This is a genomic window from Idiomarina xiamenensis 10-D-4 (assembly GCF_000299895.1).
Lineage (GTDB): Bacteria > Pseudomonadota > Gammaproteobacteria > Enterobacterales > Alteromonadaceae > Idiomarina > Idiomarina xiamenensis.
Genome location: NZ_AMRG01000005.1, coordinates 1 through 212,992, shown reverse-complemented (window position 1 = coordinate 212,992; position 212,992 = coordinate 1). Strand labels below are relative to the sequence as shown.

Sequence of the window (212,992 nt, the reverse complement as noted above, 5' to 3'; positions counted from 1 at the left end):
TTGTGTTTTTTTATCGTTCGCTTATTTAATCGGCGGATGTTAGCCAGATGCAACATTCCAGGCGCCAATGAGTGTGTTAAACTTGGCCGATTAACACTTGCCGTAACCTTCGTGTTTATCGGCACGACTTACACTATATATCGTGATTGGAACTCGTTTGCATGACGCATAAGCAAATCAATACACTAGAATATTCTGCGCAGTTGGCCGACAAGCAAGCGCGCCTGACGGAAAAGCTATCGCCTTTTATGACCGCTCAGCATACACCGCCGCTAGAGGTATTCGCTTCACCGGTCAAACATTATCGAATGCGAGCGGAATTTAGAGTCTGGCATGAGGGAGATGACCTCTATTACATCATGTTCGATCCAGACACACGCGAAAAGATTCGTATTGACCAGTTTTTGCCTGGCGCGCAATTAATTAATCAATTGATGACCGCCTTAATTGACGCCATTAAAGATCAGCCACAACTACGAACCAAACTATTTCAAGTCGACTTCTTAACCACAACGACTCAACAAGCCATCATTTCATTGCTGTATCACCGACAGCTGGATGAGCAATGGGAGCAGTCTGCGCGCCAACTGCAACAACAACTGACCACACAACTGTCGCTGCACTCGTTGAATATCATTGGCCGAGCAAGAAAGCAAAAGCGGGTATTAGGCAGTGACGCCGTTACCGAACGAGTCAGTGTCAATGGTCACGACTATGACTTCTTACAAGTAGAGAACAGTTTTACGCAACCCAATGCCGCCATCAATCAACAAATGATCGGCTGGGCACAAGCTGCGGTGGGCGACAACGAAGATGATCTATTAGAACTGTACTGCGGCAACGGTAACTTTACCTTGCCATTAGCCAGTCAATTTGGCCGAGTGCTCGCCACCGAAATTAGTAAAAGTTCCGTTGCCGCGGCACGCCATAACGCTGATATAAACGCCATCGATAATGTCACCGTCGTGCGCATGTCTGCCGAAGAGTTCAGCGCGGCAATGAACGGCGAACTGACCTCGAGACGAGCTCAAGAAGCCAATATCCACGACTTCGACTGTCGTACCGTGCTGGTCGACCCACCTCGAGCCGGTTTGGATCCGGACACCTTAGCGTTGGTACAGCAATACGACAATATTCTTTATATTTCCTGTAACCCCGACACACTCTGTGCCAATTTAGCGGTACTAACGCAAACCCATCAGCTCACCAAGGCCGCATTATTTGACCAGTTCCCTTACACCGAGCATATGGAAGCGGGCGTTTATTTAACGCGACGACGCTAAGTCGTCGCGTTAACCGTCACACCACTACTGTTGCTGCCATTGACGAATATTGTCTAGCGTCAGACGCACGATGTTGGCGCGTGCTTCAGGTGAAGTCCAAGCGTTATGCGGCGTGACGATCAGGTTTAAATCGTTATCTGCCATCGCATCGGTTAACACATGACCGTCTCGCGGTGGCTCTTGCGGCAATACATCTACCGCCAAACCACCTAAGCGTCCCTCACGCAAAGCCTGTAACGCATCCGCCTCATTAATAATGCCACCGCGGGCACAGTTCACCAGTAAGGCACCCGATTTTACTTGTTTTAAAAGCTTAGCATCGACCAAACCTTGGGTTTCTGGCGTTAACGGACAATGTAAGCTAATGACATCGGCATCACCGACCAGTTCGGCTAACGCAGGACGTGAATCGGCGGCTTCGTTACCCGGTCTAGCGGCATAGCTAACTCGCATGCCAAAAGCTTCAGCGACCTTAGCAACCGCTTCACCCAGTTCGCCCTGCCCGACGATGACCAAATGCTTACCCGCTAACTCCAAGGTTTTGTAGTCCAGCAAGCAAAACAGTTCACTACGATTCCAACGTCCAGCGGCGACATCTCGCGCATACAATGGCAAACGATTAGCCAGCGCCAACATCAACATCATGGTGTGCTGCACGACACTAGCGGTGCCATAGGCTTTAACATTCTTGACCGTGATGTTGTGTTTTGCGGCAGCCTCTTTATCAATATTATTGGTTCCGGTGGCTAACACACAGATCAGCTTTAAGTTGGGTAACTGCTGCATCAAGTCAGCGTCAATCACGACTTTGTTGGTAATCGCAATATCGGCTTCACGCAGTCGTTGTAGTGTTTGTTCTGGTGACGTTAATGGATGCACTTCAAGTTGCTCAACAGCATCACGCAGGGGGCTTAAATCAATATCGTCAGCAAGGCTGGCGGCATCAAGAATAACGGCTTTCATAACTATCCTTGGCTGTTCGGGATCATGCAGTGAAAGCAATGATCGTCAAAAAGGTATAGCCGAGTTTAGTGAATTGCGGGGCTATTGCAACTGTTACAAACTTGCTGATGACGACGCATCAAACGTAAGTTAATAAGATGTGCAGCAATAATAAAAAGTGCGCCGGTCGAGATAATGACGACTTCGGCCGTTTGCTGAAACGCATGTTTTTGTGAAGAAATCACGCCACCAATAAGTAGCAGAACGATCGGTTGCCAGTAACCATGCTGACGCGCACCGATACCCAGCGCCAGTAATCCAATAACCATACTCAATACCAAGACCACATCTTCAAGAGTATGATCACCTGTCACGGCTAGGCCCAAAACAGACAATGCGGGAAGAATTGCAGGCAGCAGCAAACAATGGATAGCACACAAGGTGGTTATCCAGATACCTGCTTTATCGAGTTTGCTGTGATTAGTCATTTAGCTTGACCCTTAAACCTACAAGGCTGTAATAGTATAACATCGCAAACACAATTTCCAGTATGGTATAAAAAAAGCGCACAAAAAAGGGCGGCTTAACGCCGCCCCTCATTGCTATATCAACTGCATCAGTCGATTAGCTATCGCTGTTGTTTTCCAACGCACCTAACGATTGACCAATGGCAATACGTTTAGCTTTCATCGCCTCTGGGATACGTTTAACCAAACCAATCGCCAATAACCCGTTTTCCAACTTGGCGCCGGTAATTTCAACGTGTTCAGCTAGACTAAATTTACGTTCAAAACCGCGGAACGCAATGCCTTTATGCAAGTACTTACGCTGCTCACCGTCATCGGCTTTTTTGCCTTGCACACGAAGTACGCCGTTCTCAACTTCAAGTTCCAGTTCGTCTTCGGCAAAGCCAGCCACGGCTAAGGTGATGACATACTGGTTTTCGCCGGTACTTTCGATGTTGTAAGGAGGGTAACCCGAAGCACTGGTGTCAGAACGAAGCGCCGCATCTAATAACGATGCCATCCGGTCAAAACCAACACTGCTGCGATAGAGGGGTGATAAATCAATAGTAGCCATAGTCATTCTCCTAAGAAGCAATAGACTGTTAAATGTTCATACCGAGAGCAATCTGCTCCTCGGTCAACGGGCGACTCTCTTAGAGACCTCGCCCTCAATCTATAAATAGGGATAGCCTGCGGCTGTTTCAAGAGCAACAGAAAAAATTTTGCAGTTAGGCGCGGTCGATGGCGAAGGGTAAAACCTCGGCAATATGTTCCGCCTTACTGATCAACATGAGTAAACGATCCACGCCTAATGCCACGCCAGCGCAGTCCGGTAAGCCAGCGCGTAGCGATGCGAGCAAGCGCTCATCAATTTTTTTCGTCGCTAATCCTCGCGCTTGCCGAGCCTGGTTATCGGCAGCAAAGCGCTGCGCTTGTTCTGCCGCATCAGTCAACTCATAAAAACCGTTAGCTAACTCGACACCCCGGTAAAAAAACTCGAATCGTCGTGCCACTCGAGGGTCGTCTTGGTCAAGCCGAGCCAACGATGCTTGCGATGCCGGAAAATGATAAATCGCTACCGGTTGTTGCTGTGCAATAACGGGCTCAACCCATTCGGCCATGGCCACTTGCAACAATGTGTCGGCGTCGCTCGCGGCATTGATCCAGCCACTATAACGAGCATCGGCTAACAACCGCTGTCGCAGCTGCGCAATACCTTCTGCAGTCAGTGGATCAACCCCTAACACCTCAATAAAGGCCTGCTGATAACTGACCCGTCGTGCCGCGGGTAACCCCGCGCAGCTTTGCAACAAGTCATCCACCTCAAGCATCAACTGTTGGTCGTCAAAACCGACGCGATACCACTCTAGTAAGGTAAATTCAGGATTATGCAGGCGGCCTTGCTCGTCATTACGAAACACTTTACCCAACTGATAAATACAACGGGGATAAGCCGCCAACAGCCGCTTCATCGCGTATTCAGGAGAGGTTTGCAAATAAAGTTGGCTGGCGCTGGCAATGGTATCGCCACTCAGCTCGGTGATCAGGTTTTCTAAATGGACATCGGTAACCCCAGCAGACGCTAATAGGGGCGTATCGACTTCTAACACTTGTCGTTGTTGAAAGAACTGACGAATGGCAGCAAACAGCTTAGCGCGCTGCTCAAGCATCGGCATTGACGCCGACGGGCGCCATTCATCAGTTATCGTCATTGCACTTATTTTTGTACGCGAGAGACGTATTCGGCGCTACGCGTATCGACTTTAATGACTTCGCCAATCTGTACGAATAAAGGCACGCGCACAACCGCACCGGTGCTCAGTGTCGCTGGCTTACCACCAGTACCGGCGGTATCACCTTTCAAGCCTGGGTCGGTTTCGATAATTTCCAGCTCGACAAAATTAGGTGGCGTTACATTAATCGGGTTACCGTTCCACAAGGTCAAGGTACACACATCTTGCTCAACCAACCATTTTTGCGTGTCACCAACCGCTTTTTCATCGGCCGCCAACTGCTCAAAAGTTTCGTTATTCATGAAGTGCCAAAACTCGCCATCGTTATATAAATAAGACAGCTCTAAATCGACCACATCAGCGGCTTCTACTGAATCGCCAGACTTGAACGTCTTTTCGACCACTTTGCCGCTGATCAACTTACGAATTTTGACGCGGTTAAAGGCTTGTCCTTTACCCGGCTTAACCATTTCATTTTCAACAATGGCGCAAGGCTCGCCATCTTGCATGATTTTTAAACCTGCCTTGAATTCACTGGTGCTATACGATGCCATAAAGTCCTCTTCGCAACGTCATCGTGATGTTCAGGCGCCAATAATAAACCAAAGCTTAGCGATTTTCAGGTAAAATAAGCACGGCTTAGCTAGAAATACGCAGATAAGCCCAGTCTTCTGCTGATTTAACCGTGGTTAAAGGTATTTTATGACGCAAGTAGCAGCGTTATCGGTTCGTCCACAATGGCAACAAGAGCTCGCGCAAGCAATCACCGAGCCGCAACAATTACTCGAGGCCGTCGGCTTGGCTCATTTAGCGAATAGCCATGATGAGGCTGCACGACGTCTTTTTGCATTGCGCGTACCACGCCCATTTGTGGCACAAATGCAATACGGTAACGCCGACGATCCACTATTACGTCAAGTGATGACGCAAGCAGCCGAGTTTGAATCACCTGCTGATTATTCCAGTGACCCATTGGCTGAACAGCAAGGACCGGTCCCCGGCTTGTTACACAAGTATCCATCGCGCGTGTTACTGGTTTTAAAGGGTGGCTGTGCAGTTAACTGTCGCTATTGTTTTCGACGCCATTTCCCTTACCAAGAACACCGTCTAGACCGTCAGACATTGCAACAAGCGCTAGCCTACATTGCCAACCAACCGGCGGTGAACGAGGTGATTTTAAGCGGTGGCGATCCGTTGATGGCGAATGACCGCCAACTGGCCGAGCTACTTGCGCAATTGGCGCAGCTGCCGCAATTACAGCGTGTACGTATTCATTCACGTTTACCGGTTGTCATCCCAAGCCGGCTCACCGACGAGCTTGCTGCTAGCCTAAGCCAAAGTCGCCTGCAAAGTGTGTTGGTGATTCATGCTAATCACGCGCAAGAGCTTAGCGACGAACTACTTGGCAAGTTGCAGAATTGGCAGCGTCAGGGCATAACTCTGCTTAACCAAAGTGTTTTGCTAGCGGGTGTTAACGATAACCTAGACGCGCTAAGCACTCTTAGCGAGCGACTTTTTAGTGGCGGCGTTTTGCCGTATTATTTGCACCAACTAGACAAGGTAAAGGGCGCCAGCCATTTTGCCGTTAGCGATGAGCGAGCACAACAACTGTGGCAACAAATGCTAACCTGCTTACCCGGCTTTTTAGTGCCTCGTTTAGTCAGAGAAGAAGCGAACAAATTGAGTAAGTCACCGATGATGCCGGTGATGACCGATCATTAAGCAGTCAAAGGATAGTCATGCAAGCCTTGGAAGAAAAGCTACAACAGCATTTACAAAACCTGTATCGACAGGTGCTCGACGCCGATCAATATATCGACGATATGCGCCGTCAGGGGCAAGCTAAATTTGCCGATATTTTTACCGAAGACAGTGTGTTTAACGTACGCAGCAATAAGTTTCAGCCATATTTGACCGAAACCACCGACTACTTTCAGCAATGGCAGAACGATAAAAATAATGAAGAGTTGCTGCAAGCGCTGGTGCAGCGCTTGCAATTATTAACCGAAACGTTGGCCCGTTTAAAAGCCATCAGACAGCAGGGTTAATTAGCCCTGCTGTAAATTCTTTTGAAACCACTCGTCAATCATGCGCTTTTCGAAATATAGGTCGTCGCGGCTGATGCGCGCTTGCGCGCTGCCAAAATCGAATCCCATATCTTTCAAGACCACATCACCGCCACTGACCTGATTACCTTGCGCGTCGGCCAATGCATAGGTGAAATTAATTTTGGGAAAGTCAACGCGCTTGACAATACGTAACTCACCCGCACCAGAATGACCATAAGTCGGTTCAACACGGCCGACCAAATCCAAATTGGTAACATTCACCGTCAACTTTTGCGATTCCGGTAACTTCGCAGCCAGCTCTTGAAAGTGCTCGGTTAGGCGATCTTTAATGCGTTGTTCAAATTTCTGCTGATTCTCGTTCGCTGCACGAATATCGCTATAATTATCAACGTTAGACCAAGTCACTTCAGCAGTGGCAGCCGATGCCTGCCAAGCTGCGCCGCTTAATAAGATGGCTAGAGCCGTTAGTTTTGAAACAGACATACACACCTCCAGTCAGATGTTAGTTTGTCATTGTTATCACTTCGACCACCAAAATGTACAAAAATTCCGCAGTCACGCCAAGCATTATAAGAGCATGTAAATCATGGCATTGCTATGACTAAGCGCAGCAATACCGACTGACAATAAAAAAGGGAGCCAAGCGGCTCCCTTCTTTCTAACAATCGCATGGCGATTTAGGTAGGCATTACATCATGCCGCCCATTCCGCCCATGCCACCCATGTCGCCGCCCGGCATGCCGCCGCCAGCTTTGTCGTCTTCAGGCAGTTCGCTCACCATCGCTTCGGTGGTGATCATCAGTGCTGCCACAGAGGCCGCAAACTGCAGTGCAGAACGAGTGACTTTAGTTGGGTCCAAAATACCCATCTCTAACATGTCACCGTAGGTGTCTTGACCAGCGTTGTAACCATAGTTACCTTCGCCGTTACGTACCGCGTTAGCGACTACAGACGCTTCGGCGCCAGCGTTGGTAGCGATTTGACGCATTGGCGCTTCCATCGCACGCAGAGCTAAGCGAATACCGACGTTTTGGTCTTCGTTGTCGCCAGTCAGTTCGTTTAGCTTGCTCGCCGCACGAACCAAGGCCACGCCACCACCTGGTACCACGCCCTCTTCAACCGCCGCACGAGTTGCGTGCAAGGCATCTTCAACGCGCGCTTTCTTCTCTTTCATTTCCATTTCGGTCGCGGCGCCGACTTTGATAACCGCAACACCGCCAGCTAATTTAGCCAAACGCTCTTGCAGTTTTTCGCGGTCATAATCAGAAGAAGTTTCTTCGATTTGCTGACGAATTTGCGTCACGCGACCTTCGATGGCAGCTTGGTCACCCACACCATCAACGATAGTGGTGTTATCTTTAGTGATAACCACACGCTTGGCGCTGCCCAGCTCTTCCAGCTGTGCTTTTTCCAGCTCCATACCGATTTCTTCAGAAATCACAGTACCACCGGTCAATACAGCAATGTCTTGCAACATGGCTTTACGGCGGTCACCGAAACCAGGCGCTTTAACTGCAGCGACTTTAACGATGCCACGCATGTTGTTGACGACCAACGTCGCTAAGGCTTCGCCTTCAACGTCTTCAGCGATAATCAGTAATGGCTTACCTGATTTTGCAACACCTTCTAACACCGGCAATAACTCACGGATGTTAGAGATTTTCTTGTCAACCAACAGGATGTAAGGGCTATCTAGCTCTACGGCACCACTTTCTTGGTTGTTAATGAAGTAAGGCGACAAGTAACCACGGTCGAACTGCATACCTTCAACCACGTCCAACTCGTCTTGTAAGGCTTGGCCTTCTTCAACGGTGATCACACCCTCTTGGCCGACTTTATCCATCGCTTTAGCGATGATTTCGCCGATGGTGCTATCAGAGTTAGCTGAGATAGTACCGACTTGTGCGATAGCTTTGCTGTCGGCACAAGGCTGAGAAATACCTTTTAGCTCTTCTACAGCAGCAGCAACGGCTTTATCGATGCCGCGTTTCAGATCCATCGGGTTCATGCCCGCCGCCACAGCTTTCAAGCCTTCGTTAACGATAGCTTGTGCCAAAACGGTTGCGGTAGTGGTACCGTCGCCGGCTTCGTCATTAGCTTTAGACGCGACTTCTTTGACCATTTGCGCGCCCATGTTCTCGAACTTATCTTCTAGTTCGATTTCTTTTGCTACCGACACACCATCTTTAGTGATAACCGGTGCACCAAACGATTTGTCTAAAACCACGTTGCGGCCTTTTGGACCCAAGGTCACTTTAACCGCGTCGGCCAATACGTTAACGCCTTTCAGCATCTTTTGACGGGCGCTATTACCAAACTTAACTTCTTTAGCTGCCATAATTCTTTCCTCTCAACATTCTGTGATTAAACCGAAAGATGAACGTCTGTGCTTAGCCTTCAACAATGGCTAAAATGTCAGACTCGCTCATGATCAAGTATTCTTCGCCGTCGATTTTCTCGGTTTTAACACCGTAACCTTCGTTGAACAGCACCTGATCACCCACTTTAACGTCTAACGCTTTTACGTCACCGTTATCGAGGACTCGGCCGTTGCCGACTGCAACCACTTCACCACGCGTTGATTTTTCTGCAGCAGAACCGGTCAGTACGATACCGCCAGCAGATTTAGTTTCCGCTTCTGAACGCTTGATGATCACGCGATCATGTAAAGGACGAAGTTTCATCGTTGATAACTCCTATACCTATTTTAGGGTTTTAACAAATGCCCTTGCGGGCGTTTTAAATTCAGTGCCTAGGAGATAGGGGTGAAAATCTGAAACACAAGGGGGCGATGATAAATTTTTTTCTATATGCACCCTATCTACAAACAGTCACGTAGTAGTTGTTACCATAGGTTTATCAGACATAGGAGAAGTAAGATGTCCGAACCACAATTATTACTTTGCGCTTGTCCCGATCAAAACAGCGCCAATAGCATCGCCCGTCAGCTAGTTGACGAACAACTCGCTGCCTGCGTTAACATCATCAGTGGCATCAATTCGGTTTATCGTTGGCAAGGCGAGGTCCATGATGACCCGGAATTGCTGTTGTTGATTAAATCGACGCGTAGTCGCTATGACGAAATTGAGCAACGGGTGTTACAATTACACCCTTACGATACTCCCGAACTGATTGCGTTACCCATCACCAGCGGTTTACCCGCCTATTTAACGTGGTTAAGGGAGAGCACCGAGGGCACCGCTAACAATGAAAATGAGTAAATGGTTACAAACCACTGTGCGCTTATGCGCCACGCTACTGCTGCTGGTCGTTGGCGTCAGCAACGCCTCCGCGCAAAGCGATCCTGTGGCCGACTTATTACAGCAAAAACAGCAATTTTTGCCGGTCGATGAAGCCTTTCAATTTGACTTTCGCCAACACGGCTCGCGCTTATTGCTGAACTGGGATATTCGCGCTGGCTACTACTTGTACCAACATCGATTTGCCATCAGTAACAGTCCTGAGCAGGCGCAAATCAGCGCACTAGACTTACCCAAAGGCATCGACCATCACGACGATTACTTTGGCGACTCGCAGATCTACCGACGCCAGGTCACTGTAGCCGTCGACCTAGAGAACATCCATGCGGGTGACACCTTAACCATTCAATATCAGGGTTGTGCCGACGCTGGCCTATGTTATCCGCCCACCGAGAAAGTCGTTTATCTAGATGCTGTTAAATCCAATATCAGCGACAGTGCTTCCGGCAACGACGTGCTCGGTGCGCTTGGACAAACCTCGGGGAGCACTGAACAAACCGATTACCGAGTCGATAAGCTAACCGACAACAGTGGCCCAGCGACATCGTCGTCGTTATTAGATTCGCTGCAACAACAGACGTTATTGGTGTCTTTGGGTGTGTTTTTGCTACTCGGTTTAGGCTTAGCCTTTACCCCCTGTGTATTCCCAATGTACCCGATCATCTCCGGTATCATCGTCGGTCAACACCAACAGTTAAGCACGCGCCGCGCCTTCGGTTTATCTTTTGTCTATGTGCAGGGCATGGCATTAACCTACTCGATTTTAGGCGTTGTCGTCGCTCTCGCCGGGCTGCAATACCAGGCTTACTTGCAACATCCCGTCGTGTTAGTGATTCTCGCTGTATTGTTCGTGCTGCTGGCGTTGAGTATGTTCGGCCTCTACGAAATTCAACTGCCAGCACGTTGGCAAGAGAAGATGAACGCCATCAGCAATAAGCAAAGCGGCGGCGCTTATGGTGGCGTATTCATCATGGGTGCCATTTCGGGCTTGGTCGCCTCGCCTTGTACCACCGCTCCGTTATCAGCCATTTTGTTATATATCGCGCAATCAGGCGATGTTTGGGTAGGCGCTAGCATTTTATATGCGCTCAGCCTCGGCATGGGCATCCCATTGATTATTTTCGGCACCAGTGGCGGTAAGTTGTTACCCAAAGCCGGGGCTTGGATGAACACCGTCAAAAAGTTCTTTGGCGTACTGCTGATTGCTGTCGCCCTGATTCTACTGGAACGCTTTTTAAACAGTAGCGTCAGCGCCGCCTTGTGGGTATTGTTCTTCGTCGCTTCAGGGTTACTACTGTGGTTCGATATTAAACGGCAAGGTAATACATCGCGCAGCGTTATCGCCGCTATCGTTCTACTGGCCGGCGTTGCCGCTGGCTGCTATTGGCAGTACCGGTTAATCAGTCAGCAACAACATCACTTACAATTCACCCGCGTCAGTGATTTGGCCGACTTACAACAGCGTATTAGCGTTGCCAATGACAACGGTCAGCCGGTCATGCTCGACCTGTATGCCGATTGGTGTGTGGCCTGTAAAGAGTTCGAGGCACGTACGTTTAGTCAAGCCGAAGTGCAACAGGCGCTACAACCGTACCTGTTGTTGCAAGCCGACGTCACCAACAACAACGCCATCAATAACGAACTATTACAGCATTATCAGGTGTTGGGATTACCCACCATCATGTTCTTTGATAGTGAGGGCAATGAGCTTAGTCGCGAACGCGTAACTGGCTTTTTGGATGCCAAAGACTTCACGCAACATTTACGGCAACTGCCGACGGCCAATTAAACGGGCGTCGATAAGTCATTAATAGGCCAGCGATGATGCTGGCCTATTATTAAGATATCGCCGAACTGCCTAACCCACCCCATAACTTGCTGCGAAAATTGCTGATAAGACCAGTATTTTGCTGCATGTCGTCATTTTTCATCTATAATGACTTGCAGACAGTGGTCTAACTAATGATATGATGAAAACCACGACGTTCGACGCAGTTCAAAGCAAAATGACAAATAAATCTAAAGTTTTATTGCTAAACGGTCCAAATTTGAACTTATTGGGTTCGCGAGAGCCTGATATTTATGGCGCAGAGACGTTAGCGACGATTGAGCGTCGTTTACAGGCTCAAGCCACCGAGTTGGATATCGAACTGCAATGTTGCCAATCTAATGCTGAGCATGGCCTCATCGACGCGGTACAACAAGCCGCGCAAGATCAGGTCGCATTTATCATCATCAATCCGGCGGCATATACCCATACCAGCATTGCCCTGCGCGATGCCTTGGCTGCTGTCGCTATCCCATTTATTGAAGTACATCTGTCTAATGTTCATGCCCGCGAACCCTTTCGGCAGCACTCGTATCTGTCGGACATCGCTCAGGGCGTGATTGTAGGGCTAGGTGCACAAGGTTACTCACTGGCTTTGCAGGCCGTTGCGAGACACTTGCAAACAAGCCAAACCGTTGATTGATCAAGGTGAAGGAAGATCATGGATATTCGTAAAATTAAAAAGCTGATCGAGCTGGTTGAAGAATCGGGCATCGCCGAACTGGAAATTACTGAAGGCGAAGAGTCGGTTCGTATTAACCGTTATAGCAACCAGCCAGCACCGCAGGCGCCTATGCAATATGCCGCGATGCCTGCCCCTGCACCACAACCAGCACCAGCTGCCGCACCAGCCGCGCCTGCTGGCGACAGCAATGCGAGCGATAACGAAGAAATTTCTGGCCACATTGTGCGCTCACCAATGGTCGGTACTTTCTATGAAGCGCCGTCACCCGACGCTAAACCATTTGCTGTCGAAGGCCAGCAAGTCAAGGCCGGTGACACGCTGTGTATCGTAGAAGCGATGAAAATGATGAACCAGATCGAGGCCGATAAAGGCGGTGTGGTGAAGAAGGTGCTTGTGGAGAACGGCGAACCGGTCGAATTTGACCAGCCGCTTTTTGTGATCGAATAACACCACCGTTAGGGAACCATCATGCTAGATAAAGTAGTGATAGCCAACCGTGGTGAAATCGCGTTGCGCATCCTGCGTGCCTGTAAAGAGCTAGGCATTAAAACAGTTGCGATACACTCGACGGTTGATAGAAATTTAAAACACGTGCTGCTGGCCGATGAATCGATTTGTATCGGTAAAGCACCAGCGGGCGACAGCTACCTGAATATTCCGCGTATCATTAGCGCGGCAGAAATTACCGATGCCGCCGCAATTCACCCGGGCTACGGCTTTTTGGCAGAAAACGCTGACTTTGCCGAGCAGGTAGAAAACTCAGGCTTCATCTTTGTCGGCCCAACCGCCGACGTGATCCGCTTGATGGGCGACAAAGTGTCAGCCATCAACGCCATGAAAAAGGCCGGAGTTCCCTGTGTACCAGGCTCTGACGGCGCGCTAGACGACAACGAAGAACGCAACCTAAAAATGGCCAAGCGTATTGGTTATCCGGTTATCATCAAAGCCGCTGGCGGCGGTGGTGGTCGTGGTATGCGAGTGGTGCGTCAAGAAAGCGAATTAATCAATGCCATCAGTATGACTCAGTCAGAGGCGCGTGCCGCCTTTGGTAACCCTATCGTGTACATGGAAAAATTCTTAGAAAATCCACGTCACGTTGAGGTTCAGGTGCTCGCCGACGGACAAGGCAATGCCGTGCATTTAGGTGAACGCGATTGCTCCATGCAACGCCGCCATCAAAAAGTCGTCGAAGAGGCGCCAGCGCCAGGTATTACACCAGAGTTACGCAAGTACATCGGTGAACGCTGTGCCAAAGCCTGTGTTGAAATCGGTTATCGCGGTGCCGGTACCTTTGAATTCTTGTACGAAAACGGTGAGTTCTACTTTATCGAAATGAACACCCGTATTCAGGTAGAACACCCCGTTACCGAAATGGTTACCGGCATCGACTTGATCAAAGAGCAATTACGTATTGCCGCTGGTCGTGCGCTGTCGATCTCGCAAGAAGACGTAGTCATCCGAGGTCACGCCATTGAGTGCCGTATCAACGCCGAAGATCCAGATACCTTCGTACCGTCACCAGGTTTGATCAGTCGCTTCCATCCGCCCGGTGGCTTGGGTGTGCGTTGGGATTCGCACGTCTATGCCGATTACAAAGTGCCGCCTAATTACGACTCGATGATCGGCAAGCTGATCACCTATGGTGAAAACCGCGATGTCGCAATTGCCCGCATGCGTAACGCCCTAGGCGAACTGATCATCGAAGGTATTAAAACCAATGTGCCACTACAAAAGATGATCATGGCCGACGAAAACTTCCAACATGGTGGTACCAATATCCACTATTTGGAGAAAAAGCTCGGCTTAGGTGGCCACTAACGCCATCAAAAACAGATTTTAACGCGCCTTTCGCGTTATACTCTGCGGCTCGCTAAGCAAACTTAGCGAGCCTTTTTTATGTCAGTCGGTTCATTATATAGGGGTTGTCGATATGCCGTGGATTCAATTTACTATCTCCAGTAGCGAAGAGCACGCACCACAAGTGGGCGATATGTTGATGGGTAACGGCGCGCAAGCGGTCACTTACCGTGACGGCGAAGACAACCCAATCTTCGAGCCTAAAGCTGGCGAAGTGACCTATTGGCAACATACGCTCGTTACCGGCTTATTCGACGCCGCATGCGACATTAATGCGATCACCCAGCGACTATCACAAGCCGCACTGTTTCGTGACAACTTTCAATACAAGGTTGATGGCCTCGAAGACAAAGACTGGGAGCGCGAATGGATGGATAACTTCCATCCCATTCAGTGTGCCGACAACCTCTGGATTTGCCCAACTTGGCGCGAGGTACCCGACCCCAATGCGGTCAACGTGATGCTCGACCCCGGTATGGCGTTTGGCACCGGCACCCATCCCACTACCGCGTTATGTTTAAACTGGCTCGCGCAACAAGATTTAAGCGGTAAGCGCGTCATTGACTTTGGCTGTGGTTCGGGCATTTTAGCCATCGCCGCACTGTTACTCGGCGCCGAACAAGCGATTGGCATTGATATTGACCAACAAGCGTTAAAAGCCTCACGCGAGAATGCCGAGCGTAATGGCGTTAGCGATAGATTACAGGTCTATCTGCCCGAGCAACAACCCGAAGTCAACGCCGAGGTGGTAGTCGCCAATGTCTTAGCTGGGCCGCTAAGAGAACTCAACCAAAACGTACTTGCGCTTGTTGCCGAACGAGGAAAAATCGCCATGTCGGGTATTTTGGCGCGCCAAGCAGACGACGTGCAAGCAGCCTATCAAGCTCAGATCAGCTTTGCCCCAGTGGTGCAACGTGAAGACTGGGTATTATTGAGCGGCGAACGCGTCAGCTAGGCGCTCAAGCTACGCTGACGCGGTTTTTGTCAATAGCGAAAAGACAAAAAAACCTGCAATTTGCCTAAGAAATAGCCTTTTCTTTCTGCGCTAAATTCCCTAAAATTCTCCACCCTTTTCGCTGCGTAGTTTTTAACCGATGCGGATTGGTCCATACCAATTAGATAATCAGGTCATACTAGCACCCATGGCGGGTGTTACCGATCGCCCGTTCCGACAATTATGTCGGCGCTTAGGGGCGTCGCTGGCTGTGTCTGAGATGTTGTCGAGTAATCCCAAAGTATGGGATACCGACAAATCGCGGCAGCGTATGAACCATGCTGGCGAACCCGGTATTCGTGCCGTTCAAATCGCCGGTTGCGAACCCGATTTGATGGCCGCTGCGGCGCGCCTGAATGTGTCGAAGGGCGCACAGATTATCGATATCAATATGGGCTGCCCAGCGAAGAAGGTGAATAAGAAAATGGCTGGCTCGGCGCTGATGCAATACCCCGGCTTGATACAAGATATCTTGCAAGCGGTGGTAGCAGCGGTAGATGTGCCGGTCACGTTAAAGATGCGAACCGGCTGGCATCCCGACCACAAAAATGCGGTTGAGATTGCTCAGTTGGCCGAACGCTGCGGCATTCAGTCGTTAGCAGTTCACGGACGCACACGCGCTTGTATGTATAAAGGCGAAGCCGAGTACGACACCATTCGAGCAGTGAAACAGGCTATCAACATTCCTGTCATTGCTAACGGTGACATTCGCTCGCCACAGCAGGCAAAACGTGTGCTGGATGATACCGGCGCCGACGCCATCATGATTGGCCGTGGCGCACAAGGTAATCCGTGGATCTTTGGCCAGATCGCTCACTATCTGGAAACAGGCACTGAGTTGCCGGCTCCCGCTATCGACGACGTCGCCGATACGGTGCTGCAACATGTCAGCCACCTGCACCAGTTTTATGGTGAGTTTATGGGCTCTCGCATCGCCCGAAAACACGTAGGCTGGTATCTGAAAGAACAGGCACCGGCTACCGACTTTCGCCAACAGTTCAACGGGATTGAAGATGCCCAACAGCAACTACAAGCCCTGAAGACGTATTTTGCAACTGTAGACAAGAGATAGAGCGCTAATATGTTTGATCAAAACGTAAATCGAGAAAACGTTTCCCCTTTAACTACTATCGGAAATAATGCTCAGCCCAAGCCGCTGCGTGATTCGGTAAAGCAAGCGCTGCACAAGTTCCTGCAACAATTAGATGGTCAGGATCCCGAAGAGCTATATGAGTTGGTGCTATCAGAAGTTGAAGCGCCGCTGTTGGAAGAAGTCATGACTTATACGCGCGGCAACCAAACTCGTGCCGCCACCATGCTGGGCATCAACCGCGGTACGCTGCGTAAGAAGCTGAAAAAATACGGCATGAACTAAGTGATTGTCTGCACAAAGAGCGCCCCCGGGTGCTCTTTTTTGTTTATAGTTACTGCTAAAATTACGACTGACTTTTTATTCGAATCATTGTTATCGGCAAGGTAAAAACATGCAAAACCGTCCCATTCGTCGCGCGCTGCTGAGCGTTTCAGATAAAACTGGTATCGTCGAGTTTGCTAAAGCACTGGCACAACGCTCTATTCAACTGCTATCGACCGGCGGCACCGCCAAATTGCTGCGCGAGGCCGGTTTAACGGTCACGGACGTATCTGACTATACTGGCCATCCAGAAATCATGGACGGTCGCGTGAAAACGCTACACCCCAAGGTGCATGGTGGTATCCTTGCCCGCCGCGATATCGACCAAGCAGTGATGGACGAACACGGTATCGACGCCATTGATTTAGTCGTTGTTAACCTTTATCCGTTTGCTAAAACCGTGGCTAATGACAACTGTTCGCTAACCGATGCTATCGAGAATATCGACATTGGTGGTCCCACCATGGTGCGTGCCGCGGCTAAAAACCACCGCGACGTAACCATTGTGGTCAATAGCCAAGATTACAGCCGTGTGTTAGCCGAAATGGAACAACACCAAGGCGCGGTCAGCGACGTGACCCGTTTTGACTTAGCCATCGCGGCGTTTGAACATACCGCGCAATACGACGGTATGATTGCCAACTATTTTGGCCAACGGGTCAGCCCGGCATCGGTTGACGAACCGGCACAATTTCCGCGTACGCTAAACTTACAATTAGCTAAGAAGCAAGACTTACGTTACGGCGAAAACAGTCATCAGCAAGCGGCGTTTTATGTTGAAAGTGAGCGACACGAAGCGTCCGTTGCTAGCGCCACGCAACTACAAGGTAAAGCCCTGTCGTTCAATAACATCGCCGATACCGATGCCGCGTTAGAATGCGTCAAATCATTCGATGCACCAGCCTGTGTCATCGTCAAACACGCTAACCCATGCGGCGTAGCTGTTGGCGCGAATATTGGCGAAGCCTACCAGCGCGCTTTTAAAACCGATCCAACCTCGGCCTTTGGTGGCATCATCGCCTTTAATCAGGCATTAGACGTGGATACCGCAAAAGCCATCATTGAGCAGCAGTTTGTCGAAGTCATTATTGCCACGGAAGTCAGCAAAGACGCTGCCGAGGTGCTAGCAAGCAAAGTTAACGTGCGGGTATTGGCATGTGGCCACTGGCAACAACGTCATCCTCAATGGGACTACAAACGCGTTAATGGTGGCCTGTTAGTACAAGACAGCGACATGGGTAGTATCACCCAAGCCGACTTGCGTGTAGTCAGTAAAGTGCAACCGACTGAGGCACAATTGGATGACTTACTGTTTTGCTGGAAAGTCGCTAAATACGTAAAATCAAACGCCATCGTGTATGCCAAAGACGGCATGACCATCGGTGTCGGTGCGGGTCAAATGAGCCGTGTTTATAGCGCTAAAATTGCTGGCATTAAAGCCACCGACGAGGACCTTCAGGTGGCCGGCTCGGTGATGGCCTCTGATGCCTTTTTCCCATTCCGCGATGGTATCGACGCTGCCGCTGCCGCCGGTATTAAAGCGGTTATTCAACCCGGTGGCTCAATTCGTGACGAGGAAATCATTGCCGCAGCCGATGAACACGGCTTAGCGATGGTGTTCACCGGTATGCGTCATTTCCGTCATTAACCAGACAAGTAGGTAAGCCATCGCCGCTTGGTAAATGATCAAAGCGGCGTTGCGCAGCGTAAGCAAGGCGACTAGGATTAATTCAGCTTTTTCAACCACGAGGGAATACTCATGAAATGGACTACTGCTGTATCATCTGTCGCCTTAAGCCTAAGCCTACTTGGCAGCCCACTGGCGCAAGCTCAGTCTTTGCAAGACGTCATCGACGGCGAACAACGCAGCGCTGAAAATGCTGCTCGCGATAAACACCGTCACCCGCTACAAACCTTAGAGTTTTTTGAGGTTGAGCCAAACATGACCGTGGTCGAGATTTGGCCAGGTGGTGGTTGGTATACCGAAATCTTAGCGCCCTACCTGCGCGATAACGGTAAATTTTACGCGGCACACTTTCCCGCCAATATCGAACGCGAATATTATCAGCGTTCACGGGCTAACTTTTTAGATAAAATGCAATCGGCTGATTGGTATGATGCGGTCGAAGTGACCGAGTTCAGCCCTACCGAAGCAAGCACCATCGCCCCTGCTGGCAGCGTTGACCGCGTGCTAACTTTCCGTAATTTGCACAACTGGTACATGCAAGCCGGTGAAGATGGCGTTAAAGCCGCCTTTAAAGACTTTTATAAAGCGCTCAAGCCCGGTGGTATACTGGGTGTCGTTGACCATCGTCTGCCGGAAGATCGCGCCCAAGAAGACGCTAAACAAAGCGGCTACATTAAACAAAGCTGGGCCATTCAGTATGCCGAAGAGGCCGGTTTTGAGCTGGTCGCAACCAGCGAAATTAATGCAAATAGCAAAGATAGCAGCGATTGGGAACGCGGTGTGTGGACCTTGCCACCAACCTATGCATTGGGTGACGAAGACCGCGACCGCTACGAAGCTATTGGCGAAAGCGACCGTTTTACGCTGAAATTCAAAAAACCTGAAGAATAGGATCATCATGAAAATACTGGTTATTGGCGGCGGTGGCCGCGAACATGCATTAGCTTGGAAAGCAGCTCAGTCGGATTTAGCTGACGAAGTGTTTGTCGCTCCAGGTAACGCCGGCACTGCTGGCGAGGCATCATTAACCAATGTCGATATCGCCGCAGACGATATCGACGCGTTATTAGCATTCGCGCAGACACAGCAGATAGGCTTGACCATCGTCGGTCCTGAAGCGCCGCTAGTAGCCGGTATTGTTGACCGTTTTCAGGACGCAGGTCTGGCCATTTTCGGTCCTAGCCAAGCGGCTTCGCAACTAGAGGGTTCAAAAGCTTTTAGCAAAGACTTTTTGGCTCGTCACCAAATTCCGACCGCCGCTTATGCGACCTTTACCGATGCCGAACAAGCCAAGCAATACGTTGCCGAGCAGGGCACACCGATTGTCATTAAGGCCGATGGCTTAGCTGCCGGCAAGGGCGTTATTATCGCCGAAAGCAACGCCCAAGCTAACTCCGCTATCGACGATATGCTGGCCGGTAACCGCTTTGGTGCCGCCGGTAGTCGTGTGGTGATTGAAGAATTTTTAGTTGGCGAAGAAGCCAGTTTTATCGTCATGGTCGATGGTAAGCACGCGATTGCCTTTGCCTCGAGTCAAGATCATAAGGCCCGTGACAACGGCGATAAAGGTCCAAATACCGGCGGCATGGGGGCCTACTCGCCAGCGCCAGTCGTTACCCCTAAAGTACACGATTGGGCGATGCAGCACGTGATCAAACCAACCGTCGACGGTATGGCCAGCGAGGGACACCCATACGTTGGCTTCTTATATGCCGGTTTAATGGTGGCTGCCGACGGTACCGCTAAAGTGCTTGAGTTTAACTGCCGCTTTGGCGACCCCGAAACACAGCCGATCATGATGCGTTTAAAGTCCGATTTAGTGCAGCTTTGTCAGTTAGCGATTGGTGGAGATTTGCAGCAACAAGTTATCGAATTCGATCCGCGTGCAGCGGTGGGTGTGGTGATGGCTGCTGGCGGTTATCCAGACAGTTATCACAAGGGCGATGTCATCAATGGCTTACCTGAACAAGCCAAGCCGGATCAGAAAGTGTTTCATGCTGGCACTGCCCTGAACGCCCAACAGCAAGTGGTCACTAACGGTGGTCGCGTACTGTGCTGCACCGCACTAGGCGATGACGTACAAGCGGCGCAAGAAAAGGCCTACCAGTTGGTCAAACAGATTGACTGGCAAAACGTCTACTATCGTACCGATATCGCGCATAAAGCGATTGGCCGCAGTCTTTAAGTAGCCGAGTATTCCCCGACAGCGTCGCCAGACGCTGTCACAATGTTGTCATGGTTGTCACCTAAACTCCCTCAATTGGTGAGAAAAACGACAACGACTATGACAACAGTGGCAAACCTCTCGGTTGCACAAACGCTGCGTACGTTAATCGAAAAACGTACCCTAGAGCCGCTATTCCAGCCGATTATTGACACCTTTGCCGGTAAAATAATCGGCCACGAAGCGCTGATCCGTGGCCCCAAAGGGCATAGCCTAGAATTTCCCAACGACTTGTTTCGCGTCGCCGCCGAGCACCATATGCTGTCCGAGTTAGAGTTGGCCTGCCGCGACGCCTCGTTACGGCGCTATCAGGCATTAGCAATGCCGGGTCGGCTATTTCTCAATGTTAACCCTAACGTACTGCTAGAAAAGCATCATCCGCAAGGTTCGACGCTAAAAATGGCGGAGCAGCTTGGCATCGCGCCGGAAAAGATAGTTATCGAGTTATCCGAACAATATCCGGTGCAAGATGCCAAATTGTTGCAATACGCGATTGAACGCTATCGTGATGAAGGCTTTGCCATCGCTATCGACGACTTGGGTAGCGGCTATTCGGGCTTGAAATTGTGGTCAGAGCTAAAGCCGGATTACGTTAAGATTGACCGCTATTTTATCAGCAACATCCACCAAGATCCGGTTAAGCGCGAGTTTGTACAGAGCATTGTTGCGCTGGGTCGAAATATGCAATCGCGGGTTGTCGCAGAGGGTATCGAGAGTGAGGATGAGCTACAACAGTTACATGCGCTTGGCGTACATTACTGTCAGGGCTTTTATTTAGGACGTCCGGCGGCACAACCACTGCAACAAGTCGATATTCGTTTGCTGCAGGATATTCGGCGTACTCGACATTTGCGCAAAGAGCCGGTCGGCAATCTGCTAGAACAAACTATCACGGTAAATTCCAGAGCCCGCGCCGACGCCGTTTTAGACATGTTTTTACAAGACACAAACCTGCTCTCAATACCGGTTATTGATGATAGTTACCCGGTTGGCATGATCCGCCGCGAGAAGCTACTAGAGCTATTTTCTGGTTCATATGGGCGCGCGCTCTACGCCAATAAGGCCATTGACCGGATCATGGACAACAACCCGTTGGTGGTCGACAAAAACACGCCCATAGAGCAAGTTAGTCACATGATAACCGACGACTACGAAGTGGACATTTATCGTCAGTTTATTATCACTAAACAACGCCGTTATGTCGGTGTTGCCTCAGTGCGTAATCTGTTGCGTAAAATCACCGAAGCACGGGTACAAAATGCCCGCTATGCCAACCCGCTCACCTTGCTACCCGGCAATGTCCCCATTTATCGCGCCATCGATGAAGCCTTACAAAGTGGTCGTCATTTTGCCGTTGCCTATTTCGACTTAAATCATTTTAAGCCTTATAACGACGTTTACGGTTACGCACAAGGCGATCGCGTTATCCAGTGGGTGGCACAACTGCTACAAGATGGCTTAGTGCAACAAGGACAATTTGTCGGTCATGTCGGCGGTGACGACTTTGTTGTCATTTTCGAAGACGATAGCGTATGGCAACAGCAGTGCGAACTCATTTTACAACGCTTTCATGCCGATATTGGTAGTTTTTATAACAGCAAAGACCGCGAACGCGGCGGTATTGAGGCGGTAGACCGCAACGGTGCCAGTAGCTTTTATCCGTTGTTGGGTATTGCCGTAGGCGTGGTGCTACCGGCGCAACACGCCTGTCATTCACACCATGATGTCGCCGCACTGGCCTCGGCGGCGAAAAAGTTGGCGAAGCAGCAAGATAGCCACCTATTTTGTCTGGTGCCAGAAGCCAGCAATAGCATGAATAGCGTGAGTGCCGACCAAGGCCGGCACCCAGCACCTAACGTTTAATCTTCGACTAATACGTCATCTTCACTGCTATCGGTATCTAACGAGTCGTCACTCACCCGGCCGCGGCCATACATACTGGCCACCTTGGGACGATTGATACGCGCTTGATATTTAGCCCATGCCTTCTCGACTGCGGTTTGCGGTGCATTCTCTCCGCGAGCTGCCGCTAATAACGCGACATCTTCTGCACTGGTCGGCACATACTGACCATCAAGCATAGCGCTAATCAGACAACCATACTGGGTTAACGCGTCGCTTTCGCGAATTGAAAAATCACCAGAGCGAGCGAAACCGTAGGGATAGTTTCGAAAATCATTAAAAGGTTTACGAATTAACTGGTCACGAGTGATCGTTGCCATTGCGAGCCCATCCTAATAGACCAACAACTTAGGGTGTATCGCTAGAGTTGCGACAGTGACGATATAGAGTCGAAAAAGCTCGCTGTCAAGATATTTATGATTTTTTTTACTAACGGTACACTTGCTGACCGCCGCTGATGAATTAAAACGATTGATTTTAAATAGCTTTTCGTTTTCAATGCAAAATGATGAAATTTTAAGCATAACTTCTGCGTCGCTAACGGAGCAGCTAATGATGCCGGCCTGGCTCAGCCAATCTTGGCCTTATATTGTACTCTGCGCCTCGGTCACCATCAGCTTGGCCGCAGCCATCCATGTCACTATGCACAAACGTGATGTCCGCGCCGCCATCGGCTGGGTTGGACTGGTCTTATTATCACCCTTTGTCGGCAGCACCATCTATCTCATTGCCGGCATCAACCGCATTCGCGTCAAGCGGGTATCACGGCGGCGCGATCATATCGAAGCAAGTCATGATCAACGTCTACTACCCGATGAGGCATCGCTAACCGACAACGTCGGCCTAGCACTGACACGGCAAAAACTATTAGCCGATCGCATCAGCAAGTTCCCATTGGTCGAGGGTAATCGTGTCGAGGTATTTAGCGACGGCGATAATGCCTATCAGGCAATGCTCGCGGCCATCGACAAGGCAAAACACTACATCGTATTGCAAAGTTACATCTTTGATTATGACTACATCGGGCGCCGCTTTGTCGATGCGCTTAGTGGCGCCCAGCAGCGCGGCGTCAACATCCGGGTGCTGGTCGATGCAATTGGTGAGAAGTACTCACCCCGTCCCGTCAGCCGTTTTCTGCGCCGCAGCGGTATTGCTTACGCGCGTTTCATGCCCCCCAAACTCGGTCTGCGTTTGGCTTACGCCAATATGCGTAGTCACCGAAAACTGTTGATCGTCGATGGCCAAGCCGGTTTTACCGGCGGCATGAATATTCGTCAGGCATTTTCCCGTGAGGCTTGTCAGCAACTCAGTGCTAACGGCAAAACCGTGACCGCTGCCAAAGATACCCATTTTTGTCTGCAGGGGCCGGTGGTGCAACAATTGATGTACAGCTTCGCCCATGATTGGGAGTTCAGTTGCGGTGAATCGCTACATCATCGACACTGGTTTAAGCCAGCCGCTACCCCAGGTTACGTGCCCGCACGTTGCATTACCTCGGGTCCCGATCAAGCGCTCAGCAGCAACCACGGCATGCTACTTGGTGCACTTGCCGCAGCACAACAACGAGTAATGTTACAAAGCCCGTACTTTTTGCCCGATAGCGCGCTACTGGGTGCGTTAATGACAACCGCGCGGCGCGGCGTAACGGTGGACATTGTGTTACCGGCAGAGAATAATTTACGGCTGGTTGATTATGCCATGAACGCGCAACTGGATTTGGTCATCGATGCCGGTTGTCGGGTCTGGCGAGCGCCCGGTTTTGACCATTCCAAGTTGCTCACGGTTGATGGCGCATGGTCTTATATTGGCTCATCTAACCTTGACCCACGTAGTTTACGGTTAAATTTTGAGCTAGATGTTGAGCTATATGACCGTAATCTTGCCGTACGACTTGAGCAACAAATGCAAGCCCATATTGATGCCGCCGAAGCGCAAACCACGCAGCAACTCGCTCAGCAGCCGTTCATTAAGCGTCTGCGCAACAAGCTCATTTGGTTAGCGTCACCTTACTTGTGATCACTCATCATACGACTTTCGAATAACGTTGTCGGTGTTCCGCCAAATAGGCATCAAAACAGGCACAAATGCTCCGCACCCATAAACGTCCGGCAGCGGTGACTTCGATGCGGTCGGCGCTGGCGGTGACTAAACCATCGTCAATAAAGGGGTCTAAACGCGCTATGGCATCGGCAAAGTATTGCCAGAAACCTCGCATGCCCCGTAACCCCCAGGTATGGCTAAAACTCGCGATATCCAAATGAAAATGACAAATCAACTGACTGATCAAGGCCGCACGACAGCGGTCGTCTTCGCTTAAGACATAGCCTTTGGTTAACGGCAGCTGCTGGTCAGCAATAGCACGACTGTAATCTTTTAGCGACTTATGGTTCTGCCAAAGAACACCATTGACCTGACTAATACTGGACGCGCCCAACCCCAACATGGCATCTTGTCCTGCTGTGGTATAGCCCTGAAAATTACGCTGTAAACGGCCTGCTTGCTGAGCCTGCGCCAAGCTATCGGAAGCCTTGGCAAAATGATCCATGCCGATAAATTGATAACCGGCTTGCACGAAAGCCTCAATCCCCATTTGCTGCACCTGTAACTTGGTCTGCGCTGATGGCAGGCTGGCATCGGGTATTTTGCGCTGTGCGGCAAAACGCTGAGGTAAGTGCGCGTAACTGAATAACGAAATCCGATCCGGAGCCATCTCAATAACGCCCGCCAGAGTTTCCGCAAAACTCTGCGGATACTGATGCGGCAAGCCGTAAATTAAGTCGGCATTAATAGAGCTAAATGCTAACGACCGACACTGTTCAAACTGGTGAATAATGAGATCGGTTTCTTGCACACGATTGATCGCAATCTGCACACGTCGGTCAAGATCTTGAACACCAAAACTAACCCGATTAACGCCTAACTCACGTAAATGCGCTAACTTCTCGTCAGTACAGCTACGCGGGTCAATCTCGACGCTGATTTCCGCATCCTCACTGATATGAAAATGCTGACGCAAACCAGTAAACAAGCGCGATAACTGGGCTTCGCTTAAAAAAGTGGGTGTGCCGCCGCCCAGGTGCACCTGAATAATGCGCTTATCCGCAACGAGCGCTTGATAATGACGCATCTCAGCCAGCAAGGCATCGACATAGGGGTCGGCTTTATGCTGATGCCGACTGATGACTTTATGGCAACCGCAGTAATAGCATAAACGCTGGCAAAACGGCACATGCAAATAGAGACTCAGGTGTTGCTGGCTGCTCCGCAAAGCAGCCTTTGCTGATTCGGCCGCAAACCCGGTTTGCATCGCTAACGCAGTCGGATAGGAAGTATAACGAGGTCCGTTAAGATTGTACTTGGCAATTAACTGTGGCTGCCACGTAATGTGACTGGACGGATTCAACATAGCTACCTCGCGACAAAAATCGGTTTACCCGGTGGCGACGATGCTAACCTAAAATCGAAAGAATAAGCTTGATGTAGCTCAGCTATGAGCCTAATGAAATAATATGAGGCATGAAAAAAGAAGTTTGGAGCGGGAAACGAGACTCGAACTCGCGACCCCAACCTTGGCAAGGTTGTGCTCTACCAACTGAGCTATTCCCGCATGTAGCATGACAAATGGATTGCCATGATAAAGGATGTTGGAGCGGGAAACGAGACTCGAACTCGCGACCCCAACCTTGGCAAGGTTGTGCTCTACCAACTGAGCTATTCCCGCATCAACGACCGCGCATTTTACGGATTTCCGGCGGCGTTGCAAGTGCTTTTCGTCAGCTTGACGCTTGGTTGATGAAAAAACGCTCGCGATAATGGCGTAATTCGTCAATTGATTCACGGATATCAGCCAGCGCTTCGTGCGCGCCAGACTTTTTAACGCCTGCTGCAACCGCTGGATTCCAGCGCTTGGCGAGTTCTTTAACGGTACTGACATCCAAATTGCGATAATGAAAAAAGGCCTCAAGTTGTGGCATATGCTTGACCAAAAAACGCCGATCCTGACCGATGCTATTGCCGCATAGCGGCGACTTACCTGATGCCACATACTGCTGCAAAAAAGCCAGCGTTTGGCGCACCGCTTCATCCTCATCAATACGACTCGCTTTGACTCGCTCGACTAATCCGGATTGTGTGTGCGTATTGACGTTCCAGTCATCCATCCGCGCTAAATACTGCTCAGGTTGATGAATCGCCAATACCGGGCCTTCAGCGATGACCTGCAAATCGCTATCGGTCACAATGGTTGCGATTTCGATAACGTGGTGCTGCTCGGGGTCTAACCCGGTCATTTCTAAGTCAATCCATACTAAAGCGTCATCGCGAACTGTCATGTGTGAAAAAGCCCTCTTTATTGCGCTCAAACCAAGCCATTACTGACGCTTTATTGTATGATACTTTGCATCGCAATGCGGGCTTTTTTCTAACCAAGGTAACTAACATGGGTAAACAGTGGCAAAACGGCAAAAGCTGAACAAAGGGCAACAACGGCGAGTGCGTGCCAATCATAGCAAGCGCTTAGCTAAAGCCGGCCAGCCGGAGCCCCAGCTCGTCGCCGATGACTGGCAACAAGATCAGCTAGGTAGCGCCGAGGCTGGTGTGATTGTCAGTCGTTATGGGCAGCATGCCGATGTTGCCGATCAGCACGGGCAATTACACCGCTGTCATATTCGACGTACAGTCGAATCATTGGTATGTGGCGATAAGGTTATTTGGCGACGCGCTAAAGAAGCAAGCGAAGGCCCCGCAGGCGTGATTGAGGCGGTCAACGAGCGCCACTCGTTACTGTCGCGCCCCGACTATTATGATGGTATTAAGCCGGTAGCAGCTAACATCGACCAAATTTTTATAGTCAGTAGTGTATTACCGAGTTTTAGCGCACAAATTATCGATCGTTATTTGGTCGCATGCGAAGACGCCGATATCGAACCCGTCATCGTCCTCAATAAAGTCGATCTGCTGGTTGATCTGGAGGCTAGCGAACGCGCCGACATCGACGCCTATTTAGCCGCCTACGAACAGCTTGGCTACCGAGTTTTACGTGTCAGCAGCCGTCAGCAAGATGGTCTGAGCCCGCTGTTCAACGCCATGAATAATCGCGTCTCGGTCTTTGTCGGGCAGTCTGGCGTGGGTAAGTCGTCATTAGTCAATGCCTTGTTACCCGACGTCGAAGCGCTGACACAACAGGTTTCGGATAATTCGGGCTTAGGCCAGCACACCACCACGGTCGCTACACGCTACGCCTTAGCGGCACCGTTTAGCTCAACGGCCGAGGCAGCCATTATTGACTCGCCCGGTATTCGTGAGTTTTCGCTCTGGCATCTAGACGCCGAGCGGGTGGCTTGGTGTTTTATTGATTTTCGTCCCTACTTGGGACGCTGTAAGTTCCGCGACTGTAAGCATCGCGATGACCCCGGCTGTGCAATTCAACAAGCAGTAGCCGACAACGATATTTACGCATGGCGTTTGGCGAACTTTCATCGGATAATTGACTCCATGGAAACGCAAAGGCCTGCACGAGCCGATAAAAAGAGGTAGTTCTGGTGGCTAAATCAAGCTTAGACTCAGTCAAAATCACAGCTCAATATATAATGCCGAAGAAGTTGATTTCACGGCTCATGGGCAAATTTGCGAAAGCCGAAGCCGGTTGGGCCACACAGGCCTTTATTCGCTGGTTTATTAAGCGCTACAACATCAACATGAGCGAAGCCATTCATGAAGATCCGTCGCACTACAAAACCTTTAATGCGTTTTTTACTCGTCATTTAAAGCCAGAGCTGCGTCCGTTAGCAGCAACCGAAGGACAATTAGCCCATCCGGTCGATGGCGCCATTAGCCAGCTGGGCGCAATTGATGACGACCGAATCATTCAAGCTAAACAACACGATTATAGTGTCGAGGCTTTGCTCGGTGGTGACCAACAAGACGCCAAACTGTTTCACAACGGTCAATTTGCCACCATTTATCTGGCGCCACGCGATTACCATCGTATTCATATGCCGTGCGACGGTGTGTTGCGCAAAATGACATACGTCCCCGGTGATTTGTTTTCGGTAAACCCGCTCACTGCCAATAATGTGCCCGGCCTATTCGCTCGTAACGAGCGTGTGGTAGCCATTTTTGACGGCGAATTCGGTCCCTTTGCTATGGTGTTAGTCGGCGCCACTATCGTTGCCAGCATCGCTACCCGTTGGGCCGGCGTGGTAACACCACCTAGCGGCCCCAAAGTGCATAGCTGGCATTACCCGGCTCAGGGTGACGATGCCGTACGTTTGCAAAAAGGCGAAGAGATGGGCTTATTTCAACTCGGTTCAACCGTGGTGATGTGCTTTCCGCAAGACAGCATTCGCTTTGCCGACGACTTACAGCCAGAAGCCGTCACTCGCATGGGCCAAGTCATGGCTAGCATCAACCCGCCGGCCTAAACCACATCGTGTTGCTGACATCTGTTGGTAACACGGCTATGTTTAACTGAACGCCAGCTAAAAGTTTACTGAGGTGTAAGGCGCAATCGATGGGAAGCCGTCAACTGTGAAGATCATCGCTCACCGCGGCGCTAGCTTTGAAGCCCCGGAAAACACGCTGGCGGCCTTTGGCCGTGCGCTTGATGCTGGCGCCGATGGCATCGAGTTAGATGTCTATGCTATCGAAGACGAATTAATTGTATTCCACGATCGCTATTTAGAGCGCTTAACCGCGACCCCAGGTCGGCTATGCGACTTGACCTTGGCGCAAGTGCGTCAACTGAAGATATTTGGCCAACAACGTATCCCCACCCTTAACGAAGCATTGGCTTTTATCGCAGGTCGCTGCTTGGTTAATATTGAATTAAAAGGCCCGGTCGATATCCAGCGCATGCGAAGCTGCTTGGATTACGCCGTACAAGCTTGCCAATTTGCGCCCGAGCAATTGCTGGTGTCATCGTTTAATCATCACTGGTTACAACAGCTCAAACGACAACAGCCAACACAAGTCATTGGCGCGCTGACCACCTGTTGTCCATTAGATTATTGCGTCTTCGCAGAACGCTTAAATGCTTGGTCGGTACACATCGATGTCGACTTTGTCACGCCTGAGCTCGTCGCCGATGGACACCAACGCGGCTTACAGGTGTACGTATTTACCGTCGATGAAGCCCACGATATCGAAGATCTTTATCGCATGGGGGTAGACGGTATCTTTACCAATCACCCCGCTCACGCCAGAAATGTATTAGCTGGCTTACCGGTCGACCGCGAAGAGGCGCTGCTGCATTTGAGTTGATGCACTCGCCACCAGCCAACTAGTCATCGTTGCACACCGCACCTTTCAACACGCTACAGCTACTTAGGCCTCGTTCGCATGATGTTGACTTGCCGCAATGCTGGTCAGGGTCAACCACTGCATCATCGCCAGGCAACGTTGGCCCACCTAAAGGTTGATATTGGAGTGTTTTGAAAGGGCCCGTAAAGCCACGTTGCATAGCTAACTGAAGTGATTGATTGAGCAGGTAGTTAGCGAACTTGGTCTCGGAGAGTGGCTCTCTTTGATAATGTGTTCGGGCAAGGGTCAGTGACACAATGTGGCTATCGGCGCTGGCAAACAACAAGGCCGCGGTAGCAGCCGAGTTGCAATCAAGCGCACCAATACTGCGGCCCGATAACGGCTTAATCAAGGTCGCCTTATCGGCCTTGATACGATAAGTCATGATGCGGTAGCCAGTAACACTGTCGGCGACATGATAAACTACACTGTAGCCATTCAAGCGCGATAGCGTAACACTTGACTGGCTCGACTTATCCGCATCGACTTGACCGTGTAGGTGAAGTGCATGAATAGGCCAACGTTTATTCAGCAACGGTAACCGCTGCGCAAAGTCGTTCAATTCAACAGCGCTGATAAATAAGCCAACCGTATCGACTTGTCGTACGCCATAATCGCGCACACTCGTCATAAAATCCTCCCCCAGCCACTGCCCATAGAAAGAACGCTGCGGAACGATCATATATCCTTCAATGTTAGCAACAGTTAACTGCGACTGTGGCGTTGCGAGCGCCCACACATCGCTATGGACAAACAGTAACACGGCCACAAGTAAACTCCTGAAACCCGCTATTCGATGGTGTGTATGCATGCTGGCTACCTCCACTCGGTCGACAAGCGTTAGCATAGCTGGCCACGGGGTCTTGCTGCATTTTTGTGATAAACCTCACAAAAAAAGGGCCCTGAGGCCCTTTTTTGCTAGTGAGTTATATTTGCCAAGCGACGTCTTAGGCACCCTCGCCTTTACGCTCAGGATGCTGCTCGTGCAAATCATCCAATTTACGTGACAATTGCATCGGCGAGGTGGTGTTTTTCGCTAACAGAATATACAGCGCAGGCACCACAAAAATAGTCATGAAAGCCGATACCGCTACCCCGGCAAAAATGACCAAGCCGATCACCATCCGGCTCTCGGCGCCCGGACCTGTACCCAAGATAAGCGGCAACGCACTCATTAAGGTCGTGAATGCCGTCATCACGATAGGACGTAAACGCTGCTGTGACGCCTTCAATGCAGCATCAACAATGTTCATCCCGGCATCGCGTAGCTGGTTAGCAAATTCGACGATCAAAATACCGTTCTTAGCCGCCAAGCCGATCAACATGACGATCCCGATCTGGCTATAAATATTCAGCGTTTGTCCACCCAGCCATAAGCCAATCATGGCACCGATCAGCGCCAACGGCACTGCCAGCATGATCACTAACGGGTGTATGAAGCTTTCAAATTGCGCCGCCAATACCAAGAAGGTGATCACTAACGCCATGCCAAACACGAAAATAATCGAACTACCACTTTCTTTGTACAGTTGCGATTCGCCTTTATAGTCGATCGAGACATCGTCGGGCAGCTTCTCTTTAACCAAATCCTCGAGATAACTTAACGCTTCGCCCAGCGAATACCCCTCGGCCAAGTTGGCTTCGATAGTAACACTGCGCATGCGGTTGTAGCGGTTCAACTCGGCTGATGTGGCGGTTTCTTCCACGGTGACCAAGTTCGACAAGGGGATCAAACGGCCGCTGTTGGCCGAACGCACATAAATATTATCAATGGCGTTAGGACTACGATAGTCAGATTGCTCACCTTCAAGAATAACGTTGTATTCTTCGCCACGGTCCAAGTAAGTGGTCACTCGCCGCTCACCTAACATGGTTTCCAGCGTTCGACCAATGTCTCCAACAGCCACGCCCAAGTCAGCAGCGCGCGACTGATCGATCTGAATCAGCAATTGCGGTAGCGTTTGTTTAAAGTCGCTGTCCAGTTGCACTAAGCCCGGATTAGTTGAAGCTTCTTCGATGAGAATGTCACGATACTGCGCCAGCCGTTCGTAGGTGTTGCCTTGCAACACAAATTGCACCGGCCGACCACCGCCTGCGCTGATGCCGCTGCGCATAAACGTAAAGGCTTGCACACCGACAACGTTTTCCAGCTTAGTACGTACTTCATCCATTAAATCGAAAGTCGACCAATCGCGTTCTTCAAAGGGTAGCGCACCAACAATCGCAATACCCGCTGAGTTCCCCCAGCCCGGTGAACGGATGATCAGCCGGTCGATCTTTTTATCTTTATCCAAGTATGGCATCAAAATGTTCTCGATTTCGCGCATGTAGCGTGAATTCGATTCAAAACTCGCACCTTCGGCGCCTTTGATGCTGACATAGAAAGTACCGCGGTCTTCTGGCGGCACGAACTCTTGCGGAATAATTTGCATCAAGCCGTAACTACAAACACCACACAGAATAACCACCACCAGTGCCAACGATGGAATTTCTACCGAGCGCCGTAACACCCGCAGATAGCCACTCTCTAAACGCGCGAAACCAGCATCGAGCTTGCGTCCAATCCAGCCGCTACGCTCTTTACGCTGCAGTAGCTTAGAACTTAACATCGGTGTAATGGTTAGCGCAGCAATACTCGAGAAAGCCACCGCTGCGGCCATCGCTAAGGCGAACTCGGTAAATAGCTTACCGATATTGCCCTCCAAAAAGGCCAGCGGCACAAACACCGCAATCAACACCAGCGTGGTTGCAATAACCGCGAAGCCAACTTCACGGGCACCGCGATAAGCGGCCAGCAAGGGCGGCTCGCCCTCTTCGACGCGTCGGTAAATATTTTCTAGCACAACAATCGAGTCATCGACCACCAGACCAATCGCCAACACGAGCGCCAGCAAGGTCAGCAAGTTGATGGAAAAACCCAACGCTAGCAAGACGATGTAGGAGGCAATAATGGCCACCGGCACCGTCGCTGCCGGCACGATAGTCGCACGCACCGTACCAAGGAACAGATAAATCACGATGACCACCAAACACATGGCAATCAACAGCGTGTTATAAACCTCGTCGATAGAGCCTTGAATAAACACCGAGGAATCGTAGCTCGGTGCCAAATACATCGTTTCTGGCAGCGTCGCTTCGATATTCTTGATTTCTTCACGAACGTTCTCGACCACCGATAGGGTATTGGCTTTGGACTGCTTGACGATACCCAAGCCGACCATGTTGACGCCATTACCACGGAAATCGGTTTTATCGTCTTCGGCACCCAACTCAACCCGGGCGATCTCGCCTAAGCGTACCAAATAGCCGTCGTCACCTTGCTTGATCACCATATTGCGGAAATCGCTGGTGTCCAAGTAGGCTCGCGCAACCCGCACCGAGAATTCGCGGTCGACCGACTCCACCTCACCGGCAGGTAGCTCAACGTTTTCTTCGCGCAAACGGTTCTCAACGTCGGTCACGGTGATCTCGCGCGCGGCCATAGCATCGCGATCTAACCACACCCGCATCGCGTATTTGCGGTCACCACCGATAACCACACGCGCCACGCCGTCGGCCACCGCCAAGCGATCGACAATATAGCGGTTGGCGTAATCGGTAAGCTCAATCACCGACATGGTGTCGCTGCGTAGGTTATACCAAACGATGGTGCTTTCATCCGACGACGCTTTCGAGACTTCGGGCGGGTCTACCTGTTCAGGTAGGTTATCCAATACACGCGAAACTCGTTCACGCACATCGTTAGCCGCGGCATCGATGTCACGCGACAAGGTGAATTCGATACTAATGCGTGAGCGGCCATTCCGACTGCTAGAAGAGATGTTTTTTATACCCTCGATACCGCTGATACGTTCTTCAATAACCTGCGTGATCTGGGTTTCGACAATTTCAGCCGATGCCCCACGATAGTTGGTATCGATCGACACAATAGGACGATCAATATCCGGGTATTCACGTAGCGGTAGCATGGTGAAGGCAACAATACCAAATACCACCAACAGGATATTTAAAACGGTGGCAAAAACCGGACGTTTTACCGATACATCAGATAACAACATGGTTTAGCCTCCTTGTACGCTGACAGGTACGCCGTCACGTAACCGTACAAGTCCCTCTACCACCACTTTTTCACCCGCTTCCAGGCCACTGGTGATTTCTACCATGCCAGGCTTACGACGGCCGATAGTCACCTCGACCTGACGCGCACGATTATCATCGGTAACCACGTACACGTACTGGCGTTCTTGAATCGGTAAAATCGCTTTTTCCGGTAAAATCATGGCCTCGTCGATACTACGTAGCAAGCTGATACGCAGCAACATGCCCGGCCGTAAGCGGCCATCCTCATTTTTCACCTGCGCCCGTACCAATACCGAGCGGGTTAACGGGTCCACCCGTGAATCGATGCTTTGAATGATGCCTTCAAACTGTTCTCCCGGATACGCACTTGAGCGTGCGGTGACTTTTTGCCCTACCGCCAAGCTGGCGAAATACAGTTCCGGGATATTAAAGTCGACTTTAATCGGGGTAGTGTCATCCAAGGTGGTGATCTCGTCGCCCGGCCCCACTAACGAACCGATACTGATGCGACGAATGCCTAAACGACCGGCAAAGGGTGCGTAAATTTTCATTTCGGCCAGCTTGGTACGCGCGACTTCTAACTGTGCGGTAATTTCCTTCACTAGCACGTCTTGTTCTTCAAGCTGTTGCCGCGAAGCAACATTTTCGCGCGCTAAGTTTTGTAGACGGTCAAGCTGACGAGTCGCTTCGCCCAAACGGAATTCGAGCTCTTGAACATTGGCTTGTTCTTCACGCGAATTTAACTCGACCAGTAACTGACCTTGTTCAGCGTAATCACCATCTTCAAAATAAATACGCTCAACAACATCCTGTCGCTGTGGAGTAACCACAATGGATTCGTTCGCCTGCGCCGTACCCAACGCTTCGATGATATCGCGATACTCGCTGATAGCCGCCTCTTGAATGCGAACCGGCACTACCTGTTGCTGGCGCTCAGGAGTGACCTGCTTTTCATTCATAATAAATAAATAAGCGGTGAGTACCGCCAGTGCAACTACCGCGAATGAAACGGGAGTAAATAGAGCACGCTTTGCCATAACTACCTCAAGCAAATGACAGGATTTAGGGACTGTTAGTATTTTAACGACATCAGCGCCAAGGTAACGCCCGCTTACCGCTTAGAATGTAGGCTCTACCGCAAAAGCAAAGAGAGTGTAAAGATGAGCGCTGGCAGCAGGCCTGCCACCAGCGCTGAAAAAGGCTTAACGATGGTAGGCTGGACTAAACTCGTGTACCGCATCAATGAAGGCGGCGGCATGTTCTGGATCGACTGTCGGATGAATACCATGACCGAGGTTAAACACGTGCCCATGGCCTTCACCATAACTGGCTAGAATGGTTTTCACTTCATCACGGATACGCTGCGGCGACGCGTACAGCATACTCGGGTCCATATTACCTTGCAGCGCCACCCGCTCACCGACAGCGGCCCGCGCACTGGCCAAATCGGTGGTCCAATCGACCCCTAAGGCGTCGGCGCCAGTAGCGGCCATATCGGCTAACCATTGCCCACCATTTTTGGTAAATAGCGTTACCGGCACGCGGCGACCTTCTGCCTCGCGGGTGAGTCCATCGACGATACGTTGCATATAGGCCAGCGAAAACTCACGGTAATCGCGTGGTGACAACACCCCGCCCCAAGTATCAAAGATCATTACCGCCTGCGCACCGGCAGCAATTTGTGCATTTAAGTACAGGGTGACCGCATCAGCCAACTTGCTCAGCAACAAGTGCAGGCTTTGAGGTTCGGCAAAAGCCATTTGCTTCACTTTGGCAAAGTTCTTTGTACTACCGCCTTCCACCATGTAGGTCGCCAATGTCCACGGACTACCAGAGAACCCTATCAAGGGTACTTCACCTTTTAACTCGCGGCGAATGGTACGAACCGCATCCATCACATAACGTAATTCTTGTTCTGGATCGGGTATCGGTAACGCAGCGATGCTGGCGTGATCTTGTAACGGTCGTTGAAAGCGCGGACCTTCGCCGGTTTCAAAATAGAGCCCCAGGCCCATGGCATCAGGAATGGTTAGAATGTCAGAAAACAAAATCGCCGCATCTAAAGCAAAACGACGCAACGGCTGCAGCGTCACTTCACAGGCCAACTCCGGGTTTTGACAAACGCTCATGAAATCGCCAGCTTCGGCACGTACCGCCCGATATTCAGGTAAATAGCGACCGGCCTGACGCATCATCCAAATCGGCGTGCGAGTCGTCGGTTGGCGCAATAATGCACGTAAATAAACATCATTCTTTAATTCAGTCATGGCGCTCTCTTTGCTGGCTCGGCAACTGCCGTGGCCGGTTTTAAATCGGCGAATGTACAAAAAAACGGCGTGATTTTACCAGTATCTGCACTGGAATCCCATGCCAATCGGGCTGCTATTGGCAGGCCTTTACTTGAGCTAGCGCAAATGCTCTGCTATAACTACATGGCGTAACAAAAAAACAACAAGAAAGCTCGCTGCAGCGAGTCCTCAACTGCGCTACTTATCCCCTTCACTCGTGAAGGGGTTTTTATTACCGCCATCAGCTCTCTGCAGTTATCAATGCTTTCGACAGTTCGATCAGGCGATGCGCAATCGTCCCTGCCGGTGGTGTCTGCGGCAACTGATCAATGTCAAACCAATCGCCCTGTTCTAATTCCAGCGGATCGAGGCGTAACTGACCAGCCTGCCAAACAGCGGTATAGCCCATCATCAGCGAGTGCGGAAACGGCCACGGCTGACTAAAGTGATACTGTAGCTGATTAACTTCAATACCGGCCTCTTCCATCACCTCACGGTGCAACGCTTGTTCTAACGACTCACCGGTTTCGACAAAGCCCGCTAAAATGGAATACAAACCGGCTTTATGACGTTTACCACGGGCTAATAACAACTGCCGTCCGCGTCGAATGGCGACGATGATGCATGGCGAGATACGCGGATAGCAGCGATGAGAACAGCGCGAGCATTGTGTTGCCAACTCCCATTCGATGGTTTCCATACGACTACCACAGCGCCCGCAATAACGGTGAGTTAATAAAAACTCGGCAACCTGGCTGGCACGCCCAGCCATGGCAAATAACGCTTCATCTTCGAATAACAGCACTCTTAGCGACTGGAACTCACCTAAGCCGCTAAACTGTTGGTCACCATAATCCGCCATCACCAAATAACAAGGGCGCTCACGTAATTCGCCTAATTGCAGCACGGTATAGTCTTGCAAGTCGGGCAACGGTAAATCCGCTTGGCAACCAAATGGCACGCGTGGTGAGGCGTCAGTAACAATCACTTCACCGGCCACCACGATGAACCACCAGCAGGGTTCGTCGGCGGCGGGCCGGACATTCGGTTTAACCATGTTTCACCTCAACAGTTGTTAACGTTTTGGGGCTATCAATTCGTTGACGAGCATTATACCCTAGCTATACATTCATAGGAGAGAAAAAGGCAGGAGAAAACCATGTTAACCCGCGCTGAAAAAGCCAAACAAAGGTGGGGTGGCAACAATCAGGCTATCGACCACTGGCTTAATGAGCGTCAGCAATTGCTGGTCGGTTACTGTCAGTTAGCAGGGCTTCCACCTTATACCAAGGATCAGCAAGAACTCCCTGCAATTGAAAGTATTCGCGAGTTTTGCGGGCAACTGGTCGACTATGTGTCGGCTGGGCATTTTGAGGTGTATGACCATATTACTCGCGAGCATGTTAGCCGTGGCCATGAAATTGGTCGTTTAACCGACGACTTATTTCCGCTGATCGCCGACACCACCGATATCGCGCTGGACTTTAATGACCGCTACGGCAATATCGCTGCAGACAGCGAATTTGCCACTTTCGACCGTGACTTATCGGCGCTTGGCGAAGCGATTGAATTACGTCTGGAGTTTGAAGACCGCCTGCTCGGCGATTTAGACCAACAAAGCTTGCTGTGAGCAGACAATAAAAAAGGCGGCGCTAATGCACCGCCTTTTTCGACTATGATTTTTAGCCAGCGTTATTCGCCGCTGTCTTGCTCAGGATTTTTGATATCCAGTAGCTCAACTTCAAAAATCAATGTCGAATTAGGTGGAATATCACCGCCGCCCATCTCACGGTCGCCATAGGCCAGCTCAGCAGGGATCACAAAGCGGTATTTAGCACCCACTTTCATTAGCTGTAACCCCTCAGTCCAACCCGAGATAACGCGATTCAAGGCTAATACGGTAGGTTTTTGACGCTCGTAAGAACTGTCGAATACGTCACCATTGACTAAGGTGCCCTTATAGTGAACTTCAACAAAGTCGTCGGCCTGCGGTTGTGCACCATCGCCTTCACGTAAAACTTCATACTGCAAGCCCGAGTCGGTGACTTTAACGCCATCACGCTTAGCGTTTTCGGCTAAGTAATCTTCACCTTCTTTCTTGGCTTTAGCACCCAGCACTTCTTGGCGTTGTTTAACCGCTTGCTCACGTAACTCATTGAGCAGATCCTCGGCTTCTTTGTCTGACAACTTGCTGCTGTCTTTTACCGCGTCCACAAAACCAGCGATAACCACATTACGATCTAACACTAAGTCGGCTTCTTCTTGGCGATCAAGGTTAGCGGCGACAAAGCTACCCACCGATGCACCTAAGGCATAAGCTTGCTTGTCTTGTTGGTTTTCTAGTTTTTGCTCACTCACCGGATACGGTTCTTGCTTCGAGCAAGCGACCACAGTCAGGGCGATTGCAGACAAAGCCAAAGGCTTCGCGATGTGCTTCATAATTATCTCCAAGAGGTTGTTCTTGACTATGCTATTGTCAGATCGATTGACATTTATCGTTGATTTATCGGCATTATCGGCGACAACGATCAACAGGCCCTAAGACTATGCCATAATAAAACAGCGAGTCGAAGCCTATAGTATACAAGAACCTATAGTACACAAGAAAAGGTACGCTTGCCTATGTTGAAGCCGTTAACCGCGTTATTACTGTCAAGCCTGACTGCCACCTTGCTCAGCGCTTGCAGTGAACCACCGCAAAAATTGGCCGAGTTTCGCCATGACAATCAGAGCAGCTTTAGTGCCGACGTCGCCAATGATGGCAGCTTCTCGCTGGTCGCTAACGACGACGGCAGCGCTAGTCTCTGGTTTGCCGACGAGCGCGGCGACTATTACCATTGGCGGCATAATAGCGGTCAACAAATTGTCGACGTCGACATCAGTGCCAGTGGTGAAGTTGCGGCGTTAGCCGATAGTCAGGACTTTTCGTTGTGGCAAGTGAGTAGCGGCGAGTCGCTGGGTTATTGGCATATTGGTAACGGCCGCATTCATCGGCTTGCAGTCAGCGCCAACGGTACCGTTATCGTGCTCGCCAAAACTAATGGTATGCAAATCGCTTTCAATCCCAATAGTGGCCGCCGACTGGAGTTTTATGGGCACAGTGAACGCGTCAACGCGTTAGCCATATCCGCCAATGGCCGTTATGTGCTTAGCGGTAGCAACGATCATAACGCCATCTTATGGGATACCGAGAGTGGCCAAATTGTTCATCGCTGGCAACACGACAGCCGCGTCACGCAGGTAGCCTTAGATGCGCAAGGTCGTTACGCTTTTAGTGCCGACAGTAAAGACAATGCCAATATTTGGCGTTTACCCGACGGTCAACGTCAGACAAAGTTGCGCTTTTTTGACCGACAGCGTATTTTTAGCGCCGCAACCTTTAGCCACGACGGTCGCTATTTTATTACCGGCGCGCCATCACGACGTATTACCGTTTGGCAAGTGAGCGACGGCGAGGCGCTGCGCCATTGGTCGATTAATTTACCCGAACAGCACCGCCCAGCTAGTGCCGCGGTATTAGCATTGGGTTTAACTCGCGACGATAATCAACTACTTAGCGAAAGCTCAGCAGGTCTAGCCGAACGCTGGCAAATCATGCTGGGTCAGGACAGCGCTAACAAACCTGCGTCGCAACCTTGATATTCACTCCTATCTGAGGATAGTTATGACAGATAAAGCGTTAATCCAGCGTATGGATAAACTGGAAAGCCAGTTAGCTTTTCAAGACGACGTCATTGATTCGTTGAATCATTTAGTGACTCAGCAAAGCCGCGAGTTACAGCAGTTGCAGCAGCAGTTAAAGTTGGTTGCAAGCAAAGTGAAAAACTTACGCGATGACGATGCACTACCTAACGCCGATGCCAGCCAAGAGCCACCGCCACCGCATTATTAGCGCTACGCTGCTGCCTTGTAATAAAAATGTTAACTTGACCTACCCTAACTCAACCCCGTATAACAACGGTTGGCTCTATTTTCGAGGACGATATGTCTGCAAAGCATCCCATCATCGCGGTAACCGGTTCGTCAGGAGCAGGTACCACCACCACAGGTCAAGCGTTACGGCATATTTTCCGAACCTTGGATCTGTCGGCGGCATTTGTCGAGGGTGATAGCTTTCATCGCTATTCGCGCCCAGAAATGGACTTAGCCATTCGGAAGGCGCAAGAACAGGGCCGACACATCAGTTACTTTGGCCCCGAGGCCAACGATTTTCAGCGTTTAGAGGGCTTGTTTAAAGCCTATGGTGAAACCGGGCAAGGTGAAATTCGGCGCTATCTGCACAGCTTTGACGACGCCGTTCCTTATAATCAAATGCCGGGCACCTTTACCCCTTGGGAAGCGCTGCCTGAGCACACCGATGCCCTGTTTTATGAAGGTTTGCACGGTGGTGTGTGCGGCGACAGCTACGATGTTGCCAAGCATGTCGATTTATTGATTGGCATGGTACCTATTGTTAACCTGGAATGGATTCAAAAACTGATCCGCGATACCCAAGAGCGTGGCCACTCGCGCGAAGCGGTTACGCAAAGTATTGTGCGCAGTATGGAGGACTATATTCACCATATCGTACCGCAGTTCTCGCGCACTCATATTAACTTTCAACGCGTGCCTACGGTGGATACCTCTAACCCCTTTAGTGCTAAAGATATCCCTTCGTTGGATGAAAGCTTTGTAGTGATTCGTTTTCGTGGCATGAAAGACGTCGATTTTCCTTATTACTTGCAGATGATCGACGGCGCCTTTATGTCTCGTATGAACACGTTGGTGGTACCGGGTGGCAAAATGGTGTTCGCCATGGAATTGATTTTAATGCCACTGATCGAGCAAATTCTTGATAAAAAGCAAAGTGCGCGCGCGCAAATCGATTGGCTCAATAACCGTTAATGGTTAGTTAGCGTCAGCCACCAACCAGCGGCTATCCCATCGCGCGCCGGGCCCTTGCGCCAAACGCTCGGTTAAATAAGGTAGCCATTGCGGCAACGATTGCACCACACCATAGGCCGGATTAACTAAAATCATGCCACAACCGTGCAACCCCTTGTCGGTATTTGCTTCACGCACACAAAAATCGACCGCAAGCGTTTTTGCCAACTGCGGTATAGCGGCAATTTGCTGCTGAAATGTGGCGATAGCCAACGGATCTTTAATCGGATACCAAAGCGCCATCGACGCATGCCGCCATTGCTTAACATGAACTTTAATGGCTGCCAACATGGCACTGAACTCGTCGGGTTTCTCAAACGGCGGGTCAATCAATACGATACCGCGCTTCTGCTGTGGCGGTAAGTAATGTTTAAGCGCCTGATAGCCGTCCCCTAAATGCACGCGGTGAGCGTGACTACGACCGAGGTTTTGCGCTAACGCGGGGCCATCTTCGGGATGCAGTTCGCACACCACTGCCCGGTCTTGGTCACGTAATAACGCCGAGGTTAATAGCGGCGAGCCGGGATACCAGCGCAGGCTCATGTTATCGCGGTTCATCAAGCGCACCGCATCCAGATAGGGCTGCATCAGCGCCGGTGCTTGGCTATCGTCGATAACGCGCGCAATGCCTTGCTGCCATTCGGCGGTTTTGCTGGCTTGCTCACCGGTTAATTCGTATAAACCGATACCACCGTGACTATCTAAGACAAAATAGGGCGTGTCTTTTTGCTGTAAATAGCTTAAGCACTGATACCACAAGCAGTGCTTGAATACATCGGCAAAATTACCGGCATGATAGGCATGGCGATAATTCATGCCGGACGTGGCGCCTCTTCGATGGCAAAGCTATGGCTAATAGTCACCGCTTTTTCTAGCATCTTCGCTACCGAACAATATTTATCGGCGGACAACGCTACCGCACGTTCAACATGTTTTTCGGCGACGGCAAAACCGCTCACCACAAAGTGCAAATGAATACGGGTAAATACCGCTGGCACCGCATCGGCGCGTTCGGCGCTGATCTCGCAGCGACAATCGGTAATGTATTGTCGTGCTTTTTGTAAAATAGAGACCACATCAACCGACGAGCAGCCCCCCAAAGAAATCAACACGTTTTCCATTGGGCTGGGCGCATGAGCGCCCTTATTGGCATCTAACACCACTTGGTGACCGCTTTCTGAGGTGCCCATAAAGGTTTCTTCGGCAACCCACTTTACCACTGCTTTCATGCGCTTAACCTGCGTTTATACGAGTATCAAATAAGTTCTTCACTAAGCCGATAAACTCTTCGGCAAAAGCTTCTTGTTCGGGGGTCGGGTGATTATTGAGTACCGATGACAACACTTCTTCTAAATCATAAAGTACGGCATCGGTTTCACGAATAATATCTAGGCGTTGGCTTTGATCGAGCTGGTGTTGTTGGCATACCGCCATGATGTTGCTGGCGAGGCGCTCTTCAAACAGTTCACGTAGCGTGTAGTCGGCTTGTTCTGACGCGACGGTGTTAGCTCCGGTGGCAAACACCGACAGTTGACCGGTCAGATACTGAATCAGTTCTATATAGCCATCGCTTTCAACTATCATCGCCGTTTCACCTGCAAAATGAAAAGTACCATAGCACGACTCACGCGTTATTGGCGAGCGCCAACGAGCGCATTGATAATGGCGGCTATCGCATCAAAACACAATAAAAAAGCCAGCTATCAAACTGATAACTGGCTTTTAAAGCATAGCCAAGAACTCTTTTAGAAAGTCAGGCCGGGTTGTAATTTTTCTGGCATCGTCACTTGTTCAGCTTCAACCGAGGCCACCGGGTAGGCGCAGTAATCAGCAGCATAATAGGCGCTGGCGCGGTGGTTACCGCTGGCACCAATACCACCGAAAGGTGCAGCGCTGCTGGCACCGGTAATCGGCTTATTCCAGTTAACAATACCGGCACGAATACGCTTAAAGAAGTAGCGATAAGTCTCTTCAGAATCGCATAACATACCCGCTGACAAGCCATAACGGGTGTTGTTAGCTTCTTCGATAGCGGCGTCTAAGTCATCATAACGATAAACTTTCAGTAATGGCCCAAAGTGTTCCTCGTCCGGCATTTCTTCAACCCGACTGACATCTAAAATACCGGGCGTGACGAAGCCTTTGTTGTGCTCCAACTGTTTCATTTTTAACAGCGGTTTAGCACCCGCTTCGATTAAACGCTGTTGCGCGGAAACCATATCTGCGGCCGCTTTAGCCGAGATCATGGCGCCCATAAACGGCTGCTGTTCAGCATCGTACTCACCAACTTGAATCGCTTCAGCCACTTCTAACAAGCGTTTTAAAATCGCATTACCGTTGTCATTGTTCTCAATAAACAAGCGGCGTGCGCAGGTGCAACGTTGCCCAGAGGTAATAAAAGCTGACTGAATAATATCGTGAACCGCAGCGTCGATATCGCTAACATTCTGCACGATTAATGGGTTGTTACCGCCCATTTCCAACGCCAGAATTTTATCGGGGCGACCACCAAACTGTTTATGCAATAAATGACCGGTGTTAGACGAGCCGGTAAAGTACAAACCGTCAATTTGCGGGTGCGCCGATAACGCCTTACCGGTTTCAACCTCGCCTTGAACCAAGTTCAGCACACCTTCAGGCAAACCCGCTTGCTGCCATAATTTAACCGTCTCTTGCGCCACCATCGGGGTTAATTCGCTCGGCTTAAAGACCACGGTATTACCGGCCAATAATGACGGCACAATGTGACCGTTCGGCAGATGTCCGGGGAAGTTATAGGGGCCATAGACAGCAACCACACCGTGTGGCTTATGGCGAATAAACGCCTTACCTGCAGGCATTGGGTTTTCAACGGTACCGGTACGTTCTTGATAGGCACGTTCGGAAATTGCCACCTTGCCGATCATGGCAGCCACTTCGGTACGGGTTTCCCATAACGGCTTACCGGTTTCACGCGCGATCACTAGCGCTAACGCTTCTTTATTCTGTTCCAGCAACTCCGCAAAACGCTGACAAATCGCCAAACGTTCGGAAAAATCGCGCTCGGCCCAACCGACAAACGCGTGTCGAGCCGCCATAACGGCCTCATCGACCTGGGCTTCGGTAGCCCCTTGAGCTTGCCAAACGACTTCGTCTTTGGCTGGATCGATAGATTCAAAGGTATCACCAGCGCCAGGCTGCCAACGACCATTAATAAACTGTACTTGTTCTGACATTAAGCATCTCCTTAAGACGCGCTTACGATCAATGCGCTTACAATGCAACAATGCGCGCCAAGTCACCGTCGCTTAACTGCAAAGCACTGGCGCTGGCGGCATCAAGTGTGACGCGTCCATCATCGACGCTAAGCTGAACTTGCGCGGCGCGGAAGTTCGCTAACGACGTGTTACAAATAATATGGGCTTCACCGCCTGTCGGTTCACCGATGCGTACCTCGACTCGACGGCTATTACGCACGCTACGTAAATTACTGACTTCGGCTTCGACCGTGGGGCCGGCATCAAAAATATCGATATAGCCGCGGAAGCGAAAGCCTTCCGATTGCAATAATTTCAACGCTGGGCGGGTATTATCATGCACCTGCCCGATGACATCACGGGCGGCTTTATCGAGTAAGTTGACGTAAATTGGAAACTTCGGCATTAACTCGGCAACGAAGGTTTTCTCGCCAATTCCGGTCAAATAGTCAGCCTGCGGAAAGTCCATCGAAAAGAAATTCTGCTGTAGCCATGTCCAAAATGGCGAATCACCATTATCATCCGACACACCGCGCATTTCGGCGATCACCCAGTCGCTAAAACGCGACTTAAATTCGGCCATGAAGAGCATTCTAAAGCGCGATAACGTGCGCCCATTCAGGCCTTTCCGAAAAGGTTCACGCAAAAACAGCGTGCATAACTCAGATACACCGGTGTAGTCGTTGCAAAGGGTTAAGGTATCCAGCGCGTTATAAATATCCAGCGCCTTGGAATGGTGAACCACTTTACCCATATGGTAATGGTAAAAGGCGTCGGTCAAACCGACCGCCGCCTCGATACCACTCACCCCACAAATATGACCGTTGCTGGTGTCTTCCATGACAAACAGATAGCCCTCGTCACCAGGCTCGCTGACCTGCTGCCGGGCAAAGGCTTCTTGGGCACGGCTAATACGCCGCTCTAACAAGCCTTGATCGACCGGTAGCGAGGTAAAACCATGGCCCGATTCAACAGCACAATCATACAATGCAGCATAATCGCTGGGGGCAATTGGGCGAATGACCAACATAAGCGTCTCCTGCGAACTGCCGGCTTAGCCGACAACCTTCGCTACTGCTTTTTCAAAGCGTTCCATACCGGCGTCGATGTCTGCCTCGGGAATGATCAGCGACGGCGTAAAGCGCACTACATTAGGACCCGCAACTAACACCATTACGCCCTCTTCGGCGGCGGCATTTAAAAAGTCACGCGCACGACCTTCATAGTCACTGTTCAATGCGGCACCTAATAACAAACCTTTACCACGCACTTCGTCAAAAACCTGATATTTGTCATTGATGCGTTGCAGGTGTTGCTTGAATAGCTGTTCGCGAGCTTTCACACCGTTTAACACATCGTCGCTGTTAACCACGTCAAACACCGCTTCGGCAACCGCACAAGCCAGCGGGTTACCGCCATAGGTGCTACCATGCGTGCCCGGCTTTAAGTGCTCAGCAATGGCTTTAGTGGTTAACATGGCACCGATAGGGAAACCACCACCTAGCGATTTAGCCGTGGCTAAAATATCAGGCACGACACCGTACTGTTGATAACAATATAATGAACCCGTGCGGCCAAACCCGGTTTGTACTTCGTCAAAAATCAACAGCACATTGTGTTTATCACAAAGGTCACGCACACCTTGCAAGAACGCTTTGTCGGCTTCAATAACGCCACCTTCACCCTGCAACGGCTCCATCATCACCGCACAGGTTTTATCCGACATCAGCTTTTCTAGCGCCGCTAAATCGTTATAAGGAATGTGTTCGATAGCGCCTGGTTTAGGACCAAAGCCATCCGAGTAAGCCGGTTGTCCTCCAACGGTCACGGTAAAGAAAGTACGACCGTGGAAACCTTTAGTGAAGGCGATAATTTGTTGTTTGTCTTCGCCATGCTGCTCTAACGCCCAACGACGCGCGAGTTTTAACGCCGCTTCGTTAGCTTCAGCGCCGGAGTTGGCAAAATAAACGCGATCGGCAAAGGTCGAGGCGGTTAATTTGCTCGCTAAACGCAAAGCTGGCTCATTGGTAAATACGTTGCTCAAGTGCCATAATTTATTGCCCTGCTCGGTCAATGCGTTAACCATCGCCGGGTGGCAATGACCCAAACAGTTCACCGCAATACCGCCAGCAAAATCGACGTACTCACGACCGTCTTGATCCCAAACGCGAGAACCTTCACCTTTGACCGGCACCATTTTAGCCGGGTTGTAGTTGGGAACCATAACGTCGTCGAATGTAGCCCGTGTCACGTGCATTTTGTCTGCCATGGATGACTCCTGAATCCTGTCTATGTCGTAAGCCAGTCGACTTGACCGGCACCTGATGAGGGGCATTTGGGCGGCGTTGATGTTGATTTGAACGAGAATATCGCAGCGCACAAACAACCCGTGAAAGCCGTCCATTATCGCAAAAATTAGGCGTCGTGTCTGGCTTGTTAACAGCTTGTTTGATAAAAAAAGTGGTCGTCAGCGTAGATTTGCAGCCTGCATGAATAGCTATCCAGTTTTTCGCGAATTAACGCGCATCAATACGCAAATTTTTTTTCGCTTCTGGGTCTTTGCCTGACTAATCGTCGACCGAGACCATCCGCGGACGTTTCAAATTGACATGTTTGAGCTGGCTAATTTGTTCGGCGCTAATCTGGTAGCGCTTGAACAGCTGTGCCGCGTCCTCTTTATCAACTAAGTCAACTTGTTTGAGCATACGATACTCGCTGTAGGCATTCGCTTGTGCCAACGCTTTGGCATAATTGCTCATGTCATCAATGTGTTGATTTTGGGTATAACTCAGCAAATGCTCACTGATCGGTAACCGTTCTAGATGCCAGCCCTGCACCGTCAGATAGCTAACACGCTTATCCAGCGCCAGCATGAGATCACGTAGGAACTGCTCGTCCGGGATCAGCTTTTGAATGGCGTTATGCCTATCCGGCGAATGGTCGTTAATAGTCGCTAACGCTTGCTCACGCTGAACTTCGTCGAAAATTCGTAAATATAATTTAGTTAACGCAATTTTACCCAGCTCATGGAACATCCCCATGGTATAGGCGAGCACCGGGTCGCGTAGCGACATCTGCTCCGCCACCGCTTGCGACAGGATGGCGGTTTGTAAGCTATGTTCCCAAACTTTACGTCGGAATAAGGTAAACGGCTGGGTTGCTGGCGGTAGCCAGTTTTGCAACGCGAACGCCGGGGTCAGTACACGCAAGTTCTCGCTGCCGACAAAGCTCATCGCCACGCGCAAATTTTCTAAGCGCATTTGTTTATCTTTGCGACGATTAACGAACGGCGGATTATTCACCACCCGCACGAGGCCATCACGAAACCAATCAAGGTCGCAGGCCAGCGCCTCAATTTTAGCCATCGACGCTGCCCGCAGCGATACCGTGTCGAGTAACGCAGGCAAGTTTTCCGGCATCGGTACGACTTTGGTGCGAATCGATTCAGGGTCATCAATCGCCAGTAATACACGCCGATGGACTTCACTGTGTAATTCTTCTGAAATGCGCTCGACATAACGTTGCCGCGCGTGGCGCTTACGCTCCCGCTCTTGGTGACTGATACGCTCAACGTCCAATAACGCACGGCGTTGTTGCACCTTGTCCTCGTCGTCATTGCCACCTTCGCGCTGCTGACGAGCGAAAGGAAAGCTGATCAGATAATTAATAAAACGCTTTTCCAACTTAATGGCGGGATCACGGCTACCACCTTCGGTCGAGACGCTAAAAAACTGATACATAACGAGTGACAACTCCTTCAATGAATAACCTAGGCGCCTGACCAGCACAAGATAAAGCAGCACCGAGGTAAAATAGCACAAGCGACCATAAATCGCCGACAACCTTGATGACTATATGACGTTAAGCAGAGCGCTACTCATTCATCTTCAGGCGCTGCTAGCTGTTGCAAAAAATTATCAAGCAGCTGGTGTCCGGCCTCGGTCAACACCGATTCGGGATGAAATTGCACGCCATAAATCGCTAACTGACGGTGGCGAATGGCCATAATTTCAAGCTCACCAGCACTATTTTGGCATTCTGCATCCACCACAAAACAAGCCGGTAATGAATCGTTAGCAATCAACAACGAATGATAGCGGGTTACCGTTAGCGGCATCGGTAAACCCTTAAACAACCCCTGCTGGCGATGACTCAATTGCGAGGTTTTACCATGCATGACTTGCTGCGCCCGAACGATTTTCGCGCCAAACACCTGGGCGATGGCTTGATGGCCTAAGCACACACCAAGTAGCGGTATGCGTCCAGCAAAATAGTCGATAGCAGCCAACGAAATACCGGATTCATTTGGCGTACATGGGCCCGGCGAAATAATTAACGCCGTTGGCCGCAGCGCCACCAGTTCGTCGAGGCTAATGGCGTCGTTACGGATCACCTGCAGCGGGTGACCTAACTCGGCAAAATAACGCGCCAAATTGTGGCTAAATGAATCGTAATTATCGAGCATCACCAGCATTTGCGTGAAATCCTTTAACATCGTCATCGACAGTCGCGCTGCTTTATACCTACAATAGGGGCAGCTTGGCAACTATTGCCTACCATAATAAGAGAGTCGATCACTATGACAGAACATCACTTAATGAATCAGCATTTGCTGCGCAAGACCGAGCTTGGCATGAAGCTCTCAAAGGTCACCCTGCAGTGGCGACATGCTATTGATTTGGCGGTCAAGCCAATGAACCTGACCCAAAGCAGTTGGTTAGCCATGTATTATTTGTCGCGCTTAGGTGATGGTTGCTCACAAATTATTTTAGCGCGTGAACTGGGTATCGAACTGCCGTCACTGACGCGTACCCTCACCAAGCTCGAAGACGACGGCTTGATTAAACGCGAAGCAAGCGAAGCCGACCGCCGCGCACGACTATTGCACTTCACCAAAAAAGGCAAAACGGTGTTAGAGCAAGTGCAAGAAAAAGTCATGAAAATCCGTGCGCAAATGTTAGCGGGTTTCAGCCCTGCCGACCATGAGCATCTCATGAAATTGCTTGATCGCTTAGACAATAATGCGCAAATCACGCAAGAAACCATCGCTGCCGGTAAGCCGCTGGACTAGCTCAATCCAGCGCTCACCGACGAGCTAAGAGTTAAGGTTTAGCGACGAAGCCAACCGCCTCATAGACCTTGCTCAAGGTTTCAGCGGCTCGCGCCGAGGCTGCCTCGGCGCTGGCTTTCATAACCTGATCAAGGTAGTCGCGGTCGCCTCGCAACTGTGCAAAACGCTGTTGAATCGGTTCTAGCATCGCGACTACCGCCTCTGCCACATCTTTCTTCAAGTGACCATACATCTTGTCTTCATACTGAGGTACTAAGCTGTCGATCGACTGACCAGTAGCGCAAGACAGCATCGACAGCAGATTAGATACACCCGGCTTTTCTTTCTGATCGAAGTAAATACGTGCTTGCTCATCAGAATCAGTCACTGCACGTTTGATCTTCTTGGCAATACGTTTCGGATCTTCGAGTAAGGCGATGTAGTTGTTCTCGTTATCGTCCGACTTAGACATTTTTTTGTCGGGATCTTGCAGGCTCATGATGCGTGCACCGACCTTCGGGATCATCGGCTCTGGCGTGGTGAAGATGTCACCGTACAGGGTATTAAAACGGTAGGCGATATCACGCGCCAGCTCTAAATGCTGTTTCTGGTCGTCGCCGACTGGCACTTCGTTGGCCTGATACAACAAGATATCAGCCGCCATCAGCGTTGGATAAGTAAACAGACCAGCATTGATATTGCTGGCATGACGCTGCGACTTGTCTTTGAACTGCGTCATTCGGTTTAACTCACCCATCTGCGTATAGCAGTTTAATACCCATGCCAGCTGTGCATGTTCTGGCACCTGTGACTGCACAAAAATGGTCGAACGCTTTGGATCTAAGCCACAAGCTAGGTATAAAGCGAGGCCGTCTAACGTCGCATCGCGCAGTTTTTGCGCATCTTGGCGCACGGTAATGGCATGTAAATTGACCAACATGAATAAACAATCATGGCTGTCTTGCATATCTACCCAGCGCCGAATAGCACCGATATAATTACCTAAAGAAAGTTGACCTGACGGCTGACAGCCACTTAATACCACCGATTTACTCATGATTTCTGCTTCTTATCTGTTATGAATTTTTAAATAACTAAAACATCGGGCGAACGCGTGATTTACGCCTGACTGCTTGCCAACTGCTGACGCATCTCGGCGATGACTTTGGCATAATCTGACTGACTAAAAATCGCTGAACCGGCAACAAACATATCGGCTCCCGCAGCAGCAATCTCAGCAATGTTATCGGTCTTAACACCACCGTCAACTTCCAAACGAATATCACGACCACTGCGCGCGATAAGTTGTCTCACCTGACGCAACTTATCTAGGGTGCCGGGAATAAAAGATTGCCCGCCAAACCCCGGATTAACCGACATCAGTAAAATCACATCGAGCTTATCCATGACATGATCCAGGTAATGTAATGGCGTCGCAGGGTTAAACACCAAGCCCGCCTGACAGCCCTCATCTTTAATCAATTGCAGGGTCCGATCAATATGCTCAGACGCTTCTGGGTGGAAGGTAATAATGGACGCCCCAGCTTTGGCAAAATCGGGAATAATGCGATCGACCGGCTTCACCATCAAATGCACGTCGATGGGCGCTTGAATACCATAGTTACGTAACGCCTGACAGACCATCGGGCCAATGGTTAAATTGGGTACGTAATGGTTATCCATGACATCAAAATGCACCACATCGGCACCCGCTTGTAGCACCCGTTCAACGTCTTCACCTAAACGCGCAAAATCGGCAGAAAGAATCGACGGTGCAATCAAATAATCCGGCATGATGGTTCCTGTCATTGCTCAAATTCGAAATGAAGGCGCTAGTTTAGCAGCTTCATACCGCTAAAAAAATAATTCCGGGCCTGGTATCAACAACAAATAGCTGATAAATTAATCAGATTAATGTTGTCATTTCGTCAGTGATTGAATCAATCAAGTCACTTAAAAGCATCGACAATAAGGCAAATATCATGTTACTCCGCACCGCCATTGCGACATTATTGCTAGGCAGTTTAGCGCTTATTGCGATGCTCATGCCTGCACCGCCGCAGTTTGCTGCTAATTTAACTCAGCAGTGCGAACAGGTATTGGCTAAAAGCGAGCTGGGTGGCATTGAGCAACGTTGCGCCGCCGATCAACAGCAAGTCAGTTGGAGCCAATGGGCAACCGGTGAAAGCCGTTCTACCCAATTTCATTTTATCGATTTGTTCGAACTGGTTTTCGGCTCTTCTTCGCAACAACAAAAAAGTGACCTGAAACAGTCGGATATGAATCAATCATCGCTGTAAGCGTGAGCTCCACTGAAACATTCATGACTATGTCTTCAAATACCGATAGCAGCAAAAAACCCAATATGTTGAGCATGATGTTCAGCGTATTAGCGGCTTTTTTTGGTGTGCAGAGCGAAAAAAACCGGGTCCGCGACTTTAGCAATGGTAACCCTTGGCCATTTATTGCCATCGGTGTAATTTTTGCGGTGATTTTTGTGCTCGGGTTGGTTGCCATCGTCAACATCGTATTGGCGACAGCAACCTAATCACAAAGCAGTCATTAACGCCCGTTAGGCCGCCAACTCCTCAATTCCACTATGCCGTAACAGCGGCTCGACACTTGGCTCACGGCCACGAAATTCGCGGAATAATGTCATCGCATCGGTGCTACCACCGCGTTCCAAAATACATTGTAAAAATGCGCGGCCGGTATCGGCATTAAAAATACCGTCTTCTTCAAAGCGCGAAAACGCATCGGCCGACAGCACTTCCGCCCATTTATAACTGTAATAGCCCGCCGCGTAACCACCCGCAAAAATGTGCCCAAAGCTATGCTGAAAGCGGTTGAACTCAGGTGGCATACGGACTGCTACTTGTGCTCGTACTTGCTGCAAAATTTGCTTAACACTGTGTTGCTCGCTGCCATCAAACTCACGGTGAATACGCATATCAAACAATGAAAACTCAAGCTGTCGCACCATTTGCATGGCTGATTGGAAGTTTTTTGCCGCTAATAAGCGCTGTAGTAAATCTTCTGGCAGCGGTTCGCCAGTTTCGTAGTGGCCAGAAATGATAGCCAATGCCTCGGCCTGCCAACACCAGTTTTCCAGAAACTGGCTGGGCAACTCGACCGCATCCCAAGCCACACCCTCAATACCAGACACCCCGGCAACATCGACTTGGGTCAGCATATGATGTAAGCCATGGCCAAATTCGTGAAACAAGGTCACCACTTCATCATGAGTGAATAGCGCAGGCTTGCCACCGACTGGCTTACTAAAGTTGCAGGTTAAAAAGGCGACCGGCAGTTGTACGTCGCCGCTGGCCGTCTGTCGCCGCGAAACGCAGTCGGCCATCCAGGCACCACCGCGTTTGCCAGCTCGCGCATATAAATCAAGATAAAAACTACCGCGTTGCTGACCTTGTTGGTCGCGGATCACAAAATAACGCACGCTGGGATGCCAAACATCGGCTTTTTGTTCTTCGATGTCGATACCAAATAACTGTTTAACAACCGCAAACAGACCACTCACGACGCGTTGTTCTGGAAAATAAGGACGTAACTGTTCGTCCGACACCGAGAATTGTTGCTGCTTGAGCTTTTCACTGACGTAGGCTAAATCCCATGCTTCTAAGCTATCGCGACCCAGTTGTTGTTTGGCAAAGTCTAATAGTTGTTGGTAATCGGCCTGCGCCTGCGGTAGTGATTTCTGCGCTAAATCCTGCAAAAACTGCATCACTTGATCGCTGTTTTCGGCCATTTTGGTCGCCAGCGATACCGCCGCATAATCGCTGTAGCCCAACAACTCAGCCAACTCCTGACGCAATTGTAAAGTCTCGTCGATAATAGCACTGTTGTCGTAATCTCCGGCGTTGGGACCCACATCTGACGCTCGAGTAGTAAACGCGTAATACATCGTCTTGCGAAGTTCTTCGTCGTCAGCATACATCATCACCGGCAAATAGCTGGGAATGTCGAGGGTAAACAGCCAGCCCGACTGTTCATTTTCTTGCGCCGCTTCCGCCGCTGCGGCAATGGCACTGTCTGGCAGACCTCGCAATTGCGCCTCATCGGTGACCAAATAGTGCCAAGCATGAGTGGCATCTAACAAATTATTGCTAAAAGACGATGCTAAATCGGACAGGCGCGACGAAATAGCCGCGTAACGCGCTTTTTTGTCGTCAGCCAATGCTACGCCCGACAAGGTGAAATCACGCAAAGCATTATCGATGACACGTTGCTGCGCCTGACTCAATTGTTGAAACTCATCGCTATCGCGCAACGCTTGATAGGCTTGATAAAGTCCCTGATGTTGTCCGACAAAGGTGCCGTAATCAGACAACAGCGGCAAACAAGCGTCATGCGCTTCTCGCAACGCCGGCTCACTGACCACAGCATTCATATGCGACACCGGCGCCCAACTCCGCTCTAATTTATCATCGACCTCAATCAGTGGTTCAACCAACCCCTGCCAGCTATGATCTTGCTGCGTCAGCACTTGCTCGATGGCGGCTTTACAGGCAGCGATACGCTGCTCGATAGCCGGCTGAATATGCTCCGGCTTGATCGCCGAAAATGGCGGTAGATAAGTATCGTCGAGCAAAGGATTACTGGCTGTCATAGCGACCTCATTATAGTTAAATCTGATTAGCAATAGCTGTTAACATGCGGCCGATCACGGCGTTTTTCAAGCGCTCTGTATGCGCATAAATCAAGCACTGCGACAAGCGCTGAATTAGGTTAAACTGATCGTGCAAACAATAATGAAAAGGAAGTTGATATGTTTATCCGTTCTATGCTGCAAGCGATAGTGCGCGTGGCCGCGGTGTCAGCCGTTGGCCTCACGGTTGCAGCCTGCAGCAGTCAACCCAGTAGTAGCCAACAGGCCACCGCCACGGCGAGCAACTTGAGCAAATCAGGTACAGCACTAACCTTAGCCAGTATTTATGACAGCGACACCTATCAAGTTAAAAGCGCCACGCCAGTGCGCTGGTTGGCTGATGGTTCGGGTTACACCTTGCTAGAAGACAGTCAGCAAGGCAAGGGCCAAGATATTGTTCGCTATCATCCGCAAAGCAATGCTCGTACGGTGTTAGTCAGCGCCGCCCAATTAACGCCAAAAGGCGCCGATCAAGCGTTAAAAATCGCCGATTATCAATGGTCAGCCGACGACAGCAAGCTACTGATTTTCACCAACACCAAACGTTCGTGGCGTACCCATACGCTGGGCGACTATTGGGTGCTGTTCCGCGACAGCGGTCGGTTATTACAATTGGGTGGTGACGCGCCCGCATCGAGCTTACAGTTCGCCAAATTTGACCCGCAAGGCCAGCGTGTTGCATACGTTATGCACAATAACATCTACGTGCAACAGCTAGACGACTTGAGTATTAAAGCGCTGACGGATGATGGTAGCGACAGCATCGTCAACGGTACCTTTGACTGGGTCAACGAAGAAGAATTCTTTTTACGCGACGGCTTTCGCTGGAGCGACGACGGTCAACAAATCGCCTATTGGCAGTTAGACACCGCTGGCACGCCGCTGTTTACCATGATCAACAATACCGATCAGCTGTATCCAACCCTAAAACAGTTTCCTTATCCAAAAGTCGGCGAAACCAACGCCGCCATGCGTATCGGTGTGGTTGCCGCTAACGGTGGCGATACCACCTGGATGAAAATTCCTGGCGATGCGCGCCAGCATTATCTGGTACGTATGCAATGGGCGGGTAACAGCGAGCAATTGTTGATCCAGCAATTGACCCGCAAACAAGACGTCAACGTGGCATTTTTAGCCGACGCTAACAGCGGTGAAGTGCACACGCTATTGAGTGAAAAAACCGATTCGTGGGCGGAATACGTCGACGATGTGATGTTTTTAGATAACGGTAAGCGTTTTACCTGGCTCAGCGAGCGTAGCGGCTACCGTCATTTATACAGCGTCGACAAAGACAGCGGTCGCTTAAGCGCGATCACCCGCGGTAACTGGGATGTCGTCGAAGTCTCACGTATCGATGAGGCCGGCGGCTGGGTATACTTTATCGCCTCACCCGAATCGCCGCTGCAACGCTACTTATTCCGCGCTAGTTTAGACGGCAGCGGTAAATTAGAGCGTTTAACTCCCGATCAACCGGGTACTCATAGCTACAGCGTGGCTCAAGACGGCGCCTACGCACTGCACACTTACTCGGCTATCGATAAAGTGCCGCAGGTGGATATGGTGAGCCTGCCCGAGCACCGCCGTCTACGTCGCGTGGTTAACAACGACAAGGTACAGCAAGCAGTGGACGCCATTGCTAAGCAACCGGTAGAGTTTTTTCAGGTTGCAGCGCGCGACGGTTTGCAACTGGACGGCATGCTAATGAAGCCGGTCGACTTTGACCCCAATAAGCAATACCCCATTTTGTTTTACGTCTATGGTGAACCTTGGGGGCAGACTGTGGCCGACAAGTGGGGCGGCAGTACGCAACTTTGGCATACCATGCTGACGCAACAAGGCTACATTGTCGCGTCTATCGACAACCGTGGCACCAAGTCACCACGTGGTTTCGATTGGCGCCGCTCAATTTATAAGAACTTGGGTGTGGTGACCGTGCGCGACCAGTTTGATGCACTGCAAGCCATGCGCGAGCGTTGGTCGTTTATCGATAGCAACCGCGTGGGTATTTGGGGACACAGCGGCGGCGGTTCACAGACGCTGAATGCCTTATTCCGCTACCCCGATAGCTATAACATGGGTATGGCGTTAGCACCGGTACCGGACTTAACCCTGTACGACACCATTTATCAAGAACGCTATTCGGGCCTGTTGCCAGAGTCAGCCGACCGCTACCGCGAGACATCCGCCATCACGCACGCTGAAAACTTACAAGGTGATCTGCTTTTGGTACACGGCACCGGCGACGATAACGTGCATTTTCAAGGCAGTGAACGCTTAGTTAATAAGCTCATTGAGGCGGGCAAGCAGTTTGACTTTTTTGCCTACCCGAATCGTAGTCACGGCATTTACGAGGGTAAGGGCACAACCTTACACCTGCGTACGATGATGACCGACTTTGTTCATCAACACCTGCCTGCGGGTGGCCGTTAACCGACAATAATCAGTAAGCCAGAAAACGGCGGTCCAGTATGCTACCGCCGTTTTCTTTTAACCAACGTTCGGCATCGCGGTAATCCGGCTCGAGCTGCTCGACTAAGCGCCAAAATGCGCGACTATGGTTAAAATGGCGCAAATGACACAACTCGTGTATCACCACGTAACGCACCACCCACTCTGGCGCTAACCATAAGCGCCAGTTCAATCGTAGACGGCCGTTCGCGGTACAGCAGCCCCATTTAGCGGTGAAACTTGCTACTTGCCATTGTTGCGGTTGCCAAGCGGCGGCTTGTTGCTGCCAATGCGCAGCAAAGCTATCTAACCACTGCTGAGCTTGCGCTTTATACCAATCTTCAACGCGTTTTTGGGTCTGTGCTTGCCGATTTTTTACCCGTGGCGATAAGCGCACCTGCAGCTCGTTAGCGCTGGCTTGGCAACTACTTGGCATGCCGCTGGATAAGGTTAAACGCAGCGGCTGCCCCAGCCATTGTAGCGTTTCACCATCACACCAGTTGCGCAGTGCTAGGCGCGCCTGCTGTTGTTGCTGGCGTTGTAAATGGCCGCGTATCCACGCTTGCTTGCTTTGCACAAACTGTTCGATATGCGCAGTACTCAAGCGCTGTGGTGCTAATACCCGCACTTCACCCTGCCGAACTTGAATGGCTAAGTTGCGGCGGCGGCGACTGCGATTGATAGAATAGATGAGGTCCATCGAATAATCCGTGCTGATATCGCGCCTGAAAAATTGCAAGCGTACTGAAATTACGCCAACATACTAGCACTTTCTTGCAAGTCGATTTAAGCCATCATAACAACGTCACGGCGGCCGATGAACGGACGCCAATCAGTTTAGCTCGTTGTTGAGGCAAAACAGGAGTAACCAATGAGCAGACATTATGACTATTTAAGTATTGGTGCAGGTAGTGGCGGTATCGCCTCGGCTAACCGTGCCGCCATGCACGGCGCTAAAGCGGCAGTCATCGAGGCCAACAGTGTCGGTGGTACCTGCGTCAACGTCGGCTGCGTGCCGAAAAAAGTCATGTGGTATGGCGCTCACGTTGCCGAAGCAATCAAATATTCACAAGCCTACGGCTTTAAGGTCGAACAGCAAGCGTTTGATTGGGCCACCATGGTCAACAATCGCGAGGCTTACATTGAGCGAATTCACGGCGGCTACCATCGCGGTTTCCAGAACAACGGCGTGGAATACATCGAGGGTTTTGCTAAGTTTGTCGACAACCACACGGTGGAAGTCAACGGTGAGCAAATCACCGCGGACCACATTACCATCGCCACTGGCGGTCGGCCGATGATCCCTGACGTTAAAGGCGCCGAGTTAGGCATCGACTCTGATGGCTTTTTTGCCTTAACCGAGCAACCGAAAAAGGCTGCCGTCATCGGTGCTGGTTATATTGCCGTCGAAATCGCCGGCGTATTCCATCATTTAGGCACCGAATCTCACTTGTTTGTGCGCCATGACCGTCCGCTGCGTGATTTTGACCGCGATATCACCGACGGCTTATTGGAGCGCATGGCGCAAGACGGCCAGCACTTACATACCCAGTGCACCATCGACAAAGTCGAGCAAGCCGACGATGGTACGCTCACCCTGCATTTTACCAACGGCGATAGCTATAGCGGCTTTGATTGTTTGGTGTGGGCCATTGGCCGCGTACCCGCGACCGATAAAATTAACATCGAATGCACCGGTGTCGACGTCGATAGCGATGGCTATATTCGCACCGATTTGTACCAAAACACCAACGTGCAAGGTATCTACGCTGTCGGCGATATCACCGGTCGGGCACAGTTAACGCCGGTCGCCATTAAAGCCGGTCGCCAGTTAGCCGAACGCTTGTTCAATAATAAGCCAAACGCCCACTTTAATTATGAAAATATCCCGACCGTGGTGTTCAGTCACCCCACCATCGGCACCGTCGGCCTGACCGAAGAAGAAGCCAAGGTTAAATATGGCGAGCAACAATTGAAGATTTACAAATCCTCGTTTGCCGCCATGTACAATGCGGTCACGCCGTATCGCGCGTTAAGCTACTTCAAACTGATTTGTGTCGGTAAAGAAGAAAAGGTCATCGGCATTCACGGCATCGGTGAAGGCATGGACGAAATCTTACAAGGCTTCGCCGTCGCCATGAACATGGGCGCCACTAAAGCCGACTTCGACAACACCGTCGCCCTGCATCCGACCTCTGCCGAGGAGTTTGTGACGCTGCGCTAAGTAGCATGTAACAGGTGCTGATACTGACTTGTTTTTCAGAAACTCCCCATACGTTGCTTAAGAGGAATTTATGGATAAACATCAATACTGGTATGGCAGCGCGGTAAAAGCGTTGGTTTTGTCGCTAACGGCAATGCTCTCAACTCCTGCGTTAGCGGCGGACATTAAGCCCGGTTTGTGGCAGATCACGCAGTCTATGGACAGCGAGCAGTTGCCTGAACAGCTCAAGCGCGAGAAGACGCTGGCGCAATGTGTGTCGGCCGAGGATGCAGCGGATATGACGCTGGCGATGCGTAAGCGTTGGCAGCAGTTAGACTGCACAGAAATGAGCATTGAGCGCGACGGTGATGCCATTGTGACATCGGCGCAATGCCAGCGCGGCGAGCGCTTGCTTAGCTTAAGCGGCAAAGTCACGATTCACGACAGTACCCACTACTCCAGCACCATGCAGACCAGCGGCGACGCCACTCTAACCACTTACCAAGAGGCCCGCTGGGTGGCCGCTCAGTGCCCGCACGGCGAGCAATAATGACAATCTCGTTCACGATCGAAGAGCGGCTATTGCAAGCTGGACACGCGGCACTAACATTGCTCAATAACAAGCAATCAGAGCAAGCATACACCGAGCTGCTTAACGCCGCCGAATTTATTGAAGCCTCAAGCAGCCCTAGAGAAAAGGAACTCGCGGATCAATATGCGCGTTACGCGCTGGCCATAACACAGAGACAACTATCGGCGATTATTTCTGATAAGGAAGCACATTATGTGCAGACATCCGATGATAAAATCGAGCAACTACATACGCAGATCGATGACATACTGCGGAAGTTAGTCACCTGGTTCAGCGACTTTGAAACAATACGTCATCAGCCGATATCGCTGCGTGCATTTGCAAATCCGCGAGCAACCTCCCCACGAAACCGACTAGCCGATTTACAGTCGTATTTAGATACGCAATTGCATAAAGGCTTATCCGCAGAAGAATGGACAGCAGTGCAGGCAGCGCTTGATGAACAGTTCGGCTACATAAAGAACTGGCGTATTAGCAGCCGTAATAGCTTTAAATTATGGCCTGAGGTGGAGTCCGGATGCTTTAGCCGATACGTCAAACTGCTCGAAAACACCGATTACATGTGCAGCCTCAGAGATCAGATCCTTACGTTAGTCGAAAAAGGTTTGCAGATGACCGATAAGCGAGATCAGGTTCGATCTAAGTTTTTGAACTATAGCTATAGCGTTCAAGGCATCGTTGGTGAGCTAAAACAGTTACTGGAACGCTATGAGGGCTATCGATTAACGCCTGAGTAACGATAAGCGGCGGCCATTTGGCTGCTTTTTTTATGGCCGCCTAGCGCGCCGCTTGGTTCGTTGTATAATCGCCAGCTTTGGTTCGTATCAGCAACTGTCTGGGTGCCTGTATGTTTGAGTCGTTGCAATCGCGTTTGGTGAAGTTAAAAGATAATCGTGTGTTCGAATTTGCCGTGGTCGCGGTGATCATCATTTCGGCGTTAGAAATTGGCGCAAAAACCTACGAATTACCGGCCTCAGCGATGTCGTTAACCGCACTGTTGGATGTCTTCATTACTGTGTTCTTTTTGCTCGAAATCAGCATTCGCTTTTTAGCCGATGACGATAAACGACACTTCTTTAAAAAGGGCTGGAATATCTTCGACACCTTGGTGGTGGTGATCAGTTTGATTCCGGTTCAAGACAGTGAAATGGCGTTGCTCGCTCGCCTAGTGCGGGTGTTTCGGGTACTGCGAATGGTGTCGGTGGTGCCAGAATTACGGGTGTTAATTAACTCGTTGTTAAAAGCCCTACCACAGTTGGGTTATGTGCTGTTGCTGATGTTCATCATTTTTTATATTTACGCCGCCATCGGTAGCTACATTTTTGCCGATATTAATCCCGATTTGTGGGGCGATATTGCCATTTCGATGCTAACGCTATTCCGTATCATGACCTTTGAAGACTGGACCGATATTCAGTACGAGACCATGGACGTGTACGGCTGGAGCTGGTTGTACTACATGAGTTTTATCTTTTTAACCGCGTTTGCGTTTTTAAATATGGTCATCGGCATCGTGGTGAACGTCATGGAACAAGAGCATGCCAGAGAGCGCTTATTGAAAAACCCTGAAGACAAACAGCCGACTATCGCCGATTTGCACAACGAAATTATCGCGCTAAAAGCGCTGCTGCAGCAACAATCATCCTCAGCGGCTAGCGCCGTTGACGATAAAAAAACGCCAGCGGCAGATTAGCAGCCGCGCAAGCAACGTTAGTGTGGCAGCGCTAAGCGCAGACTACGCATCAAGTTTTCTGCGCAACGACTTACATTCACAGCGCCGCTGCGCAGCGCTTGCGATAGCTCAGCGGGGCCATCAACCACACTAAACACGGCGCTGATGCCCTGCTCATAAAACGCGCTTAACTCACCCTGATAAGCGCCGACTAACGCGATCACCGGCTTACCGGCTTGCTGTGCTCGTTGAGCAACGCCAATCGGTACTTTGCCTTGCAGGCTCTGGCTGTCGATGCGGCCCTCACCGGTAATAACCAAATCGGCTTGCTGTAGCAAACGGTCAAAATTCAGTTGCGCTAGAACTCGATCAATACCGCCGCTTATATGCGCCTGACACAGTGCCAGCAATGCCGCAGCGATACCACCCGCAGCACCCGCGCCAGGTATATCACAAACGTCACGTCCACAAGCTTGTACTAGGGCTTGATTATAGCGCGTTAACGCCGCTTCTAATTGCGCTTGTTGTTGACTATTTGCTCCCTTTTGCGGCGCAAACACGGCAACACTACCTTGCTCACCCAACAACGGATTGCTGACATCGCATAACAGCTCGACGTCAACACTAAAAATACGTGAACTGATTGGGTCGTCGTAAATACCTTGCCAATCGATGCGGGCACAACGTGCTAAGGCTCCACCGCCGATGCCTTGCTCGAGCGGCTGCTCATCGTCGTCATAGAGCACCGCCCCCAAGGCTTGCAGCAAACCGGCACCGCCATCGCTGCTGGCGCTTCCGCCCAACCCCAGCACAATATGTTTTAGCTGCGGCAATTTAAGTGCTTCGCGCAACAATTGACCGGTACCATAACTGCTGGCCGCCAAAGCATCACGCTGCTGCGCCGCGACTAATGCCAGACCCGACGCTGCCGCGGTTTCTATAACCGCCGTGTCTACCACGCCATTGTCGGTCGATGAAAATGCTCCCCAACTGGCGCATACTGAATTAACGTCGTCATCGTTGTTGCTGATTGGCCCCTGCACCCAGCTCTGATATCGCTGTGCGCTGTCGGCGTGAGCGGCCAGCAACGCATCCACCGTACCCTCGCCGCCATCCGCTAGCGGCAGCGAGAGACAAGTCACGTCCGGGTCAGCACGCTGAATACCGGCGCTAATCGCCTCACAGACCGCCAGTGCCGATAGGCTTTCTTTAAAAGAATCGGGCGCAATTAATACGGTTAATGCCATGACTCACACTCCCCTTGCATTGACCACCGTGCAGCGATGCTCACGATAAGGCTTTATTTTTAACCCATCTTAACGAAAAACTGTGTTATACACCTATAAATATCAACGTCTTAATGGCACCCTATATAGGATTCAACCAAACCTATGCGCCGCGCTTAAGGATACATCTTCGCGGGTCAGCCACGATGATCGTGGTAGTGATAGGGATATCATCAACGATAAAGGAACAATTAGCATGAAAAAATTACTGTTATTACCTGCAGCCCTACTGGTACTGGCCGGCTGTGGCAGCGAAAGCGCCAAAGAAGCCGCCGAAAACATTGTCACTTGCATGAATGACCAAGATTATAATTGTGTCGTCGAGTACATGAGCGAACCGTCTATTGAACAAATCGAGCAGCAGCTTGATAAAATGCGCCAGAACGCACCGATGAAAACGATTTTAGCGAAAAAGCTAGGCGTTAGCGAAGCGCAATTTGACAACATGGATGGTAAAACTTTTGCCGCTAAAATGCTCGAAGACGATATGAATCGCGCCAATAACGCCACCATTACCGTTGAAAACGTTGATGTCAGCGAAGACGGAAAAACGGCCCTAATCACCACCAAACGTGGTGATGATACCTCTGAATTACCGCTGAAGAAGATCGACGATAAATGGTACATGAATAACTAAAAATGTGGCCTTTACCAAGCAGCAAGGCGAGTGAGTTAGCCTTGCTGCTCTCATCCTGCAACACGCCGCCCCCCAGCTACTGATACCTATTATGGCAAAACCGCGTAAAAAACTGCCACTACGCAGCGTCGATATCTCCTGTAGCCGCTGTAAAGCCAAGCTTTTTAAGTATCGTAAAGGCGGCAAAGGCGCTTTAGTGAAATGCTTCATCGAGCGTATTAGCGAAGATTTTACTGAAACCCCGGGCGTTTGCCCGCAATGCCAGCAAGCCTTTGCTCGCGAGACATTGATCCGCGGTACACCGGCATACAAAATCATCGGTGGCAAGGTACAGGTCAAGTAAGTCACAACGCCGCAGCCATAACGTTAGCATTATAATTAAAGTAAAACTGGTTAAAGATGATTGTGTTTAAACGGCATTACGGTATCAATAACCCATACGTTATGAAATTTAATAGCGTTGCAGTAGGACAGCTAGAGGAGTAAGTCTTATGGCACTTGCCACACCCGCGGCCTACGTTAAACAAGCCGACGCCGATTTCGTCCGTGTGCTTTGTTACGATGAAACAGTCAGAGATAGCTTACGGAAACTCGGCTTTAGCCCGCAACACGATGCTGCTAACAACCATGCCATCGCCTATCAAAAAGCGACCCACGGTCGTGCCGATAAAGCCCGCTTGTTACGCCTTTTACGCGACCTAGACATTCCCTTTATGGGCGGTCACGGCTGGTCTCCAGCAGAGGTGTTCAGCTATTTGCGTGAACAGCCGGAGTTGCTGTCTGGTGACTTTCGTGAAGTGAGTTGGTCGTCGCCACGCCGCTACCGCATTCGGCAGCGCTAAAGCCGACCCGGCTTAACATGCCGCAGCGGCATGCTCAGTTGATTGACTCTGACATCGATAATTTGGTCGCTATCGTCGCGTAATACCGTGATATAAATGATCACGCTTTGTTCACTATTACGAAAGACCTCGCGGGTTGTATCCAAACGCGATGACTTCAGTTTTTCGTCAGCAATATTCAGGCGCGGCATCTTATCGGTTTGTAGCGCTTGCAGATCCTTAAACGCACCAGCGGGCAAATCGATATCAAAACGCTCTTGCACTTGGCCATCAACACCCCGCCAAATAACCACAAACTGCGGTTGCTGTTGTTCACCCTGTATCTGCTCGCTGACCACACAGTTACGACAACTGCTAGTTTGCTGAAGCGGCGCCGAAGCGCGATGTGGCGATGCACTCTGTACATTAGCCGGGGTATCGTTTGCGGAGCTGGTCGGACTCGACTCTGAAGCACCGCAAGCGCTCAACGCCAAGGCGGCAAGGACACCATTGAACAGCGCTAACGCTGGAGGAATATTCGGCATGCTGTTTACCTTTTTCGCGGGTCACTGCTACTAACCATAGCCATCGTCAGCCAGAGCAGCAAGCGTTTAGCCGATCATTTGGCCATACTAACGCGATTACGCCCCGCTTTTTTAGCTTGGTAAAGTGCTTCGTCGGCACGCTTGAGTAACTGCTCGGTATGCTCACCCGGTTGCCGTATAGCGCAGCCCAAACTGATCGTAATACGTAACGTTTTGCCCCCTGCCTGAGCTTGTCCACGGCGCTTTCTGGCTTGCTGCTTAGAGCTGCGTGATTTGTCGTCACGCTTAGCCTCGCGCACCCGCAGCGGATAGTCGGCCACCTGCTGCCGCACCTCATCTAAGGTCTGTTGTATCTTGTCGCGTTGCGCGTGGCGGAACACCAGCGTGAATTCCTCACCACCGTAGCGATAGGCTTTAAAACCGCGACCACTTTGTAAAATTCGACCCAGCAAGCGCAACACCTGATCGCCGACATCATGACCATGGGTATCGTTAAAACGTTTAAAGTGATCGACGTCCAGCATAGTCACCGCACTACGCTTACCCAAGTGTGCCAGTTGCGACAGCAAGGCGCGGCGCTGCGGCAGACCTGTCAATTCGTCGATATAAGCGAGATGCAGCAACTGTAGCAACAGCGCCATTAATAGGCTGACGATACTAACCAGCATCGCCCACGCCGATGCCGGCGGTAACTCGATAACCGTTAAAAACGCCAAACATGCAAACCAAGCACTAAAACGACTCCAATCGCGTGCCCCGCTATCGTGATAACGAAGCACAGCAATCCAAATCACCGCCACCGCAACAATCACCACCCATAACGCGTGGCGATAGGCTAACCCCGCCGGGAACCAAGTGGCCGGATTGATAAGGCTAAAGGGCGTCGCTAATACCTGAAACAGCAGGAGACAGGGTGAAAAGGCAATGACGGTGGCCAGCAAAGCGCCGCGCCAAGTCAACAACGGCGGCAAGCTGAACACGTTCAAGGCAATCGCTGACAGCGTGATCCACACTGGCAACGCTTGGTATAACGCCAGCACGCCAGGCTCGCTGAGCGGTCGTTGTAAACCCGATTGAATGGTCAGATAAATACCGGCCAGCCAAGCCAGCCAATATAGCCAGCTCCACTGCCGCAAGATACCAGCCAGCAGGGCAACGAAGCCCATAGCCCAATATAAACTGGCGGGAATAGGCAGCGGAAATTGTTGTAGCCATTGCGGTGCAAAGCAAAGTGCTAATAACCAGCAAAGCAGCGGTAACACGGGGGCAAACGCCACAGCAACTCCCTCACATTCAGGCTGACGATAAGCGCCAACTTTACCTGAAAAGTGTTAAGAAATCAGGTCGATTATTGCCTTGTCATGGTGATTTATGGCGCTGCTGGCGCGCTTAATTCAATAAAAAAGCGGTCGCTACGCGGTAAATAATAATTATCGTAGTTTAGCGACATCGCTACCGAACGCGTGCGACCAACAATTTCAGTTCGCGGCACAAATCCGTAGTAACGTGAGTCGACGCTATTGTCGCGGTTATCACCCAACACCAAATACTGATCAAGCGGCACGGTAACACTGGCAAACGAACTCGCCTTGCTACCTTCTGGCGCCCACCAAACCGGATGTTGCAAGCTACCGAGCTGCTCGACTAACTGATAATGTTCACCAATGCGTTGTTGTGCGGCATAAGCTAACGGCTGACCATTGATCAGCAGGCGATTATCTTGCATCGCCACGGTATCGCCCGGTAAACCAATCACACGCTTAACTAACCGGGTATCAGCGGCAACCGAATCAAAGACAATGATATCGCCTCGCTGGGGTTCGCCGACTCGCCATAGGGTAATATCACTAAATGGCAATTTGACGTCGTAAGCGAGTTTATTGACGACAATGCGATCCCCCTCGATGATGGTGGGTTTCATCGAGCCCGTCGGCACCGAGTTCCAATCGGCAATGGCACTACGAAATACCAGCATCAGTAATAAAAAACCCAGAAAACCACGGAATTCGCGGATAAATCGACTAAAACCCTGATAAAAGCGTTGCATTCAACCCTCGACTAGGCAACCACCACCGCATTTTTACCCTGCTGTTTTGCCCGATACATAGCGCGGTCGGCGGCGTTCATAATGGCTTCGACGGTATAATCCTTACCACTATCGTCGCATTCGTACAAGCCAATCGACAACGAAATCGGTAATTCATAGTGTTCAATTCCCTGCACTAAACAGGCACGCATACGCTCCATCATCAACAACGCTTGCGCCGCATTCGTTAGCGGATGAATGGTGGCAAACTCGTCACCACCAATGCGTGCGATAAAGTCGCTGCCACGGCTATGTTGTTGCAACAAATTAGCCACCCGCTGCAACACTTTGTCACCAAACTGATGACCGTAGCTGTCGTTAACAAACTTAAAGTCATCAATATCGATAAAGCCCACCGCAAAGGCCGTACCCACCGACTGTAATTGTGCTAATTCTTGCATCAACTGACTGACAAACGCCCGTCGATTAGCCAAACCAGTCAAGTGGTCGGTGAGTGCTAACTGTCGTTCGTAAGCTAACTCGCGTCGCATGCTGGCGGTGGACAATTGAATATAGGTGTGGTCACGAATGATGGCGATAACTAATAGTTCATCGTCGAGGTGCAATTGACTAAGCATAATGTCGACAAACAACTTCTCGCCATTTCGACACTGCGCCTGAAACGCCCGACCGCTGCCCATCGGACGTCGGCAAGGGTTACTAAAAAAACGCTGCAAATAGCCCTGATGCCGATCGCGCATGGCTTCTGGTAAGAGTATCGACAGTGGCTGGCGTTGTAGCTGCGTCATGCCGTAGCCAAATAGTTCTGCAGCCGCTTCATTACAACCCTGAATTTGGCCTTGCGTATCAACCAATAACGCCGCATCAGGAATGACATTCATAAATTCGAGAAATTGCAGTTTATCGGCCATCACAGGTACTCGTTTGTCTGGAGTCAGCGCACTGTATTTGTTCATAATTTGTTCAGCAAGGTTTTACTGACATTGAATGCAACAAAATTGTTACAGATCAAAGTGCGCGCCAGAGACGAATAATCATTAACCTACCTTGAGTTATCAACCGAGAAAATAACGACTATACTTAGCTTTCTTAGTAATCGGCTTTTATAATGGCGCCATTCATTTCTCAGCCGAGTTGTTTAATGTCTGAAAATAGCCCTACTCGTACCCAGTCATCGTCCCACCGTCCGGGCTTACCGCTAGCCGCCGATTTGTTGTTGTTAACCGCGGTGTTGATCATTATTGCCTTAAACCTGCGCCCCGCCTTGGCATCTATCGGCCCGTTACTGACGCCTTTGCAAGCGGACTTACAGATGTCGTACACCAGCGCGTCGTGGTTAACGATATTGCCCATTATTGCTATGGGAGTGGCTTGTTTTAGCGGATTTGCATTGGTGCGCTGGCTGGGTTTTCAGCGTACGCTGTCGTTAGCCTTGTTGTTGATCACCTTAGCCACAGCCGCGCGTTGGTGGGTGGGGCAAAGCACGACCTTGATCTTAAGTGCGCTGGTGGTTGGCGCAGGCATTGCTATTGTGCAAGCCATCGTACCGGCCTTAATTAAGGCCAACTTTGCCGAACGCACACCGACCATTATGGGCTTTTATGTCACCGCGATTATGGCCGGCGCAGCGATTGCAGCCAGTTTATCGCCAACCTTGGCGACCTTAGGCGATTGGCATCAGGGCTTAGCCTACTGGGCGCTGTTGGGTGTGGTGGCGTTGTTAGTGTGGTTTGCCATCCGTCGTCATCCCCGCATCATCATCCCCACTGCGACCACGCAACAGGCCAAACAACGCTACCTGAATAACCCACGCGCCTGGCAACTGGCGGTATTCTTTGGCACCGCTACCGGCTGTTACGTGTGTGCGCTAACTTGGTTGGCGCCAGCCGCAATGGAACTGAATTATAGCGAGCAACAGGCTGGCTTATTGGTTGGCTTTCTCACTTTTATGGAGGTCGTTGCTGGCTTACTCTTCCCGTGGTGGGCAAGCAAAGTGTTTGATCGTCGTCCCATTCTGATGGTCCTCGCTATCACGCAGATGCTGGGTTTTATCGGTATGGCCTGTCTGGGCGAAGACTTTCTGCTGTTATCGGTGGCGCTTGCCGGTTTGGGCATGGGGGGCACTTTCCCAATGGCGTTAATTGTGACTATGGACCATCACCGCGATCCGCTAAAGGCCGGACAATTGGCCGCTTTTGTACAAGGCGTTGGCTACCTATTAGGCGGTATCGCGCCGTGGTTAGCGGCTGCTATGCGCGAGCAATTAGCTCAGTTTCAGTACAGTTGGTGGGTGGTGGTTGCCAGTTCGCTGCTGTTATTGGCATTGGCAACACAGTTCAATCCGCGCCATTATGCCGAGAAAATGAGCGTGAAAGATGCCTAATCAACGCCGGCTGTTGCTACTTTGGCAGCAGCCGCGCACGCTGTTGGCGGCTGGCTATTCATCCAAATTGCGATTTACGGCATACTAAAGATATCAGCAACCCGCTAACAGGATGTCAGCGTGAGCGACAGCAGTGTCCCTAAAGCTCGCAGCAGTACCGCACAAAACTGGCTACAACGTCTAGCCGATTCTAATCATGCTTTGTGGCTACTGTTCTTTATGTCGTTCATGGAATCGATCATCGTGCCGATCCCGCTCGAACTGATTTTAATCCCGTTTATGATCATGGAACGTCAGCGGCTGTGGTTAATCGCTAGTGTGGTATTAGCAGGCTGCTTACTCGGCGCTTTTGTGGGTTACAGTTTCGGTCTCTGGTTCTTTGATTCGGCCGGTCAGTGGCTAGTTGATGCGCTAGGCGCCAGCGACCAATTTGAGCAGTTTAAACAAACCCTGCAAGCCGACGGTTTTTGGGCGGTATTAGTCGTCGGTGTCACCCCCGTGCCCTTTCAAGTCGCTATGATCGGCGCTGGCGCTGCTGATTACCCGTTACCGATGTTTATGCTCGCTGCCGCTATTGCGCGTGGCATTCGCTATTACGGATTAGCGCTACTTGTGCTAGCCTTCGGCAACTACGCGGCAAAACTGTGGGATAAGGGTGCGGCTTGGGTCGGTATCAGTCTTTTACTGATCGCCTTTGGCGTCTGGTTCGCGTTACAATTTATTTAGATCCTCAATATAGGCTTTAAACTTTAATGACACTGCTCATTGCTTTTGCTGTACTCTCTATCGCCATTTCTTTTTTATGTTCGGTGCTAGAAGCAGCACTGCTGTCGATTACGCCGAGCTACATTGCCCAACTCAAGGCAGACCAACCGCGCTTACACCTGAAACTAGCACGACTAAAAGACAAAATCGATCAGCCGTTAGCCGCCATCTTAACGCTTAATACCATTGCTCACACCGCGGGTGCGGCCGGTGTCGGTGCGCAAGTCGGTGTGGTCTTTGGCGACGGATACTTAGCGGTGGCCTCAGCGGTGATGACGCTGCTTATTTTAGTATTCTCTGAAATTATTCCGAAGACCATTGGCGCCAAGTTTTGGCGTGGTTTAGCGCCCTATTTGCCAGCGCTACTGCGGCCCATGATATGGATTTTGAAACCTTTTATTTGGTTATCTGACCAAATCACAAAACGCATTGGTAGCCAAGAAGCCGACATTGATATTCGTTCAGAAATTCAGGCGCTGGCGAGCTTAGGCCACGAGCAAGAAATTATCGACGACGATGAACAGCGCGTCATTGCCAACATTCTCAACCTACACGAAATTCGTGTTAAGAATGTGATGACACCACGTACTGTGTGTGAATCGGTCACGCCCGATACGTTGGTCAAAGACTTCCTGACACGCCTACGCGAACTACCGTTTTCGCGCTTTCCGGTGATCGACAAAGAAGAACATCCGCATGGTATTATTTTTAAATCCGACATGCTTGATGCCGATCCGGAAAAGCCGGTCAGCGACTACGTACGTAACGTCGAAACCGTCACCGAATACGTCAGCATCGAAGTCGTGATGGCCAACTTACTGCAAGAACGCCAACATATGTGCTTGGTTTATGACGAGCACGGCAGTTGGCTAGGTCTTATGACGCTAGAAGACATCATCGAAACCATATTGGGACAACCGATCATGGACGAAACCGACAATATTCCCAGCTTACGTCGGTACGCTAAACAACGTTGGGTGCAGCGTCTGAAAAAACCGGATAACTCAAGCAGCGAATAGCGCTTGCCACAGCAAACGCAATGCTAACAGCGTCAATATCAGGTTAAACCAGCGCTGGAAATGCTTATCGCTAAGCCGTCCTAGCAGTTGTAACCCCAACCAGGTGCCAATAATCCCGGCGACTGCCATGCTGACGATCAGTAGCCACCAATCGGCAAAAGCAAACCCTGCCAGGGTAAATATTAATGCTTTGGGTGCGTGCTGCGTAACCATTGCCATCGAAAAGGTCGCTACGGTGGTAAAGCGTTGCGTGAAGCGCGCTTTAATAAAGGCTGCGACCAATGGCCCAGAAGCGCCCACAAACAGACTGATAAAGCCGGTCGCTAAAGCCGCCAGCGCCATCGCTGGAGGCGAAATGACGGCGCGCGGCAAGGCAGGTCCCCAACACAAATATAAGATAAACAAGGCGATGCTAATTTGTAGCCAAAAACTAGGCAAATTAACTAGCAGCATGCTGCCTAGGCCTGCACCGAGCAAACTGAATGGCGCAAACAGCGCGATAGTCGGCCAATCAATGTGGCGCCATGACAACAGCGTCCGACCGCTATTAGAGGCTAGCTGCACCAAACCGTGAATCGGTATCACCGCTTGCACCGGCAACAGCAGCGCCATCACCGCTAACAGTACCGCACCACCACCGGCGCCGACAGTCGCGGTAAGTAACGAGGTCAACATCGACAACGCCGTTAATAACCAAAAGTGTTCCACCACGGTGATATCTTATCGCTGAGGAAAAAATAAACGGATGCTGCAAAATAGCACAAAAAACACTATAATCGGCGCTGATTTTCGCCTCGGATTTGCGATCCGAACCGCTAAAAAGGTAGTAATGCTATGTATATCTGTGCAGCTCTGTATAAATTTGTCGAACTTAACGACTTTGAAGCTTTGCGTCAGCCGTTGTATGACACCCTTGTCAATAATGACGTTAAAGGCACTCTGTTACTTGCCCGCGAAGGCATCAATGGCACCATTTGCGGCACCCGCAGCGGCATCGACGCCGTCCTCGCTTGGTTAAAACAAGATGCGCGCTTCGCCGACCTTGAACACAAAGAATCCGACAGCGATGAACAAGCGTTTTACCGCACCAAGGTCAAACTGAAAAAAGAAATCGTTACCATGGGCGTCGACTGGGTTGATCCGAAGCGTAGCGTTGGTACTTATGTTGATGCCAAACAGTGGAACGCGCTGATCAGCGACCCCGAGGTGTTACTGATTGATACCCGCAACGATTATGAATATGCGGTCGGCACCTTTGATGGTGCAGTTAATCCGAACACCGAAACCTTTCGTGAGTTTCCACAGTTCGTTAAAGATCATTTAGATCCCGAAAAACATAAAAAAGTAGCGATGTTTTGCACCGGAGGCATCCGCTGTGAAAAGTCCACGGCTTATCTGAAAGAGCAAGGCTTTGACGAGGTTTATCACTTGCATGGCGGCATTTTGAAGTACTTAGAAGAAGTGCCGGAGGATGACAGCCTGTGGCAAGGCGACTGCTTTGTCTTTGATCAGCGCGTGACGGTTAAGCATGGTCTACAACAAGGCAGCTATGACCAGTGTTACGCTTGTCGGATGCCGATCACCGAGGCGGAAAAACAGTCACCGCAATATCAACAGGGTGTCAGTTGCCCACATTGCTTTGATAAAACTAGCGCCGAGCAGAAGCAGCGCTTTGCCGAGCGGGAAAAGCAAATGCAACTCGCCAAGCAACGCGGTGAACAACACATCCGTGATGGTAAAGTGGCAGATTTAAACGGCGACTAGCGGTATTCAAATAATCTAGGGAAGGTTCGTGTTGTAAACGATATTATCTATTAGGATAATCGTTATTGAACATTTTTCATTTGCTCTGATTTCCGCTAAATTAGTTAGCAGATAACGATTCAGTCTCATTGGAAAGGAGAATGTTATGAAACAACTTAACGTCATCGGATTAGACCAGAAAGGTACCGAACAGCTTGCCGGTAAACTGAATAAGTTACTGTCTAGCTATCAGATCTTTTATATGAATGTACGCGGCTTCCATTGGAACATCAAAGGTGAACAGTTTTTTCAATTACACGAAAAGTTTGAAGAAACATACAACGACCTATTGACCAAAATCGACGAAATCGCTGAGCGTATCCTGACCTTGGGTCAACGCCCGCAGCATGCTTACTCGACTTACATCGACAACAGCGAAATCGACGAAGCCAAAGATGTGCATGAAGGCCGCGCTTGTGTGAAACATATTGCGCAGAGCTACAAAACCACCATTGCTAAGCAACGTGAAATTTTGGACTTAGCCAATGAAGTGGGTGACGAAGGTACTGCCGCATTAATGAGTGACTACATTAAAGAGCAAGAAAAAACTGCTTGGATGTTGACCTCTTATTTAGGTGAATAGCAGGCGAATAGTCGGTTAAAACACCTAAACGCAAGTCCTGACAAAAAAGCCTCGCAATCGCGAGGCTTTTTTATATAAAAACGGCGAATTAACCCAATTAAAAACGATAATCCGCTCTTAAGTAGTAATAACCGCCATTGATACCAAATGGGAAAGTTTCCCAGCCATACTCAAAACCAGCTTGTGAAAACGGAATACCGGCATCCCCCCACTTATCAGGGTACTCATCAAATAAGTTATTAGCGCCCACCATCAGGGTAAAGTTATCGGTGACATCGTAGCCTAGCGAGACATCGGTTATCCATTTTGAACCCCAAGTATGCTCAATTCCGGTAAAGGCTTTACCACTGACCTCACCAAAGTAATTGAAGGCTAAATTGACATGCCATTGCTGTTTATCCCAATTCGCACTCAGTGTCGCTTTTTCACCGGGTTGCCCCTTTTCTAACCGCATAACCTGGGTGTCATTAAAAATGGCGTCGGCAGGTATTAGCGAAGACACCGAGTTGATCTGCTCGACCTCGGTATCAATGAAACTCAGCGCCGCGGTTAAGGCCAATTCACCTCCGGCAAACGGCGTTGGATAAGAGCCAATAATATCGACGCCACGAGTCTTGGTGTCGACCGAGTTAGTGAAAAACTGGACCGCACCGAGATTATTTTCCGCTAAGATATCGGCGAATACCGGGCCGATGTCGGCCGTTAGCGGCTCGGAAATTACGATACGGTCATCGATGTTGATCTGATAAGCATCAATGGTTAAATCAAAGCCACTATCAAAACGTGTCACCAAACCAACACTGAGGCTTTGCGAGGTTTCCTCTTCTAACTGGTCGATACCAAACTGCGCGGCGATCTCTGAGTTATTAGCAACGGTGCCGGTTTGCACCAAGGTGCCATCGACAATATTGGTTAGCACCTGACTGTAATACATCTGCTGAACACCGGGAGCGCGGAACCCGGTCGACGCCGTGGCGCGCAATGAAAACTGTTCATTAATGTCATAACGCGTTGATAACTTGCCCGAAATATTATCGCCAGCAATATCATAGTCTTCGTAACGCAAGGCACCGGTCAACAACCAATCCGTCGTCAGATAATATTCAGCATCAATGTATATGCCGTAGCTATCACGGGTTTCGTCTACCGCCTGCTCTGGACTAAACCCTGGGAATCCTTGAATGCCAGGCTCGGCAACGGTGTCATAAGGGGTAGTGATGACGATATCGGGATCGTTAGTGCGGCCATAAGACCACGACACCGGGTCGCCCGGATTGATGGTATAACCATCGCGACGATACTCAATACCGGTTGCTACGTACAGTAGCTCTTTGCCGATATCAATGGTGCCGCTAAAATCTAAGTTAAACGTGGTTTGCTCAAAAACTAACTCACCATCAAACGCCGATGTCGGTGTTTCAGCATAAATGCCGCCGTTGCCATCAGGTTCGTAGTACCAACTGACGTTGGCCGAATTAGACGAATTAAAACCAAAATTGTTACGCCCGTACACGACACTGGCGTCCCACAACCAAGCGTTAGGTAAATCGCCACGGATCCCGAGCGCTATGGAATCATCATCGGTGGTGGTTTCTAACTGCGGTAAAAAGCCATTAGGGTATAACGCTTCTATCGTGCGCGGATGGCCGGTACCGCGGAAAAAGCCAGCAGATTTACCATCACGCCGTGAAATACCGCCAAAACTGTACAGCTCGGTGGCATCGGTGAGCTGATAGCCCGCGTTAAACCAAGCGTAATAGTTTTCTGAATCGGCATCACCTAAGTGTAAGCGTACGACTGGGTCGCCGTTTTCATCTAACCAGTTGCCAATTAATTCACCGCCGGTGGCTTCTAAGGAAGCCGGCGCCGCGCGATTGGTCATGCCGCGGTCACGATACTCTAAGGTAGCGTTAATGTATCCTCGCGAAAAGCTTTTTCCGATGTTCAAGCCAAGCTTAACGACTTCACCATCACCCTCATAGGTTTGTCCGGTTTCAGCCGACAACAGACCGCCGTCACCGTTTTTTAAGGTAATATTGATCACGCCTGCTATCGCATCAGAGCCGTACTGAGCGGCAGCACCCTCGCGTAGAATTTCCACACGTTCCACGGCAGTCATCGGAATAGCGTTAATGTCATAGCCAGCCGAACCTTTACCAATAGTCTCCTGCACGTTAACGAGTGCTTGCTGATGGCGACGCTTGCCGTTGACGAGTACCAACACTTGGTCTGGCCCCAAGCCGCGCAGAGTCGCCGGGCGGATAATGTCGGACCCATCCGAGACCGTGGTCGCAGAAAAATTGAAAGACGGTGCCGTCATTTGCAACGCTTTACCCAGCTCTGTGGCCCCAGTAGCGAGCAACTGTTCACCAGAAATAATATCGACCGGTGCCGCCGACTCAGTCGCCGTACGGCCGTTGACGCGAGACCCCAGTGTGACAATGCGTTCGATGTTTTTAATTTGCTCATCGTCATTGCTAGTCGCTTGCTGCGCTTGCGCAAAAGAGCAAGCCAAGCCTATCGATAAGCCCAAAAGTTTGAGTGGAAAGCGTTTTGGCATCGCTAAGCTCCCTGTTACTTGTTATTTTTTAGTAAATTCTTAAGCAAGAAAATGCGGCGTAACGTCAAATAATCACGTCTATTAACAAGTAGCTTGTTTTGTACCGCATAGAAATATGACATAAGTTAAATCAATTAGAACTTTTTCTGGCGATTAGTCGTACTAGTTGTTAATGTGAATAGTGAAGTGGATAAAACAGTCAACAAAAAGGAGTGTTGTTATGGGTAAAATCATTGGACTTGCGCTGATCGTTGCCGGAGCGATTCTGCTGTATTTCGGCTATGAAGCGTCGCAATCTGCGGCTTCAGAAGTTTCTCAAGCGGTTACTGGTGAACCCACCGATAACTCTATCTGGTTCTTAGTCGGTGGCGCGATTGCCGTGGTAGTTGGCCTTTACGGCTTAGTTCGCGGTGGTAAGTAAGCATTAAAATCGCTATCGATTTGTCGCCAGCGGTGCCGCAACCGCTGGCTTACTTCCATCAAGTCCGTTCAGGATGACGTTTTAGCACTCACACTTGCCAGTTTTAGTGCTCCCAGCGTGGCTAACCCACCGACCCCGATCAATAACCAAAGTACCGCTGTCACACCCAACGCACTGTCTAACCATCCCAGCAACAGACCGAGCAATAATACGATCCCCATTAAGGTATTGGATACCGCAGTCAGTTGCGCGCGATTGTCTTGCGTAGCCATATCAATTAAATAAGTTTTACGTCCTACTCGCGCGCCATGATGAGCTACCGCCGAAAGAAACATTAGCAAGCCGGCAAAAACCGCCGATGCCAACCAATCCGTTGCCCAATAGTAAGCCGCTAACGCCAGCAGCATGGTCAATACCGATAAGCCTGCCGCTGCGGCCATCACCTGATGGCTAGCGACGTCTGACCATCGCCCCCAAAAACGGCCCGCCAACAACCCAGCTAAACCACTAGCGAGCATCAAACCACCTAGACTGGTAATACTTGCGGCACCTTCACGCTGTACTAATACCACCAAGTAAGGAATGGCGAAGGCGGTGCTGACCAACAATGCGCGAATCAATACGAAGCCACCAAAACGTTTGTTACTGATAACCAAGCGCATCGATTTGACGGCCTCACTGAGGGCATTGCCACCACCCTCTGTAGCACCTTTGACTTCGGGGATCGCGGCATAAGTCATGGCAGCCATCATCCACAAACACGCCGCCACAAGAACAATCAGTACAAATAACCAACGCTGTGCGGTCAACGCTGGACTCAGCATGATCAACAGCGCCGTTAACACGCTGAGTAAGCCCGCTATCGATGCAGCCACCCCGCTCAAGCGACCGCGTCGCGATTTAGCAATGGTTTTTCCTGTGACATCTTTCGCGGCCACCGAACAAACCCCGCGCGCTATACTAAAACCGGCCAACAACAGCACCACTGTCCAACCTAAACTGTCGCCACTTAGCCAAGCTAACGCAAAGGCCATAGCCAACAGCATGACCGCTTGACCTAAACTACCGGCGACCCAAAACCATTTGCGAACAGGCTGTTGTCGTAATTGTTGCGCCACCACTAGTTGCGGTAACAGCGCCAGCGACTCACGTAACGGTACCAGTGCGCTGATGAATACTGCCGGCGCGCCTAAACTGGAGAGCATCCATGGTAAAACTAAGCGTGCACTAATTAAGCTATCGCCCAATTTCGTTAGGGTCAGTGATAATAAGGTTAAAACAAAGGCGCGCGGCTGTTCGTTGCAGGCTTGTTCGGGAATATCTTTACAGACACGGGCATCTTCGTCTTCGGCTAAATACTGGTATAGCTTATCCTGCAACGCCTTATCGTCAGACATAGCGAGAGCCTCTACAGGTGTGGTGGCGGCGGAAATTAGGTCTGCTGAAGCTTATGGTGTAGCTCAAACCAGAGTTGATTGACTTGCTTCACCAGCGCTATCCAGCATTGTAAGCGCTGCCAATCGATATTTTGCCCACTAATACCTTCGTAAGCATGCACCAGCGACAAACTACTCGCGGCCGATAAGCGATTGACAACTATAGTACTGGCGATATCGAATAAACGTTCACCATAGCCAGCATATTCCCAATCGAGCACGCAATTATTCGGTTGCGTCAGCAAAATATGTTGGTAGGCCAAGTCATTGTGGCAAAACACGGGGTGCGCGCCCCAGCTATCTAATAACTCTCGGTAGTCGCGCAAACGGCGTCGAAAATTAGCGGCGGTAGCGGCATCAAACTGTGCCAACGACTGCAAATAACTATCGACACGCTGGCGTAGCGACCAGCTCGCTAAGTTGACTTGAATACGATGAATGTGAGCCAGGTTTTCAGCCACAATACGTACTCGCTCGACTTCAGTCATCTTGGTTTGTGCCAGCGCTGGTGCTGGCACAAATTGCTGCAGCAACAAGCCGCGCTCAGCATCATAATGAATCACTTCAGCCGCTAAACCTTGCTGCGCCAACTGCTGCTGCAACTGCACTTCTTGCTGGCGATCCAGACCATAAGGGTGATCGTGACAAAAGCGCTTTAATACATAACGCTGTTGACCATTGCTGATCACGTAAACTTGATTAGAAACCCCTGACAAGGCCGGTTCAACCTGCCAAGGGCCTTTAATCGGCAAGTGTTTTAACCATTCTCCGAGCATACCGAGCTACCTAAGGCTGAATCCTGCCGCCAACGCCACATGGCGTATAGCACCAGTAATAAGTAAAGCACAAACAACAAGGCTGTTGCCGTGAATCCTTTAACAGCATAAAGGTAGACGTAAACGGCGTCTATCACTAACCAATACCACCAAGTTTCGCGAGCTTTTTGCGCCACCAAGTAAGTGGCAAACAAGCTATAGCAGGTGGTAAAGCTATCTAGCCAAGGCTGTTCGGCATCGGTGTAGTGCGCCAACAGTAACGCGCAAACACAGGCTATCGCCGCCACAACGAGCAGCTTTGGCCAGTGCCAGCGCCAGCTATAACGGGCACCCTGCGGACTCACCTGCGACGCCGCTTGCTGCACCTGATATTGCCACTGCCACCAGCCATAGCCCGCCAAGAGGATATAGCAAAGCTGCAAGAACGACTCCATATACAGCTTACTGTGCCAAAATAGCACGGTATAAATGCTACAACTGACAGCGGCCATTAACCAACACCACTGACTTTGATGAGCCGCCAACACTAAGTAAGCCAGCGCCAACAAGAGTGCGCTGAGCTCCCAATAGGAAGTCAGCGCCAATGCTTCAAACAAGCCTTCCATCACTGCGCCGGACGCAAGTCATTATTGATGAATTTACACACCAACACTTGGCTTGGCAGCTGTTGATAAGTGATTTTCAGCTCTTGTTGCAAGACACTCATGACGGTGTCAAATTCACCGAATACTTGGGTGCTCATGGTGTTGGTGTGAACCTCGATACCAGAGTGCTGATTCAACCTATCGATAAAATCTTGAATAACCGGCCGGAACTCTTCAGCCGCCAATGGGTACAACGATAGTTCTGCGGATAATTGCATTATCTGACTCCTTAAAACTGGTAGCTAGCGCTAATACCAAAACGCCGCGGTTCACCGTACTGCTTGTAGGTTTCGGTGACGTACTCATCGCGTGGGTCGTTGCCAAAATAGAAACCTCGGATGGCGTAATCTTCATCGGTTAAATTGCGCCCATAAGCCGTCAACGTCCAATCGCCGATGTGATAATTGATACGCGCGTGCAGTAACAGCATGCTGTCGGCTTTTTGATTATGCGAGTCGCTAAAGTAAAAACCGTCTTTACCATCGACTTCTAACTGTAATTGCCAAGCCTCGTTAAACCAATAATCGCTGCCTAGGTTAAACTGATAATTGGGTGCCTGAGCTTGGTCGCGACCACTCATATCAACGCCATCTTCGGTAACAAAGCCATCAATTTTAGTTTGTAACCAGCCCGCGCTGGCAAATAACCGCCAATTGTCGCTAACTTGATAACCAACTTCGGCCTCAAGCCCATAATTATCGCCGCTGGCGGCGTTTTCGATGTAACCGACAAAGCTTTGCTCGCGGTTTACCCAGCTTTTTAACTGAACGTCGTCACGCCAACTGTAAAAACTGCTAACACGCACCGTTAAGCGCTGATCTTCGGAACGTCCTTTGACGCCAAATTCGGCGTTCCATAGCAGTTCTGGCTTAAAGGTTGCGCGTGCTAATAAATAGTCTTCTAATTCGGTTAACGCCTGGTCTTTTGCTCGTCCGAGCGCCTCGCCATTGACCCCACCATTTTTATAACCGCGTGCTAACGTGGTATAGATGTAGGTTTGCGGACGCACTTGATAATTCACACTGAGGCGTCCTCCCCACATGGTATCGCTGGGATTAGCAATAACCGCATTGCTGTCGATGTAGTCGTTATCGTAACGCTCACCACGGATGCCCCAAGTCACCGTTAAATCATCGCGCCAATGCTGTTGCCATTCGGCATAGATAGCAGAACTGCGAGATTGATAATCGCTGGTGAAAATGGTGGCTTCATCACGGTCATAGTTAAAATAATCACGCAATAAATCGACATCACGGCGGTAATGATAAACGCCGATGACCCAGTCTGACGGAATACCGAACAGTTCTATGGGCTGTTGTGATAACCAACGTAGCTCAAAAGTGGCATCGTCACGATCACGCTCATAAGCATCGAATGATGAATACTCCCAGCCCGGCGCAATACCGACATAGGTCCAGTCTTCGTCAAAAGCATAAGCGGTATCGGCTTGCAGCCAGGTGGATGATAATTCAATACGACTGTGCTGCCAGCCGGTGTAGTTTAACTGCAACCGTAGCGCATCACTTTGCAAACGGTCATAGCCCGGTTCGTCTGACAACGTATGACGATTGTTTTCTAGTGAAAAGGCATCGTAACCGTTATTAACATCAATATGGTGATACCGGCTTTGTAACTGCCAATGTTGACCAAGGTCGCTATCAAGCGCCAGCTTGACGGTCATTTCGTCGCGTGACTCGGTATCGTCGGTCTGTAAATAGTCGTTATAGGTAAAGCCATCGCTATTTAACTGGCTTAGCGACACTCGACCACGGCCCAGCGCGGCTAAATCACCACCTACGGCAAAGCCAGCCATACGCTTATTATAATTACCGATATCAAATAGCCATTGACCGCGCACATCATCGCTTGGCGCGACACTGTTCATAACGATCATACCGGCCATTGCATCGGCACCAAAACGACCGCTTTGCGGCCCACGAAATAGCTCGACCTGACCGATATCGAACAAGGTGGCAGCAGCGCCCAGACCGCTGTAATTAATCCCATCGATAATCAGTCCCACCGATGGATTGATAGGGTCAACAAATTGGCTACGTTCGCCAATACCGCGAATTTGAATAAAGCGTCCGCGTGAGGCACCACCGGCAAAATTGACATTGGCGGCAGCATTAAGCATCTCGTCCAAATAGCTAGCCGAGCGACGTTCAATGTCGGCTTTGGATAAGGCGCTAACGCTGGCTGGCGTCGCATCAATTGAACGTGTGCGAAAATCGGCGGTGACTTCGATGACTTCCATAGCAGCATCGTCAGCTTTGACGCTGTTAACGTCATTAGCCCACGAACTGAACGACAGGCTTAACACAGACAGTGTGATAAGATTTTTATACATGGATCATTCCTTGTTGAAACAGCAAGAAAAGACCCGGTTCAGGCAAGTATATAGAACTGTAGACTGGTTTTTAGACTACCATCCCTACGCCAGTATTAACCGGATCAGGTATTAAGGGTTCGCTTTCGCATCTCAGCCGGTTGCCCGACACCCCTTGGTAAAAATGCGCGGCAAGTATAACGCGAATAATTGCCAACGCAAGTGTTGTTAGTCAGAACCTAAATGAAGGCTAACGCATCGCCATACAGGTTAGCCAATGGTAAGCCCTTGGCGACAAAATCATCGCGTACCACCCGCACCATTTCAAAGCGTCCCGCGACATAAACGTCGTGCTCAGCCAATTGCGGTTGTTCGGCAATTGCTGCGTGGTGCACTAAGCCAATGGCACCGCGCCAGTCGGCCTCGGCATTTTCGACCACCGGTCGATAATCGAATTGTTCATACTCATCCGCCAAGCGCTTTAACTGCTTGTGCAAATAAAGGTCATTGGCGCTACGCCCACCCCAATACAGCGTTACCGGACGCCCATTACCACTGGCTAAATGCGCTTGCAAAATCGACCATACGTAGGAAAAACCGGTACCACCGGCTAGCAATAATAACGGTCGCGCGCTGTCAGCACGATAATGCGCATCGCCTAACGGTACTTCGATCGACAATTGCTGCTGTTGCTGAATCGCGGCAATCACTTCCATCGCATATGGATTATCGTCGCTGGCGCCGATATGCAACAACAGTTGTTGTGGCTGACTTGGACAAGACGCTATCGAAAACGGGCGTTTATCGCGCTCGCCCATAACCACCTGCAAATATTGTCCAGCGGCAAACGGCAGTGGTTCAGGTAGATCGAGGGCGACTTCATAAACGCTATCGGTCAATTTTGCCCGAATGCTCGCTTGGCAACTCAGTTGTTTCATAAATGCTGCTTACTCCAATATATTCAGTTCATCCCAAAGCGCGTCGACGCGCGCTTTGACATCGCTATCCATGACAATCGGCTGACCCCACTCACGGTCGGTTTCGCCAGCCCATTTGTTGGTCGCATCCATGCCCATCTTTGAGCCTAAGCCGCTAACTGGCGATGCAAAATCTAAGTAATCAATGGGCGTGTTTTCAACCAATACGGTATCCCGTGCGGGGTCCATCCGTGTGGTAATCGCCCATATCACGTCGTGCCAGTTCCGGGCATCAACATCGTCATCGCAGACGATCACGAACTTGGTATACATAAACTGTCGTAAAAACGACCATACGCCCATCATGACCCGCTTAGCATGACCGGCGTATTGTTTTTTCATGGTCACCACCGCCATGCGATAAGAACAGCCCTCAGGCGGTAAATAGAAATCAACAATTTCCGGGAACTGCTTTTGCAACAACGGCACAAACACTTCGTTCAAGGCGACGCCTAACACCGCGGGTTCATCCGGCGGACGGCCGGTGTAGGTGCTGTGATAAATCGGCTGCTTACGGTGAGTGATGTGAGTTACGGTAAACACCGGAAATTCGTCGACCTCATTATAGTACCCGGTGTGGTCGCCATAAGGTCCTTCCGGTGCCGTCTCGCCCGGCTCAATATAGCCTTCTAAAATGATCTCGGCATGAGCGGGGACTTGTAAATCATTGCTAACGCTGTTGGCTACTTCGGTTTTGCTATCGCGCAATAAGCCCGCGAAGGCATACTCCGATAAGCTGTCCGGTACCGGGGTAACGGCACCTAAAATAGTGGCCGGATCGGCCCCCAAAGCAACCGACACCGGAAAGCGCTGACCCGGGTGAGCCTGACACCAGGCCTGATAATCTAAGGCGCCGCCACGATGTGATAGCCAACGCATAATGAGCTTATTACGGCCCAGCAGTTGCTGCCGATAGATACCCAGATTTTGTCGTTCTTTTTGCGGCCCTCGGGTAATCGTCAGCCCCCAGGTGATCAGCGGTGCCACATCGCCCGGCCAACAATGTTGAATCGGTAAGCGGGTTAAATCGACATCGTCACCGCTAACCACCACCTCTTGGCAAGGCGGCTTCTTTAGCACTTTCGGCGACATGGATAGTACTTTTTTGTACACCGGCAACATATTCAACGCATCACGAAAACCTTTCGGTGGCTCTGGCTCTTTTAAAAAAGCCAATAATTTACCCACGTCGCGTAATGCTTCGACCGAATTTTGCCCCATGCCTTGCGCAACCCGGTCTGGCGTACCGAATAAGTTAGCCAATACCGGCATATCATGACCTTTAACATTTTCGAACAGTAGCGCCGGGCCCCCCGCTTTTAATGTACGGTCAGCAATTTCCGTCATCTCTAAATAGGGGTCGATGGTTTGTGTGATACGCTTGAGTTGGCCCTGTTGTTCTAATTGCGCGATAAAATCGCGTAAATCCTGATATTTCATGCGCTGCGCTTACCTAGCCTGAGGATACTGCGCCGAGTATAACGTTTTTACCGACTGTTTGCAGCGCACTAACGTCGACCTCCAACAGAAAAAAGGTTAGTCTGAAAAGCGCTTTTTTGCGTAACTCTCTAGCAAGGAATTGTAGGCTAAAATAATAGGCTAATAAGGATGGCAATGAACGGCTTGTCACTGACACTTTTGATACTAACCGCTGTGGTTGCTGTGGTGACGCTGTTGCCATTATCGCGTTTCAGTCATTGGGCAATCCGTGGCTGGGATTTCCCGCGCTTACAGTTGAGCGTGGTGTCGTTGGCATTGCTGGTCGCCAATTTCAGTTTGGCGGAAGTTAACGACTGGTGGTGGCTAGTGATTCTGAGCCAATGCTTATGTTTGGCTTATCACAGTGCTTGGATTTTACCCTATACCCAGTTGCTACCCAGTCAAGTTAAACGTCTTGCGCGGTTGCCCCAAGCCCAGCGTCAATCCGCTAGCCATATTCGAGTGATGTGCGCCAACGTATTAGAGTCTAATCGCCGCTCTAAACGCTTGCTAGAAATTGTGCACAAGCAGCGCCCTGATATTTTAGTCGCGGTAGAGACCGATGATTGGTGGATGGACGAATTGGATGAATTAACCGACGACTATCCCCATGTATTGCGTTGTCCGCAAGATAACTTGTACGGCATGTTGGTTTACTCGGTGTGGCCATTAGAAGACGCCAGTATTGAATACATCGTGCAAGATGGCATTCCGTCGATGCATTTTCAGCTCAATTTACCGGGTGATCATCGCATTGCTATGCACTGTGTCCATCCAGCACCGCCAAGCCCGATCGAAAACACCTTTTCGTTGCCGCGTGACGCGGAATTGGTTAAGTTGGCGTCACGCGTGCAAGATTGCTCGTTGCCAGTCATTGTCGCCGGTGACCTAAACGATGTAGCGTGGTCACGCACTACGCGCTTATTTCGGAAAATCAGTGGCTTACTCGATCCGCGTTTAGGCCGTGGTGCTTACAATACCTTTCACGCTAAGGTGCCATTTTTGCGCTGGCCGCTCGATCACGTCTTTCATAGCGAGCATTTTGCGCTGGTCGAAATGAAGCGTTTACCCGCCTTTGGCTCCGACCACTTTCCGATTTTGATCGAATTGGCCTTACTTGCCGAAGCGCCAGCGCAACAAACGCCCGAACAAAGCACCGCGGAGCAGCGGCAAGAAGCCGCCGACATCGTCGCCCGCGAAGCAGCGATGAGCGAATAGAGTATCACTGACTGGTCGATTTTCATTCAAAAAACAAAACATTCAGGTACAAAAAAGCCGGCACCATGCGGCTGCCGGCTTAATCATGACGATTGCTTATTCGCTTAGCTGTTACGCTGACGTTTCATCGACTCGAAAAACTCTTCGTTGGTCTTGGTCATTTGCAAACGGTCGATCAGGAATTCCATCGCTTCGATTTCGCCCATCGGGTGAATGATCTTACGCAAAATCCACATCTTTTGCAGTTCGTCTGGCGTGGTCAGTAACTCTTCACGACGCGTGCCCGAACGGTTAAAGTCGATGGCCGGGAATACTCGCTTCTCGGCAATTTTACGATTCAAGTGCAGCTCCATGTTACCGGTGCCTTTAAACTCTTCGTAAATGACTTCGTCCATTTTTGAACCGGTATCGATAAGCGCCGTAGCGATGATGGTCAAACTACCACCTTCTTCGACATTTCGTGCGGCACCAAAGAAACGTTTAGGCTTATGCAGCGCGTTGGCGTCAACACCACCGGTTAATACCTTACCGGAACTAGGAATGACGGTGTTGTAGGCACGCGCTAAACGGGTAATTGAGTCTAACAAAATGACCACGTCACGTTTGTGTTCAACCAAACGTTTGGCTTTTTCGATGACCATTTCAGCAACCTGCACATGGCGGCTAGCGGGTTCATCAAAAGTTGACGCCACCACTTCGCCTTTAACCAGGCGATGCATCTCGGTAACTTCTTCCGGGCGCTCATCAATCAATAACACCATCAACTCAGCTTCTGGGTGATTAGCGGCAATTGACTGTGCAATATTTTGCAGCAATAAGGTTTTACCTGCCTTGGGTGGCGCCACAATCAAGCCACGCTGACCTTTACCAATCGGTGATGCTAAATCTAAGACACGCGCGGTAATGTCCTCGGTGCTACCATTACCTCGTTCCATGCGCAGACGTTCATCGGCATGTAGCGGTGTCAGGTTTTCAAAGAGGATTTTATTGCGGGAGTTTTCGGGTTTATCGTGGTTGACTTCGCGGATTTTTAGCAGGGCAAAATAACGTTCACCTTCTTTTGGTGGGCGGATTTTGCCGCCTAACGTATCACCCGTACGCAAATTAAAACGACGAATTTGGCTCGGTGACACATAAATGTCGTCAGGACCCGCTAAATACGACGAGTCGGCCGAGCGTAAAAAACCAAAGCCATCTTGTAAGATTTCCAAGACGCCGCCGCCGTATATATCTTCACCGCTTTTCGCATGCGCTTTCAGGATGGCAAAAATCATATCCTGCTTGCGCATCCGTGCCATGTTTTCCAAGCCCATGCTTTCGGCGAGCTCGACCAATTCATTTACCGGTTTATTTTTCAGTTCTGTTAGATTCATAAGGTGGGTTTTCGAGATTATCGATTGAACAAATAATTAATGGTTAGGTTGCCCTGACTGGCCCAGACTGGTGCGTCAGAAACAGAAGTTACCGAAGGTTGGGTAACCCGAAGAAAAGTACTGTTGAAGAAATTACCACCAAATCACGACGGCGTCTAGTTTTCTACCGTTAAAACTTTGCCGATTACCGCATTTGCCGATAAAAACAGAAAATGACGCGGCACGCGACGCTCACTGCGTTGCTGCCGCGTCGCACCCGCCTACAGGTGCTGATCAAGAAATTCTGTCAATTGCGTGCGTGATAATGCACCAACTTTGGTGCCAACCACTTCGCCGTTTTTGAACAGCAATAGGGTTGGAATACCACGAATACCAAACTTTGGTGGTGTTTGATTGTTGTGATCTACATTCAGCTTACCGATTTTTAACTTGTCGGCATAATCTTCCGCGATGTCGTCCAGGATAGGCGCGATCATCTTACATGGACCACACCACTCGGCCCAAAAATCAACCAGAACGGGTTTATCGGAATTGACCACATCGGCTTCAAAGCCATCATCGGTCAACTGAACAATTTTATCACTCATGTTAATCTCCGCAGTTATTCGCGTGAAATAATAGAAATCCTATTATTTCTGTTTTTGAAAGCAAGCGCAAACTGATATGCTTACGCTATGAGCAAAACACACTTGACTGAAACACGCTTTGCCGACCTGAACTTGCCCAAGCAAGTGCTAGATGCGCTGCATAGCGTTGGTTTCCATAATTGTACCCCGATCCAGGCCCTTAGCCTTCCCGTTGCCTTAGCTGGTAACGATGTGGCGGGTCAGGCACAAACGGGGACCGGTAAAACAATCGCCTTTCTCGTTGCGACTTTCGCAAAGCTATTGGCACAACCACGTCCATCGGATCAGCCGCGTGTGCCGCGAGCCTTGATTATGGCTCCTACGCGTGAGTTAGCCATTCAGATCGCTAACGACGCCGAAGCGCTGGCAAAACACTGTGACATGCGCCTTGCTGTGGTATATGGGGGCGAGGGTTACGAATCTCAACGGCAGCAGCTGAGCGACGGTGTCGACATTCTTATCGGTACCACTGGCCGTCTCATCGATTATTACAAACAAGGCGTTTACAGCTTAGATAATATCGAAGTGGTAGTGCTGGATGAAGCCGACCGTATGTTCGACTTGGGCTTTATTAAAGACATTCGGTTCTTATTCCAGCGCATGCCGAAGCCGGCACAGCGTCAAAACTTATTATTCTCGGCTACCTTGTCTTATCGCGTGCAAGAGCTCGCCTATGAGCACATGAATGCGCCGACCAAAGTCGAAGTTGAACCTAATCAGAAAACCGCCACACGCGTAAGCGAAGAGCTATTTTATCCGTCAAAACCGGATAAAATGAAGCTATTGCTGACGCTGATTGAGGAAGATTGGCCAGAAAAAGCCATTGTCTTTGCAAACACCAAGCACGGTTGCGAAAAAGTTTATCAATGGTTGGCTAACGACGGTCATCGCGTAGGTCTGCTAACCGGCGATGTGGCACAGCGTAAACGCTTAAAAATCTTAGAGCAGTTTGCCGACGGTGAACTCGACATTTTAGTCGCCACCGACGTTGCCGCTCGAGGCTTACACATTCCTGCGGTGAGTCACGTTTATAACTTCGATTTACCCGACGATTGCGAAGATTACGTGCACCGCATTGGTCGTACCGGTCGAGCCGGAGCCAGTGGCCAAGCCGTTAGTTTGGCTTGCGAAGAGTACGTTTATAATTTACCCGCCATCGAGGACTACATCGACCACAGCATTCCTGTGACCAAGTATGATCCCGATGCGCTACTAAGCGACATTCGACCACCTCGTGGTGGTTCGCAACGTCGCCGTGGCGGTAATAGTCGCGGAGGTCAAGGTCGTAGTGGCCAAGGCCGCGGCGGCCAACAAGGACGCCGACGTCAACAAGGCTCGCAGCGACGCAAGCCGCAAGCGTAGACCAACCCGCCAATGCGCTCGAATCATTATTATGCCGCTATCGACTTAGGTTCTAATAGCTTCCATATGATAGTGGTTCGGGTGGTCGCTGGCGCCATTCAAGTTGTCACCCGCATTCGTCGTAAAGTCCGCTTAGCCAGCGGCTTAAATGCACAAGGCGAATTGGATGAGGCGGCTATCAAGCGAGCCTGCGATTGTTTGGCGCTATTTGCTGACCGTGTACAGGACATTGCGGCCGATAACATACAAGTCGTCGCTACCGCGGCATTTCGCAAACTGGCTCATCCGCAACAGGTGTTACCGCGTTTAGAAGCCGTGCTTGGCCACCGTATTAGCATCATTTCGGGGCAACAAGAAGCGCAAACCATTTATCAGGGCGTGGTCTATACCAGCGCCGAGCAACAGCGTCCGTTAGTCATCGATATCGGTGGCGCTAGCACCGAAGTGATTGCCGGGGAAGGAGCACAGGCTAACATACTGCACAGTTTGGACATGGGCTGTGTGGTCTGGCAAAACCATTTTTTTGCCGAAAACCAGATCAGCGAAACCGCCTGTGAATCAGCTATCAGCGCTAGTCAGCGCTTAATTGCGTCTTTCCAGCATGACTATCAACACCATGGCTGGCAAGCAGTATTAGGTGCTAGCGGCACCTTTAAAGCGCTCGACGAGATGCTCTGCCAACACCCTCAACAAGATCAAATTAGCCATGCTTGGCTAGAGCAGTTGCTACAACAGGCTATACAGGCGGGTAGCATAGAACGACTCAACTTTGCCGGTCTTAATCCCGAGCGTCAACCCGTATTTATGGGTGGTTTATGTATCTTGCTTGGCTTATGTCGGAGCCTAAATATCGAGACCATTCAAGTCGCTAATGGCGCGCTACGTGAAGGCCTGATTTATCAACAATTAAAGCATTTGCTGCAAGGCGACTGCGCGCGCCAGCGTACTTTAAATAGTCTCCTTGAAACCTACCACCTCGACGCCGAGCAAATCGATCGGGTGCGGCAGGTGGCGCTAAGCTGTTGGCGGCAGATTAACCCGCAGCCCCCCTTAGCCACACGACGACACGGCGAGCAATTACTTAGCGCAGCCAGTTACCTGCACGAAATCGGTTTGCAACTGAACTATCAGCGCTCACATGAGCACAGCGCTTATGTCATTGATAACACCGATATGCCCGGTTTTAGTGTGCAAGAAAAGCAAGACCTAAAAGCCTTGTTGCGCGATTGTCGAGGCTATTTATCACAACCGCGATTAGCCCAGCTGACAACACCACTTATCGACTTATTACGTATTTTACGGTTGGCGATTATCTTTGCTCAGCGGCGTCGACACGATGTCATACCGGCTATGCATCTGGCTTGCCAGCAGCAGCAATTTACGCTGACCCTGCCCAGCGATTGGCAGCAGCAGAACCCCTATGTGTTGTCATTGTTGCAAGACGAGCAAAAAATTGCCCAGCGCGTAGGCTGGGCGTTGCATATCGTCGATTAAGCCGACTGCAGTTGTTGCGCAGCGTATTTGGCGTAATAGGTTAAGATGCCGTCGGCGCCAGCGCGCTTAAACGCCAACAACGATTCCATGATGACCGCCTCGCTGAGCCAGCCATTTTCAATCGCAGCTTGCATCATGGCGTATTCGCCGCTGACTTGATAAGCGAACGTCGGTACTTGCAGTTCGTCTTTGACGCGGCGGATGATATCTAAGTACGGCATACCGGGTTTCACCATCACCATATCGGCGCCCTCTTCGATATCCATCGCTACTTCGTGCAGCGCCTCATTACTATTGGCTGGGTCCATTTGGTAGGTCTTTTTATCGGCTCCTTTAAGGTTACCTGCCGAGCCCACGGCATCACGGAAAGGCCCATAAAACGCCGACGCATATTTAGCCGAGTAAGCCATGATTTGCACGTGTACGAAGCCTTCTTCTTCTAAGGCGTCACGAATAGCGGCAATACGGCCGTCCATCATGTCCGACGGGGCAACCATATCGGCGCCCGCACGCGCGTGTGACAACGCCTGTTTAACCAACACGTCGGTGGTAACGTCGTTAATCACATAGCCGCTGTCATCCAAAATACCGTCCTGGCCGTGACTGGTAAAAGGATCAAGTGCCACGTCGGTGATCACTCCGAGCTGCGGAAAGCGCGCTTTAATCGCTTTTACCGCACGCTGTGCTAAGCCATCGTCATCATAAGCGGCCTCCGCCAGCAGCGATTTGGCCGAAGCCGGGGTGACCGGAAAAAGCGCGACTGCGGGCACGCCAAGGGCGACCAATTGTTCACATTCTTGTAGCAATAAATCGATCGATAAACGCTCGACACCAGGCATCGATGCTACCGCTTCGCGTTGTTGCTCGCCCTCCAATACAAACACCGGATAAATCAAGTCATCGACGCTCAACTGATTTTCGGCCACTAAGCGACGGGTAAAGTCGGTACGGCGGTTACGACGCAAACGACGGAACGGAAACTGTCCTATTACTTGCATACAACTCTCCTATGACAGGTACAACGCGTTTATCTTGATCACCATTACGATGGTGGCGGCTGCTGGGGTAGTAATAATGCAGGGCTAGCCTCGGCGATAATTTTATCGCGCCCTGCATGTTTCGCTTGATACAGCATCTCGTCGGCGGCTTTCAATAGCTGCACTGCAGTCTTATAGGCACCGCCTTTCACTTCCGCCACGCCCATGCTGACCGTCAGTGTTATTGGCTGCTTTTGATTAACCTTAAACACCTGCTGGCGAATACGTTGTTGCAGATCTTCAGCCACCACCATCGCCCCTTCAATGTCGGTTGCGGGGAGGATAACCACAAATTCTTCACCACCGTAGCGCGCGACAATATCGCTGCCACGTTTAAAGCGCGTCCGCAGTAGTTCGGCTAAACTCACCAACACATCATCACCGGCAATGTGTCCATATTGGTCGTTGATCTCTTTAAAATGATCAACATCGAGCATGATCAGCGACAGCGCACTATTTTGCCGATAGTTCCGGCGAAATTCGACATCGAGCTGGCGATCAAAATGACGTCGGTTATATAAACCCGTCAAGCTGTCTTCACGGTTTTTTTGTTCCAGCTCGTTATTCGCATCTTGCAGTTCTCGAAGCGCAATTTGCAATTCAAAAGTCCGTTCGGCGACGTTCTCTTCTAACTGTTCATTCAGTAAAGTCTGCGTTTGCTGAGTCGCTTCCGCCTGTCGCAGCGCCTCTGCCTGAGCGGCTAATTTAGCATTCCGCTCATGCGTATAACGTACCGCCAACACCCATGACAACAGCAGGACTTCAATAGCTGAGCCCATCATAATGGCGTTGCGCTGAATAAAACCGCTATCGAGAATACCAAGATAGGCCAGAGAGTTAGCCACGATAGCAGCCAACAGTACGCCCCAAGCCAGTACATAAATACGCGCATACATTAAGCCTTGCCGCCATAAATAAATACCGATAGCCAACAGCGTTACGCTGCCGATGATGGCGAAGCCCAATAGCACATGAATGGCTTGGTTATAAGGCAACAATAAGCCACTCAAAAATACCAATACGGTGGCTAATTGAAATAACGATAAAACGCGATTTAAACGCTGACTGTAACGCGGCACTTGCAACAAATGACGAGTAAAAACTGCCGCAAAGAAGAAGGTGATACTGCCAAACAAGACGATGGCGTGGTCTTGTAACCACACCGAGTTCGGCCACCAATAGCGAAAGCCGGAACCGTCCAGAGTAGCCATTAGCAGACCCATAAAGATGGTATAACCGGTATAACTTAAAAAGCCAGCTTCGCGCGCGGCTAAAAAACCGAATAAGTTATAAACCGCCATACAAAATAACAGACCATAGTACATGCCTGACAGGGTATCGGCTTGCGTACGCGCTTCGACATAATCGTCTAAACGCCAGACCGTCACCGGTAACCGCAACGAACTGGTCGTTTGCACACGTAAATAGACTTGCTGCTTAGGCGCCGCGGCCACCGCGATGACAAAATCTTGCAACGCCACTTCACGCTCATCGAACGGATATTTATCGCCGACTTGAACGTGTTTAATAACCTGCTCGTTACGCACAAAAAACGCATCCACATGATCCAACAGTGGGTATTCTATATTCACGACACGAGCGTGTTGCGAAGCCGGTAAGTCAAAACGAAACCAGTACACCGCCTGTGTGTAACCAAATGACACACGTTGCTGTGGATGACTCTGCCAACTCTCTGGCGGCGCCTGGATAGCGTCTTCAATCTGCCATTGCTCACCGCTAGTTTGATAGCTCAGCAACGGCCACTGCGGGTGACCTTGTGAGCTAGCCAGAGCGACACCGCTAACACAGAGTGTGAACAAACCCATCAGCCAAAGTACTATTGAGGCTTTCATGATTAACGCTCGATAGCGTCGGCTGTGGTTGCACCAAACAGTCGTACGCTATTCTGCCAACATTGTTCAGCCAACTGCGATAGCGATTGTTGACGAAGACTAGCAACCATTTCGGCAATGGCAGGTAACAACTGTGGGCTATTATAACGTGGCCGCGGGCGCACATTGCGCGGTAATAAAAACGGCGCGTCGGTTTCTAACAGCAAGCGTTCATTGGGAATATCAAGCACGGCTTGTTGTAACTCTTGACCACGACGTTCGTCACAAACCCAGCCAGTAATGCCAATATAGCAATCCAGCTGCAAATAAGCGGCTAACGCTTGCTTATTGCCGGTAAAACAATGACTGAAGTAAGCCGGTATTTGTTCGCGGTATTGACGCAGCAACGTTAATTGATCTTGTTGCGCATCGCGCTCATGCAAATAAACCGGTAGCTGCCTTTCTGCTGCCAATGCCAGTTGCGCAGCAAATACTTGACGTTGTTGTGACGCGAGTGAATAGAGCCGATTATAATCGAGTCCGCACTCTCCAATGGCAACCACTGCAGGATGCTGGCTGAGTGAGCGTAAGCGCTCAATAAAATCGGTCGGTGCGGCGGCGGCATCGTGTGGGTGCACCCCGACGCTAGCCACCAATTGCGCTGGATAGCGTTCGCACAACGCCAACGCCGCTTCAGATTCTGCCACCGACGTACCAATGACTAACATACGTTGCACACCAGCGCCTAAGGCACGGTTAATGATGTCATCGGCTTGCGGCAGCAGTTTACTGTTGGTCAAATTGACCCCAGTGTCGAACCAGCGCGTCATCGACTTAATCTATCCGACGCACCCGTAGACGCGTATTGAGGTCGGTGCGCCCCAAAAAGAAAGAATTTAATACACCGCGTTCAATAAAGTAGCTAGCGCCTTCATCAAAACTAAAGTTAGAACTGGTCTCACTTTGTTTCCAAACTTGGCCGTTACTCAAGGTTATCGTCCACTTGCCATAAGGGTCTTGCTTGTATGAACTAATATCGACATTCAAACGATCAGGTCGGTTTTTAGCATAATCTCGATGTTCTTTACCGAATTCTTCTTCATAAGATGGCTGTGGCTGTGCTTGTGCTGGCCCGTTTGTATTGCTTGAACTGTTATTATTGGTGCTCACCGCAGCAGCAACATCGACTCCTTCACCTTGCGCTAATTTGTCGTAACAAACCAAGCGCTGCAGCGCATTTTGAATACCGGCACAGGTGGCTAGTTGTTGTTGGCTAACCGACTGTGCCGCAGCCGGCACTGACATCAGGGCTAATAACGCCATTCCTGACAATACTTTCATTATTCTTCACCTGTTGTTGATGATGCTTGTAAAGGTTGCTTTTGATACCAGCCCGAAAGTATCACACCCAATTCAAACAGTAACCACATAGGTACTGCCAGTAATGTTTGTGAAATGACATCGGGCGGCGTTAGCAGCATACCCACAATAAATACCCCGACAATCACGTAAGGGCGTTTCGCGCGTAAACTGGCGGCATCGGTAACGCCACTCCAGCACAGCAAAATAATAGCGACCGGCATTTCGAATGCGAGTCCGAAAGCCATAAATATCGCCAGTACAAAGTCTAAATAGCGACTAATATCGGTAGCAACGGTCACGCCTTCTGGCGCCACACTGGTAAAAAAGCCTAAAGCTAACGGTAACACCACAAAATAAGCAAACGCCACACCGCCGTAAAACAATAATGAACTACTCAACAGCAACGGTGCAATTAAGCGTCGCTCCCGTTGATATAAACCGGGCGCGATAAAACTCCATAATTGCCATAGCAAGTAGGGAATAGCAATGGCAATAGCCACCACAAAGGCCAGTTTGAACGGCGTAAAAAAGGGTGCAGCGACATCGGTCGCGATCATTTGCGAGCCTTGCGGCAGATGCTGCAACAGCGGCTTAGCCAAGTAGTGATAAATATCGGTGGCAAAATAAGCCAGACCGGCAAAAATCAATAACACCACCACCACCGCCCGCAATAAGCGCTTACGTAGTTCTAATAAGTGACCAATTAACGGTGTATGTTGACTCATGAGCGCGGCTGCTTCTCGGCGCGCGAGGCGGCACCATCTTCGTCGCTACTGTCTTTCAACGTTGGCGAGTCTTCACTCGTTTGTTGATAGGTACCTTTTTGATAAGGTCGCTGTACGGTATCGGCGGCCTGTTGCAACTCCACTAACGAGCGCTGCAACTCCGGACTCAGTTCATGTAACTTGCTACTCTCGGCTTTTTTCAGATGCTCATGCAGTTCGTTGACGCGCAATTCGTGATTCAGCTCAGCCTGCACTCGACTGCCATAACTACGCACGGCTTTTATCGTGCGCTGCACACTACGCAGAGCGCTAGGTAGACGTTCAGGACCGAGCACCAACAATGCCACCACGGCAATCAGCAGCAGTTCCCAAAAACCGATATCAAACATGCTTTAGCGATCCTGCTTATCCGCTTGCTTAGAGCCTTGCTGTTCTGTTGTTTTACTGCTGTCATCGGTTAATTCAGCATCGGCCTGCTGATGTTGTTGCTTGTCATCTTCGGCCATCGACTTTTTAAAGCCCTTAACCGCACTGCCTAAATCAGAACCGATATTGCGTAATCGCTTAGTGCCAAACAGCAAGACGACAATCGCTAATATAATTAAAATTTGTGGCCAAGAAATTCCACCCATAACACCCTCTTTTCTTTAATGCGAGCGACTCCGCCACGCTTTACGGCAGCCGCAGTACTAGCAATAATCGCCGACCACGGCTTCTCTAAGAATAGTAAACCCCAGCTCGCAAACCAAAATACTAAGCTCAAACTGCCCCAAAAACGGCGGTCGCTGGCTTGCCGTTGGCTGTCTAATAGCGCCGCCGACAGCTTCAACTGCTGACGCTGTATATCGCTCTGCTCACGAAGATTATCGTACAATAGCGTTGGAATTTCGGGTAATTTCTCAGCCCAATAAGGCGCGTGCTCTTTTAGCGAACGCACCACCGCACGCCAGCCCAACTGCTCCGCCATCCAACGCTCTAAAAATGGTTTTGCGGTTTTCCACAAATCGAGCTCCGGGTACAACTGTCGCCCTAAGCCTTCAATGTAGAGCAACGTCTTTTGTAATAAGACCAATTGTGGCTGAACTTCCATTTCAAAGCGACGCGCGGTGTTAAATAAGTTAACCAATACATGTCCAAACGAAATTTCCGCCAATGGCTTTTGAAAAATAGGTTCACAAACGGTACGAATAGCCGACTCAAAATCTTCAATATTGGTGTGCTTAGGCACCCATCCGGAATCAACGTGCAGCTCGGCAACTTTTCGATAATCGCGGTTAAAAAACGCCAAAAAATTCTCGGCTAAATAGCGTTTATCTTCGCGGTTTAAGGTGCCAACAATACCGCAATCTATACCAATGTAACGTGGGTGCAAGGGGTCATCTTTAGCGACAAAAATATTGCCCGGATGCATGTCAGCATGAAAGAAGCTGTCACGGAATACCTGCGTAAAGAACACTTCAACGCCGCGCTCAGCCAGCTTTTTCATGTCCACGCCACGCGCACGCAAAGTCTCAACCTCGCTGATGGGAATACCATCAATGCGCTCCATGACCATCACATTTTCGCGACTGAAGTCGCTATACACTTTAGGAATGTAAAGCAGGTCAGAGCCTTCGAAATTACGCTTCAGCTGAATCGCGTTTGCCGCTTCTCGTGCTAAATTCAACTCATCCAATAGCGTTTTACGGTACTCGCGGATCACTTCGCGCGGTTTCAGTCGTTTACCATCAGGAAGGTGCTTGGCCAGCACCGAGGCCAAGGTATCCATTAATTTTAAATCGGCATGGATGACATTTTTAATATCCGGTCGAATCACTTTAATAACAATGTCTTCCACGCTGCCATCAAGCAATCGCAGCTGCGCGGTGTGCACTTGCGCAATCGACGCCGACGCCAGCGGCTGCTGAGAAAAATTATCAAACAGTAGGCTAATGTCACTCACGGCAAGCGCACGCTCAATCAGCCGCTGTGCCTGCGCGCCGTCAAACGGCGGAACTTTGTCTTGCAACAACGCCAGTTCATTGGCGATATCCGCCGGTAACAAGTCGCGTCGGGTGGACAACATTTGGCCAAATTTAACCCACACCGGACCCAGCGTTTGCAGCGCTAAACGTAAGCGCACCCCAGCAGACTTATCGCGATGCCGATTCGGCATCCAAAATAGCAGGTAGCGACCGCAACGAACGGTCCAAGGTAGCCAGCGCTTGGGGATCAGGTCGTCCAGACCATAGCTCAGCAGCGTTTTGGTGATCTGATAAAGCCGTTGCAAACGCACTGCTTAACCCTCCGCTGGTAAACTATCTAGGCGCCGTTGTAAACGATCTAAGCGCGCCCGCAAAGCCTGCAAATCGTCGCTGAACACAGCGAACTCTACCGCGCTGACCAACAGCTGCTTTTCTTCCACCACGGTATCACGCAACCAATCACGCTGCTCGGCCATGCGCCGTGTTAGCCAGCGTCGACTTTGCCGCCAACGTTTGATTAACCAATAAGCCGGTAACTCGCCAATACGGCTGGCTAAGGTGGCTTGCCAATCAATATCCAAATCGCGAAATAATGCGCTAAAGCGTTGCGCTAACATCGGATCACCTTCGATATCCAAGGCGTCGGCTTTGATTAACCGAGTAATGTTAGCGCTGTCACGCAACTCGGGTAAAACCGCTAAGGCGGTCTGAATATGGCAGTCGACATCATTGTCGTCGTGCACGGCAAACACCACGCCATCATCAACCACCGTTAACGTTAGCGGCTGTGGGAGTTCCCGCAGGGTTAAGCGTAGTCGCTTACCGCGTAACGCTTGTAACCGTGCTGACGACGCTGGGTCGGCATGCAGCAATTGGTTGGCAAGCTTTTCGGCTAAGGTCAGTGGTAGCAACGGCAGCAACATCATCAAAACTTATAACCTCGATGCAAGGCGACGATGCCGCCTGTCAGGTTATGATAATCAACGTTATCAAAGCCAGCATCGACCATCATGCCTTTCAGCGTTTCTTGGTCAGGATGCATACGAATCGATTCGGCCAGATATTGATAGCTGTCGGCGTCTCCTGCCACTAATTGCCCCATTTTCGGCAGCAGATTAAACGAATAAAAGTCATAAACCTGATTCAGCAGCGGCTGCACTGGCTTAGAGAACTCCAATACTAACAACCGTCCACCCGGCTTTAACACGCGCAGCATCGAGCGCAACGCGCGGTTTTTATCGGTCACATTACGGAGACCAAAGGCAATGGTAATAACATCAAAACTATCATCGGCAAACGGCAGCTGTTCGGCATCCGCCTGCACATAGCTGACGTTACCCACCACCCCACGGTTACGCAGCTTTTCGCGCCCCACACTAAGCATGGCGTCGTTAATATCAGCGAGTACGACTTCGCCCTGCGCACCCACACGCTTAGCAAACTGTTCGGTTAAATCGCCGGTACCGCCGGCAATATCAAGCACTCGCATACCCGGCCGCACACCGCTACAGTCTAGGGTGTAGCGTTTCCATAAGCGGTGGATACCGAGCGACATTAAATCATTCATGATGTCGTATTTAGCCGCCACCGAATTAAATACTTGAGCGACCATGCCCGCTTTGGCAGATTTGTCGACTTTTTGGTAACCAAAGTCGGTGCGTTCAGATTGCGAATCAGTCATCATTCATTCCTACGATCAACGTGCGCTTAGTGTACTGTATAGCGCCCAATTCCCCAACTCAAACGCGTCATTCGACGCTATGCTTGGGCGTAAATATCACGACGTGGTAGCCAACGCTCAATCAAAGGTTCGCTAACACTCGGGTATTGCTGCCAAATACGTTCGGCCAATTGCTTGATTTGCGGCAATAAGTCGGCATCGCGCACTAAATCGGCAACACGCATCTCGGCTAATCCCGTTTGCCGCTGTCCCAGCAATTCGCCCGGCCCCCGTAGCGCCAAATCACGTTGCGCGATAACAAAACCATCATTGCTTTCGCGCAGCACCGCTAAGCGCTGACTGGCATTCTTTGACAGCGGACTGTGATACAGCAAGACACAGTGGCTAGCGACCGCACCGCGTCCCACGCGGCCACGCAATTGGTGCAGTTGCGCTAAACCTAAGCGCTCGGGATTTTCGATGATCATCAAGCTGGCGTTGGGCACATCGACTCCCACTTCAATCACCGTAGTGGCCACTAACAATTCCAGATCACCGGCCTTAAACTGCTGCATCACTTGTTCTTTTTCGGCCGCCTTCAAGCGCCCATGCACCAGTCCGACACGCAGCTCTGGCAGTTGTTCCTGCAACGCGTTAGCGGTATCTTCAGCCGCTTGGCACTGCAGCACATCAGATTCTTCAATTAAGGTACACACCCAATACGCTTGCCGCCCTTGTTCACGACAAACTTGCCGCACACGTTCAACCACCTGCTCACGGCGAGTATCGGGAATAGCCACGGTAGTGACAGGAGTACGCCCCGGCGGTAACTCATCGATCACCGAGGTGGCTAAATCGGCATAAGCGGTCATGGCTAGAGTACGCGGGATCGGCGTAGCGGTCATGATCAATTGATGCGGATGAAAACCCTGTTCGATACCCTTTTGTCGTAATTCTAAACGCTGATGCACACCAAAACGATGCTGCTCGTCAATAATGATTAACACTAACGCCCGATACTCGACCTCACGTTGAAACAGCGCATGCGTTCCCACCAACAAGTGAATATCTCCGGCAGCTAATTGTGCCAGCGTTTGCTGACGCTGCTTACCTTTGCTACGACCACTGAGCCAACCCACTTCAATGCCTAGCGGCGCAAACCACTGGCGAAAGGTCAAGGCGTGCTGTTCGGCCAACAGTTCGGTCGGCGCCATGACGGCCACTTGACCGCCGGCCGCTAACACACTGAGCGCACTTAACGCCGCCACTAACGTTTTACCCGAGCCGACATCGCCCTGCACCAGGCGCATCATCGGTTGCGGTAGGGCCATATCTTGCTGTATCTCGTCGACCACACGATGCTGTGCGGCAGTCGGTTGAAACGGCAACTGCTGTAAAAATTGCTGCTGTAATGCCGTTGCGGGAGCAATCGCGCGAGCCGCTTGCTGCTGCTTGTGGGCGCGCAGTTGCAACATGCTCAGTTGATGCGCGAGCAGTTCTTCCGTCGCTAAGCGTTGCTGCGCCGGATGCTGGCCCAGTAATAAGTCCTGTAATGACACATCTAACGGCGGTTGATGTAAGGTTTGAATCGCCTCCAGTAGCGTCAATCGATTAGGCCGTAAAGGCTCTGGCAACAATTCTGGCACGGCACGTTCATTCAAATAGCTCAAGGCTTGTGCGATGACCTTACGTAAAGTCACTTGCGTAACGCCGTCGGTGGCCGGATAAATGGGGCTCAGGGTATCTTGCAATTGCGCCGATTCGTCGGCTTGTAACAAGCGATATTCCGGGTGAATCATTTCCGGCCCCTGCATACCGCGGCGCACTTCGCCAAAAATTTGTAAACGCTGGCCGCTTTTGAACTGCTTTAATTGGGCGGCACTGAACTGAAAAAAGCGTAACGTTAAACTACCGCTTTGGTCACTCACACGGCAACGCAGCGTCCGTTTACGACCATAACTAATATCGGCAGAATCCACTTGCGCCACCACATTCACCGCATCGCCGGCGCGTAAATCGGCGATAGCAGCGATACGCGAACGGTCTTCGTAGCGATTGGGCAAGTGAAAAATGGCATCCTGCACGCTAACTAGCCCCAACTTAGCCAGCTTTTCGGCAACTTTGTCACCAACGCCTTTTAGCGTCGTTAGCGGAATGCGGTTAAGGGTGCCGTCTTGCATCATCAGTAACCTAGCAACACTTAATCGCTAACGCTAAGTGATTGCGTCGACCGCATTTGCCGCCACCAGTCGTCACTGGCATCAATTTGACCATGCTCGTCCACGCGAGCGTAAGCCATACGTTTCTGTCGGCATAACTTGGCAAATTGCGGGAACCCGCCTTCAAACAACACTCGCTGACGCTCCGCTTCGCTTAGTTGTGGTCGTTGATACATACCCGCCAACTGCCGTTGCCGCTGCGCTTCATAGAGCATCACTGCCCCCGCGACCGACACATTCAACGATTGCACCATACCTAACATCGGAATAACCACCTGCTGGTCGGCAGCCGCTAACGCCTGTTCTGATACCCCGTATTTTTCCTGTCCTAATAAAATGGCGGTTGGACGGGTGTAGTCAATCTCACGAAAATCGACCGCACTGTCAGACAAGTGCGTCACCACAATTTGCATGCCTTGTTGTTTAATCGTTTGCAGTGCATCGTCTATGCTGCGGTGCTTGTGCACCCGAACCCAATTTTGACTACCTAACGCGGTGCCACCCGAGATACGACTTTTTTTACAATGCCAAACCGCGTGCACGTCATGCACACCAACAGCATCGGCACTGCGTACTACCGCAGCTAAGTTATGCTGCTTATGCACGTTTTCTAAACATAATGTGAGATCCAGTTGCCGTTGGTCGAGCATCTGGTTAATGCGTTGATAGCGCTCTGGGGACATATTCACCCTTGTTAATTATTGTATACTAGCGCGAGTATAACCCGACTCTGACGTTGCTGTCTTGACCAGCCGATGGTACTCACAGCGCTGGCGAGCAACCACATGAGCATGACCTTATGTCGATAGAGCACAGCATTCTTCATCAACACCGCGATTTTTATGTGGTTGATAAGCCTGCCGGGATTGGTATGCACAGCGACCAAGGTGCAGGCTTAATGGTGCAATTGAGCGAACAACTCAAGCAGCCATTATGGCCTGTACATCGACTCGACAAAGACACCTCGGGTTTGTTGTTGGTGGCCCGTAATGCCGACGCTGCGGCCAGCTTAAGTCAGCTATTCGCCAAACAACAAGTCAGTAAGATTTACCTCGCGGTGGCCTCGGGTAAGCCGAAAAAAAAGCAAGGCTGGATTCAAGGCGGCATGCGCAAATCACGCAACGGCAATTGGATACTTAGCCGTGATCGTGAACATTTTGCCCGCACGCAATTTTTTAGCTATCACTTAGATATCGGTGAGCGTCTCTATCTGCTGCGCCCGTTTAGCGGCCGCACACATCAGTTACGGGTGGCGTTAAAAAGCCTATCCTGCCCCATCACTGGTGACCGACGTTACGGCGGTGCTACTGCTTCGCGTATGCTGCTGCATGCGTATGCACTGCGTTTTAGTTGGCAACAGCAAATGATCACCTTGACTAGCGAAGTAGCAGCCGTCGATAGCTTCAGTAAACTCACTGATAGTACCGACGAAATCCGTCAAGCTCTAGCTCAACCCTTTGATTTAAAATGGATTACGCCATGAGTTGCCTAGATTAACAAGTCCTGACATACTCAGTCGACGACCAGCAACAGCGTTACAGTCTATTAACAAGGGGTTGTCATGAGAATTCTTACCACCGCGTTGACGGGGTTAATGGTTAGCTTACCGCTAACACTGCTGAGCAGCCATCAGGCATTGGCACAAAATTATCAAATCGACGCTCAACTCAATCAGAAAGTTATTGATTGGCGACGTGACATTCACCAACATCCAGAGCTGAGTAATCGCGAATTCCGCACCGCCGAAAAGGTCGCCGAGCATTTACGCGAATTGGGCTTAGCGGTGCAAACCAAAGTCGCCCATACCGGAGTAGTGGCCTTATTGAAAGGCGCTAAACCAGGGCCGACCGTGGCGCTGCGTGCCGACATGGATGCGCTGCCCGTGACCGAACAAACCGACGTCCCCTTTAAGTCAACAGCAACCGCTACTTATCGTGGTAAAGAAACCGGTGTTATGCATGCCTGTGGCCACGACACCCATGTCGCCATGTTGATGGGAGCTGCGGAGGCACTAGTCGAACAGCAGCAACAGCTCGCCGGTAACGTATTATTTATCTTTCAACCGGCCGAAGAGGGTGCCCCGGGTGACGAAGAAGGCGGCGCCGAGTTAATGCTAAAAGAGGGCTTGTTTGAACAATATCAACCCGAGGCGGTGTTTGGTATTCATGTTTGGGCGGGCTTACCAAGTGGCGTCGTTGGTTATCGTAAAGGGCCATTAATGGCGTCATCAGATCGCTTTGAAATTACCGTAAAAGGGCGTCAAACTCACGGCTCACGGCCGTGGGGAGGCGTAGACCCAATCGTTGCCGCAGCCGACATCGTAACCAGTGTGCAAACCATCGTTAGCCGCCGTGTAAATGTCACTAAAGCGCCCGCTGTGGTCTCTTTTGGCGTGATTGAAGGTGGTATCCGCAACAACATTATTCCCGATCAAGTGACGTTGATTGGTACCATTCGTAATTTCGACATGGCTATCCGCCAAACCATCTTCGAGCAGCTTAAACTGACTGCTGGTAAAGTCGGCGAAGCGCATCAAGCCGAGGTTGAAACAACCATTTTTGAAGGTTATCCGGTGACCATTAACGATCCACAGCTAACCGAGAAAATGCTTCCCACCATCGAAGCGGTCGTAGGCGCCGATAATGTTCGTGAAGTGCCGTTGACAACTGGCGCCGAAGATTTCTCATACTACGCGTTAGAAGTCCCCGGATTATTCGTATTCTTAGGCGTTACGCCAGCAGAACAGGATGCCAGCAATGCGCCAAGCAACCATTCACCGTTGTTTTATGTGGATGAATCGGCTTTAGCCGATGGCACTAACCTGCTCATTAATTGGGTGCTGGATTATTCATCATAAGCCGATGACAAACGTAGCCTACTCATATATCGCGAGACAACCGATTCTTGACCGGCATTTGCAGGTTTACGGTTATGAATTGTTGTTTCGCGACAGTGAGCAAAATACTTTTCCCAATATTGATCCCGATGAGGCGACTTCACGATTGTTGTTGCAACAGCACTTATTGGGCGACATCAACACCGTCTGCTTAGGTAAAAAGGCCTTTATTAATTTTCATGCGCGCGCGTTGATTGAGAACTTTCCCTCATTTTTGAGTGCCGATGATATTTGGATTGAGTTACTGGAAACCGTCGACGTGACCGACGAGCTGATTGACGCTTGCCAAAAAAGCATCAATAAAGGTTACCGTATCGCGCTCGACGATTATGATTTTAGCGAGCGCTGGCAGCGTATTTTGCCCAACGTCAGTTTAGTTAAAATCGATATTAGTCAGCAAGGCTTAGCTATCGCCGATAAATTGCACTGGTTCAAGCAACGCGGGCTACCAACACTCGCCGAGCGGGTCGAAACACGGGCAGAGTTTGAAGCCTGTATGGCGCTGGGTTTTGACTTTTTTCAGGGATACTTTTTTGAACGGCCGAAACTGTTGCAAGCGCGATCATTGCATCCCAGTAAATTGGCGACGATGAGCTTGCTCGCTGAAGTGCTTAAACCCGAGCTAGATTTCAGTGCGCTAGCGAAAGTGATTCAGCGCGACGTTTCGTTAACTTACAGTCTATTAAAGTTGGTCAATAGCGCCGCTTTTAATTTTGCCGGTCAAATTAGCCACGTGCAGCATGCCTTAACCTATTTAGGTGAGCGCCAGCTAAGACGCTATCTGACCTTGGTGTTGACCGCTAATATGGCCGCTGAACAAGCCGAAGAACTGATTATTAAAGCCATTACTCGGGCGCGTTTTCTGGAACTACTTTGCAGCCAAGACAGCAGTCCGTTAAAACGGCATGCTAAGCACGCCGATGCTGCGTTTATGGTCGGTATGTTGAGCTTGTTGGATGCTATTTTGCAGTTACCGATGGCCGATATTTTGCAGCAACTGCCACTGAGTTCAGCGCTTAATGCCGCGTTATTAAAGCGGCAAGGCGATTTGGGCGAATTGCTGATTGTGGCAGAAGATTATGAGCACGGCCATTGGCTAGCGGTAGACCAACGTTTAGCCGCATTAGCTATCGATAACGACGCTGGCCAACGCTATATTGATGCCAGTCAATGGTGTCGCATGCTGTTGTTGGCACAACATTAACGCCAACAACAGCATGCGCTAATCGCGTTACTCGGTTAGTCGCTTACGCGACACTTCGTAAATGTCTTTACGGCGGTCTTTTAAGTTGGTGACCGACCCCTCATTATGCAAATAACGTAACTCATCCAAATTTAAGTCCGAAAACATCAACATCTCGGTATTCGGTGTGGTTTCGGACATCACCGCATCATGTGGGAAGGCGAAATCAGACGGCGAGAACACCGCCGACTGCGCGTATTGCACATCAAGACTTTCAACCTCGGGTAAGTTACCGACGCTACCGCAAATCACGACATAACACTCATTTTCGACAGCACGCGCTTGCGCACAATGGCGTACTCGTAAATAAGCATTGCGGGTATCGGTCCAAAACGGCACAAACAGGATCTCTAGGCCTTCTTCGGCCATAATGCGTCCCAGCTCTGGAAATTCGACGTCATAGCAAATCAGAATGCCGACTTTACCCGCATCGGTGTCAAACACGCGTACGTCATAACCCCCTTCGATAACCCAATCGCGTTTCTCGTGCGGGGTAATATGCAATTTACGTTGTTCTTCTACCGAGCCATCACGACGGCATAAGTAGGAAACATTGTATAAACCGCCATCGTCATCCAGTAATGGCATAGAACCGGTAATGATATTAACGTTATAACTGACCGCCATTTGCGACATTTCGCGCTTAAAGCGTTCGGTATAGCCCGCTAAAAAGCGGATAGCATCCATCTGCTGACTTTGGTCGGTCAGGCCCATTAATGGCGCATTAAAGAACTCTGGAAATAACGCAAAATCGCTCTGATAACTCGACAACGCATCGACGAAGTATTCTACCTGCTGCAAAATTTCTTCGACCGAATCGACTGCCCGCATTTGCCATTGCACCGCGCCGACCCGAACATTGCGAATACGACTGGTCAGTACACTATCGGCCGGCTCATACAAAAAGTTATTCCACTCGAGCAGCGTAGCAAAGCCGTGCGACTTTTTATCTTCTGGCAAATACATGCCTAGTAGCCGCTTAACGTTAAAATCGTTGGCCAACTGAAAGGTTAAAATCGGATCATAAATCTCGCGACGCTGTACTTTGTCCAAATACTGGCTGGGCGACAGCTCTTCGGCATATTTATGATAATTCACAATACGCCCACCAGCGAGGATAGCGCGCAGGTTACTTTGCCGACAAAGCTCTTTGCGCGCGTCATATAAACGCCGCCCTAAACGGTAGCCACGATAGTCCGGATGAATCAGTACATCTAAGCCATACAAGGCATCACCATTGCTATCGTTCAGAATAGCTTCACGCTTACCGATCAGATCGTCGTATTTATGCGGGTTACTAAAGCGCGCATAGTTAACACAAACGGTTAACGCTACCCCGACAATCACGCCGTTATCCTCTAAGCAAATTTGCCCCTCGGGAAAGTCCTTTACCAGCTTTTCGATGGTGTACTGACTCCAAGCGCCGCCAATATCGCGATAAACGGCATCCATCAGCGTTTTTAATTGCGGGTAATCTTCTAAGCGTAGATTGCGTAACTGCAAGTGCAGATCTTCAGGGCTCATGCTGGCTCCTTAAAAACAAGCGAGAATGTGTATATTCTACAATAAAAAGAACGGATCACCGCTATCGCTATTGCAGCGCTGACAAAAGATATTTATGCTTCTGGACGTCTAAATATAATTATTAAGGTGGGTCTATGACCTCTGACGCAGTTCTAGCAGGTACACAGCCCGCTAGCGCCAAAGCGCTACTGCCCTTAGCGCTATTTTTGATGCTGTTTTTGGGTACCGGTCTTTATTTTCAACTGAACGGCGTCGAATACGCCTTTTATCAGTTACCTAGCCCAGTGGCTATTCTCCCGGCTATCGCGCTGGGTATTATCTTAAGCAAACAAGCCTTCGAAGCACGTATCGCCACCTTCGTACAAGGCGTCGGTGACAGCAATATCGTCACCATGTGCTTGATTTACTTATTAGCTGGCGCCTTTTCCACGGCCGGCGGCGTAGACGCCGTGGTGGCGTTAGGCTTACACGTGATCCCACCGGCCTTTTTATTACCCGGCCTGTTTATTATTGCCGCAGTCGTTTCAACCGCCATGGGCACCTCGATGGGCACCCTCGCAGCACTAGCCCCAGTGGTACTGGGTCTAGGTCAGGCGACCGGAATCGACTTGCCGTTATTGGCCGGAGTACTGGTTAGCGGCGCCATGTTCGGTGACAATTTATCGTTTATTTCTGATACCACGATTGCCGCAGCTCGTACGCAAGGTTGCGAAATGAAAGATAAATTCCGCGCCAATCTGAAAATTGCCTTACCCGCAGCACTGTTGACCCTGCTTTGGTTGCTTAGCTATGACACTGGCAACGCGCCGTTAACGGTTCCCGACGCTAATTTATGGTTAAGCTTGCCCTATTTCGCCATCATCGTGCTAGCCGTGTTAGGCCTGAATGTATTTGTTGTGCTGACTCTAGGTATCTTACTGGCTGCCGCTTTCGGCATGTTCGCGGTCGATTACCAGTGGGTCGCCTTTAGTCAAGATATTTACGAAGGCTTTGGCAGTATGCAGGAGATTTTCCTACTCTCGCTGCTGATCGGGGGCTTATCGGCGTTGATTCGCCAACAAGGCGGGCTGGCCTTTTTAGCCAACAGTGTCGAAGCCGTCACGCGCCGCTTAAGCCGTCACAAACAACGCTCAGCCGCGTTGGGCATTTCCGGCTTAACCGCGCTAACCAACTTATGTGTAGCCAACAATACGGTGAGCATTCTATTAGCCGGTGAAGTTAGTAAACGCTTGGCAAAACAAGGCAATTTAGCGGCACGGCAAAGTGCGAGCTTACTCGACATTTTTGCCTGTGTGGTGCAAGGCGCGCTGCCATATGGCGCGCAAGCGTTACTGATGGGGGCCAGTTTTAAGATTTCGCCCTTAGCAGTAAGCTTGCATACCGGTTACTGCTTTATTTTAGCGCTGGTGGCGCTGGCCATCATTGCTTGGCGACGTCCGCTCGAAGATAGGCAAGTCATCGCCAAGCCTGATCTGACTTAGTTAGTGCTGGGGCACTCCATCACACCATCAATTTCAATCTGCGCGCCCTTCGGAAGCTCACGTACACCGATAGCGGCGCGCGCTGGATAAGGCTTGCTGAAAAACGATGACATGACTTCGTTGACGATGGCAAATTGCGATAAGTCAGTCAGATAAATCTGTACTTTTACCATATCTTGTAAGCTACCACCGGCCGCTTCACAAACCGCCGTCAGATTACGAAAAACCTGCTCTGCCTGCTCACGAAAATCGTCGCTGATGAATTCCATGGTTTCTGGCACTAACGGGATCTGGCCCGATAAATACACGGTGGTACCAATTTTTACTGCTTGCGAATAAGTGCCAATCGCCGCTGGAGCTTTATCTGTGGCAATAATGACTTTAGACATATTACTTCCTTAAGCGCGTCACGCGCTGAACGTCTGGCATACGACGGATATGTCGCATCACGTCGGCCAGGTGTTTACGGTTTTTAATCGTCAGAGCAACATCGATGTAATACACATTGGCGTTGATTTCTTCGGTACGCAAACCCTGTACATTACAGCCGGTCGCCGAGATCGCCGAAGTCAGCTTAGCCAGCGCGCCCTGATGATTGATAATTTCAACTCGAATCTCTGAGGTAAACTCGGCATCGGGTTGATGGTCCCACTCCACCGGAAAATATTTGCCCGGCTCTTCCTCATGGCCGCGCACGTTTTTGCATTCGCGACGATGAATCACTAACCCTTTACCGGGGCTAACATGGGCAATGATGTCGTCACCGGGGATGGGGCGACAGCATTTAGCAAAACTGACCAATAACCCTTCGGTACCTTTGATAAATAGACCGCGATTGACACTCGACTCATCTTTGAGGCTAGTTAGCTCGCCCAACAAGCGTTTAGCCACGGCGATTGGCATTAAATTACCTAAACCAATTTCTCGTAGTAGCTGCTCCAGTGAGTCGGTTTTCAGCTCTTTTAACACGCGTTCAAATTCACTGTCTGGGATCTCGTCATAACTGATCGGTCCCAACGCCGAGCGCAACAAACGCTCGCCCAAATTACGCGATTCCTGCGCCTCTTGGCTTTTCAAATACTGACGTATTTTCGCTCGCGCTTTGCCAGTCACCACAAAATTAAGCCAAGCAATGTTGGGACGCGAGCCCGGCGCCGTTTTAATCTCTACCGTTTGTCCGGTCTCCAGCGCTTTACTTAACGAGTAGGCGCGGTGGTTAACCCGCGCACCGATACAAGTGTTGCCAACATCGGTGTGTACCGCATAGGCAAAATCGACCGGTGTCGCCCCTTGCGGCAGCTCGGTAATACGACCATCGGGACTGAAAACGTAGATTTCTTCAGGGAATAGTTCTGATTTGACGTTCTCGATAAATTCAAAAGAATTACCCGCGCTTTGCTGCAACTCGAGTAAACTTTGCATCCACTTGCTAGCTCGGATCTGCGCCGTGGTGCCGGTGTCGTCGCCGTTTTTGTACAGCCAGTGGGCGGCTACGCCACGGTCCGCCATCAGCTCCATTTCTTCGGTTCGTATTTGAATTTCTAACGGAATGCCATGTGGCCCTTTGAGCGACGTATGCAACGATTGATAACCGTTAGACTTAGGAATGGCGATATAATCTTTAAAGCGCGTTTCGATAGGCTTATAAAGGTTATGCAAAGCGCCAAGTACGCGATAGCAGGTATCCACTTGATCGACCATCACCCGAAACGCATAAATGTCCATCACTTGCTCGAAGCGCAGTTCTTTATTCAACATTTTGCGATAAATGCTGTACAGGTGTTTTTCGCGGCCCACCACGCGTCCCTGAATGCCATAATCATTAAGTCGCGAGCGAATTTCACCCTGGATGCGTTCGAGCATTTCGCGGCGATTACCGCGTGCTTTTTTCACCTGCGATTCAAGTAAGCGTGCACGCCATGGATATAACGCTTTAAAACCGAGATTTTCTAGCTCATTTTTAATGTCATGAATACCCAATCGATGTGCCAATGGCGCATAAATCTCCAAGGTCTCACGAGCGATGCGACGACGCTTATCGGGACGTAAGTGACCGATGGTACGCATATTATGGGTGCGGTCAGCCAACTTAATCAGGATCACCCGAATGTCCTGCACCATCGCCATGATCATCTTGCGATAGTTTTCGGTCTGCGCTTCTTCTTTTGAATCAAACTGCAATTTATCGAGCTTAGACACGCCCTCGACCAACTCGGCCACGGTTGGCCCAAACTGTTCAGCCAAATCTTCTTGGGTGGTTTCGGTGTCTTCGATGACATCGTGCAGTAACGCCGCCATGATGGTTTCATGATCCAGCCGCATATCGGCCAACAAACCGGCAACGGCTACTGGGTGTGTAATATAGGGTTCGCCGCTACGACGCTTTTGATCGATATGGGCATCGTTCGCCACACTGAAGGCCGCAGCGATGCGCTCAACCTGATCGGTGGGTAAGTAATCTAAAAGCTGTTGCCGCAAACCCTCAAACAAATACACCCATACACTCCCGATCACGTTTAGCTGCGTATACACGCATAGACAGGTTCAAACACGGAGACTTTAAGCAGTATGCCAACGGCGCGATGCCGTTGGCAAGAACATCATTGACTGGCGGTGTGCTAGCGGGATTTATTCAACACCACGTAAAGCGTCAACAGCCGCCAACTCGTCGGCTTCCTGCTGCTGCATGACGTTGCGGTCGTCTTGGTCCAAACGCGAGGCGTCAACCAAGCCTTCTTCGATTTCACGTAAAGCCACAACGGTCGGCTTTTCTTTGTCGTTTTTCAGCTCTAACAACGGATCTTTACCATGAGCTAATTGGCGCGCACGGCGTGCAGCGACCAAGATCAAGTCAAAACGATTACCAATGCGGTCAACAGCGTCTTCTACGGTTACGCGAGCCATAACTTACTCCAAAAATGCCGAACGAATTCTTTAAAGGGTCAAGAATTATACGGAATTACGCGCCATTCTCCAAGAGATCTTTAAGGATCGCCGCGTGCCGCACTTGTTGCGCGGGTGTGCGTAGCCGTTGGGCAAAGACAATATGCTCTAATTGAGTCAAACTGTGGTCGAAGTTGTCATTGATAATTAAATAATCAAACTCATGGCAGTGCGACATCTCCGCATGCGCTTTTGACATACGCCGGGTGATGACATCGTTACTATCTTGTCCACGCTTGCGCAGTCGCTGCTCCAGTACCGCCAAACTGGGCGGCATAATAAAAATCGACTGCACGGCTGGATACACTTCACGAACTTGCCGCGCACCCTGCCAATCAATGTCCAAAAACACATCGATACCACGCGTTAACGTTTCTTCGATGATTCGGCGTGAAGTACCATAATAGTTATCAAAGACTTGCGCCCACTCATAAAACTCTCCAGCAGCGATTTTGGCTTCAAACTGGGCTTTGCTTAAAAAGTGATAATGCTCGCCATCACGCTCACCGGGGCGCGGTTCTCGCGTCGTCGACGACACCGATACTTGCATTTGATGATGTTCGTGTTTTTCCAATAAAGCATTGATTAAGCTGGATTTACCAGCACCGCTAGGGGCAGCGATAATAAACAAATTACCGTGCGTTAAAGGTTTGTTACTCATGCAAGCTGTTCGTTAGTGGCAGTCTTTGGCAAAAAAGCATAGCATGATGTGTAACTTCGCGCGACACGCACGCTAACGGATGCTGCTGTCGTTGTGACGGTTAACATCAGTTTTTAAATGCCGCTCAGTTTTAGGGATAAACACTATGACCACGACTACTTGGATTATCATTGCTATCGTTGTTGTTCTGATCATTTATTTGATTAGTATTTACAACAAGCTCGTCAACCTGAAGAATCGTTACGAAAATGCCTTTGCGCAAATCGAGGTGCAGCTAAAACGACGCCACGATTTAATTCCCAACCTAGTAGAAACCGCCAAGGCTTACATGTCGCATGAACGGGAAACGTTAGAAGCGGTAATTGACGCACGTAATCAAGCCGATAATGCCCTCAGCCAAGCCAAAGGCAACCTCAACAGCGATGCCGCCATGGGGCAACTGGGTCAGGCTGAGTCAGCGTTAGGTAGCGCGTTGGGTCGTTTGAACGTGGTCATGGAAGCTTATCCTGACTTGAAAGCCAACCAGAATATGATGCAGGTGTCAGAAGAACTGACCACCACCGAAAACCGCGTCGCTTTTGCGCGTCAGTCATTTAATGATGCGGTGACCAACTACAACAGCTATAAGCAAGGTTTCCCACCGGTTGCCGTTGCTGGCCTCTTTGGTCATGGTGAGGATGCATCGCTACTGGAATTCGCCGATAGCGAAGCCATTCAAAACGCGCCTAAAGTGTCATTTTAAGGTGTTGTAAGCAGCTATGGACTTTTTTCAACATCAACAAGATGCTCGCCGCAACACCGGATTACTGGTGTTGCTGTTCAGCTTAGCGGTTATCGCCATCGTCGCCCTGGTGGTCGTGGTCGCCTCGTTGGCGTTCTTTGGCGCACTACCGTGGCAAAGCTTCGCTACCGATGGGCAACCGGTCGACCATGGCCTACTGCTCAACGTTGCCGGATTGGTGGTGGCAGGTATTGCTGTAGTGATGTTGGTACGCTGGCTAAGCTTGCGCGGTGGCGGTCATGTCGTTGCCGAACGCTTAGGTGGCGAACGCATCAGTGCCGATACGCAAAACTTTCAACAACGGCAGTTACTTAACGTGGTTGAGGAAATGGCGCTAGCGGCCAACATGCCAGTACCAGCGGTGTATGTGCTGCCGCACGAAACCGGCATTAATGCGTTTGCTGCCGGCTATCAAACTAAAGACGCGGTGATTGGTGTCACCCAAGGCGCCTTAGACAGCTTTGACCGCGAACAACTGCAGGGTGTCATTGCGCACGAATTCAGTCATATTCTTAACGGTGACATGCGCTTGAATATCCGGCTTATGGCCGTTATCGCGGGCATCATTTTTCTTGCCCACGCTGGTCGCATTTTACTCTATGTCCGTGGTGGTGGTGGCCGCAATCGCAATAACGCGCTGCCGCTTATCGGCCTTGCGTTAATCGTGGTCGGCGCCATCGGAGTGCTATTTGGTAACTTGATCAAAGCCGCGGTTAGCCGTCAACGTGAGTTTTTGGCCGACTCTGCTGCCGTGCAATTCACCCGTAATCCGGATGGGTTGGCGGGTGCTTTAAAGCAAATTGGTGCGCGCCAACAAGGTAGCAAAATCGAGCATAAAAACGCCGACGAAGCCGAGCATTTGTTTTTTGGTCAAGCGCTTAACCACTGGTTTTCGTTAATGGCCACCCATCCACCGCTGAACGAGCGTATCAAGCGTATTCAACCCGATTGGGATGGTCATTATCCTGAACCGCAACGAGCACCGCAGCAAAGCAACAGTAGCGACAACGCCGCCACAACCGCGGCGCAACAACAAACCGCTAAACTCGCGCTGGCGGCTGCGGTCATGGACGCCTTGCATCAGCCAAGCCAAGTCACACAACAGCTCGATCAGGTGATTGACCATCCGGCCCAATTCAAGGCTGGTGAACGCATCGATGCGATTAATCTTGCCATGACGGCGTTGCGGCAGTTACCGGAAAGCGAACAGCAACAATGGCTGGACCGTCTACGTCAGCGTATTCTTAATAACAGTGACGAAGTCGGTTACGAGCGTATTATGCAGTGGGGCTTGTATCAATTATTAGCGTGGCAACTGTCACACAAGCAGCGCAGCAACCGCTCACTGAGTCAAAGCGATGCCGAAAAGGTCAGCATGGATATACTGTATGGCGCCAGCTTAGAAGATACCTCAGCGGTGCTTGACGATGCTTTATTGGCGATTGAAAAGGCGCTCAATCAGTTGCGCCAACAAGCGCCTAAAGATAAGGCCGCAATTATCCAACGCTGGTTGCAGCAGATCCATCGTGATGGTGTCGTTACCGATGCCGAACAGCGTTTGGTGGTGGTGTTGGCCGCCTGCATCGATGCCAATCTACCGGAACACAGTTTTAGTTAAGTCTTCACTTAAAAATGTTCAGATAATCACTCAGTTATGACGTTTGCGTTATTGCGCAAACGTCATTCTTTGCTATCACTGTTATATCACCCGCTCACAAAAAGAGTCACTGATGTCACGACCTCGCGCCGTCAATATCAGTTTGCAATCCGTTGTCGCTGGTTGCGCTCTGTTTATCTCACCGTTAGCACTTGCTGACTTTGCAGCTACCGCCACCGTGGTTTCCGATTATCTGTTTAACGGGGTATCGCAAACGCAAAATAATCCAGCCCTACAAGGCAGCATTGATTACAGCCATCAAAACGGTGTATATGCTGGCAGTTGGGCGTCGCAAGTCGATTACAGTGATGGTAGCGATTGGGAGGTCGATTTTTACGCGGGCTACAGTCAGCCGATTGACAGCCGTTGGTGGTACGACGTCGGTCTAGCCCACTACAGTTACTACGGCGGTGATGACAGCAGCGCCGGGAATTATCAAGAAATCTACGCTGCACTTGGTTTCGATAACTGGCAAAGCAAACTCTGGTATTCCGACGACTACGCCGGTAGCGGCGCACGCCACCTGATCATCATGCTCAGCTATCAACAGCCTATTACCGACACTTTAGATTGGTTTATCAGTGCCGATAGAAATATCAGTTTAGATGAACAACAGTACCGTTGGTCGACCTCGAACCGAGCCTACAATCATGCTCGCGTCGGTGTTACTTATCGCTGGCGCGGCTTTGCCGTCAGCGCCAGTGCCGAGAGTACCAACTTAGAAGATGATAACCGCCACTTATGGTTAAGTGTCAGTCATTCATTCTAAAGCCACCCCAGCAGCCGCTTAACGGGCTGACGCTAACTTCAATAAGGTGACCTATCGATGAAAAACCTGCCACTACAATGGAAGCTGCTGTTTTGGTCCGCGTTATGTTTGATACTGACCGTCAGTATTCTGATTGGTTACTCGTTTGTCGCGAGTCGTAGCGCACAGCAGCAAGTCCAGCGAGATAGCCAGCAACTGCTTGAGCAGGAGGTACTGCATCGCTTAGGCAGTGTTGCCAGTGAGCAGGCCGCTCTGATAGCTAACCGTATAGGCCGCGGTTTGACGGTGTCGCGTAGTCTAGCCGATACCTTGAGCGCTAGCGTTGAGCGCAATACAGCGTTAACCCTAACACGCGACGAAGTGCGGGATTTGTTGCGCGCGACCATTAACTCCAGAGATTATATGGGGGGCTTGTATACCGACTGGGAGGCCAATGCCTTTGATGGGCGTGATAACGATTTCTTAAACGCACCGCAGCACAGTATGCCGGGTGTCGGCACGGTTGATATCTATTGGAACCGTTCGCCTGATGGTCAAGTTGCCTACGAAAAAACCTTGGCTAAGTACAGCGAGAAAAAAGACCAATACGGTAACCGCGAATCGGAGTGGTATTTGTGTCCGATGGAAACGCTCAAGGTGTGTATTCTCGACCCCTACTACTATGAGGTTCAGGGTGAGAATATCCTAATGACATCATTAGTCGTGCCAATCACCCAAGAGGGTCGCTTTATGGGGGTCGTTGGTACCGATATTTTTCTCGACTTTATCGCCAACAGCATCGCCGAAGCCAGTGCTGATTTATATCAGGGCGCAGCGGTAGTTGACGTTATCACCGCCAGCGGCCGCGTGGTTGCCAGCAGCGATAAAAACGTTAAAGCGGGCGGTACGACGGGCAGTTTATACGGCGCTAACGAACAGCAAATTATTGACGCCATCGCCAGCGAACAAGCACAACCGGTGCTTACCCAAGCGGGTGAATTAGCGGTAGCGGCGCCGCTCACTTTCCCCGCTAGCAACGTGCGCTGGGGAGTGTTGCTAAAAGTTCCCGAGCAACAAGCCTTTGCTGCTAGTCAGCAATTGCACCAGCGTTTAGAGCAACAATTCACCACAACCTTGTGGGCGCAGCTCAGTATCGGCGTACTTGTGACCGCAATCGCCATTGTTGCGCTGTTTATTTTTTCTAAGAGCATTACCCGCCCTATCGCTAAACTACGCGACCGCGTGCACGATTTGGCACAAGGTGAGGGCGATTTGACACAACGCGTCAACGTCGATAGTCATGCCGAATTAATCGGTTTAGCGCAGGGCATCAACGCCTTCACCGAAAAACTACAAAACATCATGCGCGGCTTGCATAAAACGGTCACCGAAGTGACTGCCCAGGCGGACGATTCCGAGCAAATTGCGGCACAAACCCATCAGGGTATACATGCTCAACAACAAAATATCGAGCAAGTCGCAACAGCCATGAATGAAATGGCATCGACCGCGCACGAAGTCGCACAGCACGCGGAATCGACTGCATCTGCGGCGAAACAGTCGCAGCATGAGGTGCAACAAGCCCAACAGGCAGTACAAAACAGTGCATCACATATTGATAAGCTGGCCGGCGAAATCGACGACACCGCGGCGGCCATTGAGCAATTAGCCGAACATAGCGACAACATTAATAATATTCTCGGCGTCATTGTGGGTATCGCTGAACAAACCAATTTGCTAGCCTTAAATGCCGCCATTGAAGCAGCGCGAGCTGGCGAGCAAGGTCGCGGTTTTGCCGTGGTTGCCGACGAAGTTCGCACACTGGCTTCACGCACTCAGCAATCCACCGAAGAAATTAATACCTTGATCAGCAATTTACAACGCGGTGTCAAACGTTCGGTCGAGGTTATGCGTACCAGTCGAGAGTCCACCGACAGTACTGTTGAACAGGCAGGTCTAGCGGTATCGCAGTTGCATCAGGTCGTTACCGCGATTGAGCAAATTAACGATATGGCTTCACAAATTGCCACTGCCGCCGAGGAACAGCACTTGGTTTCTGAAGACATTAATCGCAACGTCACCAACATCGGTGATGTGGCGAGGGAGGTTAACGACGGTGCTGAGCGTAGTTCAAGCAGTAGCGCTCGCATGCGCGAATTAGCCCAGCAATTACGTCAGCAAATTAATCAACTGAAGGTCGATTAACGACTTCGGCATAATCGCTTAAATCAATAGAAACCGCCAACCAAGGGCCTTGCGCTGACTGAATCAAGGATAGCTGAGGTTGGTGGCTATCGATTAATAAGAAAATCGAATCGCCGCTGGCGGTCTGATACCAGCCAGCCTGCAAGTTGGCAAAATGATAGCCATTTTTCCAAGCCAAGGGTTGCAGCGAGGATTGCTCAAATTCGCTCAATGTGAGCGTTTCTATACGCTTCACTTGCGCACTATCGAGATTCATTTGATACAGTCCAGCAACCACCTTGATACGCTGTTTATCGACCTCGATATAATGATGCCCGCCAAGCAAAATGGTGGCGCCTAAATAGATGACCAAGCCCAGCGCCAAGCAACCGGCAAACCCCCAGCCCGATAGCCGTGCGCTAATAAAGGCTAATAACGATAACAGTGCAATGACGCCCAATGTCAGCATAAACAACCACATGTGGCCGCTGGCATCCAGCGCGAATAATTGCATCATAATTGACTTCTCCTTACCGATGACGGCTTAGCCGCAGCATCATCATATTTATAGCTGGGTTCGCTAGCGCTATTTCCTTAGCCGTCAAAACAGCGCATACTGAACGCTCAATTATCGCGTAATAAAAATAAAAACTATCATGGACGCAACCTGCCGAAATTGTGGCACCCCATTACAAGGTGAGTATTGTCATCACTGTGGGCAGCCAGACCGCCAATACTTACGCAATATACTGTATGCCATTGGTGACCTTTTTGGCGAAATCGGCCATTGGGATTCACGTGTATCACGCACCTTAAAAGCGGTTATATTTAGTCCCGGACGATTATCGTTAGCCTTCAAACAAGGTCAACTCGCTCGCTATGTACCACCCTTAAGGCTGTACTTTTTTACCTCGTTAATCGTGTTTCTTATGTTATCAGTGGTATTCGATATTGATCAGATCTCGGTCAACCAACAGCAAAAAAATCTTACCGCCGAAGAAATTCGGCAGTCTGATTTTCGTCTTGATTTTTTAGACGACGAAGCTCAAGTAACTTTTGACGAGCGTGTCGCGTACCTCGCCAATAACCCCAAGCTACTGATCAAGCGGGTTTTTTCGTTAGCACCGCAAGTGCTGTTGTGCATGCTGCCGATATTCGCGTTACTACTCAAGCTATTCTATATCAGGCGTCATCATTATTATATCGAACATTTAGTGGTGGCGTTGCACTCGCATACCTTTTTGTTGCTAACGATCTTGACTATCACGCTGTTCGGTTCAGCCGGTGAATACTTAGCGCAGCAGCAAGAGTTGACTTGGCTGCAAAACGCACTGAACTTTGCCGTTACCATACTGGTCGGTTGGCTACCCATTTATATGCTGCTGACACAAAAGCGTTACTATCAACAAGGATGGCTAAAAACTATCGTTAAGTATGGTCTGATCTTTGTCTGCTATAACCTGCTATTAAGCTGTGCATTTATCGCTTTAATCGTTTGGGGTGTGGTTACCGCTTAATCGGTTAAGCGCTGCCGACGCAACGCTTTTTTCTGGCTTTGCTGTTGCTTTTTTTGTTGTCGCCGCGCTTTGACAGCCTTAGTCGGCTTGGTCTCGATGCGCTTTTTCGGTGTATAAGCAACGCTGCGGATCAAGCTGACCAACTGCGCTAATGCCAGCTCTCGATTATTAGCCTGACTGCGCGTTTGTTGGCATTTGATAATAATTTTCCCGCCCACGGTAATGCGATGGTCGTTTTTATTTAATAATCGCTGCTGATAAAAGTCTGGCAGCGATGATGCGCGAATATCGAAAATGAGCTGCACAGCGGTAGCAACTTTGTTGACATTTTGACCACCAGCACCACTGGAACGGATAAACTGCCACTGCAGATCTTGCTCACGTAGACTCACGCGTTGCGAAATTTGCATATCCACTAAAAGTTCTCCTGCGCTTCATTTAAAGCTGCCAACAAACCGCTGCTACGCAATGTTCGTTGTTCAATAGTTTGCGCTACGATCGAACGCTTAGCACTGAGTAATGTAAAATGCTGCTTGGCGCGGGTGATGCCGGTGTATAACAGTTCTCGAGTCAGTACTGGATTCGATTGTGGTGGCAGTACCAAGGCACAATGATTAAATTCTGAGCCTTGCGATTTATGCACCGTCATCGCGTAAACCGTTTCGACGTCGCTTAAACGACTCGGCGACAACCATCGTAAACGGCCGTCGGCACCAGCAAATACGACGCGCAACTGTGCCATACCCGGATGCCATAAACAGAGACCAATGTCGCCGTTCATCAACCGTAACTGGTAGTTATTGCGTTGCATCATCACTGGCCGACCATGGTACCACTGATGGCGTCCATCAATCAGACCTCGCCGCTGTAAACTATTGCGGATCAGTTGATTAAGGTGCTCTACTCCCCAGTCGCCACGCCGTAATGCCGCTAATAGTTGAAACTGCGTGTAATGTTGTAATAGCCCTCGAGCCCAGCGCTCAAGACTCGTCTCGTCGTTGTCAGGCTTGCTACGGGCAGCCTCAAAGAACGTTTGATAAGCCGCCGCCGCCCAATCGGCTACGTGCGTTAAGCTCGGTTGTTGCCAACTAACGTCGGTGCCATACTTAAGTATACCTAACGCATCCATCGTTGCGCCCTGATTAACCGCCTGCGCCAATTGGCCGATGCCTGATTCGGCACTAAAGCGATAGCTATCACGCAGCATCACCGTACACTGATTAGTCGGTAATCCAGCAGCGCTACCGACTGCGGTGTTGGTTTCGGCAAACGGCGTCAACGATGCCGCGCTATAAGGTTGTAACTGGGCAATGGTATTGGCGTCGTAGCCCCCGGCTGCGGCACCCTCGCATAAATCGCCCAACACCGAGCCAGCCTCAACCGAAGCGAGTTGATCTTTATCACCCAATAAAATTAAACGACAATGAGCGGGTAACGCATTTAACAACGCCGACATCATCTCTAAGTCGATCATTGATGCTTCATCAACCACCACCACGTCGGCCGGTAATGGCCGCTGCTGGTGATAACGAAAGCGTCGACGCAGAGGTTGCACGCCCAATAGCTGATGCAAGGTGGTGACTTGCTCGGGTAACGGTTGTGCTTGCGGCAACATCGCACTGACCTCCGCCACCTTACTGCTCAACGATTCACTTAAGCGCGCCGCGGCTTTACCGGTGGGGGCTGCCAGCTTGATAGTCAATGGTGAGCTGGCGGCGCGCTGTAACAGCGCCAGCAGTTTCACCACCGTCGTGGTTTTACCGGTACCCGGACCACCGGTGATGATGGCAAATTGGCGTTGCGCCGCTAACGCACAAGCGAGCCGCTGCCAATCAGGGCTTTGCCCATCGTCGCTATCGCCAAACAACGCCGCCAACCATTGTGGCGCCGCGGGCGGCAACTTAATCGGCTGTTGCAGGCGTTGGCGAATAGCCGTCACCACTTGCTGTTCAGCTTGATACAGTCGAGTCAAATACAGACGTTGATTAACCAGCGTCAATGGCGCCGCTTGCGCTAACTGCGGATGACCGCGGCTATCCACGGTCGTCACCCAATCGCTTTGAGACAGCGCCTCAATACACTCCGCTAGTGAGTACTGACTCATAACGTCGTTAGGACGTTCACTAAAGCGTTCGGCAAATTGATTCTCGGGTGGCAAGCTCAGTAAGCTATCGGCGTCTTGCCAAAGTTGTGACAAATGTAAACAGGTATGCCCACGGCCGTATTGGTGACTGACCAGCGCTGCCAATAATTGCACCACCGGTGCGGCGGGTGCTATACCGTTGAGGCTACGCACAAAGGCAACATCAAGCGCCCGCAACCATTCACGCTGCTGCCAACGCTGCAATAACGCCATCATAGGCTTTCCCCACGGAATAGCTGGTCTAGCTGTGTCAGTAACTGATAGCTTATCGGCAGTTGATACTGACCCTGTTGCGGTGACCGTAAAAACCAATATATCGCGCCGCCCAGATAACGCTCTGGCTGGACTTGATAATCGGGTAAACGGTTGCTTAATAAGCGGTGTAAAGCCAGCATATATAAGCATGCCTGAACGTCATAACGGGCTTCAAGCAGCGCCCGTTGCATCGCCTCCTGATCATAATCGGCGTCGCTCGCACCCAACCAATTCGACTTGTAATCGATAACCCAATACCGTTGTTCTGCATCGACGGCGGTCAAATCGATAAAGCCTTTCAACATACCGTTCATTTGCTCGGGCAATAGGGCCGGACGCGCCAACCCCGGCCAAACGTGCGCTTGAATCAACTGGTCCAAGCGCTGTACGTCAACCGCCTGTGCCTGCATCCAGAACTCCATTTCGGCAACGCTTTGTGACAATCCGGTCAGGTTCGTCTGACAGGCTTGTAATGGCGTACTTAAGACATTGACTAACCAGTCTTCAGCTATCTCTTGCCACTGCTGCCAACCACGTTGCTGCAAGGCTTGCTGTAAGCGTTCTGATAACGCACTTTGCCAGCTAAAGCCGAACTGCCAGGCATACTCCAACAGGTCATGCAGCAAGGTTCCTGCTAACGCACCGCGCGGAAAACCGTGCATGCTCAGCACCTCGGCTTCGGCCACCATTACCGGCTCGCGCTCATCCAACAACAATGCTTCGTTAGCACTATCCGGCGCCGGCGTCTGGCTAGCAGTATAGCCATCGTCGGCAATACGCAAAGCCGAGTAACTGGCAATCCACCAACGTTCGCGCACTAATGCTGAAGCCAATGTTAACGCCGGCTGTGGTTCAGCCTCATCAAGCAGCGTTAGCTTGGGTTGCGTGCTCGGTAACGGTTGCCGCTGCCAAGGCAAACGCGCAAGCGCATCAGCTAATTGCGCCGCTGTCGGTCGCGCCGCTAACGCTAACAGTTGGCCCATCGCACTTAACTCGGTTTTGGCATATTTGGCGTTACCCTCGGCGTAACAAGCTAACCCCAACCAGCAACTATAAACCGCGCGGGTCAGCGCTACATATAGCAAGCGCCGCGACTCTAACTGTGCATCATGCTGTACCTGTTGCAGGCTGTTGTCGCCCACCGCAACATCAAAGTGGCGCGCCTGTTCACGGTAATAAACGCCCTGCTGGCTTTTGCCCGGCAGTCGATAGCTGCAAGCAAAAGGAATGAAAACCAAGTTGTATTGTAAGCCTTTAGACTTATGAATGGTCACTACCCGGACTAGCTGTTCATCACTCTCTAAGCGCAAGATACGCTCTTCGTGACTGCCGGGTTGCGCAATTTGCTCGGCAAACCAACGCAATAAACCGCTTTGTCCATCGCGTTGCTGGGATTCATGCTGCAGTAATTCGGCAAGATGCAGCACATTGGTCAAGATGCGTTCGCCATCGCTGCGCATTAACCAGCGCTGCGCCAACGAAAACTCATCTAATAAGGCGCGTAACATCGGCAATATCCCCTGACGCCGCCATGTCTCACGCAAACCGCGTAATTGCTCGGTTAATGCTTCCCAGGCCAATTCATCTTCTTGCCAGCGCTGTAATTGCTGGTCGCTGAAGCCCAGCAACGGCAGCGCCAAGGCGGCGCGTAGTAACGATTCTTGTTCGATGGCTAACAACGCTTGCAGCAGCGCTAACAAGGTTTGCGCTTCGTCGCTGTCAAAGATATTCTCGCCTTCAGACAAATACACCGAACGCACGCCGCGCGCCGCTAAAGCCTCGCGGACTAGGCGTGCTTGTTGGCGGTCTTGCACCAGTATCGCCATATCGGCGGGTTTTACCGCGCGGCTCTGTTGCTTATCACCGATCACCGCTGTCGAACTCGAATCACTCGCCAATAGCTGCGCAATTTGGTCGCCACAAGCGTTCGCCATGGCACTCAAATAATCGCCCTTTTTTAGCTGTTCCGGGTCGTCATCCAATAACCAATAGTTCATCGCCGGTAGCGGCTTACCAGCGCGGTACACCTGCTGTGAGCGACCTTGGCTTTGCACCGCGACAAACGGTAATGGGTTCTCCTCAGCGCCGTCCTGCGGCGCAAAACCAAATGCCCCGCGCGGTTGCTGTTCGGCTTGCATAAACAGGGCGTTGACCGCCTCGACCAAAGCCGCGCTAGAGCGGTAATTGCGTGGCAAGTTATAGTGCCGCCCCTGCGTTAACTCACGCGCCTGCAAGTACGTATGAATATCGGCACCACGAAAACCGTAAATCGCCTGCTTCGGATCACCAACCAATATTAACGCCTGCTGCTGACTATCAACCTGCGGATAAATACGGCGAAACATGGCGAATTGTAACGGATCGGTATCCTGAAACTCATCTACTAACGCCACCGGATACTGCTGCCGAATACGTGCCGCTAGACTATCGCCAGACTCACCATGCAAGGCATGATATAGCCGCGTCAGTAAGTCATCGTAAGTCAATTCTCCGCGCTGTTGTTTACGCTGGTTAAACTCCGCGGCAATCCACAGCGCGGCGTGATGTAGCACCACATAGCTATCGACGCTGTCTTGCTGTATAAGCAAGTGCAACTGCTCGATGGTATCGAAAACTGGATGCCGCGGCGCCTCTGCACCTTTTTTGGTTTTTTCTTGTAAACGGCTCTGGCTGTATTGTAGTAAGCGCTTCTGCAGCGCCTTATCGGCCACATCCAAGGGCTCTTGCTGGTACATTAAAGACGCTAGCCAAGCACGGTCAGCGGGCCACTGCTCGGCCTTGTAACTGGACTTGTGTAAGCTGCCCTCAGCCATTGCCTGATCCAGCAGCGTTAAAACACCTTCATCCAGCTGCTGACGCAGTTGTATTTGCAACTCGGTTAATCGCTGTTGATAGGCAACAACCTGCTGTTCTAATGCTTGTGGCGGTTGTGGTGGCGGCAACGGTTGTCCATCCACCATATAGGTTTGTAATTCACTGCTGGCAGATAGCCAAGGGCGAACCCGTCGCAGCAGCCGCTGTGGTTTGCGCGCCACGTCACCCAATGCGGTCAATAACTCGCGCGCAACTGGGTACAAAAACTGACGAAAATAATCGCGTGCCACCTGCAACAATAATTCGTCGCTATCTAATGCCAACTGCTCGGCAAAACTGGCGCCCGATTCAAACGCGTGCTGGCTCAACATGCGCTGACACCAGCCATGAATAGTCAAAATCGCCGCTTCGTCCATCCATTCTGCCGCCATACTTAATAACGCCGCACAATCGGCATACTGGTGTGCTTGGTAATCCGCCAAAATATCCGCCATGACCTCGTCACAAGGCAGTTGACCGCGACACATGGCGGCAGCGTCAATCAGACGCTGGCGGATACGTTCGCGCAGTTCAGCGGTCGCCGCCTTGGTGAACGTCAGCACCAAAATATCGGTCGGCAATAAGGCTGCCGGAGGCCGACTTTGCGGATCACCATGGCCCAGAACCAAACGCACATATAACGCCGCCAGCGTGTAGGTTTTCCCGGTACCCGCGCTAGCCTCGATTAAGCGTGTGCCCTGTAACGGAAAGCGGCTAACATGAAGCGATTGACTCATGCTGAATACTCCCCATTCGCGGCCTTATCGGCTCGTGCTTGGTCATCTCGTGCTTGGTCATCTCGTACTTGTTCATCAAGTAAGGGCCCATACAAGCGGTCGGCATAGTCAGCAAAGCCAGCCTCCCAAAGCGCCTGAAAAGATGGAAAATAACGTTGTAAGCGCTGGTCCTGCTGGCCTTCGCCAGAGCGCTGGTAATCGCCCTCATAAACTCGCTGCGCGAGCCGTTGGTCGCCGCTGGTTAACCACGCAAAAGCGGTCTTTGGTGCCAGCGGTAACGGCTGTTGCAGGCTCTCACGCCACACCGCCACCATGCTATTTAAGCGCTGTAACGCTTGCTGCTGAGTAAAATCGGTCAATACAATTTTATCGTCGGTACCATACTGTATTGCCGTCAGCGGTGCGCCACTGGCATTCGCTAGTAATTGCGACAAGCGCGCGTCGCGCAAGGTATGCCAGCGCGGCTGTCCTTTATCGGTGACCGCCGCCGGCCGTAATTGCAACAAGGCCAAGCGCTGTTGCCGGTTTTGATAACAATCATCTAGCCGGTCTTGCAAACGCAGACCATCTAACGACAGGTCGAGGTCTAACGGCTGTGTCAGCAATTGCCAGCCCTGATCATCACTTTGCAGTCGTTGCCATACCGCCGCGACACGGCTTTGTAGGCGCGCTAAGCTGATGTCGCCGAGGCCCTGCAATGGCAGACAGCCCTCACGTTGCAATTGTTGCAATGCCTCCGCCACTGAGCCTTGCTGCTGCAGCAGTAAACGTCGCAATAAATCACTGCCCAACAGGTAATAATCCAGTTCGTCTAAGGCAAACGGCTCTTGGTCCAGTAGCACAATATCTTGCCGCGCTGGACGCGCGCCTAAACGTTGCTGCAGAAAATATTGCACCGGATGACGCAGCAACTCACGCAATGCCTGCAGATTCAGTTCGGGTAATTGCGATTCGGTCAACGCGGCAATACCTTGCGCAGACGGTGGTGTGGTTGTCGCGCTATGCACCCGCTGCCATTCATGGGCATAGGTGCGCGGCCCGCCTTGCGTAAAATACTGCCGCGAGAAGGGCTGTAAAGGATATTCGTTAACCAAGCTAGCGCTGGCTTTTTCGCCATCTGCGGTTTGCCAATTCTGGTCAACCACATCTAACAACTGACTCACCAGCACGCTTGGCGGTAACACGCTATTATCACGGACATTACGACCCAGCCAACTGATACTCAACGCTTGCCGCGCGCTTAACAGCGCCTCTAAAAATAAATAACGGTCGTCGTCACGACGCGAGCGGTCACCACTACGATAGTGTAACGCCATTAAATCAAAGTCATCGGGACGGCGGGTACGCGGATAATCGCCATCGTTCATGCCCAACATATAAATGCGTTTAAAGGGAATGGCACGCATCGGTAGCAAGGTCGAAAAAGTCATACTGCCAGCCATAAAACGCTGACTCAATCCGGCTTGATCGGTCATGCTTAACCAAGCCTCGCGCATCACCGATAGCGGTAACGCTTGTTGATAATGACCGGCGGCTGCGGCGTCAGCTAACGCTTGCATGGCATCCAGCAAGCGCGCTTGATGGCGGCTGTCGTGCTCGTCGCTAAAATCAAAGAAACTCTGCAACAAGCCGTTTTCGCCATTGAGCAATTGCTGCCAATCGCTAACAAGGCGCTCAGACTGCTGGCTTAAGCTGCGATACCATTGCCCCAACTGGTCAACTAACGCCAGTACCGGGCCCAAGTCGGCAGCCGCCAGACCACCGATATCGGCATACGGCGCACGGTCGTGCCAAGCGTTGTTAGTGTCGCCCATGGCATAACCCAGCAGCAGCCGTTCAATACCAAATTGCCAACTGTAGCTGTCGCCCATGGTGGCAATACCGACCTGTTGCCGATGCTCACTGTCTAAGCCCCAGCGCACCCCCGACTCGGCCAGCCATAAGCGTAGCTGCGGCAAGATCTCAGGATTTAATTTAAAACGCCGCTGAATAGCCGGTACGTCAAGCAAATCGACCACTTCACTGGCGCTCAAGCGCTGTTCGGGTAAATACAGCAGATATTCCAGTGCGATCAGCAACGGTACTTCGCCGCGTAATGCCTGATCGGCCAAGGTATAAGGCAAATAGCGAGGGTCGTCACGACCTATACGACCAAAAACGGCATGAATCGAGGCACTGTAAGAGGCGATGTCGGGCATCATCACGATCACGTCACGGGGACGCAATTGGTCATCGGCAGCAAAGTCGGCCAGCAACTGGTCTTGCAGAATTTCGACCTCGCGCTGCACACTATGCGCCACTTGAAAGCGGAGACTGGTATCGCCAGCAGATAGCGTTAATTTCTGCTCGGCTGGGCCACGTAATTCCAGTATGTCGTCTTGAATACGCTGCAATAGCGGCAAACTGTCGATGGCCGACTGCGGCTCACTAAATAAATCAATACGTCCTTCGAACCAGTCTTGGTAGTGTTCGGGCTGGTCAAACTGATCTAATAAAGCAATGTAATCACGCGCTTGCTTGCCCAGACTGGCTAGCAATTGCGGTGCATGCAAATGCAGCAATTCACTTTGCAGGGGTTGTGGTAAGCCGGGCTTACGCTGCTGCCTTTTGCGCCAACGCCGGACTTCATCTTTATGGGTAGAAATATCACCCCAGTGCCAACGACAAGGGTTCAGCACCGCTAACAACACCTGCCGATGCTGCGCCAACGCCGCTAGCAGCTCTAAGGTGGATTGCGGCAAAGTCGATATACCAAATACGACAATGCGCGGCGGTAAACTTTGCGGTTGCTCAATTTGCCCTTGCTGCAACGCTGCTAGCGCCTGAGTATGTACGTCAGCGCGACTAGAGAACTGGCTGGGCGCCGCCAGTGTCGCCATATCGTCACGCAACAAGCGCCACAAAGCGGCTTGCCAACGCTGCTCTTGCGGTAACGGTTGTTGCCGCCCTTGGCCGTCTAGCAAGACATCATTGCCGTCACTCCACAGCTGCAACCAGTCGGCTCGGTAAACTTGATATTGGTCGTATAGATCGGCTAATCGTTGCGCTAAATAGTACGCTTTACGACCATCTTCGTCGGCACGCAGGTAGCGCTCGATAGGGACATAAACGTCATCGTTTAAGTCTTTTAAAAGACGTAAAATACGCCAACTTAAATTATCTTTATCGTAGGGTAAGCTGGTCGGAATACGCTCACCGAGTACCGCCCGGTATAGCCGCCAGACAAATTGGTTTGGTAATTCCACCCGTAGCCCGGCGGCGATACCGGGATGGTTGTCGGCGGTTTCGGCTAACGCCATTTTTAGCCATTGTGCGATACCATTGCTCTGCACCAGTATCTGTTCTTGCGCCAACGGTGGCACCGGCTGACGAGCCATCCACTGCACCATGAGGTCGCGCAGAGTTTCCAATCGATTGGCATGAATAATCGCCAAACCGGGCTGTATCGCTGCTACCATGCACCACGCATCCGTTGCCAATTGAAAGCACTGAGTTTAGCATACAAAAAATCCCATATTGTGCTTTTTCAACGCGGTCTCACAAGCGCTGACAAAGCGCTACCAGCCAGCAACGATGGATTAGCAATGAACCAGTTAAGTGCTATTCAAGCCTTTTTAAAAGTGGTGGATTTAGGCAGCTACACACGTGCCGCTGACGCGCTAAATTTATCCCGCACGCAGGTTTCTAAGCTGGTCATGCAACTCGAGCAAGCGTTAGGCGCACGCTTGTTACAACGCACCACGCGACGGCTACAATTGACCGACGCTGGCGCCCGCTATCGCGACAAAGCCCAACTGGCATTGCAACAGCTAGACGATGCTGCCGCAGAACTCAGCGCCAGCACCAATAAAGTGCACGGCCGGCTACGCATTAACGGCCCCATGTCGTTTGGCATTCGCTATCTGGCCCCATTACTGACCGAGTTTATGCAGCAACATCCGCAATTAACGGTGCAGCTAGACTTAAATGATCGACGTGTGGATTTGCTCGAAGAAGGCTACGATATGGCTATCCGCATTGGTCATTTAGATGATGCCAGTTATGTCGCCAAACCCCTTGCAACCTGCGCCATGCATGTCGTCGCCGCGCCTGATTATCTGGCTCGTCAGGGGACGCCACGGGCGCTTGCCGAACTCAAGCAGCATCGCTGCTTGACTTATCACAGTAGCCGTCACGGCAATACTTGGCACATCGCCAAGCAAGCCATCAGTGTCGACAGTTACTTTGCCAGCAATAACGGTGACAGTTTAGTGATCGCCGCCGAGGCTGGCTTAGGCATCGCTTATCAACCCAGCTTTTTGGTGCAACAGAGTATTCGTCAAGGGCGTTTGCGTACACTGTTCAACGACCAGCCAGCAGAACAACTTGGTGTTTATGCGGTGTACCCGGCGCGTCAGTACCTGTCAGCCAATGTGCGCCTGCTCAGCGACTACTTAAAACAGGGGTGGGGTAACCCAGCGACGTGGGACATCGATTGATTGTCATCCATAAAGAAACAATGTTTTACCATTTAAGCTGATTATATTTTATATATCTCCATCTACACTGTTTGGCATGGCAGCGGTTCACGCCATTAACGACGTAACCTGTACCCTTTTGGAGATAAAATAATGAATCAGTATGCAACCACCTTATTGCGTGTCAGCTTAGGCGTAATGACCCTCGCCCACGGGTTAATGAAAGTTTTTATATTTACCCTACCCGGCACGGTGTCCTACTTTGAATCGTTAGGCTTACCCGGTTTTTTTGCTTACCTCACCATCGCCGCCGAAATCGGTGGGGGTTTGGCATTGATTGCAGGGTTCTATACTCGCCTGATCAGCCTACTGCTGGTGCCGGTGCTATTGGGCGCCGCCTGGGTACATATGGGTAACGGCTGGGTATTCTCTAATGCTGGCGGCGGCTGGGAGTTCCCCATTTTCTGGACCATTACGCTGCTAGTGCAAGCCGGCTTAGGCGGCGGCAAATGGGCCGTCAAAGGACGCTAAGCCATGTTACCCAGTTTATTTGTTTCGCATGGTTCCCCCATGCTGGGACTCGCAGCCCGCCGCGCAGTTTCTGCAACAATACGCCGCCCAACACTTCAGTGGTCGCGCCAAACCCAGCGCGATCGTGGTGATATCGGCACACTGGACCAGCTCGCAGTTGTTAGTCAGTCAAACCTCAGCGCCGGCCACCGTGCATGATTTTAATGGTTTTCCAGAGCAACTCTATCGCTTACGTTATAACGCCCCCGGTTCACCCCAACTAGCGCAACGTATTGCCAAACTATGCGCTGCGCAGTTGGTCGAGCGAGGCTTCGATCATGGCGTGTGGGTGCCACTGCGCTGGCTATTTGCCGACGCCGACGTGCCCGTGGTGTCGCTATCGCTACCGTGGCGTTGGTCAAATAGCCAACTGCTGGCGTTAGGGCAGCAACTGCGAGCACTGCGTGACGAGCATATATTAATTCTCGGCAGCGGCAGTTTGACGCATAACCTACAGCGACTGCAGCCAGCATACAGCGCGACTCCCGACTGGGTGTTAACTTTTCGCGACTGGGTCACAACGCAATTACAAAGCGACTCGCTGGCCGCCTTAAACCATTGGCAACAAGCGCCGCAGGTATTGGCTAATCATCCCTCGCCGGAACACTTTTTACCGCTGCTGATTGCCGCTGGCGCGGGTGACTTGCCCGCACAACATTTACACAGCAGTATCAGTCACGGCGTGTTAGCAATGGACGCATTTGCCTTTTAAAACGCCGAAGAGTCACACTAAAGTGGTCGCTTTTACGGCTAAATGAGTAATTTCTTAGCAATACACTTAGCCATACCGGCAGAGATCTTTTAGCATGTCAGTAGCGCTATTTTATTATTGACGAGACAACTCGCTCTCTTTCGCACAAGGACAACAACGACATGATGTCAAAATGGCAGTGGTTATGGGCACAATTAACGCGCACACTGTGGTTGCGCGCCTCGCTGTTTGCCATTTTTGCCATCATCGTGGCTCTGTTAGCAACCTTGGCGCAATGGATTTTACCCAGTGAGTGGGAATATGGTATCGGCGCCGATGCGGTCGACCGTATTCTAAATATTTTGGCATCGAGCATGCTGGCGGTCACCACCTTTTCTTTGAGCGTCATGGTGTCGGCTTACGGTGCCGCAACCAGTAATGTCACACCACGAGCTACGCGCTTGCTGATGCAAGACACCACCACGCAAAACGTACTTGCCACCTTTATTGGTTCGTTTTTATTTTCTCTGGTCGGTTTAATCGCATTAAGTACCAACGCTTACAGCGATGCTGGACGCTTTGTGTTATTCATTGTCACCATTGCGGTAGTGGTGCTGATTGTCATTACGATTTTGCGTTGGATCAGCCACCTGTCCAATTTTGGTCGCGTCGGTGACAGCAGTCGGCGCGTTGAAGAGGCCGCTGCACGCGCCCTTAACGCCAGAATCAAAAGCCCCTGTTTGGGCGGCCGCCCATTAACCGATGCGGTCACCATACCCGACAGTGCCGAGCCGGTTTATGCCGAGCAAGTTGCCTATATTCAGCACATCGATATCGCCGGTCTGGCCGACAAAGCCGATGATTACCAAGCCCAAGTATTTTTATTGGTGTTACCCGGAGACTTCGTGCACCCCAAGCGCGTCATCGGCTACGTCGATTTACCACACCCACAACCCGGAATCGATGCTGATAACGTCGATAGCCCCGAGTATCGTCAACAAGCCCTGGATGAATTACGCGATAAATTGACGCGTAGCCTAACCCTCGGACACTTTCGTTCGTTTGATCAAGACCCGCGTTTTGGCTTGTCAGTACTTGCAGAAATTGCCAGTCGTGCGCTGTCGCCGGCGGTCAACGATCCCGGCACGGCGATTGATATTCTTAGCCGCGCGGTGCGCGTTTTAACGCCACTACCAGACCAGCAAGCACCTAGCCATGGCGATGACATGCCTTATGCCCGAGTATGGGTACCGATGTTAAACAGCGCCGATTTATTAGACGATGTTTTCACCCCCATTGCCCGCGACGGCGCTAGCCTTATTGAAGTGCAGTTACGCTTACAAAAGTCGCTGCTGGCCTTGCATCAAATCTATCATGGCGAGTTACGTCGGCAGGTTAAAGCACAAGCCGAGTTAGCTTATGAGCGCGCCCGCCAAGCACTGACGATGGGTGACGATAGAACTCGCTTGAAGCACTGTATGCGCGGTTATCAAAAGACGCCATAACTTGATAACGCTAACGATTGTGTAGTTGGCGGTTAACGCTGCCTGAAAAAATATCGAGCGGCGTAGTCATCCATTTTGCAAAAGCTGACGTTTTTACTGTTTATGTCTATGGTTGGGGTGAGCCCGCATTTGCTCGCTATATCATATGGCAACACATCGAGATGGGTTTGCGGTTCTTCTTACCAGTTCGTCCATACTCGCTGGCAGACGTAAAAACAAAGTAAAAATCAGAGATTTATAAAAGCTCTGTGATAAAAAATAACGGCTTATAACCAAAACATTAGCGTAACACCTTTAACCTATTGTGCTTTTAACAGGGAGGTATTCGGTGTCTATCCCAAGTACACTCATCGTCATGGCAGCGTTATGGCTGCTATTGGTGTTAGCTGGGCTTTTTGAAGCTTGGCGGCACCGAGCCATCGTGCGTGGCATACCCGTGCGTGTGCACGTCAATGGCACGCGCGGTAAAACCAGTGTCACCCGGCTTATCGCCGCCGGTTTGCGTAGTGGCGGTAAGCGCGTTTGCGCAAAAACCACTGGCTCTGCGGCCGCATTAACCGACCCCGACGGCAGAGAATTTCCGATTTATCGTATCGCCGGTGCCAATATTTTGGAGCAAATGCGCACCTTAAAACGCATGGCGGCGTTAAAACCAGAAATCGTCGTTATCGAATGTATGGCATTACAGCCACACTACCAATCACTCAGCGAGCTACGCATGGTGCGCTCGAACGTGGGCGTCATCACCAACGCCCGTGCCGACCACTTAGATGTGATGGGTCCGGGCGAGCGCGATGTGGCTTTAGCATTAGCCGGTAGCACGCCGGTCGACGGCCAACTGTTCACCGCCGAGCGTGATTTACTCGATGTGTTTGAACACAGTACCGAAGACCGTAACTCGACCCTGTATGGGGTTACCGAAGAAGAAGTTGAGGCCATCAGCGACGACGAGATGTCGCGTTTTCGTTATGCCGAGCATAAAGAAAACGTCGCCTTAGCGCTGAAAATTTGCGCCGAATTAGGGGTTAATCGCGCAGATGCTTTAGCCGGTATGACTTCGTTGGCGCCGGAAGCCGGAGCCATGCAGGTACTGCATATCGATTACTTTCAACGCGATATCGTGTTCGTTAACGCTTTTGCCGCCAACGATCCCGAGTCAACTGGCCGCATTTGGCAACAAATGATCGACAAGCACGGTGACGAACGTCGGCGCGTATTGCTGATCAACTGTCGTGCCGACCGTCCACATCGTTCGCAGCAAATGGCCGATGCGGTGTCTGAGTGGCCGACTGCTGATAAGTATATTTTAATGGGTTCAGGTACGCTGTTATTCGTCCGCGCGGCGGTTAAAAATGGTATGGACCCAGAGCGCTTATTTGTCATGGAAGGCGCGCCCATTACTGACATTACCGAAAGTATTTTAGAAGAGAGCGGAAAGCGAGCGCTGGTTGTGGGTGTCTGTAACATCCACGGCGGTGGCGAGCAAGTCGCCCGCTTTTTCCAAAACCGCTCATTGAAGGAAGAAGATCTATGATGGCATTAAATATTCTCGCCGTCGCCATTGGCGTTGGCTTATTCTTTACCTTATTACTTAGCCAAGCGTTGGGGTTAGCCGCTGGCGGCCTAGTGGTACCTGGCTACATGGCGCTGCAGCTTACCAACCCGATGAATATCGCATTAACCCTAACCGCGGCGTTAGTGACTTTCTTAATTGTGCGCACCATCGCTAGCTTTGCCATCATTTATGGCCGTCGCCAAACCATCATCATGATTTTAACCGGTTATTTAATTGCTGGTTTCTTAGATATCTTCTTGGCGAATTTAGTCTCTTGGGTCAACCTGCAAATGGTCGGTGGTACCGGTGAAGCCGAGGCTCAGGTAGCCGCCTTGGAATCAAACTTTATGATGACCATTATCGAAACCAAACTGGTGGGTTATATCATTCCCGGTTTGATAGCCATTTGGTTTGACCGCCAAGGCGTGCTGCAAACCCTTTGTGGTTTGGCGGTTACTGCGGTGTTAGTGCGCTTAGCGCTGATCGTCATCATGCCCGAAGCGTTGGCTAACTATGAAGCCTCGCAAGCATTCCAGATGCCTGGTTGGTAAGGAGAACAGACAATGAGTTTTACTAAAATTTACTGGCGCTCTTCAGGCATACCAACCTGGGGCCTATTATTCTTGACCTTTGCCGCTATTTTGATTTTCTTAGCGGCGGAAAATATGCAAAAACGTGACCCGCTGGTTAGCGACAACTACACCACCATGGTGTCGGCCGCTAAAAACATGAGCGAAGCGATGGAGCTGATCAAGACTAAGCGCGCGCAAATCGAACCGATTAATCCCGATTACGATCCTCAACGTTCAGGTTGGTTGGGCATTCCGGCTAGCTCGGTGACCTCGGTACATGGTGCGCGTGAGTCAAAAATGACCACGTTGAACCCCAATTGGGCAGCGGTAGCGGTCAAGCTATTGGCACAAGCCGGTGTCGAAAAGGGTGACTTAGTCGCGGTCACCGTATCGGGCTCATTTCCAGCGCTAAACTTGGCGGTCTATTCGGCGGTAGAGGCGATGGGTGCCGAAGCTATCGTCATCGCTTCGGCGTCGGCCTCGCAGTGGGGCGCTAACGTGCCGGATCTACTATGGGTCGATATGGAGCGCGAATTACGCAGCGCCGGTTTAATTAAGTTAAAGCCAATTGCAGCATCCATGGGGGGTATCGAAGACCGTGGTGTAGGCTTAAGTAAAGAGGGTTTGAGCACCATTCGTGGCGCTATCGACGAAGCGGGTATCCCGTTTTTAGACCCGAAAAACTATCAAGAAGCGGTAGCTAATCGTATTGCCTTGTTCCGCGAGCACTCTAACGGTCGTGAAATCAAAGCCTTCGTTAACGTCGGCGGCGGTGCCACTATCGTTGGTCCAGCAGGTATTGACGACCTGTTTGGTGAAGGCTATATCACCGACGCACCAGCGCGAGCTTTCGCGGTGCAAACGGTAATGGGCTACTTCTTACAAGAGGGAGTCCCGGGTATTCAATTCATCAGCATTAAAGACTTAGCTGAACGCTACGGTTTACCGATTGCGCCGCCGGAAGCGGTACCTGTAGGGAATGGCGACATTTATACCGCCAGCACCTACCGCCGCTGGTTAGCGGCAGTGTTAGCATTAGCCTTATTTGGCTTAACCTGGTTGATTGTACGCTCATCACGTATTACCTCGGTATGGCGTAAGTCGTCGCATGCCGACAGCGGTATTAAACCCATGGTGTAATTGGAACCGTTTAGCAAAGCGCGCCATCGCTAACACGCTGGCGCGCTTTTTTATGGTTACTGAATGGGCCGATTTTACTCAGTTCGTCATGCTTACTTATAGCACTTACAAACGCTGAGCTAAGCCTTGCTGATAAGTTTGCTGTCCACTGACTTGGTAGTCACACACTTTATCAATTCTCTGATACTGATCCGTATTGCTGATAAAGCGCCGTCTGGACGTGGAATCTAAATAGCTATCATGAAAATTAAAACGATAAGTGACCTGAACCTCTGAACAAACAAATCGATCTTGAATTTTTGCTACATATCCAGAATCACTTTGCTGAACCAATTGTGCTTCGATGCGGTACTTGTCTTGACTACCGCCGCTATTCACCGGGGATTGTACCTGGCTACGATGCACTTGAGTCACTAAACTCCGAATATCTCTCTCTAAATCAGCTAATAGCGATTGCGGTAATGGACCATTTTCACGTTGCTCCAAATTAGGCGCCGTCTTGGCATCAATACGCTGAATCTCGCAGCCACTTAGCAGCCCTACTGTGCAAACCAAAACCATCGCCTTTGATATAGATTTCATCAATTATTTCCTTAGCTTATTATGCTTGGCAACGATTCTTACAGCAAAACATCACTGACCAAACTATTGCTATATAGCCGCGTTACGACTGGTTTTTATGTTCGAAATAGCTATCAAGTGCTACCTTTAGAATATCTAATTTAGGCGATGTTAAAGAAAATCCTCTGAGTGCTTTGATCGAGGAGTTTTCTTCCGTGACCACCACCTTATCCTCCCAGTCTTGCTCGAGGTCTGTATAAGTGGCAATAAACACCGGTGACCATACATTTTTTACACTGATAAGCAGCAGTAGACTGGTTCCATCGGTTGAGGGCAAGGTACCTGACAGGCTCTCATAGTCCTTTTCAGCAATGATAACTCCCTGATCTATGGCGGCGCGAAGTTCCTTTTCTACCATCTCATCAACTAAACCGCGTAACGACCGCATTACATTCTGAATGTCTGCATTTTCAGACAATAACTGTTCTGCTGTCACCGGATTATCTTGAATACTGGCTAAGTTACGCTGTGACTGTGTTAAACGACGCTCAGTCCGGGCTATTTCACGCTCGACGCGATTAATATCAACGTCGGTTTGGTTACGAGCGACAATTTTTGCGTTATTGACCGCTTGCCTTGCATCCTGAACTTGTTTGACAAGACTGACGTGTTCCCCTTGATTCATTCTCAACATCCAGTCCGTCTGGATGTAGGGAACAACATTGTTAATGATGATCTGAGCCAACTCATCGGCCTGTTTAGTTCGACGCAGTTGATAATCCAGTGATAGGTAGATACAAGGCGCAATATCAGGAATACTACCGATTAAATACTTATTTCTTCGCTGACGGCACTCGCCGCTGCGAGAAACCGATACGACACTCCAGTTGAATGGTAGGTCTTTCTCTTCATCCAGTTTTCGAACAGGTATCGCGTTATCAACAATATAAGTATTTAGCTGTTGGTTTATGGCTTTGAGATGTTTGCCATCCCTTAGCTGCAACATGCTTTCATATTCAGCTTCAGTTTTTTCCAAAGCATCAAGTTGCGGTTGAATTACCGCATTAAATTTCGATTGTTTCTGACGCAGTCCAGCTAATGTTGATTCTATCTCTGCTACATCGGCTTTCGCTTGTTTTTCCCTTTGCATCTGCTGCGTTTTAGCGGCATCAGGTAAGCTTACGTAAACTTTTCTCGCTTTCTCAAGCGCCGCTGAGTAACGTTCAGTTAAATCGTTATCGCTAGCAAATTCTGGCTCTTCCTCGCCTTTCAGTTGTTCCACTATTTGATAACGATTTTCTTTTATCTTACTGGCTTTTTTTGCCAGCTCCGGAAGCTCGTCATTGAAAAGGTAAGCTTTCGCGTTGAGCTTACCGTTAGAGACCTTTAATTGACCAATTTCCACTTCAAATTCTTCAGGGTGCTTAGAACAACCGCCGACAACCAATGACAATCCAATCGCGATTACTGCAATGCTGCGTTTAACTGCATATGAACGAACCATAGACCATTTCCTTTGCTGCAAATACTTATAATTAAAATAGCTAATCAAACGTTTAGACACACGCAGTTACCTACAGACGCAGCGTGATCTCATCAATATGACCTGTCCGGCTACAGGTAAAATTACCAAGCAAAAATTACGTTTTATTTACATTTAATACCATAAACTTTATAGAAAATTAAGAATTTATCTTGAGCATTAATCACACCACGCTCGAGATTCGAGATCGCAGCTTTAGTCTCATAGGTAAACTTTGCGTAAGTGAACTTGCCGAGTGGATTATAAGTATTTATACCAAGGTGAGTACGGCATTTAACCAAAAAGACAATTCTTTATTTAGGGAAGATGGAGGGAAATCACTATGTTTACACGCTATTTGACCGCATTCAGCCTAACAGCAATGGCCGCACTGACATTAGCTGCTTGCGACGGCGGGAGCATGATGCAATCAGGCCAAGATTCGACTCAATGCACAACACAATCGCAAGAAAACTGGATGGAGAAAGAAGCCTTTAGAGAACGCCTCGAGAAAGACGGCTACGAAATTAATGAATTCAATGTCACGGATGGTGACTGCTACGAAATTTCTGGTTATAACGCGCAACAAGAGCGTGTTGAAATTCAGTTCAATCCAGTTGATGGGAGCATCATCAAACAAGATGTAGATTGATCCTGCGTGTGAAGAAAAAAGGGCTGGCTCTGGCGCCACCCTTTTTCTAATTCATCACCGACAACGCTAACTGGCTGGAATTAACGCATCCGGCAATGACCAACTGGCGACATGCACCTCGCCCTGCCAATCTTGGAGCGTTAACCAGACTTTATCGTCTGCCGACAATGTCAGCGCAGGCGCAATACCATGCACGTGTTGACTGTGTCGACTGCCATGCAAAATACCCACATCATCTTGCTGTAACTGTGCCAGCGGCAGCGGTTGCGGGCCGATATTGAGGTAGCCTTGGCGAATTTGCGCTATCTGCCCCGGCTCAAACATTAGCATAAAGTCTTTAACGTAATCTTCATGGTGGCTGTACGGCTGCTTCATATCCAGCGGCATCGGCGTGACGGCAAACGGCCCCACCTGCTGGGTTTGCCAAGCATCAGGAAAGCTAACGTTAAGCTGTTGGTACAGAAAATAAATGGGGAATATCAGTAATAAACCACTGAGCTTAAATTTATTACGTTGCCAAAAGGTATTTTGTATACGAGCCATGCTTTTATACCTCCCGCTTTTGCAGCGATGCTTTGCTGCCCACATCAACGCGCTGTTTAGCACGCGCGGCCTTATAAGTGCGACCTGCCCACATCATAAAGCCGGTGATCGACATCGCCGTTAAAATCAGTCCAAAAATAAACCAGATGGCTTTTGTCCAAATACCGCCGATGGTGCCGTAATGCAACGGATCGGCAACATGGGTGGCAGTGACAAGCGGTGACATGGTCGCCGGTGACTTTTCGTCAGCAATAGCGCCGGTCCATGGGTTAATTGCCACGTTATAAGAATATTGGTCATAAAAGATTTCGTCGCCAGCACCATAAAAATGGTACATGTCGCGATTATGCTCAGGCAACAGCACATAAGTCGGTTGAAACTGTGGAAAGCGCTGCTTAACCGTTGCTAATGCCTGCGCAAAGCCGACCGGTGCCGTCACCGGTTCGCCGTTAGCGTCGGCCATTTCACTCACCGCCACCACCGGCGGATGACCTTCCAAATCAATGTCGGCGTGCCAAATCACTGCCTGAACCAAATACCAGAGCCCGGTCACACTCATGATCATTAAGAACCAGATAGACCAGACTCCACCTAAGCGATGTAAATCAGCCAACAAGGTACGCTGGCCTTGGTGAGTACGCACTTTAGGCTGCGTGAACGACTGCCAAAAACGTTTATAAATCACTAAACCAGTAACTAGCGCTCCGAGCATCACAAACGACATGGCGCTGACCAAGTAATAGCCAATGCTGTAACCGTTTTGCCATGGGAATAACAGCCAACTGTGCAGTGACCGCATAAAGTTAATAAAGGTCATGCCCTCATTAATTTCCTGAATCTCGCCGCTATATTGATTAATGTAAGCCAACGCTATGGGCTTATCACTGTCGCTGAACATGACCGCGTTAACTAGGTATGGCTCAAAAGTCAGCACCATCGATACGTCGGCGGTTGGATAAGCTTGTTCGACCACCTCGACCAGTTCGGCGACATTCTTGGTTGGCAAGTTATCAGGGTTATTAGCTCGCGCGTTTTCGTTGAAAAGCCAAGTCAATTCATGACTAAACACCGCAATGGTGCCAGTTAGGCAGATAAAACAAAACAGCACCCAGATCGGCAACGAAAACCAACCGTGCAATTTAAACCACATGCGCTTACTCATGAAAACATCCCGACCCTGCGTTAAAACCTACGTTAAAAACGGTTTACTCAACTGCCTGTATAGTAGACGCAATGCGAATTGTTATCAATACACACTTTAAATAAGAATAGTTTTCATTTATGATCGCCGCAGCTGTTACTTAACAGTGCTTAACAATAACGCTCAGACGTCCAGAGCACGCTTGATAGGCGTCAGCATGCGATTGTCTTTTCTATTAATTCGTCAGTATCCAGTTGTGGGGGTTTCATGACTCGCAAACTATCGGCCATCGCCGCCAGTATTGCTTTTGCGCTAAGCGCGACCAATGTTCTTGCTCAGGATTCAGCAACGTCAAACGACACTGAAGCAGATTACAGCGACATCGAAGTCATCAAAGTCGAGAGTACCCGCGGCTTGATTTCGTACGTCAGCGCGACGGGCTCGAAATCAGACGTCCCAATTGTTGAAACCCCACTTTCAGTCTCGGTACTGACCACCGCGCGACTAGAAGATCTCGGCGCGTTAACCATTCAAGATGCCATTGGTTATGTCGCCGGTTTATATAACGGCCCTTACGGTATCGATACCCGCGTCGATTCGGCTAAAATTCGTGGCGTCGCCCCGCAACAGTATCAAGACGGTTTAAAGAGCCTCTTCGGCAATTACAATAATGTGCGCTCTGCCCCTTATACACTGCAGCAAATCGAAATTCTTAAAGGCCCCAGTTCGGTGCTTTACGGGCAAGGTTCGACTGGCGGCATCATCAACTTGGTCAGCAAACGTCCACAAGCCGAACCGGCTGGCGAGATCTGGGCACAGTTAGGTAACTTTTCGCGCAAACAGTTAGCCGCTGACTTTACCGGCGCCTTAAACCAAGACGCCTCGCTGCAGGGCCGTATTGTCGCGCTGTACCGTGATAGCGATACCCAGACCGACTATGTCGAAGACAACAGCCGCGTGATCAACCCATCGCTAAGCTGGCAGGTCGATAACGATACCAAAATCACCCTGATTGGTAACTTCCAGCGTAACGAATCCGGTTCCAGCACACAGTTTTTCCCTTGGCAGGGCACATTATTGCCTAACGAATTTGGTCCAATCGACAGTTCGCGCTTTATGTCAGAGCCAGATTTTGACCGCTACGACACCGAGCAAGATGCGATTACCGCCATTGTTGAACACGACATCAACTACGACTGGCGCTTACGTTTCGCCACCCGTTATAGCGATAGCCACGCCGATTACCGAACCATTTACGGCTGGCCGCCGGTATTCCAAGACGATAACCGCAGTATTCAACGTTTAGCCTATATTTCTGACGCCGATGCCCGCAGTTGGACCAGCGATTTGCAACTTCACGGCACGCTTTTGACCGGCGCCGTTGAGCATAAGCTAACCTTCGGTATCGACTTCCAAGATGCCTATACCGATAGCGATACTGTGACACAGACACAAATCGGCCTATTGGACGTTTACGATCCCGTCTACGGTCAAGCTGTGAACCTGCCGACTTTAGCCGATGTGCAAGATATGCCATCCAATAAGAACTACCAATTGGGTTTTTACGCCCAAGATAATATGCGTATCGCCGATAAGTGGATTGTGTCGGCGGCATTACGTCGTGACCGTACCACCGCTAACCCTGAGTTCGGCGCCGCCACCGACCAATACGCCACCACCGGCCGGTTGGGCGTCATGTACTTATTTGAGGGTGGTATATCACCTTACCTGAGCTACAGCGAATCATTTTCACCGTTATTAGGCACCGATGCTTACGGTAACAGCTTCAAGCCCATCGAAGGCGAGCAATGGGAAGCTGGGGTTAAATTCCAGCCGCAAGGCACCGAGCATTTGATCACCGCCTCGGTTTATCAAATCAAAGAGCTTAACCGACAAACCCCACTAAGCGCCGAGCAAGCCGCAGACCCAGCCGTTATCGATCCTAACGGTCGCGTACAAATCGGCGAAGCCGAAGTGAAAGGCGTGGAATTAGAAGCTCAGTTAGCTTGGGATGAACTGGATATTTACGCCAGCTATGCCTACACCGATACCGAAATTACCGAAAGTAACACGGTCGGTGAATTAGGCGCGAAGTTATCAGCTACCCCCGAACAGCAAGCATCATTATGGGCAACCTACCGCCCGCAGCAACTGCAAGGCTTCAAAGTCGGTGCCGGAGCGCGCTTTGTCGGCAACACCTGGGATGGTAGCGCCTATGTCGAACAAAATGGCGTGGTGCTGAATCAACCGCTGGAGACCGCCAGTTATACCTTATTTGACGCCATGATCGGCTACGACTGGGCCAATTATAGTGTCAGCCTGCACGCCAATAACCTGACCGACAAAACGGTAGTGACGTCATGTTTAGCACGCGGCGACTGCTTTTACGGTGAGCAGCGTACTATCACCGCTAACTTTAAATACCATTTTTAAGGGGTGAATAATGACATCAATTTCTCAACCTTTATGGCGTAAGGCGCTTATTGCACAAGCCATTAGCGCCGTTTTGCTGACACCGGTTGTCGCTCAAGCGGCTGCTGACGATAGCGCACAAGGTCGCAATGTCGAACGAATCGAAGTGGTCGGTAGTCGTTTAGACCGCACCGCTAGCGCTACCGGCCTAGACATGACGTTGCGCGAAACACCACAATCGGTGACCATCATCGACGAAGAGTTTATTGAGGGTTTTGCCTTAGAAAACGTCGCTGACGTGATGATGTTTGCGCCCGGTATTCAGGCGCAACGCGCCGAAACCGACCGCTTTTTCTTCCGTGCTCGCGGTAACGACATCACCAACTTTCAATTTGATGGCGTACCGGTGCAATACAACAGCTTCTTTAACGACGCCGTTGCCGACACCGTCATGTTCGAGCGTATTGAAATTGTGCGCGGCGCCACCGGCTTGTTGACCGGCGCCGGTGAGCCGTCGGCTGCCATCAACTTGATCCGTAAACGTCCGACTGCTAATAACAGCGGTTATGTGAGTGCTCAAGTTGGACGCTGGGATCATCGTCGCTTAGAGGCCGATTACTCGGCCAATGTGACCAGCGATGGCGTGGTTAAAGCACGCCTTGCTGGTGCCTATGAAAAGGGCGAGAGTTTCGTCGATTATGCCGAAAAGCAAAACTTGCAACTGTATGGTGTGATGACCGCCGACTTAACCGATAACACTCTGCTGAGCGTCGGTTTTGACCACAGTCAACGCAACCCGAAAGGCTCAACTTGGGGCGCTTTGCCGTTATTTTACGCCGATGGTAGCCAAGCTGACGACCTGCCTCGTTCAACCACTAGCGCGGCCAAATGGAGTCGCTGGGAACGCGACGGTACCAATGGCTTTATCTCGCTTGACCACCAGTTTATGAACGGCTGGGATCTGCACCTAGAATACGAACGTCGTGACGACGAGATGGACGGCTACTTGTTATATTTATCCGGTTTTCCTGATCGAGACACCGGTTTAGGAATGGGCGCCTCGGCCAACCATTATCAAGCAGAGCGTAAGCAAGATGCGGTGCGGGTGATGGCGTCGGGTCCGTTTTCGTTATTTGGCCGTGAGCACAACTTAACCGCCGGTTTATTGTATTCGAAAGAAGACCTGACCTCAGAGTCCCGCTCTGACGGCTCGTTAGTAGTCGGCGACTTTCTGGCTTGGGACGGTAACATCGCGCCGCCTGATTTTGCTGCTGTGACGCCGTTCTTGAGCGACCAAGAAACCACACAAAAAGGCGCTTACATCGCCGGTCGTTTTAATCTGCACGACCAGCTAACGCTGATCCTAGGTAACCGTTTTAGCCAATACGAAGTGTCTGGTTCATCGTCAAACTACGAGCAGGATGGCATCAACACACCGTATGCCGGTTTGGTGTTCGATATTGTCGAAGGCATTTCGGCCTACGCTAGCTATACCGAAATTTTCCAGCCACAGAACGCTCGTAACGCTAACAACGAGCTACTGGATCCGGTAGAAGGCAGCAACCGCGAACTGGGTATTAAAGGTGACTTTTTTGACGAAGCGGTGACCGCTAGCGTCGCCGTTTTTAAAGTCAAAAAAGATAACGTTGCCGAACCAGATCCTAACTTCACCGAACCTTTACCGGACGGTTCATTCCCGCAACGCGGCGTGGAAGGCACCAGTAACAAGGGTTATGAATTCGAAATTACCGGCCAGCCTAGTGATACCGTGAACTTGTTCTTTAGCTATACACATAGCGAATCAGAGCAAGCCGACGGCGCGGCGTTCCGTGAATTTTTACCAGAAGACATGATCCGCACCAGCGCACTATGGCAACTCAGCGAACCGCTGACCATCGGCGCCAACATCAGTTGGCAGAGCAACATCGTCAACCGTGGTATTGGTCCTAATGGCGCCGACTTTAAGCAAAAGGCGTATTCACTGGTGAATCTGATGGCGGCTTACGACTTTACCGAAAACCTGACCGCGCGTCTGAATGTGCGCAACTTGTTTGATAAGACATACTATTCCAGTATCGATTTTTACAATCAGGGCTTTTTCGGCGAGCCGCGCAACGTACAGCTGACCCTGTCATACCGTTTTTAATGGCATGATACCGAGTGATATGATCAAGAAAGCGGCAACCTTGCCGCTTTCTTTTTGCCTTACTGAATAGCCCGAATTTCGCCGATGACCTGCGTCGACGAATCGGCAATTTGCTGAATATGGCGACTGACATCGGTGACAGTATCGGCCCTGGCTTGTTTAACCGCCGATAATGCGCCGCCCATATCTTCACCGACTTCGCGGTTTTTACCGACCACCACCGAAATATTTTGCGTGGCATCGGCTGTCCGTTTAGCCAGTGTTCGCACCTCATCGGCGACCACCGCAAAACCACGTCCCTGTTCACCCGCCCGTGCCGCTTCAATGGCTGCATTTAACGCCAACAGGTTGGTTTGCTCGGCTAAACCGTTAATGGTTTTTAAGATGTTATCGATATCCGAGGCCTGCGCTGCTAAACGTGTCAGTACCGTATCGGAATGGCTCAACTTAGCATCGATTTGCGCCATTTCTTGCATCGATAACTGAATTTGCTGCAAACTCTCGTGCGCCTTTGTTTCGGTACGTTCGGCGCTGGCAAACGCTGAACGAGTCGCCTCTTCGGTCTGCTTTGCCGCTAACACCTTGTCGGTAATGTCACTAGCAACCTTAACCACACGAGTGACCTGACCTTGTTCATCAAGCACTGGGTTGTAACTGGCTTCTAACCAAACCGCCCGACCATCAGCATCACGACGTTCAAAGTTACCCGACTTAAACTCGCCGGCAGCCAGCTCACGCCAAAAATGCGGATGGTTACGATAAAAAGTATCTTCACAAAACATGCGATGATGCTGTTGCTCGATATCAGCCAAGCGATAGCCCATCACTTGCAAAAAATTATCGTTGGCGCGGATGACATGACCGTCTGGGGTAAATTCAATCACCGCCTGCGAACGCTCAATCGCGCTACTGAGCGCTTTCAAATAATTATGCTCAGAGGTGGCCTTGGTCACGTCAAACGCCAGTTTCACGACCTTTTCTACCTGTCCCTGCTGGTTTTTCACCGGTAAATAAATCGCTTCCAGCCACACCGGTTGCTGTTTTTGGTTCAAGCGTAAAAATGTACCCTGGCGTTCTTCACCGGCAGCCAGCGCCCGCCAGAATTGGCGATATTCGGGGGCGCTGCTAATTTCAAGCGGGCACAAAATGGCATGGTGTTGATGCAATAACGCGTCGCCGCTAAAGCCCATTAAACTCAAAAACTTGTCATTAGCGGCAAGAATATTACCTTCGGGAGAGAACTCAATAAACGCAATGGTGCGCTTAAATGCGTCAAGCATTGCCGATAGTTCGGCGTTATTGGTCTGCAATGCAGCAATCTGCTGACGCTTCTTAGAACTGAACATACAACGTGATCCTACCTAACAAAGTCCCTTTAAAAAAAGGGCTGCACAACGGCGTGCAGGGTTAATACGTTGTTCGCTTCGATTAAGATGAATGTTCGCCGAAATTTTGTTCAGAATTTGCCTGCTCATTGACGCTTGCTCATGAGCAGGCGCGCTGTCATTTAGGCGAGCGCCTCGGCGGCAATAGTCAGACTACGTTTACGCGCCGCTTGGTCAAAGGCATGGCAGGTGAGCATGATTTCGTCGACGTTAAAGCGATACAGAAAGTCTTTCAAATACCCTTCAACCTGTGTCGGTGTGCCTACCGCACTATAACTAAGCGCATGATTGGCGCTCGCTAAACTCATTGGCTCCACCACTTTCTCGATATTATCAACAGGCTTGGGTAGCTGTCCTGGCATACCTTTACGCAAAGCAACGAACTGCAATTGCATAGAACTCATCAAGCGTTTTGCATCGGCTTCGCTGTCGGCAGCAAAGACGTTCACCACGGCCATCGCGTAAGGGGCTTTTAAATAAGCCGAGGGGCGGAAATTTTGTCGATAAGCTTGCAGCGCGGCGGCTAAGTAATCCGGTGCAAAGTGCGAGGCAAAGGCATAAGGCAGCCCCATATGCGCCGCCAGCTGCGCACCAAATAAACTGGAGCCTAACAACCACACCGGTACATGACTACCTTGCCCGGGGATGGCGCGTACCACTTGTTGTGGAGCCGTATCGCCTAAATACATCAGTAATTCGGCAACATCGTCGGGAAAGCTATCGGCACTGTTGGCTGCACGGCGTAGCGCGCGCAGTGTCTGCTGGTCAGTACCCGGGGCACGCCCCAAGCCCAAATCGATGCGCCCGGGATACAGCGCATCTAAGGTACCAAACTGCTCAGCCACTTGTAACGGCGATAAGTTGGGCAGCATGATGCCGCCCGCGCCAATGCGGATCTGCTCAGTTTGTCCGGCGACATGGCCGAGCGCCACCGCGGTAGCGGCGCTAGCAATACCCGGCATGTTGTGGTGTTCGGCCATCCAAAAACGGTGATAACCGAGCGCTTCGGCATGTTGCGCCAGCGCCACAGAGTGTTGCAACGCGTCAGCAGCGTGTGCGCCTTCGTTGATCGGTGATAAATCCAGAATCGAGCGTTTTACAGCCATGCTAAACCCCTCGCGGCAACGCTAATGGTCGCCAGTTGGCAGCGAAGTCTAAGACCGTCGATAATAACAAAAGCGTGCAAATAGCGGTATACTGCCAGCATCAAGAAAACCGATAGGGGCGTTCGATAATCACCATGAATTATTGGTTAATGAAAACCGAACCGGACGAATGCAGCATCGACGATATCGCTACAGCACCCAAACAAACTGTTATTTGGGATGGTGTACGCAATTATCAGGCACGTAATTTCATGCGCGCTATGCAATTGGGTGATCAGGTTTTTATTTATCATTCCAGTTGTCGTCAGGTGGGCATTGCAGGCATTGTCGAAGTCAGCCGTACGGCATTCGCCGACCCCAGCCAGTTTGATGCAACTAGCCCTTATGTTGATAATGCTTATGTTGATAACAACACAGCATCAGCAACAACGGCAGAAGCCGCTCGCTGGAGTGCGGTCGAAGTGACTTATCTGCAACACTTAACACGATTGCTGCCGCTGGCAGAGTTAAAAGCGTTACCGGCACTCAGCGCTAATCCGCTGGTGCGCCGCGGTCAGCGACTTAGCGTCATGCCATTTACTGATGCCGAATGGCAGGCGGTATTGGCATTGCAGTGACATTCACTGCCACCTAAACTGATTCATATTTAGCTTACCTAAAGGAACTGTTTATGCGTTATCTCATTTTGCTTTGCTGTAGCCTGATGCTCAACGCCTGTGCGCAGCCAACCAGCAACGACAACGTTGCGACTCAACAGCAGCAGGTGACTCAACAACTGCAACAGTTTTTATATGGCGCCAGCGTTAACAACGCCGAGGCCCATGACCGTTTTTGGGCAGACCTCCAGCGGCAGCCGCTTTGACAAGGGCGTATTAATGCAAGCGGTCAAAGCCGAAGGCCTGATCGCCGAAGACGACGTTGATACGTGGTATAAAGCCGACGACATACAAATCCGTTTTTATGACAACGTTGCCCTATTAACCTTTATCCTGATCGCGCAGCCCAGCGCCGCTGACCAAGCCGCGCAACGCTTCTTTAATAGCGGCGTATTGGTGCAACGCGATGGCCACTGGCAAGCCGTCAACTGGCAAGCCACGGTGGCGCATTGAGCAACCCCGCACGATTGCAACTCTGACAAACGTCAGATGTGTATAAATATTCAGCAAACGCCGCCGACATAGTACTTAATTACGCAACGATACAGAGGTCACTATGTCGGTTAAGCAGCAATTCATGGCGCTACTGGCAGTGCTATTTCTATTACTATCGGCCATCGCCGGTAGTTACAGCTACTTTTCCACCCGCGCCGACATTGTTGCGCAAGCAGAAACCGTCAGCCAGCGCAGCCAAGCTGAATTACAGCGGCTACTCGGCGTACTTGATACCATCATGATGCGCCGCGTCCATAACAGTATGAGGGTTTTACAAGACGCTTCGCAGCGACTCGGCGCAGCGACCCTACAAGGCCAGACCGAAGTTGCCGGACGCCAACTACCCGGCTTGTATTTTGGTCAACAATTAATGGCTAACGACACCAGTTTGGTCGACCGCATTACCGAACTGATGGACGGTACCGCCACACTGTTTGTGCGTGATGGCGATGACTTTGTACGCATTGCTACCAACGTTAAAAAAGCCGATGGCACACGCGCCACGGGCACACTGTTAGCGCCTAACGGTAAAGCCATGCAAGCGATTGCTAACGGTCAGTCCTATTTTGGTCAGGTCGATATTTTAGGTAATCCTTATCTAACCGGTTATGTGCCTATCCATAACGCCCAGCAACAGGTTATCGGTATCTGGTATGTCGGTTACTCGGCCGACCTAACTGAGTTACAGCAGGTGGTCGAAGCGGCGAGCATACTCAGCCATGGCTTTACCGCATTAGTGGATGACAAACAACGTGTGCGCATGCACACCAAAACGCAAACCATCGAACAAGTGAACGCCTTGCTGAGCGATCCCTCCTCGGCATGGGTGATCAATAAACAGCCCTTTAGCGGCTGGGGTTACCAAGTGGTGACAGCCTATCCGCAAGCGGATATTGCCGACTTAGTCTATGCGGCAACGCTTAAAGCGGTCAGCAGCGTGATCATCGTCGGCTTGCTGATTGGTTTGCTATTGGTACTGCTATTCCAGTGGGTTGTCAGCCGTCCGTTAGCGCAGTTAAGCGAAGGCTTGGTCAATATCACCGATGGTGACGGTGACCTCACTAAACGCTTTAAATCAAGCTCGAAAAACGAGCTCGGGGCGCTGGCTAATGGCTTTGACAATTTGCTGGATAAAGTGCAACAGACCATCATTCAAACCAAGGACTCTGCGACAAAATTGGTCAGCGCGGCAGAGCGGTTGGCGAATGTTGCCGATAACGCCAAGCAAGCGGTTGAGGCACAATCGCAAGAAACCCTGCAAGTCGCCAACGCCACCGACGAACTCAAACAAACCGCAGAGCACGTAGCCAGCCTTGCGGCGCAAGCTCAGCAAGCCACCCACCAAGCGGAACAGCAGTCGCAGCAAGGACTACAGTGGGTGCAGCAGTTGCTGCAAGCGACCGAACAGCAATTGCAGGTATTAAGCCAAACCAATCACCATAACGACGAGTTAACCGCCGCTTCACAGCAAATCAGTACGGTGCTGTCGGTGATCCGCGATATTGCCGAACAAACCAACTTACTGGCCTTAAATGCCGCCATCGAAGCCGCTCGCGCTGGCGAACACGGGCGTGGCTTTGCAGTGGTCTCGGATGAGGTGCGACAACTGGCTAACCGTACGCAATCGTCGGTTGAAGATATCAAACAGCAAATTGAACGTTTGCAGCAGGGTGTCAGCGCGATGGGCGAGCAAGTGCAGCAGGTTCACCAGAATGCCGAAAGCTCGCGCAGCACCACCGAACAAACCGGCAGCTCGTTTGACCAGCTCAGCGCTGGCGTCAATCAGATCAACCAAATGAACAGTGACATGGCCACTGCCGCAGAGCAGCAAGCGCAGGTGGTCGGCGGTATTACGCAAGGTTTAGCGCGTATGCGCGAGTTGGCTGGTGATAGCAGTAACAGTGCCAAGGACACCGCGGCAGCGGCGGAAGAATTAGAGCAACTGTCACAACAACTACAAACATTGCTAGCCGGTTACCGGGTGTAAGCCGGGCTCAGTGTGTAAGTGCGGCAAATTAGCGAAAAGTCACTGCCTACAGTGTCTGAATTTGCTAAAGTCGGTGTTATCTCTTCTCGATTTCAGCAAGCTGATTCGAGAACCACTGCACGGACTTAAGCACATGGATAATCCCACTCACATCATGCGCTGGCTACTTATGCTAGCGCTCAGCTTTAGCTTGCTGGCGTGCAGCAGCGTGCATAGTGACAACCCGGGCTTGCAGCATTTATTGGTGGCTCGCTATGGGCATGCCGCCGCTGCCGACAGCGCACGGATTTACGTATTTGGTGGCATGACCGGGCATGGCATCAGCGGTGATATCGAAATTATCGACCCGCGCAGCGGTGCGCGTCAGTTGTTGCCTGAACACACGCTGCCGCGACGTTATCACCGCGCGGTTTGGGACGGCGGTCATTTAATTTATTTGATCGGCGGGCAAAGTGTGCAACAGACCAATGCCGACAGCCCACTGCCGGTCGAGGTATTCAATACGCAAACCCAGCAGGTCACGCAGCAGCATTGGTTGCCATTAAACCTCAAACGCCCGGGCGTAACACGGCTTGGCCAACAGCTATTTGTTGCCGGTGGCAGCTACTTACAAGACGATAAGTTATATCTGCTGGACCATGTCACGCTGTATCGACTCGATGCCAACCAAAGGCGCCGCACCTATGCCCTACCCGATAGCCGTGAAACACAATTGGTTAGCGACCGGCGACGACTCTACGCGGTCAGCGGTAACGATTATGAAACGCCGCTGCAAGACCTGTTAATGCTCGATTTAGGTAACGCTGCTGCGGGTTGGCAAACGCTCACACCACCACCGCATCCGTTAAGTGCAGGCAGCGCCGTGCTGCGCCAGCAAGCCATTTATGTGTTCGGTGATTTTAGTCAGCTTGATAGTGTGCTGCGCTACGATATTCAGCACGACCAATGGCAATCGCTAGCACTGCCCTTTGTTGGCCGTTACGACAGTGCCGCGGTGCTGTTAAATGGCGTGATTTATGTGATCGGGGGTAGCCGCGATTACGCGGGTACCCCTTTAGATCTGATTGAAGCGTTTGATTAATTTGCCTTATTTGGCACGATCTTCAGCTCTACCCGACGGTTTTGCTGACGACCTTGTTCGGTGCCGTTATCGGCAATCGGCATGCTCTCTCCATAACCGACGGTAGTGACCCGACGCGAATCGACACCATTGCCCAGCAAGTAGCTTTGCACCGCGTTAGCGCGGTTTAATGACAACTGCTGATTGTACTCGGCGGCACCGGTATTATCGGTATGGCCTTCGACCATCAGCGTGGTTTTTTCGTACTTGGTGAGCACTTTGGCGACATCATCCAGCACCGGTTTAAAACTTGAAGCAATGGCCGCGCTGCCGGTGTTGAAGGTAATATTACCGGGTAATTGCAGACGGATATTATCGCCGTCGCGGATCACCTGAACGCCACTACCCGCCAATTCCTGACGAAACGCTTCTTCTTGGCGATCCATGTAGTTACCGATGGCGGCGCCGGCTAACGCGCCAACCGCCGCGCCCCAAACATAACGGCTTTTATCGTGGTCACCGGTGGCTTTACCCAATACCGCACCACTGACGGCACCAATAGAAGCGCCTTTTTGGGTGTTACTCATATTGGCACAGCCGGTCATGATCAGCGAACCGGCGGCAATCATACAAAGTGCTTTTTTCATGCTGCAATTTCCTTCTGTCGGGCACGTGCCACTCACTAACGTCCTTAACGAGCTTAGGCGGCTATCGTGCAAGCTTAAGTCGGTGTCCTTTGGACGCGCTTATCGTAAAGGAGTTACGTAAAAGTTCGGTAAATGGCTCAGCGGCGCGCTGGATAACGGTGTTTTTAACGCGCTCAACGCGTTAGCATAAATGACTTATCGACTGTTGCCTGATGGCAATGGTAAACGCGGCGACAAGGAGGTTGATGTGCAGCGTTATTTACTTGGGTTAGTCTTGTCCACATGGGTACTGAGCAGCTTAACCGCGTGCCAGCCACAACCGAATACGTTAACCTTCCACGCCGACGACGGTGATAAACGTCGTTATCAGGTTTACAGCGATTTTACCGTCAATGCCGACAGCGGTGATGAACAGCATTTTCGGCAAACCCTGTTGCTGGAATATCAAGTGCAGGCCGACGATGATTATCAAATTCAAGTGCGCCCGCGTTACATGGCACTGAACAGCAACGGTCGCCAATTTAGCAGCACCGACGGCGACCAAGGTGCCGATCGTTATGCCCGCGACTTTGTCGAACAGGGCCTGACGCTAACGGTTGACGCCGATAGTGGCGCCGTGAGTGATTTGCAATTTCACGCTGACCTGCCTAGCGACAAACCCACCCCGGAAAAGTTGTTAGCGTTGTTTCGCGATAATCTGATTGCCACACCAACCGTCGGTCAGGGGATCAAGCTAGAACGCGGTGCCAGTCAGCCGTTCCATATTAGCGACCAGCTGCCTGAACTGACCTTAACTGTACAACAAGTGTTTGAGCATGAGGTGGTGTTCACCGCCTCGGGCGAGCATGAGCAACAGCAGCTATTCGCCATCATCGTCAGCGACCGTGACAGCGGCTGGCTCAAACGCGGTTCGCTGGTATCTAAGCGGGTTCGCGAGCAACAACAAATCCGCACGGTAATGAGTATTTTTCAGGCTGATAGCGGCTACGCCATGAACTTAGACAGCCTAGCGCGCGCCGAGAACATTCCGCTGTACGATTCGCTCAGTGTCGAAAAAGTATTGCAGAGCGATAGCGCCGACGCCGAACATATGCTGCCCAGCGCTAGTGGTCGCTTAGAAAAGCTCGACACGACATTGTTGCTGAGCTACTCACACCAAGCGCCCTTTTCGCACCACAACGGACGTATCGAACTCGACAATATTGAGCTGTTTGACAAAAACGGTGCGCCCTTGCCGTTAGCCATACAACCATTAGAATCGATGACGGTGCCAGACTATGGCAACGAATACCGCAACGATGGCAGCAATAATGCCATCACACTGACCGAACTGTTACCACTCGGTTGGCACGACAAAGCGCTGATGCCACTGTACGCTTTTAGCGACGACGGCGAATCACCTAGCGGCTACGCCACCGCCACAGTCAATTGGTATCCCAGCCACAGCGAAGTGAAAACGCTGACGTTGGGCGACGACGTCACCGACTTCAACATCGGCCGCGCCCGCATCGAAGCCAAACCCAACAGCGATGATGGTGGTTACGATGTGTTAGTGCAATCCAGCCGCGAGCATCAACTGATCTTGGTCAGCGACGGCATCAGCGGCAAATTTAACTACCGCCGCTTAGACACCGCGCCAAGCTGGATCAGCGACGCCGAAGCGCGGCTGATGGCAATGCTGGTCAACGACTGGTTCCCCATGGACTACCACATCCGCCTTGACGACCCCAAGCAACAACAACTCAAAATCGCCATCGTCAGCAGCGCCGAACAAGCCGCCGATTCGAGAGAGGTGAAGTTTGAGGTTAAGAGGGATTAGTCAGTGGGTAGATGTGCGTTAGTGTAGCGGCTCAACGCCGCTACCGATATATAGCTTTTATAGTTCGGTTTTGCTAGGAGCGGACGTTAGCGCTCGCTTAAAGGGCTGCAATGGAGCGCAGCGACTGATTCTGCTGGGTCTTGTTAAGTGTTTGCGCACAATTTTGCATAGATTACCTTTTGTTCTGGTTCAGAAGCATTTTCAAAACGCTCGGATAGACCAAACCAATAGAGTCTCTCGTTCATAGTCATACCACCTATGCCTAAAATTGCCTGAGTTTTGAAACTAGACCAGAGCCTATAGAGATGACTATGGGTTTCTTCGCTAGTTATCCAAGAGTTTCCGAAGAACCTTTCAATTGAATCAGCTAACTCTACGGCATTCGTATTATCGGATTTCCATTTATCGAAATGCGAAACTAAACGAGCAACTACCTCATCGCTCGAATATTTCCTCAACTTTTCAATATATTCGTCGTAATTCATTTTGACACTTAACGCCGCGTTCTGCGGCGAATTTGGAGCGCAGCGGAAAATTTGTCCGGCAGCAGCGCTTTGTTAGCCGTGATCTGGTTCATACTTCAAAATCTCTTTACCTGGAAAGTAGTTGCCATAGTATTCAGCTTTTCTTTCCTCTGGGTATCTTCCAAAGTCGATGTAAGGCTCTTTGCAGTGCGGACACCTAAAAGGATTCGTATATTTGAAGCTTGAACCATCAGGTGCTTCGGGTAGCAACGCCTCTAACTCACGAAGATCTTTTTCATCAAGCTCAGACAAAGCGGCAGGACTTCCAGGAACTTTGTCACTCACGGTCAGCGTATAGTCGCCAGAACCGGAATAAAAATACCCAAGATTGCTAAAACCTGCATGGAACGATTGTATTAGGAATGATGTTTTGCAGTGCTCACACTCACAAGAGAGAGAAACAGCTCCATGCGTAACATTGCCATTGAAGTGGAGCCCTCGTTTGAAAAGCCCCTTGCCGATGAATATTTCGTTCTTTGTGTCAGCGCCTGAAATAAAGAACGGCTGAAACCTGATACCTTTTGCATTACCTTTAGCAAAGGCATCTTGAGAATATTCCTTCTCTTGAGTAATTGCACAGTCTGCCTGACATGCTTTATTGGAATGTACACGAACTGAAAAATGGAACCAGCCCTCAAATTCACCAAGTTTGTGTTGATGCGCTACGCCTTCATGATCAACAAACTCGATGGTCGAATTTCGATCAAGCTTTTTAGAGGGGGTTTTCTCGCATGGGAGCTCACCTTCCAATACTTGGCACACCTCTTGCTTATTGACGAAAACTCGTAGCAATAGTTTCTCTTTTTTCTTGAATATTCGAAACATACCTTTCCTTACGGCTAACATTTGTATATTGTGCGTGCGCATTTAGAAACTCGTCCAATATACAGTTTTCGGTTTTTAGCTTACTGATCAAGAAGGCATTCGTGAATTGAAAGGTTCCGAGTTAGCAAAGACAATTTGATCAGGCTCAGTTACACTCTAACGAGCGCACAACATCCAATTTTGATTTTTTTTTATGTCATTGACAGTAAAAGACTTAAATACACAACACAACAACAAAACGCGCAATATTGCCGAACTGAATTAGCGTACCACCCACGATGACTAATAACGGGACGGCTAGTCACTAGTTGGAGTAGACTGAAAGCCAGAAGATCCGCTTTTCGCTTAATGCTGATAATGCTGATAATGCTGAACTTCAGCTTTGTGCCAGGAGCGGACCTTGACGCAAAATAACGGTGCAGCATCAGAATAGACTCTGCATAAACGAAGTCATTCTTAAGTTCAGTAAACTCAGTATTGAAAAGTCCAGAGATCTCACTACGTTCGCGGTGGAATACGCTTCGGCATTTTATCCTTGTTCTTCGATTCAATTAGATTCAATAATTCATTAAATCGATGCGAAGTTGTGATGCTTGAATTTATCGGCAGGTGAGTGTACCGATAAGTCGTTGTGAGCCCCCCAAATATAGCAGATTCAAACTTGTTCGTTGCCTCGGTACCTTTATCATTAATTAATAGCACTATCCCCTCCAGAAAAGTAAGTTCAGCCCACTGGTCCCCATCTAGCTTGAGCTTTGCAATTTGCTCACCCAACTTGGATAATTCTGAGCGGTCTTTTTTAAGTGCGGCTAAATAGACTGCTGCTGAAAGGTAATATCGTCCGCCTAAGCTTGATGCTGCGGAAAATTCATCAATCGCTTCTTCAATTTGATTGTCGATCAAGAGTGCTAGACCCAGTAACCAACGAGCTTGCTGCGAATTCTGTTGTTTATGAATCACGTCGCGTAACACCGAAATTGCCTCTACATGTCTTCCGCTTTCTAGTAAATACTCACTAAAAAGTAGGCGAGACATTAGAAAGCCAGGATCTATATTTAACGTTTTACTGAATTGCTCTTCGGCAGCGTAGAAGCGATATGATTGACGGTATAACTCTCCAAGGATTGCGTTAGTAAATGGGTTACCGGGATCGAGTTCAACTGATAAGATTGCAAGCTTATGCGCTTTAATAAAGTGACCTAACTGGATCTCTACAAGTGACGTATAGGCTGGAATCTCACCCCAACTAGGTTCAATTTGACGCGCAAGGTTGAATGAAGCAATTGCGTTTTCATATTGTCCGGACAAATAGTAGGCAAGCCCGAGAGCTTTATGACCCCAAGCCAAGTCGTCATTAATTTGTACGGCTTTTTCCGCATGCTTTTTCCCTAGTTCCAACCAGGCTTTATCCTTTCCATAGTGCCAATAACCTCGAAGATAAGCGTCGCTCAACCCACTGTGGCTTGAAGCGTTCTGAGGCTCTCTATTTATCGCATCTTGATACAATGAAATCGCTGTATCGTTGTCTTTTTCTGTAAATTTCAAATAGCTCTGAGCCGCTTGATAGTCGGGAGTTTCGCTTATTTCATTAGGTGGATTCTCGTTTTCATGGTGAAAGAGAACGAATGAACTCATTCCTATTGCAAGTACTCCAAAGCTAGCTACTAACCATATAGGTAAGCGAGATACTAATCGTTTGATTGAATAGTAGGTGGCTTGGAAATCGCCAATATCATTGTATGCGCTCTCTGAGCGCTTAATTTTTCTTACCGTTGCAACGCACCTATATCCCATTCCACGTTCGGCGACAATGTACTTGGGTTCAGAATGATTATCAGCTATCGAGTCTCTCAAGCGAGATATTCGCTTCTTAAGATTCTCATCGGAGACAACTCTGTCTTTCCAAACGGCTTTTATAAGTTGGTCATGAGGCACGATCTCAGGAGCGTGTTCAACAAGCTCCAGCAGTAATCGATAGGACAGTTCTGGTAAAGAAATATCGTCTCCATTTCTTATCACCTTCTTGTTTAAGGGATCTAAAATCAGGTCGTTCCCTACCTTAAAGACATCCATCACTAACTCCACCCTGAGCTGCTAATTATTTGATTTTAAATATTTTTCATCGATTGGTCACCATAAGTCACCAAAAAGGACCATTAAAGTCATGTTTCCTTTCTCATGCTCAGATAAGTTTTTCAGAGAAACGAAAATATTATCTCATTTTGAACGACTAAGGATGATTATGTATATAAAATTATTAAGTATTCCTGCCCTACTCCTAATAAGTGCCTTTGTGGGAGCAACTGAAATCAAGACCTCAAAGTTAGATGCTTTTGTTGAGTCTTACGCCGAAAATGATGAATTTAATGGCTCAGTATTAGTTTCTTATCAAGGTGAAGTGTTGCTAAAGAAAGGTTACGGCTATGCCAATATGGAATGGAAAATCCCCAACTCTGTGGATACAAAATTTAGAATAGCCTCAACAACCAAGCCTCTTACAGCGGCACTGATTTTAAAATTAGTCGAAGAAGAAAAAATAGATTTAAGTCATTCAATCAGTGATTACTTACCGGGCTATCGCAGTGATACCGGCGGTAAAGTAACTATTCATCAGCTCTTAAATCATACATCAGGGATCCCAAACGTGTTCAGTCATCCAGACTTTAGAAATATAGAAGCGAATAACCCTTATACCCTAAATGACTTTATTTCAAAGTTTTGCAGTGGAGACCTGACGTTCCAGCCTGGTAGCCAGTTCAGCTATAGCAATGCTGGCTATTCCATTTTGGGTAAAGTAATCGAGCAAGTGACCGAGTTAAGCTATAAACAAGCTTTGCAGGATTATATTTTCAATCCGCTAAAGATGCATAACAGCGGGGATTCTTACTCTGGCTATGTTGTTCCAAAAAGTGCTAAAGGGTATGAGAAAACGTTAGCAGGACTGAAACCGGCAAAGAATATTGATATGACTGTCACCTATGCTGCGGGTTCTATTTATTCAACGGTCGGAGACTTATATCAGTTTAGCGAGGCCTTGTATTCAAATCAGATATTTAGTGAAGCACTAAAAAAGAGAGCTTTTACAGAGTCGCCTCATCGGAATTATGGTTATGGCTGGTTGATCACTGAACTACCAAAGGAAAAGTTCGGTAAAAAGCTCACTCAGATACATCACCCGGGTATGATGCCTGGTTTCAATGGTGACGTAATTCGCATAATTGAAGATGATATTACAATTATTATCCAAAACAACACTGGAGGCGCACCACTTCGTGCTCTGACAGAAGGCATTTTGAACATTATTTATGAACGCCCGGTTGTTTTTGCAAAAAAACAAATCGAAGATGAGCTCTACTCTAAGCTACGCCAGGATGGAATCGAGGCTGCGATAAAGTCATATATGCAACTTCAGAAATCGAACAAGGGTTTCAGCGAACGTGGCTTAAACTATTTTGGTTATCAACTGATGGAAGTTGAAGAAATAAATGCAGCGATAGCTTTCTTTGAGCTCAATGCAAAACAACACCCTGAGTCTTCAAATGCCTTTGACAGTCTCGGAGAAGCCTATCTTGCCAACGAAGAATTTAAGAAAGCCCTAATAGCATATGAAAAATCACTTTCGCTAGATGAGCACAATAAAAATGCATCTGAAGCAATCGATAAGATAAATGAATTACTATGAGCCGCCATTAAATAATTAGAAATACTAAATTTATATTTAGCATGAACCAAGAACTATTATAGTTCTTGGTTCAAGTTGCCCGCTTCAAAGGAAATGTCAGCCTGTAAAACCAACGTCTGCTGTTCGCTCAAAGCAGACTATCACTTCAGTGTCGATAGCAAAGCTTCAAAGTGGGATTGCCAATCGGTTATATTGCTGCTTCGCTAACTATACGAACATTAACGGCGGTACTGAGAAGTTAAGGTAACCATTTTATGTTCTTTGGAATCACTTGAAAAATGAATAAAAAAAAGCGGGTAGTGGTTATAGGTTTTGTTGCTGCGTGTTGTCTTTTCGCGGCAATTTATTTGGGTATTTTATCAAACGAGGCGAGGAAAGAAGTCTATTATTTATGCGGCAATTTTAAAGAGGGTGTTTCTTATTCAAGCGTCATCAGGCAAGTGGATACGGCTAACTTATCGAGTTACAAAATAAAATTAATGGAAGGCAGAACTCAAATCGAATTGAGTAGCGCACTGAACTTTCACTTTTTTACCTGTACGATTAACTTCAATGCGGAAAAGTCGGTTGTTTCAGCAACCTATGGCTAAACTATGCCTAAACATGGCAAGCGCTTGGCGAGGACACAAACGTAGCGAGGCTTTGCCTTTTCTGTGCTGTTCGCTCACCGTCCGGCAAAAGAAAGCCATGAACGACTGGGACTGGCTCGACAATATGCTTAACGACGGTTAATACGAACCACCCAATCAACTTTAACCTTACGACCAAAGTCGCCATATCCAATCGCCCGCTATGCTGGTAATCTGCTAGTTAATCATTGATCTGCCTGTCGCTATTTGGCGATGGGTTTTGTGAGCGAGTGGCGAGTGCGATGAAGGATCCAAAGAAGCCTGATCAGCGTGTGTACAAGCATGGTCTATTGTCGGTGGTGGGCGTGTTGGTGGCGTTGGCATTATTGTTGTTGATGATTAAGTTCGGTTAGTCGCGGCTGCACTCACCGCCATCTTGGTGTCGGCCTGAACCTTTTTGTTATTAACCTTTTTCCTATTAACATTTGTTGTTATCGGCGCCGCTTCCGTACGACCTATTTGTCCTGCTTTCAGCCGCTGAGCGGCTAGTTATCCCCCTATCCTTTGGAACAGCCAACACCTGACGGTGGGCGTTGCCGTGCCTGCGGTTTCTGCGTTAACGCCAAGCCCCGCCGTACCCCGTTGCTAACTTTTTGTAAAAACAGGGCTTTACCTGACGCCGATAATGCGTTTATATTATTAGCCGTTTAGACGTCTAAACATCCAATAATAATTATTTGTCGTATGAGGTCCTGAATGAAATCTACTCTCTCGTGGTCATCCGTCAGCTTAGCCGGCTTACTCGGCTTTACGGCGGCGACGGCATCACCAGCTCTGTTAGCCCAAGATGCTAGCCCTGAGCTGGAGCGCATCGCCGTTACCGGTTCTTACATCAAACGCGTGCGTCACGAAGATGCCACGCCGCTACAAATCATCGACGCCAGCACTATTGAGGCCAGCGGTCATATCACTCTGACCGACGTGTTGCGCGATCTCACCGTTAATACCGGCAACAGTTACGATGAACAGTACACCAGCAGCTTTTCCGCCGGTTCGGCGTCGGTCGGGTTACGCGGCTTAAGCCCGAAAAACACGCTGGTGCTGGTCAACGGTCAACGGGTGTCGAACTATGGTTTTGCGTTAGGCACGCAAGACACCTTTGTCGACCTTAACGCGCTGCCGCTGGGCGTGGTCGAACGCATCGAAGTACTCAAAGATGGCGCGTCGTCGGTGTATGGCTCGGATGCCATTGCCGGTGTCATCAACATTATCCTGCGCAACGATGTGCAACGCACCACGGTGAAGGCTAGCGCGGGCGCCGCCACCGAGGGCTCACTGGAACAATATGGTGCGGGACTGGTGAGCGGCGTTGGCGACTTGGTCAACGACGGTTACAACCTAACCTTTAGCTACGATTACCTAAGCCGCGAACGCTTAGACGCCAGCGACCGTCGCTTTACCCGTAGCGGCGACTTTCGTGATCAGCCCGGCGGTCGCTTAGCTGGGTGGTCGGCGCAAGGCGCCAACTACTTAGACGACCCACAAAACCCTCGCGCTTTTGACAACTGCCCGGGCGCCAGCGAATTACGCGACCGCGATGATTTCACTGCCGGCGCCGAGGGACAGGTGTGTGCCTTTAACGCACAACCCTATAACACCTTGCAACCCGAGATTGAACGCCATCAACTATCGTTACAAGGCACCTGGCAAGTCAGCAACGACCTGCAAGCGTATAGCGAACTGTTATATAGCAACAACCGCTCGAGCCACATTTTTGGTAGTCCGTTAACCGTCGGTGCCGGTTTACGTGCTTACGACCAAAGCAGCGGTAGTCTGGTCGATATTCCGGTGGCGTTTGCGGTCGGCCACCCCGCCAACGACGGTACTAGCCCACTGCCATTCGAATACACGTTCTTTGATATCGGCGAACGCCAAAAAGCCAATAAACAAGATTTTCATCGAGTTGCCGCTGGCCTGCGTTATCAAGGGCTGGACTGGGATTGGAGCGTCAACCTGCTGAACTCGCAGAGCCGCCAGCGTGAATACGTCGATAACTTTGTTAACCGCTATGTGTTTGAGCAAGTGTTGGCCGATGGCAGCTATGATTTTATTAACGGCAATAACGACCCCGCCGTGGTCGACGCGCTACGCCTCGACACTCGCCGTCCCGGTTTTTATGAACTTAACAGTGTTAACTTTAACGCCAGCACCCGCCTCACCGAATTGGCCTACGGCCCGTTAAGCATTGCTTTTGGGGCCGACTGGCGAGAAGAACAAATGGATGCCGGTACCTCACCGGAAGTGCTGTCGGGCACCGAACTACGCCCCGCCATCAACTTGGTTAAAGGTAAGCGCGAAGTGCTCGCTGGTTTTGTCGAACTAGATGTGCCGCTGTGGCAAGATCTGAACTTGAGTGTTGCCAGCCGTTACGATCACTACGATGACTTTGGTTCGGCCTGGTCGCCCAAACTGGCTCTGCACTATGTACTGGCCGACGATTGGTTGTTGCGCGGCGCTTGGTCACGCGGCTTCCGCGCGCCGTCATTGCCGGAAATAGCCGATAGTAATACCATCAGCTATGGCTCGGTTATCGACCCCAACGATCCGATTGAGCCCGGCGTGCGCCGTGGCTTTACGCAAATTCGTAGCGGTAATCCCGAGCTCGACGCCGAGCGTTCGACCAACATTAATGCCGGGGTAGTTTGGTCGCCAACTCGCGACTTCAGCACCGCGTTTGACGTGTTTGAGGTCAAGCAAGATGACATTATTGCACCCGATAACGCCCAATTTATCGTCAATAATCCCGATCAATACGGCGACCGCATTCGTCGTGATAGCGCGGGTCGCTTGCAGATCATCACCAACCAATATCGCAATCAGGGCACCCGCACCACGCGCGGCTTCGATATTGATTTAAGTTATCGTTTGTCGCTGGCGGGCGCACCGTTGCAGCTAACTAGCACGTGGTCGCGCTTACTGGCTTATGAACAAGCGTTGGTGGCTGGGCAAGCAGCGGTCGACGGCGCCGGTAATAACCTGTTTGGCGCCTTACCGAAGTGGAAGGGAAGCAGCCAAGCGCGTTGGCTGTTGCAAGACTGGCAGTTCAGCATCAACGCCGACTACACCAGCAGCTATGAACAACGCATAGCCTCTAGTAGCAGCAATCCTGGCTTGCATAGTAGCGTCGATAGTTACTGGGAGTTCGGCACGCAACTGGCTTATCAAGGCATAGCCGATACCCGTATTACGCTGACGGTAAATAACCTGTTCAACGAACAACCACCTTTTGACCCAGCCGGTGGCGCTTATGGCTTTGACATGACGCAATACAACCTACGTGGCCGTGTCATCGACTTAGCGCTAAGTTACACCTTTTAAGACTCAAGGTTGCGATTAACCGCTACGGGTGTGTGCCATTGCCAGCGCACACCCGTGTTATTGGTTAGCGGCTTTAACCAAACTTTTACCTAAGCATCGGCTCCGCGGCGCAAATCACGACGTATACTCAATAGCAGCGCCAGTGAAGGCGCTTAGCCTTGGCACGGACAGTCACTAAGGAGCCTCAGATGTTAAACACATTAGCACCACAGCGCGTGAACATTTTGTGTTTATTGGCGGTCGAGCGCATGCTCGCCGCACAACCGTCGTCCGCCTTACAGCAGATTTTAACGCAGGCGTTTGAACGTGCACGGCGACATACTTATCACGACATGGACAGCCTGAAAACGCAGGCGCTGAGTTTGGTGGCGGGCTATCAACCACAGGATATTGATGCGCATCAAGCACAGTGCGCGGCTCTGGCGCTATTATTTACACTAGAGTATATGGATAGCCAACAAGTGGAATACGCCGAGCAAACGCTAGCCAAACAGCAAGAGCTGTTCGATTTATATAGCGAACAAGGGCAACCGCAAGCGGTCAGCGCCGACCTTGATTGGCAACAACAATTGGCCGCGGCATTGAGCGTCGAGGAGCTGGATGACCAGCAACTGATGAACTTAAGGCGGCATAATCAGCAACATGGCCTGCCGCCGTTGCAGACTCAACCAGCGCCGATTTAACACAACTTTTACAGCCGCAGCGCTGGGCGCCAGCGGCTGATTGCTTATACTGATGGGTAAGCGGTAACCATGACTAAGGATGCAGTATGTTAGGCCATTTGCAAGGAATGCAAAGCGCAGCAACAACACCTATGACGCGTCAACACCCCGGTACAGCGTCAACTCGACAATTAGCACCGACGCAAATGGCGTTGCTGTGTTTATTGAGTATTGAGCGCATGTTACCGGCCTACAATCGTTTTGCCTTGGAGCAGGCCGCAAGCCTGAACTTGGCCGCCTTATTAGAGCAAGCATTTGCCTGTTTTTACAGCACTGAACATGTCACTGATGCGGTTGAGAGCAGTCAAATCAAGCAATTAGTAGCACTTAAACCGGCACTTCAATCGGCCTTGCCCGATGAGCCGCAGGCTTACGCCGAACAAGCACGCGCCTGTGCCGTCGCGCTGCTTTGCACCATCGATTACGTCGACAACCAGCAGCCCCAGTTAGCGCAACGTGCGTTGGCAACGCTTGCTGGTATTGTCGATGACTATCAATGCCAACTGGGTAGCAAGCTGGCTGCGCAAGATAAAGCTTGGCAGCAGCAGCTGAGTGAACGTTTAGCCAAGTCGCCATTAGATGCGCTCAGTATGGCCGAACTGCGCCGCCAAAACTGGCGCCGACGGTTGCCGTTGCAGCCGCCCGAGAGCGCCAACAGCAATCCACGCTGATAAAAAAGCGTTTGCCTAACTGACTCAAAACCAAGAAAAAGGCCAGTAGGCAAACGCCGAGTCGCATCGGGCATGAATGCAACACTCATGTTATAACATAACACATTTATCGGGGTAAAGTATCTTTCGCAATAATGCGAGATACGCTTACAGATCATAGCAAGCAGATGGTTTATACTGCGCTGACATGCTCTTTTAGCAACAATCGGCAGGACGCTTATGAATCAGCCAGCAAGTTTTACCGTGGTAGCCATTAATCGCAACGACCCATTACTGTTCCAACTGAGGTCAAAATTAACTAGCAATATCGAGTTAATAACAATACCGACCACCGATTTTATCCTAACCACATTATCGCCAACTTCGCTCCCCAAAAAAAATCTCCGCTGTCATTGTCGATAACCGGCAGGATTACCAGCAAACCATCAAGCTATTACAGCGACACCAATTCGACGCCGTTGTCATCGATTACCAGCGCGCAGAATTTCGTTTGGTCAGTGCCCCACCGACACATTTTAGTCAACAACATCAACGCTTAATTGAGCTACTGTTAAGCCCATTGTTCGGACTCATAGCAACCTTTCCAGAACCTCTCAGCGAGCTCCCGACAAGCAGTCGTAGCGAGCGCCTGGTGCAACGCACCTGTCAATATTTGTTGGCGCACATCGAACAACGACTCACCTTAAAACGTATTAGTGCGCACATGCACACCAATCGTAATCGCTTAGCACAAGCGTTTCGACAGCAGCTCAACATGGGTGTTAATGCGTGGTTGCGACAGCAACGCTTACACAAAGCTTATCGCTTGTTGAGTGAGGGGACACTCAGTGTTCAAGCGATTGCGGAACGAGTCGGCTACCCCTCGCAAGGCAACTTTTCTACCGCCTTTAAACGACAATTTAAGCAAACGCCGCAGCAAGTCAGGCGGCAGCCGGGAACGACCAGTGGAGTATTACCAACTGGCTAAATTTGACCGCTGACCGCGCCCAGGCAGCCTATCATCGGCAACCATCAGCACTGTGGTTTAGTGACGATGGCTAAGGCGTGGTTGGCACGTATTTCGCTTGGGTTTGGCTATTCATCAGCTAACGACGAAGACGTACCCATATGCAGCCAATCGATACCCTAGGTTTTATTAACACCCTTAAGCTATGCGAGAGCAACACCGCCACTAACGAGGTGCTATTGCGCTGGCTTCAACATGCCGACACGCTCTGCTTACAAAGCCATGGCAGCAATTGCTGTAGCCAACTACTGGCAGAGCTGAACCGTGAATTTGCCAGCGTATTACAAGCGTTATCTTATTTAACCGAGATACCCGCCAACCAGATGTACGGTGAGCAACTGTATAATCAGGTTTGCGTGTTTTACGAGGGCTTAGAACAGCTCCCTTGCGCCAGCCAACAACAACGCCTAAGCGATTGGCATAAAACCAGCCTTAACGGCAACATGCCGGCCTTTGAGCCGACCACCGATTACCTGCAAATGATGGCGATTCTGGATAAGGTGCTGGTTTTTGCCAAACAAAACCACTACCAGCAACCGCAGCCATCGACGACCTTGCTTGAGCGTTTCGGCAGCGCCTATCAACGTCTATTGATCATCGAGCAACGCTTACAATTACTGCCTGCTACGCCGCTAAAGCCACTATTAACCGAAGCCTCCAGCTTATACAACGATATTCAGCCGGCGTTGCTGTATTTGTACCACTGTTGCCCAGCGCCAGAAGCGGCGCAAAGTTGGTTTGATTATCAAGCCGAATATCAGGCACGTTTGTATCAGCAGCGCCAGATCGACCTGCTGTATCAATGGCAACAGCGCTTTTATTTGCACCTACTGGCCTTTGCCCCCAACCTGCCGCTACCGAGCTCGCTGCTGGGCACCGCCGCAACCGAGTCGGATACAACGCCGACACCAGACCAGCCAGATGTGCCCGAAATCACTTATTAGGCTTAACGGTATCAATCTATGGCCAAGAACGACGCCACGGTTCAGCATAATCAGCAACCTATCGCCAGTTACGACCGTTTTGGTTGGTACTGGCAGCCGGCCGACTGGTTACAACAAATGTCTGCCGAAGATGCCCTGACCGCGACCCGACAAAGCTTACACTTGTCTGCACAACAACAAGCATTGCAGGCGCAAGCGGCGGCAGACGAGCAACATGCCGAAGCTCAACGGCTGGCGCAGCAGCGTTTACTCGATTCATTATTTGATTAACAGGCTTGGCTTGAAAGCGATTGGCATAAAAAAGCCGCGCTCAAGCGAGCGCGGTGGTGGCCAACTGTTACTAACCCCGGCAGGTAAACTAGTCAGGCCGCCCTAAAAAGAATTTTAAGATACTGGTGTTAGGCGCGCCCTCAGACGGACTGCTAGGGCGCAACCCGGCCATGGTTTTTAACTGCATATCATCATTGCTATTCACCGATAAATGACCCGGCTTAACCGTCGACGACAAATCGACATTCTTGATGCTAGCGCTTTTAATTACGTCTCGATAAGGCTCGCTCATCATAGGATTTTCAAGCCATTTGGCGTAAGCAGAGCCGGTGGCCACCAGGCTCACCGTATTCTGATTACGAAAAGCATCCACCTCGTTTTGCGCCGCAAATGCCAGGGACTGAGCAATGGAAGCTGCCGCCGCTTGTTCCGGCGTTAGCCCGAGTTTGGAAAAGGGCTTTTTGCCGTTTTCCTTTTCATCCGTTTTACTCTCCGCCATGTTCGGCTCCCGTTATCTGGTCATTAACTGACAAAACATCATGCTTAGCTGGTTTTGCCGCCACCCTGTTTCATACGTGCTTTCACTTGAAACAAAAACTCCAAAATGTCTTGTAGCCCGGCGGCATCGATGGTCGACACTAACGGCGCGCTATCGAGCATGGCACCCGGCTGTGATTGCTGCACATTAAACGTCAGCAAGTTTGATTTGACGTTGTAGTTAATCGACCAACTTCCAGGCGACGATCCATCCACCGTGTCGAACGGCGCGCTGACACCATTAGAAACGTCTTGTGCTTGACTAGAGGTAGCTGACATGCGATTTCTCCTTTACTAAAACAGTGCGCAATCACCGCGTGCGGTGCTAGGCGCCAAGAATTTTGTTACAGGTTTGCACCATGGCTGAGTTGGCCAGAGTTTGCGACGAATACTGGTTAGCGGTGTTATTCAGCATCGATAACGTGATGGCATTCACCAAACCGCCCAACGACAAGGTTTGCAACGTATCGTTGCTTTGCTCTTGTATCTCGTCGTTAATTTCCTTCGAGTTGTGAATGTAGTCTGGGTTAGCATTACTACTATTCTGAGAGCTTGACGACATGATCTTGATCCCGTGCGTTGCGTTACGAATTGCAGGGGGTTAACAAACAACCAGCCTGTTACATCAGGCTGGTTGTTATGACACCCGCTTATTTGTTCTGTGAGAACAGCTTGGTCACGCCCAACGTTGTCGCCGCTTGATAGCTAACGTTAGCTTGTTGCTGCGCGTACACCGCGTTGGCCGCCGCCATAGCCACCGAGTTGCCGATGGTTTGGTAGAGGCTACCCATGGCCATCGCTGGCGCTTCGGCTAACACTTTGGTGTTGGCGATAGTAACCGCGTCAACAATAGCGCCGTTGACGGTTTGAGGTTGTTGGCTAGTAGTGCTACTCATGATGATCTCCGGTAATGACTAAAAGTCGGGTTAAGGCTTACTGGTTTTCAGAAAACAGCTTGGTCACGCCCAGCGTACTTGACGCTTGATAGCCGACGTTAGCTTGTTGCTGAGCGTAAACCGCATTAGCTGCCGCCATCGCCACCGAGTTACCGATGGTTTGATAAAGGCTACCCATGGCCATTGCTGGCGCTTCGGCTAACACCTTGGTGTTGGCAATGGTGACTGAGTCGACAACGGCACCGTTAACGGTTCCCGGTTGTGAAGCTGGCTGAGATGATGAGCTTGACATGTGGTATTCTCCTAACTGGATTTAAGGTTTAACTAAACGACTTAACTTTTGTTTTGACTGAACAGCTTGGTAACACCCAAGGTGCTAGCCGACTGCGAGGTAACCCAGCCTTGTTGCTGCGCATACACCGAGTTAGCCGCGGCCATGGCGACCGAGTTACCTACCGTTTGATACAGATTGCCCATCGCCATTGCTGGTGCGCTGGCACCCACTGAGACGTTAGTACCCGCGACCGAATCGACAACGGCACCATTTACTGCTTCGGGTTGAGACATAAACCTATCTCCTATTGATTAACGATGCTCATCAACGCTTGTCTAAGTGCTCTGTGCTAGCAACTTGGCCACGCTCAGTGTGGTTGCTGCCTGATGCACAATATTTGCTTGTTGTTGCGCATAGACGGCATTTGCCGCAGCCATCGCCACCGAGTTACTGATGGTCTGATACAGGCTCGCCATTGCCATCGCCGGTGCTTCCGCAAGCACTTTGGTGTTAGCAATCGTGACCGCATCAACCACTGCACCCTGAATAGATGCACTTGACATAACAGATCTCCCTGTCGTTTTGTTGATGACCCAAACAAGCCTCTCGCGAAGCTCGATAGAGAGATTGCAGAACCTGTGCCAGTACAATCAGACTTCACGAAATAATTTTAAGATACTGTTATTTAAATAGTTTTTAGTTTCAAAGCCGGTCAGCCTAGGGTGAGCCTTGCATACCGACTTGGCGCGTTTCAGCCAGTCGCGCCGGTAGGCAGGACTAAAACGGCTATGCCCGGCTAAATCAGGTGTCGACAAAAGCGCGCGGGTAAGCGCAAACCGACCACATCACCACCGCCAGCCGCAAGGCGAAAACCGTGGCGTTTAAATAACACCGCTAGATTAGGATTGATCAAGGTGCTAACCAGCCACTCGCAGCCGCTGATTAACGCCGCTTCGCTAACCGCACTGAGCGTGCGTTGTAACAGCTGGTCGATATAGCGCATGGCGTGGTTAGGCTGTAGCGGTGCATACAAGCCGTAACTAGCGGGTAACAAGTTTAAGCAACTGATGTAGAGGCTGTGCTGATAGCACATCACCATTAATTCCGAACACAGACTGCCGTCGTTTAAGTGTAGCTGCTGCCAATAGAGTTGCGCGTCGCGTAGCGGTTGGCGGGTAGTTTTTTGTGTTGCTTGTGCAGCGCTTGACGAGCTTGCTGGGTAGACTCTGGTTGTCAGCGGCAGTGGCGACAATGCGTAACTCAAGCAGTCTTGGTAACTGCTAGGGCGTTGTTGTTGTAATTGCCCCCAGCTATCGCTGAATCGGCTCCGCAGCGGCGTGCGCAAGCTGGCGGTAAGCAAGGCTTGCGGCAGCAAACCTTGCTCGGCTACGGTGAATAAGCGAGTACTCATTCGCCATACATGGCTCGAATCGCCTGCAGCGGATCCTGCTCAGCGGTGGTGTTTGTTGTGTCGTTGGCATCGCTAGCGGGTATCAGCGATTGTAACCAAACATCATGGTCTGCATTCGACGCTACCGCTTGCAATGGTTGATCGCCATTGATCACCTGCGGAAAAGCCGCTTGTACTGGCGCTACCGACTGCATATCGAACATCGACAAGGCCTGTTGCAATAGCGCCTCGCTAGCTTGAACCGGATCTTCAGCCACGTTGTCAGCGGTCGTTGCTTGGCTGTGCTGATGTTGTTGTTCAGTCATTCTGACCTCCTACTTAATCGGGTTTTAAATCTTGTAATACCTGCGCCCCGGCCTGACCGACTTTGGCGAGGTTTTCGGCGGCAAAGGTAATAGTTTCGGTGGCGCTTTCGATGATTTGTTTGTACTCCACCATTGCCGGATTGGCTAACCAACTCGCCGAGGCGACACCGATGACAGTGGTTTCGATGGTGTTTAAATTACGCAGTAGGTCGGCCGCACTTTGTACCGCTTGTGCCACCGACTGATTGATATGCGGTTGAATCAGCTCTTGTGCCGAGCTGCTGCTAGCGGCGTTATTAGCGTTACTCATGGCGTTGCATCCGCGTCTTCACGCTGCTGCATAAACTGCTCGCTGGCGGCGACCGAGTTATCGATGTAAGTCACCGAAGCGGCGCTGCTTAACTGTGCCGCGGTTAACAACCTTTCGTGCTGCAAGGCGGCATTATAGTCGGCGTTATCGGCGGCTGCAAGCCATTAGCAGAAGCGGGCGTCTGCAAACTATCGACCAATATCTGCAGCTGTTGATAGCGCTTGTCGGCGTCTTGTTGTTGCTGTTGCAGCGCGCCTTTGAGGGCTTTACTGTCAGCAATAAACGCTTCAAATTGTTGCATTTGATCGGTAGCGGCTTGCTGATCTTGGGCGACAATGTTGGCGATAGAGACACTCATGAAAACCTCGCTTAACGCTTTTGCTGCGCTTGCATATGCTGACGTAAGTTGGTCCGCATATGTTCAAATTGCTCGCGCATTTGGCGTAAGTAAGCGCTGTAGCCACCATTGGCTTGGCTGGCTAAGCTTTGTTGGAATAACTCATTAGCCTGCCATGCCCAAGCCGGCGTTGTACTGAACACCAGCTCTGGATCAATACGGTGATGCGCCTGTTCCTGGCCGGGTTCTTGCGTCGCTTGCTGTTGATCGCCATCGCGCGTTTCTGCGACCGCATAACACTCAAATTCACCTTGCGCGTTGCGTTGCGTCTCAAACAGCCGATGCTTTGCTTGATGCTGTTGTGTCATTGGCTTCCCCTGTTGTGTTGGCATCCTCCGCCGAGTCACTGGCGGCTGCGCTTGCCGGTTCCGCAATATTGTCTTGCGGCGATGGCGCCGCTAGGCTGGCATTAATGCGCGCCATGATGGCGTCTAACTGCACTTGGTTTTGGCCGTGAATGACGGCTAAGTTAGCGTGGGCTGGCTCGGTCATTGCGGTCAATTGTTCGGCGCTGATCGGTTCAGCGTCGTTCGAGTTAACACTAGCCTGCGGCGCCTTTAAAGCGGCCACCATGTCATGCAACTTACGTTGCTGTTGCTGGAGTAACTGTTGCAAGCTGCTATTGGCATCTTGACGCAATTGCTGGGTTTGCGCGTTGACCTCGGCAGCAATTTGCGCTTTCGGCGGTTGTGAGCTCATACCGATACCTCACGGTTTTGAATTTGTGCTAAACGACGCTCAATGACTTTGCGGTGCACGCCCAGCAAGCGCGCGGCCTCAGACTTATTCCCCTGAGTCATCATCACCGCTTGCTCGATTAACGCGTCGTGAATGGTTTTCAGCTTGTTATGAATCGGCATATCGATGATTTCCATAGCCACCTTGCTGGCCCAGTCGATATCGCTATCACACATATTGAGCTGGCGTAGCGCCTGCGAGGTGACGTGGCGCTCATCAGCCAACACCGCCAGCTTGTCGACGGTGTTTTTTAACTGCCGAATATTGCCTGGCCACTCGGCAAACTGCATCAACTTAAGCGCACACGGCATCAAGCGAATGCGCTGCGACTGGCGCGCGAAAAACTGCGCCAACAACGGAATGTCGTCACGGCGCTGCTGTAACGGCGGGATCACCACCTCAAACAAGTTCAACCGATACCAAAGGTCTTCTCGAAACTGGCGCTGGTCGACTTGATCACGTAAATCCACATGCGAAGCACTAACAATACGGCCAGAGAAGACTTCTACATCGCTACTGCCCAAACGGCTAAATTGCCGACTCTCTAACACCCGCAATAACTTGGCCTGATGAATTAACGGCAGCTCACCAATTTCATCCAAAAATAGCGTGCCTTGGTTGGCTTGGTGAAAAAAACCATGCTGTTTTTTATCGGCGCCGGTAAACGCGCCTTTGTCGTGCCCAAAAAATAGCGACTCGAACAGGTTTTCGGGTATCGCACCGCAGTTGACACTAACTAATTGACCGCTGCGACCACTTAACCGATGAATAGCCCGGGCAAATAATTCTTTGCCGGTGCCGGTATCACCGTGTAAAAAAACTGCGCCGTCGCTCACTGCGATCTTTTCGATATATTCGGCAATTTTTTTCATGCCGACGTTTTGGCTTATCACACCGGGTAATATTTCTGGATAAGCTGCTGCAAAATCACTTTTAAAGTCCATCTGTCACTCTCCATAAATGGCGTGGATAAGTTTAGGTTGAGGACGAATTTATTTTCTTTTGAATTCGTACTTATCTTTTTTGAATTCGTCACTTAATTCACAAAAAAACAACATCGAATTAGTCAAAAAATTCGATATCCCAAAAATCCTCTTCGGTGACGTCAATTTGCTTATGTGACGTCGCTTTGACGTCAGTTTCAGTATGTTTTTTCAGCGTCGCAGGTAACGTCTGTTGCGTCATTTTTGGCGGATCAGCGGCAACCTCGATAGTTGAACTTACAGATGGCTGAGGTCGATGAGTTTTATAAAAATCTTCGACGATTAAAAATAACGTTTTTAAACTGTCGCGAATTAAAATTCGGCGTTCATACTCCTTGCCATAATCAAATAATCCCTGTGCCGCTTCGGGGGCTTCAGAAGTGCTGTAACGACGCGCGACAACCTGCAATAACTGACCATACTGTTGATGTTCCAGCAGCGCTGTTGCTTGCCGTTGACTGGCGTCGGTTAGCAGCCAACTGCTAACCGACTTGCCCCAGCGCATCAATTGCTCCCGGTCGGGGTTGACCAGTACACCTACCCCACCAACCCCATATGTCAGTGGAAACAGCACCTCAACCAGCTCGAGAAAACGAAAGTAATCAAATCCTGTCTGCTGTGCTGTTGCCTGTTGGCTTTCCTGATTCACCGATATCACCTGACTGCTGCCTATACAAACCAGTTCGTTACCGCTTCTTGCGCACGGTTTTCTAACACGATGGTGTTATTGGCTTTGTAGATAAAACGGTCTAAGGTCGCATCCACCAGTTTGGCGTTGGCCGCACTATACAGCTGATTGCTGTCAGCGCCCCAGCCACCACGCGCCCAGATGGGAAGATTTTCGCCGGCGATCTGCAAGAAGGTTTTCAGGTTATTGATAAAGGACGCAAGCTGGTCGTTTAGCAGCCCTTCTTGCTCAGCTTTACCGGCCAACGACCGAATTTTCGAATAGCATGTTTCTAAGGGTAAAAATTCCCCCAGCTCAGGGTCATTGACCAGCGGCGCGTTAAACGGATTACTACGAGCGACTTCGGCAAACTTTTCTGGCTGCGCTTTCAGTTTTCCGAGCTTATCGATCCAACTGCCGAATTCGTTCAGCATGTCTTGTGCAACTTCTAAGCAAAAGGCGTTCAGATAAAGTTTGCTATGGTTCCCTTGCAGATTTACATTCGCCGATGTTTGCGGGATAAAACAGCCATGTTCAGTAATTGCTGCGCTCGGATTGACCTTTTGGTTGCCGACAGCGTTGGCGTCAAACCCCAGATAGACGGCAGCTGGCGCCTGAGTCAACTCTAAGCCTTGTAGTCCCCAAGCTAGGATTGCTGCATATTGTTCTGAAGCTAACACCCAAGGCATTACCGGTGGCTCGTTCGGTTCGCGAACCGGGCCAAATGCAGCTTTTACCGGGTTAGGAATATTAAAAGGGTCGGCATCGATACGCACAATTTTGCTGGCAGCCAGCGTGGGGTAGCGATTCTCGATACTCTTGACCGAGGTATAATGAGTTTGCGCCGCATCCATGGAGTGAATCAGCTTTAACAGATGAAAATCTTCCATGTTAGCGTCACCGTGCAGCCCATATTGGTTAGCGGCTTGTTTAACGTTATGCCCCATAAAACTGTTGGACGAGATGGTTACCGCGCTGCGCTCGGCTGGCACCCCGTTTTGTTGCGCTGAAATAACCGTTTGCGTCGACGCAATAAGCTTATACAGTTGCGAAGTTTGTTCTGTGGATTGCGCGATAAAGGTTTGTTCGACGAGCTGCCGTGCTCCGGCAATATCATAAAAAGTTGGGGTTTCATAAAACTGACAGTATTGCTCGCGAGAAGCGTAATTGATGATGCCGGTATACAACGAACGTTGGCCGACTTTCTCACGCCCCAGTTCCGCCGCCTTATCCCGCTCGACTCCCATCATCACGCTACCCAGCACGTTCCAAACCTCGCCGGGACCACCGGCAGGAAGCGGCTGACCGATGTCGCGAAAAGCACCGCCGGCGCCATAACTCCAGATGTTCACCGAGCTGTTACCGCGCTGGCTGGGTTTGGTGGCGTTCGAAGCTCCTTTCAAAGCTTTTAAGATACCGCGTAACTGGGTGCGGATCAGACCCGGTTGCAGCCCCATTTCTGGCGAGCGCACCAGAATTTTGGTCGGCAAGCCGGAATCACGACCGCTGGCTTTGCCCATATAGAGAATCGACAACGACGGCAGCAACCCTAACTTACGCTTTACGGTGCGGTTGCCTTCGGTTTCTAAGATACGCGCCGGTAGCTTATTAAACACATCCAGCAGGTTGCCGTACAACACCTCCTGAAACACCGTTAGCCATTGTGCTCTGTTCGGGTTGAAGTTGTCCGGCGCTTTAACCGTATTCGGCAGCGAAATAAAATCGCCATCGGTATCCATGCCAACCCAACCCTTCCACATCACCTTGCCTTGGTAGTTGGCGATGGGGCGTTCAAACAGGGTGCCGGTCGGGTTCACGTTACCGCGCTCGATCACCAATACATTCCAGCCTTCGGCAAACAAGGCCGACAAAATCGGACGAACTTCTTCATCCATGAAACCGATATATAAATCAGACATAACACACCCCGTAGCGTAAAAAGAAGCGCTGCCCAACCTGAGCCAGCGACCGACACGAAGAAATCGCAAGTTACATACCAGAGGTCATAGCCAATCATTATTTTTTTGTTTTTATTTTGCTAACCGAATGATCTAAAAAGGGTTATCAACAACCCAGTGATATGCTTAAGCAGGCAAAGGAAGGGATAAAACCACCTATAATGGTGATAAAAAGTGGAGTAGATCGACCAAGCCCGAGCCCCGCAAAGGACTATTACAACCAAGCGCAAGACGCCTAAATTTAGCTCACTGGCTTAAAAAAAAGCGCCTATCAGGCGCTTTCGACGAGTTCCGCTAAACGACTTGGCTTGAATGATTAAACGACAATTTTAGGGCTTAGCTCAATGCCCGAATTTAAGCGCTGCAATAGCTGTTCGAGGTCGACAAAATGGCGAATACGGGTTTGGTGCGGGCCTCGGTGATAAAAACGCTCTTGCGCGTTGGGGGCTTCGGCACGCAATGGTAAATACTCAAACTGCAATTTTTTTAGCGCCTTTTGTGAATTAAGGTTGTGCGCATACACCTTGGCGTAACAACGTTGCATACCTAACTGACGCTGCCCCAACGTTATCAGCAAGTTAACCGCCTGCGGACCAAAACCTTGTGCTTGAAAGTCTTTACCCAGCCAGTAATAAAAAAAGCCCAACTCATCGAACACTTGCAAGCAGACCGAGCCAATCATGCCAAACGCGCTGTGCATAATGGCAAACTGGTGGCGTTCGGGCTCTTGTTGGCAACGGTAAAGCCACTGTAACCATTGTTGTGGGTTGCTAAAGCTCGGCAGGTTACACAGCTCGGCAATACTTTTATCAGCGAATTGCCAAGCGAAATCGTTAACGTGATGCGCCGCCAATGGCGTTAAACTTATAGCGCCATGACGCATTAATGCCGGCGGATACCGCGACTGACTGCGATACTGGGCAAACTCCTGTTGCAATAAGCTCAGTAATGGCGCTTGCGGATGCTGTTCGGCAGCATCATCTAATCGCGCTTGCGCCTGTTCAAAATCACCCATCTGGACGTCGGCCTGTAACCACAGTGGTAGCTGCCAATCCCACTGTGGCAGTGACGTTAAGCGTTTCAGTAAAGGCCAGTCACATAAATACTGTGCTAAGCGTACTAAATTAGCGATGGTGGCTGTCGATAGCTGTCGATTATCGCCGCTAAGCACACGTCTTAAGGCCTGCATAATGGGTAACCGACGCGTCGCATTAACGTCTGCCAGCGGCAGCTCACAAAGCCATCGGCAAAGATGGTCGGGCGTGATTGTTGCGCCTGTATGACGGCGTTTTAATACGCTGCCAGATGCCGCCATAGCGGACGTTGATTGTGATGAAATGGGCGATGCCATAACTTTCTCCATGTAAAGGCTGTTGTTGCAAACATCAACAACAGCAGCAACGCTTGTGCCAGTACACGGAGTACGAATAAGTTATTCTATTTTAAAGAGTTAACCAGCTGCTGCGAGCCGCGCTTATGATCTGAATTGGCGTTAAACGACCGTTCCCGAATGACGCCCGGTCACTTGCGACCAGAGCGCATGCTACCGCTGCTTTCATAGCGTTCGTGCCAACTTAGCGCCTCGTTTAACAAATGCGGTGTGTGCATGCCGCGACCACTGGCGCAGGCGCGTGCAAAGTAATCGTGTAGCGCCTCGCGAAAATCCGGATGTGCACAGTTGTCGATAATCGTTAACGCCCGTTGCCGTGGTGACAAGCCGCGTAAATCGGCTAAACCTTGTTCGGTGACGATGACTTTAACGTCATGTTCGGTGTTATCGACGTGAGACACCATCGGCACAATGGCCGAGATATGACCTTGCTTGGCGGTTGACGGCGACATAAATATGGATAAATAGCCGTTGCGAGCAAAATCACCCGAACCACCGATGCCATTCATCATGCGCGTCCCCATAATATGGGTGGAATTGACGTTGCCATAAATATCGGCCTCGATCATACCGTTGGTTGCAATGACCCCTAAGCGGCGCGCAACTTCGGGATGATTGCTGATATCTTGTTGGCGCAGAATGATCTTATCGCGGTACAACTCAATATTGGCATTAAATTCAGCAATTCCCGCCGGGCTTAATGAAAAAGCTGTCGCCGAGGCCATCGTCAGCGTGCCCGATTTCAACATGGTCAACATGCCGTCTTGAATAACCTCGGTATAAGCGCTGAGGTTTTTATAAGGGCCACTATCTAAGGCTTCTAGCACCGCATTGGGAATATTGCCAACGCCCGATTGAATCGGTAACAGGGTTTTCGGCAAGCGGCCAGCCTCTATTTCGCGTTCAAAAAAGTTCAGGATGTGCTCGGCGATACGGCGCGAATCATCATCCGGCGCTTTAAAGGCGGTATTACGGTCAGCCGAATCGGTTTCGACCACCGCAATGACTTTATTCAAATCACAGCGCAAGTATTGCTCACCAATGCGCTGCCCGGCCTCGGTCAGCATGATCGGTTTGCGTTGCGGCGGTAGCGCGGTACCGTAATAGATATCGTGCATGCCTTCCATGCGCAGGTTCTGTTGGTAATTGACCTCTAGAATGATGTGTTCCGCTTGCTCTAACCAGGTTTTATTATTACCGATAGACGACGATGGGATGAGCAAGCCGTCTTCGCGAATCGCGCTGACTTCGATAACCGCAACATTAAGCTTGCCAAAAAAGCCCGACCATACGTACTGCGAGACTTCTGACAGGTGGCAGTCGATATAATCAATGTGGCCGTCGTTAATGCGCTGACGACATATCGGGTCGCTTTGAAACGGCAGCCGTGTCGCAATACCGTCCACCGCCGCTAACAAGCCATCTAACTCCGGCGCGGTCGATGCCCCGGTCAGCACATTAATTTTAAACGGCGAGGCTTTCATACGCTCAGCCAAGGCGGCTGGCACCGCCTTGGGATAACCCGAACCGGTAAAGCCACTCATACCCACGGTTGCGCCGGGCTTAATTAACGCTGCCGCCTGTGCCGCCGACATGATGCGGGTTGCTAAAAGTGGGTTATTGATCCGCGACTTGGCTCGCATATTCTCACTCAACTTGGTCAATCTTTGATGATCGCCATTGTAGCCGCCAGTATCAGCCAACACAGCCCTACACCAAGAGTGCTGTTTGCTTAAGATCAGTTTACTGGCAATTAAATTGCCCACATTGTCTTAGAATGCATTCGGCAGCGCAAAACTTAAACAGTTGTTAAAAAAATGAAATCGAAGTAATTTAATTTTATCTCGCGCGGTTGAGCCTAGCGCTTAATTGGCTCTCACAGCCAAGCTTGTGCATGCACGACAAAACTCGTTACCCAAGTTTTTCGCGTTAGTCGCATCCTAACCTTAATAAGGAACGAGCTATGCTCAAAAGCCAATTACCTAAAAAGTTAGCAGTACTCGTTAAGCTTTGCGTTTTCTGCTTTAGCTTACTCATGGCGTATTCAGCACGCGCTGATCTGACTGTTTGCAATAAGGGCGACGGCGACATGATTGTTGCCTTTTCTTACAGCGAGGGTATGCCAGCAGGACAATATCGCAACCTCGGTTGGCTAAAAATCTCAGCGAAACAATGCCAAACCTATACCGATTTAGTTGTCGATAAAGAAACTTTTTATTACTACGCCGAAGACGAAGTCGGCAATCGTTGGTCCGATGGCGATGAGTCACCGCATCGAATGTGTATTTCTCAAGGGGCTAGATTCGACGACGTTTATGCAGGACAGAAAACCTGTCCTCGTAAAAATATGCTAGTACGTGGTTTTCGAAAGGTAGAAACAGGAGATAGCCGCCATTATCGACTCAACTTAACCGGTTCGGTCAGTCGTGCTCAGCAACTCGCAGAAAAAATTGATCGTTTAGATATTGGTGATGGTGTTTATATACAAGGTGCATTTTCTGACGAATTAGCTTACATCGTACGCATCAATAAAACCGATAACACCGTTAAAGTTCGTCATGCTGAGGATGGCACGGCGCGATGGGTGGGTATCGAACAAATTATTACGCGCGACCAAGCTCAGCAAAACAGCGCACAACGCAGCGTAGTTGGAGGAGCTATCATTTTTTGCTTATTTGCGCCAGAGCAATGTAAGTAAGCACTTACAACATTGTTCTTGATAATGCGCTTGCGAGAAAAAGCGATCGAATATTCACAAAACACGGTATTTAACGCTGTGCATGATATTCGCTAATAACGGAGCTGAGATGTCAAAAGTATTATTAATTACCGGTGCCTCCAGTGGCATTGGCAAGGCTACCGCTGAAAAGGCGGCGGCCGCAGGCCATCAACTCATTTTAACCGCTCGCCGCCAAGCACTATTAGATGAGCTGGTCAGCGATATCGGTGAACAACAAGCTATCGCCGTTGCTGCCGACGTCAGTCGTTACCAGCAACTGGCCGAGGTGGTTGAGCGCGGTGTCGCTAAGTTTGGTCGGCTAGACGCGGTCTTTGCTAATGCCGGTAAGGGCTTATCGCAAGCCGGTACCGAACACGGCGATCCGGACGAATGGCGCAGCATGATCGATATCAACATCAATGGTTTACTGTACACCGCGAAACTGACGCTACCGCACCTGCGCAAAAGCGTCGGCCATTTTATTATGACCGGTTCGGCGGCAGGACGTAACACGATTAAGGGCTCGGTTTACGGTGCCAGCAAATGGTTTGTACACGGCTTTGCGCAAAACCTGGCCGAAGAAATGAAAGAATGGCAAGGACGCTGCACCACCATTGCCCCGGGCATGGTCAACACGCCATTTTTTGACGAGGCCAAGCCCGATAAATTAGCCGCGGACGATGTCGCCGATGCGGTATTATTCGCGCTACAAGCCGAACCGCGCAACTGCGTGCGCGAGATTTACTTAATGCCGGCTAAATAATGCAACGTTAATTGGCTTCTTCCCTAGGAAAGTTATCGTTTGGTTACGGCCAAGAATAAGGTAAAATTAGCAGAACTTTCGCTAACGCAGAGATACCCATGGCTAGCGCGCACGCTTTACATATTTTAGTGAAAACTCGGGCCGAGGCCGAGGCGTTGAAAAAACAGTTGGCAGAGGGTGCTAAATTCGGCGACTTAGCACGCAAACATTCGCTCTGCCCGTCGGCCAAAAAAGGCGGCGATTTGGGTGAATTCCGGCGTGGACAAATGGTGCCAGCATTCGACAAAGTGGTGTTTGGCAAACCCACACTCGATGTGCATGGCCCGGAAAAAACCCAATTTGGCTGGCACCTGATCAAAACCCTGTCGCGGCGTTAACCGGGATTACCGTCGGCACGGGCAGTTAGCAGAATCTTACTGTATAACACAACAAAGATGCCATAACCGACGATCCAACAGATACTAGCCAACATCAAGCCGTTTAGTGTCGCTTGCGGTAGCAAAGCGATACCCAGTGAGCGCACTAACCCCGCAACAATCAATAGTAAGAAAGCTAGCGACATCAGCGGATGCGGATGGATGGGGCGCCCGCTATGCCCCAACGATACCCGTGCCATCATAGCCAAAATCATATTGCCCATCGCCCCCACGGTTAAAGCGTGCATGGCGGTACTTTGGCTAATATCAAGGCTAATATGGATGAACTCGCTGTGCATACCTAAGTAATGCCAACCCAACAAAGCGCAACCCAACGGAATAAACCAATAAGACAAATGTAATGACCATAATAAGGGCACTCGCCAGGTTATCCAGATTTTCCAACGGATAGCTCTTAAGGCATGTAAAGCGGCGGCAGCAAAAAATAAAGCAGCCAGCATACGGTGATCTAAACTTGGCACCAGATTAAAAAAATAGATAATAAAAATCAGCCACAGCAGCCCAAGTGCACTCCGGTCTAGCCAGACCTTATTCGGTACGCGCTTGGTGCCGGTGCCATTTGCGGTAAACATCGGCATCACCCGACCCGCAATAATCGTCATCAATAAAGTAATGAGCAAAACGGCATTATAAGCGCCTAAGGTTTGCCACTGATAATGACCGCTTAATAGCCCGGCGTGCATCAGAGCGTTTGATACCGCGAGCAGCAATAACAGCGGAATGAAGAATAATTGCCGTACTTGATCAGCCCTAATGACCAGTCGTGCAAACAAGACGGCAGCAGTTGGTAACAATGCTAAATCTAAACCGACCACAAGCCAGCCAGGCCAAGAGCCGCCAATCAGCATTGCCACTCGCGCGGCGCCCCAGAGCAATGCCAATATCAACAAGGATTTACCATGTGTGGCACGCTGCCCGGTCCAGTTTTGTACAGCGGTCAACAAAAAACCGAGAACGACGGCGACGACAAAGCCATAAATCATCTCGTGCGAATGCCAAAAAAGCACATTACCGTAAACCGATAGCGACAAATGTCCGCTGAGGATAAGCGCCCATAAAGCGATAGCCAATACGCCAAATATTCCGGCCATTAAAAAGAATGGTCGAAACGCCTGCCGCAGAATTGGCGGAATACGCATTTCTTGTTGTCGATCAGTAATGTTCATCAATTTATTTTAAGTCGCTTAAGAATTGGCAATGCCATGATACGCGCTAACTCACTGGCAATGCCACTGACAAGCCTGATGCGGATCAAGCTTGCTCATTAAACCTTAAAAAAATTAGACGCTAGCTAATAGCTTATCCAGCTGATTGGCAAAAGCCATGCGATCGCGTTGGTGTAAAGGCGCCGGCCCGCCACCGTGTTCACCGCTGCTGCGTAGTGTATCCATAAAGTCACGCATGTTTAAGCGCGCACCAATATTGTCGCGGGTAAATAACTCACCACGTGGGCTCAAGGCTATTCCACCTTTTTTTATCACATCAGCGGCCAGCGGAATGTCGGCGGTGATGACCACGTCATGCGGCTGACATTGTTGTGCTATTTCATCATCGGCGACGTCAAAGCCAGCCGCCACCTGCTGACTACGAATGTATCGAGAGGGCGGCACGCGCAGCGGTTGATTGGCAACCAAAATCAGTTCGATTTTTTTGCGTTCAGCAGCACGGTACAAAATATCTTTAATCACGCTTGGGCAAGCGTCAGCGTCGACCCATATTTTCATCCTATGCTCCTCATTTTTAAGCACTAACTAGGCAGTTAACCGAATCGCATCAACAACACTTTAGGTTCGGTACAACCTGTCACTTTTGCTAATATCCTAGCAAGTCCGGAGGGGAAATATTCTGAAATTAAAAATATTTGTCACAATTATTGGCGATCTCCTGACTGTTTAAAGGTCATCACTTTTAACTAACGAGATCACCACCATGAAAAATTGTTTTATCACCGCTTTATGCCTACTGCTAGTGATATGCTGGCAACCGTCAGCCTTCGCCAAGAACGATTCGTCAACACTTATACATGCCGTCTCGGTGCAAGGCGATGGTCAAGATGTAATACTGATTCCAGGCTTGATGAGTGACGCTAGGGTTTGGCAACAGACAGCCGACCTGCTGGCAACACGATACCGAGTACACACGCTAAATATCGCTGGCTTCGGCGAGCAACCCGCAGCCAGGCAATTACGGCAGGAGTTTATGCGTCCGCTGGTCGCTGCCATTAGCGATTACCTAAATACACAGACTTCGCACGCCATCATTGTCGGACATAGTCTTGGCGCTACATTAGGCTATCAATTAATTATCGAACACCCCGACGTTGGTCAGTGCTTGGTGAGTGTCGACGGCGTGCCCTTTGTGTCAGCGCTACTAATGAATAATTCCGACCTTGATGTTGCTCAAGTCGAGCCACAAGCGGCATATTTGCGCCAACAATTTCAACAGTTCAGCGCTCAGCAACTGCGTCAACAAACACAATTTGGCGTTGCTCGGCAAGCCGCTGATAACGCTCATCAAGCGATGATATTGAACATGGCCGAGCAGTCTGATGCAGCCACAGTAGGTCAAGCTATGTATGAATTAATGACCACCGATCTGCGTAAAAAACTTAAGTCCAGCAAGGTACCGATATTACAACTCGCCGCTATTGCTGCTATAACAGACGACGCTGAACAGCAACAGGCGCTGCAGCAATATCGCCAACAACTGCCACCGCGTTCAAGCATTGAATTAAAAGCGATAAATGCACGTCACTTTATCATGCTAGAGCAGCCACAAACGTTATTTGACAACATCCAACGTTTTGCCAAGGAACACTGTCATGAATAAATTAACAGCATTTGTTGATGCGGCCGCGGCGGGTGATCAGGCAGCCTTCGCCGAGCTGGTTGAACGCACTCAAAACTTAGTGGCTAGCGTGGCGTTAAGCATCGTCAAAGACGTTCGTGCCAGTGAAGAAGTGGCGCAAGAGACCTTTTTACTGGCTTGGCGTAAGCTACATCTGCTGCGCCGCCGCGCCAGCTTCTTACCCTGGTTAAGACAAATGACACGTCATTGCGCCTACCAATGGCTAGCAAAAGAACACCCGGCGCGTTATAGCCCGGTCGGCGATGACATCGACCAGCAATTGCAGCAGTGGCTCGACGAAGACGCTGACACCGCCTCGGCACAGGTGCAACAACGACAACAGCAACGCATACTGCAGCAGGCGCTAGAACAACTAACGGCAGAAAACCGCGATATCGTCATACTGTTTTATCGAGAACAACAATCCACCACGCATGTCGCACAATTGCTCGGCCTGAGCGAAAGCTGTGTCCGTCAACGACTCAGCCGCGCACGCCGCGAACTGGCAACCGATCTACTGCAACGGGTAGCTAAGGCTGCCCTATTAACGGCCCCGACGTTGAGTGTCAGCACCATTTTAGCCGGCAGTTTGACGTTGTTCAGTCCGCCAGCCGCCGCACTAGGCTGGAGCAGTTTGAGCGCGGCCGCGACGCAGGGAGGACTGAAATGGTTGTTGCTGCCGGGTATCATGTGCATCGCTATTTTTACCGCCGTGGTTGGTGTGTTTATCGGCTCTCATCAGGCGCAACGGTATGCCAAGTCTTTCGATGATCGTCTGGCGTTGCAGCGCCTGCGTAATCGAGCCAGCGTTTTTGTCGCATTGACCAGTTGTGCACTATTCGGCAGTTATGAGGTCAGTCAAGGCTGGCAGCTGCCAAGCAGCGTTTATATCCTGTTATTAGGCGGCATTATCTATTACCAAATACGCATACAACGCCATATCCAATCACCCCAGAAGCGCTGGCGGTGGGCAACGTATCTGGGTTACATCATCGGTTTTGGCGGCGGTATCGCCGGTTTGATCGGTGGCTTTTTGCTCAGTGGACGGCTTTAGCCAGTCAACTGCACCACTCGGTCACAGCTTTTATCAAGCAGTTGTCGGTCATGGCTGATGAGCAGTAAAGCGCATTGTTGCTGGCGGCAATAACTGACGAGTTGCTCGGTGATCATCTGCGCGGTGATGGGGTCGAGCCTGGAGGTGGGCTCGTCGGCGACGATAAAACGCGGCCGTATCAGCATCACTCGCAGCAATGCTAAACGTTGTAATTCGCCACCACTAACTTGCTCGGCGGGGCGCTGCAACAAGTGTGGCAATAGCTGTAAGCGATGCATTAAGGGTGAAAGTTGCGCGGCGTCTAACCGATGCCGGTGGATGAGTTCTTGCAACAGCTTACCGAGTGGTACACCCGCGGCAAACGAAGCCGGTGGATCTTGATAAAGCTTGAGTTTAGCGCCAACCGCCAGCGTCGGCGCCAGTGTTAGCCGCCCCTGCTGATAAGGCAACAGCCCTAATAACACATCACCCAGCGTCGATTTTCCACTACCACTGTCACCCGCTAAACCCACCACTTCACCAGCCTGAATACTCAAGCTAAGTTCGTCGAAAATCCTTGATTTTCCACGATATACGGTCAAATTTTCGGCGTTAACGAGTACTTCCGAGCTTAATTCGCGGGTGCTGCCGTGTGCTGGCCAGTGTTGCGGCTGCGCCTGCAACAAGCGCTGCGTATAAGGATGCTGAGGGCTGCGCAGTAGCTTATCGGCGGTCCCTTGCTCGACCATCCGGCCTTGGTTTAATACCATTACTCGCCCGCCCAATGCCCTTGCGACGTCGATATCGTGGGTGATGGTCAATAAACTGCCGCGGCGCTGCTGACGTTGCAACAACTCAATCACCGTATGACGGCGGCTAGCATCCAAACCCTTAGTCGGCTCGTCGGCCAACATCAGCTGACCGCCAGCGGCATTCGCCATCGCAAACGCCGCACGTTGCGCCATGCCACCCGATAGTTGGCTGGGGATTTTAGCCGCGGCGTCAGTCAGATCCAGATCATGCATATTCTGCGCAGTAAGGCTGTCAGCCTCAGCGCGCGGCAAGCCGCGCACCCAACGCCACACTTCATACAGTTGCTCACGCACCTTCATCACCGGATTAAGCGCGTGCCACGGTTCTTGCGGTAGCATACTGACCTGCTTGCCCCACAGTAACTGTCGCGCCCGCCGTGGTGACGCTAACGGGTCAATACCCGCTACCCGCAATTGCCCACGATGGCTTAAGCTGGCTGGTAAGTTACCCATTAGCGCTTGTACTAACAGGCTTTTACCGGCGCCGGTATGACCTAATATCGTTAGCGATTCAGCGGCTGTTAAGCTAAACGATAGCTCATGCAAAATAACGCCTTGAGCCGAGCTAATGGTCAGCTTATCAACCATCACATCGACACTCATGAACGGCTCCCTGCCAATAACTGAAAACCGAGCACTAACAAGGCCAACACGATTAACGGCTGCGCCAGTAACCAGGGTGCGTCGCTGTAATAGGGGAAGAGTTCCACGATCATCAGGCCTAACTCGGCGGTCGGCGGCTTTAAGCCAACATAGACAAAACCGACCGACGACAACATGATGATCGAGGTGGCAGCGCCAAATGCCGCCAACGACAACACATTGGCACGTATCGCCGGCCAGATGTGGCGTTTAACGATGTACCAACGGCCAAAACCGAATAACCGCGAAGCCTGCACCGGTGCACCGTTGATCACGGTTTTGCTGACTGCCCGAACTAAACGAAAATACTCGACCCAGAGCACTAGCGATATGGCCACATAAAGCATGGCAAAAGAGCCCGGCACGATAGCCGCAAACAACAACACCAGCACCAGCCCGGGCAATGCCAAAACCGTATTAACGATAAAATTCAATAAGCTATCGACCCAGCCACCGCGCCATGCCGCACATATACCGGCGCTGACACCTAATATCGCAGCGCTGAACACGCTCAATAACGCCAACAAAAACGACAACCGTAACGCCGCAGCCAAGCGCGCTAACATATCGCGGCCAAACTGATCTTTACCCAGCGGAGCAGCACTGTTGGGCGTTTGGAAGCTCTCAGACAAATGCTGCGCGGTCGGACTGGCGTGATAAAGTAACCACTCACCTACGGCGAATATTAGCAAACACAGCAATAGCGCTAAGCCAATACATTGCCAAGTCGAGAACGGATTTTTACGCGACAACATCATGGTTCACGGCTCCGTGGATCAAGCCAGTAACAGCTGATATCAACCAACGTATTCACCAATACGAATAACAAGCCCATGACCAACGCCGTGCCCTGCAACATCGGAATATCACGTGCGAAGACCGCGTGCGATAAACCATGACCGATACCCGGCCAAGCAAACAGGCTTTCGATCATGATCACCCCTTCGACCAAGCCAATCAGCTGAATGCCCATGAAAGCCAAGGTCGGCACCAGTACGTTACGCAAACCATGGCGCCAGAAAGCGCGCGTCGGGCTTAAGCCTTTCAATTGAGCAAACTCATAGTAAGCCGAATTAAGCACCTGCACCGTGCTGTTACGTACCACCCGATTGGCAATCGCGGCCAAACTTAAGCCCAGTGTTAATGCTGGCAACACCACATACTGTGGCTCACGAAAACCGGCCACCGGCAACCAACCGAGACCCAGTGCAAACATAAAAATCAGTAATAAGCCTAAGGTAAAAACCGGTTGTGCGCGCACCAATACCGAGCCCACTAAGATGCCATTATCGACCGTACCCCCCGCCTTAAAACCCGACCATAGACCCAGTGGTATAGCTAACAAGACGGCGACCAGTATGGCAGCAGCGGCAAGCACCAAGGTATAACCGAGCTGATGACTCAACTCGTCAACAACCGGGGCGCCAGTGACTAAGCTATTGCCCAAGTTCAGTGTCAGCAAATCGGCTAGCCAATGACCATACTGCAGCCACGCCGACTGCTGCAGTTGTAGTTCTTGACTGACCGCCTGCGCGGCCGCGGCCGACACCGCATCGTCGCCGTAACGACCGGCGGCAATGCGGTAGGCCATGTCGTTGCCGGGCAAGCTGCGCAGCAAAATAAAGGTCAGCGTCGCCACACTCCAGGCCATCAATAGCGCTTGCCAAGCACGGCGCCAAAGAATGTGTTTCATGGTTTACTGCTCATTGGCTAGCGTGAGCGAACTGAGATTAAACGAACGCTCGTACGGGTCGAAGTGAAAGCCGTTTAAACGGGTCGACACCGCGCTTTGTTGAACATAATAAGCCACCGGAATAAGCGGTAAGTCAGCGTTGATTTCGTCAGTGATTTGCCTGATCAGGCGTGCACTTTGCGCGTCATCTTGACTACCCTCAAGTTGCTCAACCCAATTAAATACTTGCGTATTGTGCCAATTCATTGGCCCCCAGTCGCCGCCCTGTGGGTCACTAAACTCGGTCGACAGCAGCGCCAACGGATCGGGTAACAATCCCAAATTGCGGGCAATCAGCGCGGTTTGTAGGTTACCGCGCACATGCGCCATGGGAATAGCACTAGCATTTTCCATGCTAACCTGTAGGTCGACCCCCAGCTCACGCCACTGATCTTGAATCGCGGTGGCGATGACAATCAGTTCAGGACGATTAGCATAAGTCATCATCGACAACCTTAACGGCTGTCCGTGTTGATAACGAAGTCCGTCTTTAGCTAAGCGCCAACCGGCGTCATCCAGTAACCGGCCAGCGCGCGCCAAGTTACGCTCAATCGGTGCAAGCTGAGCTTGATGCCACTGCTGAAACGATGGTCCAAATAACTGATTAGCCTCGCTGCCGGGCACGCGCAAAATGTTGTTGGCGATACCTTGCCTATCGATTGCTAAACTAAGAGCTTGCCGCACGCGCTTGTCTTTTAACGCCGTTTGCTCAGCGTTCAACTTGATTAAAATAGTACGCGGTATCAGCGTACTATCGACGTTAACGTTATCAGCATGTTTGAGCAATTCGACGCTGGCCGGATCTAAGTTATACACAATATCGGTCTGCCCGCTTTTTACCATCAACGCCCGACTTTCAGAACGATGACCGGTGACATATTCAAGGCCCCCCCCAATAGTCAGCAAAACGCTTAGCCGAGGCGCCATGCGGAGGCTGGAAATCAGTGAGTTGATACGGCCCAGTACCGAGCAATTGCGTGACGTTTTGCTCGCTGTCATAACTCGCTGGCGCCAGAATGGCGGTGGTGTAATGGGTCAAAATAGCGGCGAAAGGTCGATAGCGCTTACGCAAGGTCAAGACCACGGTATCGGCGCTGGGGGTGTCATAGGACTTAACCAAATCCCACGGATAAGGAGCGGGTTTAGCAAAAGCCGCGCGCAAGCTATTTATTACCGCCTCGGCGGTTAATGGCTGACCATTATGAAAGTGAACGCCATGACGTAAGGTCAGTGTCCAAACCCGATAGTCATCATCATGTTGCCACGCGCTCGCTAACCCCGGCGTGATATGCCCCTGTTCATCGACATTGAGCAGGGTCTCGATAATTTGCATGCGGGTAAACACGTACCCCGAACTGGCTGGTTCGAGATTAATCGGCTCAAACGGCCCGCTGATGCTTAACGGACGTTGCTGGGTTTGCTCTTGGCACGCACTAAGGCCAAGCATAGCGACGAGCAGCAATACCGCTAACGCAGTTAAATGCGTAATACGACACTGACCAATAACAGGGTTCATGAGGCGATGGCGCTCTGGCATGATAAAAACAGGCTGCATAGCCTAGCAAAATGACATCAGCAACATAAGACAAACGCGAAGAGTATCGGGAAATTGGCGATTAATGGCAGGCACAGCTAATAAAAAAGCAGCCGCAAGAAACGGCTGCTTTTAGCTGGCTTGGTCACCGAATTAAGCGGCGTCTAACGACTCCATATCGATAACGAAGCGATGCGCTAAGTCACCCTTGGCTAAACGCGCAAAGGCGTCGTTAATTTGGTCAATGTTGATCATTTCGCATTCAGGATAAATGTCGTGCTTGGCACAAAAATCTAAAACCTCCTGAGTTTCGGCTATACCGCCGATCAACGAACCGGCAACGCGACGACGTCCCATCACTAATGGGATGGTAAGCGGCTCTTCTAGCGGCCCCACTTGACCGACAATCACCAACGAACCATCGACGTCGAGTAAGGGTGTGTAAACGTTCAAATCGTGCTTGACCGGTGCGGTATCGATAATGATATCGAAGGCACAAGCCGAGGCTTTCAATTCGTCTTCATCGCTAGAAGCTAAAATGCCTTTTGCGCCTAATGCTTTGGCTTCTTTTTCTTTGCTCTTAGAGCGACTAATCACGGTCACTTCGGCGCCCATTGCTACCGCCAGTTTGACCGCCATGTGGCCTAAGCCACCCAAACCGATGACACCGACTCGCGTACCTTCACCGACATTCCAAGTGCGCAACGGTGAGAAGGTCGTAATACCAGCACACAAAATTGGCGCCGCTTTCGCCATATCCATGCCATCCGGAATACGTAAGACAAACTCTTCGCGCACCACAATGTGTTTAGAATAGCCACCCTGAGTACTGTTACCGTCGATACGATCAGGAGACCCGTAGGTCGCTGTCATCCCCTCACGACAATATTGCTCTTCGCCGTGCTGACACTGGTCACAATGCTGACAGCTATCGACCATACAGCCGACCGCAACATGGTCGCCTACCTGATAGTTTTTGACGTCGTCACCAACCGAGCGCACCACACCGACGATTTCGTGGCCGGGCACCAACGGATAAGGTTGTGGACCCCAGTCGCCATTGACGGTGTGTAAATCCGAGTGACAAACACCGCAGTAAAGGATCTCAATTGCCACATCGTTAGCGCGTAAATCACGACGCTCAAAGTGGTAAGGTACCAGTTCTGAATCGGCAGAATGTGCCGCATAGCCTATGGTTTTCATCTTGCAATATCCTCTGTTACTTCACTCATGCCCAGATGTTTGCCAGCGACGGTTAACACCCGCAAACTAAAAAAATAGCTCCCCAGCATTATATTAAAACAAGTCATACCCAGAACGCGTTGCCGATCCTAGTGTATGCTTGCCTGATCCTACGAAATTTTTCGCCGAGTGGTTTTGTCGATGCGCTGCTCCGTTGCGACAAAACCCCGAGTTAAGCGCTTAACCGCGCTAAATACGCAGTGATGTTTGCCTTTGCTTGGCTTGCTGTTTGCTGACCCACCAACAGCGCTGCGCCGAGGCCGTGCACCAACGCCATCAAACACTGCGCCTCTTGTTCCGCATGCAGGTTTGAGGAAAATTCAGCGTTATCGATAGCGCTTTGTATAATTGCCGTCAGTTGCTCCTGTAACCGCGTTGGCCCGTCGACAAAAGCACGATTTGAAATCGTCTCATCGGTCAACGCCAGCATAGCGAATGACGTCCACAACAACTGAAATTCGCGACTTTGCTGGTCGAGCGGTAATGCGGTTGCGACAAAAGCTGCCAGTGTGTCGGTCGCCGATAGTGGTTGAGGTAACTGTGCTATACGTGCTGACCATAGCCGATGACTGCGCTGCTCAAGGTAATCCAACCCCGCCTGCATAAGGTCGGCTTTGCTGTCGAAATAATACTGTACTAACCGCAGTGAAATACCGGCCTCTGAGGCGATCTGTCGCAGCGACACACGGTGCATGCCCTCGCGCGCCGCAAACACCAGCAATGCTTTGATGATAACGAGACGGCGTTGCTGATGGTCGACTTTGCGCGGCATGACTACGCTCCTGAATTTGGCTATCTTTTTTTGTGTTACGATCGTATCATCAAAAACTCGTATCGCGTTAACTATTTTTGATTATGTCACATTCACCGCCGTCAATCCCTGTTCGACTCTGGTTGATCGCCAGTATAACCGGCACCGGTGCGTTCTGCTCGATGCTTGATGCCAGCGTTGCCAACCTAGTGCTAGTGCCCATCCAAACCACCTTTAATAGCACGCTCACCGAAACACAATGGGTCGCGACCCTGTACCTGTTGACGATGGCCATCAGCTTGCCCTGCACAGGCTGGTTAAGCTGCCGCCTAGGACGAGAGCGGGCATGGCGGTTAAGTCTACTGGGATTCGTCGTCGCCTCGATGGTCTGTGCGCTGGCGACCAATTTAACCATGCTGCTCATCGCACGAGCGGGTCAAGGCCTCGCCGCCGGTATTATGCTACCGGCCGGACAAGCGATACTGGCGAGCCGCGCCAACCCACGACAACTGGGGCGACTGATGGGCACGGTGGGTCTGGCCGTAGCGCTGGGACCAGCGTTAGGCCCGGTGCTTGGTGGTTACTTAACGGATCTGGCGAGTTGGCGGTGGATTTTCTGGATCAATGTACCACTTGGGCTAGCCGCCGTTTGCTGTTCGTGGTGTATATTACCCAATCGCCGACGTTCTCACTCACTCGTATTCGACGGCTTTGGTTTCGTCTTAATAGCGATTAGCTTGCCGTCACTGGTTTACGGCACGATCAAGCTCAACGGCGAGAACACCATAGCTTGGGCGCTAGCGGCTATAGCCGTGGGCGCGAGCTCGTTACTGATGTTTATTGTGCGCAGCCGCACGCAAGCGGCGCCGCTGCTGCAACTTAAACTGCTGCGGCGACCGATATTTCATGCGGCTTGCCGCAGTGCGTCGTTGTGTGGCGCCACGTCGTTCGCTGGGCTGCTGTTATTACCCATTTACTTACAAAATCGGCTGCAGCTCTCGACTGCCAATAGCGGTTTGATGTTGCTAGCATTGGGCTTAGGATCTGCTTTCACCTTACCCTTTGCCGGCGCCATGACAGACTGCTGTGGGCCGGCGCGCAGCGCCCGTTACGGCGGTCTTTTGATGACGCTGGCAGTTGTGCCGTTGGCGCTGCAACTCAATGTTACCCTAGCGGTCATTGCCTGCTTGCTGTTCCTGCATGGCATTGGACTGGCATTGACACAAATGCCAGCCATGACCGCCGGTTTTAACGCCACATCGCTGACGGACAAAGACGACGGTGCGGTGTTACTTAATATTGCTCACCGGCTTGGCGGCGTTTTCGGCGCCGCTGTTGTGGCTGCCACCTTACAGGAATGGACAATTGATGGAGCTTTTATGTTGTTAACCGTGTTAGCCAGCATGGCGTTATTATCGACGCTCGGGTTGCAGTCAACTGACAACACTAAGGCATAAGCCGGAGCTATAAAAAAGCTAGCGACACGCGTCGCTAGCCGGATCGGGCTTAATTCATTTGTACTAGCTTAGACCCGCTTTGTTTAAGCCAAAAGCGGTATCTTGCGAGCCGGGCTCGACCAATGCGAGAATTTGCATCCGGTTCCAAAAATTGATGAGGCCGATGCTATACGTCAGCTCTGATATTTCTACCTCGCTAAAATGCGCTTTCGTCGCTTGATAAAGTTCGTCGCTAACGCCGCTATCGGACAACTTAGTTAACGCCTCGGTGAGCGCTAATGCCGCTTTTTCCTTTGCATTAAATAACGGCGATTCGCGCCAAATGGCGACATGGTAAATACGTAGCTCACGCTCGCCCTTAATCTTTGCCTGTTTAATATGCATATCCAAGCAAAATGCGCAGCCATTCAACTGTGATGCGCGGATATCGATCAAGCTCTTGAGCAGCGGGTCAATGGCGGTTTTATAGGCCACCATGCTGGCATCCATTAAAGCCTTGGTCAGCTCGGGGGTCGTATCAAAATGGTTTAATCGTGCAGTCATGAGTATCGCTCCAAATGGTTTACTTAAGTGGTTTCGTTAAAGCCGAAGAAAATCAATGGCAGCTAAGGCCTCCGGTATCGCTACCGCTTTGGTTTGTGGGTGATGAGTACCATCCACCCGGATGAATTGCACATCGGTAATGCCGATGTAACGCAATGCTGTTGTCATATAAGGCGTAAATTGGTCGTCGCTTTCGGTCGGGCGTCCCAGCAGTGGCGTGCCGTTAGCCATCACCACAAATACTCGCTTGTTGGTGACCAAACCGATTTTTTCACCAGCCTCATTAAAGGTAAAGGTGCGGCCAGCACGGGTAATATGGTCAAACCAAGCTTTTAGTACCGATGGTAGGCCTAAATTCCACATCGGCGATGAGATCAACAGCAGATCATGCGCAAGCAGTTGATCGACCAAGAAATCTGATTGCGCGATGGCTTGTTGTTGCAGCATGCTACGCTGTTCAGGCTTAGTCATAAACGCAGCGACCGTGAGCGCATCTAAATGTGGCAGAGGATGCTGCGCCAGATCTAACACGCTTTCCGATATTGTCGGATAGTGCCGCTGTAGCTTATCCAAGACTTTTCCAGCTACCTGTCTGGAAGCTGAATCGACGACATTGGGGCTGACTTTGATGTGTAATAGTTTCATACTGACTCTCGGTAAAAAGATGAGCGGTTTAGGCTCGCTGTACGCCACTGATAGAGAGATTCTAGTCCGCCATGGCGTATTTGAAAGATACAAAAACAATGTATTTAGGTAGGACATCGTGAGCGGTTATCAGACCATTTATCAGCGCTATAAACAGCAGATATTGAACGGCCAGCTAAAACCCGGCGACAAAGTCGCGTCGATTCGCGTATTAGCGGCCGACCTAGGCGTCGCGAAAAAGACTGTGGAGACGGCTTACAGCATCTTGATTGGGGAAGGCTATCTGGTTAGTCAAGGTGCACATGGCACTCGCGTTAACCCTGATCTAAAATTGCAGCGCCGCCCACCGCCAGACAACATAGCCGTCGCCGATCATGAGTTACAACAACTGATCGATATACGCGATAACGCGGGGCATTTTCGCTTGGGTATCCCGTCGCTAGACGCGTTCCCTTATAAAAAGTGGTTATTACTTGCCGCTAAGGCCGTGCGTGCCATGCGTCCCGAGCACATGCTGATACCTCCGGTAATGGGACATCAGCCATTGCGACAAGCCATCGCTAACTACGTAAATATTTCTCGCGGCCTGAATTGCAGCCCCCATCAAGTCTGTATCACCAGTGGTTACAAACAAAGCCTCGCGCTGATATTGCAAACATTAGCCGCTCCACAAGATAAAGTTGTCTATGAAGATCCCGGCTATTTTTTTGGCCATAAACTGCTGCAGCGTATCGCCAAGAACCTACATTATGCACCGGTCGACCGCGATGGTATCAATGTCGACTACCTACTCAAGCATCACCAAGATGCTCGCTTTGTCATTATCACGCCAGCACATCACAGCCCGTTAGCGGTGACCTTGTCTTTACCCAGACGTCAGCAGCTATTGAATTGGGCGCAAACCCGGCAGGCATGGATCATCGAGGACGATTATGACGGCGAGTTTCATTACAGCAAGAAAGTGTTACCCGCCCTAAAAAGCCAAGATCCCGGCGATCGCGTCATTTATGTTGGTACTTTTAGTAAAACCATCATGCCAGCGATGCGAACCAGCTATATAGTGCTACCCAAAAAGCTGGTTAACCGTTTTCACGAAACAGCAGAAATCGTTGCCACCGGTCTGCCGTTATTACCACAGCAAATTCTCAGTCGTTTTATTGCCGAAGGGCATTTTTTTAAACACTTGAAAAAAATGCGCTCGCTTTATCAAGCTCGCCGGCAGATGGTATTAAATGCGCTGCATCAGGTTTATCCGCAACGCTTTTATGTTGAGCTTAGTGATGGCGGCATGCACCTAGTCGCGTTTCTAAAAAGCGGCAGTCAAGACCAACAATTGGCAGAACTTTGGCAGCAACATCAACTGTTAGTATCGCCGTTATCGCTATGGTATGCCGGTAAAACCAAACGTTACGGCTTGGTCATCGGCTATACCAATATTACATCGGAACAAGAAGCCATTACCGCCTTCAAACGACCCTACCAACAAACTGTTGCGCTTTTGAACGGTTAACATTGTTTGAACTATAAGCGAGGCTGCAATTTTCACTGCAGCACAAACTCGACGGCAATTGATTTTAATCTATGCAATCGGCCCGATTGTCATGCCGGTCCACTTTTCTGAGAGTTGCCATAGACGCTCGGCGTTTTCAGGATCGGCAGCCCATTGTGCAACGCCCTTACGCCCAATTTCAGAATGATTTATCGGAGCAATATTACAATCTTCGCAATAAACTCCGCCTAAGCCATCTAATTGAGAGCTCGTCGCACACCATAATCCGGTAGCGGCGCCTTGTTCGATTGTCTTCAAACCAATCTTAGGATCGACTCGTTGTTGCCCATGCTCGTCAAAGACATCAAACGCTTCAATCTCATCATTATCGAGATAGCGTGCTAGGTTTGTCATAATTTGACCTGGATGCAGAGAAAAAGCACGGACCCCACAATCTCTGCCACGTCGGTCCAATGACATAGCAAAAAGCGCGTTGGCGGTTTTAGATTGACCATAAGCGGTCCACTTATCGTAAGGTCGGTGGACAAAATCGATATCATCAAATTCAATTCCCGCAATCTGATGTCCGCGCGATGACACCGAAACGACACGCGCATTTCCACTCGCGACTAGCGCTGGCCATAAACTACAGGTCAAGCGGAAATGTCCTAGGTGATTAACTGCAAATTGACTTTCATGTCCATCAGTATCGCGTGCTAGCGGAGCTGCCATGATGCCAGCACAATTAATCAGTAAGGAAATTGGCTTATTCACTATTCTCTCGCTAAAAGCCTTTATTGAGTCTGGCTTGAGCAGATCCATCGTCATCACCCGAACGCCATCGGTATCCCCCAGCATCGCTCGCGCCCGCTCAGGGTCTCTGGCTGGTACGATAACTTTTGCGCCAACTTTAGCTAAAGCCTTGGTAGTAACCAAGCCTAGACCTGAATAACCACCTGTAATAACCGCTAATCGACCACTCAAATCCAAACCTGCTACGACTTCTGCCGCAGTCGTGGCGGCGCCAAACGGAGATGATAAGGGCTGTTGAAGTGTTTCCACGTTGTCGTCCTCATTACATTGCAAAGAACCTTATTTTTCTTTAAAATTTTTGGACAAACCAGTCTATATAATCCGGGTTTATATCTTGATCGTCCAAAATGCGGTACCTGATCCATTATCAGATGTACTTGCCTTAGCAGGTCTGAATGCAAGCTGTTCAGTGCGGCTATATGCTGGCGGAGATTGGGCACTACGCTTCCATCCTATTGAGCTAAAGTTTAATACAGTAAGGCACGGAGAATGCTGGCTACGCATACCAGGCATGCCTCCATACTATTTGCGAAAAGGTGACTGCTTCATTGTATGTCGTACACCTTTCGTACTCGCCAGTGATGCTCATATAGAGGCGATTGACGCCGCTGAAATATTTGCTCAGCCGACCACGTCTTTAACCGTCGGTGCTGGAGATACGGTAGCGCTATTGGGGGGAAGCGTGGCTCTTGAAAATTCAGGTGCTGACGGACTACTTGAACTTCTGCCGCCTGTCATCGTGATCAATGCTGAATTGGATCGGGCATCATCGTTTGCTTGGCTACTTGACCAACTTGATAACGAGTGGCGGTCCTCTCAGGCCGGCTCTTACGCCGTGTGTAACGAACTGCTAAAAATAATCTTCGTGCATTCACTTCGCCAATATATGGGTACGGCTAACCTTGCCGATATTGCTTGGCTGGGTGGTTTACAAGACCCTGTTATTGCTAAGGTGATGAGCGCAATCCATGCGTCTCCCACTAAATCTTGGCGTCTTATTGATATGGCAAAGATAGCCTGTATGTCGCGATCGAGTTTTGCTGCATTGTTCAAAGCCAAGGTTGGTAAAGCTCCGATTGAGTATGCCTCATGGTGGCGTATGCAGATCGCCGCGTCACGCTTGAAAAACGGTGTCGACAGCGTTGGACAAACTGCAGCATCGTTAGGTTATCTATCCGATGCAGCATTTGGCGTCGCTTTTAAACGTATGCACGGAAAGTCACCCGGGCAATACCGACGAGAGGCAAACTCGCGACCGTCAGGTTGATGTAGTCTAGGCCTTAAGAAAAGCTATTTATATTGAACTGATCAGTTCAATATAAACAAGGCTTAACGAAAGGTTAATAGAAAATTAACTTCAAAGCGGCAATAACGTTATATTAGGTTGGTTAGTTATTAATGGCAGGCACCGAGTTTGAACATCCAAGTTGGCTTAATCGCCAAGGCACAGGTGTTAGGTATCGATTACGGAGAATCATCATGTCGCTTGAGTCCATTCTCGCAGCAATGACGCTGTCACAACGCATCAACAAAAGATGGTTGCTGGTACCACTGTTAGCGCTAACGCTCGCTGCCTGTGGTGGTGGTGACGACGGTAGCAACGACAATAGTTCGCCACCGGTTGACAACACACCGACCGAACCGGAGCCTGAAACACCGCCGACCGAGGACTTGCCCGAACCCGATTTGGAGCCTGCGCCCGGTAACAGCATCAGCCCATTGCCCTCGTCCGATGCCCCTATTCTGCCAGCGCCACCGGCGGCTTTACGACTATCGGCCAGCTACGATAAAAGCCAGTTAGCACAGCCCATTGCCGGTATTAACGCGACGTCATCCGGCGATGAGAACGATAACAATACGGCCAACAAAGCCGTTGACGGCGACTTTAGCAGCCGTTGGGAAAGCGCCTGGGGTGACGCTGTCAACGACCCCGACGACGCTTGGTTGCAATTCGATTTTGGTGCGAAAACCGCCATCGGTTATATGAAGCTGTACTGGGAAAACGCATACGCCGACGAATACGCCATTTACGTCTCTGACGACGCCGTAGACTGGTATCAACTGCGCTATATCACCGCTGGCAAAGGCGATACCGAGGCCTTTTTTAATCTCAATATCGACGTCCGTTATGTGCGCATACAGGGCGTACGTCGTCATACCCAGTACGGCTACTCATTATTCGAGGTTGAGTTTAAAACACCCGGGCGCGATAACTCCATGGCAACGCTGGACACCTCGTACATACCTAGCGGCCGCCAGCCTTTGCCAGCGCCAGCCGAACCCATTGAAAGCCTCAGCTTTACTTTGCCCGACGGTACGCTGGTCACGCGCTTTGGCATGGTTGGCCGTTCCCGGCACGCGCGCGAACGCGGTGAAGCATGGAACGAAATCGGGTTTGGCGCCAACGATACCGTCGATGGACAAGGCAATCCGGTCGATAACGGCCCCGGTGCGCACTTAAACTTTGTCGCCAATTACTTTAAAAACCGTACTTGGGGTGTCGAGTTTATCGACAACAGCAATGTCGCTGGTGTTAGCGAGCCTCGCATTATCGTTAACCAATACTTTCAACAGGCGCAAAAAGGTGGTGGACATGCCTTTGTACGGCGTTTCGACGACCCCAATGTCACCGGCTTTGGTTGGATGAGCCCGGGTGATTTGTTAGATGATTCGACCTATTTAAGCGACGGCGCGCCTTGTCCCGTGGTCGAAAAACCGGCAAATAATGAGCTATTGAACCCCTCTAGCGGCTATGCCGGCGTTATCGGCGCCAACGACGGCTGTAGTGTGGTGTTTAATACCTATCCCGGCCATCGCGCCTTGTCGGCTAATGCTGACGGCGTGCTGGTGCCCAATGGCAACAGCGTGGCGGCAAGAGCGCTGAAAAAGGGCGATATTATTGAGTTTACCAGCTCGTTTTTCTCGACTCGTGCGGCTATGGATGCGGTCGGCGACGACGGTGCCGTACGTTATTACACCAACGAGTTGACCTATGTTATGGGTGAGGGTTTACGGCCTTGGTACGGCGTGCAACCGCGGCTGATGAACCAGCCGTTACCCAAAGCGACGCTACAAGGCGGCATGGGTTCTGTGTCATATGATTACGCCGACAATGCCAGCTTTATTTTTCAGCAGCCACACAACAATGTCGGCATGCAAAACATTCAGCGCTTTATGGAAGGTCGACGCTGGTTGCATACCAACCTGTGGAGTGGCGAACATAACGAAGACGGTAACGACCGCAATGACGCCGGGCGGCGCTTGCAAGGTCAGCACTTTAATCAATCCACTTGCGTCAGCTGTCATATTAATAACGGCCGCAGCGTCGCACCGGTGGCGGTTAATCAGCGTTTAGACACCATGGTGGTGCGTGTGGGCGCGGAATCTGATTCGGCTAACGGTCAGTATTTACCTCATCCAATTTATGGTCAAAGCCTACAAATGAATGCGCGTTCAACCAGCACCGGAGCCTCCGAAAACTGGGGTAATGCGGCCTATGTCAGTGGTTTTGAGGGCTATAACGTCAGCCTGGCTGATGGCACTGTGGTGCAGTTACGTAAGCCCACCATCGCCTTTGAAGGACCGCTACCGGCGTCGTATTCGTTGCGCGCAGCGCAGCCGCTGATCGGCATGGGTCTGCTTGAAGCGATTGATGATGACACCATTTTAGCGCGCGTTCGCACCAGCCCTGATGCCGATGGTGTGCTGGGCACCGCTAACTATGTTTATGATCCGGAAAGTGGCGCGGTACGTTTAGGCCGCTATGGTTGGAAAGCCGGTAAGGTTAGCCTGCGTCATCAGGTCGCAAACGCCGCGTTGCTGGATATGTCGGTCACCTCATCGCTGTATCCCAATCGCGATTGCTTAGCCGGACCGCAGTATTGCGACACCGCTAGCGGCAGCGAGCCGGGCTTGCCCGACGATGCGCTAGAGCTGATGACCGACTACTTGCAGTTGCTCGCCGTACCAGCGCAGCGTAGCGTGCGCAGCGGCTTTCCCAAGGGCGTGGCGGCGCTAGCCTACTTAGATGTCGAGCCAGAACAAGTGGCACAGGGGGAGCAGGTATTCAAGGACATTCGCTGTAACGCTTGCCACGTCAGTGAAGTACAAACCAGTACGCGCTCGAAGTTTGCCGAAGTGCGCAATCAAACCATACGCCCGTACACCGATCTGCTATTACACGACATGGGCGATGGTCTCGCCGATAATTTTAGCGAAGGGCTTGCGAGCGGTCGCATGTGGCGCACACCGGCATTATGGGGAGTCGGTTACACGCAATACGTCGCCGCTGACATTCCGGTCGGTTATTTACATGATGGTCGCGCGCGCACATTGACCGAAGCCATTGTCTGGCATGGCGGCGAAGCCGAAGTGATAAAAAACCGCTTTATCAACCTCAACCGCGCCGACCGCGAAGCGCTATTAGCGTTTTTAGGGTCGCTGTAAGGCGAGTTACGCTAGGACGTTCTGCTCTAATGTAGCCGATGCTCGCGGCAGGCGGCGATTTGTGCGGCCGGTAACGAAATGCCGATAACCGGCTGCAGCGCGGCCTGCACGTCGCTAAGCAAAGCGCGGAATTGCTCGGCCATTTGCGCGTCATTCACGCTTTCAGCAAACACCAGCGTGACCTGTAAACTTTGTGGGAAGCGCTGATAATTGACCTCGTGAGTCAGCCAAATAAAGCCCGGATGGTCAAGCTTAGCTGCCTCACACAACTCGGTCAGCGCACGAATGATGTCGCGTTCTCGTTTTTTATCGGTTTTACGCATGAGATTGCCTTACATCTTGATACAGAACAAAAATTGATTTCATCTTGACCCTCTCCTAGTGTTTTTAATAGGCAACGGCCACTCTTTAGCCTCGGCGAATAACTTAGATAGCGCAAAGCTGGATCAATATTTAGCTAGCTTAGCCAACAACGCCACTTAAACCTATAGCTGGCACTTGGCTACGAAAGGACTGGATTCTATGGGGTTACTCGATACCTTGTGCTTCTCCCGCCTCCTGGTAGTTTCTCCAACACACTGTGCTCAACTAAATCAGTCAAATGGCGGGTGGCTGTGGCCTTACTAACCTTGGCAACGCGTTGGTACTGAGTGGCGTTGATACCTTGCTCAAAATCGCCATCAAGTAAACGATTGAGCACTTTTCGTTGGGATTCTGACAATGGTTTATCGGCATGCCGAGCCCAGAACTTTGTTTTGAACAGGGTTCGCTCAATTCTTGCCAACGCTCCTTCGACAGACTGCGTGAGCGTCTCAATAAACCAAACTAGCCAACGAGTAATGTCGATACCATGCTTTTGCGTATGCTCGAGAATGTCGTAGTAGGCATTACGATGTTGCAAAATGGCCTCAGACATCGCAAATAAACGAATACTGTTCTGGTCACTCTGAGCCAATGCTCGATCAGTTAGCGCCCTAGTGATGCGACCATTACCATCTTCAAATGGATGAATGGTCACAAACCAAAGATGAGTAATTCCAGCACGAACTAACGGGTCCAGGCCGCTATCTGCAGTTTCGTTGAACCAGCCCACAAACCTATTCAGCTCGCTTTCGACAATCGACCGCGGGGGGGCCTCAAAGTGTACCCTCGGTTTTAGCATAGGCCCAGAAACAATCTGCATCGGCGACTCGCCACGCAACTCTCCCGGCACAACTTTTTGTAGCAGTGGCGTTTGACTTTGAAATAACCAACGGTGCCACTGTAACAACGTGTCGACGGTAAGCGGATGCTGCCAGGATGTCACGGCATCGCGCATTAAACTGGCCAGATGCTCACTCTGCTCTGAGGTCTTAATCGGATTTTGAGCGTTGATGCCGAATTGTCGGGCAAGCGACGATCGAACTGCGTAGACATCCACTTTCTCGCTCTCGATCGCAGATGAAGCAACAATATTGACTAGCAATGCATCGAGGGTGAACTCCTCATACCCATCAACTGAAGCCATCCGCCCTTTGAGTTGGCCAAGATGATCGTAGGCGCGTCGGAGTAATGGCTGTAACTGCTCAGCTTGCCATTTAAAATCTGGCCATTGAGAGTATTGCCAGAGCCATTCTCGAGATTGATTTTTCGTCGTTGCCATATAAGCACCATGCAGATTGCTTCATGAATGAGCTGTAAAACGAAACCATTCAGCTCAAAACATGAGCCGAATAATGGATCGAATCGGCTCATTGTGCAATTTTTGACGGATATCAGCAGGTCGCATCTGCGGTAGAACCGCAGGCTACTCGATGTTTTGGATTTGAATATTGAACACCTTTAAAAGCAACTGTAAATCAATCAATTACCTTTTATTTGTCATGCTTATTGAATTAAGGTAACCACGATACTCACCAATCCGCTTACCTACCCGCATGCATATCGAGCAGTTTAAAATTTGACCACTTCATTCCTTTTCGATAACTTCATACTTGTTCGGCTTCTCATTGACTTCCCTAGTCAATGAATGATGTTGCTTTTATTAGGGGCTTATCTAAAAGGATAGCAACCATGTCTACTACTGGCGAACAACCTGGAAAAGGCACTTACACATGCGACAACTGTGGCGAGAGCGTAACGCTTGATGATCACGACGATACGTTGCCGCCATGTCCGCGCTGCCACGAAACTGAATATACACCTTAGACAAAGGATCTAAAAGTGTAATCAATAGGAGCTAAAGCTCCCATTTTGTTACAACGGTATTAAGGTGATAAAACCGTATGGAATATTCTCTGTTTGCCGACGAAAGTGGCATTTCAAGCGCGGACAAATGTTACACAATTGGCTGTCTACTTGTTCCATGTCAGCACCTTAAACAGTTTGAAGCCGAGACTATCAGACTAATAGAAAAGCATAATTTACCAACAGATCGAGAGCTTAAGTGGTCACGCGTTAAAAGAAGCTACGCAGTGATTAACTTTATGATAGACGTCATTCGCTTAATAATGTCGTCCCCTGCATCATTTATCTGCAAAGTTACGTGGAAAGAACCCTACAGGAATTGGCACAAAAATGAAGAAGAAGCATTTTATAAGTCGTATACCATGTTAATGAATTTTTGTGCTAGCCGCTTGAATTCAGAAATCAAAGCTAAAATTGATGATAAATCAGATGCGTACAATAAAAGACATGAAGTTGTTGAGATAATCGCCAACCATCAGTTGAAGGGGTTGGGACGAATCAATTCCGTTACCAAATGCGATTCCAAGACCGAACTACTGATTCAAGTGGCCGACTTACTCACCGGAGCAGTAAATGCGTCCCATAACCTGTGGCTGACCCAAGGCAAAGCTGAAATTCATGAGGGTAAATTAGTTGCTATAAGCAAAATTGCGGAGTGTCTGGGTTGGAGCAATTTACACCACGATACTTATCCAAATGCTGACTTCAATATTTGGCATTTTCCTGAAGAAGAATATCGAGCTCAACCATCTACGGAGCGCGTTGAACCCAGTTTTGATGTAAAATACGTAACTTGGGAACAAGTTTCATAAACCACCACTCCCAACCTCGAAGTAAATAAAAACACTAATAATTTGATTTTAACTGAAATTATTCACATAAAAATAGAATCGTGTTAGTTTTATCGCAGCTTTCTCGAAACTCTTGGAGTAAGACATGATTCGCTGCCACCTCGCCCGCATGATGGGTGATCACAAAATGCGTATCAGCGACGTTATCCGTGAAACTGGATTAAGTCGAAATACGGTTACCCTCATGTATAAAGAAACCGCGCAAAAAATTGATTTGGAAGCGCTCGATAAGCTGTGCGCTCTTTTTGACTGCGAAGTTCATGACTTGCTGCAAAGGTCTTCAAGACCGCAACGATTAGTTATGGATAAATAATGACGCTAATAAAGTTAAAGGATTTAGAAGCACACCTATGGCATGCAGCCCACATCATCACAGGGCCCATCGATGCTTCTGATTACAAAACATACATTTTCCCGATCTTATTTTTTAAGCGTATTTGCGACGTTTACGATGAAGAATTTACAGAAGCAATGAAGCAAGTTGGTGACGAAGAGCTCGCCAAAGGCTCCATGTTCCATCGAATACAAATTCCAGAGGGTTGCCATTGGAGAAATGTTTTTGAACGCACCAAGGACATAGGACAGGCCTTAAAAGATGCTTTCCGCGGTATTGAGTTCGCTAACTCAAAGCTGCATGGGATTTTCGGCGATGCAAGTTGGACCAACAAAGAGCGTTTATCTGATGAGCTTCTGAGCACACTACTGAACCACTTCAATAAAGTGAATCTTGGTGTTGCTAGTGTCCGCAATGATGACATGGGACGGGCTTACGAATACCTCATTAAGCGGTTCGCCGATAAAGCAAACAAAAAGGCTGGTGAATTCTACACCCCCCGCACCATTGTCCGCCTAATGGTCAACATTCTCGATCCTAAGGTCGGTGAGAGTGTCTATGATCCTGCCTGCGGAACAGGCGGTATGCTGCTCGAAACCATCCACCACTTAAAAGAAAACGACGGCGACCCTCGCTTGTTAAAGCTCAAAGGCCAGGAGAAAAACCTCACTACCGAAGCTATTGCTCGCATGAACCTATTTCTGCACGGGCAAGAAGACTTCGAAATCGCTCGCGGCGATACGTTACGTGAGCCCAAATTTCTCGAGAACGATCAACTAGAGCATTTCGATTGTGTTATTGCGAATCCCCCTTTTAGCCTGAAAGAATGGGGACACGGCAGCTGGAGTGCGGATCCTTACGGTAGAAATCAGTTTGGTCTAGCCCCTAAAACCAATGGCGATTTCGCTTGGGTTCAGCACATGTTTGCATCGCTGAATGATACCGGCCGAATGGCTGTTGTTCTTCCTCATGGTGTTCTCTTCAGAGGCGCGGCAGAAGGGAAGATTCGAACTAAATTACTCCAGGATAATCGTATTGAGGCCATTATTGGGCTCGCATCAAACCTATTTTATGGAACAGGTATTCCTGCATGCATCTTGGTGTTACGCAAATCACGGCTTGCTTCACATCTTAATCATGTTTTGGTTATCAATGCAGAAGAAATCTATACCAAAGGGCGGGCGCAAAATACGTTATCTAACCAACAAGCCGATAAAATATACAAAATATACAGTGATATGGAGCAGCAAGGTCCTGCTGCTCAAGAGGTTGCAGGTGTTGCTCGCTGGGTGCCTCTCGATGAGATTAAAGAAAACGACTTTAACCTCAATATTGCTCGGTATGTACAAAAACCTTTAGAAGAAGAAACTATCACGGTAGAAGAAGCCTTGCGTAATTTCCAAGAAAAGTTGGCAGCACTTGAGCAGGCAGAAAGTGAATTAGAAGAGCTTCTTATCAAAGAAGGGTATGAGTTATGAATAAAAGAGTAGGTGATTATGCAACCAGTAAATGACATCAGCCCGAAAGAATCTTCTGAGCTCACCGTTTGTCTCATTCAAGCACTCAATGATGCTATAGATAGTGGTACAGATGAACCAAGTATAGTGGCAAACATCGCAAAAAATATTCCTGCCTACCTTAAAAAGAGCTCTAGGTTAGGGTCGTTTAATTTTTCATCGGGTAGCATCGCTAATGTACCTGGCTCAATCTTCGTACATCAAACACCTAAAGTTTCATATACGGGTATCGGCAAAACAAAAAGTGGCCAGCCCAAGTCGATAGAGGTAGGAGATCTCTTATTACTCTCTACTATTCAATCAAATACAGGTGAAGTAAGTAGACGAGCAATGTTATTTCAAGCAAAGATGTTCGAGTCAATTCCTGTTTCAGACACGGGGAATTCGGAACAACATAAACTATACAATGAGTGGCCAATATTCCACTACTTACGATCGACCAGAGATTTAAATGGCATGTATCGATGGATTTGTGATCTTGACCTGCATGGAAGTGCGAAGTACTTGCTATTAAAAGACACTGTTAGCCCGTTAGGGGGATGGCCTCATTGGTTACATAGCAGATTGCCAGACGCAAGCGCTCTTACCGCCAACCCAACTGATCCGCTAAGCCATTATTTTTGCTTTGTTCATGAGATATACAATTTTATTCTCGGTAACGCAGGGAAAGAGTTCAAAGTTTTGAATAAGAAAGAATATGATGACTTATCAACCCAGCATTCAGATATAGTAAAAAATTTCCACGTTAGCGGCATTATTCAGCCTATCTGTCCATGGCAGGAGGGATGGAGCTTACTGATAAATGATTTATTAAGAATAACATCACAAAAGCGAACGAGACTAATGGGCTCGAAGACAAGAAAGGGCGCTCGCGGTGTGAATACATCCTCGTATAAGGGGGAAGAGAGTAACAAAGTGATGAGCATACTAAATAAATTTGGTTTTTTCTCGGAACCGCCAAGTACTCACGAAGCAGACGACGAAGAGCCAAGCATTGGGCTCAACATCATTGAGTTTACTTTGATCTCAAATGAGAGGTTTCGCGATTAAATGTCTTCAATTAATAGAAAAAAGTTAGAAGACCTACTTTGGGGCGCAGCTGAGTTTCTGCGCGGCCAAATCGACGCTTCTGACTATAAGCAGTACATTTTCCCGCTGTTGTTTTACAAGCGTTTGTCAGACGTATATCTCGAGGAGTATGTTGAAGCTTTAGAGCTTAACGACGATGCCGAATATGCTGCAATGCCCATGTTTCATCGTTTTGATATTCCCAAAGAAGCGAGCTGGGAGTCCGTTCGCAATACGAGTAAGAATATTGGTGAAGCGATTCAAAATGCTTTGCGTTTGATTGAAGCAAACAACCCTCGATTGCATGGCGTTTTCGGTGATGCGCAGTGGACCAATAAGCAACGGCTGCCAGATCATTTACTTGCGGACTTAATTCAGCACTTTAGCAAAATTCCTCTTGGTATTAAGTCGGTTGCACAAGACGATTTAGGTGAGGCTTACGAGTATCTCATCAAAAAATTCGCAGATGATTCGGGTCACACTGCAGCTGAATTTTATACCAACCGCACAGTCGTGCACTTAATGACACGAATCATGGATCTAAAGCCAGGCGAAACAGCCTATGACCCTACTTGCGGTACCGGAGGAATGTTACTCAATGCAGTAATGGATTTGCGATCCAGAGGTGAGGAATGGCGAACCGTTCATCTGTATGGACAAGAAATTAACCTGCTCACATCAGCGATAGCGCGCATGAACATGTTCTTACACGACATTGAAGAGTTTGATGTGCTGCGCGGCGACACCCTGGCAGAACCCAAGTTTATTGAAAACGACCAGCTCAAGCAGTTTGATGTGATATTCGCTAACCCGCCTTACTCCATCAAAAAATGGAACCGCGATAAATTTGCCGCCGACCCTTACGGACGCAATCTCTTCGGAGTCCCACCGCAAGGCTGCGCCGATTATGCGTTTTACACCCATATCATTAAAAGCCTTAAGCCCGATACGGGCCGCGCCGCCATGCTCTGGCCACACGGCGTGTTGTTTCGCGATTCCGAGCAAAGCATCCGTAAACAAGTGATTGAATCGGACATCATTGAAGCGGTGATTGGCCTCGGGCCAAATCTGTTTTACAACTCACCAATGGAATCCTGCGTGGTGGTGCTTAATTGCAATAAGCCTGTCGAGCGAAAAAACAAGGTCTTGTTTATCAATGGCGTAGAACACGTCACCAGAGAGCGTGCCCACAGCCGCTTATCGGATGATGATTTAACCGTACTGTGCGAGGCCTACTTTGAACCAGAGCAGCAAAGCGACATTACTGCGTTGGTGGATATCGATACCATCAAAGAGAACCTCTACAACCTGTCGATTCCACTTTATGTACAAGCACAAAACAATGGCGAAGTGCACGATATTGAGCATGCCATCGAGACATGGAAGGTCAGCCGAGTGCAATTGAAAAAACAGACCAATAAGTTATTCCAAAGCCTTGCTGAGCTGGGATTTGAGACTGAAGTTAGCAAGGTGGAGCAATAAATGACTGAGCAACAATTACCTGAAGGTTGGCAAATGGTGAAGTTTGGCGATATCGCTAAACATATCTCCAAGCGTGTCGCACCCAGTGAAACCGACCTTGAAATCTATGTCGGGCTGGAACATTTGGACCCAGACAGCTTGAAAATTAAACGTCATGGTGTGCCCAGTGATGTGGCAGGTCAAAAACTTTTGGTGAAGAAGGGGCAAATCATTTTTGGCAAGCGCCGCGCCTACCAGCGCAAAGTGGCGGTGGCAGACTGGGATTGTATTTGCTCGGCACATGCCATGGTGCTTGAAGCGAACTCTAAAAATGTTATCCCTGAATTTCTGCCATTTTTTATGCAGTCTGATGTTTTTATGAACAGGGCCGTGGCAATTTCTGAGGGTTCACTATCGCCGACTATTAAGTGGAAAGTTTTGGCAGAACAGAATTTCCCTTTCCCTAATAAAGATTACCAGGAAAGTCTGTTAAAGATATTAACTGGTGCTGAGATGGTATTGAGAAGGCTTGAAGACAGCCTGCAATCAACCCAGCAGTTATTTACATCTTTCTTTGAAGATCGATGGAACAACTCTTTAGACTGGCCTAGTTGCTATTTGAAAAATGTATTAATTGGAAAGCCTGAGTATGGTGCCGCAGCGAAAGCTGTTCCATATGAACATGGGCGACCAAGATATATACGTGTTACTGATATTTCCGAATCTGGTATTTTGGATAAATCAGATGTTGTAGGCGTAGACAGCAGCTATGAAACTAAGTTTGGGCTAAATGACAATGATTTCCTCATTGCACGAAGTGGCAACACTGTCGGGAAGACTTTGCTATACAAGAAAGAGTTTGGACATGCTGTGTTCGCTGGGTATTTGATTAGAATTCGACTGAATCCAGAGTTGGTATTGCCAGAGTTCTTTCAAATTTTCACTCTTTCGGGAGCATATAATCGCTGGTTACGTGGAGCTGCCAGAGGCGGAGCTCAACCAAATGTTAACGCAAAACAAATAGAAGACATGCCTTTTAAATACCCGGCAATCAAAAAGCAAAAAGAGATTGTTGAAATGTATGGTCGGATAAAGCCAGTATTAAGTTCTTTAGTCGACAAAGGTACGCAGATAAAGACAGTTAAAAAAGCAATTTTTAGGATCGGGTAGATATGTTTAACGAACAAACCGTCACAGAAAATGGAATTATCGACCGCTTAAAGGGTTTAAGCGGGGTAAAGTGGACTTACTGCCACGGTGAGAGTCTGCCTAAAAAAGCGCAGGATATCTTCGTTGATGAATGGCTTAAAGACGCGTTGTGTTCGTTAAATCCAGATATAGCTAAACAGCCGGATTATGCGGATGAAGTCATCCATAAGCTTCGAGGGTTGATACTTGAAGCACGTAATACCGGTTTAGTTAAAGCTAACGAAAATTTCCAAGAATGGCTGATGGCGGAAAAAAGTCTCCCGTTTGGTGAGAATAGCGATCACATCACTATTAACCTGATTGATTACGATAATCTTGATAATAACCACTTTGTAGTAGCGCAGCAGGTGCATTACATCGCGGCTACCGAAGCCTATTTTGACATCGTGCTTTATGTGAATGGTATCCCTTTAGTAGTGGGCGAAGTGAAAACGGCGACTCGCCCCAGTGTTACCTGGCAAGACGGTGCCGCCGATTTTATGGGCGGTAAAAAGCACTATTGGAAAAACGTAGAGCCCTTCTTTGTACCTAACCTGTTGTGTTTTGCCAGTGAAGGTAAAACTTTTTCTTATGGTGCTATCAACGCCCGAGTGAAAGATTGGGGGCCATGGCACAACACAGATCAGCGTGAAGAAATTGTGCCTGGAATGGCTTCCGTCGTACAAAGCGCTGAGGGGTTGCTAAATCCAACAACCTTACTGCAATTACTTGAGTCGTTCGCGCTGTTTTCAACGGTCAAAACCGTTAAAAACACGCCACCCAAGCGCATTAAAATTCTACCGCGTTACCCTCAGTTTGAAGCTGCTAAGCAGATTGTGGATAGGGTGCGTAACGGCTATCCGAAAAAAGGCTTGATATGGCATTTCCAGGGCTCGGGTAAATCCCTATTGATGCTCTACACTGCAAAGATGCTTCGTGCTGACAATGAGCTTAATAACCCAACCGTATTGGTTGTGGTAGACAGGCGTGACCTGGACAGCCAGATCAACGAGACCTTTGGCGGTGCCGACGTTAAAAACCTCATCAAAGTACAAAGCTGCAAAAAGCTCGGCGAACATATCGAGAAAGACAGCCGTGGCATTCTGATTACGACCATCTTTAAGTTTAAAGATGTGGAGATTGATGACAGTAATCCTAACGGCCTCAATAATCGGGATAACATAATTGTATTAGTGGACGAAGCTCACCGCACCCAAGAAGGCGGTTTAGGTGAAAAAATGCGCTGGGCGCTTCCAAATGCACACTTTTATGGTTTAACCGGCACACCGATTTCGGGTATCGATCGCAATACTTTTAAGTTATTCGGTGCGGAAGAAGACCCCGGACGCTACATGAATCGCTACAGCTACAAGCAGTCGATTCGTGACGGGGCGACCAACCCTGTGAAGTTCGAACCACGTTTGGCCGAGCTTCGGGTAGACCGTGATGCCATCAACCAAGAATTTGAGCAGCTCGCCAAAGACAATAACCTAGACGATGAAGAAAAAGCGGCGCTTTCTAAACGCGCTGGCAAGTTGGCGGTGATGCTCAAAGCGCCTAAACGCATGGCCGCTGTCAGTAACGATATTGCTGAACACTTTAGCAGCCACGTTAAGCCGAAAAATATGAAAGGCATGGTGGTGGTTTATGACCGTGATGCATGTGTACAGATGTATTACTTGCTGGGCGAAAAGCTAGGCTTTGATGCCGTTGAAGTGGTGATGAACGTTGACCAAGCTCCTATCATTGACGACAAAGGTAAGAAAAACAAAGACTGGGCCAAGTGGGAAAGCGATAAGGACATTCCAGTTAAGGAAGAGGACTTCAAACGTTGGCGAACAATTGATGCTGAAGAACAAACTCAGAAAGCTCTTATCGAAGGCTACAAGGACCCACAGAACCCGCTACAGCTTATTATTGTTACCGCGAAATTGCTTACAGGTTTTGATGCGCCGATTTGCTATTGCATGTATTTAGATAAGCCGTTACGAGATCATACGCTTCTTCAAGCTATGTGTCGTACCAACCGCTTATATGAGACTGATGATACACGCAAAAATATGGGCTTGATCATTGATTACCTAGGCGTGTTTGAAAATCTGCGTACCGCGCTTGCTTATAATCCGGATGAGATCGAAGGTGTTGTTGAAGGCATTGAAGCTTTCAAGGCGTTGTTACCCACACAATTGGATAAGTGTTTATCTTTCTTCCCCGATGTAGATAGAACCCTTGAGGGATTTGAAGGCGTTATGGCGGCGCAAGAGTGCTTGCCAACCAATGAAAAACGTGACGAATTTGCTGCAAGCTTTGGTGTACTTACAAAGCTATGGTCAGCGATTAATCCTGACCCGTTTTTAAACCCATATCGGCAAGACTACAAATGGCTTGCGCAAATCTATGAATCGGTTCGCCCTGTCGGTCAAACAGGCGCGCTAGTTTGGGCTGCTCTGGGGCCTGAAACCATCAAGATGATTCACGATAATACGGATATAAACCGTATCAGAGATGATATTGATGAGCTCATTATGGACGAGCATGCGATTTTCACTCTAACGGAAAAAGAACAGGAGCAAAGAGCTAAGCGTCTTGAAATAGATCTTATGGGCCGATTGCGTGGCAGCGGCGAGCCAAAATTTGTGGAGTTAGGCGAGCGTTTAGAAAAGCTGCGACAAGATTATGAAGCTGGGGTAATCAAGGCTATTGACTGGTTGAAAGCGCTGTTAGATGCCGCAAAGGACACTGTGCAAGCTGAACGTGAAACTGGCGAGAAAGTGGTTACCGAAGAGGATAATGTTCAGGCCCTTACCAAGTTGTTCATGGAAACCCGTCCAAACAGCACTCCTCAAGTTATCCAGGATGTGGTGGAGCAAATCGACAAGATTGTTAAAGCTAAGCGCTTTGACGGCTGGCAAAACTCCAACAGTGGTCCCAGAGAGATACAAAAAGCATTATTGGTAACACTGGCCCAGTTTGGTCTTGGTAAAGATAAAGAGCTATTTAACAAGGCTTATGAATATATAGAAGGGCATTATTAGCGCCCTTCTATTTTATGGTTCAATGTCTATTCGTTTGGAAATAGTTTTAATTTGCTTTGATATTACTCGCTGATGGTTCTTCAATTGCTTGTTTATAGCAGGTGAATTCATAATAGCTGACGAGCGGTAAGCGTAAGCTGGAAAGTTTGTCATTCCGACATGACTATATAACTCCCTGAGCTTTTGTTGCTTTAAAGAGCCATCAGGATCATACTTTCTTTTTAGCTGTAAGTGATATTTTATTCCTCGCTTCAATTTCTTTTGGTACCTAGAAATAGATGAGGATCTAATGGTGATTTTGTTACCATCAAACTTAAAGCCCAGATATTGCAATCGAGAATAAACCAAGGCTTTGTCTGCTATTTTTGCGCAAGCAATATTGTTAGACTGTTTTGATATTGGCTTTTGTGTTCCATCGGGGTAAATGGCTTCAAGAGCACTTTCGGGCATGAATGCAAATTTTTCAGTCTTCTTTTCATTTACATCTAGTTTGAACTTTTCTGCAAGGTTGTAGACGAACTTCTCTAATTGCCTTGATGCACTTTCAACTTCTGCCTTGTTTTGGATAGGGATAATACATAGAAGATCATCACAATATCTATAGTATTTACCATTATGGCGTTCGGTATATTCATTTAACTCAACGTCAAAATCAATCATGTACATATTTGATAGTAAGCCACTCATCGGGGAGCCTTGAGGAATGCCTTTATTATCATTATTTCTGCTGATTTTTAGTTGCTTGTTTCTTACTACCTCTCTGAACGCTGAGCTTGAGCATATACGAGTTCTTCTTCTTCGTTTTTGAACTGGCTCCTTAAATGATGGAAGTGTTTTATAAAAGCTCTCTTTTATTATATTTCTAGATATTTTTTTAGGTTTGTTTTTAGATATTCCAAATAAATCATATACTTCATCTCTATCAACATAAGAAAATGATGTTATAGATTTAAATACTTTGAAGTGATGTTTTGGCAGGCTGGTGTGCTTTTGAGACTGGTTTATTACTTCAAGCCATTTATCTTTGATGATGCTGTGATCAAGGATGTCAAAAAAAGAGCTAACATCAAAGGCTAATACAACACATTTTTCATAATCTTTTATATCATTAAAAGCTTTTAAGCTGTGATGTATATTACATTTCCCTACTGAACCATTTCCTTTTCGAAAAGCCAAGACAATGTCATCAAGCTTCTTTTTCTTCAATAGCTTCTCGTAGTCGAAATATAGTAAGTCTGCATAGTAGGAGTAAATCAAGCTATCTAAATGACTAGCATAACAGATAGGACGCAGCTTCCATGTTGCATATTTATGAGGGTTTCCTTTAGTAGATATCAAAGCTTTAGATATTTCAGGGTCAGCCTCAATCAAATCTTTAACCGCTTTTGGGAGATTTTTCTTGTTATTTAGAGTTGCAGGTAGAGTTAGAGAATGCTTATTTAATAAATCAGATAAAAGTTTAATCTTTTCAGCTTTCGCTTTATAAAAGATGAAAGGCCAGAATGAGTGATTTTCAATATACTCTTCTTTAAATATCTTTTTGCACGCAGATTGGAAATTTGGTCTTACATCAAAATGAAGGTATGAAGGTCTTTTTTTATCTTTTTCGTTTCCTGTTACGTCAGAATATTTGCTTTTCCACGCAACTTTGATTTCTTTTTCGTCCATAAAAATGCCGTGACGAAACTGGAGAGCGAGGTTCCGGAAGTCTCATATCAATTGTGACAATACACAGTTTCGACAAAAGTCAGTTAGCTTTACGTCGTCTTATGTATGCTCTCCAGTCCAGTTACGGTTATGCCCTAAAGGGGAATGCATCGCACATACTTAAAAACTCAAAGCTATGGCACAAACTACCGTTTCCACCCAGTGGTTAAGCTAATTTCTGGGGCCGATTTATTAGGTCACTATTCCAGTATAATTATAAATACTCGGAAGTATTTCTACTGGTTACAGTTAACATTCTTCTGAAGATAACATTCACATTAGGAGTCACAATTAATATGAGCACCACAATTCAAATATTACAATCAGTTATATCCCTTTCCCTCCAAGTTCGTGTTGAGATTACACTCGCATTGGAGTTCTTGACAAGCATTACGCTTGTGCGGATATTATTATTTGTCAAGTCACACGAAGTGGGACTTGACATTAACTGTCTCCTCAGACGTCAGACTTAATTAAAAGCTACTCCAAGGTCAAAGCCCATAAAAGGCTTACGACCGTAATATTAAGATAATTGTGTTCTCTAAGTCAAGGCAATATCGAATTAACTTGTTGGTATAAAATGTTTTTTACTGGTAGCTGCACACCTTTTGTCACCTTATTGTACTTAAGGCCGCGTATCTATCTAGATACGACTATCCTTTGAGATGGTAGATGCTAAAAACCCTAAAAGCATCTACTAGGATTGTTCACCTCTTGGGGCAACGCCCGGTTGTGTAACTATCCCGTAAAATAATACAGCTCACTCGTAGAATTTCT

The 212,992-nt window shown here is 50.0% G+C and carries 203 protein-coding genes, 2 tRNA genes and 1 riboswitch; of the genes, 93 read left to right on the top strand and 112 right to left on the bottom strand.

Annotated features, from left to right (window positions below):
• Window positions 1–161: 161 nt before the first annotated feature.
• Entirely contained in the window at window positions 162–1,283 is a 1,122-nt protein-coding gene (gene trmA, locus A10D4_RS05760) for a tRNA (uridine(54)-C5)-methyltransferase TrmA (RefSeq protein WP_008488317.1), read from the top strand.
• 24 nt (window positions 1,284–1,307) lie between these two features.
• Here trmA and A10D4_RS05755 read toward each other — a convergent pair whose 3' ends face one another.
• The 5 genes from A10D4_RS05755 to efp form a co-directional block, all read right to left on the bottom strand.
• Window positions 1,308–2,246, bottom strand: coding sequence for a D-2-hydroxyacid dehydrogenase (locus A10D4_RS05755; RefSeq protein WP_008488316.1), 939 nt, complete (start codon window positions 2,244–2,246; stop codon window positions 1,308–1,310).
• 65 nt (window positions 2,247–2,311) lie between these two features.
• Window positions 2,312–2,713: a MerC domain-containing protein gene (locus A10D4_RS05750; RefSeq protein ID WP_008488315.1), complete on the bottom strand. Its 402-nt coding sequence runs from the start codon at window positions 2,711–2,713 to the stop codon at window positions 2,312–2,314.
• 136 nt (window positions 2,714–2,849) lie between these two features.
• The gene (locus A10D4_RS05745) at window positions 2,850–3,305 is read right to left on the bottom strand and encodes an Hsp20 family protein (protein WP_008488314.1); all 456 of its coding nucleotides are present in this window, start codon (window positions 3,303–3,305) and stop codon (window positions 2,850–2,852) included.
• 154 nt (window positions 3,306–3,459) lie between these two features.
• Entirely contained in the window at window positions 3,460–4,443 is a 984-nt protein-coding gene (epmA, locus tag A10D4_RS05740; protein WP_083849618.1) for an elongation factor P--(R)-beta-lysine ligase, read from the bottom strand.
• A gap of 5 nt (window positions 4,444–4,448) precedes the next feature.
• Window positions 4,449–5,018, bottom strand: a complete 570-nt coding sequence (efp, locus tag A10D4_RS05735; protein ID WP_008488312.1) for an elongation factor P — start codon at window positions 5,016–5,018, stop codon at window positions 4,449–4,451.
• Window positions 5,019–5,166: 148 nt separating this feature from the next.
• On the opposite strand from efp, the gene epmB reads away from it, so the two are divergent.
• On the top strand, window positions 5,167–6,186 hold the full coding sequence (gene epmB, locus A10D4_RS05730) for an EF-P beta-lysylation protein EpmB (RefSeq protein ID WP_008488311.1): 1,020 nt from the start codon (window positions 5,167–5,169) through the stop codon (window positions 6,184–6,186).
• A gap of 17 nt (window positions 6,187–6,203) precedes the next feature.
• Window positions 6,204–6,512: a hypothetical protein gene (locus tag A10D4_RS05725; protein ID WP_008488310.1), complete on the top strand. Its 309-nt coding sequence runs from the start codon at window positions 6,204–6,206 to the stop codon at window positions 6,510–6,512.
• On the opposite strand, the gene A10D4_RS05720 is transcribed toward A10D4_RS05725, so the two are convergent.
• The 3 genes from A10D4_RS05720 to A10D4_RS05710 all read right to left on the bottom strand — a co-directional run bounded on the left by A10D4_RS05720 (window position 6,513) and on the right by A10D4_RS05710 (window position 9,217).
• Entirely contained in the window at window positions 6,513–7,016 is a 504-nt protein-coding gene (locus A10D4_RS05720; RefSeq protein ID WP_008488309.1) for a DUF3016 domain-containing protein, read from the bottom strand.
• 205 nt (window positions 7,017–7,221) lie between these two features.
• Entirely contained in the window at window positions 7,222–8,871 is a 1,650-nt protein-coding gene (gene groL, locus A10D4_RS05715) for a chaperonin GroEL (RefSeq protein ID WP_008488308.1), read from the bottom strand.
• A 52-nt stretch (window positions 8,872–8,923) separates the two neighbouring features.
• Entirely contained in the window at window positions 8,924–9,217 is a 294-nt protein-coding gene (locus A10D4_RS05710) for a co-chaperone GroES (protein WP_008488307.1), read from the bottom strand.
• 195 nt (window positions 9,218–9,412) lie between these two features.
• Here A10D4_RS05710 and cutA point away from each other — a divergent pair, with 195 nt between their 5' ends.
• The 12 genes from cutA to A10D4_RS05650 all read left to right on the top strand — a co-directional run bounded on the left by cutA (window position 9,413) and on the right by A10D4_RS05650 (window position 22,345).
• The gene (cutA, locus tag A10D4_RS05705; protein ID WP_008488306.1) at window positions 9,413–9,754 is read left to right on the top strand and encodes a divalent-cation tolerance protein CutA; all 342 of its coding nucleotides are present in this window, start codon (window positions 9,413–9,415) and stop codon (window positions 9,752–9,754) included.
• The gene (locus A10D4_RS05700; protein ID WP_008488305.1) at window positions 9,741–11,582 is read left to right on the top strand and encodes a protein-disulfide reductase DsbD; all 1,842 of its coding nucleotides are present in this window, start codon (window positions 9,741–9,743) and stop codon (window positions 11,580–11,582) included. Before cutA ends, A10D4_RS05700 begins: the two co-directional genes overlap by 14 nt.
• A 217-nt stretch (window positions 11,583–11,799) precedes the next feature.
• Window positions 11,800–12,264 carry a type II 3-dehydroquinate dehydratase gene (aroQ, locus tag A10D4_RS05695; protein WP_008488303.1) on the top strand — a complete coding sequence of 155 codons (465 nt, stop codon included), beginning with the start codon at window positions 11,800–11,802 and terminating at the stop codon, window positions 12,262–12,264.
• An 18-nt stretch (window positions 12,265–12,282) separates the two neighbouring features.
• Window positions 12,283–12,753 carry an acetyl-CoA carboxylase biotin carboxyl carrier protein gene (gene accB, locus A10D4_RS05690; protein ID WP_008488302.1) on the top strand — a complete coding sequence of 157 codons (471 nt, stop codon included), beginning with the start codon at window positions 12,283–12,285 and terminating at the stop codon, window positions 12,751–12,753.
• Window positions 12,754–12,774: 21 nt separating this feature from the next.
• Window positions 12,775–14,124 carry an acetyl-CoA carboxylase biotin carboxylase subunit gene (accC, locus tag A10D4_RS05685; protein WP_008488301.1) on the top strand — a complete coding sequence of 450 codons (1,350 nt, stop codon included), beginning with the start codon at window positions 12,775–12,777 and terminating at the stop codon, window positions 14,122–14,124.
• Window positions 14,125–14,236: 112 nt separating this feature from the next.
• A complete protein-coding gene (gene prmA, locus A10D4_RS05680) occupies window positions 14,237–15,118 on the top strand; it encodes a 50S ribosomal protein L11 methyltransferase (RefSeq protein WP_008488300.1) in 882 nt (293 codons plus the stop codon).
• A gap of 139 nt (window positions 15,119–15,257) precedes the next feature.
• On the top strand, window positions 15,258–16,229 hold the full coding sequence (gene dusB, locus A10D4_RS05675) for a tRNA dihydrouridine synthase DusB (RefSeq protein WP_008488299.1): 972 nt from the start codon (window positions 15,258–15,260) through the stop codon (window positions 16,227–16,229).
• A 9-nt stretch (window positions 16,230–16,238) separates the two neighbouring features.
• A complete protein-coding gene (gene fis, locus A10D4_RS05670; RefSeq protein ID WP_008488298.1) occupies window positions 16,239–16,532 on the top strand; it encodes a DNA-binding transcriptional regulator Fis in 294 nt (97 codons plus the stop codon).
• A gap of 109 nt (window positions 16,533–16,641) precedes the next feature.
• Entirely contained in the window at window positions 16,642–18,219 is a 1,578-nt protein-coding gene (purH, locus tag A10D4_RS05665; RefSeq protein WP_008488296.1) for a bifunctional phosphoribosylaminoimidazolecarboxamide formyltransferase/IMP cyclohydrolase, read from the top strand.
• Between the two features lie 111 nt (window positions 18,220–18,330).
• Complete coding sequence (locus A10D4_RS05660; protein ID WP_008488295.1) at window positions 18,331–19,149, top strand: class I SAM-dependent methyltransferase; 819 nt, start codon at window positions 18,331–18,333, stop codon at window positions 19,147–19,149.
• Window positions 19,150–19,156: 7 nt separating this feature from the next.
• Complete coding sequence (purD, locus tag A10D4_RS05655; RefSeq protein WP_008488294.1) at window positions 19,157–20,443, top strand: phosphoribosylamine--glycine ligase; 1,287 nt, start codon at window positions 19,157–19,159, stop codon at window positions 20,441–20,443.
• 99 nt (window positions 20,444–20,542) lie between these two features.
• Window positions 20,543–22,345, top strand: coding sequence for a GGDEF domain-containing protein (locus A10D4_RS05650; RefSeq protein ID WP_008488293.1), 1,803 nt, complete (start codon window positions 20,543–20,545; stop codon window positions 22,343–22,345).
• On the opposite strand, the gene A10D4_RS05645 is transcribed toward A10D4_RS05650, so the two are convergent.
• Complete coding sequence (locus A10D4_RS05645; protein ID WP_008488292.1) at window positions 22,342–22,704, bottom strand: MaoP family protein; 363 nt, start codon at window positions 22,702–22,704, stop codon at window positions 22,342–22,344. The genes A10D4_RS05650 and A10D4_RS05645 overlap by 4 nt on opposite strands.
• Before the next feature lie 232 nt (window positions 22,705–22,936).
• On the opposite strand from A10D4_RS05645, the gene A10D4_RS05640 reads away from it, so the two are divergent.
• Window positions 22,937–24,400, top strand: coding sequence for a phospholipase D-like domain-containing protein (locus A10D4_RS05640; protein ID WP_040502600.1), 1,464 nt, complete (start codon window positions 22,937–22,939; stop codon window positions 24,398–24,400).
• A gap of 7 nt (window positions 24,401–24,407) precedes the next feature.
• Here A10D4_RS05640 and hemN read toward each other — a convergent pair whose 3' ends face one another.
• From hemN to orn, 4 genes are all read right to left on the bottom strand, one after another.
• Window positions 24,408–25,790: an oxygen-independent coproporphyrinogen III oxidase gene (gene hemN / locus A10D4_RS05635; RefSeq protein WP_008488290.1), complete on the bottom strand. Its 1,383-nt coding sequence runs from the start codon at window positions 25,788–25,790 to the stop codon at window positions 24,408–24,410.
• 125 nt (window positions 25,791–25,915) lie between these two features.
• Window positions 25,916–25,991 (bottom strand) — tRNA-Gly (locus A10D4_RS05630).
• A gap of 38 nt (window positions 25,992–26,029) precedes the next feature.
• Window positions 26,030–26,105, bottom strand: a tRNA-Gly gene (locus A10D4_RS05625).
• Window positions 26,106–26,157: 52 nt separating this feature from the next.
• Window positions 26,158–26,715, bottom strand: coding sequence for an oligoribonuclease (gene orn / locus A10D4_RS05620; protein ID WP_008488289.1), 558 nt, complete (start codon window positions 26,713–26,715; stop codon window positions 26,158–26,160).
• Window positions 26,716–26,833: 118 nt separating this feature from the next.
• Here orn and rsgA point away from each other — a divergent pair, with 118 nt between their 5' ends.
• From rsgA to A10D4_RS05605, 3 genes are all read left to right on the top strand, one after another.
• Window positions 26,834–27,919 carry a small ribosomal subunit biogenesis GTPase RsgA gene (rsgA, locus tag A10D4_RS05615; RefSeq protein ID WP_008488288.1) on the top strand — a complete coding sequence of 362 codons (1,086 nt, stop codon included), beginning with the start codon at window positions 26,834–26,836 and terminating at the stop codon, window positions 27,917–27,919.
• A 53-nt stretch (window positions 27,920–27,972) separates the two neighbouring features.
• Window positions 27,973–28,806, top strand: coding sequence for an archaetidylserine decarboxylase (asd, locus tag A10D4_RS05610; RefSeq protein WP_051002092.1), 834 nt, complete (start codon window positions 27,973–27,975; stop codon window positions 28,804–28,806).
• A 106-nt stretch (window positions 28,807–28,912) separates the two neighbouring features.
• Window positions 28,913–29,644, top strand: a complete 732-nt coding sequence (locus A10D4_RS05605) for a glycerophosphodiester phosphodiesterase (protein WP_008488286.1) — start codon at window positions 28,913–28,915, stop codon at window positions 29,642–29,644.
• A gap of 19 nt (window positions 29,645–29,663) precedes the next feature.
• Here A10D4_RS05605 and A10D4_RS05600 read toward each other — a convergent pair whose 3' ends face one another.
• The 5 genes from A10D4_RS05600 to nudC all read right to left on the bottom strand — a co-directional run bounded on the left by A10D4_RS05600 (window position 29,664) and on the right by nudC (window position 37,108).
• On the bottom strand, window positions 29,664–30,452 hold the full coding sequence (locus tag A10D4_RS05600; RefSeq protein ID WP_008488284.1) for a hypothetical protein: 789 nt from the start codon (window positions 30,450–30,452) through the stop codon (window positions 29,664–29,666).
• Window positions 30,453–30,630: 178 nt separating this feature from the next.
• A complete protein-coding gene (locus A10D4_RS05595; protein ID WP_008488282.1) occupies window positions 30,631–33,741 on the bottom strand; it encodes an efflux RND transporter permease subunit in 3,111 nt (1,036 codons plus the stop codon).
• Window positions 33,742–33,744: 3 nt separating this feature from the next.
• Window positions 33,745–34,800 (bottom strand): efflux RND transporter periplasmic adaptor subunit, encoded by a 1,056-nt coding sequence (locus A10D4_RS05590; protein WP_008488281.1) that lies wholly within the window; start codon window positions 34,798–34,800, stop codon window positions 33,745–33,747.
• Window positions 34,801–34,965: 165 nt separating this feature from the next.
• Window positions 34,966–36,030 (bottom strand): uroporphyrinogen decarboxylase, encoded by a 1,065-nt coding sequence (gene hemE, locus A10D4_RS05585; RefSeq protein WP_008488280.1) that lies wholly within the window; start codon window positions 36,028–36,030, stop codon window positions 34,966–34,968.
• Between the two features lie 262 nt (window positions 36,031–36,292).
• Window positions 36,293–37,108 carry an NAD(+) diphosphatase gene (nudC, locus tag A10D4_RS05580; RefSeq protein WP_008488279.1) on the bottom strand — a complete coding sequence of 272 codons (816 nt, stop codon included), beginning with the start codon at window positions 37,106–37,108 and terminating at the stop codon, window positions 36,293–36,295.
• Between the two features lie 102 nt (window positions 37,109–37,210).
• Here nudC and A10D4_RS05575 point away from each other — a divergent pair, with 102 nt between their 5' ends.
• Window positions 37,211–37,681 carry an Rsd/AlgQ family anti-sigma factor gene (locus tag A10D4_RS05575; protein ID WP_008488278.1) on the top strand — a complete coding sequence of 157 codons (471 nt, stop codon included), beginning with the start codon at window positions 37,211–37,213 and terminating at the stop codon, window positions 37,679–37,681.
• A gap of 62 nt (window positions 37,682–37,743) precedes the next feature.
• Here the strand turns inward: A10D4_RS05575 and fkpA are convergent, their stop codons facing one another.
• A complete protein-coding gene (fkpA, locus tag A10D4_RS05570; protein ID WP_008488277.1) occupies window positions 37,744–38,490 on the bottom strand; it encodes an FKBP-type peptidyl-prolyl cis-trans isomerase in 747 nt (248 codons plus the stop codon).
• A 183-nt stretch (window positions 38,491–38,673) separates the two neighbouring features.
• Here fkpA and A10D4_RS05565 point away from each other — a divergent pair, with 183 nt between their 5' ends.
• The 3 genes from A10D4_RS05565 to A10D4_RS05555 all read left to right on the top strand — a co-directional run bounded on the left by A10D4_RS05565 (window position 38,674) and on the right by A10D4_RS05555 (window position 40,935).
• Complete coding sequence (locus tag A10D4_RS05565; protein WP_008488275.1) at window positions 38,674–39,690, top strand: WD40 repeat domain-containing protein; 1,017 nt, start codon at window positions 38,674–38,676, stop codon at window positions 39,688–39,690.
• A 25-nt stretch (window positions 39,691–39,715) separates the two neighbouring features.
• Window positions 39,716–39,943 carry a SlyX family protein gene (locus A10D4_RS05560; RefSeq protein WP_008488274.1) on the top strand — a complete coding sequence of 76 codons (228 nt, stop codon included), beginning with the start codon at window positions 39,716–39,718 and terminating at the stop codon, window positions 39,941–39,943.
• Between the two features lie 92 nt (window positions 39,944–40,035).
• Window positions 40,036–40,935 carry a phosphoribulokinase gene (locus tag A10D4_RS05555; protein WP_008488273.1) on the top strand — a complete coding sequence of 300 codons (900 nt, stop codon included), beginning with the start codon at window positions 40,036–40,038 and terminating at the stop codon, window positions 40,933–40,935.
• A 3-nt stretch (window positions 40,936–40,938) separates the two neighbouring features.
• Here the strand turns inward: A10D4_RS05555 and A10D4_RS05550 are convergent, their stop codons facing one another.
• From A10D4_RS05550 to A10D4_RS05515, 8 genes are all read right to left on the bottom strand, one after another.
• Window positions 40,939–41,790, bottom strand: a complete 852-nt coding sequence (locus tag A10D4_RS05550; protein WP_008488272.1) for a 23S rRNA (adenine(2030)-N(6))-methyltransferase RlmJ — start codon at window positions 41,788–41,790, stop codon at window positions 40,939–40,941.
• A complete protein-coding gene (locus tag A10D4_RS05545; RefSeq protein ID WP_008488271.1) occupies window positions 41,787–42,203 on the bottom strand; it encodes an OsmC family protein in 417 nt (138 codons plus the stop codon). Before A10D4_RS05545 ends, A10D4_RS05550 begins: the two co-directional genes overlap by 4 nt.
• Before the next feature lie 4 nt (window positions 42,204–42,207).
• Window positions 42,208–42,558, bottom strand: coding sequence for a DUF3802 family protein (locus tag A10D4_RS05540; protein WP_008488270.1), 351 nt, complete (start codon window positions 42,556–42,558; stop codon window positions 42,208–42,210).
• Between the two features lie 161 nt (window positions 42,559–42,719).
• Window positions 42,720–44,189, bottom strand: a complete 1,470-nt coding sequence (astD, locus tag A10D4_RS05535) for a succinylglutamate-semialdehyde dehydrogenase (RefSeq protein WP_008488269.1) — start codon at window positions 44,187–44,189, stop codon at window positions 42,720–42,722.
• Between the two features lie 37 nt (window positions 44,190–44,226).
• Window positions 44,227–45,240 (bottom strand): arginine N-succinyltransferase, encoded by a 1,014-nt coding sequence (astA, locus tag A10D4_RS05530; protein ID WP_008488268.1) that lies wholly within the window; start codon window positions 45,238–45,240, stop codon window positions 44,227–44,229.
• A gap of 24 nt (window positions 45,241–45,264) precedes the next feature.
• Entirely contained in the window at window positions 45,265–46,467 is a 1,203-nt protein-coding gene (locus tag A10D4_RS05525) for an aspartate aminotransferase family protein (protein ID WP_156812086.1), read from the bottom strand.
• Between the two features lie 310 nt (window positions 46,468–46,777).
• Window positions 46,778–47,950 carry an HDOD domain-containing protein gene (locus A10D4_RS05520; RefSeq protein WP_008488264.1) on the bottom strand — a complete coding sequence of 391 codons (1,173 nt, stop codon included), beginning with the start codon at window positions 47,948–47,950 and terminating at the stop codon, window positions 46,778–46,780.
• A 137-nt stretch (window positions 47,951–48,087) separates the two neighbouring features.
• On the bottom strand, window positions 48,088–48,684 hold the full coding sequence (locus A10D4_RS05515; RefSeq protein WP_008488263.1) for an anthranilate synthase component II: 597 nt from the start codon (window positions 48,682–48,684) through the stop codon (window positions 48,088–48,090).
• A gap of 105 nt (window positions 48,685–48,789) precedes the next feature.
• Between A10D4_RS05515 and slyA the strand changes: the two genes are divergently transcribed.
• Window positions 48,790–49,281, top strand: a complete 492-nt coding sequence (slyA, locus tag A10D4_RS05510) for a transcriptional regulator SlyA (protein ID WP_008488262.1) — start codon at window positions 48,790–48,792, stop codon at window positions 49,279–49,281.
• A gap of 31 nt (window positions 49,282–49,312) precedes the next feature.
• Here slyA and trpS read toward each other — a convergent pair whose 3' ends face one another.
• Together trpS and rpe are read right to left on the bottom strand one after the other, a co-directional pair.
• Window positions 49,313–50,317, bottom strand: coding sequence for a tryptophan--tRNA ligase (gene trpS, locus A10D4_RS05505; protein ID WP_008488261.1), 1,005 nt, complete (start codon window positions 50,315–50,317; stop codon window positions 49,313–49,315).
• Between the two features lie 62 nt (window positions 50,318–50,379).
• On the bottom strand, window positions 50,380–51,054 hold the full coding sequence (gene rpe, locus A10D4_RS05500; RefSeq protein ID WP_008488260.1) for a ribulose-phosphate 3-epimerase: 675 nt from the start codon (window positions 51,052–51,054) through the stop codon (window positions 50,380–50,382).
• Between the two features lie 188 nt (window positions 51,055–51,242).
• Here rpe and A10D4_RS05495 point away from each other — a divergent pair, with 188 nt between their 5' ends.
• Window positions 51,243–51,560, top strand: coding sequence for a hypothetical protein (locus A10D4_RS05495; RefSeq protein ID WP_008488258.1), 318 nt, complete (start codon window positions 51,243–51,245; stop codon window positions 51,558–51,560).
• Between the two features lie 23 nt (window positions 51,561–51,583).
• A complete protein-coding gene (locus A10D4_RS05490; protein WP_237738532.1) occupies window positions 51,584–51,808 on the top strand; it encodes a DUF2970 domain-containing protein in 225 nt (74 codons plus the stop codon).
• Between the two features lie 24 nt (window positions 51,809–51,832).
• Here A10D4_RS05490 and prlC read toward each other — a convergent pair whose 3' ends face one another.
• The gene (gene prlC, locus A10D4_RS05485) at window positions 51,833–53,884 is read right to left on the bottom strand and encodes an oligopeptidase A (RefSeq protein WP_008488256.1); all 2,052 of its coding nucleotides are present in this window, start codon (window positions 53,882–53,884) and stop codon (window positions 51,833–51,835) included.
• Between the two features lie 159 nt (window positions 53,885–54,043).
• Between prlC and A10D4_RS05480 the strand changes: the two genes are divergently transcribed.
• The gene (locus A10D4_RS05480) at window positions 54,044–56,353 is read left to right on the top strand and encodes a S9 family peptidase (protein ID WP_008488255.1); all 2,310 of its coding nucleotides are present in this window, start codon (window positions 54,044–54,046) and stop codon (window positions 56,351–56,353) included.
• Between the two features lie 10 nt (window positions 56,354–56,363).
• Here the strand turns inward: A10D4_RS05480 and A10D4_RS13595 are convergent, their stop codons facing one another.
• Entirely contained in the window at window positions 56,364–57,071 is a 708-nt protein-coding gene (locus tag A10D4_RS13595; protein WP_008488254.1) for a M48 family metallopeptidase, read from the bottom strand.
• Window positions 57,072–57,242: 171 nt separating this feature from the next.
• On the opposite strand from A10D4_RS13595, the gene gorA reads away from it, so the two are divergent.
• The 4 genes from gorA to A10D4_RS05455 all read left to right on the top strand — a co-directional run bounded on the left by gorA (window position 57,243) and on the right by A10D4_RS05455 (window position 60,859).
• Window positions 57,243–58,595 carry a glutathione-disulfide reductase gene (gorA, locus tag A10D4_RS05470; RefSeq protein WP_008488253.1) on the top strand — a complete coding sequence of 451 codons (1,353 nt, stop codon included), beginning with the start codon at window positions 57,243–57,245 and terminating at the stop codon, window positions 58,593–58,595.
• Window positions 58,596–58,665: 70 nt separating this feature from the next.
• Window positions 58,666–59,124 (top strand): DUF3617 domain-containing protein, encoded by a 459-nt coding sequence (locus A10D4_RS05465; protein ID WP_008488251.1) that lies wholly within the window; start codon window positions 58,666–58,668, stop codon window positions 59,122–59,124.
• Window positions 59,124–59,903, top strand: coding sequence for a hypothetical protein (locus A10D4_RS05460; protein WP_008488249.1), 780 nt, complete (start codon window positions 59,124–59,126; stop codon window positions 59,901–59,903). The genes A10D4_RS05465 and A10D4_RS05460 overlap by 1 nt, the downstream gene beginning before the upstream one ends.
• Window positions 59,904–60,013: 110 nt before the next feature.
• Window positions 60,014–60,859 carry an ion transporter gene (locus A10D4_RS05455; protein WP_008488248.1) on the top strand — a complete coding sequence of 282 codons (846 nt, stop codon included), beginning with the start codon at window positions 60,014–60,016 and terminating at the stop codon, window positions 60,857–60,859.
• Window positions 60,860–60,876: 17 nt separating this feature from the next.
• Here A10D4_RS05455 and A10D4_RS05450 read toward each other — a convergent pair whose 3' ends face one another.
• Entirely contained in the window at window positions 60,877–62,085 is a 1,209-nt protein-coding gene (locus A10D4_RS05450; protein ID WP_008488247.1) for a glycerate kinase, read from the bottom strand.
• Window positions 62,086–62,320: 235 nt separating this feature from the next.
• On the opposite strand from A10D4_RS05450, the gene A10D4_RS05445 reads away from it, so the two are divergent.
• The 3 genes from A10D4_RS05445 (at window position 62,321) to A10D4_RS05435 (ending at window position 63,603) form a co-directional block, all read left to right on the top strand.
• Window positions 62,321–62,761: a hypothetical protein gene (locus A10D4_RS05445; protein ID WP_008488246.1), complete on the top strand. Its 441-nt coding sequence runs from the start codon at window positions 62,321–62,323 to the stop codon at window positions 62,759–62,761.
• Between the two features lie 91 nt (window positions 62,762–62,852).
• Window positions 62,853–63,104 carry a hypothetical protein gene (locus A10D4_RS05440; RefSeq protein WP_008488245.1) on the top strand — a complete coding sequence of 84 codons (252 nt, stop codon included), beginning with the start codon at window positions 62,853–62,855 and terminating at the stop codon, window positions 63,102–63,104.
• Between the two features lie 148 nt (window positions 63,105–63,252).
• Window positions 63,253–63,603: a hypothetical protein gene (locus A10D4_RS05435; RefSeq protein WP_008488243.1), complete on the top strand. Its 351-nt coding sequence runs from the start codon at window positions 63,253–63,255 to the stop codon at window positions 63,601–63,603.
• Here A10D4_RS05435 and A10D4_RS05430 read toward each other — a convergent pair.
• The 4 genes from A10D4_RS05430 to A10D4_RS05415 form a co-directional block, all read right to left on the bottom strand.
• Window positions 63,600–64,127 (bottom strand): hypothetical protein, encoded by a 528-nt coding sequence (locus A10D4_RS05430; protein ID WP_008488242.1) that lies wholly within the window; start codon window positions 64,125–64,127, stop codon window positions 63,600–63,602. The genes A10D4_RS05435 and A10D4_RS05430 overlap by 4 nt on opposite strands.
• A 74-nt stretch (window positions 64,128–64,201) precedes the next feature.
• Complete coding sequence (locus A10D4_RS05425; protein WP_008488241.1) at window positions 64,202–65,404, bottom strand: GGDEF domain-containing protein; 1,203 nt, start codon at window positions 65,402–65,404, stop codon at window positions 64,202–64,204.
• Between the two features lie 92 nt (window positions 65,405–65,496).
• On the bottom strand, window positions 65,497–66,174 hold the full coding sequence (lepB, locus tag A10D4_RS05420; RefSeq protein WP_008488240.1) for a signal peptidase I: 678 nt from the start codon (window positions 66,172–66,174) through the stop codon (window positions 65,497–65,499).
• 11 nt (window positions 66,175–66,185) lie between these two features.
• A complete protein-coding gene (locus A10D4_RS05415) occupies window positions 66,186–67,130 on the bottom strand; it encodes a sensor domain-containing diguanylate cyclase (RefSeq protein WP_237738531.1) in 945 nt (314 codons plus the stop codon).
• Between the two features lie 185 nt (window positions 67,131–67,315).
• Between A10D4_RS05415 and A10D4_RS05410 the strand changes: the two genes are divergently transcribed.
• From A10D4_RS05410 to A10D4_RS05400, 3 genes are all read left to right on the top strand, one after another.
• A complete protein-coding gene (locus tag A10D4_RS05410; RefSeq protein WP_192811509.1) occupies window positions 67,316–68,557 on the top strand; it encodes an MFS transporter in 1,242 nt (413 codons plus the stop codon).
• A gap of 120 nt (window positions 68,558–68,677) precedes the next feature.
• On the top strand, window positions 68,678–69,283 hold the full coding sequence (locus A10D4_RS05405) for a YqaA family protein (RefSeq protein WP_008488237.1): 606 nt from the start codon (window positions 68,678–68,680) through the stop codon (window positions 69,281–69,283).
• Between the two features lie 26 nt (window positions 69,284–69,309).
• Complete coding sequence (locus tag A10D4_RS05400) at window positions 69,310–70,341, top strand: CNNM domain-containing protein (protein WP_008488235.1); 1,032 nt, start codon at window positions 69,310–69,312, stop codon at window positions 70,339–70,341.
• On the opposite strand, the gene A10D4_RS05395 is transcribed toward A10D4_RS05400, so the two are convergent.
• Entirely contained in the window at window positions 70,327–71,049 is a 723-nt protein-coding gene (locus A10D4_RS05395) for a sulfite exporter TauE/SafE family protein (protein WP_008488234.1), read from the bottom strand. The two genes, A10D4_RS05400 and A10D4_RS05395, sit on opposite strands and share 15 nt — an antisense overlap.
• Window positions 71,050–71,175: 126 nt before the next feature.
• On the opposite strand from A10D4_RS05395, the gene trhO reads away from it, so the two are divergent.
• Window positions 71,176–72,105: an oxygen-dependent tRNA uridine(34) hydroxylase TrhO gene (trhO, locus tag A10D4_RS05390; RefSeq protein ID WP_008488233.1), complete on the top strand. Its 930-nt coding sequence runs from the start codon at window positions 71,176–71,178 to the stop codon at window positions 72,103–72,105.
• 145 nt (window positions 72,106–72,250) lie between these two features.
• Window positions 72,251–72,727: a Dps family protein gene (locus A10D4_RS05385; RefSeq protein WP_008488232.1), complete on the top strand. Its 477-nt coding sequence runs from the start codon at window positions 72,251–72,253 to the stop codon at window positions 72,725–72,727.
• 97 nt (window positions 72,728–72,824) lie between these two features.
• Here A10D4_RS05385 and A10D4_RS05380 read toward each other — a convergent pair whose 3' ends face one another.
• On the bottom strand, window positions 72,825–75,287 hold the full coding sequence (locus A10D4_RS05380) for a TonB-dependent receptor plug domain-containing protein (protein WP_008488231.1): 2,463 nt from the start codon (window positions 75,285–75,287) through the stop codon (window positions 72,825–72,827).
• Between the two features lie 220 nt (window positions 75,288–75,507).
• Here A10D4_RS05380 and A10D4_RS05375 point away from each other — a divergent pair, with 220 nt between their 5' ends.
• The gene (locus A10D4_RS05375) at window positions 75,508–75,708 is read left to right on the top strand and encodes a DUF3185 family protein (protein WP_008488230.1); all 201 of its coding nucleotides are present in this window, start codon (window positions 75,508–75,510) and stop codon (window positions 75,706–75,708) included.
• A gap of 68 nt (window positions 75,709–75,776) precedes the next feature.
• On the opposite strand, the gene A10D4_RS05370 is transcribed toward A10D4_RS05375, so the two are convergent.
• The 7 genes from A10D4_RS05370 to ubiD all read right to left on the bottom strand — a co-directional run bounded on the left by A10D4_RS05370 (window position 75,777) and on the right by ubiD (window position 83,310).
• On the bottom strand, window positions 75,777–77,105 hold the full coding sequence (locus tag A10D4_RS05370; RefSeq protein WP_008488229.1) for an MFS transporter: 1,329 nt from the start codon (window positions 77,103–77,105) through the stop codon (window positions 75,777–75,779).
• A 35-nt stretch (window positions 77,106–77,140) separates the two neighbouring features.
• A complete protein-coding gene (locus tag A10D4_RS05365; RefSeq protein ID WP_008488227.1) occupies window positions 77,141–77,920 on the bottom strand; it encodes a phosphotransferase in 780 nt (259 codons plus the stop codon).
• Complete coding sequence (gene pnuC / locus A10D4_RS05360; RefSeq protein WP_008488225.1) at window positions 77,902–78,525, bottom strand: nicotinamide riboside transporter PnuC; 624 nt, start codon at window positions 78,523–78,525, stop codon at window positions 77,902–77,904. Before pnuC ends, A10D4_RS05365 begins: the two co-directional genes overlap by 19 nt.
• The gene (locus tag A10D4_RS05355) at window positions 78,525–78,782 is read right to left on the bottom strand and encodes a YkoF family thiamine/hydroxymethylpyrimidine-binding protein (protein ID WP_008488224.1); all 258 of its coding nucleotides are present in this window, start codon (window positions 78,780–78,782) and stop codon (window positions 78,525–78,527) included. The genes pnuC and A10D4_RS05355 overlap by 1 nt, the downstream gene beginning before the upstream one ends.
• Before the next feature lie 11 nt (window positions 78,783–78,793).
• Window positions 78,794–80,914 (bottom strand): TonB-dependent receptor, encoded by a 2,121-nt coding sequence (locus tag A10D4_RS05350; protein ID WP_008488223.1) that lies wholly within the window; start codon window positions 80,912–80,914, stop codon window positions 78,794–78,796.
• A gap of 64 nt (window positions 80,915–80,978) precedes the next feature.
• Window positions 80,979–81,079: riboswitch (TPP riboswitch) on the bottom strand.
• A gap of 53 nt (window positions 81,080–81,132) precedes the next feature.
• Window positions 81,133–81,831: an NAD(P)H-flavin reductase gene (gene fre, locus A10D4_RS05345; RefSeq protein ID WP_008488222.1), complete on the bottom strand. Its 699-nt coding sequence runs from the start codon at window positions 81,829–81,831 to the stop codon at window positions 81,133–81,135.
• A gap of 9 nt (window positions 81,832–81,840) precedes the next feature.
• Window positions 81,841–83,310: a 4-hydroxy-3-polyprenylbenzoate decarboxylase gene (gene ubiD, locus A10D4_RS05340; protein ID WP_008488221.1), complete on the bottom strand. Its 1,470-nt coding sequence runs from the start codon at window positions 83,308–83,310 to the stop codon at window positions 81,841–81,843.
• 174 nt (window positions 83,311–83,484) lie between these two features.
• Here ubiD and A10D4_RS05335 point away from each other — a divergent pair, with 174 nt between their 5' ends.
• A complete protein-coding gene (locus A10D4_RS05335) occupies window positions 83,485–84,567 on the top strand; it encodes an endonuclease/exonuclease/phosphatase family protein (protein ID WP_008488220.1) in 1,083 nt (360 codons plus the stop codon).
• A gap of 104 nt (window positions 84,568–84,671) precedes the next feature.
• Here the strand turns inward: A10D4_RS05335 and rho are convergent, their stop codons facing one another.
• Window positions 84,672–85,940: a transcription termination factor Rho gene (gene rho / locus A10D4_RS05330; protein WP_008488218.1), complete on the bottom strand. Its 1,269-nt coding sequence runs from the start codon at window positions 85,938–85,940 to the stop codon at window positions 84,672–84,674.
• Window positions 85,941–86,200: 260 nt separating this feature from the next.
• Window positions 86,201–86,527 (bottom strand): thioredoxin TrxA, encoded by a 327-nt coding sequence (trxA, locus tag A10D4_RS05325; RefSeq protein ID WP_008488216.1) that lies wholly within the window; start codon window positions 86,525–86,527, stop codon window positions 86,201–86,203.
• A gap of 87 nt (window positions 86,528–86,614) precedes the next feature.
• Between trxA and rhlB the strand changes: the two genes are divergently transcribed.
• Window positions 86,615–87,928 carry an ATP-dependent RNA helicase RhlB gene (rhlB, locus tag A10D4_RS05320; RefSeq protein ID WP_008488215.1) on the top strand — a complete coding sequence of 438 codons (1,314 nt, stop codon included), beginning with the start codon at window positions 86,615–86,617 and terminating at the stop codon, window positions 87,926–87,928.
• A gap of 12 nt (window positions 87,929–87,940) precedes the next feature.
• A complete protein-coding gene (locus A10D4_RS05315) occupies window positions 87,941–89,422 on the top strand; it encodes a Ppx/GppA phosphatase family protein (protein ID WP_008488214.1) in 1,482 nt (493 codons plus the stop codon).
• On the opposite strand, the gene hemB is transcribed toward A10D4_RS05315, so the two are convergent.
• The 12 genes from hemB to trmH form a co-directional block, all read right to left on the bottom strand.
• Window positions 89,419–90,420 carry a porphobilinogen synthase gene (gene hemB / locus A10D4_RS05310; protein WP_008488213.1) on the bottom strand — a complete coding sequence of 334 codons (1,002 nt, stop codon included), beginning with the start codon at window positions 90,418–90,420 and terminating at the stop codon, window positions 89,419–89,421. The genes A10D4_RS05315 and hemB overlap by 4 nt on opposite strands.
• A gap of 44 nt (window positions 90,421–90,464) precedes the next feature.
• Window positions 90,465–92,312 carry a sensor domain-containing diguanylate cyclase gene (locus A10D4_RS05305; RefSeq protein ID WP_051002090.1) on the bottom strand — a complete coding sequence of 616 codons (1,848 nt, stop codon included), beginning with the start codon at window positions 92,310–92,312 and terminating at the stop codon, window positions 90,465–90,467.
• A 2-nt stretch (window positions 92,313–92,314) separates the two neighbouring features.
• Complete coding sequence (locus A10D4_RS05300) at window positions 92,315–93,121, bottom strand: TatD family hydrolase (protein WP_008488211.1); 807 nt, start codon at window positions 93,119–93,121, stop codon at window positions 92,315–92,317.
• Window positions 93,122–93,125: 4 nt separating this feature from the next.
• Complete coding sequence (locus A10D4_RS05295; protein WP_008488210.1) at window positions 93,126–93,632, bottom strand: hypothetical protein; 507 nt, start codon at window positions 93,630–93,632, stop codon at window positions 93,126–93,128.
• On the bottom strand, window positions 93,632–94,378 hold the full coding sequence (gene tatC / locus A10D4_RS05290; protein WP_008488208.1) for a twin-arginine translocase subunit TatC: 747 nt from the start codon (window positions 94,376–94,378) through the stop codon (window positions 93,632–93,634). The genes A10D4_RS05295 and tatC overlap by 1 nt, the downstream gene beginning before the upstream one ends.
• Window positions 94,375–94,767, bottom strand: a complete 393-nt coding sequence (tatB, locus tag A10D4_RS05285) for a Sec-independent protein translocase protein TatB (protein WP_008488207.1) — start codon at window positions 94,765–94,767, stop codon at window positions 94,375–94,377. Before tatB ends, tatC begins: the two co-directional genes overlap by 4 nt.
• Before the next feature lie 3 nt (window positions 94,768–94,770).
• Window positions 94,771–95,010: a twin-arginine translocase TatA/TatE family subunit gene (tatA, locus tag A10D4_RS05280; protein WP_008488206.1), complete on the bottom strand. Its 240-nt coding sequence runs from the start codon at window positions 95,008–95,010 to the stop codon at window positions 94,771–94,773.
• Entirely contained in the window at window positions 94,980–96,653 is a 1,674-nt protein-coding gene (gene ubiB / locus A10D4_RS05275; protein WP_008488205.1) for a ubiquinone biosynthesis regulatory protein kinase UbiB, read from the bottom strand. The genes tatA and ubiB overlap by 31 nt, the downstream gene beginning before the upstream one ends.
• 3 nt (window positions 96,654–96,656) lie before the next feature.
• A complete protein-coding gene (locus A10D4_RS05270) occupies window positions 96,657–97,268 on the bottom strand; it encodes a ubiquinone biosynthesis accessory factor UbiJ (protein ID WP_008488204.1) in 612 nt (203 codons plus the stop codon).
• The gene (gene ubiE, locus A10D4_RS05265; RefSeq protein WP_008488203.1) at window positions 97,268–98,023 is read right to left on the bottom strand and encodes a bifunctional demethylmenaquinone methyltransferase/2-methoxy-6-polyprenyl-1,4-benzoquinol methylase UbiE; all 756 of its coding nucleotides are present in this window, start codon (window positions 98,021–98,023) and stop codon (window positions 97,268–97,270) included. The genes A10D4_RS05270 and ubiE overlap by 1 nt, the downstream gene beginning before the upstream one ends.
• 77 nt (window positions 98,024–98,100) lie before the next feature.
• The gene (recG, locus tag A10D4_RS05260) at window positions 98,101–100,182 is read right to left on the bottom strand and encodes an ATP-dependent DNA helicase RecG (protein WP_008488201.1); all 2,082 of its coding nucleotides are present in this window, start codon (window positions 100,180–100,182) and stop codon (window positions 98,101–98,103) included.
• A 20-nt stretch (window positions 100,183–100,202) separates the two neighbouring features.
• Window positions 100,203–100,904: a tRNA (guanosine(18)-2'-O)-methyltransferase TrmH gene (gene trmH / locus A10D4_RS05255; RefSeq protein WP_008488200.1), complete on the bottom strand. Its 702-nt coding sequence runs from the start codon at window positions 100,902–100,904 to the stop codon at window positions 100,203–100,205.
• 116 nt (window positions 100,905–101,020) lie between these two features.
• On the opposite strand from trmH, the gene A10D4_RS05250 reads away from it, so the two are divergent.
• The 3 genes from A10D4_RS05250 to A10D4_RS05240 all read left to right on the top strand — a co-directional run bounded on the left by A10D4_RS05250 (window position 101,021) and on the right by A10D4_RS05240 (window position 104,321).
• On the top strand, window positions 101,021–101,704 hold the full coding sequence (locus A10D4_RS05250) for a TIGR01621 family pseudouridine synthase (protein ID WP_008488199.1): 684 nt from the start codon (window positions 101,021–101,023) through the stop codon (window positions 101,702–101,704).
• 78 nt (window positions 101,705–101,782) lie between these two features.
• A complete protein-coding gene (locus A10D4_RS05245) occupies window positions 101,783–103,078 on the top strand; it encodes an amidohydrolase (RefSeq protein WP_008488198.1) in 1,296 nt (431 codons plus the stop codon).
• A 4-nt stretch (window positions 103,079–103,082) separates the two neighbouring features.
• Window positions 103,083–104,321: an EAL and HDOD domain-containing protein gene (locus A10D4_RS05240; RefSeq protein ID WP_008488197.1), complete on the top strand. Its 1,239-nt coding sequence runs from the start codon at window positions 103,083–103,085 to the stop codon at window positions 104,319–104,321.
• A gap of 27 nt (window positions 104,322–104,348) precedes the next feature.
• Here A10D4_RS05240 and A10D4_RS05235 read toward each other — a convergent pair whose 3' ends face one another.
• Window positions 104,349–105,884, bottom strand: a complete 1,536-nt coding sequence (locus tag A10D4_RS05235; protein WP_008488196.1) for a carbon-nitrogen hydrolase family protein — start codon at window positions 105,882–105,884, stop codon at window positions 104,349–104,351.
• 134 nt (window positions 105,885–106,018) lie between these two features.
• Between A10D4_RS05235 and A10D4_RS05230 the strand changes: the two genes are divergently transcribed.
• Entirely contained in the window at window positions 106,019–107,365 is a 1,347-nt protein-coding gene (locus A10D4_RS05230; RefSeq protein ID WP_008488195.1) for a Na+/H+ antiporter NhaC family protein, read from the top strand.
• Here A10D4_RS05230 and A10D4_RS05225 read toward each other — a convergent pair.
• The 4 genes from A10D4_RS05225 to gmk all read right to left on the bottom strand — a co-directional run bounded on the left by A10D4_RS05225 (window position 107,362) and on the right by gmk (window position 110,969).
• Entirely contained in the window at window positions 107,362–107,754 is a 393-nt protein-coding gene (locus tag A10D4_RS05225) for a RidA family protein (RefSeq protein ID WP_008488194.1), read from the bottom strand. The genes A10D4_RS05230 and A10D4_RS05225 overlap by 4 nt on opposite strands.
• A 1-nt stretch (window position 107,755) precedes the next feature.
• Complete coding sequence (spoT, locus tag A10D4_RS05220; RefSeq protein WP_008488193.1) at window positions 107,756–109,861, bottom strand: bifunctional GTP diphosphokinase/guanosine-3',5'-bis pyrophosphate 3'-pyrophosphohydrolase; 2,106 nt, start codon at window positions 109,859–109,861, stop codon at window positions 107,756–107,758.
• Window positions 109,862–109,993: 132 nt separating this feature from the next.
• Window positions 109,994–110,269, bottom strand: coding sequence for a DNA-directed RNA polymerase subunit omega (gene rpoZ / locus A10D4_RS05215; RefSeq protein ID WP_008488192.1), 276 nt, complete (start codon window positions 110,267–110,269; stop codon window positions 109,994–109,996).
• A 55-nt stretch (window positions 110,270–110,324) separates the two neighbouring features.
• Entirely contained in the window at window positions 110,325–110,969 is a 645-nt protein-coding gene (gmk, locus tag A10D4_RS05210; RefSeq protein WP_008488191.1) for a guanylate kinase, read from the bottom strand.
• Between the two features lie 145 nt (window positions 110,970–111,114).
• Between gmk and A10D4_RS05205 the strand changes: the two genes are divergently transcribed.
• The 4 genes from A10D4_RS05205 to A10D4_RS05190 all read left to right on the top strand — a co-directional run bounded on the left by A10D4_RS05205 (window position 111,115) and on the right by A10D4_RS05190 (window position 116,360).
• Window positions 111,115–111,711, top strand: coding sequence for a LemA family protein (locus tag A10D4_RS05205; RefSeq protein ID WP_008488189.1), 597 nt, complete (start codon window positions 111,115–111,117; stop codon window positions 111,709–111,711).
• A 16-nt stretch (window positions 111,712–111,727) separates the two neighbouring features.
• A complete protein-coding gene (locus A10D4_RS05200) occupies window positions 111,728–113,368 on the top strand; it encodes a M48 family metallopeptidase (protein ID WP_008488187.1) in 1,641 nt (546 codons plus the stop codon).
• 112 nt (window positions 113,369–113,480) lie between these two features.
• Window positions 113,481–114,176: a TorF family putative porin gene (locus tag A10D4_RS05195; RefSeq protein WP_008488186.1), complete on the top strand. Its 696-nt coding sequence runs from the start codon at window positions 113,481–113,483 to the stop codon at window positions 114,174–114,176.
• Between the two features lie 57 nt (window positions 114,177–114,233).
• Complete coding sequence (locus tag A10D4_RS05190; protein WP_008488185.1) at window positions 114,234–116,360, top strand: methyl-accepting chemotaxis protein; 2,127 nt, start codon at window positions 114,234–114,236, stop codon at window positions 116,358–116,360.
• Here the strand turns inward: A10D4_RS05190 and A10D4_RS05185 are convergent.
• Window positions 116,338–116,856, bottom strand: coding sequence for a hypothetical protein (locus tag A10D4_RS05185; protein WP_008488184.1), 519 nt, complete (start codon window positions 116,854–116,856; stop codon window positions 116,338–116,340). The genes A10D4_RS05190 and A10D4_RS05185 overlap by 23 nt on opposite strands.
• Before the next feature lie 139 nt (window positions 116,857–116,995).
• Here A10D4_RS05185 and A10D4_RS05180 point away from each other — a divergent pair, with 139 nt between their 5' ends.
• Window positions 116,996–117,856 (top strand): DUF3667 domain-containing protein, encoded by an 861-nt coding sequence (locus A10D4_RS05180; protein ID WP_008488183.1) that lies wholly within the window; start codon window positions 116,996–116,998, stop codon window positions 117,854–117,856.
• Here the strand turns inward: A10D4_RS05180 and arfB are convergent.
• The 4 genes from arfB to recC are packed head-to-tail and all read right to left on the bottom strand — an operon-like array spanning window position 117,853 to window position 127,302.
• The gene (arfB, locus tag A10D4_RS05175; protein WP_040502587.1) at window positions 117,853–118,266 is read right to left on the bottom strand and encodes an alternative ribosome rescue aminoacyl-tRNA hydrolase ArfB; all 414 of its coding nucleotides are present in this window, start codon (window positions 118,264–118,266) and stop codon (window positions 117,853–117,855) included. The genes A10D4_RS05180 and arfB overlap by 4 nt on opposite strands.
• Before the next feature lie 5 nt (window positions 118,267–118,271).
• Complete coding sequence (gene recD, locus A10D4_RS05170) at window positions 118,272–120,215, bottom strand: exodeoxyribonuclease V subunit alpha (RefSeq protein ID WP_156812082.1); 1,944 nt, start codon at window positions 120,213–120,215, stop codon at window positions 118,272–118,274.
• Window positions 120,212–123,844, bottom strand: a complete 3,633-nt coding sequence (gene recB, locus A10D4_RS05165; RefSeq protein ID WP_008488180.1) for an exodeoxyribonuclease V subunit beta — start codon at window positions 123,842–123,844, stop codon at window positions 120,212–120,214. Before recB ends, recD begins: the two co-directional genes overlap by 4 nt.
• Window positions 123,841–127,302, bottom strand: a complete 3,462-nt coding sequence (gene recC, locus A10D4_RS05160) for an exodeoxyribonuclease V subunit gamma (protein ID WP_008488179.1) — start codon at window positions 127,300–127,302, stop codon at window positions 123,841–123,843. Before recC ends, recB begins: the two co-directional genes overlap by 4 nt.
• A 126-nt stretch (window positions 127,303–127,428) precedes the next feature.
• Here recC and A10D4_RS05155 point away from each other — a divergent pair, with 126 nt between their 5' ends.
• The 7 genes from A10D4_RS05155 to pgsW all read left to right on the top strand — a co-directional run bounded on the left by A10D4_RS05155 (window position 127,429) and on the right by pgsW (window position 134,334).
• Window positions 127,429–128,322, top strand: coding sequence for a LysR family transcriptional regulator (locus A10D4_RS05155; RefSeq protein ID WP_008488178.1), 894 nt, complete (start codon window positions 127,429–127,431; stop codon window positions 128,320–128,322).
• Between the two features lie 132 nt (window positions 128,323–128,454).
• Window positions 128,455–128,832: a DoxX family protein gene (locus A10D4_RS05150; protein ID WP_008488176.1), complete on the top strand. Its 378-nt coding sequence runs from the start codon at window positions 128,455–128,457 to the stop codon at window positions 128,830–128,832.
• Window positions 128,833–128,860: 28 nt separating this feature from the next.
• Window positions 128,861–129,583: a DODA-type extradiol aromatic ring-opening family dioxygenase gene (locus A10D4_RS05145; RefSeq protein WP_008488175.1), complete on the top strand. Its 723-nt coding sequence runs from the start codon at window positions 128,861–128,863 to the stop codon at window positions 129,581–129,583.
• A 161-nt stretch (window positions 129,584–129,744) separates the two neighbouring features.
• Window positions 129,745–131,067: a DUF2254 domain-containing protein gene (locus A10D4_RS05140; protein WP_008488174.1), complete on the top strand. Its 1,323-nt coding sequence runs from the start codon at window positions 129,745–129,747 to the stop codon at window positions 131,065–131,067.
• Between the two features lie 328 nt (window positions 131,068–131,395).
• Window positions 131,396–132,601: a poly-gamma-glutamate synthase PgsB gene (gene pgsB, locus A10D4_RS05135; RefSeq protein WP_051002088.1), complete on the top strand. Its 1,206-nt coding sequence runs from the start codon at window positions 131,396–131,398 to the stop codon at window positions 132,599–132,601.
• The gene (pgsC, locus tag A10D4_RS05130; protein ID WP_008488172.1) at window positions 132,598–133,173 is read left to right on the top strand and encodes a poly-gamma-glutamate biosynthesis protein PgsC; all 576 of its coding nucleotides are present in this window, start codon (window positions 132,598–132,600) and stop codon (window positions 133,171–133,173) included. The genes pgsB and pgsC overlap by 4 nt, the downstream gene beginning before the upstream one ends.
• 12 nt (window positions 133,174–133,185) lie before the next feature.
• Window positions 133,186–134,334, top strand: coding sequence for a poly-gamma-glutamate system protein (pgsW, locus tag A10D4_RS05125; protein WP_008488171.1), 1,149 nt, complete (start codon window positions 133,186–133,188; stop codon window positions 134,332–134,334).
• A 105-nt stretch (window positions 134,335–134,439) separates the two neighbouring features.
• On the opposite strand, the gene A10D4_RS05120 is transcribed toward pgsW, so the two are convergent.
• Together A10D4_RS05120 and A10D4_RS05115 are read right to left on the bottom strand one after the other, a co-directional pair.
• The gene (locus A10D4_RS05120; protein WP_008488170.1) at window positions 134,440–134,916 is read right to left on the bottom strand and encodes a hypothetical protein; all 477 of its coding nucleotides are present in this window, start codon (window positions 134,914–134,916) and stop codon (window positions 134,440–134,442) included.
• An 82-nt stretch (window positions 134,917–134,998) separates the two neighbouring features.
• Window positions 134,999–136,399 carry a hypothetical protein gene (locus A10D4_RS05115; protein ID WP_008488169.1) on the bottom strand — a complete coding sequence of 467 codons (1,401 nt, stop codon included), beginning with the start codon at window positions 136,397–136,399 and terminating at the stop codon, window positions 134,999–135,001.
• Between the two features lie 361 nt (window positions 136,400–136,760).
• Between A10D4_RS05115 and A10D4_RS05110 the strand changes: the two genes are divergently transcribed.
• The gene (locus tag A10D4_RS05110; protein WP_008488168.1) at window positions 136,761–137,069 is read left to right on the top strand and encodes a PepSY domain-containing protein; all 309 of its coding nucleotides are present in this window, start codon (window positions 136,761–136,763) and stop codon (window positions 137,067–137,069) included.
• Window positions 137,070–137,135: 66 nt separating this feature from the next.
• On the opposite strand, the gene A10D4_RS05105 is transcribed toward A10D4_RS05110, so the two are convergent.
• Window positions 137,136–137,612 (bottom strand): hypothetical protein, encoded by a 477-nt coding sequence (locus A10D4_RS05105; protein WP_008488167.1) that lies wholly within the window; start codon window positions 137,610–137,612, stop codon window positions 137,136–137,138.
• A 4-nt stretch (window positions 137,613–137,616) separates the two neighbouring features.
• The gene (locus A10D4_RS05100) at window positions 137,617–138,774 is read right to left on the bottom strand and encodes a PepSY-associated TM helix domain-containing protein (RefSeq protein WP_008488165.1); all 1,158 of its coding nucleotides are present in this window, start codon (window positions 138,772–138,774) and stop codon (window positions 137,617–137,619) included.
• A gap of 246 nt (window positions 138,775–139,020) precedes the next feature.
• On the opposite strand from A10D4_RS05100, the gene A10D4_RS05095 reads away from it, so the two are divergent.
• Complete coding sequence (locus tag A10D4_RS05095; RefSeq protein WP_008488164.1) at window positions 139,021–141,186, top strand: TonB-dependent siderophore receptor; 2,166 nt, start codon at window positions 139,021–139,023, stop codon at window positions 141,184–141,186.
• A gap of 10 nt (window positions 141,187–141,196) precedes the next feature.
• Window positions 141,197–143,311 carry a TonB-dependent siderophore receptor gene (locus tag A10D4_RS05090; protein ID WP_008488163.1) on the top strand — a complete coding sequence of 705 codons (2,115 nt, stop codon included), beginning with the start codon at window positions 141,197–141,199 and terminating at the stop codon, window positions 143,309–143,311.
• Window positions 143,312–143,370: 59 nt separating this feature from the next.
• Here the strand turns inward: A10D4_RS05090 and A10D4_RS14465 are convergent, their stop codons facing one another.
• Window positions 143,371–144,657, bottom strand: a complete 1,287-nt coding sequence (locus A10D4_RS14465; protein WP_008488162.1) for a methyl-accepting chemotaxis protein — start codon at window positions 144,655–144,657, stop codon at window positions 143,371–143,373.
• Window positions 144,658–144,818: 161 nt separating this feature from the next.
• On the bottom strand, window positions 144,819–145,802 hold the full coding sequence (locus A10D4_RS05080) for an LLM class flavin-dependent oxidoreductase (protein WP_008488161.1): 984 nt from the start codon (window positions 145,800–145,802) through the stop codon (window positions 144,819–144,821).
• Between the two features lie 134 nt (window positions 145,803–145,936).
• On the opposite strand from A10D4_RS05080, the gene A10D4_RS05075 reads away from it, so the two are divergent.
• From A10D4_RS05075 to A10D4_RS05055, 5 genes are all read left to right on the top strand, one after another.
• Complete coding sequence (locus A10D4_RS05075; RefSeq protein ID WP_008488160.1) at window positions 145,937–146,419, top strand: EVE domain-containing protein; 483 nt, start codon at window positions 145,937–145,939, stop codon at window positions 146,417–146,419.
• A gap of 53 nt (window positions 146,420–146,472) precedes the next feature.
• A complete protein-coding gene (locus tag A10D4_RS05070) occupies window positions 146,473–146,664 on the top strand; it encodes a hypothetical protein (RefSeq protein ID WP_008488159.1) in 192 nt (63 codons plus the stop codon).
• 13 nt (window positions 146,665–146,677) lie between these two features.
• The gene (locus A10D4_RS05065) at window positions 146,678–146,911 is read left to right on the top strand and encodes a hypothetical protein (RefSeq protein ID WP_008488157.1); all 234 of its coding nucleotides are present in this window, start codon (window positions 146,678–146,680) and stop codon (window positions 146,909–146,911) included.
• Between the two features lie 124 nt (window positions 146,912–147,035).
• Complete coding sequence (locus A10D4_RS05060; protein ID WP_192811508.1) at window positions 147,036–148,940, top strand: methyl-accepting chemotaxis protein; 1,905 nt, start codon at window positions 147,036–147,038, stop codon at window positions 148,938–148,940.
• Between the two features lie 133 nt (window positions 148,941–149,073).
• The gene (locus A10D4_RS05055; protein WP_008488154.1) at window positions 149,074–150,021 is read left to right on the top strand and encodes a Kelch repeat-containing protein; all 948 of its coding nucleotides are present in this window, start codon (window positions 149,074–149,076) and stop codon (window positions 150,019–150,021) included.
• On the opposite strand, the gene A10D4_RS05050 is transcribed toward A10D4_RS05055, so the two are convergent.
• Window positions 150,018–150,647 carry a YiaD family glycine zipper/OmpA-like lipoprotein gene (locus A10D4_RS05050; protein WP_008488153.1) on the bottom strand — a complete coding sequence of 210 codons (630 nt, stop codon included), beginning with the start codon at window positions 150,645–150,647 and terminating at the stop codon, window positions 150,018–150,020. The genes A10D4_RS05055 and A10D4_RS05050 overlap by 4 nt on opposite strands.
• Before the next feature lie 190 nt (window positions 150,648–150,837).
• On the opposite strand from A10D4_RS05050, the gene A10D4_RS05045 reads away from it, so the two are divergent.
• The gene (locus A10D4_RS05045) at window positions 150,838–152,466 is read left to right on the top strand and encodes a hypothetical protein (RefSeq protein ID WP_008488152.1); all 1,629 of its coding nucleotides are present in this window, start codon (window positions 150,838–150,840) and stop codon (window positions 152,464–152,466) included.
• Between the two features lie 143 nt (window positions 152,467–152,609).
• Here A10D4_RS05045 and A10D4_RS05040 read toward each other — a convergent pair whose 3' ends face one another.
• The 3 genes from A10D4_RS05040 to A10D4_RS05030 all read right to left on the bottom strand — a co-directional run bounded on the left by A10D4_RS05040 (window position 152,610) and on the right by A10D4_RS05030 (window position 155,888).
• Window positions 152,610–152,951, bottom strand: a complete 342-nt coding sequence (locus A10D4_RS05040) for a hypothetical protein (protein WP_008488151.1) — start codon at window positions 152,949–152,951, stop codon at window positions 152,610–152,612.
• 72 nt (window positions 152,952–153,023) lie between these two features.
• On the bottom strand, window positions 153,024–153,815 hold the full coding sequence (locus A10D4_RS05035; RefSeq protein WP_008488150.1) for a hypothetical protein: 792 nt from the start codon (window positions 153,813–153,815) through the stop codon (window positions 153,024–153,026).
• Between the two features lie 498 nt (window positions 153,816–154,313).
• Window positions 154,314–155,888 carry a winged helix-turn-helix domain-containing protein gene (locus A10D4_RS05030; protein WP_008488149.1) on the bottom strand — a complete coding sequence of 525 codons (1,575 nt, stop codon included), beginning with the start codon at window positions 155,886–155,888 and terminating at the stop codon, window positions 154,314–154,316.
• 169 nt (window positions 155,889–156,057) lie between these two features.
• On the opposite strand from A10D4_RS05030, the gene A10D4_RS05025 reads away from it, so the two are divergent.
• The 8 genes from A10D4_RS05025 (at window position 156,058) to A10D4_RS04990 (ending at window position 165,057) form a co-directional block, all read left to right on the top strand.
• Entirely contained in the window at window positions 156,058–157,497 is a 1,440-nt protein-coding gene (locus tag A10D4_RS05025; protein ID WP_008488148.1) for a serine hydrolase domain-containing protein, read from the top strand.
• 278 nt (window positions 157,498–157,775) lie between these two features.
• Window positions 157,776–158,087: a hypothetical protein gene (locus tag A10D4_RS05020; RefSeq protein ID WP_008488146.1), complete on the top strand. Its 312-nt coding sequence runs from the start codon at window positions 157,776–157,778 to the stop codon at window positions 158,085–158,087.
• Between the two features lie 735 nt (window positions 158,088–158,822).
• A complete protein-coding gene (locus A10D4_RS05015) occupies window positions 158,823–161,444 on the top strand; it encodes a TonB-dependent receptor plug domain-containing protein (protein WP_008488145.1) in 2,622 nt (873 codons plus the stop codon).
• 188 nt (window positions 161,445–161,632) lie between these two features.
• On the top strand, window positions 161,633–162,127 hold the full coding sequence (locus A10D4_RS05010) for a hypothetical protein (RefSeq protein WP_008488144.1): 495 nt from the start codon (window positions 161,633–161,635) through the stop codon (window positions 162,125–162,127).
• Window positions 162,128–162,213: 86 nt separating this feature from the next.
• Window positions 162,214–162,837: a hypothetical protein gene (locus tag A10D4_RS05005; RefSeq protein ID WP_008488143.1), complete on the top strand. Its 624-nt coding sequence runs from the start codon at window positions 162,214–162,216 to the stop codon at window positions 162,835–162,837.
• Between the two features lie 631 nt (window positions 162,838–163,468).
• Complete coding sequence (locus A10D4_RS14170) at window positions 163,469–163,804, top strand: helix-turn-helix transcriptional regulator (protein WP_192811507.1); 336 nt, start codon at window positions 163,469–163,471, stop codon at window positions 163,802–163,804.
• Window positions 163,805–163,944: 140 nt separating this feature from the next.
• On the top strand, window positions 163,945–164,787 hold the full coding sequence (locus tag A10D4_RS04995) for a hypothetical protein (RefSeq protein ID WP_008488141.1): 843 nt from the start codon (window positions 163,945–163,947) through the stop codon (window positions 164,785–164,787).
• 18 nt (window positions 164,788–164,805) lie between these two features.
• Complete coding sequence (locus A10D4_RS04990) at window positions 164,806–165,057, top strand: hypothetical protein (RefSeq protein ID WP_008488139.1); 252 nt, start codon at window positions 164,806–164,808, stop codon at window positions 165,055–165,057.
• Window positions 165,058–165,145: 88 nt separating this feature from the next.
• Here the strand turns inward: A10D4_RS04990 and A10D4_RS04985 are convergent, their stop codons facing one another.
• From A10D4_RS04985 to A10D4_RS04900, 18 genes are all read right to left on the bottom strand, one after another.
• Window positions 165,146–165,556: a hypothetical protein gene (locus A10D4_RS04985; RefSeq protein ID WP_008488137.1), complete on the bottom strand. Its 411-nt coding sequence runs from the start codon at window positions 165,554–165,556 to the stop codon at window positions 165,146–165,148.
• A 44-nt stretch (window positions 165,557–165,600) separates the two neighbouring features.
• A complete protein-coding gene (locus A10D4_RS04980; protein ID WP_008488136.1) occupies window positions 165,601–165,873 on the bottom strand; it encodes a hypothetical protein in 273 nt (90 codons plus the stop codon).
• 46 nt (window positions 165,874–165,919) lie between these two features.
• A complete protein-coding gene (locus A10D4_RS04975; RefSeq protein ID WP_008488135.1) occupies window positions 165,920–166,156 on the bottom strand; it encodes a hypothetical protein in 237 nt (78 codons plus the stop codon).
• A gap of 88 nt (window positions 166,157–166,244) precedes the next feature.
• Window positions 166,245–166,490 carry a RebB family R body protein gene (locus A10D4_RS04970; RefSeq protein ID WP_008488134.1) on the bottom strand — a complete coding sequence of 82 codons (246 nt, stop codon included), beginning with the start codon at window positions 166,488–166,490 and terminating at the stop codon, window positions 166,245–166,247.
• Window positions 166,491–166,527: 37 nt separating this feature from the next.
• Window positions 166,528–166,782: a RebB family R body protein gene (locus tag A10D4_RS04965; protein WP_008488133.1), complete on the bottom strand. Its 255-nt coding sequence runs from the start codon at window positions 166,780–166,782 to the stop codon at window positions 166,528–166,530.
• A 41-nt stretch (window positions 166,783–166,823) separates the two neighbouring features.
• Window positions 166,824–167,057, bottom strand: coding sequence for a RebB family R body protein (locus A10D4_RS04960; protein WP_008488132.1), 234 nt, complete (start codon window positions 167,055–167,057; stop codon window positions 166,824–166,826).
• A gap of 42 nt (window positions 167,058–167,099) precedes the next feature.
• On the bottom strand, window positions 167,100–167,327 hold the full coding sequence (locus A10D4_RS04955; RefSeq protein WP_008488130.1) for a RebB family R body protein: 228 nt from the start codon (window positions 167,325–167,327) through the stop codon (window positions 167,100–167,102).
• 233 nt (window positions 167,328–167,560) lie between these two features.
• Window positions 167,561–168,175, bottom strand: coding sequence for a hypothetical protein (locus A10D4_RS04950; protein ID WP_008488128.1), 615 nt, complete (start codon window positions 168,173–168,175; stop codon window positions 167,561–167,563).
• Window positions 168,172–168,480: a hypothetical protein gene (locus A10D4_RS04945; protein WP_008488127.1), complete on the bottom strand. Its 309-nt coding sequence runs from the start codon at window positions 168,478–168,480 to the stop codon at window positions 168,172–168,174. Before A10D4_RS04945 ends, A10D4_RS04950 begins: the two co-directional genes overlap by 4 nt.
• A gap of 13 nt (window positions 168,481–168,493) precedes the next feature.
• Window positions 168,494–168,790 carry a hypothetical protein gene (locus tag A10D4_RS04940; RefSeq protein WP_008488126.1) on the bottom strand — a complete coding sequence of 99 codons (297 nt, stop codon included), beginning with the start codon at window positions 168,788–168,790 and terminating at the stop codon, window positions 168,494–168,496.
• Window positions 168,791–168,893: 103 nt separating this feature from the next.
• Window positions 168,894–169,148, bottom strand: a complete 255-nt coding sequence (locus A10D4_RS04935) for a hypothetical protein (RefSeq protein ID WP_008488125.1) — start codon at window positions 169,146–169,148, stop codon at window positions 168,894–168,896.
• An 11-nt stretch (window positions 169,149–169,159) separates the two neighbouring features.
• The gene (locus A10D4_RS04930) at window positions 169,160–169,495 is read right to left on the bottom strand and encodes a hypothetical protein (protein WP_008488124.1); all 336 of its coding nucleotides are present in this window, start codon (window positions 169,493–169,495) and stop codon (window positions 169,160–169,162) included.
• The gene (locus tag A10D4_RS04925; protein ID WP_008488123.1) at window positions 169,458–169,886 is read right to left on the bottom strand and encodes a hypothetical protein; all 429 of its coding nucleotides are present in this window, start codon (window positions 169,884–169,886) and stop codon (window positions 169,458–169,460) included. The genes A10D4_RS04930 and A10D4_RS04925 overlap by 38 nt, the downstream gene beginning before the upstream one ends.
• Window positions 169,883–170,869: a sigma 54-interacting transcriptional regulator gene (locus A10D4_RS04920; RefSeq protein ID WP_008488121.1), complete on the bottom strand. Its 987-nt coding sequence runs from the start codon at window positions 170,867–170,869 to the stop codon at window positions 169,883–169,885. The genes A10D4_RS04925 and A10D4_RS04920 overlap by 4 nt, the downstream gene beginning before the upstream one ends.
• Window positions 170,870–170,987: 118 nt before the next feature.
• The gene (locus A10D4_RS04915) at window positions 170,988–171,557 is read right to left on the bottom strand and encodes a hypothetical protein (protein ID WP_008488120.1); all 570 of its coding nucleotides are present in this window, start codon (window positions 171,555–171,557) and stop codon (window positions 170,988–170,990) included.
• A gap of 20 nt (window positions 171,558–171,577) precedes the next feature.
• Complete coding sequence (locus A10D4_RS04910; RefSeq protein ID WP_008488119.1) at window positions 171,578–173,494, bottom strand: hypothetical protein; 1,917 nt, start codon at window positions 173,492–173,494, stop codon at window positions 171,578–171,580.
• A 355-nt stretch (window positions 173,495–173,849) separates the two neighbouring features.
• On the bottom strand, window positions 173,850–174,884 hold the full coding sequence (locus tag A10D4_RS04905) for a GNAT family N-acetyltransferase (protein ID WP_008488118.1): 1,035 nt from the start codon (window positions 174,882–174,884) through the stop codon (window positions 173,850–173,852).
• Between the two features lie 170 nt (window positions 174,885–175,054).
• Complete coding sequence (locus A10D4_RS04900) at window positions 175,055–176,629, bottom strand: acetyl-CoA hydrolase/transferase family protein (protein WP_008488117.1); 1,575 nt, start codon at window positions 176,627–176,629, stop codon at window positions 175,055–175,057.
• Between the two features lie 329 nt (window positions 176,630–176,958).
• On the opposite strand from A10D4_RS04900, the gene A10D4_RS04895 reads away from it, so the two are divergent.
• From A10D4_RS04895 to A10D4_RS04885, 3 genes are all read left to right on the top strand, one after another.
• Complete coding sequence (locus A10D4_RS04895; RefSeq protein WP_192811506.1) at window positions 176,959–177,621, top strand: DUF1036 domain-containing protein; 663 nt, start codon at window positions 176,959–176,961, stop codon at window positions 177,619–177,621.
• A 109-nt stretch (window positions 177,622–177,730) separates the two neighbouring features.
• Window positions 177,731–178,405: an SDR family oxidoreductase gene (locus A10D4_RS04890; protein WP_008488114.1), complete on the top strand. Its 675-nt coding sequence runs from the start codon at window positions 177,731–177,733 to the stop codon at window positions 178,403–178,405.
• Window positions 178,406–178,503: 98 nt separating this feature from the next.
• Window positions 178,504–178,782, top strand: a complete 279-nt coding sequence (locus A10D4_RS04885; protein ID WP_008488113.1) for a peptidylprolyl isomerase — start codon at window positions 178,504–178,506, stop codon at window positions 178,780–178,782.
• On the opposite strand, the gene A10D4_RS04880 is transcribed toward A10D4_RS04885, so the two are convergent.
• The gene (locus A10D4_RS04880) at window positions 178,779–180,008 is read right to left on the bottom strand and encodes an NnrS family protein (protein ID WP_008488112.1); all 1,230 of its coding nucleotides are present in this window, start codon (window positions 180,006–180,008) and stop codon (window positions 178,779–178,781) included. The two genes, A10D4_RS04885 and A10D4_RS04880, sit on opposite strands and share 4 nt — an antisense overlap.
• A 114-nt stretch (window positions 180,009–180,122) precedes the next feature.
• Entirely contained in the window at window positions 180,123–180,566 is a 444-nt protein-coding gene (locus tag A10D4_RS04875; RefSeq protein WP_008488111.1) for a YaiI/YqxD family protein, read from the bottom strand.
• A 205-nt stretch (window positions 180,567–180,771) separates the two neighbouring features.
• Between A10D4_RS04875 and A10D4_RS04870 the strand changes: the two genes are divergently transcribed.
• Both A10D4_RS04870 and A10D4_RS04865 read left to right on the top strand, forming a co-directional pair.
• Window positions 180,772–181,671, top strand: a complete 900-nt coding sequence (locus A10D4_RS04870) for an alpha/beta fold hydrolase (RefSeq protein WP_008488110.1) — start codon at window positions 180,772–180,774, stop codon at window positions 181,669–181,671.
• Window positions 181,664–182,743 carry an RNA polymerase sigma factor gene (locus A10D4_RS04865; RefSeq protein ID WP_008488109.1) on the top strand — a complete coding sequence of 360 codons (1,080 nt, stop codon included), beginning with the start codon at window positions 181,664–181,666 and terminating at the stop codon, window positions 182,741–182,743. The genes A10D4_RS04870 and A10D4_RS04865 overlap by 8 nt, the downstream gene beginning before the upstream one ends.
• Here A10D4_RS04865 and A10D4_RS04860 read toward each other — a convergent pair.
• From A10D4_RS04860 to A10D4_RS04835, 7 genes are all read right to left on the bottom strand, one after another.
• The gene (locus A10D4_RS04860; protein WP_008488108.1) at window positions 182,740–184,137 is read right to left on the bottom strand and encodes an ABC transporter ATP-binding protein; all 1,398 of its coding nucleotides are present in this window, start codon (window positions 184,135–184,137) and stop codon (window positions 182,740–182,742) included. The genes A10D4_RS04865 and A10D4_RS04860 overlap by 4 nt on opposite strands.
• Window positions 184,134–184,934, bottom strand: a complete 801-nt coding sequence (locus A10D4_RS04855; RefSeq protein ID WP_008488107.1) for an ABC transporter permease — start codon at window positions 184,932–184,934, stop codon at window positions 184,134–184,136. The genes A10D4_RS04860 and A10D4_RS04855 overlap by 4 nt, the downstream gene beginning before the upstream one ends.
• Window positions 184,931–185,869, bottom strand: a complete 939-nt coding sequence (locus A10D4_RS04850) for an ABC transporter permease (protein WP_008488105.1) — start codon at window positions 185,867–185,869, stop codon at window positions 184,931–184,933. Before A10D4_RS04850 ends, A10D4_RS04855 begins: the two co-directional genes overlap by 4 nt.
• Before the next feature lie 3 nt (window positions 185,870–185,872).
• Window positions 185,873–186,835 carry an ABC transporter substrate-binding protein gene (locus A10D4_RS04845; protein ID WP_272942929.1) on the bottom strand — a complete coding sequence of 321 codons (963 nt, stop codon included), beginning with the start codon at window positions 186,833–186,835 and terminating at the stop codon, window positions 185,873–185,875.
• Window positions 186,789–187,463 (bottom strand): ABC transporter substrate-binding protein, encoded by a 675-nt coding sequence (locus A10D4_RS14460; protein ID WP_272942928.1) that lies wholly within the window; start codon window positions 187,461–187,463, stop codon window positions 186,789–186,791. The genes A10D4_RS04845 and A10D4_RS14460 overlap by 47 nt, the downstream gene beginning before the upstream one ends.
• 132 nt (window positions 187,464–187,595) lie before the next feature.
• The gene (locus tag A10D4_RS04840) at window positions 187,596–188,645 is read right to left on the bottom strand and encodes an NAD(P)-dependent alcohol dehydrogenase (protein ID WP_008488104.1); all 1,050 of its coding nucleotides are present in this window, start codon (window positions 188,643–188,645) and stop codon (window positions 187,596–187,598) included.
• A 211-nt stretch (window positions 188,646–188,856) separates the two neighbouring features.
• On the bottom strand, window positions 188,857–189,456 hold the full coding sequence (locus A10D4_RS04835; RefSeq protein WP_008488103.1) for a TetR/AcrR family transcriptional regulator: 600 nt from the start codon (window positions 189,454–189,456) through the stop codon (window positions 188,857–188,859).
• Window positions 189,457–189,539: 83 nt separating this feature from the next.
• Here A10D4_RS04835 and A10D4_RS04830 point away from each other — a divergent pair, with 83 nt between their 5' ends.
• Window positions 189,540–190,892 carry a DHA2 family efflux MFS transporter permease subunit gene (locus tag A10D4_RS04830; RefSeq protein WP_040502557.1) on the top strand — a complete coding sequence of 451 codons (1,353 nt, stop codon included), beginning with the start codon at window positions 189,540–189,542 and terminating at the stop codon, window positions 190,890–190,892.
• Between the two features lie 63 nt (window positions 190,893–190,955).
• On the opposite strand, the gene A10D4_RS04825 is transcribed toward A10D4_RS04830, so the two are convergent.
• Complete coding sequence (locus tag A10D4_RS04825; protein ID WP_008488101.1) at window positions 190,956–191,435, bottom strand: carboxymuconolactone decarboxylase family protein; 480 nt, start codon at window positions 191,433–191,435, stop codon at window positions 190,956–190,958.
• A 36-nt stretch (window positions 191,436–191,471) separates the two neighbouring features.
• Complete coding sequence (locus tag A10D4_RS04820; RefSeq protein ID WP_008488100.1) at window positions 191,472–192,080, bottom strand: FMN-dependent NADH-azoreductase; 609 nt, start codon at window positions 192,078–192,080, stop codon at window positions 191,472–191,474.
• Between the two features lie 118 nt (window positions 192,081–192,198).
• On the opposite strand from A10D4_RS04820, the gene pdxR reads away from it, so the two are divergent.
• A complete protein-coding gene (pdxR, locus tag A10D4_RS04815; protein WP_008488099.1) occupies window positions 192,199–193,590 on the top strand; it encodes a MocR-like pyridoxine biosynthesis transcription factor PdxR in 1,392 nt (463 codons plus the stop codon).
• Window positions 193,591–193,659: 69 nt separating this feature from the next.
• Here the strand turns inward: pdxR and A10D4_RS04810 are convergent, their stop codons facing one another.
• Window positions 193,660–194,631: an oxidoreductase gene (locus A10D4_RS04810; RefSeq protein WP_008488097.1), complete on the bottom strand. Its 972-nt coding sequence runs from the start codon at window positions 194,629–194,631 to the stop codon at window positions 193,660–193,662.
• An 85-nt stretch (window positions 194,632–194,716) separates the two neighbouring features.
• Here A10D4_RS04810 and A10D4_RS04805 point away from each other — a divergent pair, with 85 nt between their 5' ends.
• Window positions 194,717–195,649: an AraC family transcriptional regulator gene (locus tag A10D4_RS04805; protein WP_040502578.1), complete on the top strand. Its 933-nt coding sequence runs from the start codon at window positions 194,717–194,719 to the stop codon at window positions 195,647–195,649.
• Window positions 195,650–195,861: 212 nt separating this feature from the next.
• A complete protein-coding gene (locus tag A10D4_RS04800; protein WP_008488094.1) occupies window positions 195,862–198,828 on the top strand; it encodes a di-heme oxidoredictase family protein in 2,967 nt (988 codons plus the stop codon).
• Window positions 198,829–198,854: 26 nt separating this feature from the next.
• Here A10D4_RS04800 and A10D4_RS04795 read toward each other — a convergent pair whose 3' ends face one another.
• Entirely contained in the window at window positions 198,855–199,151 is a 297-nt protein-coding gene (locus tag A10D4_RS04795; RefSeq protein WP_008488093.1) for a hypothetical protein, read from the bottom strand.
• A 197-nt stretch (window positions 199,152–199,348) separates the two neighbouring features.
• On the bottom strand, window positions 199,349–200,470 hold the full coding sequence (locus A10D4_RS04790) for a Fic family protein (RefSeq protein WP_008488092.1): 1,122 nt from the start codon (window positions 200,468–200,470) through the stop codon (window positions 199,349–199,351).
• Between the two features lie 362 nt (window positions 200,471–200,832).
• On the opposite strand from A10D4_RS04790, the gene A10D4_RS14545 reads away from it, so the two are divergent.
• From A10D4_RS14545 to A10D4_RS04755, 8 genes are all read left to right on the top strand, one after another.
• Window positions 200,833–201,015, top strand: coding sequence for a zinc ribbon-containing protein (locus A10D4_RS14545; protein ID WP_420196182.1), 183 nt, complete (start codon window positions 200,833–200,835; stop codon window positions 201,013–201,015).
• Between the two features lie 77 nt (window positions 201,016–201,092).
• A complete protein-coding gene (locus A10D4_RS04785; protein ID WP_008488090.1) occupies window positions 201,093–201,866 on the top strand; it encodes a DUF3800 domain-containing protein in 774 nt (257 codons plus the stop codon).
• Between the two features lie 124 nt (window positions 201,867–201,990).
• Window positions 201,991–202,218, top strand: coding sequence for a helix-turn-helix domain-containing protein (locus A10D4_RS04780; protein WP_008488089.1), 228 nt, complete (start codon window positions 201,991–201,993; stop codon window positions 202,216–202,218).
• Window positions 202,218–203,717 carry a type I restriction-modification system subunit M gene (locus A10D4_RS04775; RefSeq protein ID WP_008488088.1) on the top strand — a complete coding sequence of 500 codons (1,500 nt, stop codon included), beginning with the start codon at window positions 202,218–202,220 and terminating at the stop codon, window positions 203,715–203,717. The genes A10D4_RS04780 and A10D4_RS04775 overlap by 1 nt, the downstream gene beginning before the upstream one ends.
• 18 nt (window positions 203,718–203,735) lie before the next feature.
• Window positions 203,736–204,806, top strand: coding sequence for a hypothetical protein (locus tag A10D4_RS04770; protein WP_008488086.1), 1,071 nt, complete (start codon window positions 203,736–203,738; stop codon window positions 204,804–204,806).
• Complete coding sequence (locus A10D4_RS04765) at window positions 204,807–206,306, top strand: type I restriction-modification system subunit M (RefSeq protein ID WP_008488084.1); 1,500 nt, start codon at window positions 204,807–204,809, stop codon at window positions 206,304–206,306. It abuts the gene before it with no gap.
• Window positions 206,307–207,455, top strand: coding sequence for a restriction endonuclease subunit S (locus tag A10D4_RS04760; protein WP_008488083.1), 1,149 nt, complete (start codon window positions 206,307–206,309; stop codon window positions 207,453–207,455). It abuts the gene before it with no gap.
• Between the two features lie 2 nt (window positions 207,456–207,457).
• Complete coding sequence (locus A10D4_RS04755) at window positions 207,458–210,508, top strand: type I restriction endonuclease subunit R (RefSeq protein WP_008488082.1); 3,051 nt, start codon at window positions 207,458–207,460, stop codon at window positions 210,506–210,508.
• A gap of 12 nt (window positions 210,509–210,520) precedes the next feature.
• Here the strand turns inward: A10D4_RS04755 and A10D4_RS04750 are convergent, their stop codons facing one another.
• A complete protein-coding gene (locus tag A10D4_RS04750; protein WP_008488081.1) occupies window positions 210,521–212,176 on the bottom strand; it encodes a reverse transcriptase domain-containing protein in 1,656 nt (551 codons plus the stop codon).
• Between the last annotated feature and the right edge of the window lie 816 nt (window positions 212,177–212,992).

Excerpts from the sequence above, each read along its gene's own strand:
- A10D4_RS05195 (WP_008488186.1), top strand. The coding sequence starts at position 113,481 with ATGTCACGACCTCGCGCCGTCAATATCAGTTTGCAATCCGTTGTCGCT.
- A10D4_RS04780 (WP_008488089.1), top strand. The coding sequence starts at position 201,991 with ATGATTCGCTGCCACCTCGCCCGCATGATGGGTGATCACAAAATGCGT.
- recC (WP_008488179.1), bottom strand. The coding sequence starts at position 127,302 with ATGGTAGCAGCGATACAGCCCGGTTTGGCGATTATTCATGCCAATCGA.
- A10D4_RS05650 (WP_008488293.1), top strand. The coding sequence starts at position 20,543 with ATGACAACAGTGGCAAACCTCTCGGTTGCACAAACGCTGCGTACGTTA.
- A10D4_RS13595 (WP_008488254.1), bottom strand. The coding sequence starts at position 57,071 with ATGGACCTCATCTATTCTATCAATCGCAGTCGCCGCCGCCGCAACTTA.
- A10D4_RS05565 (WP_008488275.1), top strand. The coding sequence starts at position 38,674 with ATGTTGAAGCCGTTAACCGCGTTATTACTGTCAAGCCTGACTGCCACC.
- A10D4_RS05350 (WP_008488223.1), bottom strand. The coding sequence starts at position 80,914 with ATGTATAAAAATCTTATCACACTGTCTGTGTTAAGCCTGTCGTTCAGT.
- A10D4_RS05575 (WP_008488278.1), top strand. The coding sequence starts at position 37,211 with ATGTTAACCCGCGCTGAAAAAGCCAAACAAAGGTGGGGTGGCAACAAT.
- A10D4_RS05240 (WP_008488197.1), top strand. The coding sequence starts at position 103,083 with ATGACAAACGTAGCCTACTCATATATCGCGAGACAACCGATTCTTGAC.
- trpS (WP_008488261.1), bottom strand. The coding sequence starts at position 50,317 with ATGAGTAAATCGGTGGTATTAAGTGGCTGTCAGCCGTCAGGTCAACTT.
- A10D4_RS05415 (WP_237738531.1), bottom strand. The coding sequence starts at position 67,130 with ATGAACAAATACAGTGCGCTGACTCCAGACAAACGAGTACCTGTGATG.
- tatC (WP_008488208.1), bottom strand. The coding sequence starts at position 94,378 with ATGAGTCAACATACACCGTTAATTGGTCACTTATTAGAACTACGTAAG.
- A10D4_RS04990 (WP_008488139.1), top strand. The coding sequence starts at position 164,806 with ATGGCCAAGAACGACGCCACGGTTCAGCATAATCAGCAACCTATCGCC.
- A10D4_RS05040 (WP_008488151.1), bottom strand. The coding sequence starts at position 152,951 with ATGAATTACGACGAATATATTGAAAAGTTGAGGAAATATTCGAGCGAT.
- A10D4_RS04965 (WP_008488133.1), bottom strand. The coding sequence starts at position 166,782 with ATGTCAAGCTCATCATCTCAGCCAGCTTCACAACCGGGAACCGTTAAC.
- A10D4_RS05370 (WP_008488229.1), bottom strand. The coding sequence starts at position 77,105 with ATGTCTGACGATAAGGCGTTGCAGGATAAGCTATACCAGTATTTAGCC.
- purH (WP_008488296.1), top strand. The coding sequence starts at position 16,642 with ATGCAAAACCGTCCCATTCGTCGCGCGCTGCTGAGCGTTTCAGATAAA.
- A10D4_RS04905 (WP_008488118.1), bottom strand. The coding sequence starts at position 174,884 with ATGGCATCGCCCATTTCATCACAATCAACGTCCGCTATGGCGGCATCT.
- A10D4_RS05245 (WP_008488198.1), top strand. The coding sequence starts at position 101,783 with ATGAGAATTCTTACCACCGCGTTGACGGGGTTAATGGTTAGCTTACCG.
- A10D4_RS05185 (WP_008488184.1), bottom strand. The coding sequence starts at position 116,856 with ATGATGCAATTATTCGCGCTGGATGCCAGCGGCCACATGTGGTTGTTT.
- A10D4_RS05155 (WP_008488178.1), top strand. The coding sequence starts at position 127,429 with ATGAACCAGTTAAGTGCTATTCAAGCCTTTTTAAAAGTGGTGGATTTA.
- A10D4_RS04750 (WP_008488081.1), bottom strand. The coding sequence starts at position 212,176 with ATGGACGAAAAAGAAATCAAAGTTGCGTGGAAAAGCAAATATTCTGAC.
- A10D4_RS05710 (WP_008488307.1), bottom strand. The coding sequence starts at position 9,217 with ATGAAACTTCGTCCTTTACATGATCGCGTGATCATCAAGCGTTCAGAA.
- trmH (WP_008488200.1), bottom strand. The coding sequence starts at position 100,904 with ATGTCCCCAGAGCGCTATCAACGCATTAACCAGATGCTCGACCAACGG.
- A10D4_RS05755 (WP_008488316.1), bottom strand. The coding sequence starts at position 2,246 with ATGAAAGCCGTTATTCTTGATGCCGCCAGCCTTGCTGACGATATTGAT.
- slyA (WP_008488262.1), top strand. The coding sequence starts at position 48,790 with ATGACAGAACATCACTTAATGAATCAGCATTTGCTGCGCAAGACCGAG.
- A10D4_RS05400 (WP_008488235.1), top strand. The coding sequence starts at position 69,310 with ATGACACTGCTCATTGCTTTTGCTGTACTCTCTATCGCCATTTCTTTT.
- A10D4_RS14465 (WP_008488162.1), bottom strand. The coding sequence starts at position 144,657 with ATGTTCAGTTCTAAGAAGCGTCAGCAGATTGCTGCATTGCAGACCAAT.
- A10D4_RS05640 (WP_040502600.1), top strand. The coding sequence starts at position 22,937 with ATGATGCCGGCCTGGCTCAGCCAATCTTGGCCTTATATTGTACTCTGC.
- lepB (WP_008488240.1), bottom strand. The coding sequence starts at position 66,174 with ATGCAACGCTTTTATCAGGGTTTTAGTCGATTTATCCGCGAATTCCGT.
- A10D4_RS05150 (WP_008488176.1), top strand. The coding sequence starts at position 128,455 with ATGAATCAGTATGCAACCACCTTATTGCGTGTCAGCTTAGGCGTAATG.
- A10D4_RS05375 (WP_008488230.1), top strand. The coding sequence starts at position 75,508 with ATGGGTAAAATCATTGGACTTGCGCTGATCGTTGCCGGAGCGATTCTG.
- A10D4_RS04875 (WP_008488111.1), bottom strand. The coding sequence starts at position 180,566 with ATGAAAATATGGGTCGACGCTGACGCTTGCCCAAGCGTGATTAAAGAT.
- A10D4_RS05295 (WP_008488210.1), bottom strand. The coding sequence starts at position 93,632 with ATGAAAGTATTGTCAGGAATGGCGTTATTAGCCCTGATGTCAGTGCCG.
- rpe (WP_008488260.1), bottom strand. The coding sequence starts at position 51,054 with ATGCCGGATTATTTGATTGCACCGTCGATTCTTTCTGCCGATTTTGCG.
- aroQ (WP_008488303.1), top strand. The coding sequence starts at position 11,800 with ATGACAAATAAATCTAAAGTTTTATTGCTAAACGGTCCAAATTTGAAC.
- A10D4_RS05520 (WP_008488264.1), bottom strand. The coding sequence starts at position 47,950 with ATGTATCAGTTTTTTAGCGTCTCGACCGAAGGTGGTAGCCGTGATCCC.
- A10D4_RS05590 (WP_008488281.1), bottom strand. The coding sequence starts at position 34,800 with ATGGCAAAGCGTGCTCTATTTACTCCCGTTTCATTCGCGGTAGTTGCA.
- trmA (WP_008488317.1), top strand. The coding sequence starts at position 162 with ATGACGCATAAGCAAATCAATACACTAGAATATTCTGCGCAGTTGGCC.
- A10D4_RS04960 (WP_008488132.1), bottom strand. The coding sequence starts at position 167,057 with ATGTCTCAACCCGAAGCAGTAAATGGTGCCGTTGTCGATTCGGTCGCG.
- A10D4_RS05205 (WP_008488189.1), top strand. The coding sequence starts at position 111,115 with ATGACCACGACTACTTGGATTATCATTGCTATCGTTGTTGTTCTGATC.
- A10D4_RS05515 (WP_008488263.1), bottom strand. The coding sequence starts at position 48,684 with ATGCTGGTGATGCTCGATAATTACGATTCATTTAGCCACAATTTGGCG.
- gorA (WP_008488253.1), top strand. The coding sequence starts at position 57,243 with ATGAGCAGACATTATGACTATTTAAGTATTGGTGCAGGTAGTGGCGGT.
- tatB (WP_008488207.1), bottom strand. The coding sequence starts at position 94,767 with ATGTTTGATATCGGTTTTTGGGAACTGCTGCTGATTGCCGTGGTGGCA.
- A10D4_RS05540 (WP_008488270.1), bottom strand. The coding sequence starts at position 42,558 with ATGATAGTTGAAAGCGATGGCTATATAGAACTGATTCAGTATCTGACC.
- A10D4_RS05315 (WP_008488214.1), top strand. The coding sequence starts at position 87,941 with ATGCGCTCGAATCATTATTATGCCGCTATCGACTTAGGTTCTAATAGC.
- A10D4_RS04765 (WP_008488084.1), top strand. The coding sequence starts at position 204,807 with ATGTCTTCAATTAATAGAAAAAAGTTAGAAGACCTACTTTGGGGCGCA.
- rpoZ (WP_008488192.1), bottom strand. The coding sequence starts at position 110,269 with ATGGCTCGCGTAACCGTAGAAGACGCTGTTGACCGCATTGGTAATCGT.
- prmA (WP_008488300.1), top strand. The coding sequence starts at position 14,237 with ATGCCGTGGATTCAATTTACTATCTCCAGTAGCGAAGAGCACGCACCA.
- A10D4_RS04980 (WP_008488136.1), bottom strand. The coding sequence starts at position 165,873 with ATGTCAGCTACCTCTAGTCAAGCACAAGACGTTTCTAATGGTGTCAGC.
- A10D4_RS05035 (WP_008488150.1), bottom strand. The coding sequence starts at position 153,815 with ATGTTTCGAATATTCAAGAAAAAAGAGAAACTATTGCTACGAGTTTTC.
- fis (WP_008488298.1), top strand. The coding sequence starts at position 16,239 with ATGTTTGATCAAAACGTAAATCGAGAAAACGTTTCCCCTTTAACTACT.
- A10D4_RS04970 (WP_008488134.1), bottom strand. The coding sequence starts at position 166,490 with ATGAGTAGCACTACTAGCCAACAACCTCAAACCGTCAACGGCGCTATT.
- A10D4_RS04975 (WP_008488135.1), bottom strand. The coding sequence starts at position 166,156 with ATGTCGTCAAGCTCTCAGAATAGTAGTAATGCTAACCCAGACTACATT.
- rhlB (WP_008488215.1), top strand. The coding sequence starts at position 86,615 with ATGAGCAAAACACACTTGACTGAAACACGCTTTGCCGACCTGAACTTG.
- A10D4_RS04995 (WP_008488141.1), top strand. The coding sequence starts at position 163,945 with ATGCAGCCAATCGATACCCTAGGTTTTATTAACACCCTTAAGCTATGC.
- A10D4_RS04890 (WP_008488114.1), top strand. The coding sequence starts at position 177,731 with ATGTCAAAAGTATTATTAATTACCGGTGCCTCCAGTGGCATTGGCAAG.
- A10D4_RS05525 (WP_156812086.1), bottom strand. The coding sequence starts at position 46,467 with ATGCACGTGACACGGGCTACATTCGACGACGTTATGGTTCCCAACTAC.
- A10D4_RS04955 (WP_008488130.1), bottom strand. The coding sequence starts at position 167,327 with ATGTCAAGTGCATCTATTCAGGGTGCAGTGGTTGATGCGGTCACGATT.
- cutA (WP_008488306.1), top strand. The coding sequence starts at position 9,413 with ATGTCCGAACCACAATTATTACTTTGCGCTTGTCCCGATCAAAACAGC.
- A10D4_RS05550 (WP_008488272.1), bottom strand. The coding sequence starts at position 41,790 with ATGAATTATCGCCATGCCTATCATGCCGGTAATTTTGCCGATGTATTC.
- A10D4_RS05495 (WP_008488258.1), top strand. The coding sequence starts at position 51,243 with ATGTTACTCCGCACCGCCATTGCGACATTATTGCTAGGCAGTTTAGCG.
- A10D4_RS05745 (WP_008488314.1), bottom strand. The coding sequence starts at position 3,305 with ATGGCTACTATTGATTTATCACCCCTCTATCGCAGCAGTGTTGGTTTT.
- A10D4_RS05355 (WP_008488224.1), bottom strand. The coding sequence starts at position 78,782 with ATGCAATTATCCGCAGAACTATCGTTGTACCCATTGGCGGCTGAAGAG.
- trxA (WP_008488216.1), bottom strand. The coding sequence starts at position 86,527 with ATGAGTGATAAAATTGTTCAGTTGACCGATGATGGCTTTGAAGCCGAT.
- pgsW (WP_008488171.1), top strand. The coding sequence starts at position 133,186 with ATGAGTTTTACTAAAATTTACTGGCGCTCTTCAGGCATACCAACCTGG.
- A10D4_RS05545 (WP_008488271.1), bottom strand. The coding sequence starts at position 42,203 with ATGAAAGCAGTGGTAAAGTGGGTTGCCGAAGAAACCTTTATGGGCACC.
- A10D4_RS05065 (WP_008488157.1), top strand. The coding sequence starts at position 146,678 with ATGCAAGCGGTCAAAGCCGAAGGCCTGATCGCCGAAGACGACGTTGAT.
- A10D4_RS05440 (WP_008488245.1), top strand. The coding sequence starts at position 62,853 with ATGGCAAAACCGCGTAAAAAACTGCCACTACGCAGCGTCGATATCTCC.
- hemB (WP_008488213.1), bottom strand. The coding sequence starts at position 90,420 with ATGCAAGTAATAGGACAGTTTCCGTTCCGTCGTTTGCGTCGTAACCGC.
- A10D4_RS05030 (WP_008488149.1), bottom strand. The coding sequence starts at position 155,888 with ATGGATGTCTTTAAGGTAGGGAACGACCTGATTTTAGATCCCTTAAAC.
- A10D4_RS05190 (WP_008488185.1), top strand. The coding sequence starts at position 114,234 with ATGAAAAACCTGCCACTACAATGGAAGCTGCTGTTTTGGTCCGCGTTA.
- prlC (WP_008488256.1), bottom strand. The coding sequence starts at position 53,884 with ATGACAGCCAGTAATCCTTTGCTCGACGATACTTATCTACCGCCATTT.
- A10D4_RS04800 (WP_008488094.1), top strand. The coding sequence starts at position 195,862 with ATGTCGCTTGAGTCCATTCTCGCAGCAATGACGCTGTCACAACGCATC.
- A10D4_RS04880 (WP_008488112.1), bottom strand. The coding sequence starts at position 180,008 with ATGAACATTACTGATCGACAACAAGAAATGCGTATTCCGCCAATTCTG.
- A10D4_RS04850 (WP_008488105.1), bottom strand. The coding sequence starts at position 185,869 with ATGAAACACATTCTTTGGCGCCGTGCTTGGCAAGCGCTATTGATGGCC.
- A10D4_RS04835 (WP_008488103.1), bottom strand. The coding sequence starts at position 189,456 with ATGCCGCGCAAAGTCGACCATCAGCAACGCCGTCTCGTTATCATCAAA.
- gmk (WP_008488191.1), bottom strand. The coding sequence starts at position 110,969 with ATGAGTAACAAACCTTTAACGCACGGTAATTTGTTTATTATCGCTGCC.
- astA (WP_008488268.1), bottom strand. The coding sequence starts at position 45,240 with ATGTTGGTCATTCGCCCAATTGCCCCCAGCGATTATGCTGCATTGTAT.
- A10D4_RS05060 (WP_192811508.1), top strand. The coding sequence starts at position 147,036 with ATGGCGCTACTGGCAGTGCTATTTCTATTACTATCGGCCATCGCCGGT.
- A10D4_RS04845 (WP_272942929.1), bottom strand. The coding sequence starts at position 186,835 with ATGGCGCCTCGGCTAAGCGTTTTGCTGACTATTGGGGGGGGCCTTGAA.
- A10D4_RS05095 (WP_008488164.1), top strand. The coding sequence starts at position 139,021 with ATGACTCGCAAACTATCGGCCATCGCCGCCAGTATTGCTTTTGCGCTA.
- A10D4_RS05455 (WP_008488248.1), top strand. The coding sequence starts at position 60,014 with ATGTTTGAGTCGTTGCAATCGCGTTTGGTGAAGTTAAAAGATAATCGT.
- A10D4_RS05725 (WP_008488310.1), top strand. The coding sequence starts at position 6,204 with ATGCAAGCCTTGGAAGAAAAGCTACAACAGCATTTACAAAACCTGTAT.
- A10D4_RS04935 (WP_008488125.1), bottom strand. The coding sequence starts at position 169,148 with ATGAGTGTCTCTATCGCCAACATTGTCGCCCAAGATCAGCAAGCCGCT.
- A10D4_RS05465 (WP_008488251.1), top strand. The coding sequence starts at position 58,666 with ATGGATAAACATCAATACTGGTATGGCAGCGCGGTAAAAGCGTTGGTT.
- A10D4_RS14460 (WP_272942928.1), bottom strand. The coding sequence starts at position 187,463 with ATGCAGCCTGTTTTTATCATGCCAGAGCGCCATCGCCTCATGAACCCT.
- rho (WP_008488218.1), bottom strand. The coding sequence starts at position 85,940 with ATGAATCTAACAGAACTGAAAAATAAACCGGTAAATGAATTGGTCGAG.
- A10D4_RS05010 (WP_008488144.1), top strand. The coding sequence starts at position 161,633 with ATGTTAAACACATTAGCACCACAGCGCGTGAACATTTTGTGTTTATTG.
- A10D4_RS05050 (WP_008488153.1), bottom strand. The coding sequence starts at position 150,647 with ATGAAAAAAGCACTTTGTATGATTGCCGCCGGTTCGCTGATCATGACC.
- A10D4_RS04820 (WP_008488100.1), bottom strand. The coding sequence starts at position 192,080 with ATGAAACTATTACACATCAAAGTCAGCCCCAATGTCGTCGATTCAGCT.
- A10D4_RS05080 (WP_008488161.1), bottom strand. The coding sequence starts at position 145,802 with ATGGCTGTAAAACGCTCGATTCTGGATTTATCACCGATCAACGAAGGC.
- A10D4_RS05305 (WP_051002090.1), bottom strand. The coding sequence starts at position 92,312 with ATGAAAGCCTCAATAGTACTTTGGCTGATGGGTTTGTTCACACTCTGT.
- A10D4_RS05645 (WP_008488292.1), bottom strand. The coding sequence starts at position 22,704 with ATGGCAACGATCACTCGTGACCAGTTAATTCGTAAACCTTTTAATGAT.
- A10D4_RS05435 (WP_008488243.1), top strand. The coding sequence starts at position 63,253 with ATGGCACTTGCCACACCCGCGGCCTACGTTAAACAAGCCGACGCCGAT.
- A10D4_RS05700 (WP_008488305.1), top strand. The coding sequence starts at position 9,741 with ATGAAAATGAGTAAATGGTTACAAACCACTGTGCGCTTATGCGCCACG.
- accB (WP_008488302.1), top strand. The coding sequence starts at position 12,283 with ATGGATATTCGTAAAATTAAAAAGCTGATCGAGCTGGTTGAAGAATCG.
- A10D4_RS04925 (WP_008488123.1), bottom strand. The coding sequence starts at position 169,886 with ATGAGCTCACAACCGCCGAAAGCGCAAATTGCTGCCGAGGTCAACGCG.
- A10D4_RS05115 (WP_008488169.1), bottom strand. The coding sequence starts at position 136,399 with ATGGTTCGTTCATATGCAGTTAAACGCAGCATTGCAGTAATCGCGATT.
- A10D4_RS05365 (WP_008488227.1), bottom strand. The coding sequence starts at position 77,920 with ATGCTCGGAGAATGGTTAAAACACTTGCCGATTAAAGGCCCTTGGCAG.
- A10D4_RS04945 (WP_008488127.1), bottom strand. The coding sequence starts at position 168,480 with ATGACTGAACAACAACATCAGCACAGCCAAGCAACGACCGCTGACAAC.
- A10D4_RS04950 (WP_008488128.1), bottom strand. The coding sequence starts at position 168,175 with ATGAGTACTCGCTTATTCACCGTAGCCGAGCAAGGTTTGCTGCCGCAA.
- dusB (WP_008488299.1), top strand. The coding sequence starts at position 15,258 with ATGCGGATTGGTCCATACCAATTAGATAATCAGGTCATACTAGCACCC.
- A10D4_RS04855 (WP_008488107.1), bottom strand. The coding sequence starts at position 184,934 with ATGATGTTGTCGCGTAAAAATCCGTTCTCGACTTGGCAATGTATTGGC.
- arfB (WP_040502587.1), bottom strand. The coding sequence starts at position 118,266 with ATGCAAATTTCGCAACGCGTGAGTCTACGTGAGCAAGATCTGCAGTGG.
- A10D4_RS05445 (WP_008488246.1), top strand. The coding sequence starts at position 62,321 with ATGAAAAAATTACTGTTATTACCTGCAGCCCTACTGGTACTGGCCGGC.
- A10D4_RS05075 (WP_008488160.1), top strand. The coding sequence starts at position 145,937 with ATGAATTATTGGTTAATGAAAACCGAACCGGACGAATGCAGCATCGAC.
- A10D4_RS05070 (WP_008488159.1), top strand. The coding sequence starts at position 146,473 with ATGCGTTATCTCATTTTGCTTTGCTGTAGCCTGATGCTCAACGCCTGT.
- A10D4_RS05200 (WP_008488187.1), top strand. The coding sequence starts at position 111,728 with ATGGACTTTTTTCAACATCAACAAGATGCTCGCCGCAACACCGGATTA.
- A10D4_RS04830 (WP_040502557.1), top strand. The coding sequence starts at position 189,540 with ATGTCACATTCACCGCCGTCAATCCCTGTTCGACTCTGGTTGATCGCC.
- A10D4_RS05270 (WP_008488204.1), bottom strand. The coding sequence starts at position 97,268 with ATGATGTTGCTGCCGTTGCTACCACTGACCTTAGCCGAAAAGCTTGCC.
- A10D4_RS05555 (WP_008488273.1), top strand. The coding sequence starts at position 40,036 with ATGTCTGCAAAGCATCCCATCATCGCGGTAACCGGTTCGTCAGGAGCA.
- A10D4_RS05020 (WP_008488146.1), top strand. The coding sequence starts at position 157,776 with ATGAATAAAAAAAAGCGGGTAGTGGTTATAGGTTTTGTTGCTGCGTGT.
- A10D4_RS05250 (WP_008488199.1), top strand. The coding sequence starts at position 101,021 with ATGTCGATAGAGCACAGCATTCTTCATCAACACCGCGATTTTTATGTG.
- A10D4_RS05460 (WP_008488249.1), top strand. The coding sequence starts at position 59,124 with ATGACAATCTCGTTCACGATCGAAGAGCGGCTATTGCAAGCTGGACAC.
- A10D4_RS05490 (WP_237738532.1), top strand. The coding sequence starts at position 51,584 with ATGACTATGTCTTCAAATACCGATAGCAGCAAAAAACCCAATATGTTG.
- A10D4_RS05450 (WP_008488247.1), bottom strand. The coding sequence starts at position 62,085 with ATGGCATTAACCGTATTAATTGCGCCCGATTCTTTTAAAGAAAGCCTA.
- A10D4_RS05090 (WP_008488163.1), top strand. The coding sequence starts at position 141,197 with ATGACATCAATTTCTCAACCTTTATGGCGTAAGGCGCTTATTGCACAA.
- A10D4_RS05105 (WP_008488167.1), bottom strand. The coding sequence starts at position 137,612 with ATGGCTCGTATACAAAATACCTTTTGGCAACGTAATAAATTTAAGCTC.
- A10D4_RS04755 (WP_008488082.1), top strand. The coding sequence starts at position 207,458 with ATGTTTAACGAACAAACCGTCACAGAAAATGGAATTATCGACCGCTTA.
- A10D4_RS04910 (WP_008488119.1), bottom strand. The coding sequence starts at position 173,494 with ATGTCTGATTTATATATCGGTTTCATGGATGAAGAAGTTCGTCCGATT.
- groL (WP_008488308.1), bottom strand. The coding sequence starts at position 8,871 with ATGGCAGCTAAAGAAGTTAAGTTTGGTAATAGCGCCCGTCAAAAGATG.
- efp (WP_008488312.1), bottom strand. The coding sequence starts at position 5,018 with ATGGCATCGTATAGCACCAGTGAATTCAAGGCAGGTTTAAAAATCATG.
- A10D4_RS04770 (WP_008488086.1), top strand. The coding sequence starts at position 203,736 with ATGCAACCAGTAAATGACATCAGCCCGAAAGAATCTTCTGAGCTCACC.
- A10D4_RS05300 (WP_008488211.1), bottom strand. The coding sequence starts at position 93,121 with ATGACGCGCTGGTTCGACACTGGGGTCAATTTGACCAACAGTAAACTG.
- A10D4_RS14545 (WP_420196182.1), top strand. The coding sequence starts at position 200,833 with ATGAATGATGTTGCTTTTATTAGGGGCTTATCTAAAAGGATAGCAACC.
- A10D4_RS05140 (WP_008488174.1), top strand. The coding sequence starts at position 129,745 with ATGATGTCAAAATGGCAGTGGTTATGGGCACAATTAACGCGCACACTG.
- A10D4_RS05045 (WP_008488152.1), top strand. The coding sequence starts at position 150,838 with ATGACTTATCGACTGTTGCCTGATGGCAATGGTAAACGCGGCGACAAG.
- A10D4_RS05180 (WP_008488183.1), top strand. The coding sequence starts at position 116,996 with ATGGACGCAACCTGCCGAAATTGTGGCACCCCATTACAAGGTGAGTAT.
- A10D4_RS04840 (WP_008488104.1), bottom strand. The coding sequence starts at position 188,645 with ATGAAAACCATAGGCTATGCGGCACATTCTGCCGATTCAGAACTGGTA.
- A10D4_RS05335 (WP_008488220.1), top strand. The coding sequence starts at position 83,485 with ATGAACGGCTTGTCACTGACACTTTTGATACTAACCGCTGTGGTTGCT.
- epmB (WP_008488311.1), top strand. The coding sequence starts at position 5,167 with ATGACGCAAGTAGCAGCGTTATCGGTTCGTCCACAATGGCAACAAGAG.
- A10D4_RS05230 (WP_008488195.1), top strand. The coding sequence starts at position 106,019 with ATGACCTCTGACGCAGTTCTAGCAGGTACACAGCCCGCTAGCGCCAAA.
- hemN (WP_008488290.1), bottom strand. The coding sequence starts at position 25,790 with ATGTTGAATCCGTCCAGTCACATTACGTGGCAGCCACAGTTAATTGCC.
- A10D4_RS05110 (WP_008488168.1), top strand. The coding sequence starts at position 136,761 with ATGTTTACACGCTATTTGACCGCATTCAGCCTAACAGCAATGGCCGCA.
- recG (WP_008488201.1), bottom strand. The coding sequence starts at position 100,182 with ATGCAAGACGGCACCCTTAACCGCATTCCGCTAACGACGCTAAAAGGC.
- epmA (WP_083849618.1), bottom strand. The coding sequence starts at position 4,443 with ATGACGATAACTGATGAATGGCGCCCGTCGGCGTCAATGCCGATGCTT.
- A10D4_RS05480 (WP_008488255.1), top strand. The coding sequence starts at position 54,044 with ATGTTTATCCGTTCTATGCTGCAAGCGATAGTGCGCGTGGCCGCGGTG.
- A10D4_RS05005 (WP_008488143.1), top strand. The coding sequence starts at position 162,214 with ATGTTAGGCCATTTGCAAGGAATGCAAAGCGCAGCAACAACACCTATG.
- orn (WP_008488289.1), bottom strand. The coding sequence starts at position 26,715 with ATGACAGTTCGCGATGACGCTTTAGTATGGATTGACTTAGAAATGACC.
- A10D4_RS05225 (WP_008488194.1), bottom strand. The coding sequence starts at position 107,754 with ATGTCTAAAGTCATTATTGCCACAGATAAAGCTCCAGCGGCGATTGGC.
- A10D4_RS05015 (WP_008488145.1), top strand. The coding sequence starts at position 158,823 with ATGAAATCTACTCTCTCGTGGTCATCCGTCAGCTTAGCCGGCTTACTC.
- A10D4_RS05750 (WP_008488315.1), bottom strand. The coding sequence starts at position 2,713 with ATGACTAATCACAGCAAACTCGATAAAGCAGGTATCTGGATAACCACC.
- asd (WP_051002092.1), top strand. The coding sequence starts at position 27,973 with ATGCCGAAGAAGTTGATTTCACGGCTCATGGGCAAATTTGCGAAAGCC.
- A10D4_RS04920 (WP_008488121.1), bottom strand. The coding sequence starts at position 170,869 with ATGGACTTTAAAAGTGATTTTGCAGCAGCTTATCCAGAAATATTACCC.
- recD (WP_156812082.1), bottom strand. The coding sequence starts at position 120,215 with ATGATGGCGTTATTGCAGCGTTGGCAGCAGCGTGAATGGTTGCGGGCG.
- ubiD (WP_008488221.1), bottom strand. The coding sequence starts at position 83,310 with ATGAAATATCAGGATTTACGCGATTTTATCGCGCAATTAGAACAACAG.
- A10D4_RS05385 (WP_008488232.1), top strand. The coding sequence starts at position 72,251 with ATGAAACAACTTAACGTCATCGGATTAGACCAGAAAGGTACCGAACAG.
- A10D4_RS05055 (WP_008488154.1), top strand. The coding sequence starts at position 149,074 with ATGGATAATCCCACTCACATCATGCGCTGGCTACTTATGCTAGCGCTC.
- A10D4_RS04865 (WP_008488109.1), top strand. The coding sequence starts at position 181,664 with ATGAATAAATTAACAGCATTTGTTGATGCGGCCGCGGCGGGTGATCAG.
- fkpA (WP_008488277.1), bottom strand. The coding sequence starts at position 38,490 with ATGAAGCACATCGCGAAGCCTTTGGCTTTGTCTGCAATCGCCCTGACT.
- hemE (WP_008488280.1), bottom strand. The coding sequence starts at position 36,030 with ATGACTGAATTAAAGAATGATGTTTATTTACGTGCATTATTGCGCCAA.
- purD (WP_008488294.1), top strand. The coding sequence starts at position 19,157 with ATGAAAATACTGGTTATTGGCGGCGGTGGCCGCGAACATGCATTAGCT.
- accC (WP_008488301.1), top strand. The coding sequence starts at position 12,775 with ATGCTAGATAAAGTAGTGATAGCCAACCGTGGTGAAATCGCGTTGCGC.
- astD (WP_008488269.1), bottom strand. The coding sequence starts at position 44,189 with ATGTCAGAACAAGTACAGTTTATTAATGGTCGTTGGCAGCCTGGCGCT.
- A10D4_RS05430 (WP_008488242.1), bottom strand. The coding sequence starts at position 64,127 with ATGCCGAATATTCCTCCAGCGTTAGCGCTGTTCAATGGTGTCCTTGCC.
- ubiE (WP_008488203.1), bottom strand. The coding sequence starts at position 98,023 with ATGACTGATTCGCAATCTGAACGCACCGACTTTGGTTACCAAAAAGTC.
- recB (WP_008488180.1), bottom strand. The coding sequence starts at position 123,844 with ATGAGTCAATCGCTTCATGTTAGCCGCTTTCCGTTACAGGGCACACGC.
- A10D4_RS05100 (WP_008488165.1), bottom strand. The coding sequence starts at position 138,774 with ATGAGTAAGCGCATGTGGTTTAAATTGCACGGTTGGTTTTCGTTGCCG.
- A10D4_RS05720 (WP_008488309.1), bottom strand. The coding sequence starts at position 7,016 with ATGTCTGTTTCAAAACTAACGGCTCTAGCCATCTTATTAAGCGGCGCA.
- A10D4_RS04825 (WP_008488101.1), bottom strand. The coding sequence starts at position 191,435 with ATGACTGCACGATTAAACCATTTTGATACGACCCCCGAGCTGACCAAG.
- A10D4_RS04785 (WP_008488090.1), top strand. The coding sequence starts at position 201,093 with ATGGAATATTCTCTGTTTGCCGACGAAAGTGGCATTTCAAGCGCGGAC.
- A10D4_RS04795 (WP_008488093.1), bottom strand. The coding sequence starts at position 199,151 with ATGCGTAAAACCGATAAAAAACGAGAACGCGACATCATTCGTGCGCTG.
- A10D4_RS04940 (WP_008488126.1), bottom strand. The coding sequence starts at position 168,790 with ATGAGTAACGCTAATAACGCCGCTAGCAGCAGCTCGGCACAAGAGCTG.
- A10D4_RS05660 (WP_008488295.1), top strand. The coding sequence starts at position 18,331 with ATGAAATGGACTACTGCTGTATCATCTGTCGCCTTAAGCCTAAGCCTA.
- A10D4_RS04760 (WP_008488083.1), top strand. The coding sequence starts at position 206,307 with ATGACTGAGCAACAATTACCTGAAGGTTGGCAAATGGTGAAGTTTGGC.
- trhO (WP_008488233.1), top strand. The coding sequence starts at position 71,176 with ATGTATATCTGTGCAGCTCTGTATAAATTTGTCGAACTTAACGACTTT.
- A10D4_RS04985 (WP_008488137.1), bottom strand. The coding sequence starts at position 165,556 with ATGGCGGAGAGTAAAACGGATGAAAAGGAAAACGGCAAAAAGCCCTTT.
- A10D4_RS04860 (WP_008488108.1), bottom strand. The coding sequence starts at position 184,137 with ATGAGTGTCGATGTGATGGTTGATAAGCTGACCATTAGCTCGGCTCAA.
- A10D4_RS04790 (WP_008488092.1), bottom strand. The coding sequence starts at position 200,470 with ATGGCAACGACGAAAAATCAATCTCGAGAATGGCTCTGGCAATACTCT.
- A10D4_RS05025 (WP_008488148.1), top strand. The coding sequence starts at position 156,058 with ATGTATATAAAATTATTAAGTATTCCTGCCCTACTCCTAATAAGTGCC.
- A10D4_RS05145 (WP_008488175.1), top strand. The coding sequence starts at position 128,861 with ATGGTTCCCCCATGCTGGGACTCGCAGCCCGCCGCGCAGTTTCTGCAA.
- A10D4_RS04775 (WP_008488088.1), top strand. The coding sequence starts at position 202,218 with ATGACGCTAATAAAGTTAAAGGATTTAGAAGCACACCTATGGCATGCA.
- A10D4_RS04870 (WP_008488110.1), top strand. The coding sequence starts at position 180,772 with ATGAAAAATTGTTTTATCACCGCTTTATGCCTACTGCTAGTGATATGC.
- A10D4_RS05595 (WP_008488282.1), bottom strand. The coding sequence starts at position 33,741 with ATGTTGTTATCTGATGTATCGGTAAAACGTCCGGTTTTTGCCACCGTT.
- A10D4_RS04885 (WP_008488113.1), top strand. The coding sequence starts at position 178,504 with ATGGCTAGCGCGCACGCTTTACATATTTTAGTGAAAACTCGGGCCGAG.
- A10D4_RS04930 (WP_008488124.1), bottom strand. The coding sequence starts at position 169,495 with ATGACACAACAGCATCAAGCAAAGCATCGGCTGTTTGAGACGCAACGC.
- A10D4_RS05410 (WP_192811509.1), top strand. The coding sequence starts at position 67,316 with ATGTCTGAAAATAGCCCTACTCGTACCCAGTCATCGTCCCACCGTCCG.
- tatA (WP_008488206.1), bottom strand. The coding sequence starts at position 95,010 with ATGGGTGGAATTTCTTGGCCACAAATTTTAATTATATTAGCGATTGTC.
- A10D4_RS04895 (WP_192811506.1), top strand. The coding sequence starts at position 176,959 with ATGGCGTATTCAGCACGCGCTGATCTGACTGTTTGCAATAAGGGCGAC.
- A10D4_RS05560 (WP_008488274.1), top strand. The coding sequence starts at position 39,716 with ATGACAGATAAAGCGTTAATCCAGCGTATGGATAAACTGGAAAGCCAG.
- A10D4_RS05380 (WP_008488231.1), bottom strand. The coding sequence starts at position 75,287 with ATGCCAAAACGCTTTCCACTCAAACTTTTGGGCTTATCGATAGGCTTG.
- fre (WP_008488222.1), bottom strand. The coding sequence starts at position 81,831 with ATGAAACAACTGAGTTGCCAAGCGAGCATTCGGGCAAAATTGACCGAT.
- pnuC (WP_008488225.1), bottom strand. The coding sequence starts at position 78,525 with ATGGAAGGCTTGTTTGAAGCATTGGCGCTGACTTCCTATTGGGAGCTC.
- nudC (WP_008488279.1), bottom strand. The coding sequence starts at position 37,108 with ATGGTTAAACCGAATGTCCGGCCCGCCGCCGACGAACCCTGCTGGTGG.
- A10D4_RS05235 (WP_008488196.1), bottom strand. The coding sequence starts at position 105,884 with ATGAGCCCTGAAGATCTGCACTTGCAGTTACGCAATCTACGCTTAGAA.
- pgsC (WP_008488172.1), top strand. The coding sequence starts at position 132,598 with ATGATGGCATTAAATATTCTCGCCGTCGCCATTGGCGTTGGCTTATTC.
- A10D4_RS05120 (WP_008488170.1), bottom strand. The coding sequence starts at position 134,916 with ATGAAATCTATATCAAAGGCGATGGTTTTGGTTTGCACAGTAGGGCTG.